Annotated in this window: 207 protein-coding genes, 1 tRNA gene, 3 rRNA genes, 7 pseudogenes and 1 riboswitch (2 of these 219 running past the window's edge); of the genes and pseudogenes, 127 read left to right on the top strand and 91 right to left on the bottom strand. The window is 71.1% G+C overall.

The genetic code is table 11. The annotated features are described in order from the left end of the window. Window positions 1-119, bottom strand: the 5' portion of a protein-coding gene (locus tag B7C62_27225; GenBank protein ARF75532.1) for a 50S ribosomal protein L28. Its footprint begins 67 nt before the window's first position; only the first 119 of its 186 coding nucleotides appear in the window; it begins with the start codon at window positions 117-119; its stop codon lies beyond the left edge, outside the window. A gap of 256 nt (window positions 120-375) precedes the next feature. On the opposite strand from B7C62_27225, the gene B7C62_27230 reads away from it, so the two are divergent. From B7C62_27230 to B7C62_27270, 9 genes are all read left to right on the top strand, one after another. Next, window positions 376-2,106 (top strand): dihydroxyacetone kinase, encoded by a 1,731-nt coding sequence (locus B7C62_27230; GenBank protein ARF75533.1) that lies wholly within the window; start codon window positions 376-378, stop codon window positions 2,104-2,106. Between the two features lie 58 nt (window positions 2,107-2,164). Further along, window positions 2,165-4,372, top strand: coding sequence for an ATP-dependent DNA helicase RecG (locus tag B7C62_27235; protein ID ARF75534.1), 2,208 nt, complete (start codon window positions 2,165-2,167; stop codon window positions 4,370-4,372). Window positions 4,373-4,586: 214 nt separating this feature from the next. Continuing rightward, entirely contained in the window at window positions 4,587-5,171 is a 585-nt protein-coding gene (locus B7C62_27240; GenBank protein ARF75535.1) for a 16S rRNA (guanine(966)-N(2))-methyltransferase RsmD, read from the top strand. Continuing rightward, entirely contained in the window at window positions 5,168-5,677 is a 510-nt protein-coding gene (locus B7C62_27245; GenBank protein ID ARF75536.1) for a pantetheine-phosphate adenylyltransferase, read from the top strand. The genes B7C62_27240 and B7C62_27245 overlap by 4 nt, the downstream gene beginning before the upstream one ends. Window positions 5,678-5,793: 116 nt before the next feature. After that, window positions 5,794-6,918, top strand: coding sequence for a cell division initiation protein (locus B7C62_27250; GenBank protein ARF75537.1), 1,125 nt, complete (start codon window positions 5,794-5,796; stop codon window positions 6,916-6,918). Window positions 6,919-7,153: 235 nt separating this feature from the next. Further along, on the top strand, window positions 7,154-7,762 hold the full coding sequence (locus B7C62_27255; protein ID ARF75538.1) for a hypothetical protein: 609 nt from the start codon (window positions 7,154-7,156) through the stop codon (window positions 7,760-7,762). A 2-nt stretch (window positions 7,763-7,764) separates the two neighbouring features. After that, window positions 7,765-7,938 carry a 50S ribosomal protein L32 gene (locus B7C62_27260; GenBank protein ID ARF75539.1) on the top strand — a complete coding sequence of 58 codons (174 nt, stop codon included), beginning with the start codon at window positions 7,765-7,767 and terminating at the stop codon, window positions 7,936-7,938. Between the two features lie 19 nt (window positions 7,939-7,957). After that, the gene (locus B7C62_27265) at window positions 7,958-8,782 is read left to right on the top strand and encodes a ribonuclease III (protein ID ARF75540.1); all 825 of its coding nucleotides are present in this window, start codon (window positions 7,958-7,960) and stop codon (window positions 8,780-8,782) included. 109 nt (window positions 8,783-8,891) lie between these two features. Beyond that, a complete protein-coding gene (locus B7C62_27270; GenBank protein ID ARF75541.1) occupies window positions 8,892-9,752 on the top strand; it encodes a DNA-formamidopyrimidine glycosylase in 861 nt (286 codons plus the stop codon). On the opposite strand, the gene B7C62_27275 is transcribed toward B7C62_27270, so the two are convergent. After that, entirely contained in the window at window positions 9,725-10,111 is a 387-nt protein-coding gene (locus B7C62_27275) for a transcriptional regulator (GenBank protein ARF75542.1), read from the bottom strand. The two genes, B7C62_27270 and B7C62_27275, sit on opposite strands and share 28 nt — an antisense overlap. A gap of 70 nt (window positions 10,112-10,181) precedes the next feature. Continuing rightward, window positions 10,182-11,186 (bottom strand): SCP-like extracellular, encoded by a 1,005-nt coding sequence (locus tag B7C62_27280; GenBank protein ARF75543.1) that lies wholly within the window; start codon window positions 11,184-11,186, stop codon window positions 10,182-10,184. A 170-nt stretch (window positions 11,187-11,356) separates the two neighbouring features. Here B7C62_27280 and B7C62_27285 point away from each other — a divergent pair, with 170 nt between their 5' ends. From B7C62_27285 to B7C62_27305, 5 genes and pseudogenes are all read left to right on the top strand, one after another. Next, a complete protein-coding gene (locus B7C62_27285) occupies window positions 11,357-11,638 on the top strand; it encodes an acylphosphatase (GenBank protein ARF75544.1) in 282 nt (93 codons plus the stop codon). 130 nt (window positions 11,639-11,768) lie between these two features. Continuing rightward, window positions 11,769-11,972: pseudogene (locus tag B7C62_27290) on the top strand (hypothetical protein). A 115-nt stretch (window positions 11,973-12,087) separates the two neighbouring features. Then, a complete protein-coding gene (locus B7C62_27295; GenBank protein ID ARF75545.1) occupies window positions 12,088-12,300 on the top strand; it encodes a hypothetical protein in 213 nt (70 codons plus the stop codon). Window positions 12,301-12,676: 376 nt separating this feature from the next. Then, entirely contained in the window at window positions 12,677-16,543 is a 3,867-nt protein-coding gene (locus tag B7C62_27300) for a chromosome segregation protein SMC (protein ID ARF75546.1), read from the top strand. A gap of 228 nt (window positions 16,544-16,771) precedes the next feature. After that, window positions 16,772-18,190: an MFS transporter gene (locus tag B7C62_27305; GenBank protein ARF75547.1), complete on the top strand. Its 1,419-nt coding sequence runs from the start codon at window positions 16,772-16,774 to the stop codon at window positions 18,188-18,190. A 27-nt stretch (window positions 18,191-18,217) separates the two neighbouring features. Here the strand turns inward: B7C62_27305 and B7C62_27310 are convergent, their stop codons facing one another. Next, window positions 18,218-19,195: a luciferase gene (locus B7C62_27310; GenBank protein ID ARF75548.1), complete on the bottom strand. Its 978-nt coding sequence runs from the start codon at window positions 19,193-19,195 to the stop codon at window positions 18,218-18,220. Between the two features lie 197 nt (window positions 19,196-19,392). Here B7C62_27310 and B7C62_27315 point away from each other — a divergent pair, with 197 nt between their 5' ends. Beyond that, window positions 19,393-20,601: a signal recognition particle-docking protein FtsY gene (locus tag B7C62_27315; protein ID ARF75549.1), complete on the top strand. Its 1,209-nt coding sequence runs from the start codon at window positions 19,393-19,395 to the stop codon at window positions 20,599-20,601. Between the two features lie 107 nt (window positions 20,602-20,708). Here the strand turns inward: B7C62_27315 and B7C62_27320 are convergent, their stop codons facing one another. Then, window positions 20,709-21,356, bottom strand: coding sequence for a DNA primase (locus tag B7C62_27320; protein ARF75550.1), 648 nt, complete (start codon window positions 21,354-21,356; stop codon window positions 20,709-20,711). A gap of 451 nt (window positions 21,357-21,807) precedes the next feature. Here B7C62_27320 and B7C62_27325 point away from each other — a divergent pair, with 451 nt between their 5' ends. From B7C62_27325 to B7C62_27345, 5 genes are all read left to right on the top strand, one after another. Further along, a complete protein-coding gene (locus B7C62_27325) occupies window positions 21,808-23,283 on the top strand; it encodes a hypothetical protein (protein ARF75551.1) in 1,476 nt (491 codons plus the stop codon). Window positions 23,284-23,686: 403 nt separating this feature from the next. Beyond that, window positions 23,687-25,039 carry an ammonia channel protein gene (locus B7C62_27330; GenBank protein ARF75552.1) on the top strand — a complete coding sequence of 451 codons (1,353 nt, stop codon included), beginning with the start codon at window positions 23,687-23,689 and terminating at the stop codon, window positions 25,037-25,039. Then, complete coding sequence (locus B7C62_27335) at window positions 25,036-25,374, top strand: transcriptional regulator (protein ARF75553.1); 339 nt, start codon at window positions 25,036-25,038, stop codon at window positions 25,372-25,374. Before B7C62_27330 ends, B7C62_27335 begins: the two co-directional genes overlap by 4 nt. Window positions 25,375-26,503: 1,129 nt before the next feature. Continuing rightward, window positions 26,504-28,963, top strand: coding sequence for a [protein-PII] uridylyltransferase (locus B7C62_27340; GenBank protein ARF75554.1), 2,460 nt, complete (start codon window positions 26,504-26,506; stop codon window positions 28,961-28,963). Between the two features lie 121 nt (window positions 28,964-29,084). Beyond that, window positions 29,085-30,638, top strand: a complete 1,554-nt coding sequence (locus B7C62_27345) for a signal recognition particle protein (protein ARF75555.1) — start codon at window positions 29,085-29,087, stop codon at window positions 30,636-30,638. A gap of 75 nt (window positions 30,639-30,713) precedes the next feature. Here the strand turns inward: B7C62_27345 and B7C62_27350 are convergent, their stop codons facing one another. After that, complete coding sequence (locus tag B7C62_27350) at window positions 30,714-31,580, bottom strand: SAM-dependent methyltransferase (GenBank protein ARF75556.1); 867 nt, start codon at window positions 31,578-31,580, stop codon at window positions 30,714-30,716. A 560-nt stretch (window positions 31,581-32,140) separates the two neighbouring features. Between B7C62_27350 and B7C62_27355 the strand changes: the two genes are divergently transcribed. The 17 genes from B7C62_27355 to B7C62_27435 all read left to right on the top strand — a co-directional run bounded on the left by B7C62_27355 (window position 32,141) and on the right by B7C62_27435 (window position 45,336). Then, a complete protein-coding gene (locus B7C62_27355) occupies window positions 32,141-32,734 on the top strand; it encodes a hypothetical protein (protein ARF75557.1) in 594 nt (197 codons plus the stop codon). Between the two features lie 157 nt (window positions 32,735-32,891). After that, window positions 32,892-33,332: a 30S ribosomal protein S16 gene (locus B7C62_27360; protein ID ARF75558.1), complete on the top strand. Its 441-nt coding sequence runs from the start codon at window positions 32,892-32,894 to the stop codon at window positions 33,330-33,332. Window positions 33,333-33,334: 2 nt separating this feature from the next. Then, the gene (locus tag B7C62_27365; protein ID ARF75559.1) at window positions 33,335-33,574 is read left to right on the top strand and encodes a hypothetical protein; all 240 of its coding nucleotides are present in this window, start codon (window positions 33,335-33,337) and stop codon (window positions 33,572-33,574) included. Window positions 33,575-33,684: 110 nt separating this feature from the next. Next, window positions 33,685-34,275, top strand: coding sequence for a ribosome maturation factor RimM (locus tag B7C62_27370; GenBank protein ARF75560.1), 591 nt, complete (start codon window positions 33,685-33,687; stop codon window positions 34,273-34,275). Continuing rightward, window positions 34,275-35,096: a tRNA (guanosine(37)-N1)-methyltransferase TrmD gene (locus tag B7C62_27375; GenBank protein ARF75561.1), complete on the top strand. Its 822-nt coding sequence runs from the start codon at window positions 34,275-34,277 to the stop codon at window positions 35,094-35,096. Before B7C62_27370 ends, B7C62_27375 begins: the two co-directional genes overlap by 1 nt. Before the next feature lie 129 nt (window positions 35,097-35,225). Beyond that, window positions 35,226-35,576: a 50S ribosomal protein L19 gene (locus tag B7C62_27380; GenBank protein ID ARF75562.1), complete on the top strand. Its 351-nt coding sequence runs from the start codon at window positions 35,226-35,228 to the stop codon at window positions 35,574-35,576. 45 nt (window positions 35,577-35,621) lie between these two features. Continuing rightward, window positions 35,622-36,395, top strand: a complete 774-nt coding sequence (locus B7C62_27385; GenBank protein ID ARF75563.1) for a signal peptidase I — start codon at window positions 35,622-35,624, stop codon at window positions 36,393-36,395. Next, entirely contained in the window at window positions 36,388-37,464 is a 1,077-nt protein-coding gene (locus B7C62_27390) for a signal peptidase I (GenBank protein ARF75564.1), read from the top strand. Before B7C62_27385 ends, B7C62_27390 begins: the two co-directional genes overlap by 8 nt. Beyond that, a complete protein-coding gene (locus tag B7C62_27395; GenBank protein ID ARF75565.1) occupies window positions 37,367-38,305 on the top strand; it encodes a signal peptidase I in 939 nt (312 codons plus the stop codon). Before B7C62_27390 ends, B7C62_27395 begins: the two co-directional genes overlap by 98 nt. Before the next feature lie 50 nt (window positions 38,306-38,355). Next, entirely contained in the window at window positions 38,356-39,108 is a 753-nt protein-coding gene (locus tag B7C62_27400) for a signal peptidase I (GenBank protein ID ARF75566.1), read from the top strand. Further along, the gene (locus B7C62_27405; GenBank protein ID ARF75567.1) at window positions 39,105-39,593 is read left to right on the top strand and encodes a DNA mismatch repair protein MutT; all 489 of its coding nucleotides are present in this window, start codon (window positions 39,105-39,107) and stop codon (window positions 39,591-39,593) included. The genes B7C62_27400 and B7C62_27405 overlap by 4 nt, the downstream gene beginning before the upstream one ends. Before the next feature lie 64 nt (window positions 39,594-39,657). Further along, window positions 39,658-39,966, top strand: a complete 309-nt coding sequence (locus tag B7C62_27410) for a protein often found in actinomycetes clustered with signal peptidase and/or RNaseHII (GenBank protein ARF75568.1) — start codon at window positions 39,658-39,660, stop codon at window positions 39,964-39,966. A gap of 162 nt (window positions 39,967-40,128) precedes the next feature. Beyond that, a complete protein-coding gene (locus B7C62_27415) occupies window positions 40,129-40,488 on the top strand; it encodes a hypothetical protein (GenBank protein ARF75569.1) in 360 nt (119 codons plus the stop codon). Continuing rightward, window positions 40,488-42,110 carry an Mg chelatase-like protein gene (locus B7C62_27420; GenBank protein ARF75570.1) on the top strand — a complete coding sequence of 541 codons (1,623 nt, stop codon included), beginning with the start codon at window positions 40,488-40,490 and terminating at the stop codon, window positions 42,108-42,110. The genes B7C62_27415 and B7C62_27420 overlap by 1 nt, the downstream gene beginning before the upstream one ends. Window positions 42,111-42,420: 310 nt before the next feature. Beyond that, on the top strand, window positions 42,421-43,590 hold the full coding sequence (locus tag B7C62_27425; protein ID ARF77396.1) for a DNA protecting protein DprA: 1,170 nt from the start codon (window positions 42,421-42,423) through the stop codon (window positions 43,588-43,590). A 255-nt stretch (window positions 43,591-43,845) separates the two neighbouring features. Further along, window positions 43,846-44,682, top strand: a complete 837-nt coding sequence (locus B7C62_27430) for an RNA polymerase sigma factor WhiG (protein ID ARF75571.1) — start codon at window positions 43,846-43,848, stop codon at window positions 44,680-44,682. Window positions 44,683-44,778: 96 nt separating this feature from the next. Then, the gene (locus B7C62_27435) at window positions 44,779-45,336 is read left to right on the top strand and encodes a TetR family transcriptional regulator (GenBank protein ID ARF75572.1); all 558 of its coding nucleotides are present in this window, start codon (window positions 44,779-44,781) and stop codon (window positions 45,334-45,336) included. Window positions 45,337-45,419: 83 nt separating this feature from the next. Here the strand turns inward: B7C62_27435 and B7C62_27440 are convergent. Beyond that, window positions 45,420-46,132 (bottom strand): annotated as a pseudogene (locus B7C62_27440) (peptidase M23). 673 nt (window positions 46,133-46,805) lie between these two features. Between B7C62_27440 and B7C62_27445 the strand changes: the two are divergent. The 5 genes from B7C62_27445 to B7C62_27465 all read left to right on the top strand — a co-directional run bounded on the left by B7C62_27445 (window position 46,806) and on the right by B7C62_27465 (window position 51,344). Continuing rightward, entirely contained in the window at window positions 46,806-47,705 is a 900-nt protein-coding gene (locus B7C62_27445) for a 30S ribosomal protein S2 (protein ID ARF75573.1), read from the top strand. Window positions 47,706-47,804: 99 nt separating this feature from the next. Further along, window positions 47,805-48,641 (top strand): translation elongation factor Ts, encoded by an 837-nt coding sequence (locus B7C62_27450; GenBank protein ARF75574.1) that lies wholly within the window; start codon window positions 47,805-47,807, stop codon window positions 48,639-48,641. A 161-nt stretch (window positions 48,642-48,802) separates the two neighbouring features. Further along, window positions 48,803-49,579, top strand: a complete 777-nt coding sequence (locus B7C62_27455) for a UMP kinase (GenBank protein ARF75575.1) — start codon at window positions 48,803-48,805, stop codon at window positions 49,577-49,579. Between the two features lie 122 nt (window positions 49,580-49,701). Beyond that, a complete protein-coding gene (locus tag B7C62_27460) occupies window positions 49,702-50,259 on the top strand; it encodes a ribosome-recycling factor (protein ID ARF75576.1) in 558 nt (185 codons plus the stop codon). Beyond that, the gene (locus B7C62_27465) at window positions 50,259-51,344 is read left to right on the top strand and encodes a phosphatidate cytidylyltransferase (GenBank protein ARF75577.1); all 1,086 of its coding nucleotides are present in this window, start codon (window positions 50,259-50,261) and stop codon (window positions 51,342-51,344) included. Before B7C62_27460 ends, B7C62_27465 begins: the two co-directional genes overlap by 1 nt. A 152-nt stretch (window positions 51,345-51,496) precedes the next feature. On the opposite strand, the gene B7C62_27470 is transcribed toward B7C62_27465, so the two are convergent. Next, a complete protein-coding gene (locus tag B7C62_27470; protein ID ARF75578.1) occupies window positions 51,497-51,868 on the bottom strand; it encodes a hypothetical protein in 372 nt (123 codons plus the stop codon). A 283-nt stretch (window positions 51,869-52,151) separates the two neighbouring features. Here B7C62_27470 and B7C62_27475 point away from each other — a divergent pair, with 283 nt between their 5' ends. The 5 genes from B7C62_27475 (at window position 52,152) to B7C62_27495 (ending at window position 58,654) form a co-directional block, all read left to right on the top strand. Further along, window positions 52,152-53,258 (top strand): 23S rRNA (adenine(2503)-C(2))-methyltransferase RlmN, encoded by a 1,107-nt coding sequence (locus tag B7C62_27475; GenBank protein ARF75579.1) that lies wholly within the window; start codon window positions 52,152-52,154, stop codon window positions 53,256-53,258. 64 nt (window positions 53,259-53,322) lie between these two features. Beyond that, window positions 53,323-53,439, top strand: a riboswitch (TPP riboswitch). Window positions 53,440-53,522: 83 nt separating this feature from the next. Beyond that, the gene (locus B7C62_27480) at window positions 53,523-54,623 is read left to right on the top strand and encodes a thiamine ABC transporter substrate-binding protein (protein ID ARF75580.1); all 1,101 of its coding nucleotides are present in this window, start codon (window positions 53,523-53,525) and stop codon (window positions 54,621-54,623) included. 110 nt (window positions 54,624-54,733) lie between these two features. Next, window positions 54,734-56,347: an iron ABC transporter permease gene (locus B7C62_27485; protein ARF75581.1), complete on the top strand. Its 1,614-nt coding sequence runs from the start codon at window positions 54,734-54,736 to the stop codon at window positions 56,345-56,347. 5 nt (window positions 56,348-56,352) lie between these two features. Next, window positions 56,353-57,375, top strand: a complete 1,023-nt coding sequence (locus B7C62_27490) for an iron ABC transporter ATP-binding protein (GenBank protein ID ARF75582.1) — start codon at window positions 56,353-56,355, stop codon at window positions 57,373-57,375. Between the two features lie 805 nt (window positions 57,376-58,180). Next, window positions 58,181-58,654 carry an ATPase gene (locus tag B7C62_27495; protein ARF75583.1) on the top strand — a complete coding sequence of 158 codons (474 nt, stop codon included), beginning with the start codon at window positions 58,181-58,183 and terminating at the stop codon, window positions 58,652-58,654. A gap of 21 nt (window positions 58,655-58,675) precedes the next feature. Here B7C62_27495 and B7C62_27500 read toward each other — a convergent pair whose 3' ends face one another. From B7C62_27500 to B7C62_27515, 4 genes are all read right to left on the bottom strand, one after another. Continuing rightward, window positions 58,676-59,836 carry a hypothetical protein gene (locus tag B7C62_27500; GenBank protein ARF75584.1) on the bottom strand — a complete coding sequence of 387 codons (1,161 nt, stop codon included), beginning with the start codon at window positions 59,834-59,836 and terminating at the stop codon, window positions 58,676-58,678. After that, window positions 59,818-60,555, bottom strand: coding sequence for an ABC transporter ATP-binding protein (locus B7C62_27505; protein ID ARF77397.1), 738 nt, complete (start codon window positions 60,553-60,555; stop codon window positions 59,818-59,820). Before B7C62_27505 ends, B7C62_27500 begins: the two co-directional genes overlap by 19 nt. Before the next feature lie 237 nt (window positions 60,556-60,792). Beyond that, complete coding sequence (locus B7C62_27510; protein ARF75585.1) at window positions 60,793-62,172, bottom strand: aspartate aminotransferase family protein; 1,380 nt, start codon at window positions 62,170-62,172, stop codon at window positions 60,793-60,795. After that, window positions 62,157-62,663 (bottom strand): AsnC family transcriptional regulator, encoded by a 507-nt coding sequence (locus B7C62_27515; protein ID ARF75586.1) that lies wholly within the window; start codon window positions 62,661-62,663, stop codon window positions 62,157-62,159. Before B7C62_27515 ends, B7C62_27510 begins: the two co-directional genes overlap by 16 nt. Window positions 62,664-62,824: 161 nt before the next feature. Between B7C62_27515 and B7C62_27520 the strand changes: the two genes are divergently transcribed. From B7C62_27520 to B7C62_27530, 3 genes are all read left to right on the top strand, one after another. Continuing rightward, entirely contained in the window at window positions 62,825-64,264 is a 1,440-nt protein-coding gene (locus B7C62_27520) for a gamma-aminobutyraldehyde dehydrogenase (GenBank protein ARF75587.1), read from the top strand. 235 nt (window positions 64,265-64,499) lie between these two features. Continuing rightward, a complete protein-coding gene (locus tag B7C62_27525) occupies window positions 64,500-65,663 on the top strand; it encodes a polyamine ABC transporter substrate-binding protein (GenBank protein ID ARF75588.1) in 1,164 nt (387 codons plus the stop codon). A gap of 54 nt (window positions 65,664-65,717) precedes the next feature. Next, window positions 65,718-66,251: a hypothetical protein gene (locus B7C62_27530; GenBank protein ID ARF75589.1), complete on the top strand. Its 534-nt coding sequence runs from the start codon at window positions 65,718-65,720 to the stop codon at window positions 66,249-66,251. A gap of 34 nt (window positions 66,252-66,285) precedes the next feature. On the opposite strand, the gene B7C62_27535 is transcribed toward B7C62_27530, so the two are convergent. Both B7C62_27535 and B7C62_27540 read right to left on the bottom strand, forming a co-directional pair. After that, entirely contained in the window at window positions 66,286-66,999 is a 714-nt protein-coding gene (locus B7C62_27535; protein ARF75590.1) for a glycerophosphodiester phosphodiesterase, read from the bottom strand. A 22-nt stretch (window positions 67,000-67,021) separates the two neighbouring features. After that, entirely contained in the window at window positions 67,022-68,056 is a 1,035-nt protein-coding gene (locus tag B7C62_27540) for an adenosine deaminase (protein ID ARF75591.1), read from the bottom strand. A gap of 160 nt (window positions 68,057-68,216) precedes the next feature. On the opposite strand from B7C62_27540, the gene B7C62_27545 reads away from it, so the two are divergent. Beyond that, window positions 68,217-68,897 carry a hypothetical protein gene (locus B7C62_27545; GenBank protein ID ARF75592.1) on the top strand — a complete coding sequence of 227 codons (681 nt, stop codon included), beginning with the start codon at window positions 68,217-68,219 and terminating at the stop codon, window positions 68,895-68,897. Between the two features lie 145 nt (window positions 68,898-69,042). Here the strand turns inward: B7C62_27545 and B7C62_27550 are convergent, their stop codons facing one another. Beyond that, complete coding sequence (locus B7C62_27550; GenBank protein ARF75593.1) at window positions 69,043-69,600, bottom strand: hypothetical protein; 558 nt, start codon at window positions 69,598-69,600, stop codon at window positions 69,043-69,045. Window positions 69,601-69,807: 207 nt separating this feature from the next. Here B7C62_27550 and B7C62_27555 point away from each other — a divergent pair, with 207 nt between their 5' ends. From B7C62_27555 to B7C62_27600, 10 genes are all read left to right on the top strand, one after another. After that, window positions 69,808-71,322: a gamma-aminobutyraldehyde dehydrogenase gene (locus tag B7C62_27555; GenBank protein ARF75594.1), complete on the top strand. Its 1,515-nt coding sequence runs from the start codon at window positions 69,808-69,810 to the stop codon at window positions 71,320-71,322. A gap of 73 nt (window positions 71,323-71,395) precedes the next feature. Continuing rightward, window positions 71,396-72,643, top strand: coding sequence for an ABC transporter substrate-binding protein (locus tag B7C62_27560; protein ARF75595.1), 1,248 nt, complete (start codon window positions 71,396-71,398; stop codon window positions 72,641-72,643). 72 nt (window positions 72,644-72,715) lie between these two features. Then, window positions 72,716-73,867: a spermidine/putrescine ABC transporter ATP-binding protein gene (locus tag B7C62_27565; GenBank protein ARF75596.1), complete on the top strand. Its 1,152-nt coding sequence runs from the start codon at window positions 72,716-72,718 to the stop codon at window positions 73,865-73,867. Next, window positions 73,864-74,799, top strand: coding sequence for an ABC transporter permease (locus B7C62_27570; GenBank protein ARF75597.1), 936 nt, complete (start codon window positions 73,864-73,866; stop codon window positions 74,797-74,799). Before B7C62_27565 ends, B7C62_27570 begins: the two co-directional genes overlap by 4 nt. Continuing rightward, complete coding sequence (locus B7C62_27575) at window positions 74,799-75,602, top strand: ABC transporter permease (protein ID ARF75598.1); 804 nt, start codon at window positions 74,799-74,801, stop codon at window positions 75,600-75,602. Before B7C62_27570 ends, B7C62_27575 begins: the two co-directional genes overlap by 1 nt. 23 nt (window positions 75,603-75,625) lie before the next feature. Further along, a complete protein-coding gene (locus B7C62_27580) occupies window positions 75,626-77,041 on the top strand; it encodes an FAD-dependent oxidoreductase (protein ARF75599.1) in 1,416 nt (471 codons plus the stop codon). A gap of 140 nt (window positions 77,042-77,181) precedes the next feature. Then, entirely contained in the window at window positions 77,182-77,646 is a 465-nt protein-coding gene (locus B7C62_27585) for a hypothetical protein (GenBank protein ID ARF75600.1), read from the top strand. 223 nt (window positions 77,647-77,869) lie between these two features. Continuing rightward, window positions 77,870-79,693, top strand: a complete 1,824-nt coding sequence (locus B7C62_27590) for a chitinase (protein ARF75601.1) — start codon at window positions 77,870-77,872, stop codon at window positions 79,691-79,693. Between the two features lie 139 nt (window positions 79,694-79,832). Next, entirely contained in the window at window positions 79,833-81,065 is a 1,233-nt protein-coding gene (locus tag B7C62_27595) for a lipase (protein ARF75602.1), read from the top strand. Between the two features lie 330 nt (window positions 81,066-81,395). Beyond that, window positions 81,396-81,767: a hypothetical protein gene (locus B7C62_27600; protein ID ARF75603.1), complete on the top strand. Its 372-nt coding sequence runs from the start codon at window positions 81,396-81,398 to the stop codon at window positions 81,765-81,767. A gap of 19 nt (window positions 81,768-81,786) precedes the next feature. Here the strand turns inward: B7C62_27600 and B7C62_27605 are convergent, their stop codons facing one another. After that, window positions 81,787-82,599, bottom strand: coding sequence for a phosphoesterase (locus tag B7C62_27605; GenBank protein ID ARF75604.1), 813 nt, complete (start codon window positions 82,597-82,599; stop codon window positions 81,787-81,789). Window positions 82,600-82,768: 169 nt separating this feature from the next. After that, window positions 82,769-84,109: a 4-aminobutyrate--2-oxoglutarate transaminase gene (locus tag B7C62_27610; GenBank protein ARF75605.1), complete on the bottom strand. Its 1,341-nt coding sequence runs from the start codon at window positions 84,107-84,109 to the stop codon at window positions 82,769-82,771. Between the two features lie 324 nt (window positions 84,110-84,433). Between B7C62_27610 and B7C62_27615 the strand changes: the two genes are divergently transcribed. The 4 genes from B7C62_27615 to B7C62_27630 all read left to right on the top strand — a co-directional run bounded on the left by B7C62_27615 (window position 84,434) and on the right by B7C62_27630 (window position 90,816). Continuing rightward, window positions 84,434-86,956: an ATP/GTP-binding protein gene (locus B7C62_27615; GenBank protein ARF75606.1), complete on the top strand. Its 2,523-nt coding sequence runs from the start codon at window positions 84,434-84,436 to the stop codon at window positions 86,954-86,956. A gap of 160 nt (window positions 86,957-87,116) precedes the next feature. Further along, window positions 87,117-88,691 carry a PucR family transcriptional regulator gene (locus tag B7C62_27620; GenBank protein ID ARF75607.1) on the top strand — a complete coding sequence of 525 codons (1,575 nt, stop codon included), beginning with the start codon at window positions 87,117-87,119 and terminating at the stop codon, window positions 88,689-88,691. 176 nt (window positions 88,692-88,867) lie between these two features. Further along, window positions 88,868-90,313 (top strand): aldehyde dehydrogenase, encoded by a 1,446-nt coding sequence (locus B7C62_27625; protein ARF75608.1) that lies wholly within the window; start codon window positions 88,868-88,870, stop codon window positions 90,311-90,313. A 191-nt stretch (window positions 90,314-90,504) separates the two neighbouring features. Further along, window positions 90,505-90,816 (top strand): cation tolerance protein CutA, encoded by a 312-nt coding sequence (locus B7C62_27630; GenBank protein ID ARF77398.1) that lies wholly within the window; start codon window positions 90,505-90,507, stop codon window positions 90,814-90,816. A 174-nt stretch (window positions 90,817-90,990) separates the two neighbouring features. Here the strand turns inward: B7C62_27630 and B7C62_27635 are convergent, their stop codons facing one another. Next, window positions 90,991-91,602, bottom strand: coding sequence for a hypothetical protein (locus B7C62_27635; protein ARF75609.1), 612 nt, complete (start codon window positions 91,600-91,602; stop codon window positions 90,991-90,993). Window positions 91,603-91,697: 95 nt separating this feature from the next. On the opposite strand from B7C62_27635, the pseudogene B7C62_27640 reads away from it, so the two are divergent. Further along, window positions 91,698-92,501, top strand: a pseudogene (locus B7C62_27640) (hypothetical protein). Window positions 92,502-92,594: 93 nt separating this feature from the next. Here B7C62_27640 and B7C62_27645 read toward each other — a convergent pair. Together B7C62_27645 and B7C62_27650 are read right to left on the bottom strand one after the other, a co-directional pair. After that, a complete protein-coding gene (locus B7C62_27645) occupies window positions 92,595-92,969 on the bottom strand; it encodes a hypothetical protein (GenBank protein ID ARF77399.1) in 375 nt (124 codons plus the stop codon). 163 nt (window positions 92,970-93,132) lie between these two features. Then, window positions 93,133-93,468, bottom strand: coding sequence for a hypothetical protein (locus B7C62_27650; protein ID ARF75610.1), 336 nt, complete (start codon window positions 93,466-93,468; stop codon window positions 93,133-93,135). A gap of 104 nt (window positions 93,469-93,572) precedes the next feature. Between B7C62_27650 and B7C62_27655 the strand changes: the two are divergent. The 8 genes and pseudogenes from B7C62_27655 to B7C62_27690 all read left to right on the top strand — a co-directional run bounded on the left by B7C62_27655 (window position 93,573) and on the right by B7C62_27690 (window position 103,655). Next, a pseudogene (locus tag B7C62_27655) lies at window positions 93,573-94,186 on the top strand (hypothetical protein). Window positions 94,187-94,260: 74 nt separating this feature from the next. Next, window positions 94,261-96,216 (top strand): acyl-CoA dehydrogenase, encoded by a 1,956-nt coding sequence (locus B7C62_27660; GenBank protein ID ARF75611.1) that lies wholly within the window; start codon window positions 94,261-94,263, stop codon window positions 96,214-96,216. A 117-nt stretch (window positions 96,217-96,333) separates the two neighbouring features. Then, window positions 96,334-97,587 (top strand): 1-deoxy-D-xylulose-5-phosphate reductoisomerase, encoded by a 1,254-nt coding sequence (locus B7C62_27665; protein ID ARF75612.1) that lies wholly within the window; start codon window positions 96,334-96,336, stop codon window positions 97,585-97,587. Then, the gene (locus tag B7C62_27670) at window positions 97,584-98,894 is read left to right on the top strand and encodes a zinc metalloprotease (protein ID ARF75613.1); all 1,311 of its coding nucleotides are present in this window, start codon (window positions 97,584-97,586) and stop codon (window positions 98,892-98,894) included. The genes B7C62_27665 and B7C62_27670 overlap by 4 nt, the downstream gene beginning before the upstream one ends. A 177-nt stretch (window positions 98,895-99,071) precedes the next feature. Continuing rightward, window positions 99,072-100,229: a 4-hydroxy-3-methylbut-2-en-1-yl diphosphate synthase gene (locus B7C62_27675; protein ID ARF75614.1), complete on the top strand. Its 1,158-nt coding sequence runs from the start codon at window positions 99,072-99,074 to the stop codon at window positions 100,227-100,229. 166 nt (window positions 100,230-100,395) lie between these two features. Next, on the top strand, window positions 100,396-101,238 hold the full coding sequence (locus tag B7C62_27680) for a GNAT family N-acetyltransferase (GenBank protein ID ARF75615.1): 843 nt from the start codon (window positions 100,396-100,398) through the stop codon (window positions 101,236-101,238). 68 nt (window positions 101,239-101,306) lie between these two features. Further along, a complete protein-coding gene (locus tag B7C62_27685; GenBank protein ID ARF75616.1) occupies window positions 101,307-101,882 on the top strand; it encodes a GNAT family N-acetyltransferase in 576 nt (191 codons plus the stop codon). 69 nt (window positions 101,883-101,951) lie between these two features. Next, on the top strand, window positions 101,952-103,655 hold the full coding sequence (locus B7C62_27690; protein ARF75617.1) for a proline--tRNA ligase: 1,704 nt from the start codon (window positions 101,952-101,954) through the stop codon (window positions 103,653-103,655). A 64-nt stretch (window positions 103,656-103,719) separates the two neighbouring features. On the opposite strand, the gene B7C62_27695 is transcribed toward B7C62_27690, so the two are convergent. Genes B7C62_27695 through B7C62_27705 form a run of 3 tightly spaced genes read right to left on the bottom strand, consistent with a single transcriptional unit; the run spans window position 103,720 to window position 105,690 of the window. Continuing rightward, window positions 103,720-104,637: a kinase gene (locus B7C62_27695; protein ARF75618.1), complete on the bottom strand. Its 918-nt coding sequence runs from the start codon at window positions 104,635-104,637 to the stop codon at window positions 103,720-103,722. Window positions 104,638-104,665: 28 nt separating this feature from the next. After that, window positions 104,666-105,175, bottom strand: a complete 510-nt coding sequence (locus B7C62_27700) for a hypothetical protein (GenBank protein ID ARF77400.1) — start codon at window positions 105,173-105,175, stop codon at window positions 104,666-104,668. Then, entirely contained in the window at window positions 105,175-105,690 is a 516-nt protein-coding gene (locus tag B7C62_27705; GenBank protein ID ARF75619.1) for a hypothetical protein, read from the bottom strand. The genes B7C62_27700 and B7C62_27705 overlap by 1 nt, the downstream gene beginning before the upstream one ends. Window positions 105,691-105,867: 177 nt before the next feature. Here B7C62_27705 and B7C62_27710 point away from each other — a divergent pair, with 177 nt between their 5' ends. The 11 genes and pseudogenes from B7C62_27710 (at window position 105,868) to B7C62_27760 (ending at window position 119,032) form a co-directional block, all read left to right on the top strand. Further along, complete coding sequence (locus B7C62_27710) at window positions 105,868-106,371, top strand: ribosome maturation factor RimP (protein ID ARF75620.1); 504 nt, start codon at window positions 105,868-105,870, stop codon at window positions 106,369-106,371. Window positions 106,372-106,373: 2 nt separating this feature from the next. After that, window positions 106,374-107,414, top strand: coding sequence for a transcription termination/antitermination protein NusA (locus B7C62_27715; protein ARF75621.1), 1,041 nt, complete (start codon window positions 106,374-106,376; stop codon window positions 107,412-107,414). Window positions 107,415-107,572: 158 nt separating this feature from the next. Continuing rightward, window positions 107,573-107,806: a DNA-binding protein gene (locus tag B7C62_27720; protein ARF75622.1), complete on the top strand. Its 234-nt coding sequence runs from the start codon at window positions 107,573-107,575 to the stop codon at window positions 107,804-107,806. Window positions 107,807-107,960: 154 nt separating this feature from the next. Beyond that, window positions 107,961-111,068 (top strand): translation initiation factor IF-2, encoded by a 3,108-nt coding sequence (locus tag B7C62_27725; protein ID ARF75623.1) that lies wholly within the window; start codon window positions 107,961-107,963, stop codon window positions 111,066-111,068. Window positions 111,069-111,247: 179 nt separating this feature from the next. Then, window positions 111,248-111,541 carry a hypothetical protein gene (locus tag B7C62_27730; protein ID ARF75624.1) on the top strand — a complete coding sequence of 98 codons (294 nt, stop codon included), beginning with the start codon at window positions 111,248-111,250 and terminating at the stop codon, window positions 111,539-111,541. Between the two features lie 37 nt (window positions 111,542-111,578). Then, on the top strand, window positions 111,579-112,055 hold the full coding sequence (locus tag B7C62_27735) for a ribosome-binding factor A (GenBank protein ID ARF75625.1): 477 nt from the start codon (window positions 111,579-111,581) through the stop codon (window positions 112,053-112,055). Then, the gene (locus tag B7C62_27740) at window positions 112,052-112,954 is read left to right on the top strand and encodes a tRNA pseudouridine(55) synthase TruB (GenBank protein ARF75626.1); all 903 of its coding nucleotides are present in this window, start codon (window positions 112,052-112,054) and stop codon (window positions 112,952-112,954) included. Before B7C62_27735 ends, B7C62_27740 begins: the two co-directional genes overlap by 4 nt. 75 nt (window positions 112,955-113,029) lie before the next feature. Further along, entirely contained in the window at window positions 113,030-113,221 is a 192-nt protein-coding gene (locus tag B7C62_27745; GenBank protein ARF75627.1) for a hypothetical protein, read from the top strand. Then, entirely contained in the window at window positions 113,191-116,877 is a 3,687-nt protein-coding gene (locus tag B7C62_27750) for a hypothetical protein (protein ID ARF75628.1), read from the top strand. Before B7C62_27745 ends, B7C62_27750 begins: the two co-directional genes overlap by 31 nt. 43 nt (window positions 116,878-116,920) lie before the next feature. Continuing rightward, window positions 116,921-117,877 (top strand): riboflavin biosynthesis protein RibF, encoded by a 957-nt coding sequence (locus B7C62_27755; GenBank protein ID ARF75629.1) that lies wholly within the window; start codon window positions 116,921-116,923, stop codon window positions 117,875-117,877. A 48-nt stretch (window positions 117,878-117,925) separates the two neighbouring features. Then, a pseudogene (locus B7C62_27760) lies at window positions 117,926-119,032 on the top strand (XshC-Cox1 family protein). On the opposite strand, the gene B7C62_27765 reads toward B7C62_27760, so the two are convergent. The 11 genes and pseudogenes from B7C62_27765 to B7C62_27815 all read right to left on the bottom strand — a co-directional run bounded on the left by B7C62_27765 (window position 118,956) and on the right by B7C62_27815 (window position 133,160). Next, the gene (locus tag B7C62_27765; GenBank protein ARF77401.1) at window positions 118,956-120,233 is read right to left on the bottom strand and encodes an MFS transporter; all 1,278 of its coding nucleotides are present in this window, start codon (window positions 120,231-120,233) and stop codon (window positions 118,956-118,958) included. The pseudogene B7C62_27760 and the gene B7C62_27765 sit on opposite strands and share 77 nt — an antisense overlap. 74 nt (window positions 120,234-120,307) lie before the next feature. Then, the gene (locus tag B7C62_27770) at window positions 120,308-120,940 is read right to left on the bottom strand and encodes a transcriptional regulator (protein ID ARF75630.1); all 633 of its coding nucleotides are present in this window, start codon (window positions 120,938-120,940) and stop codon (window positions 120,308-120,310) included. A 113-nt stretch (window positions 120,941-121,053) separates the two neighbouring features. After that, window positions 121,054-122,061 carry a peptide ABC transporter ATP-binding protein gene (locus tag B7C62_27775; GenBank protein ID ARF75631.1) on the bottom strand — a complete coding sequence of 336 codons (1,008 nt, stop codon included), beginning with the start codon at window positions 122,059-122,061 and terminating at the stop codon, window positions 121,054-121,056. Continuing rightward, window positions 122,058-123,104 carry a dipeptide/oligopeptide/nickel ABC transporter ATP-binding protein gene (locus B7C62_27780; GenBank protein ARF75632.1) on the bottom strand — a complete coding sequence of 349 codons (1,047 nt, stop codon included), beginning with the start codon at window positions 123,102-123,104 and terminating at the stop codon, window positions 122,058-122,060. Before B7C62_27780 ends, B7C62_27775 begins: the two co-directional genes overlap by 4 nt. Then, complete coding sequence (locus tag B7C62_27785) at window positions 123,101-124,060, bottom strand: ABC transporter permease (GenBank protein ID ARF75633.1); 960 nt, start codon at window positions 124,058-124,060, stop codon at window positions 123,101-123,103. The genes B7C62_27780 and B7C62_27785 overlap by 4 nt, the downstream gene beginning before the upstream one ends. 8 nt (window positions 124,061-124,068) lie before the next feature. Next, window positions 124,069-125,160, bottom strand: a complete 1,092-nt coding sequence (locus B7C62_27790; protein ARF75634.1) for an ABC transporter permease — start codon at window positions 125,158-125,160, stop codon at window positions 124,069-124,071. 3 nt (window positions 125,161-125,163) lie between these two features. After that, window positions 125,164-127,041 carry an ABC transporter substrate-binding protein gene (locus B7C62_27795; protein ID ARF75635.1) on the bottom strand — a complete coding sequence of 626 codons (1,878 nt, stop codon included), beginning with the start codon at window positions 127,039-127,041 and terminating at the stop codon, window positions 125,164-125,166. A gap of 196 nt (window positions 127,042-127,237) precedes the next feature. Beyond that, window positions 127,238-130,389: pseudogene (locus tag B7C62_27800) on the bottom strand (topoisomerase II). A 346-nt stretch (window positions 130,390-130,735) separates the two neighbouring features. Then, window positions 130,736-130,969 (bottom strand): DUF397 domain-containing protein, encoded by a 234-nt coding sequence (locus B7C62_27805; GenBank protein ID ARF75636.1) that lies wholly within the window; start codon window positions 130,967-130,969, stop codon window positions 130,736-130,738. A gap of 86 nt (window positions 130,970-131,055) precedes the next feature. Beyond that, window positions 131,056-131,778, bottom strand: coding sequence for a hypothetical protein (locus B7C62_27810; GenBank protein ID ARF75637.1), 723 nt, complete (start codon window positions 131,776-131,778; stop codon window positions 131,056-131,058). A 26-nt stretch (window positions 131,779-131,804) separates the two neighbouring features. Continuing rightward, complete coding sequence (locus B7C62_27815; protein ARF75638.1) at window positions 131,805-133,160, bottom strand: type VII secretion protein EccE; 1,356 nt, start codon at window positions 133,158-133,160, stop codon at window positions 131,805-131,807. A gap of 184 nt (window positions 133,161-133,344) precedes the next feature. On the opposite strand from B7C62_27815, the gene B7C62_27820 reads away from it, so the two are divergent. From B7C62_27820 to B7C62_27850, 7 genes are all read left to right on the top strand, one after another. Next, window positions 133,345-134,877 carry a type VII secretion protein EccB gene (locus B7C62_27820; GenBank protein ID ARF75639.1) on the top strand — a complete coding sequence of 511 codons (1,533 nt, stop codon included), beginning with the start codon at window positions 133,345-133,347 and terminating at the stop codon, window positions 134,875-134,877. Window positions 134,878-134,885: 8 nt separating this feature from the next. Beyond that, the gene (locus tag B7C62_27825; GenBank protein ARF75640.1) at window positions 134,886-136,136 is read left to right on the top strand and encodes a type VII secretion-associated serine protease mycosin; all 1,251 of its coding nucleotides are present in this window, start codon (window positions 134,886-134,888) and stop codon (window positions 136,134-136,136) included. 130 nt (window positions 136,137-136,266) lie between these two features. Next, window positions 136,267-136,731, top strand: a complete 465-nt coding sequence (locus B7C62_27830; protein ARF75641.1) for a hypothetical protein — start codon at window positions 136,267-136,269, stop codon at window positions 136,729-136,731. Then, window positions 136,728-138,440, top strand: coding sequence for a hypothetical protein (locus tag B7C62_27835; GenBank protein ARF75642.1), 1,713 nt, complete (start codon window positions 136,728-136,730; stop codon window positions 138,438-138,440). Before B7C62_27830 ends, B7C62_27835 begins: the two co-directional genes overlap by 4 nt. 27 nt (window positions 138,441-138,467) lie before the next feature. Continuing rightward, complete coding sequence (locus B7C62_27840) at window positions 138,468-139,745, top strand: serine protease (GenBank protein ID ARF75643.1); 1,278 nt, start codon at window positions 138,468-138,470, stop codon at window positions 139,743-139,745. A 74-nt stretch (window positions 139,746-139,819) separates the two neighbouring features. Beyond that, window positions 139,820-140,182 carry a hypothetical protein gene (locus tag B7C62_27845; GenBank protein ARF75644.1) on the top strand — a complete coding sequence of 121 codons (363 nt, stop codon included), beginning with the start codon at window positions 139,820-139,822 and terminating at the stop codon, window positions 140,180-140,182. Between the two features lie 46 nt (window positions 140,183-140,228). After that, a complete protein-coding gene (locus B7C62_27850; GenBank protein ARF75645.1) occupies window positions 140,229-140,528 on the top strand; it encodes a WXG100 family type VII secretion target in 300 nt (99 codons plus the stop codon). A gap of 263 nt (window positions 140,529-140,791) precedes the next feature. On the opposite strand, the gene B7C62_27855 is transcribed toward B7C62_27850, so the two are convergent. After that, window positions 140,792-144,769 carry a type VII secretion protein EccC gene (locus B7C62_27855; GenBank protein ID ARF75646.1) on the bottom strand — a complete coding sequence of 1,326 codons (3,978 nt, stop codon included), beginning with the start codon at window positions 144,767-144,769 and terminating at the stop codon, window positions 140,792-140,794. A 371-nt stretch (window positions 144,770-145,140) separates the two neighbouring features. Between B7C62_27855 and B7C62_27860 the strand changes: the two genes are divergently transcribed. The 6 genes from B7C62_27860 (at window position 145,141) to B7C62_27885 (ending at window position 152,266) form a co-directional block, all read left to right on the top strand. Next, window positions 145,141-146,643, top strand: a complete 1,503-nt coding sequence (locus tag B7C62_27860) for a type VII secretion integral membrane protein EccD (protein ARF75647.1) — start codon at window positions 145,141-145,143, stop codon at window positions 146,641-146,643. Between the two features lie 192 nt (window positions 146,644-146,835). Then, complete coding sequence (locus tag B7C62_27865) at window positions 146,836-147,126, top strand: 30S ribosomal protein S15 (protein ID ARF75648.1); 291 nt, start codon at window positions 146,836-146,838, stop codon at window positions 147,124-147,126. A 287-nt stretch (window positions 147,127-147,413) separates the two neighbouring features. Beyond that, the gene (locus B7C62_27870) at window positions 147,414-149,627 is read left to right on the top strand and encodes a polyribonucleotide nucleotidyltransferase (protein ARF75649.1); all 2,214 of its coding nucleotides are present in this window, start codon (window positions 147,414-147,416) and stop codon (window positions 149,625-149,627) included. Further along, the gene (locus B7C62_27875; GenBank protein ARF75650.1) at window positions 149,624-151,003 is read left to right on the top strand and encodes a peptidase M16; all 1,380 of its coding nucleotides are present in this window, start codon (window positions 149,624-149,626) and stop codon (window positions 151,001-151,003) included. Before B7C62_27870 ends, B7C62_27875 begins: the two co-directional genes overlap by 4 nt. A 17-nt stretch (window positions 151,004-151,020) precedes the next feature. Further along, the gene (locus B7C62_27880; GenBank protein ID ARF75651.1) at window positions 151,021-151,773 is read left to right on the top strand and encodes a 4-hydroxy-tetrahydrodipicolinate reductase; all 753 of its coding nucleotides are present in this window, start codon (window positions 151,021-151,023) and stop codon (window positions 151,771-151,773) included. 10 nt (window positions 151,774-151,783) lie between these two features. Continuing rightward, window positions 151,784-152,266, top strand: coding sequence for a hypothetical protein (locus B7C62_27885; protein ARF75652.1), 483 nt, complete (start codon window positions 151,784-151,786; stop codon window positions 152,264-152,266). Between the two features lie 97 nt (window positions 152,267-152,363). Here B7C62_27885 and B7C62_27890 read toward each other — a convergent pair whose 3' ends face one another. Both B7C62_27890 and B7C62_27895 read right to left on the bottom strand, forming a co-directional pair. After that, the gene (locus B7C62_27890) at window positions 152,364-152,915 is read right to left on the bottom strand and encodes a hypothetical protein (GenBank protein ID ARF75653.1); all 552 of its coding nucleotides are present in this window, start codon (window positions 152,913-152,915) and stop codon (window positions 152,364-152,366) included. A gap of 97 nt (window positions 152,916-153,012) precedes the next feature. After that, window positions 153,013-153,252, bottom strand: coding sequence for a hypothetical protein (locus B7C62_27895; GenBank protein ARF75654.1), 240 nt, complete (start codon window positions 153,250-153,252; stop codon window positions 153,013-153,015). A 196-nt stretch (window positions 153,253-153,448) separates the two neighbouring features. Between B7C62_27895 and B7C62_27900 the strand changes: the two genes are divergently transcribed. The 3 genes from B7C62_27900 (at window position 153,449) to B7C62_27910 (ending at window position 157,074) form a co-directional block, all read left to right on the top strand. Next, complete coding sequence (locus B7C62_27900) at window positions 153,449-154,186, top strand: thymidylate synthase (FAD) (protein ARF75655.1); 738 nt, start codon at window positions 153,449-153,451, stop codon at window positions 154,184-154,186. A gap of 152 nt (window positions 154,187-154,338) precedes the next feature. Further along, entirely contained in the window at window positions 154,339-155,238 is a 900-nt protein-coding gene (locus B7C62_27905) for a 4-hydroxy-tetrahydrodipicolinate synthase (GenBank protein ARF75656.1), read from the top strand. A 150-nt stretch (window positions 155,239-155,388) separates the two neighbouring features. Then, on the top strand, window positions 155,389-157,074 hold the full coding sequence (locus tag B7C62_27910) for an RNase J family beta-CASP ribonuclease (GenBank protein ID ARF75657.1): 1,686 nt from the start codon (window positions 155,389-155,391) through the stop codon (window positions 157,072-157,074). A 245-nt stretch (window positions 157,075-157,319) separates the two neighbouring features. Here B7C62_27910 and B7C62_27915 read toward each other — a convergent pair. After that, window positions 157,320-157,724 (bottom strand): annotated as a pseudogene (locus tag B7C62_27915) (hypothetical protein). Between the two features lie 10 nt (window positions 157,725-157,734). Here B7C62_27915 and B7C62_27920 point away from each other — a divergent pair. From B7C62_27920 to B7C62_27935, 4 genes are all read left to right on the top strand, one after another. After that, a 16S ribosomal RNA gene (locus B7C62_27920) occupies window positions 157,735-159,267 on the top strand. Window positions 159,268-159,544: 277 nt separating this feature from the next. Further along, window positions 159,545-162,692: ribosomal RNA gene (locus B7C62_27925) — 23S ribosomal RNA — on the top strand. A 72-nt stretch (window positions 162,693-162,764) separates the two neighbouring features. After that, window positions 162,765-162,881: ribosomal RNA gene (gene rrf, locus B7C62_27930) — 5S ribosomal RNA — on the top strand. The 16S, 23S and 5S rRNA genes sit together here with 1 tRNA gene alongside, the layout of an rRNA operon. A 220-nt stretch (window positions 162,882-163,101) precedes the next feature. After that, a tRNA-Thr gene (locus B7C62_27935) sits at window positions 163,102-163,174 on the top strand. Window positions 163,175-163,245: 71 nt separating this feature from the next. On the opposite strand, the gene B7C62_27940 is transcribed toward B7C62_27935, so the two are convergent. Further along, entirely contained in the window at window positions 163,246-165,873 is a 2,628-nt protein-coding gene (locus B7C62_27940) for a PAS domain S-box protein (GenBank protein ARF75658.1), read from the bottom strand. A gap of 399 nt (window positions 165,874-166,272) precedes the next feature. Here B7C62_27940 and B7C62_27945 point away from each other — a divergent pair, with 399 nt between their 5' ends. The 10 genes from B7C62_27945 to B7C62_27990 all read left to right on the top strand — a co-directional run bounded on the left by B7C62_27945 (window position 166,273) and on the right by B7C62_27990 (window position 181,723). Next, window positions 166,273-171,705 (top strand): hybrid sensor histidine kinase/response regulator, encoded by a 5,433-nt coding sequence (locus B7C62_27945; GenBank protein ARF75659.1) that lies wholly within the window; start codon window positions 166,273-166,275, stop codon window positions 171,703-171,705. A gap of 244 nt (window positions 171,706-171,949) precedes the next feature. Beyond that, window positions 171,950-172,633 carry a response regulator gene (locus tag B7C62_27950; GenBank protein ARF75660.1) on the top strand — a complete coding sequence of 228 codons (684 nt, stop codon included), beginning with the start codon at window positions 171,950-171,952 and terminating at the stop codon, window positions 172,631-172,633. Window positions 172,634-172,817: 184 nt separating this feature from the next. Beyond that, window positions 172,818-175,661 carry a cell division protein FtsK gene (locus tag B7C62_27955; GenBank protein ARF77402.1) on the top strand — a complete coding sequence of 948 codons (2,844 nt, stop codon included), beginning with the start codon at window positions 172,818-172,820 and terminating at the stop codon, window positions 175,659-175,661. Window positions 175,662-176,057: 396 nt separating this feature from the next. Next, window positions 176,058-176,858 carry a hypothetical protein gene (locus tag B7C62_27960; protein ARF75661.1) on the top strand — a complete coding sequence of 267 codons (801 nt, stop codon included), beginning with the start codon at window positions 176,058-176,060 and terminating at the stop codon, window positions 176,856-176,858. Window positions 176,859-177,016: 158 nt separating this feature from the next. After that, entirely contained in the window at window positions 177,017-178,498 is a 1,482-nt protein-coding gene (locus tag B7C62_27965) for a ribosomal protein S12 methylthiotransferase RimO (GenBank protein ID ARF75662.1), read from the top strand. Beyond that, entirely contained in the window at window positions 178,495-179,424 is a 930-nt protein-coding gene (locus B7C62_27970; GenBank protein ID ARF75663.1) for a CDP-diacylglycerol--glycerol-3-phosphate 3-phosphatidyltransferase, read from the top strand. Before B7C62_27965 ends, B7C62_27970 begins: the two co-directional genes overlap by 4 nt. Further along, complete coding sequence (locus B7C62_27975; protein ARF75664.1) at window positions 179,421-179,930, top strand: damage-inducible protein CinA; 510 nt, start codon at window positions 179,421-179,423, stop codon at window positions 179,928-179,930. The genes B7C62_27970 and B7C62_27975 overlap by 4 nt, the downstream gene beginning before the upstream one ends. A gap of 109 nt (window positions 179,931-180,039) precedes the next feature. Then, the gene (locus B7C62_27980; GenBank protein ARF75665.1) at window positions 180,040-180,423 is read left to right on the top strand and encodes a transcriptional regulator; all 384 of its coding nucleotides are present in this window, start codon (window positions 180,040-180,042) and stop codon (window positions 180,421-180,423) included. Between the two features lie 234 nt (window positions 180,424-180,657). After that, the gene (locus tag B7C62_27985; GenBank protein ARF75666.1) at window positions 180,658-181,128 is read left to right on the top strand and encodes a DNA starvation/stationary phase protection protein; all 471 of its coding nucleotides are present in this window, start codon (window positions 180,658-180,660) and stop codon (window positions 181,126-181,128) included. 292 nt (window positions 181,129-181,420) lie between these two features. Beyond that, window positions 181,421-181,723, top strand: a complete 303-nt coding sequence (locus B7C62_27990) for a hypothetical protein (protein ID ARF75667.1) — start codon at window positions 181,421-181,423, stop codon at window positions 181,721-181,723. 332 nt (window positions 181,724-182,055) lie between these two features. Here the strand turns inward: B7C62_27990 and B7C62_27995 are convergent, their stop codons facing one another. Together B7C62_27995 and B7C62_28000 are read right to left on the bottom strand one after the other, a co-directional pair. Continuing rightward, on the bottom strand, window positions 182,056-182,265 hold the full coding sequence (locus tag B7C62_27995; GenBank protein ID ARF75668.1) for a hypothetical protein: 210 nt from the start codon (window positions 182,263-182,265) through the stop codon (window positions 182,056-182,058). Window positions 182,266-182,366: 101 nt separating this feature from the next. Further along, window positions 182,367-183,551, bottom strand: coding sequence for a transcriptional regulator (locus tag B7C62_28000; GenBank protein ARF75669.1), 1,185 nt, complete (start codon window positions 183,549-183,551; stop codon window positions 182,367-182,369). A 133-nt stretch (window positions 183,552-183,684) separates the two neighbouring features. Here B7C62_28000 and B7C62_28005 point away from each other — a divergent pair, with 133 nt between their 5' ends. Continuing rightward, the gene (locus B7C62_28005) at window positions 183,685-183,882 is read left to right on the top strand and encodes a hypothetical protein (GenBank protein ID ARF75670.1); all 198 of its coding nucleotides are present in this window, start codon (window positions 183,685-183,687) and stop codon (window positions 183,880-183,882) included. Window positions 183,883-183,969: 87 nt separating this feature from the next. Here B7C62_28005 and B7C62_28010 read toward each other — a convergent pair whose 3' ends face one another. The 33 genes from B7C62_28010 to B7C62_28170 all read right to left on the bottom strand — a co-directional run bounded on the left by B7C62_28010 (window position 183,970) and on the right by B7C62_28170 (window position 209,227). Then, window positions 183,970-184,242 (bottom strand): hypothetical protein, encoded by a 273-nt coding sequence (locus B7C62_28010; GenBank protein ARF75671.1) that lies wholly within the window; start codon window positions 184,240-184,242, stop codon window positions 183,970-183,972. Continuing rightward, window positions 184,242-184,667, bottom strand: a complete 426-nt coding sequence (locus B7C62_28015; GenBank protein ARF75672.1) for a hypothetical protein — start codon at window positions 184,665-184,667, stop codon at window positions 184,242-184,244. The genes B7C62_28010 and B7C62_28015 overlap by 1 nt, the downstream gene beginning before the upstream one ends. Beyond that, window positions 184,667-184,867, bottom strand: a complete 201-nt coding sequence (locus B7C62_28020) for a hypothetical protein (GenBank protein ARF77403.1) — start codon at window positions 184,865-184,867, stop codon at window positions 184,667-184,669. The genes B7C62_28015 and B7C62_28020 overlap by 1 nt, the downstream gene beginning before the upstream one ends. Then, window positions 184,867-185,604, bottom strand: coding sequence for an N-acetylmuramoyl-L-alanine amidase (locus tag B7C62_28025; protein ID ARF75673.1), 738 nt, complete (start codon window positions 185,602-185,604; stop codon window positions 184,867-184,869). Before B7C62_28025 ends, B7C62_28020 begins: the two co-directional genes overlap by 1 nt. Window positions 185,605-185,669: 65 nt before the next feature. Continuing rightward, window positions 185,670-186,167: a hypothetical protein gene (locus tag B7C62_28030; protein ARF75674.1), complete on the bottom strand. Its 498-nt coding sequence runs from the start codon at window positions 186,165-186,167 to the stop codon at window positions 185,670-185,672. A 10-nt stretch (window positions 186,168-186,177) separates the two neighbouring features. Then, window positions 186,178-186,675 carry a hypothetical protein gene (locus tag B7C62_28035; GenBank protein ARF75675.1) on the bottom strand — a complete coding sequence of 166 codons (498 nt, stop codon included), beginning with the start codon at window positions 186,673-186,675 and terminating at the stop codon, window positions 186,178-186,180. After that, the gene (locus B7C62_28040) at window positions 186,672-187,133 is read right to left on the bottom strand and encodes a hypothetical protein (GenBank protein ARF75676.1); all 462 of its coding nucleotides are present in this window, start codon (window positions 187,131-187,133) and stop codon (window positions 186,672-186,674) included. Before B7C62_28040 ends, B7C62_28035 begins: the two co-directional genes overlap by 4 nt. Before the next feature lie 10 nt (window positions 187,134-187,143). Continuing rightward, window positions 187,144-189,603 carry a hypothetical protein gene (locus tag B7C62_28045; protein ARF75677.1) on the bottom strand — a complete coding sequence of 820 codons (2,460 nt, stop codon included), beginning with the start codon at window positions 189,601-189,603 and terminating at the stop codon, window positions 187,144-187,146. A gap of 3 nt (window positions 189,604-189,606) precedes the next feature. Continuing rightward, window positions 189,607-193,374: a hypothetical protein gene (locus tag B7C62_28050; GenBank protein ID ARF75678.1), complete on the bottom strand. Its 3,768-nt coding sequence runs from the start codon at window positions 193,372-193,374 to the stop codon at window positions 189,607-189,609. A 127-nt stretch (window positions 193,375-193,501) separates the two neighbouring features. Further along, the gene (locus B7C62_28055) at window positions 193,502-194,017 is read right to left on the bottom strand and encodes a hypothetical protein (GenBank protein ID ARF75679.1); all 516 of its coding nucleotides are present in this window, start codon (window positions 194,015-194,017) and stop codon (window positions 193,502-193,504) included. A 9-nt stretch (window positions 194,018-194,026) separates the two neighbouring features. Continuing rightward, on the bottom strand, window positions 194,027-194,542 hold the full coding sequence (locus B7C62_28060; GenBank protein ID ARF75680.1) for a hypothetical protein: 516 nt from the start codon (window positions 194,540-194,542) through the stop codon (window positions 194,027-194,029). 11 nt (window positions 194,543-194,553) lie between these two features. Then, window positions 194,554-195,540 (bottom strand): hypothetical protein, encoded by a 987-nt coding sequence (locus tag B7C62_28065; protein ID ARF75681.1) that lies wholly within the window; start codon window positions 195,538-195,540, stop codon window positions 194,554-194,556. A 3-nt stretch (window positions 195,541-195,543) separates the two neighbouring features. After that, a complete protein-coding gene (locus B7C62_28070) occupies window positions 195,544-195,774 on the bottom strand; it encodes a hypothetical protein (GenBank protein ID ARF75682.1) in 231 nt (76 codons plus the stop codon). Window positions 195,775-195,796: 22 nt separating this feature from the next. Then, entirely contained in the window at window positions 195,797-196,261 is a 465-nt protein-coding gene (locus B7C62_28075) for a hypothetical protein (protein ID ARF75683.1), read from the bottom strand. Next, complete coding sequence (locus tag B7C62_28080; protein ARF75684.1) at window positions 196,261-196,806, bottom strand: hypothetical protein; 546 nt, start codon at window positions 196,804-196,806, stop codon at window positions 196,261-196,263. The genes B7C62_28075 and B7C62_28080 overlap by 1 nt, the downstream gene beginning before the upstream one ends. A gap of 10 nt (window positions 196,807-196,816) precedes the next feature. After that, window positions 196,817-197,038: a hypothetical protein gene (locus tag B7C62_28085; GenBank protein ARF75685.1), complete on the bottom strand. Its 222-nt coding sequence runs from the start codon at window positions 197,036-197,038 to the stop codon at window positions 196,817-196,819. A gap of 58 nt (window positions 197,039-197,096) precedes the next feature. Then, the gene (locus B7C62_28090) at window positions 197,097-198,347 is read right to left on the bottom strand and encodes a hypothetical protein (protein ID ARF75686.1); all 1,251 of its coding nucleotides are present in this window, start codon (window positions 198,345-198,347) and stop codon (window positions 197,097-197,099) included. A gap of 54 nt (window positions 198,348-198,401) precedes the next feature. Then, window positions 198,402-199,079, bottom strand: coding sequence for a hypothetical protein (locus tag B7C62_28095; protein ARF75687.1), 678 nt, complete (start codon window positions 199,077-199,079; stop codon window positions 198,402-198,404). Further along, entirely contained in the window at window positions 199,076-200,377 is a 1,302-nt protein-coding gene (locus B7C62_28100; protein ARF75688.1) for a phage portal protein, read from the bottom strand. Before B7C62_28100 ends, B7C62_28095 begins: the two co-directional genes overlap by 4 nt. Window positions 200,378-200,387: 10 nt before the next feature. Continuing rightward, window positions 200,388-201,821 carry a terminase gene (locus tag B7C62_28105; protein ID ARF77404.1) on the bottom strand — a complete coding sequence of 478 codons (1,434 nt, stop codon included), beginning with the start codon at window positions 201,819-201,821 and terminating at the stop codon, window positions 200,388-200,390. Window positions 201,822-201,852: 31 nt separating this feature from the next. Beyond that, the gene (locus B7C62_28110; GenBank protein ID ARF77405.1) at window positions 201,853-202,122 is read right to left on the bottom strand and encodes a hypothetical protein; all 270 of its coding nucleotides are present in this window, start codon (window positions 202,120-202,122) and stop codon (window positions 201,853-201,855) included. A 273-nt stretch (window positions 202,123-202,395) separates the two neighbouring features. After that, window positions 202,396-202,833 carry a hypothetical protein gene (locus tag B7C62_28115; protein ID ARF75689.1) on the bottom strand — a complete coding sequence of 146 codons (438 nt, stop codon included), beginning with the start codon at window positions 202,831-202,833 and terminating at the stop codon, window positions 202,396-202,398. Window positions 202,834-202,836: 3 nt separating this feature from the next. Beyond that, on the bottom strand, window positions 202,837-203,109 hold the full coding sequence (locus B7C62_28120; GenBank protein ARF75690.1) for an HNH endonuclease: 273 nt from the start codon (window positions 203,107-203,109) through the stop codon (window positions 202,837-202,839). Window positions 203,110-203,125: 16 nt separating this feature from the next. Next, window positions 203,126-203,464 carry a hypothetical protein gene (locus B7C62_28125; GenBank protein ARF75691.1) on the bottom strand — a complete coding sequence of 113 codons (339 nt, stop codon included), beginning with the start codon at window positions 203,462-203,464 and terminating at the stop codon, window positions 203,126-203,128. 59 nt (window positions 203,465-203,523) lie between these two features. Continuing rightward, complete coding sequence (locus tag B7C62_28130) at window positions 203,524-204,450, bottom strand: hypothetical protein (GenBank protein ID ARF75692.1); 927 nt, start codon at window positions 204,448-204,450, stop codon at window positions 203,524-203,526. A gap of 281 nt (window positions 204,451-204,731) precedes the next feature. Then, window positions 204,732-204,932, bottom strand: a complete 201-nt coding sequence (locus B7C62_28135; GenBank protein ID ARF75693.1) for a hypothetical protein — start codon at window positions 204,930-204,932, stop codon at window positions 204,732-204,734. Between the two features lie 483 nt (window positions 204,933-205,415). Continuing rightward, window positions 205,416-205,733 carry a hypothetical protein gene (locus B7C62_28140; GenBank protein ID ARF75694.1) on the bottom strand — a complete coding sequence of 106 codons (318 nt, stop codon included), beginning with the start codon at window positions 205,731-205,733 and terminating at the stop codon, window positions 205,416-205,418. Further along, the gene (locus B7C62_28145) at window positions 205,730-206,239 is read right to left on the bottom strand and encodes a hypothetical protein (protein ARF75695.1); all 510 of its coding nucleotides are present in this window, start codon (window positions 206,237-206,239) and stop codon (window positions 205,730-205,732) included. Before B7C62_28145 ends, B7C62_28140 begins: the two co-directional genes overlap by 4 nt. A gap of 153 nt (window positions 206,240-206,392) precedes the next feature. After that, window positions 206,393-207,271 (bottom strand): hypothetical protein, encoded by an 879-nt coding sequence (locus tag B7C62_28150; protein ARF75696.1) that lies wholly within the window; start codon window positions 207,269-207,271, stop codon window positions 206,393-206,395. After that, the gene (locus B7C62_28155) at window positions 207,271-207,597 is read right to left on the bottom strand and encodes a hypothetical protein (protein ARF75697.1); all 327 of its coding nucleotides are present in this window, start codon (window positions 207,595-207,597) and stop codon (window positions 207,271-207,273) included. The genes B7C62_28150 and B7C62_28155 overlap by 1 nt, the downstream gene beginning before the upstream one ends. A gap of 103 nt (window positions 207,598-207,700) precedes the next feature. Beyond that, window positions 207,701-207,919 (bottom strand): hypothetical protein, encoded by a 219-nt coding sequence (locus B7C62_28160; GenBank protein ARF75698.1) that lies wholly within the window; start codon window positions 207,917-207,919, stop codon window positions 207,701-207,703. Window positions 207,920-207,959: 40 nt separating this feature from the next. After that, window positions 207,960-208,658, bottom strand: coding sequence for a hypothetical protein (locus B7C62_28165; protein ARF75699.1), 699 nt, complete (start codon window positions 208,656-208,658; stop codon window positions 207,960-207,962). Then, window positions 208,613-209,227 (bottom strand): hypothetical protein, encoded by a 615-nt coding sequence (locus B7C62_28170; protein ID ARF75700.1) that lies wholly within the window; start codon window positions 209,225-209,227, stop codon window positions 208,613-208,615. Before B7C62_28170 ends, B7C62_28165 begins: the two co-directional genes overlap by 46 nt. 20 nt (window positions 209,228-209,247) lie before the next feature. Here B7C62_28170 and B7C62_28175 point away from each other — a divergent pair, with 20 nt between their 5' ends. After that, complete coding sequence (locus B7C62_28175) at window positions 209,248-209,580, top strand: hypothetical protein (protein ARF75701.1); 333 nt, start codon at window positions 209,248-209,250, stop codon at window positions 209,578-209,580. 379 nt (window positions 209,581-209,959) lie between these two features. On the opposite strand, the gene B7C62_28180 is transcribed toward B7C62_28175, so the two are convergent. From B7C62_28180 to B7C62_28235, 12 genes are all read right to left on the bottom strand, one after another. Further along, complete coding sequence (locus B7C62_28180) at window positions 209,960-210,694, bottom strand: ATP-binding protein (protein ID ARF75702.1); 735 nt, start codon at window positions 210,692-210,694, stop codon at window positions 209,960-209,962. A 2-nt stretch (window positions 210,695-210,696) separates the two neighbouring features. Next, window positions 210,697-211,554, bottom strand: coding sequence for a hypothetical protein (locus B7C62_28185; GenBank protein ID ARF75703.1), 858 nt, complete (start codon window positions 211,552-211,554; stop codon window positions 210,697-210,699). A 76-nt stretch (window positions 211,555-211,630) separates the two neighbouring features. Then, window positions 211,631-212,023 (bottom strand): hypothetical protein, encoded by a 393-nt coding sequence (locus B7C62_28190; GenBank protein ID ARF75704.1) that lies wholly within the window; start codon window positions 212,021-212,023, stop codon window positions 211,631-211,633. Next, window positions 212,023-212,760, bottom strand: coding sequence for a hypothetical protein (locus B7C62_28195; protein ID ARF75705.1), 738 nt, complete (start codon window positions 212,758-212,760; stop codon window positions 212,023-212,025). Before B7C62_28195 ends, B7C62_28190 begins: the two co-directional genes overlap by 1 nt. Beyond that, window positions 212,760-213,143: a hypothetical protein gene (locus B7C62_28200; protein ID ARF75706.1), complete on the bottom strand. Its 384-nt coding sequence runs from the start codon at window positions 213,141-213,143 to the stop codon at window positions 212,760-212,762. Before B7C62_28200 ends, B7C62_28195 begins: the two co-directional genes overlap by 1 nt. After that, window positions 213,143-213,937, bottom strand: coding sequence for a hypothetical protein (locus B7C62_28205; protein ID ARF77406.1), 795 nt, complete (start codon window positions 213,935-213,937; stop codon window positions 213,143-213,145). Before B7C62_28205 ends, B7C62_28200 begins: the two co-directional genes overlap by 1 nt. Before the next feature lie 20 nt (window positions 213,938-213,957). Beyond that, the gene (locus B7C62_28210; protein ARF75707.1) at window positions 213,958-214,839 is read right to left on the bottom strand and encodes a hypothetical protein; all 882 of its coding nucleotides are present in this window, start codon (window positions 214,837-214,839) and stop codon (window positions 213,958-213,960) included. Next, the gene (locus B7C62_28215; protein ARF75708.1) at window positions 214,836-215,030 is read right to left on the bottom strand and encodes a hypothetical protein; all 195 of its coding nucleotides are present in this window, start codon (window positions 215,028-215,030) and stop codon (window positions 214,836-214,838) included. The genes B7C62_28210 and B7C62_28215 overlap by 4 nt, the downstream gene beginning before the upstream one ends. Beyond that, complete coding sequence (locus B7C62_28220) at window positions 215,023-215,271, bottom strand: hypothetical protein (GenBank protein ID ARF75709.1); 249 nt, start codon at window positions 215,269-215,271, stop codon at window positions 215,023-215,025. The genes B7C62_28215 and B7C62_28220 overlap by 8 nt, the downstream gene beginning before the upstream one ends. 130 nt (window positions 215,272-215,401) lie before the next feature. Then, window positions 215,402-215,761: a hypothetical protein gene (locus B7C62_28225; GenBank protein ID ARF75710.1), complete on the bottom strand. Its 360-nt coding sequence runs from the start codon at window positions 215,759-215,761 to the stop codon at window positions 215,402-215,404. Between the two features lie 79 nt (window positions 215,762-215,840). Further along, window positions 215,841-216,032: a hypothetical protein gene (locus B7C62_28230; GenBank protein ARF75711.1), complete on the bottom strand. Its 192-nt coding sequence runs from the start codon at window positions 216,030-216,032 to the stop codon at window positions 215,841-215,843. After that, a complete protein-coding gene (locus B7C62_28235) occupies window positions 215,998-216,273 on the bottom strand; it encodes a hypothetical protein (protein ID ARF75712.1) in 276 nt (91 codons plus the stop codon). Before B7C62_28235 ends, B7C62_28230 begins: the two co-directional genes overlap by 35 nt. Window positions 216,274-216,479: 206 nt before the next feature. Between B7C62_28235 and B7C62_28240 the strand changes: the two genes are divergently transcribed. From B7C62_28240 to B7C62_28260, 5 genes are all read left to right on the top strand, one after another. Continuing rightward, on the top strand, window positions 216,480-216,938 hold the full coding sequence (locus B7C62_28240) for a hypothetical protein (GenBank protein ARF75713.1): 459 nt from the start codon (window positions 216,480-216,482) through the stop codon (window positions 216,936-216,938). A 73-nt stretch (window positions 216,939-217,011) separates the two neighbouring features. Next, window positions 217,012-217,215: a hypothetical protein gene (locus tag B7C62_28245; GenBank protein ID ARF75714.1), complete on the top strand. Its 204-nt coding sequence runs from the start codon at window positions 217,012-217,014 to the stop codon at window positions 217,213-217,215. Continuing rightward, a complete protein-coding gene (locus B7C62_28250) occupies window positions 217,199-218,461 on the top strand; it encodes a hypothetical protein (protein ARF75715.1) in 1,263 nt (420 codons plus the stop codon). The genes B7C62_28245 and B7C62_28250 overlap by 17 nt, the downstream gene beginning before the upstream one ends. 80 nt (window positions 218,462-218,541) lie before the next feature. After that, entirely contained in the window at window positions 218,542-218,718 is a 177-nt protein-coding gene (locus B7C62_28255) for a general stress protein CsbD (protein ID ARF75716.1), read from the top strand. A gap of 150 nt (window positions 218,719-218,868) precedes the next feature. Beyond that, the gene (locus B7C62_28260; GenBank protein ARF75717.1) at window positions 218,869-219,249 is read left to right on the top strand and encodes a hypothetical protein; all 381 of its coding nucleotides are present in this window, start codon (window positions 218,869-218,871) and stop codon (window positions 219,247-219,249) included. On the opposite strand, the gene B7C62_28265 is transcribed toward B7C62_28260, so the two are convergent. The 3 genes from B7C62_28265 to B7C62_28275 form a co-directional block, all read right to left on the bottom strand. After that, complete coding sequence (locus B7C62_28265) at window positions 219,197-219,970, bottom strand: 3-oxoacyl-ACP reductase (GenBank protein ARF75718.1); 774 nt, start codon at window positions 219,968-219,970, stop codon at window positions 219,197-219,199. The genes B7C62_28260 and B7C62_28265 overlap by 53 nt on opposite strands. Before the next feature lie 71 nt (window positions 219,971-220,041). After that, entirely contained in the window at window positions 220,042-220,893 is an 852-nt protein-coding gene (locus tag B7C62_28270; protein ID ARF75719.1) for a DNA glycosylase, read from the bottom strand. A 124-nt stretch (window positions 220,894-221,017) separates the two neighbouring features. After that, a complete protein-coding gene (locus B7C62_28275; protein ID ARF75720.1) occupies window positions 221,018-225,706 on the bottom strand; it encodes a DEAD/DEAH box helicase in 4,689 nt (1,562 codons plus the stop codon). Between the two features lie 170 nt (window positions 225,707-225,876). On the opposite strand from B7C62_28275, the gene B7C62_28280 reads away from it, so the two are divergent. From B7C62_28280 to B7C62_28290, 3 genes are all read left to right on the top strand, one after another. Then, window positions 225,877-226,761 (top strand): AraC family transcriptional regulator, encoded by an 885-nt coding sequence (locus B7C62_28280; protein ARF75721.1) that lies wholly within the window; start codon window positions 225,877-225,879, stop codon window positions 226,759-226,761. Between the two features lie 64 nt (window positions 226,762-226,825). Beyond that, entirely contained in the window at window positions 226,826-227,725 is a 900-nt protein-coding gene (locus B7C62_28285) for a branched-chain amino acid ABC transporter permease (GenBank protein ARF77407.1), read from the top strand. Next, window positions 227,722-228,027, top strand: a complete 306-nt coding sequence (locus tag B7C62_28290) for a branched-chain amino acid transporter AzlD (GenBank protein ARF75722.1) — start codon at window positions 227,722-227,724, stop codon at window positions 228,025-228,027. The genes B7C62_28285 and B7C62_28290 overlap by 4 nt, the downstream gene beginning before the upstream one ends. Before the next feature lie 24 nt (window positions 228,028-228,051). On the opposite strand, the gene B7C62_28295 is transcribed toward B7C62_28290, so the two are convergent. Beyond that, complete coding sequence (locus B7C62_28295; GenBank protein ID ARF75723.1) at window positions 228,052-228,966, bottom strand: hypothetical protein; 915 nt, start codon at window positions 228,964-228,966, stop codon at window positions 228,052-228,054. A gap of 80 nt (window positions 228,967-229,046) precedes the next feature. On the opposite strand from B7C62_28295, the gene B7C62_28300 reads away from it, so the two are divergent. Continuing rightward, a complete protein-coding gene (locus B7C62_28300) occupies window positions 229,047-229,241 on the top strand; it encodes a hypothetical protein (GenBank protein ARF75724.1) in 195 nt (64 codons plus the stop codon). A gap of 156 nt (window positions 229,242-229,397) precedes the next feature. Next, a complete protein-coding gene (locus B7C62_28305) occupies window positions 229,398-230,525 on the top strand; it encodes an AI-2E family transporter (protein ARF75725.1) in 1,128 nt (375 codons plus the stop codon). 104 nt (window positions 230,526-230,629) lie between these two features. Here the strand turns inward: B7C62_28305 and B7C62_28310 are convergent, their stop codons facing one another. Continuing rightward, window positions 230,630-230,686: the final stretch of a short-chain dehydrogenase gene (locus B7C62_28310; protein ID ARF75726.1), read on the bottom strand. The gene runs 885 nt beyond the window's last position; the window shows 57 of its 942 coding nt (coding positions 886-942); its start codon lies off the right edge, out of view; it ends in the stop codon at window positions 230,630-230,632.

Consider the following 230,686-nt stretch of genomic DNA (forward strand, 5'->3'; position numbering starts at 1 on the left):
ACCACGGCACGCACGCGCTGGATGTTGGGATTCCAGCGACGGGACGTACGGCGGTGCGAGTGCGAAATGCTGTTGCCGAAGCTCGGCCCCTTGCCGCAAACGTCGCAGTTGGCAGCCACGGGTCACTCCAAAGACTTCAGATGCACTTACAGTGAATTCCGGCGCGCCGGAATCATTTGACTGAAGTGGCGGTACCGGAGGAATGGCCCGACTCTCATCGGGCAACCGGAGCAGCATACAACGCCTGCTCCGGAGATACGAAACTACCACGGGTCGGCCCACGGCCCTCCCGCCCCCTGTCCCTGCCCGGACCCCGGCAGGCGGGCTAACCTGCGGTGCAGCCCGTTGCCACGGCCGCTTCAAGGAGGACCATCGGTGCCGCAGCTCCCCGACGACCTGGACGCCGTCGCGGTGCGCACCTGGTGCTCACTGGCCCTGGAGGCCCTGGGCCGGGAGCGCGCGGAGATCGACGCGATCAACGTCTACCCCATCGCCGACGGGGACACCGGGACCAACCTCTATCTGACGCTCGAGTCCGCCGCTGCCGCCGTCGAAGCGGTCTTCGCCGCCCATGAGACCGGCACCACCACGCCCGCCACCGCCGACGCCGTACGCGCCATGGCGCACGGCGCCCTGATCGGCGCGCGCGGGAACTCCGGCACGATCCTGGCCCAGCTGCTGCGCGGTATGGCCGGGGTGCTCGCCGACGGCGGTGACGCGGCCCATCTGCGGCTCGCCCTGAGCCGGGCCGCCTCGGCCGCCCGGCAGGCCGTCGCCCACCCGGTGGAGGGCACGGTGCTGACCGTCGCCACGGCGGCGGCCGAAGCGGCGGAGGGCGAGGAGCGGGAGTTGCGCGCGGTGGTGAGCGCCGCGTACGAGGGCGCGCGCGCCGCCCTGGCGAGGACCCCGGAGCAGCTCGCCGTGCTCGGCCGGGCCGGGGTCGTGGACGCCGGGGGGCGCGGTCTGGTGGCGGTCCTGGGCGCGCTGGTGGAGGCGGTGACGGGGCAGGCTCCGGTTCGGGGGGCCCGCGCCGGTTCCGGTTCGGGCTCCGGTTCCGCTTCCGGTTCCGGGAAGGCGGCGCCCGTGGACGGCGGGTCGGTGGTGGGGCTGCCGGTGGGGGGCGTTCCGGTTCCGCTGGGCGGTGGGTCCGCCGAGGGGCCGCTCGACTGCCCCGAGGACGCCGGGGGAGGCGGGCCCGCCTTCGAGGTGATCTACCTCCTGGAGGCCCGTGACGAGCAGGTGGACCGGCTGCGCACCCGGCTCGACGCGCTCGGCGACTCCCTGGTCGTGGTGGGCGGCGACGGGCTCTGGCACGTCCACGTCCATGTCGACGACGCCGGGGCCGCCGTGGAGGCGGGCGTCGAGGCCGGGCGGCCGTACCGCATCCGGATCACCCACTTCGCCACCGAGAGCGGCCACGACGTCCGCGTCCAGGCCGAACCCGCCCAGCGCGCCGTCGTCGTCGTGGTCCCCGGCGACGGACTGGCCGGGCTCTGCACCGAGGCCGGTGCCACCACCGTGATCGCCCGCCCCGGCGAACCCCCCGCCAGCGGCGAACTGGTCGACGCCATCCGCCGCGCCCACGCCCGCGAGGTGGTGCTGCTGCCCAACGACGCGGCCCTGCGCCACACGGCCGCCGCCGCCGCCGAACAGGCCAGGACCGAGGGGGTCCGGGTCGCCCTCGTCCCCACCCGCGCCGCCGTCCAGGGCATCGCCGCCCTCGCCGTCCACGAGCCTGACCGGGGCTTCGACGAGGACGTGGTCGCCATGACGGCCGCCGCCGGGGCCACCCGCTACGCCGAACTGGCCGTCGCCGAGCACCAGTCGTGGACCATGGCGGGCATCTGCCAGGCCGGGGACATCCTCGGCCTGATCGACGGGGACGTGGCCGTGATCGGCGCCGACGTCCAGGGCACCGCCCGTACGGTGCTGGACCGGATGCTGGCGGCAGGCGGCGAACTGGTCACCCTGGTCCTCGGCGAGGACGTCCCGGACGCGCTCGCCGACGCGCTGGAGGAGCACGTACGCGAGGGCCATCTCGCCGTGGACACCGTGGTCTACCGGGGCGGCCACCAGCGCGCACCGCTGCTGATCGGCGTCGAGTAGGCGCCCCGCAGCCGCGCCCGGCGGACGGATGTCAGTGCCGTGGTGTGCAATGGATCGCGTGTCCTCGTTCGATGAACCTCTCAAGAAGCTGCTCGGCGGAGCCACCGCGAAGGTGATGGCCGAACACCTCGACCTGCACACGGTCGGTGATCTGCTGCACCACTACCCGCGGCGGTACGAGGAGCGCGGCAGGCTGACCGCGCTGGCCGACCTCCCGCTGGACGAGCACGTCACGGTGGTCGCCCAGGTCGCCGACGCCCGCATCCTGATGTTCAACAACGGCCGGGGCAAGCGCCTGGAGGTCACCCTGACCGACGGCAGCGGCCGTCTCCAGCTGGTCTTCTTCGGCCACGGCGTCCACAAGCCGCACAAGGAGCTCCTCCCGGGCCGCCAGGCGATGTTCGCGGGCAAGGTCTCCGTCTTCAACCGCAAGATGCAGCTCGCCCACCCCACGTACCAACTGCTCGACGCCTCCGACGCCGACGAGGCGACCGAGGCCGTGGACGCCTTCGCCGGACGGCTGCTGCCGATCTACCCCGCCTGCAAGCAGCTCGACTCCTGGCGCATCGCCAAGGCCGTGGACGCCGTCCTGCCCAGCGCGCGGGACGCGGTGGACCCGCTGCCCGCCTCCCTGCGCGAGGGGCGCGGCTTCACCCCGCTGCCCGAGGCCCTGCTCAAGGTGCACCGGCCGCAGACCAAGGCCGACATCGAGGATGCCAGGGCCCGGCTCAAGTGGGACGAGGCGTTCGTCCTCCAGGTCGCCCTGGCCCGCCGCCGGTACGCCGACACCCAGCTGCCCGCCGTCGCCCGCCGCCCCGTGGCCGACGGCCTGCTGGACGCGTTCGACGCCAAGCTGCCGTTCACCCTCACCGAGGGCCAGCAGAAGGTCAGCAAGGAGATCTTCGACGATCTGGCCACCGAGCACCCGATGCACCGCCTCCTCCAGGGGGAGGTGGGATCGGGGAAGACGATGGTGGCCCTGCGCGCCATGCTCGCCGTGGTCGACGCGGGCGGCCAGGCCGCGATGCTCGCCCCGACCGAAGTCCTGGCCCAGCAGCACCACCGCTCGATCACTGAGATGATGGGCGAGCTGGCGGAAGGCGGCATGCTGGGCGGCTCGGACCGGGGGACCAAGGTCGTGCTCCTCACCGGCTCCATGGGGACGGCCGCCCGCAGGCAGGCCCTGCTCGACCTGGTCACCGGCGAGGCCGGGATCGTCATCGGCACCCACGCCCTCATCGAGGACAAGGTCCAGTTCCACGATCTGGGCCTGGTCGTGGTGGACGAGCAGCACCGCTTCGGCGTCGAACAGCGCGACGCCCTCCGCTCCAAGGGCAAGCAGCCGCCCCACCTCCTCGTCATGACCGCCACCCCCATTCCCCGTACGGTCGCGATGACGGTCTTCGGCGACCTGGAGACCTCCGTCCTCGACCAGCTCCCGGCCGGCCGCTCCCCGATCGCCAGCCATGTCGTCCCCGCCAAGGACAAGCCGCACTTCCTCGCCCGCGCCTGGGAACGCGTCGCTGAGGAGGTGGAGAACGGCCACCAGGCGTACGTGGTCTGCCCCCGCATCGGGGACGAGGCCGAGGAGGACGGGAAGGGCGCGAAGAAGGCCAAGGCCACGAAGGCGGCCGAGGAGGACCCCGAGAAGCGGCCCCCGCTCGCCGTCCTGGAGGTCGCGGACGAGCTGCGGAAGGGCGCGCTGGCCGGGCTGGGCGTCGAGGTGCTCCACGGGCGGATGCACCCCGACGAGAAGGACGACGTGATGCGCCGGTTCGCCGCCGGGGACGTCCACGTCCTGGTCGCCACCACCGTCATCGAGGTCGGCGTCAACGTCCCCAACGCCACCGCCATGGTGATCATGGACGCCGACCGGTTCGGCGTCTCCCAGCTCCACCAGCTCCGCGGCCGGGTCGGCCGCGGCTCGGCCCCCGGGCTCTGCCTGCTGGTCAGCGAGGCCCACGAGGCGAGCCCCGCCCGCGCCCGCCTCTCCGCCGTCGCCGCCACCCTGGACGGCTTCGAGCTCTCCCGGATCGACCTGGAGCAGCGCCGCGAGGGCGATGTGCTCGGCCAGGCCCAGTCCGGGGTGCGCTCCTCGCTGCGGATGCTCACCGTCATCGACGACGAGGAGGTGATCGCCGCCGCCCGCGAGGAGGCCGTCGCGATCGTCGCCGCCGACCCGGAGCTGGAGCACCTGCCGGAGCTGCGCACGGTGCTGGCCGCGCTGCTGGACAAGGACCGGGAGGAGTATCTCGACAAGGGGTGAGCGCCCGGGGGCCGCCCTGCCGGTGCGGGCCGCACGCCATATCGTGGACGGACAGCCCGCACCCGGCTCGCGTACGGACGGCCCGTACCCGATCGCGTACGGGCGGCCGCACCCGGCTCGCGTACGGGCGGGCCCGTATCCACTCGCGTACGGGCGGCACGCGCCCACCGCGAGCCGTCTCCCGCACGCCCCCGACCCCGAGGACCCGACACCCATGACCCGCGTGATCGCCGGATCGGCCGGCGGACGCCGCCTGGCCGTACCGCCCGGCACCGGCACCCGCCCCACCTCCGACCGTGCGCGGGAGGGCCTGTTCTCCACCTGGGAAGCGCTGCTCGGCACCCTCGAAGGCATCCGGGTCGCCGACCTGTACGCCGGATCGGGCGCCGTCGGCCTCGAAGCGCTCTCCCGGGGCGCGGTGCACGCCCTGCTCGTCGAGGCGGACCAGAAGGCGGTGCGCACCGTCCGGGACAACGTCCGCACCCTCGGTCTGCCCGGCGCCGAGGTACGGACCGGCAGAGCCGAGCAGATCGTGACCGGACCGGCGCCCTCGGACCCGTACGACGTCGTCTTCCTGGACCCGCCGTACGCCGTCACCGACGACGATCTTCGCGAGATCCTGCTCACACTCCGTGCCCAGGGGTGGCTCACGGACGATGCGCTCGTCACCGTGGAACGCAGCACCCGGGGCGGAGAATTCGGCTGGCCCGCCGGATTCGAGCCACTGCGGGCCCGTCGCTACGGCGAGGGAACGCTTTGGTACGGTCGCGCCGCCGCTACGTGCGAAGACGCACGATGACCGGACCGGAGAGCGAGGGAATCACAGTGCGCCGCGCCGTCTGTCCGGGGTCTTTCGACCCCATCACCAACGGACATCTCGACATCATCGGACGAGCCTCGAAGCTGTACGACGTGGTGCATGTGGCGGTGATGATCAACCAGTCCAAGAAGGGGCTGTTCACCGTCGACGAGCGGATCGAGCTGATCCGCGAGGTCACCGCCGGCTTCGGCAACGTGGAGGTGGAGTCCTTCCACGGACTGCTGGTCGACTTCTGCAAGCAGCGGGAGATCCCGGCGATCGTGAAGGGCCTGCGGGCCGTCAGCGACTTCGACTACGAGCTCCAGATGGCCCAGATGAACAACGGCCTCTCGGGCGTCGAGACGCTCTTCGTACCGACCAATCCCACGTACAGCTTCCTGTCGTCCTCCCTGGTCAAGGAGGTCGCGACCTGGGGCGGCGATGTCTCCCACCTGCTGCCGCCCACGGTCCACGAGGCGCTCATAGAGCGTCTGGGCAAGCGCTGAACCCCTGACGGGCCGTCACCAGGTGTCGGACGGCCGCCGACTGGCCTTACAGTCGTCCCGTCCGTCTCCAACGGAGCAGCAGCTTCAACAGAGCAGCAGAGAGTGGCGAGCACACGGTGGACGTGCAGAAGAAGCTCGACGAGATCGTCGAAGCGGTCGGGAACGCCCGCGCCATGCCCATGTCGGCCTCGTGCGTGGTCAACCGCGCCGAGCTGCTCGCCATGCTCGAAGAGGTGCGCGAGGCCCTGCCCGGCTCGCTCGCCCAGGCCCAGGAGCTGATCGGCGGCCAGGAGCAGTTCGCCGAGCAGGCCCGGCAGGAGGCCGACCGGATCATCCGGTCCGCCCACGCCGAGCGCGCCTCCCTGATCGCCGAGACCGAGATCGCCCGCCGGTCGCAGAGCGAGGCCGACCGGATTCTCTCCGAGGCCCGCCGCGAGGCCGAGGAGGTCCGGGCCGAGGCCGACGACTACGTCGACAGCAAGCTCGCCAACTTCGAAGTCGTCCTCACCAAGACCATCGGCTCCGTGGACCGGGGCCGCGAGAAGCTGCTCGGCCGGGGCCGGGGCCTGGACGAGCAGGGCTACGAGGACCCCGACTTCACCGAGGCCCCCGAGCGCAGCGCCGACCCCGAGACGCTGAAGCAGCGGGCGGACGCGTACGTGGACGCCAAGTTCGGCGCCTTCGAGGCGGTGCTCGCCAAGACCCTGGAGGCGGTCGGCCGCGGCAGGCAGAAGCTGCACGGCCGGGTCGCCACCGACGATCTGGGCGCCCACATGGCCGCCCAGGACGCGGCGGGCGCCCAGGGCCACACCAGCGACGCCGACTATCTGGCCGGACTCGCCGAACTCGCCACCCCGGAGCCGCAGCAGGCGCCCCAGCAGCCCCTCTACCAGGAGCAGCAGCCCGCACAGGCCCCCGAGCCGGGCTACGCGCAGGCGGAGTACGGACAGGCCGAGTACGCGCAGGCGTCCTACGGCTACCAGGAGCAGCAGCAGCCCCACCAGCAGGTCCCGGACCCCTACGGCTACCAGCAGGTCCCGGACCCGTACGCGGCCTACCAGCAGCCCGCCTACGACCCGAACCAGTACCCGCCGCAGCCGCAGGGCCAGCCCGACTACGGCTGGCAGCAGCAGCCCCAGGTGCCCGCCCAGCAGAACCAGGGCGCGCTGGACGAGACCAGCCTCTTCGACACCAGCATGATCGACCTGGAGCAGCTGCGCCGCTACGAAGAGGGCCGCTGACCGACGGGGCCACCGGCCCGGGGCTGGGCCGATTGGGTGCTGAGCGGTCCGTCCAGTATCCTGAATCCTCGGTCGCGCATAGGTCCGCGATCTCGGCTGCCCGTTTCGCCCGGCGAAGCGGAGACGGTACGACTCGGGACCGGAGACGACCCTTCCCCTTCGCAGCGAGCACGACACCCATGATTCGAAAGCAGGAAACGCCCTGAACGGCCACCTCGACCACCGCAACCCTCTCGTGTTCGATACGCGCGAGCTGGGTCGGCGTCCCGGTGCCCTGAAGCGGCTCTCCCGCACGGTGGACGCACCCGGTTCACCGGTTCTCGGTATCGACGGCGTCATCGGTGTGCCGGAAGGCGCACCGCTGGAGCTGGACCTCCGGCTCGAATCGGTCATGGAAGGGGTGCTTGTCACAGGGACCGCCCGTGCGAGCGCCGAGGGGGAGTGCGTAAGGTGTCTGGAGCCGCTGACCGTCGAGGTCGACGCGGATTTCCAGGAGATGTTCTCGTACCCTGACGCCGATGACCGGGGCCGCCCTGCGGACCCGGCCGACGACGCGGAGGACGACGAGGACAGGTTCTTCCTCGAGGACGGCCTGTTCGACCTCGAGTCAGTGCTGCGTGACGCGGTAGTGCTCGCACTGCCCATGCAGCCGGTGTGCAAGGAGACCTGCGCCGGTCTGTGTTCCGAATGCGGAATCAGGCTGGACGAGAACCCGGGCCACCACCACGATGCCGTCGACATCCGTTGGGCGGCACTGCAAGGACTCGCCGAGACCGTTCAGGACGGCGAGAAGGACAACATGGGCGGCGCCGAACCGGGCGTCGACGAGAAGCAGGAGAAGTAGCCGTGGCTGTTCCGAAGCGGAAGATGTCGCGCAGCAACACGCGCCACCGCCGGTCGCAGTGGAAGGCTGCGGTCCCCACCCTGGTTTCGTGCGAGCGTTGCCAGGAGCCGAAGCTCCAGCACATTGCGTGCCCGAGCTGCGGCACCTACAACAAGCGCCAGGTCCTCGAGGTCTGAGCGGCTGGTGAGAGGCCCGATGTCTGAGTTGTCCAGCGCCAAGAAGCAGGCAGACAACGTCAACACAGCCTCGTCCCACACGCTTCTGGAAGGGCGGCTCGGGTATCACCTCGAGTCCGCCCTTCTGGTGCGTGCGCTGACCCACCGTTCGTACGCGTACGAGAACGGCGGTCTGCCCACCAACGAGCGGCTCGAGTTCCTCGGGGACTCGGTGCTCGGCCTGGTGGTCACGGACACGCTGTACCGCACCCACCCCGACCTGCCCGAAGGCCAGCTGGCCAAGTTGCGGGCCGCGGTGGTCAACTCGCGTGCGCTTGCGGAAGTGGGCCGCGGCCTCGAACTCGGCTCCTTCATCCGGCTCGGCCGCGGTGAAGAGGGCACGGGCGGCCGGGACAAGGCTTCCATCCTCGCCGACACCCTGGAAGCGGTGATCGGCGCGGTCTATCTCGACCAGGGCCTCGGCGCGGCCTCGGAGCTGGTCCACCGGCTCTTCGACCCGCTGATCGACAGGTCCTCCAACCTCGGCGCCGGCCTGGACTGGAAGACCAGCCTCCAGGAGCTCACCGCGAGCGAGAGCCTCGGAGTCCCCGAGTACCTCGTCACGGAGACCGGCCCGGACCACGAGAAGACCTTCACTGCTGCTGCTCGCGTCGGTGGTGTCTCGTACGGCACCGGCACCGGCCGTAGCAAGAAGGAAGCGGAGCAGCAGGCGGCCGAGTCCGCCTGGCGCGAGATCAGCGCCGCCGCCGAGGCACGGCAGGCCGCGGAGAAGTCCGCCGCCGACGGAGGGGCCGCCGACACCCCTGCCGAACCGTCGCCCGACACGGACGCCGCTCCGGCCTGAAGCAGCACGCCGAACCCCTCGGTGCCACGCGCACCGGGGGGTTCGTCCTGTCCCGGGGAGCCGGTCCCGTGCTCCCGTACTACCGTCGTCGTGTCTGGAGTGGTCCACCGTGCCCGAGCTGCCCGAGGTCGAAGTCGTACGCCGGGGCCTCGAGCGCTGGGTCAGCGGCCGGACCGTCACCGAGGTCGAGGTCCTGCACCCGCGCTCGGTCCGCCGCCACCTCGCGGGCGGCCCGGACTTCGCGGCCCGGCTGCGCGGGGTCCGGTTCGGTACGGCGATGCGGCGCGGCAAGTACCTCTGGGTGCCGATAGACGAGGCCGCCTCCTCGCTGCTGGGCCACCTCGGCATGAGCGGGCAGCTGCTGGTGCAGCCCACGGACGCGCCCGACGAGAAGCACCTGCGGATCAGGATGCGGTTCGACGACGCCCTCGGCACCGAGCTGCGCTTCGTCGACCAGCGCACCTTCGGCGGGCTCTCGCTCCACGACACCACCCCCGACGGGCTGCCCGACACCATCGCGCACATCGCCCGGGACCCGCTCGACCCGCTCTTCGACGACGCCGCGTTCCACACGGCCCTGCGTCTGCGCCGTACGACGGTCAAGCGCGCGCTCCTGGACCAGTCGCTGATCAGCGGGGTCGGCAACATCTACGCGGACGAGGCGCTCTGGCGCGCCAAGCTGCACTACGACCGGCCCACCGCCACCCTCACCCGTCCCAAGTCCGCCGAGCTGCTCGGCCACGCCCGGGACGTGATGAACGCGGCCCTCGCCCAGGGCGGCACCAGCTTCGACAGCCTCTACGTCAACGTGAACGGCGAGTCCGGCTACTTCGACCGCTCGCTCGACGCGTACGGCAGGGAGGGCGAGCCGTGCCGCCGCTGCGGGACGCCGATGCGCCGCCGCGCCTGGATGAACCGGTCCAGCTACTTCTGCCCGCGCTGTCAGCGCCCGCCGCGCGTCTCGTCGTAACGGCTCCGGGCGGTCAGCACGTCGTCCATCCGCCCCTCGACGAGACGGATCAGCCCGAGAAGCCGCTCCGCGACCTCGCGGCCGAGCGGGGTCAGCTCGTAGTCCACGCGCGGCGGGCTGACCGGCTGCGCCTCGCGCAGGACGAGCCCGTCCCGCTCCAGGGCGTGCAGGGTCTGGGAGAGCATCTTCTCGCTGACCCCGTCGACCCGGCGGCGCAGCGCGTTGAACCGGAGGCCCTCCTCGTACAGCGCGCCCAGCGTCAGGCTGCCCCAGCGCCCGGTGACATGCTCCAGCGTGGAGCGCGAGGGGCACTGCCGGGAGAAGACGTCGAAGGCGAGGTCGTCCGCGTCGCTGGCCATAGCAGCAGCTTACGGCGGGCGCCTGCGGCTTACGGGGGTGCCCGAGGCTTACGGGGAGTGCCCTTGCTGGTCAGAAGCCGAAGTTCTGGGTCCACCACGGGCCGCCGGAGCCCTCGTGGACGCCGATGCCGATCGTCTTGTAGTCGCAGTTGAGAATGTTCGCGCGGTGGCCGTCGCTGTTCATCCAGGCGGTCATCACGGCCTGGGCGTCGGCCTGGCCGCGCGCGATGTTCTCCGCGCCGAGCCCCTGCACACCGGCCTGGGCGGCCCGGTCCCACGGGGTGTCGCCGTCGGGGTCGGTGTGGTCGAAGAAGCCGCGGGCCGCCATGTCCTCGCTGAAGTTCTGGGCGAGCGAGGTGAGTGCGGTGCTGGTGGTCAGGGGGGAGCAGCCGACCTTCGCGCGCTCCTGGTTCACCAGGGCCAGCACCTCGGCGCGGGCGGAGGTGTCGGAGGGCGAGGGGGCGGGCTTCGTGGCGGACGGCGGGGCGACGGTCTTCTTCGGCGGCGCCGGGGTCCTGCTCGGCGGGGCGGTGCTCCTGTCCGGGGCCGGGGCCGCGGAGGGCGCCTTCGACTCCTGGGACGGCGCGGCGGCCGGCTTGCCCGAAGGGGGCGCGGAGGGCGAGGCCGACTTCGACGGGGTCTTCGACGCACCGGCGGAGGGCGCCTTCGACGCCTTCCCTGACGGGGTCTCGGACGTCTTGGCCGCCTCGGACGTTTCGGAGGGCGTCTTCGACGGGGCCTGGGGGCGCTCGCTGCCCCGGCTGGCGGGGGTGGCGGACCGGTCGGCCGGGGCGGTGGTGGAGCCGCCCTGCTGGGTCAGGAGGTCGGGGGCGCCGCCGGAGCGCACCTGGTCGGCCGCGGTGGCGCCGCCCGAGGTGTAGGTGTCGCCGCCGGGGAGCAGCCCCGAGGCGACGGCGACCGCGCCGACCGCCATCGCGGCCGACGCACCGAGGAGTCCGGTGCGCACGGGCACGGCGGACTTCTTCTTCCGGCGCGTGCCCCGGTGGCCCGAAGCCGTTTTGGCCGCGGGTTCTTCAGCGGCGGGGCCTGCGGCGGATCGTCGGTGGCGTCCCATGCGCTGTGCCTTCCTGATGCTCCGGACGTCGCAGCGACGTCACCCGATTAGCCGGTCGATCTTCGTCTCACTGCTCACCCGATCGAGTGAGGCTATTGCGACGGGACTGTACGCCATGGGTCAAAGGGGCCGCCGTGCTCTTGGAGCAATTGGCCCGTTAGCGTTCGGGCATGAACGAAGATGCACGCCTGGTCGTCTGGGTACGCGGCCGAGTACAGCAAGTAGGGTTCCGCTGGTTCACCAGGGCAAACGCTTTGGAGATCGGTGGACTCGTGGGCTTTGCACTTAATCTCGACGACGGCCGGGTACAGGTGGTGGCCGAGGGATCGCGTGACAATTGCCACCGTCTGCTGGATTGGCTGCGCTCCGACGACACTCCCGGGCGCGTGGACGGAGTCACTGAGATCTGGGACACCCCGCGCGGCGGTTACGACGGATTCGCCATCCGCTGATCACGCGCCGGTACGGGCTCGCGCCGGCGCTCCCGATCCGTTCGGTGAGCGCGCCGGAGCGAACGGTCACGGACCGGCCCGGCGGACCCCCGCACCCGAAATGACCTGCGAAGGGACCGCGCGGCGACCGATGGTTGCCAGATGCGGGATGTCGTGCAAGGCTGCGGCATTGACGAAGATCTCCACACCCGTCGGGGTCCCGCAGGAGAGTCGCGCCGCATGATCGTCCGGCCGCGCGCCCCCGGGACACCTGGCTCCACGGGGTGTGATCGTGTTGACCGTCAAACTTTTTGGTGAGACGCTGAAAACCCCGCGCACCTTAGCTGTTCGGTAGAGCTGATATGCAGCAGAACCGCAGTGGTGACAGAGCCCTGCCGAGCACCGCGGGTGCGATCCCCTGACGACCCACACCGCATCGGTCGGTCACTCATTGTGGAGGACCATCCATCATGGCAAAGGCGCTTCTCGGTTACGTCGGCGGTTCCGACCCGCGACTCCTCGCCGAGATGCGACGGCTCCAGCAGCGCGTCCAGGACCTGGAATCCGAGCTCAACCGCATCCAGGACGAGAACGACGCGCTCAACGCCGCCGCTCAGCACCAGGAGTCGTTGCTCGACAGCATCGACATCGACGTACCCCAGGGCGAGCCTGCGCTGACCTGACCGGTGGCCCGTCATCGGGCCGGTCGGGCCGGGCATGCTCAGCAGCCTCGGAACATCTTCACGTCTCCGATCCGTCCTGCGTCACGGATCGCCGTCCCCGGAAGGCCGGGCCCCTGAAGCGACAGGGCCGCCCCATGTCCGGATACAGCGGCAACGCACTGCCCGGTTGCCGTGGCGATGCGTCGTGCAGGACCGCACCAAGATCCACAGGGACGCCTCGGCGTCCCTTTTTCTTTGCCTCGGACTCCTCCGGCTCCTCGGGCTCCCCGACCCCCGGCCTCCGGGCCCCTGCCTCGCCCTGACCCCCTCACTCAACGTCTGATGTGCCCTGCACCTTCGTCACCGAAACCGAGAGGGAAAGGTAGAGTCCGGCGGCGTGCACCTCAAGGCCCTGACCCTGCGTGGTTTCAAATCGTTCGCGTCCGCCACCACCCTGCGGTTCGAACCGGGGATCACCTGTGTCGTCGGCCCCAACGGGTCGGGAAAGTCCAATGTGGTGGACGCCCTCTCCTGGGTCATGGGAGAACAGGGAGCCAAATCCCTGCGCGGCGGCAAGATGGAAGACGTGATCTTCGCCGGGACGACCGGGCGGCCCCCGCTCGGCCGCGCCGAAGTGTCGCTGACCATCGACAATTCCGATGGCGCATTGCCCATCGAGTACGCCGAAGTCACGATCACCCGGATCATGTTTCGCAATGGCGGCAGCGAATACCAGATCAATGGCGACACCTGTCGGCTGCTCGACATCCAGGAACTCCTCTCCGATTCCGGTATCGGCCGCGAGATGCACGTCATCGTCGGCCAGGGCCAGCTGGACTCCGTCCTGCACGCCGACCCGATGGGCCGCCGGGCCTTCATCGAGGAGGCCGCGGGCGTCCTCAAGCACCGCAAGCGGAAAGAGAAGGCGCTGCGGAAGCTGGACGCGATGGGCGCCAACCTGGCCCGCGTCCAGGACCTCACCGACGAACTGCGCCGCCAGCTCAAGCCGCTCGGCCGGCAGGCCGCCGTCGCCCGCCGGGCCGCCGTCATCCAGGCCGACCTGCGCGACGCCCGGCTCCGCCTCCTCGCGGACGACCTGACGACCCTGCGGGACGCCCTGCGCGACGAGGTCGCGGACGAGGCCGAGCTGAAGAAGCGGAAGGACGCGGCGGAGGCCGAACTGAAGGCGGCCCTCGCCCGGGAGGCGGAGCTCGAAGGAGAGGTGCGTCGGCTAGCGCCCCGGCTCCAGCGCGCCCAGCAGACCTGGTACGAGCTGTCGCAGCTGGCCGAGCGGGTACGCGGCACGGTCTCCCTGGCCGACGCCCGGGTCCGCAGCGCCACCGAGGCCCCCGCCGAGGAGCGCCGGGGCCGCGACCCCGACGACCTGGAGCGCGAGGCCGCCCGCATCCGTGAGCAGGAGGCGGAGCTGACAGCGGCCTTGGAGGCGGCCGAACACGCGCTGGAGGACACCGTCGCCCACCGCGCCGACCTGGAGCGCGAACTCGCCGCCGAGGAGCGCCGGCTCAAGGACGCCGCCCGCGCCATCGCGGACCGGCGCGAAGGGCTGGCCCGGCTCAGCGGCCAGGTCAACGCGGCCCGCAGCCGGGCCGGTTCGGCGCAGGCCGAGATCGACCGGCTGGCAGCCTCCCGCGACGAGGCCCAGGAGCGCGCGCACACCGCCCAGAAGGAGTACGAGCAGCTCAAGGCCGAGGTCGACGGGCTGGACGCGGACGACGAGGAGCTGACCGCCCGCCACGAGGAGGCCAAGCAGGCGCTCGCCGGGGCCCAGGCCGCCCACAGCGCCGCCCGCGAGGAGGCGACGGCCGCCGAGCGCAGGCGGGCGGCCGTCGCAGCGAGGCACGAGGCGCTGGCCCTGGGGCTGCGCCGCAAGGACGGCACGGGCGCGCTGCTCGGCGCCCGGGACCATCTGGCCGGACTGCTGGGCCCGGCCGCCGAACTGCTCACCGTCCAGCCCGGCTACGAGATCCCGGTCGCCGCGGCCCTCGGCGCGGCGGCGGACGCGGTGGCGGTCCGCGACCCGGCCACGGCCGCCGAGGCGATCCGGCTGCTGCGCGACCGGGACGCGGGCCGCGCGGCGATGCTGCTGGCGGGTGCGGGTGGCTCTCCCGACGCGGCGGGCGTCGGCCACGTACCGGGGCAGCCCGGTGCCGCAGACCCGGAGGCCCCTCACGTACCGGAGCAGGGTCGAGAGCACGTACAGGAGACGGCCTCCGGCCCGCTGCCCGGTCAGGGCGGCGCACCCGGCGGTACGGAGACCGGGGCCGAGCCGCACCGGACGGGGAACGGGGTCGAGCCGCACCGGACGGAGGCCGGGACCGATCCCCATCGGACGGAGACCGGGACCGAGCCGCACCGGACCGGGCCGCACCGGGCCGAGCCGCACCGGACCGAGCCCGGGGCCGAGCCCCACCGCCGTACCGGGAGCGTCGCCCTCACCACCGACGCCCCCGCCGTCGCCGACCTGGTCAGCGGTCCCGTGTCCCTCATGGCTGCCGTACGTCGCCTCGTCCGGGACACCGTCGTCGTCCCCGCCCTGGAGGACGCCGAGGCGCTCGTGGCCGCGCACCCGGAGCTGACCGCCGTGACCGGTGAAGGAGACGTGCTCTCCGCCCACTTCGCGCATGGTGGGTCCGCCGGGGCGCCGAGCCTCCTGGAGGTGCAGGCATCCGTGGACGAGGCCGCCGCCGAGCTGGCCGAGCTCGTCGTGCGGTGCGAGGAGCTGGCGCAGGCCCAGCGGCTGGCGGGGGAGCGGCGTAAGGAAGGGGCCGCGCTCGTCGAGGAGCTGGGGGAGCGGCGGCGGGCGGCCGAGCGGGAGAAGTCCGGTGTCGCGCAGCAGCTCGGCCGGCTCGCCGGGACGGCCCGGAGCGCGGCGGGCGAGGCCGAGCGGATGACCGCGTCCGCCGCCCGCGCCCAGGAGGCCCTGGAGCGGGCGGTGGCGGAGGCCGAGGAGCTGGCCGAACGGCTGCTGGTGGCCGAGGAGGCGCCGGTCGAGGAGGAGCCCGACACCTCCGTACGGGACCGGCTCGCCGCCGACGGGGCCAACGCCCGCCAGACCGAGATGGAGGCCCGGCTCCAGGCCCGTACGCACGAGGAACGCGTCAAGTCGCTGGCCGGGCGCGCCGACGGGCTCGACCGGGCGGCCAGGACCGAACGCGAAGCCCGCGCCCGCGCCGAGCAGCGCCGGGCCCGGCTGCGCCACGAGGCGGCCGTGGCCTCCGCCGTCGCCTCGGGCGCCCGTCAGCTGCTGGCGCACGTCGAGGTGTCCCTCGTACGGGCCGACCAGGAGCGCACGTCGGCCGAGGCCGCCAAGGGGGAGCGGGAGCGCGAGCTGGCCGCCGAGCGGGGCCGGGGCCGTGATCTCAAGGGCGAGCTGGACAAGCTCACCGACTCCGTCCACCGGGGCGAGGTGCTCGGCGCCGAGAAGCGGCTGCGGATCGAGCAGCTGGAGACGAAGGCCCTGGAGGAGCTCGGGGTGGAGCCCGCCGGGCTCATCTCCGAGTACGGCCCCGACCAGCCGGTGCCGCCGTCGCCGCCCGCCGAGGGCGAGGAGCTGCCGGAGGACCCGGAGCATCCCCGTAACCGGCCGAGGCCCTTCGTCCGCGCCGAACAGGAGAAGCGGCTGCGGTCGGCCGAACGGGCGTACCAGCAACTCGGGAAGGTGAATCCGCTCGCCCTGGAGGAGTTCTCGGCGCTGGAGGAACGGCACAAGTTCCTCTCCGAGCAGCTCGAAGACCTGAAGAAGACACGGGCCGATCTGCTCCAGGTGATCAAGGAGGTCGACGAGCGGGTCGAGCAGGTGTTCACGGAGGCGTACCGGGACACCGCCCGCGAGTTCGAGGGCGTCTTCGCCCGGCTCTTCCCCGGTGGTGAGGGGCGGCTGATCCTGACCGACCCGGACAACATGCTGGCCACCGGAGTGGACGTCGAGGCCCGCCCGCCGGGCAAGAAGGTCAAGCGGCTCTCCCTGCTCTCGGGCGGTGAGCGGTCCCTGACGGCCGTGGCGCTGCTGGTCTCCATCTTCAAGGCCCGGCCGAGCCCCTTCTATGTGATGGACGAGGTCGAGGCCGCGCTCGACGACACCAACCTCCAGCGGCTGATCCGGATCATGGAGGAGCTCCAGGAGAGCTCCCAGCTGATCGTCATCACCCACCAGAAGCGGACGATGGAGGTCGCCGACGCGCTGTACGGCGTCTCCATGCAGGGTGACGGCGTGTCGAAGGTGATCAGCCAGCGGCTGCGCTGACCCCGGATCACGCAACGGCCGACTTTTTACCGAATCATCAGATGGTCGACGCACCTTTTGTTCGCACCTGGGTACACGTCGCTGCGGCCCGCTGTTTGACTTCGATTCTTGAACACATAACCTCTGCAAAGTCGTTTTCACCTTCAAGTGGTGGCGGGCCGGATGTTGTGCCCCACTGAGAAGGCTCACCCCCCACGTCTGACTTGCGGCCAGGCATCAGGAGTTCACGTGACCAGCACAGCGCCCGAACCGGAGTCCGGAGCCCGAGCGGCTCATCCGGACCACCTCGGCCATGTCATCTTCATCACGGCGGCCGCGGCGATGGGCGGCTTCCTCTTCGGTTACGACAGTTCCGTCATCAACGGGGCCGTCGAAGCCATCCGCGACCGGTACGACATCGGCTCCGGGACGCTCGCCCAGGTCATCGCCATCGCGCTGATCGGCTGTGCGATCGGCGCCGCCACGGCCGGACGGATCGCGGACCGGATCGGCCGCATCCGCTGTATGCAGATCGCCTCGGTGCTCTTCACGGCCAGCGCCATCGGCTCCGCGCTGCCGTTCGCACTCTGGGACCTGGCGATGTGGCGCATCATCGGCGGCTTCGCCATCGGCATGGCCTCCGTCATCGGCCCGGCCTACATCGCGGAGGTCTCCCCGCCCGCCTACCGGGGCCGCCTCGGCTCCTTCCAGCAGGCCGCGATCGTCATCGGCATCGCCGTCTCCCAGCTGGTCAACTACACCGTCCTCCAGATCGCCGACGGCGACCAGCGCGGCAAGATCCTGGGCCTGGAGGCATGGCAGTGGATGCTCGGCGTGATGGTCGTCCCGGCCATCCTGTACGGGCTGCTCTCCTTCGTGATCCCCGAGTCCCCGCGCTTCCTCGTCTCGGTCGGCAAGAAGGCCCAGGCGCGCAAGGTCCTCGCGGAGGTCGAGGGCGAGGGGATCGACCTCGACGCCCGTGTGGCCGAGATCGAGACCGCCATGCACCGCGAACACAAGTCCTCCTTCAAGGACCTGCTCGGCAACCGCTTCTTCTTCCTGCCCATCGTCTGGGTCGGTATCGGCCTGTCGATGTTCCAGCAGCTCGTCGGCATCAACGTGGCCTTCTACTACTCGGCGACGCTGTGGCAGTCCGTGGGCATCGACCCGACCGACTCCTTCTTCTACTCGTTCACCACCTCGATCATCAACATCATCGGTACGGTGATCGCGATGATCCTGGTCGACCGGGTGGGGCGCAGGCCGCTCGCCCTCGTCGGCTCCGTCGGTATGGCGCTCGCGCTCGCCGTCGAGGCGTGGGCCTTCTCCGCCGACCTGGTGGACGGCAAGCTGCCCGAGACCCAGGGCATCGTCGCCCTGATCGCCGCGCACACGTTCGTGCTCTTCTTCGCCCTGTCGTGGGGCGTCGTCGTCTGGGTCTTCCTGGGCGAGATGTTCCCGAACCGGCTGCGGGCCGCCGCGCTCGGTGTCGCCGTGTTCGCGCAGTGGATGGCCAACTGGGCCATCACCGCGAGCTTCCCGAGCCTGGCCGACTGGAACCTCTCGGGGACGTACATCATCTACACCTGCTTCGCCGTGCTCTCCATTCCCTTCGTGCTCAAGTTCGTGAAGGAGACGAAGGGCAAGACCCTGGAGGAGATGGGCTGACGCCCTCCTCCGTCGTACCGCCCCGGCTCACCGAGCCGGGGCGGTCGGCGTCTCCAGCGCCGCGCAGAAAAGCCGCAGGCTCCGCCACCCCTCCTCCACCGGCATCCCGCCGCAGAGCGGATGCAGCACCAGGGAATCCGCGTCCAGCGCCGCCAGCTCCCCGGGCGTGACGATCCGGTACACCCCCTCCTCGCGCAGCTCCGCCACCGTCGTGGCCGCCGACCGCACCGCCGAGCGGATGTCCTTCGACTGCCAGGAGGCGTACGTCCGCGCCTCGTGCAGCAGGTGCTCCCCGTACAGCGCCCACGTCCGCTCCGGGTCCTCGGAGACATGGAGCAGCGGGGTGCGCTCCGCGGGCATCATGCAGAAGCCCTCAGTCCCGTACTCCTCCCGTTGCCGGTGGTAGTACGCCTCCAGCTCCGGCAGATGCGCGCTCGGGAAGAGCGGCAGCCCCAGCCGGGCCGCCCGCCGTGCCGCCGCCCGCGAGCTGCCGCCGACCAGGAGCAGCGGATGGGGCCGGCTGTACGGGCGCGGGGTGACGCGTACCGTACGCCCCCGGTACGGGAACGGCTCCCCGGTCCACGCCGTCAGCAGCGTCTCCAGCAGCTCGTCCTGGAGCCTGCCGCGCCGCCCCCACTCCACCCCCGCCCGCTCGTACTCCTCCGGGCGGTAGCCGATCCCCGCGACCGTCACCAGCCGCCCCGCGCTCAGCAGGTCGAGCACCGCGATGTCCTCCGCGAGCCGCAGCGGGTCGTGCAGCGGCCCGATGACCGCCGAGACCGTCACCGCGATCCGCCGGGTGGCGCCGAAGACCGCACCGGCGAAGGTGAACGGGGAGGGCAGCCACGAGTTCGCCACCCCGTGGTGCTCCTCGGTCTGCACGGTGACGACGCCGTGCTCGTCGGCGTACGCGGCCATCTCCAGGGCGGCCCGGTAGCGGGCCGAGAGGGTTACGGGGGTGGCTTCGGGATCGACGAGATTGAACCGGACCACGGTGAAGGCCATGACGGGTGTCCCTTTCGCCGGACGGGCAGGGCTCGCCTGATGGGCGTGGCGGGGCGCACAGTAGCTGACGCACCGTCAGAAGGGGAGGGGCGGGAGTTGCGCGTTTACCGCCAAAAGGTGCATCCGGGTCCGGTGGATCGCCGGGCGGCGTGCGGGGCCGTGCCCGTGCGGCGGCCGTGGCCGATACTGGACGGGTTATGGAACTCGTCGAAATCGTCATCCTCGCTGTAGTCATCGCCCTGGCCGCCGTCGGCCTGGTCGGCGGGCTCGTGGTCGGCAGCCGCAAGAAGAAGCTGCCGCCCCCGCCGCCGTCCACGCCGACCATCACTCCTCCCGCCGAGCCGCACGTCGGCGAGGAGGCCGAGACGCCGCGCGACGAAGCGCGGCGCACCATCGACGAAGTCGGCCTCCCGGACGCCACCGCGCCCGCCGAGGAGGCCCCGGCCGTCGAGACCCCGGCGCCCCCGGCGCTGGAGATCCCCGAGCCCACCGAGGGGCGGCTCGTCCGCCTGCGGGCCCGGCTCGCCCGCTCGCAGAACTCGCTGGGCAAGGGGCTGCTCGCGCTGCTGTCCCGGGACAACCTGGACGAGGACACCTGGGAGGAGATCGAGGACACCCTCCTCACCGCCGATGTGGGCGTCGCCCCCACCCAGGAACTGGTCGAGCGGCTCCGCGAGCGGGTCCGGGTGCTCGGCACCCGTACCCCCGAGGACCTGCGCGCCCTGCTGCGCGAAGAGCTGATCACCCTGCTCGGCCCGGACTTCGACCGCGAGGTCAAGACCGAGGGCGGCGCCGAGACCCCGGGCGTCGTGATGGTCGTCGGCGTCAACGGCACCGGCAAGACCACCACCACCGGCAAGCTGGCCCGGGTGCTCGTCGCCGACGGCCGCAGCGTCGTCCTCGGCGCGGCCGACACCTTCCGCGCCGCCGCCGCCGACCAGCTCCAGACCTGGGGCGAGCGCGTCGGAGCCCGTACGGTCCGCGGGCCCGAGGGCGGCGACCCGGCCTCCATCGCCTACGACGCGGTGAAGGAAGGCATCGCGGAGGGGGCCGACGTGGTCCTCATCGACACCGCCGGCCGGCTGCACACCAAGACCGGTCTCATGGACGAGCTGGGCAAGGTCAAGCGGGTCGTGGAGAAGCACGGTCCGCTGGACGAGGTGCTGCTCGTCCTGGACGCCACCACCGGGCAGAACGGCCTGGTCCAGGCCCGGGTCTTCGCCGAGGTCGTGGACATCACCGGCATCGTCCTCACCAAGCTCGACGGCACCGCCAAGGGCGGCATCGTCATCGCGGTCCAGCGCGAGCTGGGCGTACCGGTGAAGCTGGTCGGGCTCGGCGAGGGGGCGGACGACCTGGCCCCGTTCGAGCCGGGCGCCTTCGTGGACGCCCTGATCGGCGACTGACGCGCCCCACCCCGTACGGCGGACGGGCGGCGGCTCCCCCACGGAGCCCGCCGCCCGTCCGCCGTTTCCGTGCCCCCGTTTCCGTACCCCTGTCTCCGTACGCGTGGTTACGACCGGTGGCAGATGTACGCCAGCGTCCCCAGCAGCAGCCGCGCCTGCGGGGGAGCGGCGGCGGTGTCCAGCACCGGGGGCCGCAGCCAGCGGACCGGGCCGAGGCCGCCGAGGTCGGAGGGCGGGGCGGTGATGTGCGCGCCCGGGCCCAGCGCCCGCAGGTCCAGGTCCGCGTCGTCCCAGCCCATGCGGTAGAGCAGCCCGGGCAGCTCGGCGGCGGCCCCGGGGGCGACGAAGAACTGCGCCCGGCCGGTCGGTGTCACCGCCACCGGCCCCAGCGGCAGCCCCATCCGCTCCAGCCGCACCAGCGCCCGCCGCCCGGCCTGCTCCGCCACGTCCAGGACGTCGAAGGCGCGGCCCACCGGCAGCAGCATCGAGGCGCCCGGGGTCTCGGCCCAGGTGTCCGCCGCGCTGTCCAGGCCGGTGCCCGCCGGGACCTCCCGGGCGAAGCCCAGCGGGTGGGCGCCGGGGGAGGGGCAGGAGCGCTGCCCGCAGGAGCAGACGCCGTCCCGGGCGCGGGTGCCGGGCACCACGGCCCAGCCCCAGAGTCCTGTGTACTCGGCCACCGCGGTGCTCTCGGCGCCGCGGCCGCGCCGCCGTGTGCCGGAACGTTTCTCACGGATGCCGCCGATCGTGAAGCCCATGCCCCCTCCAACGGGTCCGACTCATCGGTGGTTACGACCTGGAGCGCTCGGGCAACCTTCCGTCGCCGCAACTCGATCGAGTGGCGTGCGCCGGGGTGCGCGGGGTGGTGCGGCGCGGTGCGTGCGCCCCTGAGTGGCTCCGCGCGCTCGCTCCCGGTCGTGGTGGTCCAAGTCAAGCGCGCCCGGGGGCAGTCGGGTTCATTCGAAGGGGTGGCGAATGGTGGCGTTTCCGCAATCCCCCTCGCGGGAGGGGTGATCGTAGGATTACCGTCGGTACACGAACTCTGGGAGAATGTGCGGTCACGGGTATGCCTCGGGCAACTCGGTTACCAGTTCGACGTCGATGGGCGGCAACCCCCGACGGGCAGCACCAACGCACGGCATTCTGTTAGTGGTTCGCGCGATGCGCGACGAAGGATGAACGGGGATGACGGGGAATGGGGGCGTTCCGGTGAGCGGCAGCGGCGCAGGCGATACGGAGACGGGGAAGCAGCCCAACGCGCAGTTGGGGTCCTGGTTCGTACGCAGTGGCTGGTCCAAGGGCGAGCTCGCACGCCAGGTGAACCGGCGGGCGCGCCAGATGGGCGCCCACCACATCAGCACCGACACCTCCCGGGTGCGGCGCTGGCTCGACGGCGAGCAGCCGCGCGAGCCGATCCCGCGCATCCTCTCCGAGCTGTTCTCCGAACGCTTCGGCGCGGTCGTCGCCGTCGAGGACCTCGGGCTGCGCACCGCGCACCAGTCGCCCTCGGTGGCCGGGGTCGACCTGCCCTGGGCCGGACCGCAGACCGTCGCCCTGCTCAGCGAGTTCTCCCGCAGCGACCTGATGCTCGCCCGGCGGGGCTTCCTCGGCAGCTCGCTCGCGCTGGCCGCCGGGCCCGCCCTGATCGAGCCGATGCAGCGCTGGCTGGTGCCCGTCCCGGCCAAGAGCCCGGGCGAACCCGAGTCGGAGGCCGCCGCCCGCAGGCCCTCCCGGCTCTCCGGCCCCGAGCTGGACCTGCTGGAGTCGACCACCACGATGTTCCGGCAGTGGGACGCCCAGTGCGGCGGCGGACTGCGCCGCAAGGCCGTCGTCGGGCAGCTCCACGAGGTCACCGACCTGCTCCAGGAACCGCAGCCGGGCCCCACCGCCCAGCGCCTCTTCCGCTGCGCCGCCGAACTGGCCGAGCTGGCGGGCTGGATGAGCTACGACGTCGGCCTCCAGCCCACCGCCCAGAAGTACTTCGTGCTCGCCCTGCACGCCGCCAAGGAGGCCGGGGACAAGCCGCTCGGCAGCTACATCCTCTCCAGCATGAGCCGCCAGATGATCCACCTGGGCCGCCCCGACGACGCCCTGGAGCTGATCCACCTCGCCCAGTACGGCAGCCGCGACTGCGCCACCTCCCGTACGCAGGCCATGCTGTATGCGATGGAGGCCCGCGCCTACGCCAACATGGGCCAGCCCAGCAAGTGCAAGCGCGCGGTCCGGATGGCCGAGGACACCTTCCTGGACGCCGGACTGGACGGCGAGCCCGAGCCCGACTGGATTCGCTTCTTCTCCGAGGCCGAGCTCAACGGGGAGAACGCCCACTCCTACCGTGACCTGGCCTATGTCGCCGGCCGCAGCCCCACCTACGCCTCGCTCGCCGAGCCCGTCATGGAGAAGGCCGTCGAGCTGTTCGGCGAGGACGACGAGCACCAGCGCTCCTACGCGCTCAACCTGATCGGCATGGCCACCGTCCATCTCCTGCAGCGCGAGCCCGAGCAGTCCACCGTGCTCGCCGCCCGCGCCCTGAAGATCGCCAAGAAGGTCCGCTCCGAGCGGGTCAACACCCGGCTGCGCAAGACCGTCGACACCGCTGCCAGGGACTTCGGCGATGTCGCCGAGGTCGCCCGGCTCACCGACCTGCTCAGCGAACAGCTGCCGGAGACCGCCGAAGCGGTCTGACCCGGCACCCACGGCCCCGGCCGCGGCACCCCTCCGTACAACCCGACTCGGCTCCCCCATCGCCTGGTCACCCGGAGAGGAGCCGCGGCCGGTTCGCGTCGTACCGCCCCCTGAGGTACCCCGGCGGCGTTTCGGCCGGACCGTATGCGGCGTGGGCCGCATGGTAGGCAGCGCACCGAGGCCGCCATCCGGGATTCATTCCGACGTAACACGCACCACCTCTTCGTCACGCTCGCGAAACATCGTGCGGCTTCCCCGGAAACGGTGCTCCGCCAATCTCATGGCCCACGGAAGGTCTCCGGCCACGATCCGCCGCAGACCCCCCGACCGGCCCGCACCTTTCCCAGTGGTCCCGCAGCTTTCCCCCGCACGCCGCGGCCGCTCCGACGACGAGGAGACGCCGATGCCCCCAGGCATCACGACGCTTGCCGCAGACGCCCCCGAGCTGTCTGCCGCCAACACCGGGTTCATGCTCATCTGCTCGGCCCTGGTGATGCTGATGACCCCCGGCCTGGCCTTCTTCTACGGAGGCATGGTCCGCGTCAAGAGCACCCTCAACATGCTGATGATGAGCTTCATCAGCCTCGGGATCGTCACGGTCCTGTGGGTGCTCTACGGATTCAGCCTCGCCTTCGGCTCCGACATCGGCTCGGTCATCGGCTGGAGTTCCGACTACGTCGGCCTCAGCGGGATCGGCATCACCGAGCTCTGGGACGGCACCACCATCCCGGTGTACGTCTTCGCCGCCTTCCAGCTGATGTTCGCCGTCCTCACCCCGGCCCTGATCAGCGGTGCGCTCGCCGACCGCGTGAAGTTCACCGCGTGGGCGCTGTTCATCGTCCTGTGGGTCACCATCGTCTACTTCCCCGTCGCCCACTGGGTCTGGGGCTCGGGCGGCTGGCTCTTCGAGATGGGCGTCATCGACTTCGCCGGTGGTACGGCGGTCCACATCAACGCGGGTGCCGCGGCCCTCGGCGTGATCTTCGTCATCGGCAAGCGCATCGGCTTCAAGAAGGACCCGATGCGGCCGCACAGCCTGCCGCTCGTCATGCTCGGCGCGGCCCTCCTCTGGTTCGGCTGGTTCGGCTTCAACGCCGGGTCCTGGCTCGGCAACGACGACGGCGTCGGCGCGGTCATGTTCCTCAACACCCAGGTCGCCACCGCCGCCGCCGTCCTCGGCTGGCTCGTCTACGAGAAGCTGCGCCACGGCTCCTTCACCACCCTCGGCGCCGCCTCCGGCGCGGTCTCCGGTCTGGTCGCGATCACCCCCGCGGGCGGTTCCGTCTCCCCGCTCGGCGCCATCGCGGTCGGCGTCATCGCCGGTGTCCTCTGCGCCATGGCCGTCGGCCTCAAGTACAAGTTCGGTTACGACGACTCCCTGGACGTCGTCGGCGTCCACCTGGTCGGCGGCATCATCGGCTCCATCCTGGTCGGTTTCTTCGCCACCGGCGGGGTCCAGTCCGACGCCAAGGGCCTCTTCTACGGCGGCGGTGTCGAACAGCTCGGCAAGCAGATCGTCGGCGTGGTCGCGGTCCTCGCGTACTCTCTGGTCGTCTCCGGCCTCATCGCCCTGATCCTGCACAGGACCATCGGGATGCGGGTCTCCGAGGACGACGAGATCTCCGGCATCGACCAGGTCGAGCACGCCGAGACCGCGTACGACTTCAGCGGCACCGGCGGCGGCTCGGTCGCCCGCACCACCGCCCCCGCGACGGACCCGACGGCAGCACCGAAGGCAAAGAAGGTGGACGCATGAAGCTCATCACCGCGGTCGTGAAGCCCCACCGGCTGGACGAGATCAAGGAGGCCCTCCAGGCTTTCGGTGTTCAGGGGCTCACCGTCACCGAAGCCAGCGGTTACGGGCGTCAGCGCGGCCACACCGAGGTCTACCGGGGCGCCGAGTACACCGTCGACCTGGTCCCCAAGATCCGGATCGAGGTCCTAGTCGAGGACGAGGACGCCGAACAGCTCATCGAGGTCGTCGTCAAGGCCGCCCGTACCGGCAAGATCGGGGACGGGAAGGTCTGGAGCGTCCCGGTCGAGACCGCCGTCCGGGTCCGGACCGGCGAACGCGGCCCGGACGCGCTCTGAGGGGCTGATCGGGGGTCTCTGGGGGTCTCCGGGGTCCTCTGGGGCCTTACTCCGGAGCTCTCTGGCGGGGGCTTCCGCCGGGAGCTGGAAGCTGGGGCCCTTTGACGGGTGCTGGCCGGGAGCCGGGACCCTCTGGCGGAGGCTCCTGCCGGGAGCTGAGCCGGAAGCCGGGGCTCTCTGGCGGGGATGTCGGCCGGGAGCTGGAAGCCGGGCCCGCTGACGGAGGTGCCGGTCGGGAGCTGGAAGCCAGGACCCGCGAGCCAGGAGCCGGACGCACTCCGGCCGAAGGCCCCGGCGCCGGGCATCCGGCACCTGGCCGGGGCATACTCCGGCTAGAGGCTTCGGCCCTTGGCCGGACGCCTCGGCCAAGGGCCCGGGTACCTGGTCGGACACCCCCGGCCGAAGGTTCCGGCTCCCGGCCGGGACGTTTCGGCCGAGGCTCCGGCACTCGTTCGGAGGATTCGGCGTCGGGTCCCGGTACCTGGCCGGAACGTACTCCGGCTGAAGGTTCCGGCTCCTGGCCGGGCTGGGGGTCCGGTACTTGGCCGGACGACCGTCGGCCGGGGTCCGGCTTCTGGTCGGAGGCTCCCGGCCTAGGGCTCCGGGCCGGGGTTCCCTCGGCCGGGCGTCCGCCCGCCGGGCTTCTGGCCTTCGGACCGGGGGTCCGGCACCCGATCGGGCACTCCCCGGTCGGGAGTCCGACACCTGATCGGACGCCGCCCGGCCGACGGCCCCGCACACCGGACGAGCGCTCCGGCTGAGGGACCGGCTGCTGGCCGGACGCCCCGGGCCGAGGGCTCCGGAGCAGGCTCCCCCGGCCCGGGGGCCCCGCACCGGGATGTACTCCGGCCGAGGGTCCTGCACCCGATCGGATGCCCCCGACCGGGGCATCCGACCAGGGGCATCCGACCGACGGGCCCGGCCGGACGCCCCCGGCCCAGGGTCCGGCGTCGGGTCGGACGCCCGACTGAGGGCCCCGACCGAGGCTCCGACGCCCGACCGGACGCCCCGACCGAGGCCCCCGACCGACGGACCTGGTCGAGGCCCCGGCCCGACGCCCCCCGACCGACGGCCCCGCACACCGGACGGGCGCCCCTGACCGAGGCCCCACCGAACGGAAGGCACCTGGGTGACGAGCATCGAAGCGATCACCGGAAGCGAAGACCCGGGACCCGGCGGCTACGCGGCGGCCCGGCTGCACCTTCTCCAGCAGGAGGTGCGGTCCGGGCCGCCGCGCCGTGCGGCCCTCGCCCGGCTCACCGACGACTGGCTCACCGGCCTGTTCACGGCGGCGGCGAACCGCGCCGGGGTGCGCGGTGCCGCCCTCGTCGCCGTCGGCGGCTACGGACGGGCCGAACTCTCCCCGCGCAGCGACCTCGACCTGCTCCTCCTGCACGACGGCAGCGCCGACGCGGCGGCGATCTCGGCCCTCGCGGACGCCGTCTGGTACCCCGTCTGGGACCTGGGCCTGGCCCTCGACCACTCCGTACGCACCCCCGGCGAGGCCCGGAAGACCGCCGGGGAGGACCTCAAGGTCCAGCTCGGCCTGCTGGACGCCCGCCCGGTCGCCGGGGACCTCGGGCTCGTCGCCTCCCTGCGTACCGCGATCCTCGCCGACTGGCGCAACCAGGCCCCCAAACGCCTCCCCGCCCTCCACGAGCTCTGCCAGGAACGGGCCGAGCGGGCGGGCGAGCTCCAGTTCCTCCTGGAACCCGACCTCAAGGAGGCCCGGGGCGGCCTCCGCGACGCCACCGCCCTGCGCGCGGTCGCCGCCTCCTGGGTCGCCGACGCCCCGCGCGAAGGGCTCGACCAGGCCCGCCGCACCCTCCTGGACGCCCGCGACGCCCTCCACCTCACCACCGGCCGCGCCACCGACCGCCTCGCCCTCCAGGAACAGGACCAGGTCGCCGGGGCGCTCGGCCTGCTCGACGCCGACGCGCTGCTGCGCCAGGTGTACGAGGCCGCCCGGACGGTCTCGTACGCCACCGACGTCACCTGGCGCGAGGTCAACCGGGTCCTGCGCGCCCGCTCGGTCCGCCCCCGGCTCCGCGCCATGCTCAGCGGCGGCCTCGGCGCCAAGGCCGCCCCCGAGCGCGCCCCGCTCGCCGACGGCGTGGTGGAGGCCGACGGCGAGGTGGTCCTCGCCCGGGCCGCCCGCCCCGACCGCGACCCCGTCCTCACCCTGCGCGCCGCCGCGGCCGCCGCCGAGGCCGGGCTGCCGCTCTCCCGCCACCTCGTACGCCACCTCGCCACCACCGTCCGGCCGCTGCCGGTCCCCTGGCCGCCCGAGGCCCGCGAGGAGCTGGTCACCCTGCTCGGCGCGGGGGAGGCCACCGTCGGCGTCTGGGAGGCCCTCGAAGCGGAAGGGATCATCACCCGGCTGCTGCCCGACTGGGAACGCGTCCACTGCCGCCCCCAGCGCAACCCCGTCCACACCTGGACCGTCGACCGGCACCTGGTGGAGACCGCCGTCCGCGCCGCCTCCCTCACCCGCCGCGTCCACCGCCCCGACCTCCTCCTGGTCGCCGCCCTCCTCCACGACATCGGCAAGGGCTGGCCCGGCGACCACTCGGTGGCCGGTGAGGTCATCGCCCGCGACATGGCCACCCGGATCGGCTTCGACCAGCACGACGTGGGCGTCATCGCCACTCTCGTACGCCACCATCTGCTGCTCGTGGAGACCGCCACCCGGCGCGACCTGGACGACCCCGCCACCGTGCGGTCGGTCGCCGAGGCCGTCTCCAGCGCCTCCACCCTGGAACTGCTGCACGCCCTCACCGAGGCCGACGCGCTCGCCACCGGGCCCGCCGCCTGGTCCGCCTGGCGCGCCTCCCTCGTCGCCGACCTGGTCAAACGCGTCGCCGCCGTCCTCGCCGGGGAGGCCCCCGAGGAGCCGGAGGAGGCCCCGCCCAGCGCCGAGCACGAACGCCTCGCCATCGAGGCCCTGCGCACCGGCGAACCCGTCCTCACCCTGCACACCCGGCCCGAGGAGCCCGCCGGGGACGGGGAAGTGGAACCCGTCGGCGTCGAACTGCTCATCGCCCTGCCCGACCGCCCCGGCGTCCTGCCCGCCGCCGCCGGGGTCCTCGCCCTGCACCGCCTCACCGTGCGCGCCGCCGACCTGCGCGCGGTGGAGCTCCCCAACGAGGTGGGGGAGCGGGCGGACCTGCTGCTGCTCAGCTGGCGGGTGGCGGCCGAGTACGGGTCCCTCCCGCAGGCCGCCCGGCTCCGCGCCGACCTCGTACGCGCCCTGGACGGCTCCCTCGACATCCGCGCCCGGCTCGCGGAGCGGGAGGCCGCCTATCCGCGCCGCCGGGGCGTGAAGGCCCCGCCGCCCCGGGTCACCGTCGCGGCGGCCGGTTCCCGCCGGGCCACCGTCATCGAGGTCCGCGCCCAGGACGCCCCGGGGCTGCTGCACCGGATCGGCAACGCCTTGGAGGGGAGCGCGGTACGGGTGCGCAGCGCCCATGTCTCCACCCTCGGCGCCAACGCGGTGGACGCCTTCTACGTCACCGGCACCGACGGCGAACCGCTGCCGGAGATCCGGGCCGCCGAGGTCGCCCGTGAGGTCGAGAAGGCCCTCGGCTGACACCCCGTGGAAAGCCCTCGCCCGGAACCTTCCGGGCGAGGGCTTCGGCTTCTCCGGGGGCCGGATACCCTGGAGGGCGACTGACCTGCCCCGCCCCCGACCCTGAGGACCGACGAGCGCCGTGTTCGATACTCTCTCCGACCGCCTTAGCGCGACTTTCAAGAACCTCAGGGGCAAGGGCCGCTTGTCCGAGGCGGACATCGACGCCACGGCACGCGAGATCCGTATCGCCCTGCTGGAAGCCGACGTCGCCCTCCCCGTGGTCCGGGCCTTCATCGCCAACATCAAGGAGCGGGCGCGCGGCGTCGAGGTCTCCCAGGCGCTGAACCCCGCCCAGCAGGTCGTCAAGATCGTCAACGAGGAGCTCGTCGCCATCCTCGGCGGCGAGACCCGGCGGCTCCGGTTCGCCAAGACCGCGCCCACCGTGATCATGCTCGCCGGTCTCCAGGGTGCCGGTAAGACCACGCTGGCCGGAAAGCTCGGCCTCTGGCTCAAGGGCCAGGGCCACTCCCCGCTGCTCGTCGCCTGCGACCTCCAGCGCCCCAACGCCGTCAACCAGCTGAGCGTCGTCGCCGAGCGCGCAGGCGTCGCGGTCTACGCCCCCGAGCCGGGCAACGGCGTCGGCGACCCGGTCCAGGTCGCCAAGGACTCCATCGAGTTCGCCCGCGCCAAGGTCCACGACATCGTCATCGTCGACACCGCCGGCCGCCTCGGTATCGACCAGGAGCTGATGCGGCAGGCCGCGGACATCCGCGACGCCGTCAGCCCCGACGAGATCCTCTTCGTCGTCGACGCGATGATCGGCCAGGACGCGGTCAACACCGCCGAGGCATTCCGCGACGGCGTCGGCTTCGACGGCGTGGTCCTCTCCAAGCTCGACGGTGACGCCCGAGGCGGCGCCGCGCTGTCGATCGCCCATGTCACGGGCAAGCAGATCATGTTCGCGTCGAACGGCGAGAAGCTGGAGGACTTCGACGCGTTCCACCCGGACCGGATGGCCTCCCGCATCCTCGACATGGGTGACCTGCTCACCCTGATCGAGCAGGCGGAGAAGACGTTCAGCCAGGAAGAGGCCGCCAAGATGGCCTCGAAGCTCCAGTCGAGCAAGGGTGGGAAGGACTTCACCCTTGACGACTTCCTGGCCCAGATGGAGCAGGTCCGCAAGATGGGCTCCATCTCCAAGCTGCTCGGGATGCTGCCCGGCATGGGGCAGATCAAGGACCAGATCAACAACATCGACGAGCGCGACATCGACCGCACCGCCGCGATCATCAAGTCGATGACGCCCAAGGAGCGCGCCGAGCCGACGATCATCAACGGCTCGCGCCGGGCCCGTATCGCCAAGGGTTCGGGCGTCGAGGTCTCCGCCGTCAAGAGCCTGGTGGAGCGCTTCTTCGAGGCCCGCAAGATGATGTCGAAGATGGCCCAGGGCGGCGGCATGCCCGGGATGCCGGGGATGCCCGGCATGGGCGGTGGCCCCGGCCGCCAGAAGAAGCAGGTCAAGCAGGCCAAGGGCAAGCGCAAGAGCGGCAACCCGATGAAGCGCAAGGCAGAGGAGGCCGCCGCCGCGGAGCGCCGCGAGCAGGCCGCCGCCCAGGGTGGCGCGTTCGGGCTCCCGGCCCAGGGCGACAAGAACTTCGAGCTGCCGGACGAGTTCAAGAAGTTCATGGGCTGACCGGCCACAGCGGACACAGGTAAGGGGCGCCCTTGAGAGAGGGCGCCCCTTACGCGCGTTTCGAACAGCCGCCCGTCAGGTCGTGCAGATCAGGTAACGGAAGACGTTCGGCATCCACACCGTGCCGTCCGGCCGCAGATAGGGGTGCAGCGCCTCCGCGACCTCCTTCTCCACCTGGGAGCGGTCGGTGGCCCGTACGGCGGCGTCGAAGAGCCCCGTCGACAGCAGCCCGCGCACCGCGCTGTCCGGGTCCGCGTACCCGAAGGGGCAGGAGACCCGCCCCGAACCGTCCGGCTTCAGACCCGCCCGCGCGGCCACGTCCTCCAGGTCGTCCCGGAGGGTCGGCCGCCACCCGCCGGGCCGGGGCGGACGCGCGGACTCCGTCAGCCGGGCCGCGACCCGCAGCACCGGCGCCGTGGCACACCGCTCCGGCGGGCCCCAGCCGGTCAGCACCACGGTCGCGCCCCGGACGGCCAGCGGAACGGCCGCCCGCAGCGCCGGCACCAGCCCCTCGGTGTCACCGGCCGCGCAGCCGATCGGCTCGAACACGGTGATCAGGTCGTACGGTGCCCCGTCCGCGCCGGCGGCCGGGGGGAGCCCGGTGTCGTGCAGCCGGGCCCGGTGCGCGGGCGCGCCTTCCGCGCCCTCCGTGCCCTCGTTGGGCAGCAGCCGCTCACGGGCCAGCGCCAGGCGCTCCCGGTCGGAGTCCACACCCGTGACCTGCGCCCCCCGGGCCGCCGCGACGAGCATGGCGAGCCCGGAGCCACAGCCGAGCGACAGCATCCGGGTGGCGGTCCCGACTTCGAGCCGGTCGTACACCGCCTCGTAGAGCGGTGCCAGCATGCGTTCCTGGATCTCGGCCCAGTCGCGGGCACGGGTACCGGCTTCCGCGAGCGCGGAGGAATCCGCGTCCCGGAGGTTCCGGACGAGCGTTGGTGTCATGGAAAGCGCCCCAATCCGCCAAGAGGTCGGTCTTGCCCGAGTGGACGGCCCCCGCGTGCGTATGTCCGCACCCCCCGTATGCCAGGGAACTGCGCATCCGCCGTTCCGTCCAGGGGTTGTGGGGCACCGATTGCGTACCCCGCCCGTGCGCCCCGTCGGCGGAACGCCGCGCCAGGTCTTTTCACGCCGTTGTGAGCCAGGTCCGGCCCGACGGAGCCGTACGCGACCCGGCGGAGCCGCACGTGCCCTCGTACCGCGTCTGCTCTTCGGACCAGTCTTACCCGACACCGGGCACCGGGCACGTCGAGCGGCCCGCCCGGTACTCTCACCACCGGGCCCGTAAGTGGCGCCGGGCGCCGGCGCACCCCACATCCCGCGCGCCGGCGCACCGCACGCTGTGCACCACCTTGGTGCGAGCTGTGCGTCTTCTCCGCAGTTCGGCGCACCCGCCCGCGTCCGGACGCATCCAGGGCACATCACGAGCAACTGACTGGTACGTGCAAATTATTTGGGATGCCCCGGAATAGGAACACCGGAGCACCCGGGCTCGTTGTCACGACGTGAGCACGACACCACCTGTACTTGCCGCAGAGCTGGCACAGGCGTGGGCCGACATTCAGCGGTACCACCCCGAGCTGCCCGATCTGGCCGCGCCCGAGTCCCTGATCGGAGAGTCCTCGTCCGCCTGTGGCGCCGAGCTCTCCTTCGAACGACTGCTCCACGAGGCAGTCCACGGCATCGCCGCCGCGAGAGGAGTCCGTGACACCTCCCGCGCCGGCCGCTACCACAACCGACGCTTCCTCGCGATCGCCGAGGAGCTGGGCCTCGACCATGCCGAGGAACCCCACCCCAGCAGCGGATTCTCCCTGGTCACGCTGAATCCGGAGGCCAAGCGCCGGTACCGCCCGACCACCGAACGGCTCCAGCGCGCCCTCAAGGCGCACACGGTCGCCACCGCCGCCGACACCAAGCGTTCCTTCCGGGGCCCTGCCGCCCGGCACGGCTCCTCCGGGGGAGGGGTCCGGGTCAAGGCCGTCTGCGACTGCGGACGCAACGTCCGGGTCGTCCCCTCGGTCCTGGCCCAGGCGCCGATCGTCTGCGGTGGCTGCGGCAAGCCGTTCCAGATCCCGGAAGCGGCGGTCGCGGTGAGGTGAGGCGAAGTGGTGTGGCACAATGGCTAGCTGTACTCGACAGTCGCACAGGACCCCTCTCTCCTCCGGCTGACGCGTCCATCGGGCACTCCGAGTACCGCAACCCCACGTGGCATCTAGTTGTGCCCAACCACGTCATAGACCAGGAGACACCACTTCCGTGGCAGTCAAGATCAAGCTGAAGCGTCTGGGCAAGATCCGTTCGCCTCACTACCGCATCGTCGTCGCCGACTCCCGTACCCGCCGTGACGGCCGGGCCATCGAGGAGATCGGCCTGTACCACCCGGTGCAGAACCCCTCGCGCATCGAGGTCAACTCGGAGCGTGCGCAGTACTGGCTGTCCGTCGGCGCCCAGCCGACCGAGCCGGTCCTCGCGATCCTGAAGCTCACCGGTGACTGGCAGGCCCACAAGGGCCTCCCGGCCCCCGCGCCGCTGCTGCAGCCGGAGCCCAAGGCTGACAAGCGTGCCCTGTTCGAGGCGCTGTCCGCGGACGGCGACGAGGCCAAGGGTGAGGCCATCACCCCCAAGGCCAAGAAGTCCGACAAGAAGGCGGACGAGGCTGCTGACGCTGCCGCGTCCACCGAGTCGACCGAGGCCTGAGCATGCTCGAGGAGGCTCTCGAGCACCTCGTGAAGGGCATCGTCGACAACCCCGACGACGTGCAGGTGGCCTCGCGCACCCTGCGCCGCGGGCGCGTGCTGGAGGTCCGGGTCCACCCCGACGACCTCGGCAAGGTGATCGGCCGCAACGGCCGTACCGCCCGCGCCCTGCGGACCGTCGTGGGCGCCATCGGCGGCCGTGGCATCCGGGTCGACCTCGTCGACGTGGACCAGGTCCGCTGATCCGCAGTTGAACACCGGCCAGGGCCGGGGAGGGCTTTCGAGCCGTCCCCGGCCTTTGTCGTCGGCCACCCCCGTCAAGCCGTCGGCCACCCCATCAATCGGAGAACAGCGTGCAGTTGGTAGTTGCGCGGATCGGCCGCGCCCATGGCATCAAGGGCGAGGTCACCGTCGAGGTACGAACGGACGAGCCGGAGCTGCGGCTCGGGCCCGGCGCCGTCCTGGCCACCGACCCGGCGGCCACCGGCCCGCTCACGATCGAGTCCGGCCGGGTGCACAGCGGGCGGCTGCTGCTGCGCTTCGAGGGCGTACGCGACCGCACGGGCGCCGAGGCGCTCCGCAACACCCTGCTGATCGCCGAGGTGGACCCGGCCGAGCTGCCCGAGGAGGAGGACGAGTTCTACGATCACCAGCTGATCGACCTGGACGTCGTCCTCGCCGACGGTACGGAGATCGGCCGGATCACCGAGATCTCCCACCTGCCCTCGCAGGACCTCTTCATCGTGGAGCGGCCCGACGGCAGCGAGGTGATGATCCCCTTCGTGGAGGAGATCGTCACCGCGATCGACCTGGAGGAGCAGCGCGCGGTCATCGACCCGCCGCCCGGCCTGATCGACGAGAGCGAGGCCGTGGTGGCCTCCTCCCGCGACGAGGAGCAGGCCGGGGAGCAGGCCGACGGGACGCCGAAGGGCGAGGGCTCCTGATGCGGCTCGACGTCGTCACGATCTTCCCCGAGTACCTGGACCCGCTGAACGTCTCGCTGGTCGGCAAGGCCCGCGCCCGCGGGGTGCTCGACGTCCACGTCCACGACCTGCGGGAGTGGACGTACGACCGGCACAACACGGTCGACGACACCCCCTACGGCGGCGGCCCCGGCATGGTCATGAAGACCGAGCCCTGGGGCGAGGCCCTGGACGAGGCCCTGGCCGACGGGTACGAGTCCGGCGCGCACTCCCCGGTCCTCGTCGTGCCCACGCCCAGCGGCCGCCCCTTCACCCAGGAACTGGCCGTGGAGCTCTCCGCGAAGCCCTGGCTGGTCTTCACCCCCGCGCGGTACGAGGGCATCGACCGCCGGGTGATCGACGAGTACGCCACCCGGCTCCCGGTCGTCGAGGTCTCCATCGGTGACTATGTGCTGGCCGGCGGGGAGGCCGCCGTCCTGGTGATCACGGAGGCCGTGGCCCGGCTGCTGCCGGGGGTCCTCGGCAACGCCGAATCGCACCGCGACGACTCCTTCGCCCCCGGCGCCATGGCCAACCTCCTGGAGGGGCCCGTCTACACCAAGCCGCCCGAGTGGCGCGGCCGGGGCATCCCGGACGTCCTGCTCAGCGGCCACCACGGGAAGATCGCGCGCTGGCGGCGGGACCGGGCCTTCGCCCGTACCGCCCTCAACCGGCCCGATCTGATCGAGCGGTGCGAGGCGAGCGCCTTCGACAAGAAGGACCGCGAGATCCTCTCCATCCTCGGCTTCGCGCCGGAGCCCGGCGGCCGATTTTGGCGCAGGCCCCCCGCCGTGGAAGAATAGGCCGCTGCTGTACGTCCGGCGTGCGCCCCTGCCACAGGGGGACAGACGCCCGCCCGACGCGGTCAGCACTCCGAAATCCTCTCGATGTTCCGTCGATGACCTGTGGCATCGGCGAAGAAAGCAGAATTCATGTCTTCCCTGCTCGATGGCGTCAACGCCGCCACCCTCCGCTCGGACGTCCCGGCGTTCCGTCCCGGTGACACCGTCAACGTCCACGTGCGCGTGATCGAGGGCAACCGCTCCCGTATCCAGCAGTTCAAGGGCGTCGTCATCCGCCGCCAGGGCTCGGGCGTCAGCGAGACCTTCACGGTCCGCAAGGTCTCCTTCAGCGTCGGCGTCGAGCGCACCTTCCCGGTGCACAGCCCGATCTTCGAGAAGATCGAGCTCGTCAGCCGCGGTGACGTCCGCCGCGCCAAGCTGTACTTCCTCCGTGAGCTCCGCGGCAAGGCCGCGAAGATCAAGGAGAAGCGCGACAACTGAGCTGCTTCCCGGGTTCACAGCGCGGCCGGATAGGATTCGGCCGCGATGGACACCCAAGCAGAGCACTCGGAGCGCGATCGCTCCTCGGAACCCCCCGCCGGGTCCGAGGAGGGGTCGCGCTTCTCGCGTGTCCGGGACACCGCCGTCTCCGTACGGCCCTGGCGGCGACGCATCCTCCTCGTGGGGGTGGCGGGCACGGTCGCGCTGCTGCTGTTCAGCGCCTTCGTGGTCCAGCCCTTCCTGATCCCCAGCGGTTCGATGGAGCCCACGCTGCGGGTCGGGGACCGGGTGCTCGTCAACAAACTGGCGTACCGGTTCGGCTCCGTGCCCGAGCGCGGCGACGTCGTGGTCTTCGACGGGACCGGCTCCTTCGTCCGGGAGGACCCGGACGAGAACCCGGTCGCCTCGCTGGCGCGCTGGACGGCGTCCTCCCTGGGCCTGGCCGAGCCCGCCGACACCGACTTCGTGAAGCGCGTGGTGGGCGTGGGCGGCGACCGCGTCGTCTGCTGCGACGCGCGGGAACGGCTGGAGGTGAACGGGGCGCCGGTGGACGAGCCGTACCTCCACCCCGGGGACACCGCCTCCCGGGCACCGTTCGACATCGTCGTACCGCAGGGCACGCTCTGGATGCTGGGCGACCACCGCAGCCGCTCCAGCGACTCCCGCGACCGCCTCGGATCGCCCGGGGGCGGGATGGTCCCCGTCGACCGGGTGATCGGCCGGGTGGACTGGCTGGGCTGGCCGCCCGGCCGGATCGGCGGCCTGGAGGGGACCGGCGCCTTCGACGGCGTACGGGAACCCGGCAGGGCGCATGGGTAACCGGGGGCGCCCGCGCGGCGCCCCGGACCCCCACGCCTCCCTGCCGACCGGGAGCCGGCCCACCACGCCCCGCTCGCTGCCGACCCGGGCCGAGCGCCGCAGGCTCGCCAAGAAGGTCCGGCGCAAGCGCCGCAGGTCCGCGGTGAAGGAGATACCGGTCCTCATCGTGATGGCGCTGCTGATCGCGCTCGTCCTGAAGACCTTCCTCGTCCAGGCGTTCGTGATCCCGTCCGGGTCGATGGAACAGACCATCCAGATCGGCGACCGCGTCCTGGTCGACAAGCTGACCCCGCTGTTCGGATCGAAACCGCAGCGCGGCGACGTCGTCGTCTTCAAGGACCCCGGCGGCTGGCTCCAGCAGGAGAACGCCGGGGAGAAGGAGGACCCGCCGGTCGGCGTCAAGCAGCTCACCGAGGCGCTGACCTTCATCGGGCTGCTGCCGTCCGACGACGAGCAGGACCTGATCAAACGCGTGGTGGCCGTCGGCGGCGACACCGTGAAGTGCTGCGGCGAGGACGGCCGCGTCACCGTCAACGGCGTACCGTTGAACGAGCCCTATCTGCACCCGGACGACCGGCCCTCCACCGTTCAGTTCGAGGTGAGGGTTCCGCAGGGGCGGCTCTTCATGCTGGGCGACCACCGGTCGAACTCCGCCGACTCCCGCTTCCACCTCGACGAGCCCGACAAGGGCACGGTCTCCGAGGACGAGGTGGTGGGCCGTGCCGTGGTGATCGCCTGGCCGCTCGGCAACTGGAGCACCCTGGAGGAGCGCGAGACCTTCGCCGCCGTGGAGCGCGCGAGCCGAGCGGAGGCAGCGGTTCCGGCCCCGTCGCATAGGGTTGCCACTCCGGATCGGGACGGAATGGTCCGGCTCCCGACCCCTGCGGAACTCCCGCTCGTTATGGGAGTGGTGGGCCTGCACCGGATCGGGCGCGGGCAGTGGCACGTATTGAGGAGTGGATGTGGGGGATTTGGCGGTCGGCGCACGATCCGGACACGACGAACCCGAGGACCGGCCGGGGCGCGGCGAGCCCGCCCCGGGCGGGGGGGCGGTCCCGCCGGACGGTGACGGCGGTACGCCGGGCGGCGACGGCAACCGTCCAGGCGGCGGTGACGGTACGCCGGACGGCGACGGCGGCAGGCCCCCCAGAAGGCAGCGTTCCTTCTGGATGGAGCTGCCGCTGCTCATCGGTATCGCGCTGATCCTGGCGTTGCTGATCAAGACGTTCCTGATCCAGGCGTTCTCGATCCCCTCGGACTCCATGCAGAACACCCTGCAACGGGGCGACCGGGTGCTGGTCGACAAGCTGACCCCCTGGTTCGGCGCGGAGCCGCAGCGCGGCGAGGTCGTGGTCTTCCACGACCCGGGCGGCTGGCTGGCCGACACCGCCGTTCCGGAGCCCAACGTGGCGCAGAAGTTCCTCAGCTTCATCGGCCTGATGCCCTCGTCGGAGCAGCAGGACCTGATCAAGCGGGTCGTCGCGATCGGCGGTGACACCGTGGAGTGCAAGGAGAACGGACCGGTCACGGTCAACGGCAAGGCGCTCGACGAGAAGTCGTTCATCTTCCCGGGGAACACCCCGTGCAACGACAGGCCCTTCGGACCGATCAAGGTCGAGAAGGGTCATATCTTCGTCATGGGCGACCACCGGCAGAACTCCCTGGACTCCCGCTACCACCAGGAGCTTCCCGGCCAGGGCACCGTCTCCAACGACGAGGTCGTCGGCCGCGCGATCGTCGTGGCCTGGCCCATCGGCCGCTGGGCGACCCTGCCCATCCCCGACACCTTCGACCAGCCCGGCCTGAACGCGGCCGCCGCGATGGCCCCGGCCGCACTGGGCGTGGCCGGAGCGCTGCCCCTGGTGTTCTGGCGGCGCAGGAGGCTGACCGCCGGGCGTACCGCCGGGTAGGGTGCCGACTCGGATCAGCGATTGTCGATCTCCGATGGGGGAGCGCTGGGATGAGCGGTACGCGAAGTGGTCAGGACGGCCGCGGCCGGACCGGCGCCATGGTGTCGGGCCTGGCCGTGGCCGTCGGCTGTGTGCTGTTCCTCGGCGGGTTCCTCTGGGCGGCGGTGGTCTACAAGCCGTACGCCGTCCCCACCGCCTCGATGTCCCCCACGGTGAACGTCGGCGACCGGGTGCTCGCGCAGCGGATCGACAGCGCCGATGTCCGCCGCGGCGACGTGGTGGTCTTCACCGACAAGGTCTGGGGGGACACCCCCATGATGAAGCGCGTGGTCGGCGTGGGCGGCGACACGGTGGCCTGCTGCGGCGAGGACGGGCGGCTCACCGTGAACGGGACACCCGTCGAGGAGCCCTATCTGAACCGGGGCACCGCCACCGGGGGCACCCCGGCGCCCGCCTCGCCGCAGGACTTCTCCGCCGAGGTGCCCGAGGGGCAGATCTTCCTCCTCGGCGACGAGCGGTCCACCTCCCTGGACTCCCGGGTCCATCTGGAGGACGCCGGACAGGGCTCCGTACCCCTGAGCGCCGTCCAGGGCCGGGTCGACGCGGTGGCCTGGCCGATGAACGGCATGATCGGCCGCCCCGCCTCCTTCGCCGCGCTGCCCGGCGGGGTCTCCGCCGACGGCCCGCTCCCGCTCCAGGTGGGGGCGGCGCTGGTGGGCGTGGTCCTCATCCTGGGCGGAGCGGCGTACGGGCCGGTCGCCGCCCGCTCCGCCCGCAGGCGGGCCGCCGGGGCCGCCCGGTGACCGGCGCGCGGCGCAGGGTCGCCCGGGTGGTGCTCCTGGACCCCGACGACCGCATCCTTCTGCTGCATGGCCATGAGCCCGGCGACCCCGGCAACGACTGGTGGTTCACGCCCGGCGGCGGCCTGGAGGGCGACGAGAGCCACGAGGAGGCGGCCCGCCGCGAGGTGGCCGAGGAGACCGGGATCACCGGCATCGAGCTGGGCCCGGTGATCTGGAAGCGGATCTGCTCCTTCCCGTTCGACGGGCGGCGCTGGGACCAGGACGAGTGGTACTTCCTGGCCCGAACGGAGCGGACCGCCACCGATCCCCGGGGCCTCACCGAGCTGGAACTGCGCAGCGTCGCCGGTCTGAGGTGGTGGACCTCCGCCGAACTTCTCGCGACGCGTGAGACGGTGTACCCGACCAGACTCGCCGAGCTGCTGCGCACGCTCCTCGACGAGGGTCCCCCGCGTGCTCCGTCGGTCCTCGCCCCCGAAATCGTCTAATCGTCCAGGGGCGTCGAAGGCTGACGCACAATGGGGGGACGCACGGCTGAAGGGGAAACATGCCATGAGCGCCGAGGACCTCGAGAAGTACGAGACCGAGATGGAGCTGAAGCTCTACCGGGAGTACCGCGATGTCGTCGGTCTGTTCAAATATGTGATCGAGACCGAACGGCGCTTCTACCTCACCAACGACTACGAGATGCAGGTGCACTCCGTCCAGGGCGAGGTTTTCTTCGAGGTGTCCATGGCGGACGCCTGGGTCTGGGACATGTACCGGCCCGCCAGATTCGTCAAACAGGTCCGCGTGCTGACCTTCAAGGACGTCAACATCGAGGAGCTCAACAAGAGCGATCTGGAACTTCCGGGAGGCTGACCCCGCGCGGCCCGCAGGCCCGGGGCCGCCGATTCGTGCGAGACGCGGTACCGACCCGGTCACCCATGTGGGTGGCCGGGTTTTCCACATCGGGAGAGTTTTCCACCAAGATCCACAACTTTCCGGCGGCCGGGTCAGAGTCGGTCCCGGAGGTGGTGCCGAATGAACGCACGGGGGGCACTCGGGCGGTACGGCGAGGATCTGGCGGCACGGCTGCTGGCCGACGCCGGAATGGCCGTGATCGAGCGCAACTGGCGCTGTCGCGCCGGAGAGATCGACATCGTCGCCCGGGACGGCGACGCACTGGTCTTCTGCGAGGTGAAGACCCGCAGGTCGGACGGGTTCGAACATCCCATGGCCGGGGTCACCCCGGTCAAGGCGGACCGGCTGCGGCGGCTCGCCGGGATCTGGCTGGACCGGCACGGCGGACCGCCGGTCGGCGGGGTCCGGATCGACCTGGTCGGGGTGCTCGTGCCCCGGCGCGGCGCTCCCGTCACCGAGCATGCGCGGGGGGTGTCCTGATGGGGTACGCACGGGCGTATTCCGTGGCGCTGGTCGGCGTCGAGGGCGTGGTGGTGGAGGTCCAGGCGGACCTGGAGCCCGGCGTCGCGGCCTTCACCCTGGTCGGGCTGCCGGACAAGAGCCTGATCGAGAGCCGGGACCGGGTGCGGGCCGCGGTGGTCAATTCCGGGGCCGAGTGGCCGCAGAAGAAGCTCACGGTCGGGCTCTCCCCGGCCTCCGTGCCCAAGAGCGGTTCGGGTTTCGACCTCGCCGTGGCCTGTGCGGCCCTCGGCGCGGCGGAGCGGATCGACCCCGCCGCCATCGCCGATGTGGTGATGATCGGCGAACTGGGCCTGGACGGCCGGGTCCGTCCGGTACGGGGCGTGCTCCCCGCCGTCCTCGCGGCGGCCGAGGCGGGGTACGAGCACGTCGTCGTCCCCGAGCAGACGGCCGGTGAGGCCGCCCTGGTGCCGGGCGTCTCGGTCCTCGGCGTCCGGAGCCTGCGCCAGCTCATCGCCGTCCTCTGCGACGAGCCGGTGCCCGAGGAGCCCGCCGACGACCGGGGCCGCCCCGACGCGATGCTCGCCGGGCTGATGGTCCCGGGCACGGGCCTCGGCGCCTGTCTTGCCCCGGCCTCGGCGCGCGGTGGGGGCCACATCCCGGACCTGGCCGATGTGGCGGGACAGCCACGCCCCCGCAAGGCCCTGGAGGTGGCGGCGGCCGGGGGACACCATCTGCTGTTCTCGGGCCCGCCGGGTGCGGGAAAGACCATGCTGGCCGAGCGGCTCCCGGCGGTCCTGCCGCCGCTGACCCGGCAGGAATCCCTCGAAGTGACGGCGGTCCACTCCGTGGCGGGCATCCTCCCCCCGGGTGAACCGCTGGTCTCCCGGGCCCCCTACTGCGCCCCGCACCACTCGGCGACCATGCAGTCCCTGGTGGGCGGGGGCAACGGGATGCCGAGGCCGGGAGCGGTGTCGCTCGCACACCGCGGGATTCTCTTTCTCGACGAGGCTCCGGAGTTCTCGGGCAAGGCCCTGGACGCGCTGCGCCAGCCGCTGGAGTCGGGCCATGTGGTGGTGGCCCGGGCGGCGGGGGTGGTGCGGCTGCCCGCCCGGTTCCTGATGGTGCTGGCCGCCAACCCGTGCCCCTGCGGCCGGCACACCCTCACGGGCGCGGGCTGCGAGTGCCCGCCCTCGGTGGTCCGCCGCTACCAGGCACGCCTGTCCGGACCGCTGCTCGACCGGGTGGACCTGCGGGTCGAGGTGGAGCCGGTCGACCGGGCGGACCTCCTGGGCCAGGGCGGCCGGGGCGAGCCGACGGCCGTGGTCGCCGCACGGGTACAGGAGGCCAGGGCCCGGGCGGCGGAGCGGCTGACCGGCACCCCGTGGACCACCAACAGCGAGGTCCCCGGCCACGAACTGCGGACCCGGCTGCTCGCGGCCCCCGGGGCGCTGGCCGCCGCCGAACGCGACCTGGAACGCGGCCTGCTCACGGCCCGGGGCCTGGACCGGGTGCTGCGGGTCGCCTGGACAGTGGCGGACCTCAGGGGCGCTCCCCGCCCGGAGGCCCGCGACATCGCGGTGGCCCTGGAACTGCGGACCGGCATCCAGCGGGGGGCTCCTATGGAGGCGGGGGCGCTGTGAGCGGGGTGGACGCGGGGGTGCCGGGGCGGGGGGCGGGCGGTCCATGGGCCTGCGCCGGATGAGTGGAGGGCGGGGCTCGGGGTGGGACTGGGGCGGTCGGGGGATGCGGGCGGCCCGGAGTTGGGTACGGAGCGGAGGGCGGTGCCTGGCCAGGAGCGGCCGGTCCATGGCCCTACGCCGGGCGAGCGGCGGGCGGGGGTCAGAGCCTGGCCAGGGGCGGTTGGAGCCTGGAATTCGGGGGGAGCAGGTGTCGGAGCGGCCGGAGTCTGGGGTGGGGCGGGGGTGGTCGGGGGAAGAGGGCGGGGCGGAGCTGGGGGCCGGGCGGGTGTCGGATGGTGAGCGGTTGGCGCGGGCAGCGTTGACCCGGGTGCTGGAGCCGGGGGACGAGCGTGCCGGGGGGTGGCTGCGGCGGACCGGGCCCGTCGAGCTGTTACGGGCGCTCCGCGTCACGGACGGGGCCGCCGAGCGGCTGCGGGGGATGAGCGCCGTACGGCTGGAGGGCTACCGGCTCCGCGCGGCGGCGGCCGAACCCGAGCGGGATCTCGCGGCCGTCGCCGCCGTGGGCGGGCGCTTCGTCTGCCCGGGGGACCGGGAGTGGCCGAGCCAGCTCGACGACCTGGGGGACGCGCGGCCCGTCGGGCTCTGGGTGCGGGGGCGGCCGGACCTGCGGCTGTGGGCCCTGCGCTCGGTCGCGGTGGTCGGTGCGCGTGCCTGCACCCCGTACGGGGCCCATATGGCGGCCACCCTCGGTGCCGGGCTCGCCGAGCGCGGCTGGGTGGTGGTGTCCGGCGCTGCGTTCGGGGTGGACGGGGCGGCGCACCGGGGGGTGCTGGCCGTGGGCGGCGCGACGGCGGCGGTGCTGGCCTGCGGTGTCGACGTACCCTACCCGCGCGGCCACGCGGAGTTGCTCGGGCGGGTGGTGCAACAGGGGCTGGTGATCGCGGAGTTGCCACCGGGCGCCCACCCCACCCGCAGCAGGTTCGTCCTGCGCAACCGCGTGATCGCCGCCCTGACCAGGGGGACGGTCGTTGTGGAGGCCGAGTACCGCAGCGGCTCCCTCGTCACCGCCCGTCAGGCACAGCGGCTCGGCCGGTTCGCGATGGGTGTGCCCGGGCCCGTCACCAGCGGACTGTCGGCCGGGGTCCACGAACTGCTGCGCGGCGAAGGGGTGCTGGTCACCGACGCGTCCGAAGTCGCCGAGCTGATCGGGGACATCGGGGACCTCGCACCGGAGCGGCGCGGCCCCGTGCTGCCCCGGGACCGGCTGGACGCGGCGGCGGCGAAGGTCCTCGACGCCCTTCCCTACCACGGCCTGGCCCACCCCCGTGACCTCGCCCGGGCGGCGGGGACCTCCACCGACGAAACAGTCGGGCGACTGTACGAACTTCACTCACTGGGGTTCGTCGAACGCGAAGGCGACGGCTGGAGGTTGACGCGCCCGGCCTCACGCAACGGCGACGCGCGGCGAGGCGGTCCTTGACCTGGAGCATTCGGGTGAAAAGGTAAGGCCGATGACCTCGCACGATCGATCGGTGAGCTGCGCGGGGGCTGTCGCCCACGGCGGTGGCCCCGGCCCCCGGCGGGTGCGGGCAGCGTGAACGGCAGAACGCAATCACGCAGCACGGATCTCCGCTCCTGTGCGGACTGCGACGCTGTAGTCACGCTACGCTCGCAAGGATTCCGCCCCAGACAAAAGTCCCCCAGCACTTCACGGCAGAACGGCTCAAGGCACCACATGCCCCAGCACACCTCCGGGTCTGACCGCGCGGCAGTACCACCGGTTGCGCGTGGCACTGTGCGCCCTCCCGCCCCCTCCTCGCTCGACGAACTGTGGCGTTCGTACAAGACCACCGGCGACGAGCGGCTGCGCGAGCAGCTGATCCTGCACTACTCGCCGCTCGTCAAGTACGTGGCGGGCCGGGTGAGTGTGGGGCTGCCGTCCAACGTCGAACAGGCCGACTTCGTCTCCTCCGGGGTCTTCGGACTGATCGACGCCATCGAGAAGTTCGACATCGAGCGCGCCATCAAGTTCGAGACGTACGCGATCACCAGAATCCGCGGCGCGATGATCGACGAACTGCGGGCGCTCGACTGGATTCCCCGGTCCGTCCGGCAGAAGGCGCGGAACGTGGAGCGCGCCTACGCCACGCTGGAGGCCCGGCTGAGGCGTACCCCGTCCGAGTCCGAGGTCGCCTCGGAGATGGGGATCGGACTGGAGGAACTGCACGCGGTTTTCAGCCAGTTGTCGCTGGCCAACGTCGTGGCCCTGGAGGAGATGCTCCAGGTCGGCGGTGAGGGCGGCGAGCGGCTGACCCTGATGGACACCCTGGAGGACACCGCCGCCGACAACCCGGTGGAGGTGGCCGAGGACCGCGAGCTGAGAAGGCTGCTCGCGCGCGCCATCAACACGCTCCCCGACCGTGAGAAGACAGTGGTGACCCTCTACTACTACGAGGGCCTGACCCTCGCCGAGATCGGCAACGTCCTCGGGGTGACGGAGAGCCGGGTCAGCCAGATCCACACCAAGTCCGTGCTCCAGCTGCGGGCCAAACTGGCCGATGCCGGACGCTGAAAGCACCCCCTCCGGCCACCCGTACCGAGGCTGTGCCCTTCCCTCCGCCAGCCGTCGCCGTAGAGTGGATACGTGCCCAGGATTCGAGCGGCCTCCGTGGCCGAGCACCGGACCATGCAGCGCGGCGCCCTCCTGGACGCCGCGCGCTCCCTGCTGTCCGAGGGCGGTACGGAGGCGCTGACCTTCCCCGCACTCGCCGAGCGCACGGGCCTCGCCCGGTCCTCCGTGTACGAGTACTTCCGCTCGCGCGCCGCCGTCGTCGAGGAGCTCTGCGCCGTCGACTTCCCCGTCTGGGCGGCCGAGGTCGAGAACGCGATGCAGCGCGCCGAGACCCCCGAGGCGAAGATCGAGGCGTATGTGCGCCGCCAGCTCGACCTCGTCGGGGACCGCCGCCACCGGGCGGTCGTCGCGATCTCCGCGAGTGAGCTGGACGCCGGTGCCCGGGAGAAGATCCGGGCCGCGCACGGCGGTCTGATCGCCATGATCGTCGAAGCGCTCGGGGACCTCGGCCACACGCAGCCCAGGCTCGCCGCCATGCTCCTCCAGGGCTCGGTGGACGCCGCCGTGCGCCGTATCGAGCTGAGCGTGGCCGAGGAGCCCGGCGTCATCGCGGACACCGCCGTCGCCATGATCCTGCGCGGCGTACGGGGCTGAGCGCGGCGGCTCCCGCCACCGCCGCTCCTTCCGCCCCCAGCACCGCGCCGGGTACCTGCGCCGCGCTGGGTCCCAGCAACGCGTCAGGTTCCGGCACCGCGCCGGGTTCCGGCGTTCCGCTCGGTCCTGGTGCTCCTGTCCCGCCGGATTCCGGTGCTCCCCGTTCCGGCGTCCCTGGTTCCGGCACCTCCGGTTCCGGCACTCCGAACACCGGCAGCAGGCGCGACGGGCCGCGCCGCAGGAGGTGAGGCGGCAGCAGCGAGAGCGGGTCCAGGTAGGACTTCGCCCGCCGCAGCCCCCAGTGCAGACAGCCCTCGGCGCAGTGGAACGGTCCCGCCTCCAGCAGACCGACCGGCCCGCCCGCCACCACGAGGTCGCCCTTCCGCACCAGCGCCCGCACCGGCTCGTACGTCGTCCGCAGCGGCGGCGCCCCGCTCCCCGCCAGCTCGACGGAGATCACTCCGCGCCCGGCCACCCGCCCCGCGAACGAGACCCGGCCGGTGGCGGCGGCCCGTACGACGTCCCCCGGCCGGGCCGCCAGGTCGACGCCGCGGTGGCCGGGCCCGTACGGACCGGCGGGCGGCTCCCACCCACGTAACACCGCGGGCCTCCCGGCCAGCGGCCAGACCGGACCACCGTCCAGCTCCGCGAAGGTCCCCGAGCCCGCGCCTGGGCCTGCGCCCGTATCCGCACCCGCGTCTCCGCCCGCACCCCCGTCCGGCCCGTCTGCCGCCGACGGAGGCGGTTCCTCGTCCGCCCCCACGTCCCCGTCCGCCCCGGGCACCGGCGGCGGCACCCCCTCGGCCCGTAAGGCGTCGGGCAGCACCCCGGCCCCGGCCGCAGCCCGTGGCGGCGATAGCACGGCCGTCAGCAGAGCCACGACCAGCACGGCCACGGCCGGCAGGAACAGCGGCCCGCGCACGCGGCGCGGGCCGGACGTGCGGGGCAGCAGACGCGGGAATCGCAGGAATCGCAAGAACCGCAGGGGCAGCGAGGACAGCAGGGGTCGCAGGCGCAGCAGAGACCGCAGGAGCCGCAGAGAGCGCGGGAGTCCCAGAGAGCTCAGAGGCCGAGGAGAGCGCGGGAATCGCAGGAATCGCATGGATCAACGCTCTCCCGGAAGACCGGATTCCGGGGATCACGGGCCGCGCCTGTGGACTACTCGCCGGTTGTGGACATCGCCGTCACCCGGCCGTGGCCACCGACCGCACCGACCGTGGACACCGGGCGCGCTCGCCGTGGACTCCGCGCCCGCCCGCTCATGGACATCGCCGTCACCCGGCACCCGGCGGGTCCCGTACACTTCTTACGGCGATCCGGGTCACCGGGTCGACTTCGCACGCCCCGCCACCTCCCTCTTTCGGGATGGTGGCCGCGCCCCTCGGTCCCTCGTGGCACGGCGCGTCGGGGCGTCAGGCGCGAACGCAAACCTGCGGTCGCGATAACCGAGTACCTCAAGGAGTACGGCCATGGCCGTCGTCACGATGCGGGAGCTGCTGGAAAGCGGCGTCCACTTCGGTCACCAGACCCGTCGCTGGAACCCGAAGATGAAGCGCTTCATCTTCACCGAGCGCAACGGCATCTACATCATCGACCTGCTCCAGTCGCTGTCGTACATCGACCGCGCCTACGAGTTCGTCAAGGAGACCGTCGCCCACGGCGGCTCCATCATGTTCGTGGGTACGAAGAAGCAGGCCCAGGAGGCCATCGCCGAGCAGGCGACGCGCGTCGGCATGCCGTACGTCAACCAGCGCTGGCTCGGTGGCATGCTCACCAACTTCTCCACCGTCTACAAGCGCCTTCAGCGTCTGAAGGAGCTCGAGCTCATCGACTTCGAGGACGTGGCCGCCTCCGGCCTCACCAAGAAGGAGCTCCTGGTCCTCTCGCGCGAGAAGGCCAAGCTGGAGAAGACCCTCGGTGGTATCCGCGAGATGCAGAAGGTGCCCAGCGCCGTCTGGATCGTCGACACCAAGAAGGAGCACATCGCCGTCGGTGAGGCGCGCAAGCTCCACATCCCGGTCGTCGCGATCCTCGACACCAACTGCGACCCCGACGAGGTCGACTACAAGATTCCGGGCAACGACGACGCGATCCGCTCCGTCACCCTGCTCACCCGCGTGATCGCCGACGCCGTCGCCGAGGGCCTCATCGCCCGCTCCGGTGCCGCCACCGGTGACTCGAAGCCGGGCGAGAAGGCCGCCGGCGAGCCCCTCGCCGAGTGGGAGCGCGACCTGCTCGAGGGCGACAAGAAGGACGAGACCGCGGCCGCCGCCGAGGTCCAGTCCTCCGCCGAGACCGAGAAGGTCGCCGACGCCGAGAAGCCGGCCGAGGCCGTCGCCGAGGCCGAGGCTCCGGCCACGGACGCCTGACAGCCGTCACGGCTGCTGACGGCGGGGGCCGGTGCCGCGAGCGCCGCCCCCGCCGTTCACCCGTAGATCTTTCAGACTTCGAGAGAGACATACAGACTCATGGCGAACTACACCGCCGCTGACGTCAAGAAGCTCCGTGAGCTGACCGGCGCCGGCATGATGGACTGCAAGAAGGCGCTTGACGAGGCCGACGGCAACGTCGACAAGGCCGTCGAGGCGCTCCGTATCAAGGGCCAGAAGGGCGTCGCCAAGCGCGAGGGCCGCTCCGCCGAGAACGGTGCCGTCGTCTCCCTCATCTCCGAGGACAAGACGTCCGGCGTCCTCCTCGAGCTGAAGTGCGAGACGGACTTCGTCGCCAAGGGCGACAAGTTCCAGGCCGTCGCCAACACGCTGGCCGCGCACGTCGCCGCCACCTCCCCGGCCGACATCGCCGCGCTCCTCGCCTCCGAGATCGAGCCCGGCAAGACCGTCCAGGCGTACGTGGACGAGGCCAACGCCAACCTCGGCGAGAAGATCGTCCTGGACCGCTTCGCGCAGTTCACCGGCGACTTCGTCTCCGTGTACATGCACCGCACCATGCCCGACCTGCCCCCGCAGATCGGTGTCCTGGTCGAGCTGGACAAGGCCGACGCCGATCTGGCCAAGGGCATCGCCCAGCACATCGCCGCCTTCGCGCCGAAGTACCTCTCCCGCGAGGACGTCCCGGCCGAGGTCGTCGAGGCCGAGCGCCGCGTCGCCGAGGAGACCACCCGCGCCGAGGGCAAGCCCGAGGCCGCCCTCCCGAAGATCGTCGAGGGTCGCGTCAACGGCTTCTTCAAGGAGGCCACCCTCCTCGGCCAGCCGTACGCGCTGGACGCCAAGAAGTCCGTCCAGAAGGTCCTGGACGAGGCCGGTGTCACCCTGAAGCGCTTCTCGCGCATCAAGGTCGGCATCTGAGTCCGTCCGGGCGAACAGCACCCGACCCGATAGGGTCGGGTGCAGTCGACGGCCGCACCCACGCCGGACGACCGCAGATCTGACGAGGAGGCCATTGCCGCTGTAGGGACACCAGACCCACCGGCAATGGCCTTCTTCGTATGTGCACGAGGAGAATTTCCATGGACAAGGGCGCGGACGCCACCAAGGCCGACGACAGGCACGACGACGACAAGGGTTCCGGGCGCTTCATGCTGAAGCTCTCCGGTGAGGCATTCGCCGGCGGCGGCGGCCTCGGTGTCGACCCCGACGTCGTGCACACCATCGCCCGCGAGATCGCCGCCGTCGTCCGCGACGGCGCCCAGATCGCGGTGGTCATCGGAGGAGGCAACTTCTTCCGCGGTGCCGAGCTCCAGCAGCGCGGCATGGACCGGGCCCGGTCCGACTACATGGGCATGCTCGGCACCGTCATGAACTGCCTGGCGCTCCAGGACTTCCTGGAGAAGGAGGGCATCGACTCGCGCGTCCAGACCGCCATCACCATGGGCCAGGTCGCCGAGCCGTACATCCCGCTCCGTGCGGTGCGGCACCTGGAGAAGGGGCGCGTCGTCATCTTCGGCGCCGGTATGGGCATGCCGTACTTCTCCACCGACACCACCGCCGCCCAGCGCGCCCTGGAGATCGACGCCGAGGCGCTGCTCATGGGGAAGAACGGTGTGGACGGGGTCTACGACTCCGACCCGAAGGCCAACCCCGACGCGGTGAAGTTCGACGCGCTGGAGTACGGCGAGGTGATCACGCGCGACCTGAAGGTCGCCGACGCCACCGCCATCACGCTCTGCCGTGACAACAAGCTCCCGATCCTCGTCTTCGAGCTGACCGCCGAGGGCAATATCGCCCGCGCGGTCAAGGGTGAGAAGATCGGCACGCTCGTGAGCGACGAGAGCACCCGGGCCTGACGGCCCCCCAGGATGGACAACGGCCTGCCGGTCGGACACCGTGCAGGTGAGGACGCGACGCAGGACCCGCAGGGCACGGTGATGACGATGCCGCGCCCACACAAGACACGCAGGAGCACGTGGTGATCGAAGAAATCCTCCTCGAGGCCGAGGAGAAGATGGAGAAGGCCGTCGTCGTCGCGAAAGAGGACTTCGCCGCGATCCGTACCGGCCGTGCGCACCCGGCGATGTTCAACAAGATCGTCGCGGACTACTACGGCGCGCTGACCCCGATCAACCAGCTGGCCTCGTTCTCGGTGCCCGAGCCGCGGATGGCCGTCGTGACGCCGTTCGACAAGACCGCGCTGCGCAACATCGAGCAGGCGATCCGCGACTCCGACCTCGGCGTCAACCCGAGCAACGACGGCAATATCATCCGGGTGACGTTCCCCGAGCTCACCCAGGACCGCCGCAAGGAGTACATCAAGGTCGCCAAGGGCAAGGCCGAGGACTCCAAGATCTCGATCCGCTCCATCCGCCGCAAGGCCAAGGAAGCGCTCGACAAGCTCGTCAAGGACAAGGAGTCCGGCGAGGACGAGGTGCGCCGCGCCGAGAAGGAGCTCGACGACACCACCGCGAAGTACGTCGCGCAGGTGGACGAGCTGCTCAAGCACAAGGAAGCCGAGCTGCTCGAAGTCTGATGAACGACTCTTCCTGGGGCGCACCGCAGGGAGCCGGTTACCGGGGTGCCCCCGAGATGGGGGTCGCTCCGGCGGGTCCCGCCTACGATGTGCATGAAGCCCAGCAGACTCGGCCCATGCCCAACGTGCCGGACGTTCCCGACGCAGGTAGAGACGCACAGAGCCGTGGAGACCGGGACGGGGACGCCGCGCACGTCAGCGGCCCCCTGTTCCGTGACGAGATGCCGCAGGAGCCCATGTCCACCCCGCTGCCGTCCCCGCCGCAGAAGAAGCGCGCGGGGCGTGATCTGCGCGCCGCCATAGGGGTCGGCGTGGGGCTCGGCGCCGTCATCGTCGCCTCGCTGTTCATCGTGAAGGCCGTCTTCGTCGGCGTGGTCGCCCTCGCCGTCGTGGTCGGCCTCTGGGAGCTCACCTCCCGGCTGCGGGAGCAGAAGGGCATCAACGCGCCCCTGATCCCGCTCGCCGTCGGCGGCGCCGCGATGGTCGTCGCGGGCTACGCCCGGGGCGCGGAGGGGGCCTGGGTCGCCATGGCCCTGACCGCGCTCGCGGTGCTGGTCTGGCGGATGACCGAGCCGCCGGAGGGTTACCTCAAGGACGTCACGGCGGGGGTCTTCGCCGCGTTCTACGTGCCCTTCCTCGCGACCTTCGTCGCCCTGCTGCTGACGGCGGACGACGGGCCGTGGCGGGTGCTGACCTTCCTCGTCCTCACCGTCGTCAGCGACACCGGGGCGTACGCGGTCGGCTGGCGCTTCGGCACCCACAAGCTGGCCCCCCGCATCAGCCCCGGCAAGACCCGCGAGGGCCTGCTCGGTGCCGTGGCCTTCGCCATGGTCGCCGGGGCGCTGTGCATGGAGTTCCTGATCGACGGGGGCGCCTGGTGGCAGGGGCTGTTGCTCGGTCTCGCGGTCGCCGTCAGCGCCACCCTCGGCGACCTCGGCGAGTCCATGATCAAGCGGGACCTCGGGATCAAGGACATGGGAACCCTTCTCCCCGGCCACGGCGGCATCATGGACCGGCTGGACTCGCTGCTGCCGACCGCTCCGGTGGTCTGGCTGCTGCTGGTCCTGTTCGTCGGCTCGGGCTGAGCGCCCTTTCCCGGGGCGCGCACCACGTCCCACCTGAACGTTCTACGAGTGAGGGTCCGTTGTCCACAGGGCGGCGGGCCCTCACCCGTCTGTCTGCGACACCGGATGAACCATGCCATGCCTGAGCCCGGAGAAGTACTGCGGCAGCGCGGTCATGAGCTCATCGCGGCGGACTCGTAGGCGCGGTCGGCGATGGCGAGGAACCTGGCCTTTTTCTTCGATTCCGCGGCTTCCAGCAGGCCCGCCCACCCTGACCTGCCCTGGTCCCAGTACTGCCGCCCCACATCGCCGCTGAAGAACGTTCTCAGGTTCAGCTCCAGCTGCGCTTCATTGGCGTCCTCGGTGATGAACGATGAGTAGTACCAGGAGAAGATGAGATTGGCGAACATGAGCTGCCTCTCTCTTTCGCTGCTCTCCTGGCTCGCGCTGCCGCCCCAGCATTGGGACAGCGAAATGTCATTGATTGACATGGCGATGAGCTCTCGATGCTGGGCCCTCATGCTTTCGTCCTGCGCAATTTTCATTTGACGGGATTGGAATCTCAGTGCGGCTGCAACGGCGGCAAGTGAGACCGTAGAGATGATGAGAGATGCAATTGTTGATATCTTGTCCACAGGTTGATGCCCTTCTGTCTGCTGCTTCCGCACTAGCCACTGCCCAAGGTGAGTATCGCTTCAAACGATCTCGCGCAGAACCATGATCGGCGTGGGCGGATGCCTGCGGTCCGTAACAGGGCCGGGCCCGGGTCGCCGCTGGGCCGGGCGACGAGCCGGGGCACCTCCGCGTGTCTGCGACACTGGATGAACCATGCCTAAGCCCGGAGAACTCACTTTCGTCGCGCCCCGCGGAGCCAAGAAGCCCCCGCGGCACCTCGCCGACCTCACGCCCGCCGAGCGCAAGGAAGCGGTCGCCGCGACCGGCGAGAAGCCGTTCCGCGCCCAGCAGCTCTCGCAGCACTACTTCGCGCGGTACGCGCACGACCCCGCGCAGTGGACCAACATCCCCGCCGGGTCCCGGGAGAAGCTCGCCGAGGCGCTGTTCCCCGACCTGATGTCGGTGGTCCGCCACATCAGCTGTGACGACGACACCACCCGTAAGACGCTGTGGAAGCTGCACGACGGCACGCTCGTCGAGTCCGTCCTGATGCGCTACCCCGAGCGCGTCACGATGTGTATCTCCTCCCAGGCCGGCTGCGGGATGAACTGCCCCTTCTGCGCCACCGGGCAGGCCGGGCTCGACCGCAATCTGTCGACCGCCGAGATCGTGCACCAGATCGTCGACGGCATGCGCGCCCTGCGCGACGGCGAGGTGCCCGGGGGTCCGGCCCGGCTCTCCAACATCGTCTTCATGGGCATGGGCGAGCCGCTCGCCAACTACAACCGTGTGGTCGGCGCGATCCGCCGGCTCACCGACCCCGAGCCGGACGGCCTCGGCCTCTCCCAGCGCGGGATCACCGTCTCCACCGTGGGGCTCGTCCCGGCGATGCTGCGCTTCGCCGACGAGGGGTTCAAGTGCCGCCTCGCCGTCTCGCTGCACGCCCCGGACGACGAGCTGCGGGACACCCTCGTCCCCGTCAACACCCGGTGGAACGTCCGCGAGGTGCTGGACGCCGCCTGGGAGTACGCGGAGAAGTCCGGCCGCCGGATCTCCATCGAGTACGCCCTGATCCGGGACATCAACGATCAGGCATGGCGCGGCGACCTGCTCGGCCGGCTGCTCAAGGGCAAGCGGGTGCACGTCAACCTGATCCCGCTCAACCCCACCCCCGGCTCCAAGTGGACCGCCTCGCGCCCCGAGGACGAGAAGGCGTTCGTCGAGGCCATCGCGGCCCACGGCGTGCCCGTCACCGTCCGGGACACGCGGGGCCAGGAGATCGACGGGGCCTGCGGGCAGCTGGCGGCCTCGGAGCGCTGAAGCACGGGCGGCCTCCCGGCCCGGCCGGAAACCGCCGGTGTAGCCTGGGCGCGCAATCAACTTCATATTCCGACAGGGGAGCGCCACAGCGCTGAGAGTGCGGCACCAAGGACAGGTTGGCCGCAGACCCTCTGAACCTCGCCCGGGTCATTCCGGGTAGGAAGTTCGGACCTTACTCAAGCTGTTGCGCCCTGCCCGCCTCCGGTACGGCTCCGGGGGCGGGCGGGGCCGCGTCTCTTCCTGGTCACCTCCAGGAGGAATCACATGAACACCACCAAGAAGTACGCCGCGACCGCGCTCGCCGCGGCGCTCGGCGTCACCGTCCTCGCGGGCTGCGGCGGCTCCGACGGCACCTCGGCCGGTTCCGGCGCGTCGAAGGGCAGCGGTTCCAAGACCGTCACCCTGGTCACCCACGACTCCTTCAACGCCTCGGAGAAGGTGCTGAAGCAGTTCACCAAGGAGAGCGGCTACACCGTCGAGCTCCTCAAGAGCGGCGACGCCGGGTCCGCGCTCAACCAGGAGATCCTGACCAAGGGCTCCCCCCGCGGAGACGTCTTCTTCGGCGTCGACAACACCCTGCTCTCCCGCGCCCTCGACAACGACCTCTTCACCGCGTACGAGGCCAAGGGCCTGGACCGGGTCGCGGACGGCACCGAGCAGGACGACAAGCACCGCGTCACCCCCGTCGACACCGGCGACATCTGCGTCAACTACGACAAGAAGTACTTCGCCGACAAGAAGCTCGACCCGCCGCAGACCTTCGAGGACCTGATCAAGCCGGAGTACAAGAACCTCCTGGTGACCGAGAACGCGGCGAGTTCCTCGCCCGGCCTCGGCTTCCTCCTCGGCACCATCGCCGCCCAGGGCGAGGACGGCTACCAGGACTACTGGAAGAAGCTGAAGGCCAACGGCGTCAAGGTCGTCGACGGCTGGGAGCAGGCGTACCACGAGGAGTTCTCGGGCTCCGCGGCAGGCAAGAAGGCCAAGGCGGACCGGCCGCTCGTCGTCAGCTACGCCTCCAGCCCGCCCGTCGAGGTCCTCTACGCCGACCCGCAGCCCAAGGAGGCCCCCACCGGCGTCTCCACCGGGACCTGCTTCCGGCAGACCGAGTACGCCGGACTGCTGAACGGAGCGAAGAACGAGGCGGGCGGCAAGGCGCTGCTGGACTTCCTGATCAGCCGGACGTTCCAGGAGGACGTGCCGCTGAACATGTTCGTCAACCCGGTCGTGAAGGACGCGAAGCTGCCGGAGATCTTCACCGAGTTCGGCGAGACCGTCGACAAGCCGGCCACCGTGGCCCCGGAGAAGATCGCCGCCAACCGTGAGCAGTGGGTCCAGGCGTGGCACTCGATCGCCGTGAAGTAAACGGCCCCACCAAGGCCGCCGAAGCCGACCCCGCCGCCGGACCCCGGTCCGGCGGCACGCGGTCCGGTGGCGGCGGAGGGTGGCGCGGAGCGGCCGTACGGCTCGGTCTGATGGCCGTGCCCGTCGCCTTCTTCGCCGTCTTCTTCGCCTACCCCGTCTCCGCGATCGTCGGCCGCGGACTGAAGACGGACGGCACCTGGCAGTTCGGGCGGGTCGGCGAGGTGCTGACCCGCCCGGACATCCTCGACGTCCTCTGGTTCACCACCTGGCAGGCCCTCGCCTCCACCGCGCTCACCCTGCTGATCGCCCTCCCCGGCGCGTACGTCTTCGCCCGTTTCGACTTCCCCGGGAAGCAGGTGCTGCGCGCGGTCGTCACCGTGCCGTTCGTGCTGCCCACCGTCGTCGTCGGCACCGCGTTCCTGGCGCTCCTCGGACGCGGCGGGCTCCTGGACGAGCTGTGGGGCGTACGGCTCGACACCACCGTGTGGGCGATCCTGCTCGCCCACGTCTTCTTCAACTACGCGGTCGTCGTCCGGACCGTCGGCGGTCTCTGGTCGCAGCTGGACCCGCGCCAGGAGGAGGCCGCCCGGGTGCTCGGCGCCGGACGGTTCGCCGCCTGGCGCCGGGTGACGCTGCCCGCGCTCGGCCCGGCGGTGGCCGCCGCCGCGCTGATGGTCTTCCTCTTCACGTTCACCTCGTTCGGTGTCGTGCAGATCCTCGGCGGCCCCGCCCACTCCACCCTGGAGGTGGAGGTCTACCGTCAGACCGCCCTGCTCCTCGACCTGCCGACGGCCGCCGTGCTGACCCTGGTCCAGTTCGCGGCGGTCGGCGCGATCCTCGCCGTGCACGCCGTGACCGTACGCCGCCGGGAGCGGGCGCTGAAGCTCGTCGACCCGGCGCAGACCTCCCGCAGGCCGCAGGGCCCCGGGCAGTGGGCGCTGCTCGGCGGGGTGCTGCTCACCGCGCTGCTGCTGATCCTGCTGCCGCTCGGGGTGCTGGTGGAGCGGTCGTTCGACGGGCCGGGCGGTTACGGCTTCGGCTACTACGAGGCCCTCCAGAGCGCCGGGGGCAGCGGCTCGACCTTCCTCGTACCGCCGCTGGAGGCCGTCGGCAACTCGCTGCGGTACGCGTTCATCGCCACGGTCATCGCCCTGGTCGTCGGCGGTCTCGCGGCGGCCGCCCTGACCCGGCGGGCGGGACGGCTCGTACGGGGCTTCGACGCGCTGCTCATGCTGCCGCTCGGGGTCTCCGCCGTCACCGTCGGCTTCGGCTTCCTCATCACCCTCGACAAGCCGCCGCTGGACCTGCGGACCTCCTGGATTCTGGTCCCGCTGGCCCAGGCGCTGGTGGGCGTCCCCTTCGTCGTACGGACCATGCTCCCCGTCCTCCGTGCGGTGGACGAGCGGCTGCGCGAGGCCGCCGCCGTGCTGGGGGCCTCCCCGCTGCGGGCCTGGCGGGAGGTCGATCTGCCGCTGGTGCGGCGGGCGGTGCTGGTCGCGGCGGGGTTCGCGTTCGCCGTCTCGCTCGGGGAGTTCGGCGCCACCGTCTTCATCGCCCGGCCCGACAACCCGACCCTGCCGGTCGCGGTCGCCCGGCTGCTGGGCCGCTCCGGGGAGCTCAACTACGGGCAGGCGATGGCCCTCAGCACCATCCTGATGCTGGTGTGCGCGGTCTCGCTGCTGCTCCTCGAACGTATCCGTACCGACCGATCCGGGGAGTTCTGACCACCATGCTGAGCCTGGAAGCGGCCACCGTACGGTTCGGGAAGCGGGCCGCGCTCGACGCCGTCGACCTGGAAGTGGCCGACCACCGCATCGTCTGCGTGCTCGGCCCCAGCGGCAGCGGCAAGTCCACCCTGCTGCGGGCCGTCGCCGGGCTCCAGCCGATGGACGGCGGCCGGGTGCTGCTGGCCGGGCAGGACCAGGCAGGCGTCCCGGTCCACCGGCGCGGCCTCGGCCTGATGTTCCAGGACCATCAGCTCTTCCCGCACCGCGATGTCGGCGCCAACGTGGCGTTCGGACTGCGGATGCACGGCGCCGGGCGGGCGGAGTCCGAGCGCCGGGTCCGCGAACTCCTGGAGCTGGTCGGCCTCCCCGGCGCCGAACGCCGGGCCGTCGCCGCCCTCTCCGGCGGCGAGCAGCAACGCGTCGCCCTGGCCCGCGCCCTCGCCCCGCGCCCCAGACTGCTGATGCTGGACGAGCCGTTGGGCCAGCTCGACCGCAGCCTCCGTGAACGGCTCGTCGTCGAACTGCGCACCCTCTTCCAGGAGTTGGGTACGACGGTGCTCGCCGTCACCCACGACCAGGGCGAGGCGTTCGCGCTCGCCGACCGGGTCGTCGTGATGCGGGACGGGCGGATCGCCCAGGAGGGCAGCCCGCTGGACGTCTGGCAGCACCCCGCCTCCGCGTTCGTCGCCCGCTTCCTCGGCTTCGACAACGTGACCCCCGCGACCGTGACCGGCCGGGCCGCCGCCACCGCCTGGGGCAAGGTGCCGGTCCCCGAGGGCTCCCCCCAGGGCGAGGTGGACCTCCTGGTCCGCCCCGCCGGGGTGCTGATCGGCGCCCCGGAGGACGGGCTGCGCTGCACGGTCGGCGTCCGCACGTTCCGCGGGAACCACGTGACCGTGCGGCTGACCCCCGAGAACGCGCCGGTCCTGGAGGCCGAGTGCGCCCTGCGGGACACCCCGGACGAGGGCGCGGTGGTGGGCGTCCGGTTCGACGAGGCGGAGACGGTGGTGCTGGCGGGGGAGTAGGGGCTGTCCTGCCTGATCAGCGCGCCATTCCTGGGCCCCGTCGTGCAGGAAGCGGTGCCACTCCAGGAGGGCGCCGTCGCGGAGGCGCAGCTGATGGAGTACGTACGGGCCGGATTTCTGCAGGGCCCAGTCGGGAAGCAGGACGCGGTTCTTCAGGCGGGCGTCCTGGGCCAGTGGGCAGGGCGTGCGCAGTCCGTGGGCGATCGTGTCCCGGAAGTCGGCGTCCCAGTGCGCCGGACCGGTGGCCGCTCCGGGTCCCCGGGCATCGATGATGCCGCGCGCGTGATCGACCACCGCCTCGTTCACCGCCTCCTGGAGCCGCTGGAAGGCATCGGCCGTGGCACTCCGGGGCCGCCTGATCCGGATGTTCCTCAAGCGCTCCTCACCGTCCCGGTAGTGGTGGACCCGGCAGTACGTCAGCGTCCTCCCCTCCGCACCAGGCTTCTTCTCGCGCACCCACGCCTCGATGGCCATCACGTCGCGCAGCGGTATGCGTCCGGTGCGCCCCCAGGGCAGGGGCCGGAGCCGGCGCGTCAGACGCAGTGTGTGTCCGTCGAAGGTCAGCCGGGCGGACAGGGTCGACGCGGTCAGCGGATGGCGGACGGGCGGCCCGCTCACCCCGTTGGGATTCGTCGTAACCCCAAGTGTGTTTGGAAAAAGGCCCGTTGGTGCGGCCCGGAGGCGGAAGGGCTCGGGACCGTCGTCCGCCCCCGGCCCGCGCGACAGGACAGGACCGGGCGGGCCGGGCAAGCTGAAGACACGCCTCCCGGACCCCGACCCCCGACCACGAGACGAGGCCGCGACCATGAACGGTGGCACCCGCCAGGGCATCGACCTCACCCGCGTGCTCCACGCCCCCCAGCGGCGGGTCTTCGCCGCCTGGACGTCACCGGAGGACTTCGCCGCCTGGTACGGCGGTGAGGCCGACGTGCCGCTGGACCGGGTCTCGATGGACGTCCGGCCCGGCGGCGCGTGGAGCCTGGTCATCGTGATGCCGGGCGTCGAGATGCCCTTCCACGGGGTGTACCGGGAGGTGAGCGAGCCCGACGGGCTGGTCATGACGCTCAAGGACGGCTCCGCGCCGAAGGACCCGGAGGGCACGGAGAGCACGGAGGGCGAGACCGTCACCGTGACCTTCACCGATCTGGGGGACGGCACCACCGAGCTGGCCTTCCAGCAGCGCGGCGGCCACCTCACCCCCGCCCAGTACGCGGCGGCCGAGGACGGCTGGGAAGCCTTCTTCGACGCCCTCGCCGCCCGTCTGGCCAGCCACCCCTGACCGGGCCGCCCCCCCGGCGGCCTACTTCGCCAGCGGCAGCGCCGCCAGCTCCGCGATCACCCAGGTCAGCGGGGCGAACACGGCCAGCAGCGCGGCGGCCCGCAGCGCGGTCGCGGCGCGCAGCGCGGAGGCCGGGGCGCCCATCCGCAGCAGCGCCTGAGCGGTGTGGGCGCGGGCCTGCTTCGCCTCCAGGGCCGAGGTCAGCAGGGTCGCCACCGTACAGCCGAGGACCAGCACCGCACCGAGCGCGGTGAGCGGGCCCCAGGGGCGCTCGTCGCCCCCGTACAGCGCCGAAGCGGCGATCGCGGCGGCGACCACCGCGCAGACGATCCCGAGCGGCCGCCCGATCCGGCGCGCCTCGTCCATCAGGACCCGGCCGGCCAGCAGGCGTACGGCACCGGGGCGCACCGCCTGGAGCGCCCGCCCGCACAGGTGGGTCAGCCCCGGTCCGGCCATGGCCAGGCCGATCGCGGTCAGCGTCCAGCCCGCCAGCACCGCCACCGGGGTCGCGTCGAACCGGCCCGGCAGCGGGAACGCGCTCCCCGACCCGCCCCCCGACGCGTACGCCTCCACCGCCAGCCCCGCGGCCACCAGCGCCACGCCCCAGGGGAGTCCGCTCGGCACGGGGGCGGGCTCCGGCAGCTCCTCGGAGCCGAAGGTGTCCCGCGCCGGGTCCGGCCGCGAGCGCAGGGCCAGCGCGCTCGCCGTCGCCGACGCCACCGGTACGAGGGCGAGCAGCATCAGCGCGGCGGCCAGCGGCAGCGGGGTGCCCGCGCCGAGGAACTCCGCCGCGCCGCCGTCGAAGGGCATCCCGGTCAGATCGCCCCGCAGATGCAGGAAGAACAGCAGGGCCACCATCGAGCCGAGCGTGGTGGAGACGGCGGTCGAGACCGCGGCCAGCACGGAGAGCCGCACCGGGCCGAGGCCCACGGAGGAGAGGCCGGGCCGGGGGCGGGTGCTCGGGTCCGTACGGGCCACCGCCACGGCGAACTGCACGGTGGCGGCCAGCGGGACGAAGCACCACAGCAGCCGCAGCACCGAACCGGCGGATGCGGGGTGCGCGGCGGCGTACCCCAGGGAGCTCAGGAGGAGGAAGCCGACTCCGGCGGAGGCGGCGGCCACCAGGAGCCGCCGGACCAGGACGAGGGGGTGCGTACCGCGGGCTAGACGGAGAGCGAGCACGCCGCGCTGCCCTCCGCTTCGGGGCCGGTGGTGAGGGCGGTGTTGGAGACGCGGCGGCCGTCCAGCAGGGAGACGGCCCGGTCGGCGAGGGCGGCGACCTCGGTGTCATGGGTGGCCAGGACCACCGTGATGCCGTGCGAACGGGCCGCCGCGGTGAGGGTGCGCAGGAGCTGGGAGCGCTCGGCGCGGTGCAGGGTCGCGGTGGGCTCGTCGGCGAAGATCACCGTCGGCCGCGCGCAGAGCGCCCGGGCCACGGAGACCCGCTGGCGCTCGGCCTGGAGCAGGGCGTGCGGGCGCTTCCTGGCGAGCGGGGCGATGTCGAGGCGCTCCAGCCACTCGGTGGCGGCCTTCTTCGCGGCCCGGTGCGCGACCCCGCGCAGCAGCAGCGGAAGCGCCGCGTTCTCCCAGGTGGTCAGCTCGGGGACGAGCTCCGGATCGGCGGCGATCCAGCCGAACCGTTCCCGCCGCAGCCGTTCGCGCACCCGGGGGCTCATCGTGTGCACGGGGACGCTGTTGAACCAGACCTCGCCCTGGTCGGGCACCAGCCGGCCCGACAGGCAGTGCAGCAGGGTCGTCTTCCCGCTGCCGCGCGGGCCGGTGACGGCCAGGATCTCGGCGTCCCGGATGCCCACGGAGACACCGCCGAGGCCGGGCGATCCGTTGTGGGAGTGGTGCAGGGAACGCGCCCAGATCACGTCGTTGTCCGGCGGGGCCACCATGGCGTACACCTCGGTTCGGATGAGTTTTCCCGTTCCCCCGTACGGGGGAACGAGGACGCGGCCGATCGGTCACTGGGCACCGTAGGGAGTCGGACCGGGGTGTACGCACAGCACGCGGCCCGGATGCACCCCTTCTCACTCGAACGGGTGCATCCGGGCCGGGTGGACCGTATGAAATGACCGCTGGATGATGATCATCCGGCGCTCGTGGCGGTGGTCAGACGCTCATGGCGGGGATCAGAGCTTCGTCCACGCCTCCGTCAGCACGGTCCGCAGGATGCCCTCGATCTCGTCGAACGTGGACTGGTCCGAGATCAGCGGCGGCGCGAGCTGGATGACCGGGTCGCCTCGGTCGTCGGCGCGGCAGTAGAGGCCGTTCTCGAACAGCGCCTTGGAGAGGAACCCGTACAGGACGCGCTCGGTCTCCTCGTCGGTGAACGTCTCCTTGGTGGCCTTGTCCTTCACCAGCTCGATGCCGTAGAAGAAGCCGTTGCCGCGGACGTCGCCGACGATCGGCAGGTCGTGCAGCTTCTGGAGCGTGGTGAGGAAGGCGTTCTCGTTGTCCAGGACGTGCTGCGGGAGGTTCTCGCGCTCGAAGATGTCCAGGTTGGCGAGGCCGACCGCCGCGGAGACCGGGTGGCCGCCGAAGGTGTAGCCGTGCAGGAAGGTGTTGCCGCCCTGGTAGAAGGGCTCGGCGATGCGGTCCGAGACGATGCAGGCACCGATCGGGGAGTAGCCGGAGGTCATGCCCTTCGCGCAGGTGATCATGTCCGGTACGTAACCGAACTTGTCGCAGGCGAAGATCGTGCCGAGGCGGCCGAAGGCGCAGATGACCTCGTCGGAGACGAGCAGCACGTCGTACTGGTCGCAGATCTCGCGGACCCGCTGGAAGTAGCCGGGGGGCGGCGGGAAGCAGCCGCCCGCGTTCTGCACGGGCTCCAGGAAGACGGCCGCGACGGTCTCGGGGCCCTCGAAGAGGATCTCCTGCTCGATCTGGTCGGCGGCCCAGCGGCCGAACGCCTCCGGGTCGTCGCCGAAGAGCGGGGCGCGGTAGATGTTGGTGTTCGGCACCTTGTGCGCGCCGGGGACCAGCGGCTCGAAGGGGGCCTTGAGGGCGGGCAGACCCGTGATGGACAGGGCGCCCTGCGGGGTGCCGTGGTAGGCGACGGCGCGCGAGATGACCTTGTACTTGGTCGGCTGGCCCTTGAGCTTGAAGTACTGCTTGGCCAGCTTCCAGGCGGTCTCGACGGCCTCGCCGCCACCGGTGGTGAAGAAGACCTTGTTGAGGTCGCCCGGGGCGTAGTCGGCCAGCCGCTCGGCCAGCTCGACGGCCTTCGGGTGGGCGTAGGACCACACCGGGAAGAAGGCGAGCTCCTGGCCCTGCTTGTACGCCGTCTCGGCGAGCTCGTGACGACCGTGACCGGCGTTGACCACGAACAGGCCGGAGAGGCCGTCCAGGTAGCGCTTGCCCTTGTCGTCGAAGATGTACGTTCCCTCGCCACGCACGATGGTGGGAACGGGCGCGTTCTCGTAGTCCGACATGCGGGTGAAGTGCATCCACAGGTGGTCGTACGCGGTTCGGCTGAGGTCCTTGCTCACGGCTATCGGGTTCCCCACATATAGGTCTGCTTCTTGAGCTTGAGGTAAACAAAGCTCTCGGTGGAGCGCACCCCGGGAATGGCCCGGATGCGTTTGTTGATCGTCTCCAGCAGGTGGTCGTCGTCCTCGCAGACGATCTCCACCATCAGGTCGAAGGAGCCCGCGGTCATCACCACGTACTCGCACTCGGCCATTGCCGACAGGGCTTCGGCCACCGGGTCGAGGTCGCCCTCGACATTGATGCCGACCATCGCCTGGCGCCGGAATCCCACGGTGAGCGGGTCCGTGACGGCGACGATCTGCATCACGCCCTGGTCGAGCAGCTTCTGGACGCGCTGGCGCACAGCCGCTTCGGAGAGGCCGACGGCCTTGCCGATCGCGGCGTACGGACGGCGTCCGTCCTCCTGGAGCTGCTCGATGATTGCGAGGGAGACGGCATCGACCGCCGACGGCGATCCGTTCCCGGTCCTGGAGTCTGCGCTGCGACTGGCCACACCTCCACTCTGCACCGCACTCGTCTGTCTCGCAACCCCAGAGCGATGAAATTCGTTGAGTTGGTGCTCGGAACCGACTGAATCCGAAGCTGGGGGTGGTTGCCTATGTCGAAAGCGTCACCGGAGCGATTAGGGTGGGTGTCTCACCCATCGGACAGCCGACAGGAGGGGTGGTCATGACCACCGAGGTGCGCCGTCTGCGCAACTACATCAACGGGGAGTTCCGGGACGCCGCGGACGGGCGGACCATCGATGTGGTCAGCCCGGTGACGGAAGAGGTCTACGCGACCTCGCCGCTCTCCGGACAGGCCGACGTCGATGCCGCCATGGAGGCGGCCGCCGCCGCGTTCCCGGCCTGGCGCGACACCACGCCCGCCGAGCGCCAGAAGGCCCTGCTGAAGATCGCGGACGCCTTCGAGGAGCGGGCCGAGGACCTGGTCGCCGCCGAGTCGGAGAACACCGGCAAGCCGCTGGGGCTCACCCGCAGCGAAGAGGTTCCGCCGGTGGTGGACCAGATCCGCTTCTTCGCGGGCGCCGCGCGCCTTCTCGAGGGCCGCTCGGCCGGTGAGTACATGGAGGGCCTGACCTCCATCGTGCGCCGCGAGCCCGTCGGCGTATGCGCGCAGGTCGCGCCGTGGAACTACCCGATGATGATGGCCGTCTGGAAGTTCGCCCCGGCGCTCGCCGCGGGCAACACCGTCGTGCTCAAGCCGTCCGACACCACCCCGGCCTCCACCGTGCTGATGGCCGAGATCATGGGCCAGTTCCTGCCCAAGGGCGTCTTCAACGTCCTGTGCGGCGACCGGGACACCGGCCGCGCGATGGTCGAGCACCCGACCCCGGCGATGGCCTCCATCACCGGTTCCGTACGGGCCGGTATCCAGGTCGCCGAGTCCGCCGCCAAGGACGTCAAGCGCGTCCACCTGGAGCTCGGCGGCAAGGCGCCCGTCGTCGTCTTCGAGGACGCCGACATCGCCCGGACCGTCGAGGGCGTCTCCGAGGCGGGCTTCTTCAACGCGGGCCAGGACTGTACGGCCGCGACCCGCGTCCTGGTCCACGAGTCCATCCACGACGAGTTCGTGGCCGCGCTCGCCAAGGCCGCCGCCGACACGAAGACCGGGCAGCCGGACGACGAGGACGTGGCGTACGGCCCGCTCAACAACGCCAACCAGCTGAAGCAGGTCAGCGGCTTCATCGAGCGGCTCCCCGCCCACGCCAAGGTCGAGGCGGGCGGCCACCGGGTCGGCGACAAGGGCTACTTCTACGCCCCGACCGTCGTCTCCGGCCTCAAGCAGGACGACGAGATCATCCAGAACGAGGTCTTCGGACCCGTCATCACCGTCCAGTCCTTCAGCGACGAGCAGCAGGCCGTGGAGTACGCCAACGGCGTGGACTACGCCCTCGCCTCCTCGGTTTGGACGCAGAACCACTCCCGCGCCATGCGCATGTCCAAGAGCCTCGACTTCGGCTGTGTGTGGATCAACACCCACATCCCGCTGGTCGCGGAGATGCCGCACGGCGGGTTCAAGAAGTCCGGCTACGGCAAGGACCTCTCGGCGTACGGCTTCGAGGACTACACCCGGATCAAGCACGTCATGACGTCCATCGAGGACTGACATCGAGGACTGACCGGCGCGTACGCCGTACAAGGACGCGTACGCCGTACGAGGACCTGACCGGCGCGCACATGCACGTCGTACGGATACGGCCCCGGGCTCCCCGCCCGGGGCCGTGCCCTTTCTGGACAACGTGTGCGGGGCGCGCCCGTTCCGCTGGACGCTTGGTCCATTGTCCGCCGAGGTGATCACCCGGCATCCTGCGCGGGTGCGAGCGATCCCGAAGAACCACCCCATGAACCGCCGTTCCCTGCTGCGCGCCCTCGGGGCGGGGGCCGCCGGGGCCGTCCTGGCCGGCTGCGGGGTGCCCGCCGCCTACGTCGAGCCGGGGGACCGGGCCGGACGCGACAGCTCCGACACCGACCACCGCCTCCACTTCGCCAACTGGCCGCTCTACATCGACACCGACGACGAGAACACCTCGAAGCGGCCCACCCTGGACGCCTTCACCGAGCGGACCGGGATCTCCGTCACGTACACCGAGGAGATCAACGACAACGACGAGTTCTTCGGGAAGATCAGCCCGGCCCTGATGAACCGTCAGCAGACCGGGCGGGACCTGATCGTCATCAGCGACTGGATGGCCGCCCGCTTCGTCCGGCTCGGCTGGGTGCAGGAGATGGACCGGGCGAAGCAGCCCAACGTCACCAAGTACCTGGACCCCCAGCTGCGTTCACCCGCCTTCGACGCGGGACGGCTGCACAGCGTCCCCTGGCAGTCCGGGATCACCGGCATCGCGTACAACCGGAAGCGGCTCGGCCGCGAGATCCGCTCCACCGGTGACCTGTGGGCGGACGACCTGCGGGGCAAGGTGACCCTGCTCTCCGGGCTCGACGAGGCGTTCGCGCTGCTGATGCAGGGCGACGGCGTCGACATCACCCGCTGGAGCGCCGACGACGTCCACACCATGTGCGAACAGGTGGAGAAGCGGGTCGGCTCCCATCACATCCGCCGCTTCACCGGCAACGACTACATCAAGGACCTCTCCACCGGCGATGTGCTGGCCTGCCAGGCGTACTCCGGCGATGTCATCCAGCTCCAGGCGGACAACCCGGACATCGAGTTCGTCGTCCCCGAGGAGGGCGCCGAGCTCTGGGCGGAGTCCCTGATGATCCCCAACCTCGCCCGCCACAAGCGGAACGCGGAACGGCTGATCGACCACTACTACGACCCCGAGATCGCCGCCGAACTCGCCACCTGGGTCAACTACGTCTGCCCGGTGCCCGCCGCCCGTGACGTCCTCGCCTCCTCGAAGGACGAGGAGACCGCCGCGCTCGCCGAGGACCCGCTGATCTTCCCCGACGACGCGATGCGCGAGCGGCTGGCCATCGCCCGGGACATCACCGCCGAGGAGCGGACGGACTTCACCAAGAAGTGGAACGCGATCGTCGGGTTGTGAACCCGTACCAGGGGTGCCGTGAGGAGGGCGTAAATACGGGCGTACGCTGCGGATATGAGTGAGCGACACGCCCTCACACGGGGGATACGCAGGTGGCTGGTCTTCTTCATCGTCTGTCTGGTCCTGAGCGGGATCACGGCCTTCCCGCTCGTCACCGAACTCCGCTGGGGTGAGGAGCTGCTGAGGTCCACCCCGGTCCCCGAACACCTCCCGGGCCTGATGGAGTGGATCACCCGGGTCCGTGAAGGGCTCGACACCATCGACCGGGACCAGCCCTTCATGCTGTACGGCACCGACTGGCTGGCCTTCGCCCACCTGGTCATCGCCGTCGCCTTCTACGGGCCCTACCGCGACCCGGTCCGCAACATCTGGGTCATCGAGTTCGGCATGATCGCCTGCGCCGGGATCATCCCGCTCGCGCTGATCTGCGGGCCGATCCGGGGCATCCCGTTCTGGTGGTCCGTGATCGACATGGCCTTCGGGGTCTTCGGCGTCATCCCGCTGCTGATCGTGCGACGGATGATCAAGCGACTGGAAGTGCTGGAGCAGGCGGCGGCCTCCGCGCCCCCTGTACCGGCGGCCGCCTGACGCACGGACGGCACCGGCCGTCCTGCCGGGCGGGTCAGGAGCCGCCCCGGGCGGAGGAGCCGGTGCGCAGCTTGTGCAGGGCGTCGATCCGGTTGGTGGTGATCGAGTCGACGCCCCGCTCGATCAGGCGGCGCATCGTGCGCTTCGTGTCGGCCGTCCAGGCGGAGACGAGCAGCCCGTCCCGGTGCGCCCGGTCGGTCAGTTCACGGCTGACCAGGCCGAAGCGGTAGTTCAGCCAGCGCGGCTTCACCGCGTCCAGCAGGACCGGGCGCGGCGGGGCGAGCGTGTTCCAGGTGAGCGCGATCTCGGCGGCCGGGTCGGCGGAGCGCACCCGGAGCATCGCGTCCGCGCCCGCGCAGTAGTACGCCCGGTCGCCCGCACCGCACTCCAGGACCGTCCCCACGACCTTCCGCACCGAGGCGTCCGTGGAGCCCGGCAGATCCACCATCACCCGGTGCTCCCCGGCGGCCTCCAGCGCCTCGCGCAGGGTCGGCACCCCGCCGCCGGTCAGCTCCCGCACCTCGGCGAAGTCCATCCGGTCCAGGCGCAGGTCATGGCCCCACAGCCGTTCCAGCGTCGCGTCGTGGAGCAGGACGGGCACCCCGTCCCGGGTCACGCGTACATCGATCTCGACCGCGTCCGCCCCCCGGTCGAGGGCGGAGCGGATCGAGGGCAGCGTGTTCTCGCGGGCCCGGTACGGATCGCCGCGGTGCGCCACGGCGGTGAGGCGGGGAGTGGTGTCGGCCATGGGGCCATTGTGACGACCGGGGTCAGCGGGCGGGACCCCGGAGCCAGTCCGCCGTGTACGTGTCGATCTCCTCGGCCAGCCTGCGCTTGCCGGCCGGGTCGAGGAACGACGCCTCCACCGCGTTCTTCGCGAGGCCCGCGATGCCCTTCTCGTCGAGCTCCAGCAGCCGGGCGGCGACCGCGTACTCGTTGTTCAGGTCGGTGCCGAACATGGGCGGGTCGTCGCTGTTGACGGTGACCAGGACGCCCGCCGCGGCCATCTCCCGGATCGGGTGGAGCTCGATGTCGGTGACCGCGCGGGTGGCGATGTTCGACGTCGGGCAGACCTCCAGGGCGATCCGGTGCTCGGCGAGGTGTTCCAGCAGCTTGGGGTCCTGGACGGAGCTGGTGCCGTGGCCGATGCGCTCGGCGCGCAGCGCGGTGAGCGCGTCCCAGACTGTCTGCGGCCCCGTGGTCTCCCCGGCGTGCGGCACCGAGTGGAGGCCCTCGGCGATGGCCCGGTCGAAGTAGGGCTTGAACTGCGGGCGCTCCACCCCGATCTCCGGCCCGCCGAGCCCGAAGGAGACCAGCCCCTCGGGCCGCCGCTCCACCGCCAGCCGGGCCGTCTCCTCGGCGGCCTGGAGCCCGGCCTCGCCCGGGATGTCGAAGCACCAGCGCAGGACGATGCCGAGCTCCGACTCGGCGGACTTGCGGGCGTCCTCGATCGCCTCCATGAAGGCCACCTCCGGGATGCCGCGCCGGGTCGAGCTGAACGGGGTCACGGTCAGCTCCGCGTACCGGATGTTCTGCCGCACCATGTCCCGGGCCACCTCGAAGGTGAGCAGCCGGACGTCCTCGGGGGTGCGGACCAGGTCCACCACCGAGAGGTAGACCTCGATGAAGTGCGCGAAGTCGGTGAAGGTGAAGTAGTCGGCCAGCGCCTCCGGGTCGGTGGGCACCTTGGAGTCCGGGTGCCGGGCGGCCAGCTCCGCGACGATCCGGGGCGAGGCGGACCCCACGTGGTGGACATGGAGCTCGGCCTTGGGCAGCCCGGCGATGAAGGGGTGCGGATCGGTCATCTGTCTCTCCCGGTTCGGCGTGTACGTCGGCGGTGCCGGGGCCTGTCGTCGAACTGCCTCCGCCGCCTCGGGGCCCGGCCTGCCGCACCGATCATCGTATGCGGGGTGAGGCGGCGCGGACCTGGGCCGTAGCATGACGGGACCACGATGGGGGAGGCCCATGCCAGACAACACAGAACAGCCCGCCGGCGGGGCCGCGCCGCGCGATCCGTGGGCACCGCCGGACAGCAGGGTGGAGCTGGGCAAGCAGGACGCGGGCCCGCCGCCGCCCGCCGTCCACGACCAGCCGACCGTGACATCGATGCCGAGCGCGGGGGACGGCCCCGGGCCGATACCGACGCCGGGCGGCTTCGGACCCGCGCCCTCGGCCGTACCGCCGCCGCCGACGGGTCCGGGCGGCCCCGGATACCAGGCCCCGCCGCCGGGTGCCGGGCACTACGGCTACCCGGCGCCCCCGGTCCAGCCGTACGGCGGCTACCCGCAGTACGACGCCTACGGCCAGCAGCCCTGGGGGCCCGCCCCCGCGAACGGCCTCGGTATCGCCGCGATGGTGCTCGGCATCATCTCGGTGGTCGGCTTCTGCCTGTACGGGGTCAACATCATCCTGGGCATCCTCGCGCTGATCTTCGGCCTGATCGGCCTCGGCCGGGCCAAGCGCGGCGAGGCCACCAACCGGGGCATGGCCATTGCCGGGATCATCCTGGGCGCGGTCGGCATGGTGCTGGGGGCCGTGATCCTCGGCTTCCTCATCTGGGCTGGTGTGAACGCCGACGAGCGGAGCTCGTGGGACGACTCCGACGACCCGTTCGCCACGTCGCTGGTCATCGAGGGCCGCGGCTAGCCACCGTCGGCGGCCGCCCGGCGGCCGTACGCGGCGCATCCGCCGCCCGGTCCGGTGGGGAACCACTCCCCACCGGACCGGGCGGCGCCGTCGTACGGGGACCGGCAAGGGCCCGCGCCCTCCCCGGGACCTCAGCCCCCAGGGCCTAAGCCCCCGCCCCCACCCGCAGCCGCTCCCGCGCCTCCATCAGCGCGAAGCCCAGCAGATTCAGCCCCCGCCACTCCTCGGGCCGCTCCACCCGCTCGTCGTCCGGCGCGAGGCCGATGCCCCAGATCCGGTCCACCGGGGACGCCTCCACCAGCACCCTGTCGCCCGTGCCCAGCAGATAGCCGGCCAGCTCCGGGTCCTGCCCGAACTTGTGCGCGCTGCCTTCCACGACGAGGGCGAACCGCTCCCGTATCCACACGTCCTCGTCGAAGCCGCGCACCAGCCGCCCCGCCTTCTTCGCCGCCCCCGGGCTCGACGCCGTAACGGCGGCCTTCTCCGCCTCCGTATCACCGAAGAGGCGGGCCTTCGCGGCCATCATCCAGTGCTCCGCGCTCGCGTACGTCACGCCGTCCACCGTGAACGGCGACGGCCACCACTGGCTGAGGCAACTGGCCCCCAGCCGCCCGTCCGGGCGCGGACGGTGCCCCCAGAACGGCAGGTACTTCACCCGCTTGCCGCGCGCCACGTCCGCCAGAAGCTCATCGATCGGTCCCATGACATGTGAGTGTGGCATCCGCCACTGACACTCCGTACGGGGATTTCCGCACCGACACGACACATGGTCGACAGATTCCGTCGCGTAACCAAAAGGCAACAACGGAATCACTTGTTGGGCCTGGACCCCTCTGTCAGGATCGGCACTCAATTCACGAAGAGGCTACGCCGACCCCGCGCAGCGGGTACAGCGGCGGAGGAGAGCGTCATGAGCAACGGCTTCCAGGTTCAGGACCGCTTCGGGGAAGGTGCGCAGTACATCGGCGGCAAGCTGCTCCCCGGCACGTCCGGCCGCCACCACGACATCGTGAACCCCGCGACCGGCGAGACCGTCCTGCGGTACGAGCTGGCGGGCACCGAGGACGTCGACGCGGCCGTCGCCGCGGCCAGGGCCGCCTTCCCCGGCTGGTCGGGCGCCACCCCCGGCGAGCGCTCCGACGCGATGCACCGGTTCGCCGCCGTCCTCGCCGAGCAGGCCGACGACTTCGCGTATGCCGAGTCCCTCCAGTGCGGCAAGCCGCTCAAGCTCTCCACGGAGTTCGACGTCCCCGGCACCGTCGACAACGCCGCCTTCTTCGCGGGCGCCGCCCGCCACCTGGAGGGCAAGGCCGCCGCCGAGTACGACGGCGACCACACCTCCTACGTACGGCGTGAGGCGATCGGTGTCGTCGGCTCCATCGCCCCCTGGAACTACCCGCTCCAGATGGCCGCCTGGAAGGTCCTCCCGGCCGTCGCCGCGGGCAACACCATCGTCCTCAAGCCCGCCGAGCTCACCCCGCTGACCTCGCTGATGTTCGCCCAGGCCGCCACCGAGGCGGGCATCCCCGACGGGGTCATCAACATCGTCACCGGAGCGGGCAAGGACGCGGGCGAACACCTCGTCGGCCACCCGGACGTCGTCATGACCTCCTTCACCGGCTCCACCGCCGTCGGCAAGCGGGTCGCCGAGATCGCCACCGCCACCGTCAAACGCCTCCACCTGGAGCTCGGCGGCAAGGCCCCCTTCGTGGTCTTCGACGACGCCGACCTGGAGGCCGCCGTCCACGGCGCGGTCGCCGGATCGCTCATCAACACCGGCCAGGACTGCACCGCCGCCACCCGCGCCTACGTCCAGCGCCCGCTCTACGACGCCTTCGTCCGCGATGTCGCCGCCCTCATGGAGACCGTCCGCCTCGGCGACCCCTTCGACGCGGCCACCGACCTCGGCCCCCTCATCAGCCACGCCCAGCGCGACCGGGTCGCCGCCTTCGTCGAGCGCGCCCGCGGCTACGCCCGGGTCGTCACCGGCGGCGAGGCCCCCGGCGGGGAGCTGGCGGACGGCGCGTACTACCGGCCGACCCTCATCGCGGACGCCGCCCAGGACAGCGAGGTCGTCCAGTCGGAGATCTTCGGCCCGGTCCTGGTCGTCCTCCCCTTCGACACCGACGACGAGGGCATCGCCCTCGCCAACGACACCCCCTACGGACTGGCCGCTTCCGCCTGGACCCGCGACCTGTACCGCGCGAACCGCGCCACCCGCGAGATCCAGGCGGGTTGTGTGTGGGTGAACGACCACATCCCGATCCTCTCCGAGATGCCGCACGGCGGATACAAGGCCAGCGGCTTCGGCAAGGACATGTCGGCGTACTCCTTCGAGGAGTACACGCAGGTCAAGCACGTCATGTACGACAACACCGCGGTCGCCCGCAAGGACTGGCACCGCACGATCTTCGGGGACCGATAGCAGCTGCCGCACGATCGGGGCCCGCCCACCGCGACGGGCCCCCGCGGCCTCCCACCCGAAAGGGCAACAGCGTATGGAGAGTTACGAGCCCGAGCGCCTCACGCCGGTCCAGCTGGCGGCCATGAGGCGTTCCCTGACCAACGGCAGGGGCGCCCTCACCCGCCGCTCCCTGCTGCGCGCCTCCGGTATGGGTGCCCTCGCACTGGGCGGGATAGCCACCCTCGGCGCCTGCGGCATCCCGCCCGCCGGACGCGCCAAGGGAGCAGCCGCCGCCGACGACCACTCGGAGCGCGAGAAGGTGGTGAACTTCTCCAACTGGACCGAGTACATGGACGTCAGCGACGACGAGAAGAGCCGCCCCACCCTCGCGGCCTTCACCAAGCGGACCGGGATCAAGGTCAAGTACACCGAGGACATCAACGACAACGTCGAGTTCTTCGGGAAGATCAAACCGCAGCTCGCCGCCGGGCAGGACACCGGGCGCGACCTCATCTGCGTCACCGACTGGCTGGCCGCCCGGATCATCCGGCTCGGCTGGGCCCAGAAGCTCGATGCCTCCAACCTCCCGCACGCCTTCGCCAACGTATCCGCCCAGTTCCGCAGCCCCGACTGGGACCCCGGCCGCGCCTACTCCTACCCCTGGACCGGCATCCCCACGGTCATCGCGTACAACGCGAAGGCCACCGGCGGCCGCAAGGTCGACTCCGTCACCCAGCTCCTCGACGACCCGAAGCTCAAGGGCCGTGTCTCCTTCCTCTCCGAGATGCGCGACACCGTCGGCATGACCCTCCTGGACCAGGGCAAGGACCCGGGGAAGTTCACCGACGCCGACTTCGACGGGGCGATCGGGCGGCTCCAGAAGGCCGTCGACAAGAAGCAGATCCGCCGCTTCACCGGCAACGACTACACCGCCGACCTCAGCAAGGGCGACATCGCCGCCTGCGTCGGCTGGGCCGGGGACATCATCCAGCTCCAGGCCGACAACCCGGACATCAAGTTCGCCATCCCGGCCGCCGGTTACATCATCTCCAGCGACAGCCTCCTGGTCCCCGCCCAGGCCCGGCACAAGACCAACGCCGAGAAGCTCATCGACTACTACTACGAGCCGCCGGTCGCCGCCCAGCTGGCCGCGTACATCAACTACGTCTGCCCGGTGGACGGCGTACGCGAGGAACTCGCCAGGATCGACGAGTCGATGGCCTCCAACACCCTGATCCTCCCGGACCGGGAGATGGCGTCGAAGTCGCGCGCCTTCCGCTCCCTGAGCACGGAGGAAGAGACGGCGTACGAGGAGAAGTTCGCCAAGCTCATCGGCGCCTGACCCGGTAACCGCCGGTACCCCACCGGCCCTGCCTTCCCCGAACTCCCCCCGAACACACTGGGACCGCGACCCATGACACAGCAGCAGACCGCGGGCGGCGATGTCCGCCTCGTAGGGATCAGCAAGACCTACGGCTCCTTCACCGCCGTGCACCCGCTCGACCTGACCGTCCCCCAGGGCTCCTTCTTCGCCCTGCTCGGCGCCTCCGGCTGCGGCAAGACCACCACCCTGCGGATGATCGCGGGGCTGGAGGAGGCCACCACCGGCACGGTGCTCCTCGGGGAGAAGGACATCACCGACCTGCCCCCGTACAAGCGGCCGGTCAACACCGTCTTCCAGAGCTACGCGCTCTTCCCGCACCTGGACATCACCGAGAACATCGCCTTCGGGCTCCGCAGGCGCGGCATCAAGTCGGTGAAGAAGCAGGTCGACGAGATGCTCGACCTCGTCCAGCTCGGCGACTTCGCCCGCCGCAAACCGCACCAGCTCTCCGGCGGCCAGCAGCAGCGCGTCGCCGTGGCCCGCGCGCTCATCAACCACCCGCAGGTCCTGCTGCTCGACGAACCGCTCGGCGCCCTCGACCTCAAGCTCCGCCGCCAGATGCAGCTGGAGCTCAAGCGCATCCAGACCGAGGTCGGCATCACCTTCGTGCACGTCACCCACGACCAGGAGGAGGCCATGACCATGGCCGACACCGTCGCGGTGATGAACGGGGGCCGCGTCGAACAGCTCGGTGCCCCCGCCGACCTCTACGAGAACCCGCGCACCACCTTCGTCGCCAACTTCCTCGGCACCTCCAACCTCATCGAGGGCGAGATCGTCTCCACGGGCGGCGATCTGGTCGTGGCGGCGGGCGGCGGCAAGCTCACCCTGCCCCGCGAGCGATGTTCGGCCCCCACGAGCAGCGGCGGCCGGCTCCTCCTCGGCATCCGGCCCGAGAAGATATCCCTCGCCCACGCGGACGACGCCGACACCATCGCCGCGGGCCGCAACCGCGTCACCGGCCGTATCACCGACTCCAGCTTCATCGGCGTCTCCACGCAGTACGTGGTCGAGAGCCCGGCCGGAACGGCCCTCCAGGTCTACGAGCAGAACATCGAGAGGGATACGCGCCTGGTCCCCGGCGCCGAGGTCGTCCTCCACTGGAACCCCGCCCACACCTTCGGCCTCGACGCCGCCCAGGACATCGACGCGGGCGCGACGAGCGTGGAGGACGCGGAATGAGCGCCACCGAGGCGCCGCCCGCGCCGACCCCCGAGGGGCCCCGGGAGCTGACGCTCCGCAAGCCCTCCACCCGCAAACGGCTCGTCCCGTACTGGCTGCTGCTTCCCGGCATCCTCTGGCTGCTCGTCTTCTTCGCCCTGCCGCTCGTCTACCAGGCGTCCACCTCCGTACAGACCGGCTCCCTGGAGCAGGGCTTCGAGGTCACCTGGCACTTCCAGACGTACGTGGACGCGCTGCGCGAGTACTACCCGCAGTTCATCCGGTCCCTGCTGTACGCGGGCACCGCCACCATCCTGTGCCTGCTGCTCGGCTACCCGCTCGCCTACCTCATCGCCTTCAAGGCGGGCCGCTGGCGCAACCTGGTGCTGGTGCTGGTCATCGCCCCGTTCTTCACCAGCTTCCTCATCCGTACGCTGGCGTGGAAGACGATCCTCGCCGACGGCGGCGCGGTCGTGGACGTGCTCACCACCCTGCACGTCCTGGACGTCACCAGCTGGCTCGGCTGGACCGAGTCCAACCGGGTCCTCGCCACGCCCATGGCGGTCGTCTGCGGTCTGACGTACAACTTCCTGCCGTTCATGATCCTGCCGCTCTACACCTCGCTGGAGCGGATCGACGGCCGACTGCACGAGGCGGCGGGCGACCTCTACGCCACCCCCGCCACCACCTTCCGGAAGGTGACGTTCCCGCTCTCCATGCCCGGCGTCGTCTCCGGCACCCTGCTGACCTTCATCCCGGCCAGCGGCGACTACGTCAACGCCGAACTGCTGGGCTCCACCGACACCAAGATGGTCGGCAGCGTCATCCAGAGCCAGTTCCTGCGGGTCCTGGACTATCCGACGGCCGCCGCGCTCTCCTTCATCCTCATGGCGATCGTCCTGCTGATGGTCACCTTCTACATCCGCCGCTCCGGGACGGAGGACCTGGTCTGATGCCCGTACTGCGCTGGATACGCCGGAACCTGGTCGTCATCGCGGGTCTGCTGACCCTCGCGTACATGATCCTGCCGAACATCGTCGTGATGGTGTTCTCGTTCAACAAGCCCAACGGCCGCTTCAACTACCAGTGGCAGCGGTTCTCGCTGGACGCCTGGAAGGACCCCTGCGGGGTCGCCGACCTCTGCGGCTCGCTCTCCCTCTCGCTCCAGATCGCCTTCTGGGCGACGGTGGGGGCCACCGCGCTCGGTACGGCGGTCGCCTTCGCGCTGGTCCGCTACCGCTTCCGGGCGCGCGGCGCGATCAGCTCGCTGATCTTCCTGCCGATGGCGATGCCCGAGGTCGTCATGGCGGCCTCCCTGCTCACGCTCTTCCTGAACATGGGCGCCCAGCTCGGCTTCTGGACCGTGCTCATCGCCCACATCATGTTCTGCCTCAGCTTCGTGGTGACCGCCGTCAAGGCGCGCGTGATGTCGATGGACCCGAAACTGGAGGAAGCCGCCCGCGACCTCTACGCGGGGCCCGTACAGACCTTCCTACGGGTGACCCTTCCGATCGCCGCGCCCGGAATCGCGGCGGGCGCGCTGCTTGCCTTCGCGCTCTCCTTCGACGATTTCATCATTACGAATTTCAACGCGGGCTCCACTGTCACCTTCCCCATGTTCGTCTGGGGTTCTGCGCAGCGCGGCACGCCCGTCCAGATCAACGTCATCGGCACCGCCATGTTCATCATTGCGGTAATGGTGGTTCTCGTCGGCCAGGTCATAGCGAGCCGGCGCAGGAACAACGCTCGACCCTGAAATTCCCGAAGGAGTTGGAAACCATGGCCCCAGCTGCCATGCGTACTGCTGCACAATCCATCGCCGGTGCCAAGCCGGTCTCCTACTGGCTGGACGACCCGGCCAGGCCCGAGGCGCTGCCCGCCCTGACCGGCGACGAGCGCACCGACCTCCTGGTCATCGGCGGCGGCTACAGCGGACTGTGGACCGCGCTCATCGCCAAGGAGCGCGACCCGGACCGGGACGTCGTCCTCATCGAGGGGCACGAGGTGGGCTGGGCCGCCTCGGGCCGCAACGGCGGCTTCTGCGCCGCCTCCCTCACCCACGGCCTGGCCAACGGCGTGGAGCGGTGGCCGGACGAGATCGCGGAGCTGGAGGAGCTGGGGGAGCGGAACCTCGACGCCATCGAGGCCGCCGCCGCCCGCTACAGCATCGACTGCGAGTTCGAGCGGACCGGCGAGATCGATGTCGCCACCGAGCCCCACCAGCTCGAGGAGCTGCGGGAATGGCACCAGGAGATCCAGCGGCTCGGCATCACGGGCGTGGACTTCCTGGACCGCGACGCCCTGCGCGCCGAGGTCGACTCGCCCACCTTCCTCGGCGGCCTCTGGGACCGGCGCGGCGTCGCGATGCTCCACCCGGCCAAGCTCGCCTGGGGCCTGAAGCGGGCCTGCCGGGAGCTGGGCGTACGGATCTACGAGAACACCCGGGGCCTCGACCTGGTCCGCTCCGGCCCGGGGATGGCGGTGCGGACACCGTACGGGCGCGTCTTCGCCCGCCGGGTCGCGCTCGGCACCAACATCTTCCCCTCGCTCGTCAAGCGGGTCCGCCCGTACACCGTGCCGGTCTACGACTACGCGCTGATGACCGAACCGCTCACCCCCGGGCAGCTCGAATCCATCGGCTGGAAGGGGCGCCAGGGGCTGGGCGACAGCGCGAACCAGTTCCATTACTTCCGGCTCTCCGCGGACAACCGCATCCTGTGGGGCGGATACGACGCGATCTATCCGTACGGGGGGCGGCTCAGTGCCGATCTGGACCAGCGGCCGGAGACGTTCCTCAAGCTCGCGGAGCAGTTCTTCGAGTGTTTTCCGCAGCTTTCCGGGCTGAATTTCTCGCATGCCTGGGGCGGCGCGATCGACACCTGTTCCCGCTTCACCGCTTTCTTCGGCACGGCCCATCAGGGGCGGGTCGCGTACGCCGCCGGATATACGGGTCTCGGCGTCGGCTCGACGCGTTTCGGGGCCGATGTGATGCTCGATCTGCTCGACGGTGAGGAGACCGAGCGGACCCGGCTGGAGATGGTCCGCTCCAAGCCGATGCCGTTCCCGCCGGAGCCGTTCGCCTGGGCCGGGATCGAGATCACCAAGCGGTCCCTCGCCCGCGCCGACGCCAACGGGGGCCACCGCAATCTGTGGCTGAAGACCATGGACAAGCTGGGGCTCGGCTTCGACAGCTGACACCCCGTCCAACAGTGTGACCCACCTCACGGCCAACAAGTGGCCCCAACCCGCGTCATAGTTCGGGCCCGACGCTCTCTCGCCCGTGTACGCACCGGTAGGACCCTGCCGGTGTTCTTCACACCAACGGGAGGCTGGTCATGGCTGGCTCGGAGACCAGGGCCGCGGTCGAATGGCTCACATCGGTGGCACCGGACCCCGGCGCCTGCCGGTGGGAGTGGGAGCGCAATCCGCAGGGAATCGCGCTCCTCCCCGCCGGTAAGCGCTGGGACGTGCTGATCCTGCCGGGGGAGCTGGGGTATCCGACGCTCGACGTGCTCACCCGTCTCATCGACCGGCCCGGACCGGTCCTCGCCGACTTCGGCGAATCCCGTATGGGCTTCTTCGTCCCGCCCGGCACCGCGTCCCGCTGGGTCGGCACCGGCATCCGGGGCGCGGGCCCCGGCACCTGGATCGTCGTCCCGCATCCGGGCCGGGCGGCCGGGGGAGTGCGGTGGCTGATCCCGCCGGACGGCTCGGGGACCCTCACCGACCCGGGGCTGCTGGAGCTCGCGATGCACGAGGCGGCCGGAGCCGCCGCCCAGGACGGCCACGAGGGAGGGTGACCCGGCCCGTCCGGGGCGGCCGAGAGGGAGGGGGTCCGGCCGGTCCGGGGCGGCCGAGGGGGAGGGTGGCCCGGGCCGTCCGGGCGGCCGAGGGGGAGGCCGGTCCCGGTGTCCGGGCCGCCGCGAAGAGGGGTGACCCACTGCCAGAGGTCTTGACAACCTGATTGGTCTGGACCATGTTGTGCGCACGCCACACCCAATTCCCCCCTGCACGGAGGTTGTTGTGGGACGCACCGGACCAACCGTCAGATTTTCCGGACTTCTGGCCACCTGTACGGCCGCGGTGCTCGCCGCCGGTGCCCTGGTCGCCACGGCACCGGCGGCCAGCGCGGCCGACGTGGACGTGGCCCGCAACGGCGGCTTCGAGGCGGGCCTCGACGGCTGGAGCTGCACCGCCGCCAGCGGAGCGGCCGTCTCCACCCCCGTACGCAGCGGCACGGCGGCCCTGAAGGCGACCCCGGCGGGCCACGACAACGCCCGGTGCTCCCAGAGCGTCACGGTCAAGCCCAACTCCCGCTACACGCTGAGCGCCTGGGTGCAGGGCAGCCACGTCTACCTCGGCGCCACCGGCACCGGCACCACCGACGTCTCCACCTGGACCCAGTCCCCGGGCGCCTGGAAGCAGCTCACCACCAGCTTCACCACCGGCCCCAACACCACCTCCGTCAGCGTCTACACCCACGGCTGGTACGGCACGCCCGCCCACTACGTCGACGACCTCACCCTCGTCGGCCCCGGCGGCGACCCCGTGGTCGTCCCGGCCGTTCCCAGCGGCCTGCGGACCACCGCGCTCACCTCCTCCTCGGTCGCCCTCGCCTGGAACGCCGTCTCCGGCGCGACCGGCTACCACGTCTACCGGGGCGGTACGAAGGTGGCCACGGTCACCGGCCCGGCCGCCACCGTGACGGGGCTGGCCGCATCGACCGCGTACAGCTTCCAGGTCACCGCCGCCAACGCGGCCGGTGAGTCCGCCCGGTCGGCCGCCGTCACCGCGACCACCACCGAGGGCGGCGGGGGCGGCGACGGCAAGCTCCCGGCCCGGGCGCTCGTCGGTTACCTCCACTCCAGCTTCGCCAACGGTTCCGGCTACACCCGCATGGCGGACGTGCCCGACTCCTGGGACGTCATCAACCTCGCCTTCGGCGAGCCCACCACCGTCACCTCCGGCGACATCCGCTTCTCGCTCTGCCCGGTCACCGAGTGCCCGAACGTCGAGTCCGAGGCGGAGTTCAAGGCCGCGATCAAGGCCAAGCAGGCCGCGGGCAAGAAGGTCCTGATCTCCATCGGCGGCCAGAACGGCCAGGTCCGGCTCGCCTCCACCGCCGCCCGGGACGCCTTCGTCACCTCGGTCTCCAGGATCATCGACACCTACGGACTCGACGGCCTGGACATCGACTTCGAGGGCCACTCCCTCTCGCTGGAGACCGGGGACACCGACTTCCGCTCCCCGACCTCGCCGGTGATCGTCAACCTGATCTCCGCGGTGAAGACCCTCAAGGCGAAGTACGGCTCCGACTTCATCCTGACGATGGCGCCCGAGACCTTCTTCGTCCAGCTCGGCTACCAGTTCTACGGCTCCGGCCCCTGGGGCGGCCAGGACCCGCGCGCAGGCGCGTACCTGCCGGTCATCCACGCCCTGCGCGACGACCTGACCCTGCTCCACGTCCAGGACTACAACTCCGGCCCGATCATGGGGCTGGACAACCAGTACCACTCGATGGGCGGCGCGGGCTTCCACATCGCCATGACCGACATGCTGCTCGCCGGGTTCCCGGTCGCGGGCAACACGAGCCGCGTCTTCCCGGGCCTGCGCCCCGACCAGGTCGCCATCGGTCTCCCGGCCTCCACCCACGCGGGCAACGGCCACACCTCACCGGCCGAGGTCAACAAGGCGCTCAACTGCCTCATCAAGAAGACCGACTGCGGCTCCTACCAGACCCACGGGACCTGGACCGATCTGCGCGGGCTGATGACCTGGTCGATCAACTGGGACCGGTTCAACAACTGGGAGTTCAGCCGGAACTTCAACTCCTACTTCGGGCGCTGAGGCACCCCACCAGACCGATGCCCGTCGCCGCGGTGAAGAGGACCGCGGCGACGGGCATCATCCATGCTGTCCAGCCCACCCAGGGTGATCACGCCGTGGAAGGGCGCTCCCGCCCGCCGCGTACGAGAGAGGACAGCGTGTGAGCACAGGTACAGCTTCGCCGGTCTTCGCGGAGGACGCCTCCGCGGGGGACGCGTTCCACACCCCGCCGGTGCCGCTGCCCGACGGCATCCCCGGCGACCCGATCCGGGTACGCCGCCTGGACAACCCCGCCGCCGCCGTACCCGGCGGGGAGAACTGGCTGGTCCTGCACCGGTCGGAGGGCGCGGACGGAAGCCCGGTCGCCACCTCGGGGATCATCGCCCTGCCGGACCGCGCCGCCCACCCCGTCCCCGAGGGCGGATACCCGCTGATCAGCTGGGCCCACGGCACGGTGGGCGCGGCCAACCGGTGCGCGCCCTCGCGGGACCGGGGCGACACCGGGGCCTCGCCCATGAACGCCCACCCGCGCACGCTCCTCGGCCACTTCCTGGACCAGGGGTGGGCCGTGGCGATGACGGACTACGAGGCCCTGGGCACGGGCACCGCCGGGCATCTGCACCCGTACCTCTGCGGCCGCTCCGAGGCCATGGGCGTACTCGACATCGTGACGGCCGCCCGCAGGCTGTTTTCCGGGGAGATCGGGGAGCGGTACGCCGTCGTCGGGCACTCCCAGGGCGGTCAGGCGGCCCTGTTCGCCGCCCATTACGCGCCCGGCCGGGTGGCCGGACTGGTCGGCGCCGCCGCCATCGCCCCCGCCAACCACCTCCTGGGCCTGGTCCGGGCCGGAGCCCTCCTCGGCCAGGTCAACAGCGGCTTCGCCTTCACCCCGCTCCTCCTGGCCGGAGCCCTCGGCGGCGACCCCGCGATCGACCCGGAACAGGTCCTCTCGCCCCGGGCGTTCGAGGAGCTCTGGCCCCATGTGCGGCAGCGCTCCCGCGCCGGTCTGAGCCGCCCCGACTCCTGGGGCGGCATCAGGGGCGACGAGCAGTTCAGGGCCGGGTATCCCGCCGCGCCCAACGCCCACCAGGCGGCGTTCGACCGGCAGCTGGAGGCGATGAACCCGGACCTCCCCATCACCGTCCCGGTCCGTATCACCCAGGCCGCCGACGACGAACGCGTCCGCGCCGACCCCGCACCCCTGCCGGGCACGGACGCCCTGGTCGCGGAGCTCACCGCGACGAACAGCCCGCGCGGGAACATCCACTACCGGCGGTACGGGCCCGGCGCCGTCCCCGCCGACGAGCCGCTCGGCATCCACTTCGCGACGATCGACCACGACACCCCGGAGCTCACCGCGTGGCTCGCGGCCCTCCTCGCCGACCCGGACTGACCCGCCACCGCACACGCCGGGCGCCTTCCCGGCCCTCTTCCGGCCCGTTCCCGGCCCCTTCTCGGCTCTCTCCCGACCCTTTCCCGGCCCGCTCTCGTCCCGTTCTCGTCCCGGGCTGTGCCGCTCCGTCCCGGAGGCCGCCGGGACGCCGCTGACCAGCGGACCAGCCGTCCCGGGAATTCCCGGGAACGCCGTCCCGCCCGCCCGGGACGGGCTCCGCCTGCCAGGGTTACCGGCGAGTCGGGAAGCGGCCGTCGGCCTGCGCACCCGGCCGGTACGCCGTCGGGCACAGGCTGCCCGCGGGGGATTCGCACGAAGGGGAAAAACGTTTTGCTGACCAAGAAGCTGGCCGCAGGACTGTCCACCGCCGCCCTCATGGGAGTCGGCCTGTTCGGAGCCCCGGCCGCCACCGCGGCCCCGGCCGCGGCAGGTGGCCAGGTCGGTGTGATGACGGTGAAGGGCTGCGTCTACGCCGGTACCCACCCGGTGGTCAAGTCCGGTGACAACAACCGGCACGTCAAGCACGCCCAGTGCCTGCTGAAGAAGGTCTACGGCTACAACGTGGACATGGACGGCAGCTTCGGGCCGAAGACCAAGAGCGCGGTGATCAAGGCCCAGAAGCGGTGCTACCCCAAGAGCCCGTCCGACTGGGACGGCATCGTCGGCTTCAAGACCTGGTCCTGCCTGCACACCAAGGTCTGACGGACACCCGGCGAGCGGTTCAGCGGCCGGCCGCCACCGGTGAGCTCCGGCGGCAGGCCCACCACAGGGGCGCGAGCAGTACCGGCCCCAGGCACCAGCTCGCCAGGACGTCCAGCGGCCAGTGATAGCCGTGCAGCACCAGACCGACGCCCGTCGCCGCCGTCAGCAGCACAGCGGCGACGGGCGTCAGCCATGCGCGCAGCCATGCCGGGCGGGGGACGGCGAGGAGGAGCAGCGCCGAAGCCCCGTACGCCACCGCGGCCGTCGCCGTATGGCCCGACGGGTAGTAGTTGACCGCCTCGGTCAGCGGCCCCTGCCGGGCGGTGGCCACCTTCAGCGGGATCACCAGCGCGGGTACGGCCGCCATGGTGAGGGCCGCGTACACCGGCAGCCGCCGGGCGCCGCGCCACAGCGCGTACGCCATCGCGCAGACGAGCACCGGGAGCGCCACCGGCACCCCGCCGAGGTCGGAGAGGAACTGGGTCAGGGGAGCCGGACCGCGCTCGAAGAGGTGCTCGCCGACGCGCTCGTCCAGCCGGACCAGCGGGCCGTCGGCCGCCACCTGCCAGGTGATCAGTGCGAACAGCGCCACCAGGGGGCCGAGAACGAGAGAGGCCGGCCACCCGGGAACAGGGGGGGTTGTTCCGGGATGGCCGGCGGGACCGGGTCGCCGCGCGCCCCGGGGGGTGTGGGGCGGGCGGCCGTCCGATCGGTGAGAAGTCCCGGAGCCCGAGGCTCCGGTGCCGTGCCCGAAGGCACGCCCGGGACGGTGCGGGGAACGCCCCGGCCCGGAACCGCCCGCGGTTTCCCGGGGGCGATGTGTTTCTCTCATCTGCAGAAACCGTACGGCAGCGGCGGGGCCGCCGACAGCCGCAACCGCGACCCGCCATCGGCCCCGCACACCTTCTTCACAGGCCCTCACCCGGATGCCGTACGGCAGCGGCGCGGCACCGCCGCCGTACGCGCCCGGGTTCGAGGAACCGGAGGGCGCGTTCGAAGGATCAGAGAGTGCCGAACGCCTGCTCGATGACGTCGAGGCCCTCGTTGAGCAGGTCCTCACCGATCACCAGCGGCGGCAGGAAGCGCAGCACGTTGCCGTAGGTGCCGCAGGTGAGGACCATGACGCCCTCGGCGTGGCATGCCTTGGCGAGCGCGCCGGCCGCCTCCGGGTTCGGGTCCTTCGTGCCGGACTTCACCAGCTCGATCGCGATCATCGCGCCACGGCCCCGGATGTCACCGATGATGTCGCCGTTCGGGAGCTTCGCCCGCATCTCGGCGAGGCGGCCCTTCATGACCTCCTCGATGCGCTTGGCCTTCCCGTTCAGGTCCAGCTCGCGCATCGTCTCGATGGCGCCGAGCGCACCCGCGCAGGCGACCGGGTTGCCCCCGTACGTACCGCCCAGACCGCCCGCGTGCGCGGCGTCCATGATCTCGGCGCGGCCGGTCACGGCGGAGAGCGGCAGACCGCCCGCGATGCCCTTGGCGGTGGTGATCAGGTCCGGGACGATGCCCTCGTCCTCACAGGCGAACCACTGGCCGGTACGGCAGAAGCCGGACTGGATCTCGTCCGCGACGAAGACGATGCCGTTCTCCTTGGCGAACTGCGCGATCGCCGGGAGGAAGCCCTTGGCCGGCTCGATGAAGCCGCCCTCACCGAGCACCGGCTCGATGATGATCGCGGCGACGTTCTCCGCGCCGATCTGCTTGGTGATCTCGTCGATGGCCTGGGCGGACGCCTCGGCACCGGCGTTCTCGGCACCGGTCGGCCAGCGGTAGCCGTAGGCGACCGGGACGCGGTAGACCTCGGGCGCGAACGGACCGAAGCCCTGCTTGTACGGCATGTTCTTCGCCGTCATGCCCATGGTGAGGTTCGTCCGGCCGTGGTAGCCGTGGTCGAAGACGACGACGGCGGTGCGCTTGGTGTAGGCGCGGGCGATCTTCACCGCGTTCTCGACGGCCTCGGCGCCCGAGTTGAACAGCGCCGACTTCTTCGCGTGGTCGCCCGGCGTCAGCTCGGCGAGCTGCTCGCAGACCTCGACGTACCCCTCGTACGGCGTGACCATGAAACAGGTGTGGGTGAAGTCCGCGAGCTGCGCGGAGGCCCGGCGTACGACGGCCTCGGCGGAGGCGCCGACCGACGTCACGGCGATGCCGGAGCCGAAGTCGATCAGCCGGTTGCCGTCCACGTCCTCGATGATCCCGCCGCCCGCACGGGCGGTGAACACCGGCAGGGTGGAGCCCACACCTGCGGCGACGGCCGCGACACGGCGAGCCTGGAGCTCGGCCGACTTCGGGCCGGGGATGGCAGTGACGACGCGGCGCTCCTGCGGAATTGCGGTCATGAGGGGCTCCTGGGGGGTGTTTCGGACGCTCTTCTCCTCGCAGGCTAGGGGCGGGAGGCACACCCGGGCATGCTCCGATCGGGAGTGGTGGGTGCGTGTCGTTGTCCGTCGCGGACAGATGGCGGGCCGTAGGCCGAATGCCCCCGCCGACCTGGTGTGCTCGCGGACCGATGGCGCGGGGGCGCGCCCCGCCGACCTGGTGCGATGCGGGCGCGGGGCGGTCCGGGACCGTCACGGTTCGGGCGGGTTGCTGAACTCCCCGTGCGCGCGCACTAGATTGACCGGGGCAGCGGACGGACCGGCAGGTCAAGGGGGCAGTGGTTCATGGACGACGAGGGCACGCGGGGCGCACGGGGCACGAACGCGGACAGGGTGCCCGGCCCGGCGGTGCCACCGCCCCCGGCGGAGGCACCCCGGGTACCGCCACCGGGGTCCGGCCACCGGCCGCCCGCCGACCCGTCGTCCGGGCACACGACCCCCGCCCACCGGCCGCCCGCCCCCACCTCCGCGTGGACCCACTCGCCCACGCCTCCCACACCCCCCGGGCCGCCCCCCGCGCGCCCCGCCGCCCCGCCGCCCCCCGTCGAGCAGCCCTCCGCCGGGGCCCCCGCCCTGGACGCCTGGCTGCGGACGCCCAGGCCGCCGCAGGCACCGGGGATCTGGCGGTACGGGTTCACCCCGCGCCCGCCCGAGCAGGGGGACGGGGTCTCCGACCGCTCGCTCCTCGTGGGCGCCCTCATCGCCCTCCTCTCCGCCCTCCTCCTCTGGTCCCTCTGGCGCAACGGCTACCTCCCCTACCGGCTCGTCCCGCTGAAGCTCTTCACCCCGGGCGAGTGGTGGAACCCGGGCACGCGCGGCGGCCCCCGCACCATCGAGGGCGTCCGTGCCCTCGCGGTGTACGAGGCGCTCCTCTTCGGGCTGCTGGTCTACGGCTGCGGCCGGCTCGGCAACTTCTCCGAGCTCTTCCGCCGCCATGTGGTGAGCCGGGGGCAGCCGTTCCTCGCCGTCGCCACGGCCGTCGCGGCGGGCCTGACGCTGCTGCTCGTCTGGAACGGGACCCTGCCGGTCGCCGCCCCGGTCCTCGTCCTGGTCGCCGCCGTCGGGGGCGGTGAGATCTACCAGAGCCAGGCCGTCGCCAACACCGTCTACGCGGTGATCGCCGCCGCCGTCCTGTACCCCTTCGCCCGCCTCGGCCGCTGGCGCGAGCTGATCGCCGCCCGCCGGGGAAGGGGGACCGGTACACCCGCCCCCGCCGACGACCCGGCCCCCGCCACCGCGACCTCCGCCGACCGGTGGCCCGAACTGCGCGCCGCCGGGTGGACCGACGCGGCCGAGACCCTCACCGCCGAGGTCCGCACCGGCCGGATGAACGACGTGGACGTGGCCCGGCTCCGGCACGCCTGGGCGCAGGCCACCCGCAGCCCCGACCGGCTCGCCCCCCTGGCCGAGGCCGTCCTCCGTACTGGGGGAGCCGCCGCCCCGCACCCCTCCGGCGACCGCGACCTGCCCCGCCGCACCGCCCGCCACGATGTGCTCACCGGCCAGGTCCGCATCGGCCGCTGCGCCGAGGACCCGCACAACCCCTACGCCCGCCGCACCACCGGCCTCGCCCTGGACCCCACCCTGCTGGGCACCTCGCTGCTGGCCGTCGGGCCCCCCGGCTCCGGCAAGTCCGACCGGCTGGTGCGCCCCGTCGTCGAGGCCCTCGGGCTGCGCGCCCTGGCCGGACAGGCGGCCGTCCTCGCCGTCGGCGGCGCGGGCGCGCCACTGGGCCCGGACGACGCCTTCGACGTCGTCGTACGCGTCGGCAACCCCGCCTCCGCCCACGACCTCGACCTCTACGGCGGCACCACCGACCCCGACGAGGCCGCCGCCGTCCTCGCGGAGGGGCTCGTCGGCGATGTCGGCAGCCTGGACAGCCGCCGCGCCGCCACCGTCCTCGCCCAGCTGCTGGGCCCCTACCGGGCGGCCCACGGCCACTTCCCCTCCGTACCGGAGCTGCGCGAACTCCTCGACGGCACCCCGGCCGCGCTCACCGCCCTGCGGACCGCCCTCGAAGCCACCGGGCAGCACGCGATGCTCCGCGAACTGGACGCCAGGGCCCGGCAGGCGGGCGGTGCGGGCGACCCCGCGCCGGTCCTCGCGGACCGGGTCGCGCTGCTGGACCGGCCCGCGTTCGCCGGGTTCTTCGCCACCGGCCCCGACGCCCGCCCCTTCGCGCTGCGCTCGCTCGGCCAGTACCCCCTGCGGGTCCGCGTCGACCTGCCGGAGCGCGGCCACGCCGAGGCGTCCCGGCTGCTCACCCGGCTGCTCCTGGCCCAGTTCACGGCCATCACCGCCGCCCGTACGGACACCACGCTCTTCGCGGGCCTGGTGCTGGACGACGCGACCCACGCGGTGACCGCCGAGACCGTACGCGGCATCCGCCGGCTGCGCTCGGTCAACGCGGGGGCCGTCCTCACCCTCCGTACCGTCGACGACGTGCCCGAGGCCCTGCACACCCCGTTGCTCGGCGCGGTCGGCTGCACGGCCGCCTTCTCCGGCATCACGACCTGGGACGGCAAGCGGTTCGCCGAGGCGTGGGGCAAGGAGTGGGTGGAGACCCGCGAGGTCGCCCAGCACACGGTCTTCGCCGACCAGCCCTTCACCCGCGCCCTGCACGCGCTGCGCAAGCTGGTCACGGGCAAGGCGGTGACCACGGACGCGGTGACCGTACGGCAGGTGGAGAAGGAGCGCTGGTCGGCCTCGGAACTGGCGTACGCGGTCCCCGCCGGGCACGCGGTGATCCGGCTGGCCACGGTGCAGGGCGAGCACGCTCCGCCGCTGCTGGTGGAGCTGGGCGGCTGAGAAACGCCCCCAGGGGGCTTGAGAGCGGTTACAGGAACTCTGCCGCCCTGGCAGAATCGGTGGAGGCCGTTCATACGGGACGGCGAAATACCCACGATCAATCCGGTCGGCGAACCCCCTCGTCGGCCGGGCGCCACCGACACCGAGGGTTCCCGGTCCCATGCCCCCCACGCTCGCCTCGCTCGTCCAGAACTCGGCGCTCAAGCTCACGGTGCGGGCGGGCGCGGACCGGCTCTCCACCCCCGTGCGCTGGGCCCACGCCAGCGAGCTCGCCGACCCCGTCCCGTACATGGACGGCGGCGAACTGCTCCTGGTGACCGCCACCAACCTGGACGCCGAGAACGCCGAGTCGATGCGCCGGTACGTGCGACGGCTGGCCGGAGCGGGCGTCGCGGGCGTCGGTTTCGCGGTCGGCGTGAACTACGACGACATCCCGGCCGCGCTCGTCGAGGCCGCCGAGGAAGCGGGCCTGCCGCTGCTCGAAGTCCCCCGCCGCACCCCGTTCCTCGCCATCAGCAAGGCCGTCTCCGCCGCCATCGCCGCCGACCAGTACCGCGCGGTGACCGCCGGTTTCGAGGCCCAGCGCGAGCTGACGAGGGCCGCGCTCTCCGGGGACGGCCCCGCCGGCCTCCTCGCCCGCCTCGCCGCCCACATCGACGGCTGGGCCGCGCTGTACGACACCTCCGGCGCGGTCCTCGCCGCAGCCCCCGACTGGGCGTCCCGCCGCGCCGCCCGCCTCACCCCCGACGTCGAACGCCTCCGGGACCGCCCGGCCCCGGCCAGCATCGTCGTCGCCGACAGCGAGGACCGGGTCGAGCTCCAGTCGCTGGGCACCGGCCGCCGGGCGCGGGGGGCGCTGGCCGTCGGTACGGGCGCCGCCCTCGGCACCGCCGAGCGGTACGCCGTCCACTCCGCCGTCGCCCTGCTCACCCTCACCACCGCCCGCTCCCGCTCCCTCCAGGGCGCCGAACAGCGCCTGGGTGCCGCCGTCCTGCGCATGCTGCTCGCGGGCCAGCCCGACCACGCCCGCGCGGTCGCCGGAGACCTGTACGGCGGACTCCTCGACGCCCCCTTCCGGCTGCTGATCGCGGAGACGGCCGCGCCCGCCGGTACCGACCCGCTCACCGAGACGATGGAGGCCGCGGCGGCCCGCTCCGGCGAGGCGCTGCTCCTGGTCCCGGAGGGCGAGCGCGTGGTGGTCCTGGCGGCCGACGGCGGCGCGGCGGTCGCCGCCTGCGCGGCCTACGCCGAGGCCCAGGAGGACCGCGCGCCGCGCGAGGGCGGCGCCGAGGACAGCGATGTGACCGTGGGCCTCTCCGCCCCCTGCGGCCCGATCGCCGTCTCCGCCGCGTACAAGCAGGCCGAACAGGCCCTCTCGGTCGCCCGCCGCCGGGGCAGGGCCCTGGTCGAGCACGAGGAGCTGGCGGCGGGCTCGGTCCTGCCGCTCCTCGCCGACGACGCCGTACGGGCCTTCGCCGACGGGATGCTCCGCGCCCTGCACGAGCACGACGCCAAGGGCCGCGGCGACCTCGTGGCCTCCCTGCGCGCCTGGCTCTCCCGCCACGGCCAGTGGGACGCGGCCGCCGCCGACCTGGGCGTGCACCGGCACACCCTGCGTTACCGGATGCGCCGGGTGGAGGAGATCCTCGGCCGCTCGCTGGACGACCCGGACGCGCGGATGGAGCTGTGGCTCGCGCTGAAGGCGACGGAGGCGGCAACGCCACCGGAGGAGTAGCCCCTTCTTCTGCCCCCCCCCTGCCAATCCGTAGCAGGGGAGGCCGCCCCCACTCCACCCCGGCTAAACGCGATCGAGGCCGCCCCGCCCTACCGTGGGACAACAGAGGGGAGCCTTCCCGGCCCCCACGACGTACATCACGACCTCCCCACGACCTCCGAAGGGCCGGAACCTCCATGACTTCGCCCCACGCCTTCTGGGTGGCCGGCCGCCGGGCCACCGGTGCCGACAGCTTCGACGTCACCAACCCGTACGACGGACGCCTCGTCGGCACGGTCAGCGTGCCGACCGACGACCAGGTGGAGGAGGCCGTCGCCGCCGCCCACGCCGTACGCGACGAGTTCGCCGCGACCCCGGCCCACGTACGGGCGGCGGCGCTCGACCACGTCGTACGGCGGCTGGGGGAGCGCACCGAGGAGATCGCGCGGCTGATCTCGGCGGAGAACGGCAAGCCGATCAAGTGGGCGCGCGGCGAGGTCGGCCGGGCGGTCTCGGTGTTCCGGTTCGCGGCCGAGGAGGCCCGCCGCTTCAACGGCGGCGAGGCACAGCGGCTGGACACCGACCTCGGCGGCACCGGCCGCCTCGGGCTGACCCGGCGCTTCCCGCGCGGGGCCGTCCTCGGCATCGCCCCCTTCAACTTCCCCCTCAACCTCAGCGCCCACAAGGTGGCCCCGGCCATCGCCGTAGGCGCCCCGATCATCCTCAAGCCCGCCCCGGCGACCCCGATCTCCTCCCTGATCCTCGGCGAGCTGCTGGCCGAGACCGACCTCCCGGCGGGCTCCTGGTCCGTCCTGACGGTCCCGAACGACAAGATGCCCGCCCTGGTCCAGGACGAGCGGCTGCCGGTCATCTCCTTCACCGGCTCGGGCCCGGTCGGCTACGCGATCATGGAGTCGGTGCCCCGCAAGCACTGCACCCTGGAGCTGGGCGGCAACGGCGCCGCGGTCGTCCTGTCCGACTACGCATCGGACGAGGACCTGGACTGGGCGGCCACCCGGATCGCCACCTTCTCCAACTACCAGGGCGGCCAGTCCTGCATCTCGGTGCAGCGCGTGATCGCGGACGCCTCGGTCTACGATCGCCTCGTCCCGAAGATCGTCGCCGCCGTCGAGGCCCTGGCCACCGGCGACCCGGCCGACCCCACCACGGACGTCGGCCCCCTGGTCAGCGAGGACGCGGCCAAGCGCGTCGAGTCCTGGGTCGACGAGGCCGTCCAGGGCGGCGCCGAACTCCTCACCGGCGGCAAGCGCGACGGCGCCACCTACGCCCCCACGGTCCTCGCGGGCCTCCCGGACGACGTCACGCTCTCCTGCGAAGAGGTCTTCGGCCCGGTCATGTCCCTCCAGAAGGTCGACGGCGAGGCGGAGGCGTTCGCCGCCGTCAACTCCTCCAAGTACGGCCTCCAGGCAGGCGTGTTCACCCACGACCTCCAGACCGCTTTCCGTGCCCACCGCGCCCTGGAGGTCGGCGGCGTGATCATCGGCGACGTCCCCTCGTACCGCGCCGACCAGATGCCGTACGGCGGCGCCAAGCAGTCCGGCGTCGGCCGCGAGGGCGTCCGCTACGCGATGGACGACTACACCTACGAGCGCGTCCTGGTCCTCACGGGCCTCGCCCTGTAACCCTCCCGGACGACCCCGCCCCCGCCTGGACAGCGAGCACGGGCGGGGCGCGAGACGAACGGCCGGAGCCCACTGTGCGGGGGCTCCGGCCGTTTCTGTCCGTGCGGGGACCGAGGCGCCCCTCCTTGAGCGGCCGAATCCGCCGGACTGGTGGGGCGTGCTCTCGTAGGCTCCGGGCCATGACTGATTGCGTGCAGGTATCCACGGCCACAGCGACGAGGGACGAAGCGGTCACCCTGGCGGGCGGGGCCGTTCAGCAGCGGCTGGCGGCAGGCGCCCAGATCGCGGGGCCCGTCGTCAGCGTCTACTGGCACCTGGGGGAGTACGGCACGGGGGAGGAGTGGCAGCTCCTGCTCAAGACGACGAAGGAGCGGTACGTCGAGCTGGAGACCTACCTCCTGGAGCAGCACCCCTGGGACAACCCGGAGGTGTGCGCGGTGCCGGTCGTTGAGGGTGCCGACCGGTACCTCGACTGGATTCGGGAGTCCGTGAGCCGCGCCTAGGCTGCTGCGCGTTCCAGGAGTTCAGGGCACCATTCGCTGTATCAGCGCGCTGAAAACCGCTGGTTGCGGCATCGGGCTGCCCGTGTTGTACCGGTTGCCGTTCCAGCCCGAGCTGATCGTCAACGACTCCCCCCCCGCGGCATTGATGACGAGTGGGCACTCACGTGCCCACGGTCAGGCGTGGGCCACTTGCCAGCTCCGGGCCCGCTCGTCGAGCTGAACGGCAGCCCCGACTCCGCGGCGCTCGAAGACGGCGAGTCGGCGGCGGATACCGGCGACCTGCTTGACGGCGCGGTCGGAGTAGACCCCTTCGAAACCGCCGATGGCCTTTTCCCAAGTGCGGCAGGCCATTTCCAGGTGGCCTTGAGCGGCCTGCTCCCTGCCCTGCGCGGCGAGCGACAGGGCGGTGATGCGGGACAGGCTTCCGCCGTTGGTGCTGCCGTAGCTGCGCGCGGCGGCAGCGTACTGCTTCTCGGCGTTGGAATGATCGCGAAGGACCCGGAAGATCTTCGCCGCATGGGTGTCGACGGCGGCGCGTGGCGTGCCGGACAAGGTGAGCCAGTACGGCATCTCGTCGCCCTCCCCCCGGACCGCCAGATCCTGCGCACGGCGAACCTCGGCGACGGCTTCTGCACCCTGACCGGCGTGCGCGAGGGCACGGGCGCGGCAGATGACGAGCATCGACAGTATCCCCGGCCCGGCGTGGCCCTTGGCGACGTCGAGGGCGGTGTCGGCAAGGTCGAGGGTGTGGTCCGGCTGGGAGATGTCCAGCCCGTTGTGGGCCATGATCCGGAGAATCCACGCCTGGTGGAGGGGGTTGTCGGCCTCACGGGCCAGACCGAGTGCCTGGAGGTAGTAGCGCTGGGCCAAGCCGTGCTCGCCGGCTCGTACTCTCCGGGGCCGATGTGCTGGCCCTTGCCCTGGCCGCCGCACGCCTGGCCCGTGAGGTGATCCGAGGTCAGCTCCTGCGAGACGGGTGGGCTGTTCTCCACTCCTCCGCCGTGGTCCGGCCCGACGACGGGGCCACCCTCCTCACGTTCGGCGACAAGGGGGCCGGGAAGACCACGACCGCGCTGCTCCTGGCCTCGTCCGGGTGGCAGCTCCTCGCCAACGACAGGGTGCTGGTCCGGCCTACCGGCGAACGGGACGTGGAGGTGGTGCCCTGGCCGTCCGCCGCCGCGCTCGGCCTCGGCCTGGTCCGGGCGCTCGGGTGGGACACCCCTGCGCGGGACCACCTGCGGGAGGGCGGCACCTTCCATCCGACCCAGCACGACACGGTGACGACAGCGCTCCTCGCAGGTGACTGCACGCCCCTGTGGGAGAGCGGGAGCCGTGAGCGGAAGGTCCAGGTGTTCCCGGACCAGTTCCCCGATCTGTTCGGTGTGCCGCTGGCCACCGGCGGCCGGGCCGCCGGGCTCCTTTTCCCCCGGGGCGACGCCGATACGGCTCCGGATGTCATCGACGGTACGCGGACCCTGAGGGAGGCCGATTTCATGTCCGGGGCCACGGAGGACCGCTACCCGGACGTCTTCGAGCTGGCCCAGGGGGTGGACGGAGGGGGACGCCGGAGCGCCCGGGAGGAGGTCGCGGCCCGCCTCTCCGCGCTGCCTCACCGCGCGGTCCGTCTGAGCCACGACGTCCCTGCGAGCGTTGCCGTGCTCCGGAAAGTCGCAGAGGCGCTCTGACGCCCGGGTGCTCGATGTGCCGGAGGTCGGGCACATCCGCCGAGTACGGGAAGAGGCAGGGGGACCGCCGCGGCCCCGGCCGCCTGGTTGCGGTCATGAGCTGGCGTGCTGGTCCTCCGCCCCGGACGCAGTCGGCTCCGTGTCGGGCGGCCGGTGACAGCCGGCGTCGTGCAGCTTGCTCAACGCCGCGTGATCATTGGACACCAGCACCTGGGCCAACCGGGCTGCCGCGGCGACCACCGCGGACCAGCCCGGTGCGTCCAGATAGACCTCGTCGCGGGCAGAGGCGCCGACCGATTCCTGTACCGCGCTGTATGCGGCACCAAGAGCTGCCATCAGCTCGACCTCCTCCATGGTGCGAAGGCACTGCCCCAGCCAAGGCAACGGATGGTCCGCATCGCAGAAGTCGTCGAAGAGCACATGCACGGTGTAGTTGAGGTCCTCGAACCGATCCGGATCGAGCCACACTTCTCGCTGCCATGTCGGGCTGGCCAGCGCTACGACGGCAGGCACGACATGGAGGCGGTAGCGGGGCAGGGTGACACCGTGATCCAACACGCGCCAAGAGTACGCACCTCACGATCGCTGGGCAGGTTCCGGCCGAGGGAGCTTGCCCGCACCGCGTTCGAGGTCAGCCGCGTACCAGGGAGAGGGCACCACCCGCCAGGAACACGAGCCCGACGGCAGAGAGGCACCCGCCCCAGATCCGTACGGAGCGCGGGTAGCGTGGGGCGTGTTCGAAGAAGTGCAGTTCGGGGTGGTCGATGCGCCGCCGCGCGTAATGCCGCAGGATGGCGCGGTCGCCCTGGTTGGGGTTCCAGGAGGCGTTCGCGAACATCCTGGCGGCGCCCCGGTAGTCCGTTGCCAGCGCGAGTCCCGCCAGAACCATCGCGGCGCCCATCAGCAGGGGTGTCAGGGGCATGCGCGCCTCCAGGGTGGGGTGGGGTGTGGTGGGGGCACCGTACACAGCACGCCCGGTTCGTGCGATGTCCGCGCGAAACGGCGGGCGTTGCCCTTCCCGGGGCTGCGTATTGCCGTGCGGAGAGCGGGAGCAGGTCTCGGACTGCGGCCATGGATGAAACCGACGCTCATGGGTCCGTCGTGCCTGCGGGGCAGGCGAGTCAGTTGCTGGGGTATGCACCCGGTGCCCGGTTGCTGATCATCAACTGCGACGACTTCGGGATGTGCCCGGAGATCAACGCTGCGGTGATCGAGTCGGTCGAGGAGGGCATCGCCAGTTCGTGCAGCCTGATGGTCCCGTGTCCCGGTGCGGCACAGGCCATGAGAATGCCCGGTCGGCGACCGCACGTTCCGTTCGGGTCCACCTCACTCCGGTGTGCGAGATGCCGGGCCTCCGGTGGGGGCCGGTGAGCCCGAGAGAGCGGGTGCGGTCACTGCTGAACAGCGAGGGCGAGCTGTTCGCACCGACCTCCGCGGGCCGGGCGGCCCTGGAGTACGGACTCGCTGTCAGGGTCTGGCTCGAACCCGGGCGCCGGGCGATACGGGAACGGGGGCTGCCGGTCATCGACCCGGTGACCGACCGGGCCGCGCCTGTTCCCGATGACCGACCGGGCCGCGCCTGGACTGGATCACCGGCTGAACCACCACCCCACCCCAGCGGCCCGTGCGCCAGGGCTGGTGCAGGTGCCGAGCAGCGGGTACACGGGTTACATACGGACCAGTAAGCAGCTCGGCTCCTACGCAGTCCGCGCGTCCGAGGGTCCGTCCGTCCTGGTGACGCCCAGCGAGGTGAGGCCCCATGTCCGCACCGCACAACACCCCCCAGGTCCCCAAGGCACCCAAGGTCACCGAGCGTGAGGCGCGCAAGGTCGCCGAGGCGGCCCGGGAGCAGGACTGGCGCAAGCCCAGCTTCGCCAAGGAGCTGTTCCTGGGGCGGTTCCGGCTCGACCTGATCCACCCGCACCCCCTGCCGCCGCCCGACGACATCCGGCGCGGTGAGGAGTTCCTGGCGCGGCTGCGGGCCTTCTGCGAGGCGCACATCGACAGTGCGCGGATCGAGCGCGAGGCCAGGATTCCCGATGAGGTGGTCTCCGGGCTCAAGGAGCTCGGGGCGCTCGGGATGAAGATCGAGACGAAGTACGGCGGTCTCGGGCTCACCCAGGTGTACTACAACAAGGCGCTCGCCCTGGTCGGCTCCGCGAGCCCCGCCATCGGGGCGCTGCTCTCGGCGCATCAGTCGATCGGCGTACCGCAGCCCCTGAAGATTTTCGGCACCCAGGAGCAGAAGGACGCCTTCCTGCCCCGGCTCGCCACCACCGACATCTCCGCGTTCCTGCTCACCGAGCCCGACGTGGGCTCCGACCCCGCCCGCCTCGCCACCACCGCCGTGCCTGACGGGAACGACTATCTGCTGGACGGGGTGAAGCTCTGGACCACCAATGGGGTTGTCGCCGATCTGCTCGTGGTGATGGCCCGGGTGCCCGCCTCCGAGGGGCATCCCGGCGGCATCACCGCCTTCGTCGTCGACGGCGACGCTCCCGGCGTCACCGTCGAGCACCGCAACGCCTTCATGGGGCTCCGCGGCATCGAGAACGGCGTCACCCGCTTCCACCAGGTCCGGGTCCCCGCCGCGAACCGGATCGGGCCCGAGGGCGCCGGGCTGAAGATCGCCCTGACCACCCTCAACACCGGGCGCCTGTCGCTGCCCGCCATGTGCGTCGGCGCCGGGAAGTGGTGCCTGAAGATCGCGCGTGAATGGTCCGCCGTACGGGAGCAGTGGGGGCGGCCCGTCGCGAAGCACGAGGCGGTCGGCGCGAAGATCTCGTTCATCGCCGCCACCACCTTCGCCCTGGAGGCGATCGTGGACCTCTCTTCGCAGATGGCCGACGAGGACCGCAACGACATCCGTATCGAGGCCGCCCTCGCCAAGCTGTACGGCTCCGAGATGGGCTGGCTCATCGCCGACGAGCTCGTCCAGATCCGTGGCGGGCGCGGCTTCGAGACCGCCGAGTCGCTCGCCGCCCGGGGCGAGCGGGCCGTCCCCGCCGAACAGATGCTCCGCGACATGCGCATCAACCGGATCTTCGAGGGCTCCACCGAGATCATGCACCTGCTGATCGCCCGTGAAGCCGTCGACGCCCACCTCAAGGTCGCCGGTGACATCATCGACCCCGACAAGCCGCTCGGTGCGAAGGCCAAGGCCGGGGCCAACGCCGCCGGGTTCTACGCCCGTTGGCTGCCCCAGCTCGTCACCGGGGCCGGGCAGCTGCCGCGTACGTACGGGGAATTCCATCCCGCCGGGCACCGCGACCTCTCCGGGCATCTCCGGTACGTCGAGCGCTCCTCCCGCAAGCTCGCCCGCTCCACCTTCTACGCCATGTCCCGCTGGCAGGGGCGGATGGAGACCAAACAGGGGTTCCTCGGCCGGATCGTCGACATCGGCGCCGAACTCTTCGCCATGAGCGCCGCCTGCGTCCGCGCCGAGCACCTGCGCGGTGCGGGGGAGCACGGCCGGGAGGCGTACCAGCTCGCGGACGCCTTCTGTCAGCAGTCCCGGGTCCGGGTGGAGGAGCTGTTCACGCGCCTCTGGTCCAACACCGACGACCTGGACCGGCGCGTGGTGGAAGGGGTGCTGTCCGGTACGTACGCCTGGCTGGAGGAGGGCGTCATCGACCCCAGCGGCGACGGCCCCTGGATCGCGGACGCCGACCCCGGCCCCTCCGCCCGCGACAACCAGCACCGGCCCGTGCGCTGAGTCCCACCACGTACAGGGGGCGCGCCCGTACGCCGGTGCGCGCCCCCTCTGCACCCAATCCGCGCCCCACCGGGACGCGCTGTCCACGCACACAGCCGGAGCGGCAACAATGGAGGCATGAGCGACAGCCCCGCCCCCCTCGCCGATCCGCATCTTCTCTTCGACACCGCGGACGGCCGCCGGGATCTCGTGATCCTCGGCTCCACCGGGTCCATCGGCACCCAGGCCATCGACCTGGTCCTGCGCAACCCCGACCGCTTCCGGGTCACCGCGCTCTCCGCCGCCGGAGGCCGGACCGCCCTCCTCGCCGAGCAGGCCCACCTCCTGCGGGTGAACACGGTCGCCGTCGCCGACCCCGGCGCGGTCGGAGGACTGCGCGAGGCGCTGCGTGAGCGGTACGGGGCCGGGGAGCCGCTCCCCGAGATCCTCGCCGGGCCCGACGCGGCGGCCACGCTCGCCGCGAGCGAGTGCCACACCGTGCTCAACGGGATCACCGGCTCCATCGGGCTCGCCCCGACGCTGGCCGCGCTGAAGGCGGGCCGCACGCTCGCCCTCGCCAACAAGGAGTCGCTCATCGTCGGCGGCCCGCTGGTGAAGGCGCTCGCCGCCCCCGGCCAGATCATCCCGGTCGACTCCGAGCACGCCGCGCTCTTCCAGGCCCTGGCGGCCGGTAAACGCGCCGACGTCCGCAAGCTCGTCGTCACCGCGTCCGGCGGGCCCTTCCGGGGCCGTACGCGCGAGGAGCTGGCCGACGTCACCCGCGAGCAGGCACTCTCCCACCCCACCTGGGCGATGGGACCGGTCATCACGATCAACTCCGCGACGCTCGTCAACAAGGGTCTTGAGGTCATCGAGGCGCACCTCCTCTACGACATCCCCTTCGACCGCATCGAGGTCGTGGTCCACCCGCAGTCCTACGTCCACTCCATGGTCGAGTTCACCGACGGCTCGACCCTCGCCCAGGCCACCCCGCCGGACATGGGCGGCCCCATCGCCATCGGCCTCGGCTGGCCCGAGCGGGTCCCGGACGCGGCCCCCGCCTTCGACTGGTCGACGGCCTCCACCTGGGAGTTCTTCCCGCTGGACACCGAGGCGTTCCCGTCGGTCGGCCTCGCCCGGCACGTCGGTACGCTCGGCTCCACGGCACCCGCCGTCTTCAACGCGGCCAACGAGGAGTGCGTCGACGCCTTCCTCGCCGGACAGCTGCCCTTCAACGGAATCATGGATACGGTCACCGCTGTGGTGTCCGAACACGGCACCCCCGCCCCGGGAACCCCGCTCAGCGTCGCGGACGTCCTCGAAGCGGAAACCTGGGCCCGCGCACGGGCCCGGGAACTCTCGGCGAAAGCGACAGCGGAGGCGCGCGCATGAGTCTGACCTCGATCCTGCTGACGGTCCTGGGGATCGCCGTCTTCGTCGTGGGCCTGCTGTTCTCCATCGCCTGGCACGAGCTGGGCCACCTCTCCACGGCCAAGATGTTCGGCATCCGGGTCCCGCAGTACATGGTCGGATTCGGCCCCACGCTCTGGTCGAAGCAGAAGGGCGACACCGAGTACGGCATCAAGGCCATCCCGGCGGGCGGCTACATCCGCATGATCGGGATGTTCCCGCCCGGCGCCGACGGCCGCCTCGAAGCCCGCTCCACCTCACCGTGGCGCGGCATGATCGAGGACGCCCGCTCCGCCGCGTACGAGGAGCTCGAACCCGGCGACGAGAAGCGGCTCTTCTACACGCGCAAGCCGTGGAAGCGCGTCATCGTCATGTTCGCCGGTCCCTTCATGAACCTGATCCTCGCCGTCGCGATCTTCATGGGCGTCGCGATGACCTTCGGCTTCCAGACGCAGACCACCGAGGTCGCCGGGGTCCAGCAGTGCGTGATCTCGCAGAGCGAGAAGCGCGACACCTGCAAGAGCACCGACCCGGTCTCCCCGGCCAAGGCCGCGGGGCTGAAGGAAGGCGACAGGATCGTCGCCTTCGACGGGCAGAAGGTCACCAACTGGGCCGCGCTCTCGGAGCGCATCCGCAACACCATCGGCCCCGCCACCATCACCGTCGAGCGCGGCGGCCAGGAGGTGACCCTCAACGCCGTCCTGCGCGAGAACGCCGTCGCGAAGAAGGACGCCAGGGGTGACGTCATCCCCGACCAGTACATCAAGGCGGGTTACCTCGGCTTCGCCGCCCAGACGGAGATCGTGCCGCTCGGCTTCGGTGACTCCGTCGTGCGCATGGGCGACATGATCGAGAACGGTGTCGACGCGATCATCGCGCTGCCCTCCAAGATCCCCGACCTGTGGAACGCGGCCTTCAGCGACGGCCAGCGCGCCGACGACTCGCCGGTCGGCGTGGTGGGCGCGGCCCGGATCGGCGGCGAGGTGATGAACCTCGACATCCCGGCGCAGAACCAGGTCGCGATGATGCTGTTCCTGCTCGCGGGCTTCAACCTGTCGCTGTTCCTGTTCAACATGCTGCCGCTGCTCCCGCTGGACGGGGGGCACATCGCGGGCGCGCTCTGGGAGTCGCTGCGGCGCAATCTGGCCAAGGTCTTCCGGCGCCCGGACCCGGGCCCGTTCGACGTGGCCAAGCTGATGCCGGTCGCCTATGTGGTCGCCGGACTCTTCATCTGCTTCACGCTGCTGGTCCTGGTGGCCGACATCGTGAACCCCGTCAAGATCAGCTGAGCCTCCGCAGAAGGAGCCCCCGGAGGTGGCCGCCGGGTACACGCCTTGTGCCCGGTCGGTCACCATCTGGTTGACTTGTCCGTACGGTGCGTGCGCCCCGGCTCCGGTGCCGTAACCTCGAAGCCTGGAGCCCGCCGACATCGGGACCTTGATCCACACCTTGGGGATGCACAGCGCATGACTGCGATTTCTCTCGGAATGCCGGCCGTTCCGACCAAGCTCGCCGACCGAAGGGTCAGCCGACAGATCCAGGTCGGCTCGGTCGCGGTCGGCGGTGACGCGCCCGTTTCCGTGCAGTCGATGACGACGACACGTACGTCGGACATCGGTGCCACGCTCCAGCAGATCGCCGAGCTGACGGCGTCCGGCTGCCAGATCGTCCGCGTCGCCTGCCCGACCCAGGACGACGCCGACGCGCTCGCCACGATCGCGAAGAAGTCGCAGATCCCGGTGATCGCCGACATCCACTTCCAGCCGAAGTACGTCTTCGCCGCGATCGACGCGGGCTGCGCCGCGGTCCGGGTCAACCCCGGCAACATCAAGCAGTTCGACGACAAGGTCAAGGAGATCGCCAAGGCGGCAGGCGAGACCGGCACCCCGATCCGGATCGGCGTCAACGCCGGTTCCCTGGACGCGCGGCTCCTGAAGAAGTACGGCAAGGCCACCCCCGAGGCCCTCGTCGAGTCGGCCCTGTGGGAGGCGTCCCTCTTCGAGGAGCACGGCTTCGGCGACATCAAGATCTCGGTCAAGCACAACGACCCGGTCGTCATGGTCAACGCCTACCGCCAGCTCGCCGCCCAGAGCGACTACCCGCTCCACCTCGGCGTCACCGAAGCCGGACCGGCGTTCCAGGGCACCATCAAGTCGGCCGTCGCCTTCGGTGCGCTGCTCTCCGAGGGCATCGGCGACACCATCCGCGTCTCCCTCTCGGCCCCGCCCGCCGAGGAGGTCAAGGTCGGCCTCCAGATCCTGGAGGCGCTCAACCTCAAGCAGCGCCGCCTGGAGATCGTCTCCTGCCCCTCCTGCGGCCGCGCCCAGGTCGACGTCTACAAGCTCGCCGACCAGGTCAGCGCCGGTCTGGAGGGCATGGAGGTCCCGCTGCGCGTCGCGGTCATGGGCTGCGTCGTCAACGGCCCCGGCGAGGCCCGCGAGGCCGACCTCGGCGTCGCCTCCGGCAACGGCAAGGGCCAGATCTTCGTCAAGGGCGAGGTCATCAAGACCGTCCCCGAGTCGAAGATCGTCGAGACCCTCATCGAGGAAGCCCTCAAGATCGCCGAGCAGATGGAGAAGGACGGCATCGCCTCCGGCGAACCCCAGGTCTCCATCGGCGCCTGACCTGCGCCCAACCCCGCCATCACCGCCCCGCCGGGCCCCGAGCCCGGCGGGGCGGTGGCGTGTCCAGGACGTCCGCGGGAGCCCGCTCACGGACCCGGGCAGCGTTCGACAGCCTTGTTGGGTACAGTGCGGAAATCAGCAGACCGCATGGTGAGGCCCCCTCGTGTTGACGCAGACCACCACCCGGGTCCTCGAACCCAGCGACCTCGGCGCAGCGCTCGCCATCCTGGAGAGCGAGCCCGTGGCCAACGCCTTTGTGACGTCCCGCGTACAGGTGGCGGGGCTCGATCCCTGGCGCCTGGGCGGCGAGATGTGGGGCTGGTACGCCGACGGCAGGCTCCGCTCGCTCTGTTACGCCGGTGCCAACTTGGTCCCCATCTGCGCCGGGCCCGAAGCCGTACGCGCCTTCGCCGACCGGGCCCGCCGGGCAGGCCGCCGCTGCTCCTCGATCGTCGGCCCCGCCGAACCCACCGCCCTGCTCTGGCGGCTCCTGGAACCGGGCTGGGGCCCCGCCCGCGAGGTCCGCGCCAACCAGCCCCTCATGGTCACCGAGAGCCCCTCCGCCGACATCACCCCCGACCCGCTCGTCCGCCGCATCCGCAAGGACGAGATGGAGATCCTGATGCCCGCCTGCGTGGCGATGTTCACCGAGGAGGTCGGCATCTCCCCGCTGGCCGGGGACGGCGGCCTCCTCTACCAGGCCCGGGTCGCCGAACTCATCGGCTCCGGCCGCTCCTTCGCCCGGATCGACGACGGCAAGGTCGTCTTCAAGGCGGAGATCGGCGCCGCCACCCCCCAGGCATGCCAGATCCAGGGCGTCTGGGTCGCCCCCGAACACCGCGGCAAGGGCCTCTCCGAGACGGGCATGGCCGCCGTCCTGCGCTACGCCCTCGCCGATGTCGCCCCCGTCGTCAGCCTGTACGTGAACGACTACAACACCCCCGCCCGCAAGGCGTACCACCGCGTCGGCTTCCGCGAGACGGGCACCTTCATGAGCGTGCTGTTCTGACCCCGTACGGGGCGCTTCCCGGCCTCCGCGCGTACCGGCCCGCCCGCCCCGGCCAGTAGGGTTCCCGCATGGCACCAGCAGACGCCGGGAACGGCCCCGCGAACCCCGGCATCGAGGTCGGCCCCATCGATCTGGCCGCACGCGTCGACGAAGCCCTCCATGTCCAGGCCGCCGCCTTCGGGCTGAGCCAGGACGAGATCGACGTACGCCGCCACATCGTCCTGCGCCACCTGGACCACCCCCAGGCCCGCGCGCTCGGCGCCCTCACCCCTGACGGACGGCTCGTCGGCTTCGTCTACGGGCTGCCCAACGACCGTACCCACTGGTGGTCCACCGTTGTCGAGCCCTACCTCCGGGCCACCGGCTCCGACGGCTGGCTCGACGACTCCTTCGTCATCACCGAGCTCCACGTCCACCCCGGCCACCAGCGGCACGGCATCGGCCGTACCCTGATCACCACCATCACCGACGCCGTCCCGCACCCCCGCTCGATCCTCTCCGCGATCGACCGGGACAGCCCGGCCCGCACTCTGTACGGCGCACTCGGCTACCGCGACCTGGCCCGCCAGGTCGTCTTCCCCAGCGCCCCGCTCCCGTACGCGGTCATGGGCGCCCCCCTTCCGCTGCTCGGGCCCCGGGGCTGAATGGATTTCCGCCCGCCCGCACCGCACGGTTAACCTCGGGCTCACCACTTTCGCGAGCAGGAGTTCACCATGGCCCAGGTCCAGCGCATGTCCCGATTGATGATCAAGACACTGCGCGACGACCCGGCGGACGCCGAGACGCTCAGCCACAAGCTGCTGGTCCGCGCCGGATACGTACGCCGCAACGCGGCCGGCATCTGGTCCTGGCTGCCGCTCGGCAAGAAGGTCCTGGACAACATCTCCACCGTGGTCCGCGAGGAGATGGACGCCATCGGCGCCCAGGAGGTCCTGCTGCCCGCCCTGCTGCCCAAGGAGCCCTACGAGGCGTCCGGCCGCTGGGAGGAGTACGGCGACCTGCTCTTCCGCCTCCAGGACCGCAAGGGCGGCGACTACCTCCTCGGCCCCACCCACGAGGAGATCTTCACCCAGACCGTCAAGGACCAGTGCACGTCCTACAAGGACCTGCCGGTGATGCTCTACCAGATCCAGACGAAGTACCGCGACGAGGCCCGCCCCCGCTCCGGCGTGCTCCGCGGCCGCGAGTTCCTGATGAAGGACTCGTACAGCTTCGACACCACCGACGAGGGCCTCGCGCACTCCTACGCCCTGCACCGGGCCGCGTACATCAAGATCTTCGAGCGCATCGGCCTCGACCACCGTGTCGTCTCCGCCGTCTCCGGCGCGATGGGCGGCTCCGCGTCCGAGGAGTTCCTGGCGCCCGCCGCCGCCGGTGAGGACACCTTCGCGGACTGCCCGAACTGCGACTACGCCGCCAACACCGAGGCCGTGACCTTCGCGCTCGCCCCGGTCGACGGCTCGGCGCACGGCGCGGTCGAGGAGCTGGACACCCCCGACACCCCGACCATCGAGACGCTCGCCGAGCACCTGGGCGTCCCCGCCTCGGCCACCCTGAAGAACCTGCTGGTCAAGGTGGACGGCGAGATCGTGGCCGTCGGCGTCCCCGGCCACCGCGAGGTCGACCTCGGCAAGCTCGGCGAGCACCTGGCGCCCGCCGTCGTCGAGCTGGTCACCGCCGAGGACTTCGTCGGCCGCGACGACCTCGTACGCGGCTACGTCGGCCCCCAGGGCCTGGAGAAGGTCCGCTATCTGGCCGACCCCCGCGTGGCCCCCGGCACCGCCTGGATCACCGGCGCCAACAAGGAGGGCAAGCACGCGAAGAACGTCGTCGCGGGCCGTGACTTCGAGGTCGACGAGTACCTGGACGTCGTCGTGGTCGAGGAGGGCGACCCCTGCCCCAAGTGCGGTACCGGCCTCGTCCTGGACCGCGCCATCGAGATCGGCCACATCTTCCAGCTCGGCCGCAAGTACGCCGACACCTTCCAGCTCGACGTGCTGGGCCAGCAGGGCAAGCCCGTCCGCGTCACGATGGGCTCGTACGGCATCGGCGTCTCCCGCGCGGTGGCCGCCCTCGCCGAGCAGGCCGCCGACGACAAGGGCCTGTGCTGGCCCCGCGAGATCGCCCCGGCCGACGTCCACGTCGTCGCCGCGGGCAAGGCCCTCCAGACCGAGCTGGCCCTCGACGTCTCGGAGAAGCTCAACGCGGCGGGCCTGCGCGTCCTGGTCGACGACCGCCCCGGCGTCTCGCCCGGCGTGAAGTTCACCGACTCCGAGCTCATCGGCGTGCCGAAGATCCTGGTCGCGGGCCGCCGCTCCGCCGAAGGCGTCCTGGAGCTGAAGGACCGCCGCACCGGCGAGCGCGAGGAGCTCACGGTCGACGAGGCGATCGCCCGCCTCACGGCCGACCTGGCCTGACCGCGTACGGGAAGGGCCTCCGCGCACCGTGCGCGGAGGCCCTTCCCGTCAGGTACGTACGCGACTACAGCCAGCCCGCGAACTCCAGGTTGACCTCGCCCATCTGCCGCCGCCCCTCGGCCAGCGCCCGGGTGCCCGACTCGACCGCCCGGAACAGCGTCCAGCCGTGCAGCCGCGCCTGCTCCACCTCCAGCGACTCCGCCAGCTTCTTGACCCGCCGCCGGGCCGTCACCGGGCCGCCCGGGGAGGCGATCAGATCCTCCGCCCGGTCCCGCACCAGCCGCGCCAGGTCGTAGGCGCGCTCGCCCACCAGCGGCTCGGGACCCACCGTCAGCCACGGCGCGCGCTCACCGGAGAGCACCTTGCTCTGCCGGAAGTTGCCGTGCAGGAGCAGGAGTTCGGGGGAGCCCGCCAGCAGTTCCGTACGGGCCGCGAGGGCCGCCTCCACCAGCGGCGCCAGCGCCGGATCGGCCTCGGCCGCCGCCCGCATCCCCGCCGTCTGCCGCCCGGTCCGCTCGGCCACGGTCTCGAAGGGGTGGCCGACGGGCGGCTCCACCCACAGCCGCCGGACCGTGCCCGCCGCCTCCAGGAGCGCCTTGGCCTCCGGCAGCGACCGCAGCGACACCTCGTGGTGCAGCCGCTCCAGCAGCAGCGCCCCCGACGCCTCGGACTCCGGCGCGTCCAGCAGCTTCACCGCGCCCCAGCCGTTCCAGTGCGCCAGCGCCGCCCGCTCCCGCTCCGGTTCGGCGCCCGGCGGGGCGATCTTCAGCGCGGCCGGGGTCCCGTCGGCCCGCCGGACCAGGAGCACCAGGGCGCTGCGCCCGCCCGGGGCGGCCACCCGCTCCACGGCGAGGTCCGGCCCGGCGGCGCCGACGGCCCGTTCGGTGAGCGCGGGGAGCCGTTCCAGCCAGTCGGCCGCGGCTTCGTCCCCGTACATCTCGCCGAGCGCGCGCACCAGGCGCTGCGGCGGTTCGAAACCCATACGTCCGTTGTTCCCTTTCCGTCCTTCGTCAGCCCGTGCCGTCGGCTCCCGCGGCCTCCACCGGGCTCGTCCGCTCGGCCGGACCGGCGCTCGCGGCCCGCTCGGCGAGCCCCGGAAACACTACGTTGCCGCCCCGCCAGCGGGCCGCCCGCACGGCGGCCTCCCTCAGTGCGCCCGCCGCGTCGGCGCGCGCGGGCCCCTCGGTGGCCCGGACGAGATCGGAGTAGACGCCCGCCACCCGGTCCTCCAGGACGGCGGCGAGACGTACGGCCGACACGGCGTCGGTAACCGCGAAGGGCAGAGCGTACGCGGCGTCGGCGGCGACCGGCGCACCGCCCAGGTCACGCACGGTGCGCATCAGCGCGTCCCGGCGCGCGCGGTGGCCGTCGTACGCCGCGTTCGCCTCGGTGCGCCGCTTCCCGGGGACCCGGCCGCCGAGCACCCCGTACCCGTAGACCGCCGCGTGCTCGGCGGCCAGCGCGGCCTGGGCGGCGGTGAGGGCGGGGGAGGAGGGTCCGTCCTCAGAGCGAAGGGTGATCACGGGGTCTCCTTGGCCAGCTCGGTCAGCAGGTACGCGTGCGCCGCCGCTGCCGCCGCCACCGAGGCCAGCAGCCGGGCCAGCTCCGGTTCGGCGGTGAGCAGGGCCTCGGTGTGGGCGTCGGCCCTGCGGCGCTCGGCGGCGGCCAGCTCCTTCACCGCGGCCCTCGGGTCGGTGGACACCGGACCCGGCGCGGGCGGGACGGTCGCTTTTCCGCCAGCTGCCGACAGGGCCCTGGTGTGCTCCCGTACGGCCGCCCGCAGGGGCGCCAGGCCCGCTGCGAGCGCCGGATGGGCCTCGGCGGCCAGATCGTAGTGGGCGAGCGTCAGGGCGGCCGTGTGCGCCTCGGCCGTCCTCAGCTTCCGCTCGGCCCGGACCGCCTCGGCGTCGGCGCGCACGGGCCGGTCCCGGTCCGTGCTCTTCTCGTCGCCGCCGCAGCCGGTCAGCACCGCACCCAGTGCGAGAGCCCCCGTGGCGGTGAGCGCTCCCCTGCGGGTCGTCCCCGTGCTCCGCACGTTTCTCCTTCGGGCCGGGGACCGATCCTGACAGGATCTGTCCAGAAGTGATCACCGCAGGCGAGCGTACCCGCGGTGACAGGGCAGGCGGACGGCAACACCCCTGGCGACCGGATACCCTTTGACCTGACACACGACGATCCCCACAACAGCACACGCGGCCGAGGAGTCACCCGGATGAGCACCACCCAGAGCGAGAGGCTGCGCGGGCTGCTGGAACCGCTCGTCAGCGCGCAGCAGCTGGACCTCGAGGAGATCGAGGTGTCCCGGGCAGGCCGCCGCGGGGTGCTGCGGGTCATTGTGGACTCCGACGAGGGCGTGGAGCTGGACACCTGCGCGGAGCTGAGCCGCGCGATCTCCCAGAAGCTGGACGAGACCGACGTGATGGGCGAGGGCGAGTACGTCCTCGAAGTCAGCTCCCCCGGCGCCGAGCGCCCCCTCTCCGAGCCCCGGCACTACGTCCGCGCCACCGGCCGGCTGGCCAGGTTCCACCTCGCCGCCGACGGCTCCGGGGAGCTGGTCGCCCGCATCCTCTCCGTCGACGAGGACGGGCTCGACCTCGAAGTGCCCGGAGTCAAGGGCCGCAAGCCCACATCCCGCCGCCTCGCCTTCGACGAGATCGCCAGGGCGCGCGTGGAGATCGAATTCAACCGCAAGGACAAGAAGGAAGAGGAGGCGTAGCCGTGGACATCGATGTGAAGCTTCTGAAGGGCTTGGCGCAGGACAAGGAGATCCCCTTCGACGTGCTCGTCGCGGCGATCGAGTCGGCCCTCCTCATCGCGTACCACCGCACCGAGGGCAGCCACCGCCGGGCGCGCGTGAAGCTCGACGAGAACGGCCACGTCACCGTGTGGGCCAAGGAGGACCCGGCCGACCTCGAGGAGGGCCAGGAGCCCGAGGAGTTCGACGACACCCCCTCCGGGTTCGGCCGGATCGCCGCGACCACCGCCAAGCAGGTCATCCTGCAGCGGCTGCGCGACGCCGAGGACGACAAGACCTTCGGGGAGTACGCGGGCCACGAGGGCGATGTCGTCACCGGCGTCGTCCAGCAGGGCAAGGACCCCAAGAACGTCCTGGTCGACATCGGCAAGATGGAAGCCATGCTGCCGGTCCAGGAGCAGGTCCCGGGCGAGGAGTACACCCACGGCCTGCGTCTGCGTACGTATGTCGTACGGGTCGCCAAGGGCGTGCGCGGCCCCTCCGTGACGCTCTCGCGCACCCACCCGAACCTGGTGAAGAAGCTCTTCGCCCTGGAGGTCCCCGAGATCGCGGACGGCTCCGTGGTCATCGAGGCCATCGCCCGCGAGGCCGGTCACCGCACCAAGATCGCGGTCCGCTCCACCCGTTCGGGCCTGAACGCCAAGGGCGCCTGCATCGGCCCGATGGGCGGCCGGGTGCGCAACGTCATGGCCGAGCTGCACGGCGAGAAGATCGACATCGTGGACTGGTCGGACGACCCGGCCGAGATGGTCGCCAACGCGCTCTCGCCCGCCCGGGTGAGCAAGGTCGAGGTCGTCGACCTCGGCGCCCGCTCCGCCCGGGTCACCGTGCCGGACTACCAGCTGTCGCTGGCGATCGGCAAGGAGGGCCAGAACGCCCGCCTCGCCGCCCGGCTCACCGGCTGGCGCATCGACATCCGGCCGGACACCGAGACGGACGAGGAGCGCGAGAACGCCGACCGCGAGCGGGCCGAGCGGGCCCGGGAGCGCTCGGAAAGGCGTTGACCCGGAGCCGCTCCAGGGAATAGATCTTGGCCGTACGACGCTGAGATCACGACAACATCCGTTCGATTTTTGCCCCAAAGGGGTGAGGTCGGTACGGGGAGGTAGACTTAACCGTGTCTGGCCGGACGCAAGCCCGCGCTTGCCCCGAGCGAACCTGTGTGGGTTGCCGGGAGCGAGTGGCCAAGAGCGAGCTGCTGCGCATCGTGGTGGACGAGGGCGCCTGCGCCCCTGATCCACGCGGTACGCTGCCCGGCCGGGGTGCTTATGTGCACCCCACCCCTGTCTGTCTCGACCTGGCGGTTCGCCGCCGGGCGTTCCCCCGGGCCTTCAAGGCGAAGGGGCCGTTCGACACCGCGGCACTCACGCGGTTCGTCGAGCGGGTGACACCGTAAGAAAGCGCAAGTGAACGGCACGGGACCCCGTGCGGTCAGGTACCTCGCGAGTTGGAAGTAGGTCGAGATTGCGATGAGCACTCGATGAGTACGCGATGAGTACGCCCATGAAGTAGCGACGGTCCGGCGGTAACCCGGACCTAAAAGGAGCGAAGTGGCTAAGGTCCGGGTATACGAACTCGCCAAGGAGTTCGGCGTCGAGAGCAAGGTCGTCATGGCCAAGCTCCAAGAACTCGGTGAATTCGTCCGTTCGGCGTCCTCGACGATCGAGGCGCCGGTTGTGCGCAAGTTGACCGACGCACTGCAGGGACCCGGCGGCAACGCCGGAAAGTCCGCTGCCAAGCCGGGCGCGCCCCGCAAGGCGACGCCCGCGAAGCCCGCAGCGCCCTCCCCGGCCGCTGCGGCACGTCCCGCTGCCCCGAAGCCCGGCGCACCGGCCCCCAAGCCGGCCGCTGCCGAGGCCCCGGAGACCAGCACCCCCGCGGCGCCCTCCGCGCCGTCGGCGGGCCCCCGTCCGGGCCCGAAGCCCGCGCCGAAGGCGGCCCCGGTGACCCCGGTCCCGGCCGCCGAGTTCTCGGCTCCGGCTCCGGCCCCCGAGCGTCCGGCCGCCCCGCGGCCCACGGGCGCAACCCCCGGCCCGCGTCCCACCCCCGCCCGTCCGGCTCCGGCCGGCGGCCAGCGCGACGGTGGAGCGCGTGACGGCGGCCAGCGCGGTGGCGAGCGTGGCGGCGACCGCCCCGCACGTCCCGCCGGTCAGGGCGCCCCGCGCCCCGGCGGCGCCCGTCCGGCCGGTCCCCGTCCGGGCAACAACCCCTTCACCTCCGGCGGTTCCACCGGCATGGCGCGCCCCTCGGCGCCCCGTCCCGGCGGTGCCCCGCGCCCCGGTGGCGGCCAGGAGCGCCCCGGCGCCCCGCGTCCCCAGGGCGGCCCCGGCGGCGCCCCGCGTCCGCAGGGCGGTCAGGGTCAGGGCGGTGCCCGTCCCACTCCGGGCGGCATGCCCCGCCCGCAGGCTCCGCGTCCCGGCGGCGGCCCCGCCGGTAACCGCCCCAACCCGGGCATGATGCCGCAGCGTCCCGCTGCCGGACCGCGCCCCGGTCCCGGCGGTGGCGGCCGTGGCCCCGGTGCCGGCGGTCGTCCCGGCGGCGGTGCCGGTCGTCCCGGTGGCGGCGGCGGCTTCGCCGGTCGTCCCGGTGGCGGCGGTGGCGGCGGCTTCGCAGGCCGTCCGGCCGGTCCCGGCGGTGGCGGCGGCGGTGCCGGTCGTCCCGGTGGCGGCGGCGGCTTCGGCGGCCGTCCCGGCTTCGGCGGTCGTCCGGGTGGTCCCGGCGGCCGCGGTGGCACGCAGGGTGCGTTCGGCCGTCCCGGCGGTCCGGCGCGTCGTGGCCGCAAGTCGAAGCGGCAGAGGCGCCAGGAGTACGAGGCCATGCAGGCCCCGTCCGTCGGCGGCGTGATGCTGCCCCGCGGCAACGGACAGGCCGTCCGGCTGTCGCGCGGTGCCTCCCTCACCGACTTCGCGGAGAAGATCAACGCCAACCCGGCGTCGCTCGTCGCCGTGATGATGAACCTCGGCGAGATGGTCACGGCCACGCAGTCGGTCTCCGACGAGACGCTGAAGCTCCTCGCCGAGGAGATGAACTACGTCCTGGAGATCGTCAGCCCGGAGGAGGAGGACCGCGAGCTGCTCGAGTCCTTCGACATCGAGTTCGGCGAGGACGAGGGCGGCGAAGAGGCACTGGTCTCCCGTCCGCCGGTCGTGACCGTCATGGGTCACGTCGACCACGGTAAGACCCGGCTCCTCGACGCGATCCGCAAGACCAACGTGGTCGCGGGCGAGGCCGGTGGCATCACCCAGCACATCGGTGCCTACCAGGTCACGACGGACGTCAACGACGAAGAGCGCAAGATCACCTTCATCGACACCCCGGGTCACGAGGCGTTCACCGCCATGCGTGCTCGTGGTGCGAAGTCGACCGACATCGCGATCCTCGTGGTGGCGGCCAACGACGGTGTGATGCCCCAGACGATCGAGGCGCTGAACCACGCCAAGGCGGCCGAGGTGCCGATCGTGGTCGCGGTCAACAAGATCGACGTCGAGGGCGCCGACCCGACCAAGGTGCGCGGTCAGCTCACCGAGTTCGGTCTGGTGGCCGAGGAGTACGGCGGCGACACCATGTTCGTCGACATCTCCGCCAAGCAGGGCCTCAACATCGAGGCGCTCCTGGAGGCCGTCGTCCTCACCGCCGACGCCTCGCTCGACCTGCGGGCCAACCCGAACCAGGACGCGCAGGGTATTGCGATCGAGTCCCACCTCGACCGCGGTCGCGGTGCCGTCTCGACCGTCCTGGTCCAGCGCGGAACGCTGCGCATCGGCGACACGATGGTCGTGGGCGACGCCTACGGCCGGGTGCGCGCCATGCTCGACGACAACGGTCAGAACGTGCAGGAAGCGGGTCCCTCGACCCCCGTCCTGGTGCTCGGTCTCACCAACGTCCCGGGCGCAGGCGACAACTTCCTGGTCGTCGACGAGGACCGTACGGCCCGTCAGATCGCCGAGAAGCGTGCCGCCCGCGAGCGCAACGCCAACTTCGCCCGCAAGGGTGTCCGGTTCTCCCTGGAGAACCTGGACGAGGCGCTCAAGGCCGGTCTGGTCCAGGAGCTCAACCTCATCATCAAGGGCGACGCGTCCGGTTCGGTGGAGGCTCTCGAGTCCTCGCTGCTCCAGCTCGACGTCGGTGAAGAGGTCGACATCCGGGTCCTGCACCGTGGTGTGGGTGCGGTCACCGAGTCGGACATCAACCTGGCGACCGGTTCCGACGCCATCGTGATCGGCTTCAACGTGCGCGCCGCAGGGCGTGCCGAGCAGATGGCCGAGCGCGAGGGCGTGGACGTCCGGTACTACTCGGTCATCTACCAGGCGATCGAAGAGATCGAAGCGGCCCTCAAGGGCATGCTCAAGCCGGAGTACGAAGAGGTCGAGCTCGGTACGGCGGAGATCCGCGAGATCTTCCGCTCGTCCAAGCTGGGCAACATCGCCGGTGTGCTGGTCCGCTCCGGCGAGGTCAAGCGCAACACCAAGGCGCGCCTGCTGCGCGATGGCAAGGTCATCGCGGAGAACCTCAACATCTCCGGTCTGCGCCGCTTCAAGGACGACGTCACCGAGATCCGCGAAGGCTTCGAGGGCGGTATCAACCTCGGAAACTTCAACGACATCAAGATCGACGACGTCATCGCGACGTACGAGATGCGCGAGAAGCCGCGAGGCTGATCCGCAGGGTTCGAGGAGCGTTCCGGGGGACCATCCCCCGGTCCGCTCCCACCACGGTCGGGGCCGGTCGACGGGTCGTAATTTCCGTCGATCGGCCCCGGCCGTTCCGGTACGGTTCTGCTGTCCCCGCCAAGCTCTGGCGGGGCACGAACCCGAACCGGCGGGACATCCGGACACACATGTATGTGGGGACCCTGTCCTTCGATCTGCTCCTCGGCGACGTACGGTCGTTGAAGGAGAAACGCTCCGTCGTCCGTCCGATCGTCGCCGAACTCCAGCGCAAGTACGCGGTGAGTGCGGCGGAGACGGGCGGGCAGGATCTCCACCGCAGGGCCGAGATCGGCCTCGCCGTGGTCTCCGGTGACACCGGACATCTGACGGACGTGCTGGACCGGTGCGAGCGGCTGGTCGCCGCCCGCCCCGAGGTGGAGCTGCTGTCGGTGAGACGGCGGCTGCACAGTGACGAAGACTGACACGCAAGCGAACACCAGAAGGAAGAGTGACGGACCGGTGACCGACAACGCGCGGGCCCGCAAGCTGGCCGATCGCATCCAGGTCGTGGTCGCGGAGACCCTGGACCGGCGAATCAAAGATCCGCGGCTGGGATTCGTGACGATCACGGACGCCCGGGTCACCGGCGACCTGCGGGAGGCCACGGTCTTCTACACGGTCTACGGCGACGACGAGGAGCGCGCGGCCTCCGCCGCCGCGCTGGAGAGCGCCAAGGGCGTGCTCCGCTCCGAGGTCGGCCGGCAGACCGGGGTCCGGTTCACGCCGACCCTGGCCTTCGTCCCGGACGCCCTCCCGGACAACGCCCGCACCATCGAGGACCTCCTCGACAAGGCGCGCGCCAAGGACGCGCAGGTGCGCGAGGTCTCCACGGGCGCGACGTACGCCGGGGACGCCGACCCGTACCGCAAGCCCGAGGACGACGAGAACGAGACCGACGGACCCTCCGAGAAGAACGAGGGCCCGGCCTCCGCATGACCGAGCAGCAGACCACCACGCCGGACGGCCTTGTCATCGTCGACAAGCCGTCCGGCTTCACTTCGCACGACGTCGTGGCCAAGATGCGCGGCATCGCCCGCACCCGCCGGGTCGGCCACGCCGGAACGCTGGACCCGATGGCGACCGGAGTCCTCGTGCTCGGGGTCCAGCGGGCCACCAAGCTCCTCGGCCACCTCGCGCTGACGGAGAAGGAGTACCTGGGCACCATCCGGCTCGGCCAGGACACCGTCACCGACGACGCCGAGGGCGAGATCACCTCCTCCACCGACGCGTCCGGTGTGACCCGTGAGGGCATCGACGCCGGAGTGGCGGCCCTGACCGGCGCGATCATGCAGGTCCCGTCCAAGGTCAGCGCCATCAAGATCGACGGCAAGCGGTCCTACGCGCGGGTGCGCGGCGGCGAGGAGTTCGAGATCCCGGCCCGCCCGGTGACCGTCTCCTCCTTCCGTGTCTACGACGTCCGCGAGGCCGTCGCGGAGGACGGCACCCCCGTCCTCGACCTGGTCGTCTCCGTCGTCTGCTCCTCGGGGACGTACATCCGCGCCCTCGCCCGCGACCTCGGCGCCGGACTCGGCGTCGGCGGCCACCTCACCGCGCTGCGCCGCACCCGCGTCGGCCCCTACGGACTGGACGCGGCCCGCACGCTCGACCAGCACAAGGAGGAGCTGACGGTCATGCCGGTCGCCGAGGCCGCCGCGTCCGCCTTCCCGCGGTGGGACGTGGACGAGAAGCGCGCCAAGCTGCTCCTCAACGGCGTACGGCTGGACATGCCGACGTACCCGCCGGGGCCGGTCGCGGTCTTCGGGCCGGACGGGGCGTTCCTCGTGCTGGTGGAGGAGGAGAAGGGCAAGGCCAAGAGCCTCGCGGTCTTCGCCTGACCCCTGGGCCCTGCCCCCGACTTCTGGCTCCTGGCTCCTGGATTCCTGTGGAGCGGGCACCCACCCCCCAACCGGGTGCCCGCTCCACCTTCCCCACCCCCGGACCATCCCTGCTCCGTCCAGGTCACGGCTATTCACCCCATTGGACGGGCGCTCGGAGTGAATACCGGGGGCGCGGGGGGCGCTTTCGCCGTCCGCGCTACTGCCTGCGATCACCGGCGGCCTACCGTCGGACCATGGGCAGTGGGGACCGGTCGACGCTGGTAAGAATCTGTGATCAGGCCGGCCGGCCGCGGGGGACGGGCTTCGTCGCGGACGACCGGGGCACGGTCGTCACCGCCCACCAGGCCGTCGCCGCCCCGGGCCCGTACGTTCTGCGCGGCACCGGAGGCCGCACCTGCTCCGTCGGCCCCGACGACATCACCGCCCTCCCCGCCCTCGGCCTCGCCCTGCTGCGTACGGGAGGGTCCGGGACCCTCGGCGTGGAGCCGCTGCCCATCGCCGTACGGGAGCGGATCGAGCCCGGACGGTACGTCGGGATCGCCGCCCACGGCCGCCGGGAGGCCCGGGTCCTCGGTACGGCCCCCGCCACCTACACCGCCCCGGACGGCCGCGGCCACCCCGTCCGGGCCGCCCTGGAGCTGGCCCTCGGCACCGACGGGCGCGACGCCCTGCGCTCGGGCGGCGCGGCGATCGGGGGACCGGTCACCGACCCGGCCACGGGCGCGGTCCTCGGCCTCCTGTGCACCGCCCTCACCACCCCGTACGAGGCCGCCGGGCTCGCCCTGCCCCTCCCGCGCGGCGCCGACGCCGGTCTCGACGCCCTCCTCGTACGCAACGCCACCGCCGCCCCCGCCTACGGCCCCGACCTCAACCTCGCCGGGGTCCTCCAGCTCACCGCCACCTCCGTCGGCTCGGCGGACGGCCCCAAAGCCCGCACCGCACCGGTCGAGCGCGAGGACATCCACGCGGAGTTCGCCGCCTTCGAAGCCGGTACGGGCACGGTCCTGGGCCTCGTCGGCGGACCCGGCACCGGCCGCACCACCGAGCTCGCCGCCCTCGCCGCCCGCCGGGCCGACGGCAAGGCACCCGCCCCCACCCTCTGGCTGCGCGGCGCCGACCTGCTGGCCGACGACACCTCGATCGCCGACGCGGCGGACCGTACGCTGACCCGTTCGGCCCGGATCATCAGCGCGGCCGGGGCCCCCGGCGACATGGCCACCGCCACGGCGGACCGGATCGCCGCTCTCGCCGCCGACGCGGGCCACCCGCTGCTCGTCGTCCTGGACGGCCCCGAGGAGATGCCGCCGCTCCTGGCCCACCGGCTCGCGGAGTGGACGGCGGGTACCGCCACCTGGCTGCGGGAGCACGGTGTCCGGCTCGTCGTCGCCTGCCGCCCCGAGCACTGGGAGACCGCCGGGACCCTCTACCCGCCCGGCGCCCTGCACCGCCCCCACCGGCCCGCCCGGGGGCTCCCGCCGTCCCTGCGCCTGACCGACCTCACCTCCGCACAGGCAGACCGGGCCAAGGAGCTCCTCGGCATCCCGCCGCACGCCCTCGCCCCCGGCCACGACCGCCACCCGCTCACCCTGCGGCTGCTGGCCGAGGTCCGCGAGGCCCTGCCGCCCGGGGTCCCCGGCCGCCCCGACACCGAGGACGTGTTCGGCGCCCACCTGGACCTCATGTGCGTGCGCATCGCGGTCCGCATCGCGGCCGCCGCCGGTGAACAGCCCCGGGGCACCGCCGTACGCAGGCTGGCCGCCCGGGTCGCGGGCCAGGTCCACGAGGCGGCCCGGCGCTGTCTGGGCCCGGGCCAGGGGGAGCTGGACCGGGAGGCGTTCGAGGAGATCTTCCCCTGGCGCACGGGGTGGGCCTCGGCCGTGCTGACGGAGGGGCTCCTGGTCCCCGCCGGGGCCGGATACCGCTTCGCCCACGAGGAGCTGGGCGACTGGGTGCAGGGCGCCCACCTGGACCTGGACGCGGCCCTGCGCTCCCTGGTGCACCGCTGGCACCGGGGGAGCGGGCAGCGGGCGGCCCGGGGGCGCGGCGGGCAGGACCCCCGGGCCGCCGGGGAGCTCGGGAGCACCGGGGCGCCCCACCCCGCCGATGAGCCCCGCTCCCTCCCCGTGCCCCGGCACCGGATCGGCCCGGTGATCCAGGCGATGGTGCTCCTCGGCCGCCGCCAGGGCACGGCCGCGCTCGCGCACCGGATGGCCGACCTGATCGAGGCGCTGGACCGGCTGTGGGCCGACGACGGACACCGCGAGGCAGGACACGGGGACAGCGGGAAGAGGGACGGGGATGAGGGACGCCCCGTAGGGCACCGCCGTGAAGGCCCCCGGGACGAGGACGCCGCCTGGTGGGCGGCTCACCTCCTCGGCGGCAGCCTGCTCCGGGTGCCCGACGCCCGCCCGTATCTCGGCGTCCTCCGGGTCCTCGCCGGGCGCATCACCCGGAGCTCGGCCGCCGCCGCCACCGGGGGACCGGCGGGCCCGGGGGCGTACGGGGAGTTCGGGCCCTGGTTCTGGCGGCGGCTCCGGCTGCCCGAGGAGGACCGGATCGACCTGCTCCGCCGTCTGGTCCCCGCCGACGGGGTGCCCCGCACCGACGGAGACGAGCGCTACCTCGACGCGGTGGCCCGCCGCCTGAGCTACGACGCCCCCACCGTGCAGCCGCTGCTCTGCCGCTGGTTCACCGACGAGCGCCCGCTGCTGATCGGCGGCCCCGACGCACCGGACCCGGAGCTGCGCCCCACCGTGGCCGCCGCCGCGCAGGCCCTGCTCCATGCCCGCCGGGACCTGGACCCGGACGGCCTCACCGACGCGCTGATCGCCACCCCGCACACCCGGGCCGGTGAGCTGCTCGCCGCCCTCGCCGAGGACGAGCCCACCGCGCTCTGCCGGGCCGTCGAGCGCTGGGCCCGGGACGAGGACCGCCCGGCCCGCCGCTCCGCCGCCGCCCGGTACGCCGGACTCCTCCAGCCCCGGATCACCGCCGAGGGGGACCGGGCCCTCCTGCGCTCCGCCGCCGTGGAGCTGCTCGCCCGCCCCGATGACGCCGGGCTCCACGCCGCCGCCCTCACCCTCCTCGTCCAGGACCCGCAGACCCGGGGCCGCCACCTCCCGCAGGCCCTCCGCCTCTTCGCGCACGGCGACCCCCGGCTCCCCGTGGAGCTCCTCGCCGAGGTCTTCCCCTTTCACCCCGAGCCGGTCCTCGCCGCCCTCCGCGCCCGCCTGGCCCACCCCGGCGACGGCGCGGCGGCGGTGCTGCGGAGCCTCGCCGGGCTCGACACGCCCGCGCTCGCGCTGCACGTCGCCGGGCTCGTACGCGAGTACATCGACGCCCACCCCGAGGACGGCACGCACGCGGCGGAGTACGTGGACCTCCGCCTCGAACACGGCCCCGCCGCCCGCGCCCTGCTCCTCCCGCTGGTCACCGGGCTGCTCCGGGACCGCCCCGCCCCGCCGCCGGTCCGTGCCGCGCTGGCCCGGGTGCTCGCCGGGGCCGGGTCCGCCGCGTCCCGGCCGCTGCGGGCCGAGCTGCTGGAGGTCCTGCTGGAGTTCGAGCAGGTCACGGGCCGGGACCCGGATGTGCTGGACGCCCTCCTCCAAGCGGCGGCGGGAGGGGCGGGGACCCGCCCCGAGGTCCGCACGCGCGCGCTCGTCCACCGCACCGGCATGCTCCTCGTCCGCACCCCGGAGGGCGCCGCCCGCTTCGACCGCCGCCTGGTCGAACTCGCCCGGGACGTGCCCGGATTCGCCGCCCTCGTCATCCGCTGGCTCACCGACGCCCCGCAGGAGTGGGCGGCGGTGGTCGGCCCCAGCGCCCGGCGCACCGTGGAGGCGTTGGAGACATCACGCCGGGCGATGCCGATGCCGATGCAGGCGGCGGGGCGTGAGCATGGCAGTCTTAGACCTGCGTAATGGACACACACACGTACACAGGTTCGGGCGAGGAGCGGTCACAGTGCAGCGCTGGCGTGGCTTGGAGGACATCCCCCAGGACTGGGGACGCAGCGTCGTCACCATCGGCTCCTACGACGGCGTGCACCGCGGACACCAGCTGATCATCGGCCGGGCCGTCGAGCGCGCCCGTGAGCTCGGCGTTCCGTCCGTCGTGGTGACCTTCGACCCGCACCCCAGCGAGGTCGTCCGCCCCGGCAGCCACCCGCCGCTGCTCGCCCCGCACCACCGCCGCGCCGAACTCATGGCGGACCTCGGGGTGGACGCGGTGCTGATCCTGCCGTTCACCGCCGAGTTCTCGAAGCTGTCGCCCGCCGACTTCATCGTGAAGGTCCTCGTCGACAAGCTGCACGCGAAGGCCGTCATCGAGGGCCCCAACTTCCGCTTCGGCCACAAGGCCGCGGGGAACGTGGCCCTGCTGACCGAGCTGGGCGCCACCTACGACTACACCGTCGAGGTCATCGACCTGTTCGTGACCGGTGCGGCGGGCGGCGGCCAGCCGTTCTCCTCCACCCTCACCCGCCGTCTGGTCTCCGAGGGCGATGTCGCCGGGGCCGCCGAGATCCTCGGCCGCCCGCACCGCGTCGAGGGCATCGTGGTGCGCGGTGCCCAGCGCGGCCGTGAGCTGGGCTTCCCCACGGCCAACGTGGAGACCCTCCCGCACACCGCGATCCCCGCCGACGGCGTCTACGCGGGGTGGCTGGAGGTGGACGGCGAGTCGATGCCCGCCGCGATCTCGGTCGGCACCAACCCGCAGTTCGACGGCACCGAGCGGACGGTGGAGGCGTACGCGATCGACCGCGTCGGCCTCGATCTGTACGGGCTGCACGTGGCCGTCGAATTCCTCGCGTACGTCCGAGGGATGCTGAAGTTCGACACGATCGACGACCTCCTGGTGGCCATGGCCGCCGATGTGAAGCGGTGCAGCGAGCTGGTCGCCGCGTACGACCGTACCCACTGACGCCCCCTTCCCCGCGCGTTCCGGCCGACGGCGGCGGATGCTGGCAGGGTGCGTGACATCCTGCCCGGCCTCCGGGCCCGCTGCGCCGCCGGTACGCCGCTCGCCCTGGCGACCGTCGTCGCCGTGCACGGCAGCGCGCCCCGCGACCCGGGCGCGGTCATGGCCGTCGACCGGGCGGGGGCCGTGCTCGGCAGTGTCTCCGGCGGCTGTGTCGAGGGCGATGTGTACGAGGTCGCCCGTGAGGTGCTCGCCGGGGCGGCGCCGCGCGTGGTGGCGTACGGGATCAGCGACGAGGAGGCGTTCGGCGTCGGGCTGACGTGCGGCGGCACGATCGAGGTGCTGGTGCGCGCGTACGTCTCCGAAGCCGAGCTGGCCGGTCTCGCGGCGCTGCTCGACCTGATCGCCGCCGACCGGCCGGTCGCGGAGGCCACCGTCCTGTCGGGCGCGGCGGAGACCGGCGCGCGGATGGTGGTCCGCCCCGCCGACGTACACGGCACTCTTGGTACGGAAGGGCTCGACGCGGCCGTCACGGACGACGCCCGGGGGCTGCTGGAGCAGGGCCTCACCGGCATCCAGTGGTACGGGGCGCACGGGCAGCGCCGGATGGCGGAGGTGTCCGTCTTCGTCCGGACGTACGCCCCGCCGCCCCGGATGCTCGTCTTCGGCGCCATCGACCACGCGGCGGCCACCGCCCGCATCGGCTCCTTCCTCGGCTACCGGGTCACCGTCTGCGACGCCCGCCCCGCCTTCGCCACCCGGGAACGCTTCCCGACGGCCGACGAGGTGGTGTGCGCCTGGCCGCACGACTACCTGGAGGCGACCGATATCGATGCCCGTGCGGTCATCTGCGTCCTCACCCACGACCCGAAGTTCGACGTGCCCCTGCTGGTCGCCGCGCTGCGCACCCCGGCCGCGTACATCGGGGTCATGGGCAGCCGCCGCACCCACCACGACCGCCTCGCCCGGCTCCGTGAGGCCGGAGTGGACGAGGCCCGCCTGACCCGCCTCGCCTCACCCGTGGGCCTCGACCTCGGAGCCCGTACGCCGGAGGAGACGGCGGTCTCCATCGCCGCCGAGATCATCCAGCACCGATGGGGCGGGACGGGGCGGCCGCTGGGCGAGCTGACGGGGGCGATCCACCACCGCGCGACGGCCCCGGGCGGTCCATCTCCCGCCACTCCGGCCGCAGAGCGGCCAGATTCGTGGTGAGGAAGTACGCGGCACCGCAGACGAGCAGGACGGGCCCGAGGCCGACAGCGGTCACCGCCGCCCCGGCGATCAGCCCGCCGAGCGGGATACCGGACCAGGACAACGCGTCACCGAGCGCGCTGACCCGGCCCAGCATCCGGCGCGGCACCCGCTCGACGAGAACGGCCCCCAGTACGGGGTTGACGAAACCGGCGCCGAACCCGCTGACCGCGAAGACGGCCACCACCGCCCCGAGCGGGGCGTCGAGGAAGAGGACCAGGAACCGGGGGGCTCCGGCCAGCAGGAACCCGGCGAAGACCACCGTCCGCCGCCGCAGCCGGTGGGCGACCGCCGCGGCGATCAGGCTCCCGCCGACCGCCGCAGCCCCCATCACGCTGCCCATCAGGCCGATCGCTGCCGGTCCGCTGCCGGTCTCCTTGGCCCAGACGGGCACGAGCACCGACGTGAACGCCGCGTCCAGCAGATTGGTGATGCCGATCACGACGATGACGGTGAGCAGCAGCGGATCGCGGCGCAGGAAGGTGAAGCCCTCGCCGAACCGCTGCCAGTAGCCCGGTTCCGGCGCCCCGTCGGGGGCCGCGTCCCGCGGAGGCGCTTCCCCGGCCGGGTGTCCCGTTCCGCGTGGCAGCGCGAGGCCGATGATCACCGAACCGAGGGCGAAACAGCCCGCGTTGACGGCGAGCGCGGCCAGGGGGCCGAGCAGCGCCACCAGGGACCCGCCGACCGCCAGCCCGACGGTGGAGGCGAGCCGTTCGGTCGCGCCGGAGAGACCGGTGGCCCGCTCCAGCGGCACCCGGCCCCGTTCGGCCGCCTCCGGAACCATCACCTCCTTCGCCAGGTCGCCGGGGCCCCGGGCCGCCCCGATCAGCGCGACCAGGACCAGCAGAAGGGGAAAGGAGAGCAGGTCCAGGGCGTGCAGCAGGGGAATCGAGGCGGCGGCTGTCGCGCTGGCCAGATCGGTGGTCCAGGAGATTGTCCGTGGGCCGGTCCGGTCCACCAGCGGTCCGGTGAACGCCTTGACCACCACGTAGGGCGTCATCTGGAAGAAGGCGACCAGCCCGGTCTGGGCGGCGCTGCCGGTCGTGACGAGGACGAACCAGGGCAGGGCCACCACGGAGATCCCCGTGCCGGTCAGCGACACCGCCATGGCCGCCAGCACCCCGGCCAGCGGCCGTAAGGACCGCCCGCCGGGTATCCCGCCGCCGCCCGGGGCACCGGCCGTCACGGCGTCTCCGTCTCTGCCGCGGGCGTGGCCGGCTCGGGCAGGACGTGGGTGATGATCCCGACCCGCTCGGCGCCCTCGGGGGCGCTCGCCGCCGCCTCGGGGGTGTCCCGCCGGTAGCGCGCCACCACCTCGGCCACCTCCCGGTACAGGGACGCGGTCTCCTCGGGCGTCAGCCGCAGGGCCCAGTCGCTCAGGTCGAAGGCGTTCCGCCAGACGCGGGGCATCGTCTGCAGCTCGTTCAGCGTCTGCTGGGTGCGCAGAGTGTAGATGGCGGCGACGGACTGCTGGTAGGCGAGGGCCGCCTCGGGCTCCCGCTCGGTCAGCTCCGGATCGTTGAACCAGATCGTCCGGTGCACTGAACGCCACCACCGCTCCCGCGCGTTGCCGCGTCCGGTGTCCTCCTCGACGAACCCGGCCGCGCCGAGCCGGCGGAGGTGGTAGCTGGCCGTACCGGAGTTCACGCCCAGCCGCTCCGCGAGGCGGGTGGCCGTCGACGGGCCGTGCTTCCGCAGCAGCCCGACCAGCTGTACGCGCACCGGATGCGCCAGGGCACGCAGCCCCTTGGCATCCAGAACGACCGCGTCCTCTTCCACGGGCGGACCGTCCGGCCGCCCCGGTGTGTCTGTCATACGGCACACCGTAGACCGCAAAGAGTTCTTCGCAAAGAGTTGTTTGCGAAGAACTCTTTGCGAAGGACTCTTTGCGGTTCAGGGTGGGAGGGCTTACGTGGATTTACGCGGGTTTACGTCCCCGCGCCGCACGCCGTCGCCCAGTGGCACGCCACCTGGGTGTCCGCCCCGCCGTTCAGCACCGGCAGCTCCACCGTGCGGCACGCCTCCGCCACCCCCGCCCGCTCCGCCTCGCCGGAGGCCAGCACCTGGCAGCGGACATGGAAGCGGCAGCCGGAGGGGACCTTCGAGGGGTCCGGCGGCTCGCCGCTCAGGACCACCGGTTCGCCCTCAGCCTCCGGGAGGACCGACAACAGGGCCTGGGTGTACGGGTGCTGAGGGGCCGTGAGCAGCTGCTCGACCGGGCCCGTCTCGACGATCCGCCCGAGGTACATCACCGCCACCCGGTCCGCGATGTTCCACGCGAGCCCCAGGTCATGGGTGACGACCAGCGCCGAGAGGCCCAGTTCGTCGCGGAGGCGCAGCAGAAGGGCCAGGATCTCGCCCCGTACCGAGGCGTCCAGCGACGCCACCGGCTCGTCCGCCACGATCAGTTCCGGCTCCAGCACCAGCGCCCCGGCGATCACCACACGCTGGCGCTGACCGCCTGACAGCTCGTGCGGGTAGCGCAGGAAGAACCGCTCGGGCGGCCGCAGCCCGGCCCGGGAGAGGGCTTCGGAGACGGCAGCCCGCTCGTCGCCCGCGTACCCGTGGATGCGCAGCCCCTCCGCCACCGCTTCGTACACCGTGTGGCGCGGGTTGAGCGAGCCGCTGGGGTCCTGGAGCACCAGTTGCACGCGTTTCCGGTACGCCTTGAGCGCCCGGCCCGCGTAGTCCAGCGGGGCCCCGCCGAAGGTGACCCGGCCCGCGGTCGGCGGGACCAGGCCGAGCAGCGAACGGGCCAGCGTCGTCTTGCCGCACCCCGACTCCCCGACCAGCGCGACGATCTCGCCGGGGCCGATGTCGAGGTCGACGCCGTCGACCGCGCGGGCGGTGGCGGCCCCGCGCCTGCCGGGGAAGGCGACCTTCAGGTCCTCGGCGCTGAGAAGGGGCGTGGTGCCGACGAGAGGGGCCGTACTCATGGCGTACTCCTTGAATCGTGGGCGTCCACCAGCACGCACGCCGCCAGCCGCTCGCCCCCGGCCGCCCGCAGCTCCTGGTCCTCCGTGGCGCAGGAGTCCAGGGCCACCGGGCAGCGCGGATGGAACGTGCAGCCGCCCGGCAGCGCCGCCGGGTCCGGCGGGTCGCCCGGCAGACCGCGCGGCGCGCGCCGGGAGGCCAGGTCCCCGATCCTCGGGAAGGCGGCGGAGAGCGCCCGGCCGTACGGGTGGCGGGCCTCCGCGTACACCTGCCGGGCCGGGCCCTCCTCGACGACCCGGCCCGCGTACATCACCGAGAGCCGGTCGCAGGTGTCCGCCAGCACCGCCAGGTCATGGCTGATCATGATGAGCCCCACGTCCTGGTCGGCCACCAGCTGCTCGATCAGCCGCAGGATCTGGGCCTGGATCATCACGTCCAGGGCCGTCGTCGGCTCGTCCGCGATGATCAGGCGTGGGTCGCAGGCCAGCGCCATCGCGATCATCACGCGCTGGCGCTGGCCGCCCGACAGCTCGTGAGGGTACGCCTGCGCGCGGGCGGCGGGCAGGCCGACCTGCTCCAGCAGTTCCCCGGCGCGCTTGCGGGCGGCGGCCGGGGTGGCCTTGGCGTTGTGCAGCAGGATCGGTTCCGCGATCTGGTCCCCGACCCGGTGCACCGCGTTCAGCGAGTGCATCGCGCCCTGGAAGACGATCGACGCGCCCGCCCAGCGGACCGCCCGCAGCCGCCCCCACTTCATGGTGAGGATGTCCTCGCCGTCGAGCAGGATCTCCCCGGTGAGCTTCGCCGAGGCGGGGAGGAGGCGGAGCAGCGCGAGGGCCAGCGTGGACTTTCCGCAGCCGGACTCCCCGGCGATGCCGAGCTTCTGCCCGGCCTCGACCCGGAGGTCGACGCCCCGTACGGCCGGGACGGTGCCTCCGTACGTGACGGTCAGGTTCCGCACCTCCAGCAGCGGCGGGTCGCCGACGGGCTTGGAGAGGCCGGGCGACGCGGACGGCTCCGGGCCGGTCGTGGTGGTCGTGGCGGTCAACGGGACACCCCCAGCTTCGGGTTGAGCACGGACTCGATGGCCCGGCCGCAGAGCGTGAAGGCGAGCGCGACCACGGCGATGGCGAGTCCGGGCGGGGCGAGGTACCACCAGTTGCCGGAGCTGACCGCCCCCGCCTCCCGGGCGTCCTGGAGCAGCCCGCCCCAGGAGACGACCGTCGGATCGCTGAGCCCGAGGAAGGCGAGGGTGGCCTCGGTGAGGATGGCGGTGGAGATCACCAGCGTGGTCTGCGCGAGCACCAGCGGCATCACGTTCGGCAGGACATGACGGGACATGATGTGCCGGTGTCCGCCGCCGAGCGCCCGCGAGCGTTCGATGTACGGGCGGGACTCCACGGACAGCGTCTGCGCCCGGACCAGCCGGGCGGTGGTCGGCCAGGTCGTCACGCCGATCGCGAGGATCGTCGTCCAGATCGACCGGGAGAGGACCGTGGCCAGGGCGATGGCCAGGACGAGGGTCGGCATCACCAGGAACCAGTCGGTGATCCGCATGACGACGGTGGCGTACCAGCCCTTGAAGTGGCCCGCGGTGATCCCGATCAGGGTGCCGATCGCCACGGAGAGAAAGGCGGCGAGGAGGCCGACCGTCAGCGACACCCGCGTGCCCCAGAGCATCAGGGCGAGCAGACTGCGGCCGAACTGGTCCGTTCCGAGAGGGAATTGGCCGCTGGGTCCCTCCATGGGGCCGCCCGGCGCATCGGTCACGCTCTTGGAGTCGGCCCCCACCAGGAGCGGGGCGGCCAGCGCCAGCAGGGCGATGACCACGAGCACGCCGAGGCCGACGAGACCGGCGCGGTGGGTGCGGTACTGCTGCCAGAAGCGGAGCGCGGCCTGCCTGCGCCGGGCCCGGGTGAGGGCGCGGGGGCTGTCCTGCCGGGCGGTTTCAGGTGCGGCGGAGGGCTTCTCCAGGGGGTCCGGGGGCCCCGAGGGTTTCTCCATGGACGTCGTCATCGGCCCACCCGGGGATCGAGCAGCGGATAGATCACATCGGCGAGCGTGTTCATCAGGATCACCGCGGAGGCGAACACGAAGAACAGCGCCTGCACCAGCGGCAGGTCGGGCACGCTCAGCGCCTGGTAGAAGAGGCCGCCGAGCCCCGGCCAGGAGAACACCGTCTCCACCAGGATCGCCCCCGCCACCGTCGTACCGAGGTTCACGAAGAGCAGCGTCACCGTCGGCAGCATCGCGTTCGGCACGGCGTGCTTCCGGCGTACGAGGTCGTCCCGCAGCCCCTTGGCGCGGGCCGTGGTCAGGTAGTCGCTGCCCATCTCGTCCAGCAGCGAGGAGCGCATCACCAGCAACGTGCGCGCGTACTCCACCGCGACCAGCGTGATGACGGGCAGCACCATGTGGTGGGCGATGTCGAGGACGCGGTCGAAACCGGTGGTCGAGCCGGACTCCATGCCCCCGGTCGGGAAGAGCCCCGGGACCGGGCCGATGCCGACCGACAGGGTGATGATGAGGAGCAGACCGAGCCAGAACGAGGGCACCGAGTACAGCGTCAGGGCGAACGCGGTGTTGGCCCGGTCCCCGCTGGAGCCGTTGCGCCAGGCGGAGCGGGCGCCCAGCCAGATGCCCAGCAGGGTGTAGAGGACGAAGGCGGTGCCGGTCAGCAGCAGGGTGGCGGGCAGCGCCTCGGAGATCTTGTCCATGACGGGCGCCCGGAACTGGTACGACGTACCGAAGTCGCCGGTCAGGGCCTTGCCGCAGTACTGGGTGAACTGCTGCCACAGCGGCAGGTCGAGCCCGAACTCGCGGCGCATCGACGCGATCTGTTCGGCCGACACCTGACGGCCGCCGGTCATCTGCTTGACCGGGTCGCCGGGGATCAGCCGGAAGAGGAAGAAGCTGGTGACGAGGACGGCGAAGAGGGAGACGGCGGCCCCGGCCAGCTTGCCCGCCGCGTAGCGGAGGTAGGCGGCCGTGGAGCGGGAGCGCGGGGAGCGGCCCGGCGGCCCGGCCGGAGCCGGGCCGCCGGATGCGGTGCTCTCCACGCCCGCCGCGCCCTTGACCAGCGCGGGAGTGCTTTCTGAGCTCATGGACTATTCACGGTCTTCCGCGGTGGAGCGGCGACGCATGGCGAACAGCAGTCCGCCACCGGCGAGGACGACGACGGCGATCCCGACCCCGACGAGCACCCCGGTGGAGGAGCCACCGGAGCCGGAGGAACCGGAGGTGGGTGCTCCGGCGGCCGGGACCGCCGACCACCAGCTCCAGTAGCCGTCCTGGCCGTAGATGTTGCCCGCGGCCGACGGCATGGTGGTGATGGACTCGATGTGGTCGGTGCGGTATGCCTCGACGGCATTCGGGTACGCCATGACGTTCATGTACCCGGTGTCGTACAGCCGCGACTCCAGTTGCCGGACAAGATCCGCCCGCTTGGCGGGGTCGTACTCGGCCAGTTGCTTCTTGTAGAGCTCGTCGTACTGCTTGTCGCAGATGAAGTTGTCGGTCGTGGCCGACTCCTTCGCCTTGGCCGGCAGCGCGGCACAGGTGTGGATGGAGAGGACGAAGTCGGGGTCGGGGTTGACGGACCAGCCGTCGAAGGCGAGGTCGTACTCACCCGCGTACCAGGGGTCGGAAACGTTGTCGAGGCAGTCGACCTTCAGCCCGATGCCCAGATCGCCCCACCACTCCTGGAGGTACTTGCCGATCGCCTTGTCGTTGGGGTCGGTGGCATGGCAGAGGATGCGGTAGTCGAGCGGCTTGCCGTCCTTGCCGACGCGCTTGCCCGCGCTGTTCTTCCGGTACCCGGCCTCGTCCAGCAGGGCGGCGGCCGCCGCCGGGTCGTAGCTGAGCTTCTGCTCGGCCGACGGCTTCCAGAAGTAGTCCGAGAAGCGCGGCGGGATGTACCCCTCGCCCTCGACGGCGTGCCCCTGGAACACCTTGTCGATGATCGTCTTCCGGTCGACGGCCCTGAACAGCGCGTGCCGCACCTTCTGGTCCAGCAGCGACGGGTGGCCGTCACCGAACTCCGTGCCGTCCTTGGTACGGGCTCCGGGGTTGACGGCGAGCGCGAAGAAGCGCCGCCCCGGGGCGTCGTTCACCGTGATGTCCGGCACGGTCTTCAGCGAGGCGGACTGGGCCGGGGTCAGGCTGGGGCTGCCCGCGACGAAGGAGACCTCGCCCTTGCGCAGGGCGGCCACGGCCGCGTCCTGGTCCTTGTAGTAGCGGAAGACCAGCTCGTCGAACTTGGGCGAGCCGCGCCAGAAGTCCTTGTTGGCCTTGAGCTTCACATAGCTGTCGACCTTGTAGTCCGTCAGGATGAACGGACCGTTCCCCACGATGGGGAAGTCCTTGTCGTTGTTGAACTTGGTGAAGTCACCGACCTTCTCCCAGATGTGCTTCGGGACGATCGGCACGTCCAGCGCGGCCATCGTGGCCTGCGGCTCCTTGAGCTTGATGACCAGCTTGTCCTTGCTCGGAGCCGTCACCTCCTCGAAGTTGCCGACGAAGCTGCCGTTGGAGGTGGCCGCCCCCTCGTCGGTCATCATCTTGGTGAACGTCCAGGCCGCGTCCTCGGCGGTGGCCTGCTTCCCGTCCGACCACTTCGAGTCCTGCCGGATCGTGTACGTCCACGTCAGCTTGTCCTCGGACGGCTCCCACTCGGTGGCGAACCCCGGGATCGCCCGGCTGTCCTTGGCGTCGTAGTTGGTCAGGTAGTCGTACATGAGCCGGTGGATGCTCGTGCTCAGCAGCCGCTGCGCGAGGAACGGGCTCAGCGAGTCGACACTCTGAGCGACGGCGACCGTGAGCGTCGTCCGCCCGCCGTCGGCGCGGGCCTCGGAGGGCGCGGGCGCGAGCGGGTTGCCCGGGACGACGGAACCGGCGGTGAGCGCCAGGGCGGCCGCGCCCGAGGCGAGCAGGGTACGCAGACGCCTGCCGGGCCGGGGGGTGCGGGAGGGAACTCTTGTGACCATGGACGGGGACCTCGCGTCATCACTCGCTCGAGAAGGCGGGTTGATCTCTGGTTCGCCAGTTGGTGAAGCGAAGGTCTATCAGCGGTCGCGGGGCTCGTCAACGGTCCGTCAAACAGCGTGTGGGCTGCGGAAACAGCCGGAAGGGCCCGTACCGCGCGAGCGGTACGGGCCCTCATTGGTCTACACCTCTAACGCCTTACTGGTGAGGAGCCTGCGGCGGCTGCGGAGGCGTCTGCTGCCAGCCCGCGGGCGGCACCGGACCCTGGAGATCGGGCTGGCCTGCCGGGTTGTCCTGACCGCCGGGCGGGCCCTGCGGCGGCGCGGCCGGAGCCGGTCCGCCCGGCAGGCCCCGCGGTTCACCCGAATGGGCCTGCGAGGGGAGCGACTGCTGCCACCCGTTCTGCTGACCGCCCGGCGCCGACTGCGGAGGGTAAGGCTGCTGCGGGGGCTGCGGAGCGCCCGGCTGCCCGGCCGCCTGATATCCCCCGTACGGCGGCTGCGGCTGTGGCTGCTGGCCGGGGTAGGGGTGGGGGTGCTGACCCGGCATCGGCTGGCCCTGCTGGCCGGGGTGTCCCGGCTGGCCGTGCTGTCCTGGCTGACCCTGCTGGCCGGGGTGCGGCTGAGGCTGTTGCTGCGGCTGCTGGTAGGGCTGGCCGGGGGCGGGCTGCTGGGGGGCGTACGGCTGGTGCCCGCCGGGGCCCGGCTGGGGCTGCTGGGGCGGGTAGGGCTGCTGGTGCTGGGGGGCCTGGGGCTGGTGGGGGGCGTGGTGCGGCTGGCCACCGGGGCCCTGCTGTCCCGGCATCGGCGGGGCGTACTGCGGGGGCGGGTTCTGGCCGTCCGCCGTCCACAGCCCCTGCTGCTGCTGGGCGCGCGCGAAGTCCTCGGCGACCAGGGCCGAGAGGTTGAAGTACGCCTCCCGCGTCTTGGGCCGCATCATGTCGAGGTCGACCTCGGCGCCCGCCGCCAGGTGCTCGTCGAACGGGACGACCACGACGCCCCGGCAGCGTGTCTCGAAGTGCTGCACGATGTCGTCGACCTTGATCATCTTGCCGGTCTCGCGGACCCCCGAGATGACGGTGAGCGAACGCTGCACCAGGTCCGCGTACCCGTGAGCCGAGAGCCAGTCCAGCGTGGTGGAGGCGCTGGAGGCACCGTCGACCGAGGGCGTGGAGATGATGATCAGCTGGTCGGCGAGGTCCAGCACCCCGCGCATGGCGCTGTAGAGGAGGCCGGTGCCCGAGTCGGTGAGGATGATCGGGTACTGCTTGCCGAGCACGTCGATCGCGCGCCGGTAGTCCTCGTCGTTGAACGCCGTGGAGACCGCCGGGTCCACGTCGTTGGCGATGATCTCCAGACCGGAGGGCGCCTGCGAGGTGAACCGGCGGATGTCCATGTACGAGTTGAGGTACGGGATCGCCTGGACCAGATCGCGGATCGTGGCCCCGGTCTCGCGCCGCACCCGGCGCCCGAGCGTGCCCGCGTCCGGGTTGGCGTCGATGGCGAGGATCTTGTCCTGCCGCTCGGTGGCCAGGGTCGAGCCCAGCGCGGTCGTGGTGGTGGTCTTACCGACCCCGCCCTTGAGGCTGATCACGGCGATCCGGTAGCAGGAGAGGACCGGCGTACGGATCAGGTCCAGCTTGCGCCGGCGCTCGGCCTCCTCCTTCTTCCCGCCCAGCTTGAACCGGGAGGCGGCGGAGGGGTTGCGGCTGCTCTTCGCCTTCTGCTTGCCCCGGACGAGCCGGTCGGAGGAGAGCTCGACGGCCGCGGTGTAGCCGAGGGGCGCGCCCGGCACGGAGCGCTCGCGCTGGTCGTGGGTGACGGGGGTGGGCCAGGCGCCACCGGCACGGGGGGTCGACGGGCTGGCCGGGGTGGGGCTGGTGGGGCGGTTGAGCCTGCTGTTGGGGGTGTGCGCCCGGCTGGCCCGGCTGTGCGGGTGCGCCCGGCTGCTGCTGGGCCGGGAGGTGGGGCGGCTGGGGCTGGGCCTGGTGCTGACCCTGCTGGTACGGCTCCGGCTGCTGGGGTGCGTGGGGGGGGCTGGGGCTGTTGGGGCTGCGGGAAACCGTAGCCGCCCTGCGCTCCCTGCGGGGGCAGTTGCTGCTGGGGGAAGCCGTATCCGCCCGCGCCCTGGGGGGCTTGCGGGGCTTGGGGGTGGGCCTGCGGCGGCAGGGGGGCGCCCTGGCCGGGGAACTGCTGGGGCTGCTGGGGTCCCTGCGGCTGCTGGGCCGCGTGCGGGAAGCCGTAGCCGCCGGGGCCGGGGGCCCCGTCGGGCGGCACCTGGGCGGGCCACTGAGCTGCGGCCGGGGGTGCGGTGGGCTGCGGTGCGGCCGGCTGGAAGGCGGGCGGCAGCGGCGGAAGCGCGCTGCCCTCGGCGGGCGCCGACCACGGCACCGGCGCCGCACCGGCCTGCGGCCCGGGCGCGGTGGGCGGTGCGGCCGGGGCTGCCGGGGCGTCCTGGGGTACGGCGGGGGCTTCGGCGCCTGCCTCGGCGCCGGGGGCCCGCTCGCCGTCCGGGGCGCTGTCCGTGGGTCCGGCGGTGAGGGCTGGGGCGGGGGCGGCGGTTCCGGAGGCGTCCGTGCCACCCGGCTTCCCGGCGTCCGCCGTGTCACCCGAGCCCGGGGCCTCGGCGGAGTCCACGGCGGCCGGTGCCTCCGCGTCCGTGTCCGCGTCGGTCCGGGCGGTGGTGGCGGAACCCGTGCCCGTACCGTCGTCGGCGGCCGTGGAGCCCGACTCCGTACGGGAGAAGGCCGACCCCGGCTCCGTACCGGACAGGCCGGAACCCACGCCCGTACCGGACAGACCGGAACCGGAGTCCCCATCCGGAGCGTCCGGGCCGGACTTCGGGTCCGTGTCCGTGCCTGCGCTCGCGCTCTCGCCCGCAGCCTCCGCCTCGCGCTCGGCGATCTCCCGCTTGAGCGCGGCGGGGGAGAACCGCATGGTGGCGCCGCTCTCCACATCGCCACCCCCGAACGTCCCCGGGTCCCCCTCAGCGGAAGTGGAAGCGGAAGCAGTGGTGGGTACGGGGGCGGGGGCGGCCGGAGCGCCGGGGACGACCGGACCGACCGGTGCCTCGGGCTCGACGGGCGGTGCGGGCGGCGTCGGCGCCCAGGCGGAGTCGTAGCTGCCCGCGGACGGCTGACCCGGTACGGACACGGGGGCCCCCTGCGGCGGAGGCGGTGCCAGGTGGGTGCCCGCTCCCCTCGACGAGTCGCCCGCCGCGTTCTGCGTATACCAGGCGGGAGGGGTGTAGTCGATGGTGAACTCACCCGTCATCTCGGCGGGATCGGCGTCGGACGACTCGTCGACGGGCGTGTTCCATCCGCCGCGGATCTCGTCCCGATCGCTGTTCACTATGCCTCCTGGTGTGGTCGAGCACCCTTGTGCCGTGGTGGGTGGGGGCGGTCGTTCCCATGGGCCCGGTCGTTCCTGCGGGCCCGGTCCGCCCGGCTCTCCCCCTTGCGACGCGTGCAACCCGCTCGCAGGTTCTTCTGCCGCGCCCCCACCCACCCTAATCGCCAGGGGGCGAACTCAGGCAGGCCGTATCGCACGGCAAAGGACACCCCCGGGTCACGTACCGCTCCTCGGCGAACCGCGTGCGACAGAAGAGGAAGGCTGAGGCGGTCAAACCGGGTCATCCGTGGACACGGCGAAGGGTGGCGGCCCGACCGGGCAGCCACCCTCGTACCGCGTACGGCGTCTACTTGAGGTCGAACTCACCATCGCGGGCGCCGAGGACGAACGCCCGCCACTCCGCCTCGGTGTACCGCAGGACGGTGTCCGGGTCCAGGGAGGACCGCATGGCGACCGCGCCCCCCGGCAGATGCGCGATCTCGACGCGCTCCTCGACCTCCTCGGTGCCGGGCGCGCTCAGCCACTTCACATCGGAGATGTCGAGAGCGTAGAGCTCGTCCTTTTCCTGCTGGGTGCCCATTCCGGCGTCCCTTTCCATCGAACGGTGTCGTTGCCTGGCCCATGGTCCCCAATAGGAGGGGACCGTGTCGTACGAACGGGAGAGGTTCAGTCCATCCGGCGAGCCGTGCCCAGCAGACCGGTCTCCGCGTCCGTCGCGCTCGTCATCACCCAGTGGTGCTCGCGGCCCGCCACCCAGAGCGTCACCCCGTCCGCCAGGGTCGGCAGCGCGTCGGTCTCGGCCCGGGCGAGCCCCAGAATCCGGCCGATCTGCTCCGCCTCGTCGGGCGAGACCCGCTGGACGCCCACGAGCGCCGAGGCGCGCATCAACCGGGGTGCCACGGGGCTCAGATAGGGGAGCAGCGTCAGCACGGACTGCCAGGGGGAGGAGATCACCCGGCCGCGCGGCGGGCGCATACCGCAGTCGCGCACGACCACCACGGGGCTCCCGACCGTCGCACCCGTGGGCGGGACGCGCCCCACGTCGTAGAGGGAGACGCACTCGAGACCGGCGCCCGCCGCCTGCGCCAGCGTGGTCCAGGACTGGACCCGGCCGGTCTCGACCGCCACCCGCGCGCCCGTGCCCGCGGCGCGCAGCGCGAGGACCTGTGCCGTCCACAGCCCGCCGATCAGCGTGACGTCGTACGGGACCGGGCGGTGGAACCCGATCAGCTGCGGGCGCCCCTCCGCGTCGTCACCGATGATCACGCCGTCGTCACCGACCGGGAGCGAGAGGGCGCCCAGGTCGTCGGTGGCCACGGAGTGGCCCGCGTGGCGGGGGCCGAGCAGTCCGCGCCCGGCCCCGGTCCGCTCCGTCGCGCCGCGCCCCACGGTCCGGCTCCTCCTCGATGCGATCGTCACTGGGCCCCTCCCAGCGGGAGCGTCGCCAGCACACCCGGCAGCTGTTCCCGGTCCAGCCGCGCCAGACCCACCTTGGCGTGCCGGGCGGCCTGCTCCAACGTCCTTCGCACACCGACGAGTTCGGTGTCGGACCCGCCGGTCACCCGGACATGGCCGCTCACACTCGTCGCCCCCTGCCGCGAACCGCGCCGCACGGTCAGGCTGAACGTCGTCGCGTACGCGGGCACCGAGGTCAGCAGCGCGACCAGCTGCGGGAGCGGCGTCGCGCCCCGGCCCAACTCGGGCCAGCGGTCCACCGCGTACGTGGTGTGCCACCGGTCGTCGCACCGCCAGACCCGCGAGGTCTCCATCGTGCGCCGCTGCGGAGCGGCGTCCGGGCGCCCGGCGCGGCCCGACAGCAGCGGGTTGGCGCAGGCGGAGGTGGCGACGGCCGAGTTCAGCTCCTCCTGGTCCAGCACCACCGCCCGGAACCCGGCCCCCGTGATCCGGCTCGCCACATGGTCCGCGACCCGCACCAGGCAGCGCTGGGCCCCCTCGACCCCGCCGCCGCGCGCCTCGATGGCCTCCCGGCACAGCTCCGGGTCCAGCTTCACCGCCACCCACGTCATCCGGAGCGCGGGCGCCCCGGTCTTGTCCTGGAGGGGCCCGTACGAGAGACGGGCCACCGACTGCTGCGGCAGATGGGGCGCGGGGGCGCACCGCACCTGCTGCACCAACTGCGCCGATTCCAGGACGATGTCGTCCACCTGGAGGGCGTCGCCGAGCAGCGACAGCGGGAGCGAACGGGCGCCGGACGCCGGGCGCAGCGCCTCACCGCTCGCCTCCACCCGGACCGCGGCGGTCAGGAAGGTGCCGTCCCCGAGCATCCCCACCGTGCGGTGGTCGCGGTCGACGTAGATGTGGGGGCCGAAGCCGGGCACGTTCTCCGCGACCGGGGCCAGCATCGGCTCGACATCGGCGGGAGCCGCGGCGGCGGTGCGCCTTCTGGCCTTGAGCGTGAGGGCCGTCGCCAGCCAGTCCTGGAGCGCGCGGCCCCGGCGGCGTACGACCGCGAGCAGCACCAGCAGGACCACGAGCACCCCGGCGGGCACCAGCCACGCACCGCCGAGCGCGGCACCCACCACGGCCACCGCGAGCGCGGCCTCGATGATCACCAGCTGCCGCAGCACGGGCCGGCCCCGGCCGGTGCCCGCGAGAGCGCGCAGCGTCGTGGCGGCGGGGGCACCCGGAGAGGGGGCGTTCGACGGGGTGGCGGAGGCTGTCGCGGCCGGTTCGTTGCTGCGTTGCCGACGGGAAGGCCCGGGGGTTCGGCGGCGGGACCGCCCGGTACGCTCGCGCGTAGCTGCACCCATTGCCGCGTTGCCCCCTCGTGTCCCGTATTCACCGTTTTTTGTACGGGTGTTGACCGGGTGGTCACCCTACCTGAGCAGTGAGGGCCGAGCCCCTGGGGGCATAGTAGGGGCCCGGTGCGACACCAGGGGCCGGCGGTGGGTGTGGCACCCTGGTCGACCACTGGGGAAAAGGGGCAGCGGACACATGGCATCACGGCGGGATGAACTCAACGCCTACACCTTTGCGAAGCGAAGGCTGATCGCACAGTTCCTGCAACCCAACCCGACCGGCTCCGAGGAAGGCGCCCCGCGCCCCCTGCGCGCGGTCCTGCCGGGCGCGATCATCGGGGTCGTCATCCTCGCCGGATTCGGTGCCTGGGGCATGTTCAAGCCGGTGGCCCCCAAGGAGTGGGACAAGCCCCACGAGAACGTCATCATCGCCAGTGAGTCCACCACCCGTTACGTGGTGCTGAAGACCGGCGACAAGAAGCAGCTCCACCCCGTCCTGAACATGTCCTCAGCCAAGCTCCTGCTCGACCCGGGCAAGGGCAAGGTCGTCAACGTCGACGAGTCGGTCCTCGACAACGGCAAGATCCCGCACGGCGCGACCCTCGGCATCCCGTACGCCCCCGACCGGCTGCCCGACCCCAAGGACGCCGGGACCGCCAAGCGCTGGGCCGTCTGCGAACGGCCCGGCGAGGGCGGCCGCGCCATCCAGAAGGCGGCCTTCCTCTTCGCCGAACGCGACAAGGGCAAGACCGAGGGCAAGGGGAAGCTGCGCGGCGGCGAGATGATGTACGTCCAGGGGCCGGAGCCCGACCGGACCCGCTACCTCGTGGGCGCCGCGGGCAAGGCGTACGCCCTCCCCGACGACGAACTGCTGCTGCGCACCCTGGTCGACCAGAACCGCAAGCCGCAGCGCGTCTCCGCCGACTGGCTGAAGACGCTGCACCAGGGTGACCCGATCAACTTCCCTTCGCTGGAAGAGAAGCCGGGCGACCCCGCCAATGTGCCGGGCACCCTGGACACCGACGCGAACCGGGTCGGCATGGTCCTCGCCGCCACCGCCGGAACCAGGACCCAGCAGTACGTCGTCCTGCCCGGCAGGGTCGCCCCCGTATCGGACTTCGTCGCCAAGCTCCTGCTCAACAGCCGGGATCTGGCGGTCCTCGGCCAGAACGGCCGCGAAAAGCCCGTGAGCGCCGCCGCGTTCGCACCGGGCCGGGCGTTCGGCGCGGAGCAGGACTGGCCCGTCCACGAGCCGAAGGCCGTCAACTCGCCCGACGTGAAGAAGGGAAGCCGCAGCACCGTGTGCAACGTCCTGCGCGACGTCGACGCCGACACCGGCGCCACCACCCTCTCCACCTGGGTGGGTACGAGCTTCCCCGCCACCCTCCCCACCGGCTCCTCCAGCGCCTACGTCACGCCCGGATCGGGTGAGTTCTTCCGCCAGTTCACGGGCTCGAAGACCGACGTCGGCTTCCTCTTCCTGGTCACCGACACCGGACTGCGCTACGCGATGCAGTCCAACAGCGACAGCGGGCAGGACGACTCCGGCATCGGCGAGTCCGGCTCGGAGAAGGAGCGGCAGGACCGGCAGCAGGAAGCCCAGCAGGCGCAGAGCCGCCTCGGTTACAAGGACATCGACCCGGTCCCGGTCCCCGCCGTCTGGTCCTCGTTCCTGCCGACGGGCCCGCGCCTCTCCACGGGCGCGGCGCGCCAGCCGCAGGGCTCGTGAGGAACCGCATGACACCCCTCACACCGCCGCTCCGGCGCCTCCTGACCGCCGCCGCGGCCACCGGAGCGCTGCTCGTCACCCTCCCGGCGCCCTCGGCGGGCGCGGTCGACTCCACCCAGTGCACGTTCCCTTCGGAGAAGTACCCCGGCCGCCCCTGGTCGTTGCAGCGCGTCCTGATGGACGAGCTGTGGAAGCAGTCCACCGGAAAGGGGGTACGGGTGGCCGTCATCGACACCGGCGTCGATGTGAAGAACCCCCAGCTGACCCCCGCCGTGGACGTCAAGGCGGGCATCAACCTGCTGCCGAAGAACCTCAAGACCGAGGACGGCCGGAAGGTCGAGCGCGGCAAGGAGAACGGCACCACGGACGCCGTGGGCCACGGCACCAAGGTCGCCGGCATCATCGCCGCCCGCCCGGCGAAGGGCACCGGCTTCACCGGCCTCGCCCCGGACGCGACGATCATCCCGATCCAGCAGAACGACGCCGACGGCAACGGAACGGCGCAGAGCCTGGCCGCCGCGATCCTTCACGCGGTCGACAAGGCGGACGCCCACATCATCAACATCTCCCAGGACACCGCCGACGCGGTCGAACCGTCACCGGAGCTGAAGAGTGCGGTGGACTACGCCCTGTCCAAGAAGATCGTGGTCGTCGCCTCGGCGGGCAACGACGGGGCGGGCGGCAACGTGAAACCGACCTACCCCGCCTCGTACGAGGGCGTCCTCGCCGTCGCCTCGTCGGACCGGAACAACGAACGCGCGTACTTCTCCCAGGGCGGCGACTTCGTCGGCATCGCCGCCCCCGGCGTGGACATGATCTCCACCGTCCCCGGCGGCGGCCACTGCGCCGACAACGGCACCAGCTTCTCCGCCCCGTACGTCGCCGGGGTCGCCGCGCTCATCAAGGCCAAGCACCCCCGCTGGACGCCGAACCAGATCGTCGCCCAGATCCAGCAGACGGCGGAACGCTCCGTGGCCGGCCACGACCGCCACGTGGGCTGGGGTGTCATCGACCCGGTACGCGCGCTGACCGAGGACGAGAAGCCCATCGAGCGCCCGGTGGCGAGCGAAGGCATGAGCAAAGGCGAAGCCCCGACCCCGGCCCAACTCCACCTGGGCGAAACGGCCGACGAACGCAACGCACGCCTGGCGACGTACGTCGTCGTGGGCGGCGGCGTCCTGGTGGCCGCGATCGCCGGTGCGGCAGTGGCCGTACGGGACATGAGACGCCGCACCGGACGGCCGGCGGGCGGCGGCTGACGCATGAGACAAGTCACGTGGCCGGGAAGCCAATTGGCCCTGCGTCACGCAGTGACTAGAGTTGCCACGATGAGATGTGCCCGGATCGCAGCGGTGCGATAGCAACGCAGAACGATCCGAGCAAACGGGGATGCAGAACGGGGAGGACGGCATGGGGGCCGATTCAGGCGGTGGCGGCGGCGGAACGGGCGACCTCAGGCGCGGCGTAGGCGCACTGGAGACCTTCAAGAAGCGCGTGGACGCGCTGCTCACGGACCTCGAGGGTTCGGCGGCAGGCAGGTCGAAGGTGGCGGCCCAGACGGTGCCGCGCTCGGCCCTGAGCGGCTCGAACGCCTCTTTCGCCGAGGCGGACGGCCTGTACACGCAGTACAACCGCGTACACAAGGCTCTGGTCTCGCTCTCGAAGTCGCTGGGCGAGCAGATCGAGTACCTGAGCCTGGGGGTGCATGCGGCGGCGGTGGGCTTCGACAACGTGGATGACGATACGCGGCGGCGTTTCCATGAGATCCAGACGCGGATGGACCGGGAAAGGGACGACAAGCCCAAGGCCGACAACCGCGAAGGCCGGGTCGACCGCGGGTGGGGAGCAGAATGAGCGACGAGAAGCAGCCGGAACTGACCCCTGCCGAACAGCGGGTGGAGGACGAGAAGCGCGTCCACGGCCAGGTCTTCCTCAGCGACGTGGCTCTCGCGGCCAGACAGGCTCCCGACGTCGGCCTCCTCGGCGGAGCCTTCAGGATGCTGGGCAACCTCTCCACCGGAGGCCGTACCTCCTTCGAGGGACACCAGCTCAACACCATGATCGACCTGGTGCAGAACTCCAACCCCTCGGACCTGGAGAGCGCGGGCCAAGCGCTCTGGCGGGCCAGGGACGCCATCCGCAGCGCGGCGGCGGAGCTGGAAGGCCACATCGACGGCGTCGACTGGCAGGGCGAGTCCGGCCAAGCCTTCCGTAAGTGGGGCAAGGGACTGGTCGCCCACGCCAAGAAGCTCGAAGACTTCGCGGATACAGCGGGCACGCAGATCACGGTCGCGGGCACCGGCCTGGCGTCGGTACGTGCTGCGATGCCGCCGCGTGACTCTCGGGCGGTACCCAAGAAGCCGGACGAGGTCGACCTCCTGAAGCGGGTCGAGGGCAACCCGGAGTACGACGCCGCAGTCAAGGTGGAGAAGAACCGCCAGGAGGCCATCAACCAGATCAACCGGCTGGCGTCGTTCTACGCGGTCTCAGAGGCGACGCTGGCGGCGCAGGAACCGCCGAGGTTCGACAGAGAGCTGGGTATTGATATGCCCTTGCCTGTCGGAAGGGACCGGCCTGCGCCAGGTGCTTCATCGGCAGGTGCGGATCAGGTACTGGGCGGCAACGCGGTACAGGGTGCTTCCGTGCGCGCAACCACTGTGGGGCCCGACACTGTGGGTCCCTCCGGTGGCCGAGTCTCAGGCGAGACTCTGGGCCCGGCGCCCGTGCTGGACAGGAGTGTGTCCACAGAGATCAACAGCGTCGCTGCTCCTGCCGTTCCCACCACGCTCAACAACACAGCGCCCGCACCACCTGCGGTCACCAATGGGCCAGGAACTGTGGGAGTCACCCCACCGCCCGTGGCGCCCAGCTTCGGCAACCCGGTACCGGCCGGTTCGTCGCGGGTTCCCGGAGCACCGGGTGCAACCCGGCATGTCGGCAACGGTGGTGGAGGTCTGGGCAGAACGTCCCCGCCGGGCGCAAGTGCCACCGCCAGGAGCAGTACGGGCCCGGCTGTCGGGCGGCCGAGCCCGATGAGCAACGGCGGCCCCTCGGCGATCGGGCGTTCTGTCGGAGGTACGCAGCCGCCCGCAGCAGGCCAGTCCGGAGTCATGGGAGGCCGCCCCGTGGCCGCCCAGGGCGGCACAGCCGCACCGGGCGCCTCTCGTACGGGCCAGGGCAACGGCATCGTGGGCGGAACGCCGCAACGGACCGTCTCGAGCCCGTCGTCCGGGACCGGCGGGGTTCGTGGGGTTTCTCCAGGAACGGTGATCGGAGGCCCGGGGGCGACGCAGGCAGGGACGTCTGCTGGGCGCCCGGGCCAGCGCGGTGCCGTGACTTCGGGCGTCAATGGAGTACTCGGCGCCCCCCGAGGAGCATCGGGGTCCGGTTCCAAGGGCTTTACATCCGGTGGGGCAGGTCTCGTCCGTGGTCCTTCCGGTCGACGGAAGAACGACCGGAAGGACGAGGAGAACACCGGGTCTACCCGTCCGGACTACCTGACGGAAGACGAAGAGACATGGGCGGCCCGACGGCGTGGAGCTGTTCCGCCGGTGGTCGAGTAGAAGCCCAGGGAAGGTTCGGAAGTCGGGATGACAGCAGAAATGGGCCTGGCGCGGAAGCGTACGAGCTTGCGTGCGCTCGGCGCACTGGCAGCGGCGGCTTCGTGGAGCGTCGTCTTTGCCGGTGTGGCACAGCCCGCCGCAGCAGCAGACGCGCAGTCCCAGCAGTGGTATCTCAGCGCGATGCAGGCTGAGGAAATGTGGAAAGTCACGAAGGGCGAAGGCATCAAAGTCGCTGTCATTGACACGGGGGTCAACCCGAACACTCCTACCCTGAAGGGGCAGGTCCTCAAAGGGTTTGACGCCACAGGGGCCGCCGGTGATGAGAACGACGACTACGATGGCCATGGCACAAACATGGCTGAGTTGATTGCCGGTACAGGAGCTGGCGGCGGCATTAAGGGACTTGCTCCAGGGGCGAAAATTATCCCCATGCGTATCAGCGACACAGAATTTCAGAACAAAAATTCTGTAAACGCCCGGGACGCCGAGGATGCTATTCGCGCTGCTGCTGACAGTGACGCGAAGATCATCAGCATGTCCTTCGGAGGCTTGTACTCCACAAAAGGGCAGCGTGATGCAGTTAAATACGCGGAGCAGAAAGGCAAGCTCTTCTTCGCCTCGGTTGGAAATGATGGTGCGGGGAGTAACAAACAGCAGTATCCGGCTGCATATCCTCAAGTAGTTGGCGTCGCGTCTGCGGACGAGAACGGGGCGGTGGCGGAATATTCGCAGAGTGCGGGGACGGCGGACATCGCCGCCCCTGGGCAGAAAATTCCGTATTGGTGTGATAATTCTTTCCGGAGCTACTGCAACGGAGACGGCGGAACCAGCTCCGCCACCGCCATCGCCTCTGCCTCCGCAGCCCTCGTCTGGTCCGCCAACCCCGACTGGACCGCGAACCAAGTACTCAACGTGCTCTTCGACACGGCCGCACGGGACTGGAAGAAGGGCGACCGCAGCGCCTTCCTGGGCCACGGTCTGATCCGCCCCTCGATGAACCTCCTGAAGGGCAAGGGCGACCCCGGAGACCCCGACATCAGCCCCCTCACCAAGAAGCGGACGAACGCGGCCCCGGCCTCACCCGACCCCTCCGCTCCGCCCTCTTCCGGCCCCGCCTCACCGCAGCCCGCCCGTAACGAGGGTCAAAAGGGTGGCGAGGGCGACGAAGCCGTCGCTTCGGGCGAGACCACCAAGGCGTCGGGCGACGACGGCCCCCCGCTCGGGCTGATCCTCGGCGGTATCGCAGGCGTGGCCGTCCTCGGGGGAGTGGTCTTCGCCGTCGTCCGCAGGCGCGGCACGGCCTGACCGCGAGCGCCTCACCCATACCAGCCGGCGAGCCACGCCGGTTCCGCAGAATCAACTGAACGGAAAGGAACGTCATGGCAGCAGACCAGAAGGTTTCGGACTCAGCCCTAATCGGCCTGGAGAACGCCCTCACCGAGAGGTTCGACTCCGTGAAGGGCCAGCTCAGTCAGCTCAACGCCACGATCGACAGCCTGGAAGGCGCCTGGCAGGGCATCGGTGCCGGGCAGTACAACATCAAGCAGGCGGAGATCAACCGGCGCATTGTCAGCATCGGTAAGGAACTGCTGCGCTTCCAGGAGGCCATCAAGGCCGCCCGGACCATTTCGGGCAACACCGAGGACGAGGTCAAGGCGGCCCTCATGGGCGTCGACGTCGTCGACGGCTACTCGGGCGACGCCGCGGCCACGGCCCGGGTGTCCAACCTGAACAACTTCTGACCGGCATCCCGTAACTCGACAGAGCTCGACAGAGAAGGAGGACCACATGCCCGCCAATGACGGTACGACGGTCGTCACTTATTCCAGCCTCGACCAAGCTGCTTCTGCCATCGAGGCTCAGGCCAAGCGGCTCGACCAGGACCTCGCCGACATCAAGGCCATGATCGAATCGGTCTCGGAACTGTGGGAGGGCGAAGCCAAGTCGGCCTACCGCGCGGCACAGAAGCGGTGGGACGCGGACGCGACCGCCATCAAGCAGAACCTGCACCAGATCTCCAGCGCCGTGCGCGAAGCGGGTGTCGCCTACCGTGGCGGCGACAAGCGGGCCGCGGCCAACTTCCTCTAGCCGATCCGGTGGCCCGGTTGATCGGGCCCCAGGCAGGTAGGCGAGAGAAGCAGGCTGCAAGCAGCAGCACATCAGGGTGGACACGCGCGGGAGGTGTCCACCCTGAGTGCGTGCTGGGCCCGTTCCCGAAGGAGGCGGCGCGGGCCACCCGCCCCCCCGTCCGTTGCCACAAGGCAAGGGGGGCCCTGCCGCACGCCCCAAGCAAGACCCCAAAGGCAGGGCGCCCCGCCAACACTGCCCAGGCAAGGCGCCCCCACCCCCGCCTACCGCCCCCCGCCCATCACCCCCGTCTGCACCAGCGGGTTCCCCCGCCTCCGGGTGACGAAGATGCCCCGCCCCGGCGGCATCGGGCGCGGGCGTACGCCGCCGAGGATGTCGCCCTCCATCGGGTCGCCCGACAGCAGCACGCCCTGGGCGCCCAGCTCGGTCATGCGCTGGAGGAACGACTCGTACAGGGCCCGGCTCGCCCCCGCCGTGTTGCGGGCGATGATGAAGCGGACGCCCACGTCACGGGCGAACGGCAGCAGCTCCGTGAGGGACGACAGCGGGTTGCCGCTCGACGTGGAGACCAGGTCGAAATCGTCGATGATCACGTAGACCGTCGGGCCGCTCCACCAACTGCGGTCCCGCAGCTCCTGGGCCGTGACGTCGGCGGACGGGGTGCGGCGCTTCATCAGGTCGTGCAGCGCGACCATGTGGTGTTCCATGTTGTTGGACATGGGGATGTACTCCGCCAGGTGCGACGCCGGGGTCACGTCCAGCAGCGAGCGCCGGTTGTCGACCACGAAGAGCTTGCAGGAGTCACCGTCGTACCGCTCGGTGAGCTGCTTGATGAGCAGCCGCAGCAGGTTGGACTTGCCGGACTCGCCCTCGCCGAAGATCAGGAAGAACGGGTCGTGCTCGAAGTCCACGAAGACCGGCGCGAGGTTGTTCTCGTCGATCGCGAAGGCGACCCCGCGCTCCGGAACGGCGTAGCCCGGCGGGAGTTCGGTCGCGGGGAGGGAGCGCGGCAGCAGGCGTACGGCGGGGGCGGGCGCCGCCGTCCAGTGCCGGGAGACCTCCTGGTTCATGGCGGCCGTCGCCTCGGACAGGTCGCTGTCGGAGTTGATGCCGTCGATCCGCGGCACCGCCGCCATGAAGTGCAGCTTCTCCGGTGTCAGCCCGCGCCCCGGCACCCCGGCGGGCACGTTGGCCGCCACCTTGCGGTCCAACTCGGAGTCCATGACGTCGCCGAGCCGCAGCTCCAGGCGGTTCATGAGGTTGTCCTTCAGACCGGCCCTGACCTCCATGGACCGTGACGCGGTGACGATCAGGTGGATGCCGTACCCGAGGCCCCGCGCCGCGATGTCCATCGCGGCGTTCTCCAACGCCTCGTAATCCGTACGGAAGTTGCCCCAGCCGTCGATGATCAGGAAGACGTCGCCCCACGGCTGGTCCGCCACCGAGATCTCGCCGCGCGCCCGCATCCGCCGGTAGGTGGCGATGGAGTCGATGCCTGCGCTGCGGAAGTACTCCTCGCGCCGGGACATGATGCCGTGCACCTCGGCGACCGTACGCCGCACCTTCTCGGGGTCGAGCCGTGAGGCGACCCCGCCCACGTGCGGGAGGCCCGCGACGGCCGACATGCCGCCGCCGCCGAAGTCGAGCCCGTAGATCTGGACTTCCTGCGGGGTGTGGGTGAGCGCGAAGCCCGCGATGAGCGTACGCAGCAGGGTCGACTTGCCGGACTGCGGGCCACCCGTGATCTGCATGTGCCCGGCAGCGCCGGAGAAGTCCCGGTAGAGGGTGTCGCGCCGCTGCTCGAACGGCTTGTCGATCACGCCCAGGGGAACGACGAGCCGTCCCGCGCCCTCGAACCCGGGCTGCGTCAGCCCCCGGCCCGGTACGGGCGAGAGCCCCGGCAGGATCTCGTCCAGCGTCGGCGGGTTGTCCAGCGGCGGCAGCCACACCTGGTGCGCGGAGGCCCCGCGCCCCTCCAGCCGACGCACGATCACGTCCAGCACCGTGTCCGCCAGCGCGTCGTCCTCCGCCGCCCGCGGCTCCGGCACCCCGGCCCCAACCTGCGGGCTCGGCTGCACGTACCGCACCGGCACCGGCGCGGCCGTGAACGGAACCGGCCTCCGGTCCACCGGCAGCGGCCCCCCGGCCGAGGCCGACTGCTGGCCCCCCGCCCGGTACACCCCGGAGACGTACGCGGCCTTGAACCGCACCATCTCCTCCGTACCGAACTTGAGCAGCCCCGAACCGGGCACGTTCGGCAGGTGGTACGCGTCCGGCACCCCCAGCGCCGCCCGGGACTCGGCCGCCGAGAAGGTCCGCAGACCGATGCGGTACGAGAGGTACGTCTCCAGCCCGCGCAGCCGCCCCTCCTCCAGGCGCTGCGAGGCCAGCAGCAGATGCACGCCCAGCGAACGGCCGATCCGCCCGATCTGCACGAACATGTCGATGAAGTCGGGCTTCGCCGTCAGCAGCTCGCTGAACTCGTCGATCACCAGGACGAGGGAAGGGATCGGCTGGAGCGGCGCACCCGCCGAGCGCGCCTTCTCGTAGTCGTGGATGTTGGCGTAGTTCCCCGCGTCGCGCAGCATCTCCTGGCGGCGGTTGAGCTCACCGCGGATGGAGTCGCCCATGCGGTCCACCAGGGTCAGGTCGTCCGCGAGGTTGGTGATCACCGCGGCCACGTGCGGCATCTGCGCCATACCGGCGAAGGTCGCACCGCCCTTGAAGTCCGCGAGGACGAAGTTCAGCGTCTCCGAGGTGTGCGTCACCGCCAGGCCGAGCACCAGCGTGCGCAGCAGCTCCGACTTGCCCGAACCCGTCGCGCCCACGCACAGCCCGTGCGGCCCCATGCCCTCCTGCGCCGCCTCCTTCAGGTCCAGCATCACCGGCGCCCCGCCCTCGCCGACGCCGATCGGCACGCGCAGCCGCTCCGCCTGCGAGCGGGGCCGCCAGGTCCGGCTGACCTCGATGGAGGCCGCGTCGCCCAGGTTCAGCAGATCGGTGAACTCCAGGTTGGCCAGCAGCGGCTCGTCGTCGTCCCCGCCCGTCGCCATGTGCAGCGGGGCCAGCTGCCGGGCCAGCGCCTCGGCGGCCTCGCGGCTCAGCAGGTCGGGCACCCCGTCGTAGACGAGCCCCTGCCCCGACTCCAGCTGGAGCGACTGCGGCTGCACCACGACGGAGAGGCCGCCGCGCGCCCCCTGCACCTCACCCGGTACGACCTCGATGACCGTCACGCCCTGAAGCCCCTCGGCCGAGGCGAGCACCGACATCGGCGGCACCGACTCCCCGTCCAGGACGACGACGATGTGCGGCTGCTCCAGGAGCGGCTGCCCGCCGGGCTGGAAACGGGGGCGGCCGTCGAGGCGGGCCGCCAGCTGCTGTTCGAGCTCCAGGACGCCGGTGGTGATCAGCCGCCGGCTGCCCGCTCCGTCGACCGAACCCGTGTCCTGTACGTGGGGGAGCCACTTCGCCCACTCCCAGTGCGGGGCCGCCTCCCGGCCCGCCGCGACCGCGATCACCAGGTCCTCGGGGGAGTGCAGCGAGGCCAGCGAGCCGATCACCGCCCGCGCCGAGGCGCGCGCGGACTCCTCGTGGCCGCTGATCGTCAGGTGGTAGAAGGCCCGCAGCGACACGGCCATGGGCAGGCCGTCCAGCGTGGAGTGCGTCGTCAGGAACTGCTGCATCGCCCCGGCCGTCAGCGGCTCCAGCTCGTCGACCGGCGCCGTCTCCGGCGCGACGAGCGGCGTGGCCAGCTCCTGGCTGCCCAGACCGATACGTACCTGCGCGAAGTCGGCGTCACCGACCCGCCGCTCCCACACCCGGCTGCCCTCGGCGACCAGCGCCCACAGCTGCTCGGGCGAAGGGTGCAGATAGAACTGGGCGTCGCGCTGCTTGCGGGCCGTCTTCACCACCGTGCGCCGGGTCTGCGTCAGGTACTTCAGATAGTCCCGCCGCATGTCCGCGAGCTGGCCCTGGGTGCCCCGCCGGAAACGTACGAGCATCGCGATGGCCATGGCGACCGTGGAGGCGATCATGACCACGCCCATGATCCGCATGATGGGGTTGTCCGTTATGAAGAAGAAGACGACCGAACCGCCCATGCCCAGCATCGGCAGGAGCTGCATCAGCGCGCCCTCCTGCTGACCCCGGGGCAGCTCCGGCGGAGGTTGCAACTGCACCTGTTCGACCGGCACTTCGGAGGGCAGGGCCCGCGGTGGGCGCTTGACGACGATCTGGCTCACAGCTCACCAATTCCCTTGCCGGACGGAAGTGTTCCTATCGGCGCCCCCGTGGCGACGGGCTCCATCCGCGGGGATCGATCCTACTGGCGGAGCGGGGGCCGGATGGCGGTAGGGTGTCGCGATGCGTATACGCATCCGCTAACTACCGCAAGAAGAAGGTCATTCGGGACGCGGGGTGCGATCCGCGGTCCTGAGGGGTGTTTTCCGGCAGAAGTTCCAGAACGGCACACGGCCGTTCCGGAGCGCCGTACGACGGTTTCCAGAACGCCGTACGGCGGTTCCAGGCACCGTACGGCGGTTGCGGAACAGTGGCCGGGGCCCTCGGGGCGACGCCGGAGTCCGGAGCGAAACAGGGGGAGCAGCAGGTGACAATGACGGCCCGAACGGCGGCCACCACGAGCGGTCGGCCCAGCCACGGGGTTGCGTCCGGAAACGGCACCGGCTTCTGCCGGGTCACCGTCGTCGCACCCGACAGCCGGGTCGACGTGGCACTGCCCGAGGACGTGCCCGTCGCCGACCTGTACCCCGAGATCCTCCGGCTCTCCGGCCAGAGCCCCGCCCCCGGCGCCCCCGTCGGCTACCACCTCGTACGCCGCGACGGCACCGTCCTGGACAGCGCCCGTACGCTGGCCGGGCACCGCATCCTCGACGGCGAGCTGCTCTCGCTGCGGCCCTTCGCCGAATCGCTGCCGCCCGCCGTCTTCGACGACGTCTCCGACGCCGTCGCCACCGCCGTGGCCAAGGACCGCACCCTCTGGGGCGACTCCCTCATGCGCGGCGCCGGCCTCTTCGGCGGCTCCGTCCTGCTGATCCTGCTCGGCTTCGTCCTGTGGACCGCCGACCCCCGCCACGACATGCACGGGCTGCCCGGCATCCTGGCCGCCGTCACCGCCGTACTCCTGCTCGCCGTCGCCTGTGTCCGCGCACGCGTCTACGACGACCGCGCCTCGGCCATCGCGCTGGGAACCGGTGCGCTGGTCAACGCCGCCGTGGCCGGTTCCGGGCTGCTCTCGCTCAGCGCGGGCCAGGGCGTGGGGCGGCTGCAGTTCCTGCTCGCCTGCGCCGCCGTGCTGGTGGTGTCGGTCATCCTCATGATCACCGCACCCGGCGGCGACGGACCCTTCGTCGCGTTCGTCTTCGCGAGCGCCACCGGCCTCGTGGTCACCTTCATCGCGATCTCGGCCGACCTGAAGCCCACCGAGGCCGCCGCAGTCTGCGCCCCGTTCGCCGTGGGCGCCCTGGCCTTCCTCCCCGGCCTCTCCACCCGCTTCGCCCGCCTCCCCATCGGCTTCGAACCGCCCCGCTCCACGGTCGGCGACTACGGCACCTCCGACCAGGCCCCCCAGGGCCCGGTCGACGCCGTACGGATCGCCGCCCAGGCCCGGCGCGGCCACGAGCTGCTCCTCGGCCTGGTCGGCGGCTGCGCGCTGGTGGCCGTGGCGGCCGCCGCGGTGCTCGGCTTCTCCGACGACGTCTGGGGCCAGCTGCTCGCCCTGGCCACCGGGGTCGCCCTGCTGATGCGCGCCCACCTGTTCCGCTACACCGCCCAGGTCGGCTGCACCCTCGCGGCCGGCCTGGGCTCCCTCGTACTCCTGGGCCTCGGGCTCTCCCTCAACCCGCCGCTCACCCTGGTGCGCGACGCGCTGCGCGGGGACGGCTCCGAACTGGACATCCGTACGGTGTGGCTCGCCGCCGCCGTCGCGGGCGTCGCCGCCCTGATCACCGCCATCGGCCTGATCGTGCCGCGCAAGGGGGTCACCCCGTTCTGGGGCCGCTTCCTGGAGATCGCCGAGACGGTCGTCCTGCTCACGCTGCTGCCGCTCTGCCTCGCGGTCTTCGACGTCTACCGCTCGATCCGGGCCCTCACCAGCTGACCGGGGGCGGGCAGGCCGCCGTCCGGGTGTGACCCGAATGGCTGGTACTGTGACCAGTGGCCGTTTGTGTACGCCTCTCCGGATCATCCTGGGGACTGCGCTCATCGGACCTTCGCCTCCGAGTCACGGAAGCTCCCCTGAGAACAAGACCAGGGGCACTCGTGGGCGCTTCGAACATCAAGAGGAGTACGCGTGCCGCTCGACGCCGCTACGAAGAAGCAGATCATGGCCGAGTTCGCCCAGAAGGAGGGTGACACCGGGTCCCCCGAGGTCCAGGTCGCCATGCTCTCCCGCCGGATCTCGGACCTGACGGAGCACCTCAAGACGCACAAGCACGACCACCACTCCCGTCGTGGTCTGCTGATCCTGGTCGGCCAGCGTCGCCGCCTCCTGCAGTACCTGGCCAAGAAGGACATCCAGCGCTTCCGTGCGCTGGTCGACCGCCTCGGCATCCGCCGCGGTGCGGCCGGCGGCGCCAAGTAAGTACGCCGTGGAGAGGGAGCGGTTCCCGCGTCTGAGGGGACCGCTCCCTTTGCCGTACGTGCGCGACCGGTGTCAAGCTCAGTAACCTGGACACCGGAACACCTGTAACACCCGCAGTACCAGGGAGAGGCGCAGCGACGCCGCCGCCGGTCCTCGGTAGTGGCCCCCGGGAACATGCCCGGGAGCTTCGATCGAAGACCGGCCCGCATCCACGGTGCGCTTCTCCCGCACCGTCCTCCGCCACACGGGCGGCAGGACGAAAGACGACGAGTATGGAGAAATCACTAGTGGAGAACGAGACCCACTACGCCGAGGCCGTTATCGACAACGGAACCTTCGGCACCCGCACCATCCGCTTCGAGACGGGCCGCCTGGCCAAGCAGGCCGCCGGCTCCGCCGTTGCGTACCTGGACGACGACACCATGGTGCTGTCGGCCACCACCGCTTCCAAGCGGCCCAAGGACAACCTCGACTTCTTCCCCCTCACGGTGGACGTCGAGGAGCGGCAGTACGCGGCAGGCAAGATCCCCGGCTCCTTCTTCCGCCGTGAGGGCCGGCCCTCCGAGGACGCGATCCTCACCTGCCGCCTGATCGACCGCCCGCTGCGCCCCTCCTTCAAGAAGGGCCTGCGCAACGAGATCCAGATCGTCGAGACGATCATGGCGCTCAACCCCGACCACCTGTACGACGTGGTCGCGATCAACGCCGCCTCCTGCTCCACCATCCTGGCGGGCCTGCCCTTCTCCGGCCCGATCGGCGCCACCCGCGTCGCCCTGATCAAGGGCCAGTGGGTCGCGTTCCCGACGCACACCGAGCTCGAGGACGCCGTCTTCGACATGGTCGTCGCCGGCCGCGTCCTGGAGGACGGCGACGTCGCGATCATGATGGTCGAGGCCGAGGCCACCGAGAAGACCATCCAGCTCGTCGCGGACGGCGCCGAGGCGCCCACCGAGGAGATCGTCGCCGCCGGTCTGGACGCCGCGAAGCCCTTCATCAAGGTGCTCTGCAAGGCCCAGTCCGACCTCGCCTCCAAGGCCGCCAAGCCGGTCGGCGAGTTCCCGGTCTTCCTGGACTACCAGGACGACGTCTTCGAGGCGCTCGCCAAGGCCGTCACCTCCGAGCTGAAGCAGGCGCTCACCATCGCCGGCAAGCAGGACCGCGAGGCCGAGCTGGACCGCGTCAAGGAGATCGCCGCCGAGAAGCTCCTCCCGGCCTTCGAGGGCCGCGAGAAGGAGATCTCCGCCGCCTACCGCTCCCTGACCAAGCAGCTGGTCCGCGAGCGCGTCATCAAGGACAAGGTCCGCATCGACGGCCGCGGCGTCACGGACATCCGTACGCTCGCCGCCGAGGTCGAGGCCATCCCGCGCGTCCACGGCTCGGCGCTGTTCGAGCGCGGTGAGACCCAGATCCTGGGCGTCACCACCCTCAACATGCTCCGCATGGAGCAGCAGCTGGACACCCTCTCCCCGGTGACCCGCAAGCGCTACATGCACAACTACAACTTCCCGCCGTACTCCGTCGGTGAGACCGGCCGCGTGGGCTCGCCCAAGCGCCGCGAGATCGGCCACGGAGCGCTCGCCGAGCGCGCCATCGTGCCGGTCCTCCCGACCCGCGAGGAGTTCCCGTACGCGATCCGCCAGGTCTCCGAGGCGCTGGGCTCCAACGGCTCGACGTCCATGGGCTCGGTCTGCGCCTCCACCATGTCGCTGCTGAACGCCGGTGTGCCCCTCAAGGCCGCCGTCGCCGGTATCGCCATGGGCCTGATCTCGCAGGAGATCGACGGCAAGACCCACTACGTCGCCCTCACCGACATCCTCGGTGCGGAGGACGCCTTCGGCGACATGGACTTCAAGGTCGCCGGTACGAAGCAGTTCGTGACCGCGCTCCAGCTCGACACCAAGCTCGACGGCATCCCTGCCTCGGTCCTGGCCGCCGCGCTGAAGCAGGCCCGTGACGCGCGTCTGCACATCCTGGACGTCATGAACGAGGCCATCGACGTCCCGGACGAGATGTCCCCGAACGCCCCGCGGATCATCACCGTCAAGATCCCCGTGGACAAGATCGGCGAGGTCATCGGCCCCAAGGGCAAGATGATCAACCAGATCCAGGAGGACACCGGCGCCGACATCACGATCGAGGACGACGGCACGATCTACATCGGTGCGCAGCAGGGCTCGCAGGCCGAGGCCGCCCGCGCCACGATCAACGCCATCGCCAACCCGACCATGCCGGAGGTCGGCGAGCGCTACCTGGGTACGGTCGTCAAGACGACCACCTTCGGCGCGTTCGTCTCGCTCATGCCGGGCAAGGACGGCCTCCTGCACATCTCGCAGATCCGCAAGCTCGCCGGTGGCAAGCGCGTGGAGAACGTCGAGGACGTGCTCGGCGTCGGCGCCAAGGTCCAGGTCGAGATCGCCGAGATCGACTCCCGCGGCAAGCTCTCCCTCATCCCCGTCATCGAGGGTGAAGAGGATGAGAAGAAGGACGACACCGACAAGTGACGTCCCGTAGTTCCGCGACGACGGCCCGCCCCTCCTCCGGGGGGCGGGCCGTCGCCCGTACCCAAACGCTTCTCCAGGGCAGCAACGGCATCGGAACGGTCCGCCGGACCGTCCTCCCCGGCGGTCTGCGGATCGTCACCGAGACCCTGCCCTCCGTCCGGTCCGCCACCTTCGGCATCTGGGCCAACGTCGGCTCCCGCGACGAGACGCCCACGCTCAACGGCGCGACCCACTACCTCGAACACCTCCTCTTCAAGGGCACCGCGAAGCGCACCGCCCTCGACATCTCCTCCGCCATCGACGCGGTCGGCGGCGAGATGAACGCCTTCACGGCGAAGGAGTACACCTGCTACTACGCGCGGGTCCTGGACACCGACCTGCCGCTCGCCATCGACGTGGTCTGCGACATGCTGACCGGCTCGCTGATCGCCCCCGAGGACGTCGACGCCGAGCGCGGCGTGATCCTCGAAGAGATCGCGATGACCGAGGACGACCCGGGCGACTGCGTGCACGACCTGTTCGCGCACACCATGCTCGGCGACACCCCTCTCGGCCGCCCGGTCCTCGGCACCGTCGACACGATCAACGCCCTGAACCGGGGCCAGATCGCCCGCTTCTACAAGAAGCACTACGACCCCACACACCTGGTCGTCGCCGCCGCGGGCAACGTCGACCACGCCACGGTCGTACGCCAGGTCCGCCGCGCCTTCGAGAAGGCCGGCGCCCTCTCCCGTCACGACGCGGTGCCCATGGCCCCCCGCCGGGGCTCCCGCACCCTGCGCACCGCGGGCAAGGTCGAGCTGCTGAACCGCAGGACCGAGCAGGCCCACGTGGTCCTCGGCATGCCCGGCCTCGCCCGCACCGACGACCGCCGCTGGGCCCTCGGGGTCCTGAACACGGCCCTCGGCGGCGGCATGAGCTCCCGCCTCTTCCAGGAGGTCCGGGAGAAGCGCGGCCTGGCCTACAGCGTGTACTCGTACACCTCGGGCTTCGCCGACTGTGGCCTCTTCGGCGTCTACGCGGGCTGCCGCCCCAGCCAGGTCCACGACGTCCTGAAGATCTGCCGGGACGAGCTGGACCGGGTCGCCACCCACGGCCTGGACGACGACGAGATCACCCGCGCCATCGGCCAGCTCTCCGGCTCCACCGTCCTCGGCCTGGAGGACACCGGCGCGCTGATGAACCGTATCGGCAAGAGCGAGCTGTGCTGGGGCGAGCAGATGTCGGTGGACGACATGCTGGCCCGTATCGCGGAGGTCACCCCCGACGACGTACGGGAGGTGGCGGGCGAGCTCCTCACCCACCGCCCCTCGCTCTCGGTCATCGGCCCGCTCAAGGACAAGCAGGCGGACCGCCTCCACGAAGCGGTCTCCTAATCCACTAAGGAATCAAGATGAGCAAGCTGCGCGTAGCCGTTCTCGGTGCTCAGGGCCGGATCGGCTCCGAGGCCGTACGGGCCGTCGAGGCCGCCGAGGACCTGGAGCTGGTGGCGGCCCTGGGCCGGGGCGACAAGCTGGAGACCCTGACCGACGCGGGCGCCCAGGTCGCCGTCGAGCTGACCACCCCCGCATCGGTGATGGACAACCTCGACTTCTGCGTCCGGCACGGCATCCACGCCGTCGTCGGCACCACGGGCTGGACCGACGAACGGCTCGCGCAGCTGACCGGCTGGCTGGACAACTCCCCGGAGACCGGCGTCCTCATCGCCCCGAACTTCTCCATCGGCGCGGTCCTCACTATGAAGTTCGCGGAGCAGGCCGCCCGCTACTTCGAATCGGTCGAGGTCGTCGAGCTCCACCACCCCAACAAGGTCGACGCCCCCTCCGGCACCGCGACCCGCACCGCCCAGCTCATCGCGGCGGCCCGGGCGAAGGCGGGCAGCGCCCCCCAGCCGGACGCCACCACCACCGCCCTGGACGGCGCGCGCGGCGCGGACGTCGACGGCGTCCCGGTCCACGCGATCCGGCTGCGCGGACTGCTGGCCCACCAGGAAGTGCTGCTCGGCGGCGAGGGCGAGACCCTCACCATCCGCCACGACTCCCTCCACCACAGCAGCTTCATGCCGGGCATCCTGCTCGGCGCCCGCCGCGTGGTGACCACTCCCGGCCTCACGTTCGGCCTGGAACACTTCCTCGACCTGAACTGACTGGTCCCCCATGCGCGCAAAGATCACCTACTTCATCACGGCCGCCGTCCTGGTCTTCTACTTCGTCCTGGTCGGCAGCCGGGGCGTGATGCTCATCCGGCACGGCACCCTGCTCACGGTCACGTTCGGCGTCGCCGTGCTGATCCTGCCGGTGATCGGCGTCTGGTTCCTCTGGAAGAACACCCAGTTCGTCCGGCGCGCCAACGTGCTCGCCGCCGAACTGGACGCGGAGGGCGGCCTGCCGGTCGACGATCTGCTGCGCACCCCCTCCGGCCGTATCGACCGGGACTCCGCCGACGCGGCCTTCGCCAAGCGCCGCGAGGAGACGGAGGACGCCCCGGACGACTGGCGCACCTGGTTCAGGCTGGCGGTGGCCTACCAGGACGCCAGGGACACCCCGCGCGCCCGCAAGGCCATGCAGAGGGCGATCGCCCTGCACCGGTCCGGCAGCCGGGCCGCCGCACCCGAGCCTTCGAGCCCGTCCGGCGCTTGAGGACATCTTTTCCAGCCTGTACGTGAGTGAGCCCGGGACCCTTGTGGGGGGTCCCGGGCTCACTCACGTACAGCACGTACAGCGGACAGAAGCCGTCTCACCCGAGCCGATACTCATCCGCCCATGCCTCAATGGCATCCGTGGCCCGCTCGAACGCCTCCTCGCGTCCGAGGAAGTCCGCGTTGTGGTCGGAGACCAGCGGCGCCAGCGTCTCCCCGTTCTGCCGGGTCACGATCAGCGCCTGCCCCTGCACCGTACGGGGCAGTCCCAGCCACTTCACCGGCTGCTGGACCGTACGGACGGAGGCGGTGGCGCTCCACGGCACCGTGGTGGTCCAGAAGAACCCCACGCGCCGCACACCGTGCCGGCTGACCCACGCACCGACCCGCAGCAGCCGCAGAGCGGCGGTGATCAGTACGCCGGCCACCAGGAGACACGCGGTGGTACCGGAAGGCGTTCCGGTCAGACCGATGATCATGGCCGCGAGCAGAACGAACGAGGCCAGCAACAACACTCCGGCCGCCGCCGCGACCCGCCACGGGCCGGGGCGGTAGGGCCGCCGCCAGCTGTCGTGGTCGTCGAACGGCAGCGCAACGTCCTCCGCACTCGCATCGAATGCGCGGTCGGCCGTCAGAAAGGGCAGGGGCACGACTCATCCTCACTCACAAGCACGCTCGATTGCTGTGCCCGGTGAGGCTACCGAGGGTGCCCCCGAACAGACCACCCCAGGGGGTCCGTACGAGTATTCAGCGGCCCTGGGAGGCTTCGGACTGCTTGCCCTGCGAGGCGGACTGCCCGGAGTCGAGAGCGGGCAGACCCAGCAGCAGCGAGCCCACGAGCCCGGCGACCACGGTCAGCCCGACCAGCGAGCGCCCCAGCAGCTCGGGAACGCTGGCACGCGAGGCGGGCGGGGGAGTGACGTTGCTGCGGAACCGGTCGGCCTCGGCGACGAACGAGAACGGGACGGACTCACGCCGGCGGAACATGAGGAAACTCTCCTTGATCTCAGTGACGGGTGCTGCTAATGAGTCAGACGTACGACGGGCCCGATCGGTGCCCCGAATCGCCGTAACGTTTCAAGGACTCCACGAACGGCTGCCCGACACCGCCTCGTGCATGCGCGGGTTCCCCGGCCCGTAAAGTGGTCGCCGCCCGAGCGACGCCATTGGAAGGACCCCGCCGGTGACCGACACCCCCGAACCCGCAAAGCCCCACTTCCGCAGCGATGTCACCGTCGAGCTGGTGAAAAGCGCCGCGGGCGACGCGGACGTGCTGTTCGCCGCCCGGGTCTCCACGGCCGGCGAACAGTCGCTGGAAGAGGTCACCAAGGACCCGGAGCGGTCCAAGGGGCTGATCAACTACCTCATGCGGGACCGGCACGGAAGCCCGTTCGAGCACAACTCGATGACCTTCTTCATCAGCGCCCCGATCTTCGTGTTCCGCGAGTTCATGCGGCACCGCGTGGGCTGGTCCTACAACGAGGAATCGGGCCGCTACCGGGAGCTGGAGCCGGTCTTCTACGTCCCCGGAACCTCCCGCAAGCTCGTCCAGCAGGGCCGCCCCGGCAAGTACGAGTTCGTCGAGGGCACCGAGGAGCAGTACGACCTCACCACCCGCGCCATGGAGGAGTCCTACCGGGCCTCCTACGCCGCCTACCAGGAGATGCTGGCCGAGGGCGTGGCCCGCGAGGTCGCCCGCGCGGTCCTCCCGGTCGGCCTCTTCTCCTCGATGTACGCCACGTGCAACGCGCGCTCCCTGATGCACTTCCTCGGCCTGCGCACCCAGCACGAGCTGGCGAAGGTGCCCTCCTTCCCGCAGCGCGAGATCGAGATGGTCGGCGAGCAGATGGAAGCCCACTGGCAGCAGCTCATGCCGCTCACTCATGCGGCCTTCAACAAAAATGGACGGGTCGCCCCGTAGGCGGTGTCCGTATTGCGGCGTTTCGAGAAGTTCATCTAGGCTGATCAAACGGACCCGGCACTGCTTGAACCCCCGAGCAGGCAGTGCCGGGCTCCTCTTCCCCGTCCCCCCTAGGGGGGACCACGCGCTGAGCAGCGAGTAGCGTGTTACCCATGGCTCCGATCTCCACTCCGCAGACCCCCTTCGGGCGGGTCCTCACCGCTATGGTCACGCCCTTCACGGCGGACGGCGCTCTCGACCTCGACGGCGCACAGCGGCTCGCCGCCCATCTGGTGGACGCAGGCAACGACGGACTGATCGTCAACGGCACCACCGGTGAGTCCCCGACCACCAGTGACGCGGAGAAGGACCAGCTCGTACGGGCGGTGCTCGAAGCGGTAGGAGACCGGGCACACGTCGTCGCAGGCATCGGCACCAACGACACCCGCCACAGCGTCGACCTCGCCCGCACCGCCGAGCGCACCGGCGCCCACGGGCTCCTCGCCGTCACGCCGTACTACAACAAGCCGCCGCAGGAGGGCCTCCTGCGGCACTTCACGGCCATCGCCGACTCCACGGGCCTGCCCGTGATGCTGTACGACATCCCCGGCCGCAGCGGGGTCCCCATCGACACGGAGACCCTCGTACGGCTGGCCGACCACCCCCGGATCGTCGCGAACAAGGACGCCAAGGGAGACCTGGGCCGCGCCAGCTGGGCCATCGCCCAGTCCGGCCTCGCCTGGTACTCGGGCGACGACATGCTCAACCTCCCGCTCCTCTCGGTCGGCGCGGTCGGCTTCGTCTCCGTCGTCGGCCACGTGGTCACCCCGGACCTGCGGGCCCTGGTCGAGGCCCACCTCGGCGGCGACGTCCAGAAGGCCACCGAGATCCACCAGAAGCTGCTCCCGGTCTTCACCGGCATGTTCCGCACCCAGGGCGTGATCACCACCAAGGCGGCCCTGACGCTCCAGGGCCTCCCGGCGGGCCCGCTGCGCCTGCCCCTGGTGGAACTCACCGCCCAGGAGACGGCCCAGCTCAAGATCGATCTCGCCGCAGGCGGGGTACAGCTGTAACCACAGACTTCACAAGGCTTCACAACTGAATGAAGAAGACGAGCGAGGCACCTCGCGAAGAGCACGACCCCAAGACAACAGCAAGTGCACGAACGACATGCGCGCCACGTGCCTCAGCGGTACGTGGCGCGTGTGGTTAAGGAGAGTCTTTTGAGCCATCCGCACCCTGAACTCGGTACCCCGCCGAAGCTCCCGAAGGGCGCCCTGCGGGTCACCCCGCTCGGCGGCCTGGGCGAGATCGGCCGCAACATGACGGTTTTCGAGTACGGCGGCCGCCTGCTCATCGTCGACTGCGGCGTTCTCTTCCCCGAGGACGAGCAGCCCGGCATCGACCTGATCCTGCCGGACTTCACCACGATCCGGGACCGCCTGGACGACATCGAGGGCATCGTCCTCACGCACGGCCACGAGGACCACATCGGCGGCGTCCCGTACCTGCTGCGCCTGAAGCCGGACATCCCCCTCATCGGCTCCAAGCTGACGCTCGCCCTCATCGAGGCGAAGCTCCAGGAGCACCGCATCCGCCCCTACACCCTCGAGGTGCAGGAGGGGCAGCGCGAGCGTATCGGCGTCTTCGACTGCGAGTTCATCGCGGTCAACCACTCCATCCCGGACGCGCTGGCCGTCGCCATCCGCACCCCCGCGGGCATGGCCGTGGCCACCGGTGACTTCAAGATGGACCAGCTCCCGCTGGACGGCCGGCTCACCGACCTGCACGCGTTCGCCCGCCTCAGCGAGGAGGGCATCGACCTCCTCCTCTCGGACTCCACGAACGCCGAGGTTCCCGGCTTCGTACCGCCGGAGCGGGACATCTCCAACGTCCTGCGCACGGTCTTCGCCAACGCCCAGAAGCGCATCATCGTGGCGAGCTTCGCCAGCCACGTGCACCGCATCCAGCAGATCCTGGACGCCGCCCACGAGTACGGCCGCCGGGTCGCCTTCGTCGGCCGCTCGATGGTCCGCAACATGGGCATCGCCCGAGACCTCGGCTACCTCAAGGTCCCCGCGGGCCTGGTGGTGGACGTCAAGACCCTCGACGACCTCCCGGACGACGAGGTCGTGCTCGTCTGCACGGGTTCGCAGGGCGAGCCGATGGCGGCCCTCTCCCGGATGGCCAACCGCGACCACCAGATCCGGATCGTCCCCGGCGACACGGTGATCCTGGCGTCGTCGCTCATCCCCGGCAACGAGAACGCGGTCTACCGCGTGATCAACGGCCTGACCCGCTGGGGCGCCAACGTCGTCCACAAGGGCAACGCCAAGGTCCACGTCTCGGGCCACGCCTCGGCCGGCGAGCTGCTGTACTTCTACAACATCTGCAAGCCGAAGAACCTGATGCCGGTCCACGGCGAATGGCGCCACCTGCGGGCCAACGCCGAACTGGGAGCCCTCACCGGCGTGCCCAAGGACCACATCGTCATCGCCGAGGACGGCGTGGTCGTCGACCTGATCGACGGCAAGGCCAAGATCGTCGGCAAGGTCCAGGCCGGTTACGTGTACGTCGACGGCCTCTCCGTCGGCGACGTCACCGAGACCTCCCTCAAGGACCGCCGCATCCTCGGCGACGAGGGCATCATCTCGGTCTTCATCGTGGTCGACAGCTCCTCCGGCAAGATCGTGGGCGGCCCCCACATCCAGGCCCGGGGCTCCGGCATCGAAGACAGCGCCTTCACCGGCGTCACGCCGAAGATCCAGGAAGCCCTGGACAAGTCGGCCCAGGACGGCGTCATGGAGCCGCACCAGCTCCAGCAGCTGGTCCGCCGTGTCGTCGGCAAGTGGGTCTCCGACACCTACCGCCGACGCCCGATGATCCTCCCGGTCGTCGTCGAGGTCTGACCCTCCTGACGTCCCTCCCGACCGCCGGTACCGGAGCGGGGCCCCTCGATTTGCATCGGGGCGCCCCGCTCCAGTACGTTTACGGCTCCGCTCGACCGGGAAGCACCGCGCGCACCTGTGCGCCGGGGCACACCTGACGGGGCGGGAATTCCGACTCAGAATCTCTGATAAAGTCGGGTCCGCCGAAAGGCAAGGCCACTCCACAGGCCACCGGAAATCGAATTCGGACCGGAAACGGAACGAAAAAGAGTCTGGTAAAGTTGGAACCGCCGGAAAGGGAAAACGCGAAAGCGAAGAACCTGGAAAGCGCCCCGCTTCGACCGGGGGTCAGGCACTGAAAAGGGTCTGATAGAGTCGGAAACGCAAGACAGCAGGACAAAGAAAAAACTGAAGGGAAGCGCCCGGAGGGGCCCGGTGATACGGGACCGAAGGAAGCGTCCGTTCCTTGAGAACTCAACAGCGTGCCAAAAGTCAACGCCAGATATGTTGATACCCCGGCCTCCACACTCGTGGGGTTGGTGGTTCCTTTGAAAAGTCCTGCACGGGTCGCCTTCGGGTGGCATCGGGCAGGCAATGAACACAGCGAGGACGCTGTGAACAACGGGTCTTATTCCGACCGGTTGTTCCGCTCTCGTGTGTGTGCACCCGATTACGGGTAAACATTCACGGAGAGTTTGATCCTGGCTCAGGACGAACGCTGGCGGCGTGCTTAACACATGCAAGTCGAACGATGAAGCCTTTCGGGGTGGATTAGTGGCGAACGGGTGAGTAACACGTGGGCAATCTGCCCTTCACTCTGGGACAAGCCCTGGAAACGGGGTCTAATACCGGATAACACTCCTGCCTGCATGGGTGGGGGTTGAAAGCTCCGGCGGTGAAGGATGAGCCCGCGGCCTATCAGCTTGTTGGTGGGGTAATGGCCTACCAAGGCGACGACGGGTAGCCGGCCTGAGAGGGCGACCGGCCACACTGGGACTGAGACACGGCCCAGACTCCTACGGGAGGCAGCAGTGGGGAATATTGCACAATGGGCGAAAGCCTGATGCAGCGACGCCGCGTGAGGGATGACGGCCTTCGGGTTGTAAACCTCTTTCAGCAGGGAAGAAGCGCAAGTGACGGTACCTGCAGAAGAAGCGCCGGCTAACTACGTGCCAGCAGCCGCGGTAATACGTAGGGCGCAAGCGTTGTCCGGAATTATTGGGCGTAAAGAGCTCGTAGGCGGCTTGTCACGTCGGATGTGAAAGCCCGGGGCTTAACCCCGGGTCTGCATTCGATACGGGCTAGCTAGAGTGTGGTAGGGGAGATCGGAATTCCTGGTGTAGCGGTGAAATGCGCAGATATCAGGAGGAACACCGGTGGCGAAGGCGGATCTCTGGGCCATTACTGACGCTGAGGAGCGAAAGCGTGGGGAGCGAACAGGATTAGATACCCTGGTAGTCCACGCCGTAAACGTTGGGAACTAGGTGTTGGCGACATTCCACGTCGTCGGTGCCGCAGCTAACGCATTAAGTTCCCCGCCTGGGGAGTACGGCCGCAAGGCTAAAACTCAAAGGAATTGACGGGGCCCGCACAAGCAGCGGAGCATGTGGCTTAATTCGACGCAACGCGAAGAACCTTACCAAGGCTTGACATATACCGGAAAGCATCAGAGATGGTGCCCCCCTTGTGGTCGGTATACAGGTGGTGCATGGCTGTCGTCAGCTCGTGTCGTGAGATGTTGGGTTAAGTCCCGCAACGAGCGCAACCCTTGTTCTGTGTTGCCAGCATGCCCTTCGGGGTGATGGGGACTCACAGGAGACTGCCGGGGTCAACTCGGAGGAAGGTGGGGACGACGTCAAGTCATCATGCCCCTTATGTCTTGGGCTGCACACGTGCTACAATGGCCGGTACAATGAGCTGCGATGTCGTAAGGCGGAGCGAATCTCAAAAAGCCGGTCTCAGTTCGGATTGGGGTCTGCAACTCGACCCCATGAAGTCGGAGTTGCTAGTAATCGCAGATCAGCATTGCTGCGGTGAATACGTTCCCGGGCCTTGTACACACCGCCCGTCACGTCACGAAAGTCGGTAACACCCGAAGCCGGTGGCCCAACCCCCTTGTGGGGAGGGAGCTGTCGAAGGTGGGACTGGCGATTGGGACGAAGTCGTAACAAGGTAGCCGTACCGGAAGGTGCGGCTGGATCACCTCCTTTCTAAGGAGCACTTCTTACCAGGCTTCGGTTTGGTCAGAGGCCAGAACACCGGCGAATGTCCGGTGCTGGTTGCTCATGGGTGGAACGTTGACTATTCGGCACGATCAATCGGTTTCTGCTAGTACTGCTTCGGCGTGGAACACAGGAGAAGAGGGATCGTGTCGGGCACGTTGTTGGGTGTCTGAGGGTGCGGCCGTAAGGTTGTTCCTTCGTTCCGGCCCAGTGAACTCGTCCCGTAATGGGGTGGGGTGGTGGGTGGCTGGTCGTTGTTTGAGAACTGCACAGTGGACGCGAGCATCTGTGGCCAAGTTTTTAAGGGCGCACGGTGGATGCCTTGGCACCAGGAACCGATGAAGGACGTGGGAGGCCACGATAGTCCCCGGGAGCTGTCAACCAAGCTTTGATCCGGGGGTTTCCGAATGGGGAAACCCGGCAGTCGTCATGGGCTGTCACCCGCTGCTGAACACATAGGCAGTGTGGAGGGAACGAGGGGAAGTGAAACATCTCAGTACCCTCAGGAAGAGAAAACAACCGTGATTCCGGGAGTAGTGGCGAGCGAAACTGGATGAGGCCAAACCGTATGCGTGTGATACCCGGCAGGGGTTGCGTATGCGGGGTTGTGGGAGTTCTCTTTCACAGTCTGCCGGCTGTGAGGCGAGTCAGAAACCGTTGATGTAGGCGAAGGACATGCGAAAGGTCCGGCGTAGAGGGTAAGACCCCCGTAGCTGAAACATTGACGGCTCGTTTGAGAACCACCCAAGTAGCACGGGGCCCGAGAAATCCCGTGTGAATCTGGCGGGACCACCCGCTAAGCCTAAATATTCCCTGGTGACCGATAGCGGATAGTACCGTGAGGGAATGGTGAAAAGTACCGCGGGAGCGGAGTGAAATAGTACCTGAAACCGTGTGCCTACAAGCCGTGGGAGCGTCGCACATCGAGCTTGCTCGGTGTGTCGTGACTGCGTGCCTTTTGAAGAATGAGCCTGCGAGTTAGCGGTGTGTAGCGAGGTTAACCCGTGTGGGGAAGCCGTAGCGAAAGCGAGTCCGAACAGGGCGTTTGAGTTGCACGCTCTAGACCCGAAGCGGAGTGATCTAGCCATGGGCAGGTTGAAGCGGAGGTAAGACTTCGTGGAGGACCGAACCCACCAGGGTTGAAAACCTGGGGGATGACCTGTGGTTAGGGGTGAAAGGCCAATCAAACTCCGTGATAGCTGGTTCTCCCCGAAATGCATTTAGGTGCAGCGTCGTGTGTTTCTTGCCGGAGGTAGAGCACTGGATAGGCGATGGGCCCTACCGGGTTACTGACCTTAGCCAAACTCCGAATGCCGGTAAGTGAGAGCGCGGCAGTGAGACTGTGGGGATAAGCTCCATGGTCGAGAGGGAAACAGCCCAGAGCATCGACTAAGGCCCCTAAGCGTACGCTAAGTGGGAAAGGATGTGGAGTCGCAGAGACAACCAGGAGGTTGGCTTAGAAGCAGCCACCCTTGAAAGAGTGCGTAATAGCTCACTGGTCAAGTGATTCCGCGCCGACAATGTAGCGGGGCTCAAGCGTACCGCCGAAGTCGTGTCAATCCAACAATAGGGCCAACGCCTGTTGGGTTGGGTAGGGGAGCGTCGTGTGCCGGGTGAAGCAGCCGTGGAAGCGAGTTGTGGACGGTTCACGAGTGAGAATGCAGGCATGAGTAGCGATACACACGTGAGAAACGTGTGCGCCGATTGACTAAGGGTTCCTGGGTCAAGCTGATCTGCCCAGGGTAAGTCGGGACCTAAGGCGAGGCCGACAGGCGTAGTCGATGGACAACCGGTTGATATTCCGGTACCCGCTTTGAAACGCCCAGTACTGAATCAGGCGATGCTAAGTCCGTGAAGCCGGCCCGATCTCTTCGGAGTTGAGGGTAGTGGTGGAGCCGATGAACCAGACTTGTAGTAGGTAAGCGATGGGGTGACGCAGGAAGGTAGTCCAGCCCGGGCGGTGGTTGTCCCGGGGTAAGGGTGTAGGACGCACGGTAGGCAAATCCGTCGTGCACATAGTCTGAGACCTGATGCCGAGCCGATTGTGGTGAAGTGGATGATCCTATGCTGTCGAGAAAAGCCTCTAGCGAGTTTCATGGCGGCCCGTACCCTAAACCGACTCAGGTGGTCAGGTAGAGAATACCGAGGCGTTCGGGTGAACTATGGTTAAGGAACTCGGCAAAATGCCCCCGTAACTTCGGGAGAAGGGGGGCCATCACTGGTGATCGGACTTGCTCCGTGAGCTGGGGGTGGCCGCAGAGACCAGCGAGAAGCGACTGTTTACTAAAAACACAGGTCCGTGCGAAGCCGTAAGGCGATGTATACGGACTGACGCCTGCCCGGTGCTGGAACGTTAAGGGGACCGGTTAGCTGCTCTTCGGGGTGGCGAAGCTGAGAACTTAAGCGCCAGTAAACGGCGGTGGTAACTATAACCATCCTAAGGTAGCGAAATTCCTTGTCGGGTAAGTTCCGACCTGCACGAATGGCGTAACGACTTCTCGACTGTCTCAACCATAGGCCCGGTGAAATTGCACTACGAGTAAAGATGCTCGTTTCGCGCAGCAGGACGGAAAGACCCCGGGACCTTTACTATAGTTTGATATTGGTGTTCGGTTCGGCTTGTGTAGGATAGGTGGGAGACTGTGAAGCGGCCACGCCAGTGGTTGTGGAGTCGTCGTTGAAATACCACTCTGGTCGTGCTGGATGTCTAACCTGGGTCCGTGATCCGGATCAGGGACAGTGTCTGATGGGTAGTTTAACTGGGGCGGTTGCCTCCTAAAGAGTAACGGAGGCGCCCAAAGGTTCCCTCAGCCTGGTTGGCAATCAGGTGTTGAGTGTAAGTGCACAAGGGAGCTTGACTGTGAGACCGACGGGTCGAGCAGGGACGAAAGTCGGGACTAGTGATCCGGCAGTGGCTTGTGGAAGCGCTGTCGCTCAACGGATAAAAGGTACCCCGGGGATAACAGGCTGATCTTCCCCAAGAGTCCATATCGACGGGATGGTTTGGCACCTCGATGTCGGCTCGTCGCATCCTGGGGCTGGAGTCGGTCCCAAGGGTTGGGCTGTTCGCCCATTAAAGCGGTACGCGAGCTGGGTTTAGAACGTCGTGAGACAGTTCGGTCCCTATCCGCTGTGCGCGTAGGAATATTGAGAAGGGCTGTCCCTAGTACGAGAGGACCGGGACGGACGAACCTCTGGTGTGCCAGTTGTTCTGCCAAGGGCATGGCTGGTTGGCTACGTTCGGAAAGGATAACCGCTGAAAGCATCTAAGCGGGAAGCCTGCTTCGAGATGAGTATTCCCACCAACTAGATTGGTTAAGGCTCCCAGTAGACGACTGGGTTGATAGGCCAGATGTGGAAGCCCGGTAACGGGTGGAGCTGACTGGTACTAATAGGCCGAGGGCTTGTCCTCAGTTGCTCGCGTCCACTGTGTTAGTTCTGAAATAACGAACAGCCGTGACAACACCGGTGTTCAAATTTTCATAGTGTTTCGGTGGTCATTGCGTTAGGGAAACGCCCGGTTACATTCCGAACCCGGAAGCTAAGCCTTTCAGCGCCGATGGTACTGCAGGGGGGACCCTGTGGGAGAGTAGGACGCCGCCGAACAATCTTTGTGGGAAAGCCCCGTGCCGTCAGGCACGGGGCTTTCCTGCGTTTCCTGCGTTTCCTGCGTTTCCTGCTTGTGTTCCGGCCCGGCAGCCCGGATAGGTCTCTCCTGTCGGGGGTCGAGCTGTCGTCGGCGTACCCCGGAAAGCTCGCGCCGGCCGCGATTATGCGTATCCCCTGATCCCGTGTATGGTTTACCTCGTTGCCACAGCGCAGCGAGGCCCCAATAGCTCAGTCGGTAGAGCGTCTCCATGGTAAGGAGAAGGTCTGCGGTTCGATTCCGCATTGGGGCTCAGAGAGAAACGAAAGGCCCCCGCCATGTGGCGGGGGCCTTTCGCGTGTGGTGGCCTCGGGCCAGATCCGATCAGATGCGGGGCGGCTCCGGGACGCGCATCGCCAGGATGGCCATGTCGTCCGACGCGGGCTCCGCCGCGAAGCGCTCCACGGCCCGCAGGATGCGTGCGGCGACCGCTCCGGCCGTCAGGCCCGTACAGGTCGACAGGACGTTCGCGAGGCCGTCGTCGCCGAGCATGCGGGTGCCCTCGCGGCGTTCGGTGACGCCGTCCGTGACGCAGAGGAGGACATCGCCCGGGTCGAGGGTGACCTCCTGCTCGTACAGTTCCAGGTCGTCCAGCACGCCGAGCAGGGGCTGCGGTTCGGCGGCGGGCTCCACGGTGCCGTCCTGGCGCAGGCGCAGCGGCAGCGGGTGACCGGCGCAGACGACCTTCAGGAGGGCGCTGCCGTCCTCCTGGGGCCACAGCTCGCCGTACAGGAGGGTCAGGAAGCGGCTGCGGGCGCCCTCGTCGAGGATGGCCGCGTTGAGGCGTTCCAGGACCGCGGGGCCGGGGAAGCCCTCGCGGGCCAGCAGGCGCAGGGCGTGGCGGGCCAGGCCCGTGACGGCGGCCGCCTCCGGTCCCGTACCGCAGACGTCGCCGATGGCGAAGCCGTACGCACCGTCGTGGATCGGGAAGACGTCGTAGAAGTCGCCGCCGACCTCGTTGCCCTCGCCCGCCGCGCGGTAGATGACCTCGATCTCGACGTTCTCGATGTCGGGGAGGCCCGGGGGCAGCAGGCTGCGCTGGAGCGACTGGCTGATCGCCATGCGCTCCGAGTACAGGCGGGCGTTGTCCAGGGCCAGGGCGGCCCGGCGGGAGAGGTCCTCGGCCAGTTCCAGGATCTCCTGGCGGAAGTGGTCGTCCGAGGGCTTCCCGAGCGTCAGCATGCCGATCACGCGGTTGCGGGCGACCAGCGGCAGGACCACCGTCTCGCCGCCGACCGCCTGGGCCGTGGCGAGGATGGTGCGGGTGGCCGTGGACATGCTCAGCGGCGCGTCGTGGTCCAGGCTGCGGGTGGACGTGCTGAGCGCCGCCCGGTGACCGGCCTCCGAAGGGGCCGCCCAGATGCGGGCGCCCGGGGTCGGGACCGGGTCGGGCGGGGCGATCTTGGAGAGCAGGGCCTTGAGGCCGTCGATGAGGTCCTCGTCCTCGTGGAGCACGTACGAGAGGTACGGGTCCGAGGACTGGTCCGCGATCGTGTAGACCGCGCACCAGGTGGCCAGGGTCGGGACCGTCATCTGGGCCATCAGCGCCAGCGTCTGGTCCCGGTCGAGCGTGCCGGCCAGCAGGTCGGACGCCTCCACCAGGAAGGAGAGGGAGCCCCGGCGCAGCCGTTCCAGCTCGCCCAGGCGTGCGGACTCCACGGCCAGGGCGATGCGGTCGGCGGCGAACTGGAGGCGCAGGGCCTCCTCGTTCGAGTAGCGTCCCGGAGCCTCGGCCGCGACGCCCAGGGAGCCCGTCAGACGGCCCTCGACCTTGAGCGGGACCGTGACGACCGAGCGCATCCCGGTGTCGGTGAGGAGCGGGACGGCTCCGGGTACGGCGGTGAGGTCCTCGTGGACGGCGGGCATGCGGGCGGAACCGTAGCGGCCCGTTCCGGCTTCCACGGGGACGCGGGCGAAGCGCTGGCGGGCCGAGGGGAGGCCCGTCGTGGCGCGGACCTCGAGCTCCGTCTCGTCGTCGGTGGCGAGGAGGAGGAAGGCCGCGTCGGCGTCGAGCATGTCGCGGGCCCGCTCGACGGTCCGCTGGAGCAGTCCGTCCAGGTCGTCGGGGGCGGGGGAGCCGATGAAGACCTCGAACGGGTCCGTGGCGCGGTTCTCGGACGAGGAGTCGGAGACCGGGGCGCGGACCGGGGACTGGAGGACGGCCCGCTCGTAGTCGCGGACGAGGAGGCAGACCGTGGACGGTTCGCCGTCGGTGTCGCGGACCCGCAGATGCGAGGCGTAGACGGGGGTGACCCGGCCGTCGGCGCAGCGGATTCCGTAGCTGCCCTCCCAGCGGGAGAGCTGGAGCGCGTCCGCGATGCCGGTGCTGGTGCCGGGGGTGTGCGGCCAGGCCACGAAGTCGGTGAGCTGTTTGCCGGCGACCTGGTCCGCCGCGTGGCCGAAGAGGAAGGCCGCGTCGTCGTTCCACGCGGCGATGGAGCCGGAGTGGTCGATCTGGACGACGGCCACCCGTACGCGCTGGTCCGTCACGGGCAGCAGCGCGGTCGGCAGGAGCGGTCCCGCGGAGCGGATGCCGACCGGGCGCTCGGGCAGGTCCAGCTGAAACCAGACATGTTTGCGGGTGGGGGTGTACTCGACGCCCCAGCGGGCGGCCAGCGCCGCGCAGAGCAGCAGGCCCCGGCCGTTCTCGCGGTCCGGGGAGCCGAAGTCGAGCCCGCTGCTCTGGAGCGGGACCTCACGTTCCGGATAGTGGTCGGCGACCTCGACGCGTACGCCGTCCTCGGTGCGCAGGCAGAGCACGTCGGCCGCCGTGCCCGCGTGGATCACGGCGTTGGTGACGAGCTCGCTGGTGAGGACGACGGCGTCGTCCACGACATCGTTGTACCCCCACCCCTGGAGGGTGTCCCGGACGAAGGCGCGGGCGGTCGCGACCGAGCGCCCGACCGGTTCGAAGGTGGCGGCCGCGCGCGCGGTGATCACAGCACTCCCCATATGGTGTCTCGTCGCTTCCCCGAGTCCTGTGCCCGTTTATCGCCGCTTCGATTCGCTTGCCAGGCTAGACGTTCGTCAAGGGTGCCGGGTACACGAGGGCCGAGATCGGGACAGGACGCGTCAGGAGTCGTGCGCGGGCGCACGAGTATGTCTCCCGGTGGCAGGGACGGGGTGTGAGTGGGGGAGGTTGCCCGCCGACCTGTTCCGGCCTGGTACGTTGCAACGATTTGACGTCCGCCCGGCCACCCGTTGACGGTGTGCTGTGGCGGTGAGCCAAAGTGGAACTGGGCAAGCTTCCGGATAGGCCCGAGCGAAACGGTCAACCCCTGCGGGAGGGACACGGTGGAGTCTGGCGTGGCGGCGCGGGGTTCGAAGGCGCGTACAAAAGGCGGACAGTCCGTGAAAAAGCAGCGCAATGGCACCGTCGAGGTCGACGCGGCAGCTCTGAACAGACTGCTGGCGGGGCTCGTGGCGATGCGCGACGGGAATTTCCGCAGGCGGCTCACCGTCTCCGGCGACGACGTGCTGTCGGAGATCGCCGCGGTCTTCAACGAGGTCGCCGACCGGAACCTTCATCTGACCGGTGAGCTGGCGCGCGTACGGCGGGTGGTCGGGCGGGAGGGCAAGCTCACGGAGCGGCTGGAGACGGGCGCCTGCGAGGGTTCCTGGGCCGCCGCGATCGACGCCTCCAACGAGCTCGTCGACGATCTCGCGCGGCCGGTCTCCGAGGTGGGCCGGGTGCTGTCGGCGGTCGCCGACGGTGACCTGGAGCAGCGGATGGAGCTGCGGTCGCACACGACGGACGAGACGGTGCGCCCGCTGCGCGGCGAGTTCCTGAAGGTCGCCCGTACGGTCAACAACCTCGTCGACCAGCTGTCGGTCTTCACCGAGCAGGTGACGCGCGTCGCCGTGGAGGTCGGCACCGAGGGCAAGCTCGGGGGCCAGGCGCAGGTGCGCGGGATGTCCGGGTCCTGGAAGGACCTCACGGACTCCGTCAACACCATGGCGTACCGGCTGACCGCCCAGGTCCGCGACATCGCGCTGGTGACGACGGCGGTGGCCAAGGGCGATCTGTCGCGGAAGGTCACCGTCCATGTGGCCGGCGAGATGCTTCAACTGAAGAACACCGTCAACACGATGGTCGACCAGTTGTCCTCGTTCTCCTCGGAGGTGACGCGCGTCGCCCGTGAGGTGGGTACGGAGGGCGAGCTGGGCGGTCAGGCGACCGTGCCGGGCGTGGCCGGGGTGTGGAAGGACCTCACCGACTCCGTCAACACGATGGCGGGCAACCTCACCTCCCAGGTGCGCGGCATCGCGGAGGTGACGACGGCGGTCGCCAGTGGTGACCTCACACAGAAGGTCACGGTGAGCGCGCGCGGCGAGGTCGCCCAGCTCGCCGAGACGATCAACCAGATGACGGAGACGCTGCGCACCTTCGCGGACGAGGTGACGCGGGTGGCGAGCGAGGTCGGTGGCGAGGGGCTCCTCGGTGGCCAGGCGCAGGTGCCGGGGGCCGCGGGGACGTGGAAGGACCTCACCGACTCGGTGAACACGGTCTTCCGGAACCTGACGACGCAGGTACGGGACATCGCCCAGGTGACGACGGCGGTGGCCAGCGGAGACATGTCCCAGAAGGTCACGGTCGATGTGGCCGGGGAGATGCTGGAGCTGAAGAACACCGTCAACACGATGGTGGACCAGCTCCAGTCCTTCGGTTCCGAGGTGACGCGCGTCGCCCGGGAGGTCGGCGTCGAGGGCCGGCTCGGCGGGCAGGCCGAGGTGCCGGGCGCGGCGGGGACGTGGAAGGACCTCACGGACTCGGTGAACACCGCGTTCCGCAACCTGACCGGTCAGGTCCGGGACATCGCGCAGGTGACCACGGCCGTCGCCAACGGTGACCTCTCCCAGAAGGTCACCGTGGACGTGGCCGGGGAGATGCTGGAGCTCAAGAACACCGTCAACACGATGGTGGCGCAGCTGTCCAGCTTCGCCGACCAGGTGACGCGGATGGCCCGGGACGTGGGCACCGAGGGCCGTCTCGGCGGCCAGGCCCGGGTGGACGGTGTCTCCGGTACGTGGAAGGAGCTGACGGACTCCGTCAACTTCATGGCCGGGAACCTCACCTCCCAGGTGCGGCAGATCGCCCAGGTGACGACGGCGGTGGCGCGGGGCGACCTGTCGCAGAAGATCGACGTGGATGCCCGGGGCGAGATCCTGGAGCTCAAGAACACGATCAACACGATGGTCGACCAGCTCTCCGCCTTCGCCGACCAGGTGACGCGGGTCGCCCGCGAGGTGGGTACGGACGGGCGGCTCGGCGGTCAGGCCCAGGTGCCCGGTGTGGCCGGAGTCTGGCGCGATCTCACCGATTCGGTGAACGGCATGGCGGGGAACCTGACCGCCCAGGTCCGTAACATCGCGCAGGTCGCCACGGCGGTCGCGCGCGGTGACCTGTCGCAGAAGATCGATGTGGACGCCCGGGGCGAGATCCTGGAGCTGAAGAACACCCTGAACACGATGGTGGACCAGCTGTCCAACTTCGCGGAGCAGGTGACGCGGGTCGCGCGTGAGGTGGGTACGGAGGGCATCCTCGGCGGTCAGGCCGAGGTGCAGGGCGTCTCCGGTACGTGGAAGGACCTCACCCAGTCCGTCAACGGCATGGCGAACAACCTGACCCTCCAGGTCCGCAACATCGCCGAGGTCACCACGGCGGTCGCCAAGGGCGATCTCTCCAAGAAGATCACCGTCGACGCCAAGGGCGAGATCCTCGAACTGGTCACGACCGTCAACACGATGGTCGACCAGCTGCTGAACTTCGCGGACGAGGTCACGCGTGTGGCCCGCGAGGTGGGCACCGAGGGCATTCTCGGCGGGCAGGCGCGGGTGCGCGGGGCGACCGGCATCTGGAAGGACCTCAGCGACAACGTCAACCTGATGGCCAACAACCTGACCAGCCAGGTGCGGAATATCTCCCGGGTCTCCTCGGCGGTCGCCACCGGTGACCTGACGAAGAAGGTCACCGTGGAGGCGCGCGGCGAGGTCGCGGAGCTGGCCGACACCGTCAACACCATGGTGACGACCCTGTCTTCTTTCGCCGACGAGGTCACCCGGGTGGCCCGTGAGGTGGGTACGGAAGGCGAGCTGGGCGGCCAGGCCCGCGTGCCGGGCGTCTCGGGTACGTGGAAGGACCTCACGGAGTCCGTGAACTCGATGGCCTCCAACCTGACCGGTCAGGTGCGGCAGATCGCCACGGTCACCACGGCCATCGCCAAGGGCGATCTGACGAAGAAGATCGACATCGATGCGCGCGGGGAGATCCTGGAGCTGAAGAACACGATCAACACGATGGTCGACCAGCTCTCCTCGTTCGCCGATCAGGTGACCCGGGTCGCCCGCGAGGTGGGGACCGAGGGGCAGCTGGGCGGTCAGGCGCGGGTGCGGGACGTGGACGGCACCTGGCGCGACCTCACCGAGTCGGTGAACGAGATGGCCGGGAACCTGACCCGTCAGGTGCGCGCCATCGCGGCCGTCGCCACGGCGGTGACGCGCGGCGATCTCAACCTGAAGATCGACGTGGACGCGGCCGGGGAGATCCAGGTCCTCCAGGACAACATCAACACGATGATCGCCAACCTGCGCGACACCACGCTCGCCAACAAGGAGCAGGACTGGCTCAAGGGCAACCTCGCCCGGATCTCCGGCCTGATGCAGGGCCGCCGGGATCTGGACGACGTGGCCTCGCTCATCATGAGCGAGCTGACGCCGGTGGTCTCGGCGCAGCACGGCGCGTTCTTCCTGGCCATGTCGCCGGGCGACTCGGACGAGGTCGGTCCGGACAACGGCGACGACGGTGCGTACGAGCTGCGGATGCGGGGGAGTTACGGCTACTCCGCCGGGTCGATGCCGACCTCGTTCCGGCCCGGTGAGACGCTCATCGGGACGGCGGCCGAGGAGAAGCGGACGATCCAGGTCGACAACGTTCCGCCGGGTTACCTGAAGATCTCCTCCGGTCTCGGCGAGGCGCCGCCCGCGCATGTGATCGTGCTGCCGGTGCTCTTCGAGGGCAAGGTCCTCGGGGTGATCGAGCTGGCCTCCTTCCAGCCGTTCACGCACATCCAGCGGGACTTCCTCAACCAGCTGGCCGAGATGATCGCGACGAGCGTCAACACGATCAGCGTCAACACCAAGACCGAGAAGCTCCTTGAGCAGTCCCAGGAGCTGACCGAGCAACTGCGCGACCGCTCGCAGGAGCTGGAGAACCGGCAGAAGGCCCTCCAGGCGTCCAACGCCGAACTGGAGGAGAAGGCCGAGCTGCTGGCCCAGCAGAACCGCGACATCGAGGTGAAGAACACCGAGATCGAGGAGGCGCGGCAGGTCCTGGAGGAGCGCGCCGAGCAGCTCGCGGTCTCGATGCGCTACAAGTCCGAGTTCCTGGCGAACATGTCGCACGAGCTGCGCACCCCGCTCAACTCGCTGCTGATCCTGGCCAAGTTGCTGGCGGACAACGCCGAGGGGAATCTGTCGCCGAAGCAGGTCGAGTTCGCCGAGACGATCCACGGGGCCGGTTCCGACCTGCTCCAGCTGATCAACGACATCCTCGACCTGTCGAAGGTCGAGGCGGGCAAGATGGACGTCAGCCCGACCCGGATCGCTCTGGTCCAGCTCGTCGACTACGTGGAGGCGACCTTCCGCCCGCTCACCGCGGAGAAGGGCCTCGACTTCTCCGTACGGGTCTCGCCGGAGCTTCCCGCGACGCTGCACACCGATGAGCAGCGCCTTCTTCAGGTGCTGCGCAACCTTCTTTCCAACGCGGTGAAGTTCACCGACACCGGGGCGGTGGAGCTGGTGATCCGGCCGGCCGGCGCCGATGTGCCGAACGCGATCCGGGAACACCTCCTGGAGGCGGGTTCGCTGCGGGACGCGGACGCCGAGCTGATCGCCTTCTCGGTCACCGACACCGGGATCGGGATCGCGTCCAGCAAGATGCTGGTGATCTTCGAGGCGTTCAAGCAGGCGGACGGTACGACGAGCCGCAAGTACGGCGGTACCGGCCTCGGGCTCTCCATCAGCCGGGAGATCGCGCGGCTGCTCGGCGGCGAGATCCACGCGGCGAGCGAGCCCGGCCGGGGCTCGACCTTCACCCTGTACCTCCCGCTGCACCGCGCCGAACTGCCCCCGCAGGGCTTCCCGCAGGTGGGTTCCGGTTCCACCGAGGGTTCGGTCGGCGGGTCCGAGAACGGGCAGGCGCCCCAGGGCGGCGACTCCGCCCCGCTCGGCGACCCGGCCAACTCCGCGGGGGTGTTCCGGAGGCGGCGCAAGGCCCTCGGGGACGCGGCCCGGCGGCCCGCGCTGCCCGCCGGGCGGCCCGCGGGCGAGAGCGCCCCGCAGGAGGAGTGGGTGCAGGGGAGCCCGGCCGCGGCGGAGGACGCCCCGGAGCCCCGGCGGACGTTCCGGTTCCGTGGCGAGAAGGTGCTCATCGTCGACGACGACATCCGTAACGTGTTCGCGCTCACCAGCGTGCTGGAGCAGCACGGGCTGACCGTGCTCTACGCGGAGAACGGCCGTGAGGGGATCGAAGTCCTGGAGCAGAACGACAATGTGACGGTCGTGCTGATGGACATCATGATGCCCGAGATGGACGGCTACGCGACCACGACCGCGATCCGGCGGATGCCGCAGTTCGCCGGGCTGCCGATCGTGGCGCTCACCGCGAAGGCGATGAAGGGCGACCGGGAGAAGGCGATCGACTGCGGTGCTTCCGACTATGTGACGAAGCCGGTCGATCCTGATCATCTGCTTGCGGTGATGGAGCAGTGGATGCACGGAGAGTGATCGGACTCTGAGCGAATCGCTATGAGTTGTTGACCGACTGTGCTCGAACGGGTGTGAACTCGCCGTATTCGGGGAACCTTCTGGTCTCCCACCGCGTTTGCGGTATGTGCACAGTGACATCGCGGTGACAGGGTGTGGTGACGGGCGGGGTGCGGCTACCATGACCGGCACAAGGACGGACGGCGTAAGGGAGTCGTCCCCTGGGGCGGCACCCGGTGCATTTCCGGGGCGAGGAGGGCGGGCCATGGTGCAGAAGGCCAAGATCCTCCTGGTCGATGACCGGCCGGAGAATCTGCTGGCGCTGGAGGCCATCCTCTCTGCGCTCGATCAGACACTGGTCCGGGCATCGTCAGGGGAGGAGGCGCTCAAAGCGCTGCTCACGGACGACTTCGCGGTCATTCTGCTGGACGTCCAGATGCCGGGCATGGACGGTTTCGAGACCGCCGCCCACATCAAGCGGCGCGAGCGGACCCGGGACATCCCGATCATCTTCCTCACCGCGATCAACCACGGCCCGCACCACACCTTCCGGGGCTACGCGGCCGGCGCGGTGGACTACATCTCCAAGCCGTTCGACCCGTGGGTGCTGCGCGCCAAGGTCTCGGTCTTCGTCGAGCTGTACATGAAGAACTGCAAGCTCCGTGAGCAGGCCGCGCTCCTGCGGCTCCAGCTGGAGGGCGACGGCCACACGGGCGGCGGGCACGAGAAGGAGCCCGCCGGTCTGCTGGCCGAACTCTCCGCGCGGCTCGCGGCGGTCGAGGAGCAGGCGGAGGCGCTCTCCAAGCAGCTCGACGACGAGTCGGCGGACGCGGCGGCCGTCGCCACGGCGGCCCATCTCGAACGCAAGCTCACCGGTCTGCGCCGCGCGCTCGACGCGCTGGAGCCGGGCACGGGCGGCGGCACCGGGGTCCTGCCCGCGCAGAACTAGCGCCTTCGTCCGGAACGGGCCGGGCCGGTTGCGCTTCGGACACGGTACGCAGCAGCTGCGGGCGGCTTCCGGAACGCTCTCTGCCATGAGGGCGTGTCAGTTCCCGGTCCCCGCGCGGCGACACGGTCGGGTGAACCAGTAGGCGAACGTGTTCACGGGCGTGGACAGCGGTAACCTCGGCATCATGGCCTCACGTACGTCCGGCAAGGGTTCCCAGGGCACGGCGGGCACCGCGAAGCGCGTCGGCCGTACTCCGGGTCCGGCGAAGAAAGCCGCGCCCGCCAAGAAGACCGCCCCGAAGAAGTCGAGCGCGCCCGCGAAGAGGGCCCCCGCGAAGAAGGCGGCGGCCAAGCGGCCCGCGCCCAAGCCCGCACCGTCCCCCACCAACGGCGTCTACCGGCTGGTGCGCGCGATCTGGCTGGGCACGGCCCACGGCGTCGGTGCGGTGTTCCGCTCCATAGGGCGCGGTGCGAAGGGACTTGACCCCGCCCACCGCAAGGACGGCCTCGCGCTCCTGCTCCTCGGCCTCGCGCTGATCGTGGCCGCCGGCACCTGGTCCAACCTCCAGGGGCCGGTCGGCGACCTGGTGGAGATGCTGGTGACCGGGGCGTTCGGCCGGCTCGATCTGCTCGTGCCGATACTGCTCGGCGCGATGGCCGTCCGGCTGATCCTGTATCCGGAGCGGCCCGAGGCCAACGGCCGGATCGTCATCGGGCTCTCCGCCCTGGTCGTCGGCGTCCTCGGACAGGTCCACATCGCCTGCGGTTCGCCGGGCCGCGAGGACGGCACCGAGGCCATGCAGGACGCGGGCGGGCTGATCGGCTGGGCCGCGTCCAAGCCGCTGGTCTTCATGACGGGCGAGGTGCTGGCCGTACCCCTGCTGGTGCTGCTCACCGTCTTCGGGCTGCTCGTCGTCACCGCGACCCCCGTCAACGCCATCCCGCGCCGACTGCGGCAGCTCGGCGTCCGCCTCGGCATCGTGGAACCGGCGTACGAGCCCGCCGAGGCGTACGAGGACGACGACGAGCGCTACGACGAGCAGTGGCGCGAGGCGCTGCCCGCCGGGACGCGGCGCGGTTCCGCACGCCGTCAGGCCCCGGACACCGACGCCGTGTACGACCACGACAGCGCCGAGGCGGAGGCCCTCACCAAGCGCCGGAGGCCCCGCCGCCCCGCCGCGCAGCCCGTCATGAACCGCCCCCTGGACGCCGTGGACGTCGCCGCGGCGGCGGCAGCCGCGCTCGACGGGGCCGTACTCAACGGGATGCCGCCCTCCCCGGTCGTCGCCGACCTCACCCAGGGCGTCTCGGTGGACCGGGACCGCGAACGGACCGGCACGCCCGTGCCCGGGGCCCGGGAGCCGGGCCGGGACAGCGGCGTCGGCAAGGACCGGGAGACCGGCCGGGCGGGGGCCGCTGCCGCCACCGTGCCCGGTGACCCCGCTGGCGTACCCGATCTGACCAGAGCCGTACCCGATCTGACCAAGCCCGTGCCCGAGCGGACCGGGGACCTGCCCGCCCGCGCCGAGCAGCTCCAGCTCTCCGGCGACATCACGTACGCGCTGCCCTCGCTCGACCTGCTGGAGCGCGGCGGGCCCGGCAAGAGCCGCAGCGCCGCCAACGACGCCGTCGTCGCCTCGCTCACCAACGTCTTCTCCGAGTTCAAGGTCGACGCCGTCGTCACCGGCTTCACCCGGGGCCCGACGGTCACCCGGTACGAGATCGAGCTCGGCCCCGCCGTGAAGGTCGAGAAGATCACGGCGCTCGCCAAGAACATCGCGTACGCCGTCGCCAGCCCCGACGTACGGATCATCTCGCCGATCCCGGGGAAGTCCGCCGTCGGCATCGAGATCCCCAACTCCGACCGGGAGATGGTCAACCTCGGTGACGTCCTGCGCCTCGCGGACGCGGCCGAGGACGACCACCCCATGCTCGTGGCGCTCGGCAAGAACGTCGAGGGCGGCTACGAGATGGCCAACCTGGCGAAGATGCCGCACGTCCTGGTGGCCGGTGCGACCGGCTCCGGGAAGTCCTCCTGCATCAACTGCCTGATCACCTCGATCATGGTGCGGGCCACCCCGGAGGACGTCCGGATGGTCCTGGTCGACCCCAAGCGCGTCGAGCTCACCGCGTACGAGGGCATCCCGCACCTGATCACCCCGATCATCACCAACCCCAAGAAGGCCGCCGAGGCGCTCCAGTGGGTCGTGCGGGAGATGGACCTGCGCTACGACGACCTGGCCGCCTTCGGCTACCGGCACATCGACGACTTCAACCACGCCGTGCGCACCGGCAAGCTCAAGACGCCCGAGGGCAGCGAGCGGGAGCTCTCCCCGTACCCGTATCTCCTGGTGATCGTCGACGAGCTGGCCGACCTCATGATGGTCGCCCCGCGTGATGTGGAGGACTCGATCGTCCGCATCACCCAGCTGGCCCGCGCCGCCGGAATCCACCTGGTGCTCGCCACCCAGCGTCCCTCGGTCGACGTGGTGACCGGCCTCATCAAGGCGAACGTGCCCTCCCGGCTCGCCTTCGCCACCTCCTCCCTCGCCGACAGCCGGGTCATCCTCGACCAGCCCGGCGCCGAGAAGCTCATCGGCAAGGGCGACGGCCTCTTCCTCCCGATGGGCGCCAACAAGCCCACCCGTATGCAGGGCGCCTTCGTCACCGAGGACGAGGTCGCGGCCGTCGTCCAGCACTGCAAGGACCAGATGGCCCCGGTCTTCCGGGACGACGTCGTGGTCGGTACGAAGCAGAAGAAGGAGATCGACGAGGACATCGGCGACGACCTCGACCTGCTCTGCCAGGCCGCCGAGCTGGTCGTCTCCACCCAGTTCGGGTCGACCTCGATGCTCCAGCGCAAGCTGCGCGTCGGCTTCGCGAAGGCGGGGCGGCTGATGGACCTCATGGAGTCCCGGAACATCGTCGGACCCAGCGAGGGGTCCAAGGCGCGCGACGTCATGGTGAAACCGGACGAGCTCGACGGGGTGTTGGCCGTCATCCGCGGGGAATCCGCACCGCAGGGGTGACATCTGGTCGTGGTCCTTGACGGTGGCATCGGGTCCCGTATCCGCTGAGGGACCCGTACATCCATAGCGGTGACACCGGGGCCGTAAAGGTGAATCAGCCCGTAAAGGTTCTGTGGGCAACCGTTTCGTGCGGCCGTACGTCAAGTTGGAGGGAGGGGCGGATCGATGCTCCTCCCTCCCGCCCAGCCCGTTGTCCCCCACCCTGTTCGGCCCACTCCAGGTTGCCCAGTCCCCGATCGGGGCAGGGTCCCGCTCCCGCTCCGCCCGCGGAGAGGTCCGCGGGGCCGTCCGGCGAGCCCGATGGCGTACAAAGTCGTGCCTCCCGGTTGCCCCTCCCTTTCGTACCCCCCCTAGACTGAACATCCAGCAGGTGGCTCACGCTCGAAAGGCGCCCCCGTGTCCATCGGCAACTCCCCCGAAGACGACCGGCCTTCGATCGGTCGTGCCCTTCAGCAGGCTCGTATCGCCGCAGGTCTGACGGTCGAGGAAGTCAGCAGCTCCACCCGGGTGCGCATCCCCATCGTGCACGCGATCGAGGAGGACGACTTCTCGCGCTGCGGCGGCGACGTCTACGCACGCGGCCACATCCGCAACATCGCCCGTGCCGTCGGCATCGACCCGGAACCCCTGGTCGAGCGGTACGACGGTGATCACGGCGGCCGTCCCGCACCGACCCCCGCGGCCCCGCTGTTCGAAGCGGAGCGCATCCGTTCCGAACCGCGTCGGCCCAACTGGACCGCGGCCATGGTCGCGGCCATCGTCGCCGTGATCGGCTTCGTCGGCTTCACCCTCTTCAACGGCGGCGACGACAAGCCCTCGAACACCGCCCAGGTCGCGGAGGGCTCCAAGCCCGACAAGACCGCGGCCAAACCCTCCACCACCAAGCCGGCCGCGCCCCCGGTGCCGTCCGAGAGTGCCATCGCCGCAGCCCCCCGGGACAAGGTGACGGTCAAGCTCGGCGCGAACCAGGGCAAGAGCTGGATCTCCGTCAAGGACCACAACGGTCGGCTGCTCTTCGACGGGCTGCTGCTCGAGGGTGAGTCCAAGACCTTCCAGGACAAGGAGCGCATCGACCTCGTCCTCGGCAACGCCGGGGCGATCGAGCTCTTCGTCAACGGGAAGAAGCTCCAGGACCGCTTCGAGCCGGGTCAGGTCGAGCGGCTCTCGTACACCAAGGGTGACCCCGAGGCCGGCTGACCCCGCACCTCCTCACCGCGCCGACGGGCGCCCGGCCTGATGCCGGGCGCCCGTCGGCGTTTCCGGCGGGGCTCCCGCCTGTTACTCCCCGTAGCAGAGGAGAGCGCAGGCAACCCTGCACGGCGGGAGGGCCGCCGGGACAAAGTAGTCTTGAGTCCATGCCCGAACGCCGTACCGTCGCCCTTGTCACTCTTGGCTGCGCCCGTAACGAGGTGGACTCGGAGGAGCTTGCAGGCCGCTTGGCAGCGGACGGCTGGGACCTCGTCGAGGATGCCTCCGACGCGGATGTCGCAGTCGTCAACACCTGTGGGTTCGTCGAAGCCGCCAAGAAGGACTCCGTCGACGCCCTGCTCGAAGCCAATGATCTCAAGGACCACGGCCGCACCCAGGCCGTGGTCGCCGTCGGCTGCATGGCCGAGCGCTACGGCAAGGACCTCGCCGAGGCCCTGCCGGAGGCGGACGGCGTCCTCGGGTTCGACGACTACGCCGACATCTCCGACCGGCTCCAGACCATCCTCAACGGCGGCATCCACGCCTCGCACACCCCGCGCGACCGCCGCAAGCTGCTGCCGATCAGCCCCGCCGAGCGCCAGTCCGCCGCCGTCTCCCTGCCGGGCCACGCCCAGGAGGCGCCCGCACCGGCCCCCGCGGACCTGCCGGAAGGCGTCGCCCCGGTCTCCGGACCGCGTGCCCCGCTGCGCCGCAGGCTCGGCACCAGCCCCGTCGCGTCGGTCAAGCTCGCCTCCGGCTGCGACCGCCGCTGCTCCTTCTGCGCCATCCCCTCCTTCCGCGGCTCCTTCATCTCCCGCCGCCCCTCGGACGTGCTCCAGGAGACCCGCTGGCTGGCCGAGCAGGGCGTCAAGGAGGTCATGCTCGTCTCCGAGAACAACACCTCCTACGGCAAGGACCTCGGCGACATCCGCCTGCTGGAGACCCTGCTGCCCGAGCTGGCCGACGTGGACGGCATCGAGCGCGTCCGCGTCAGCTACCTCCAGCCCGCCGAGATGCGCCCCGGCCTCATCGACGTCCTCACCTCGACGCCGAAGGTCGCCCCGTACTTCGACCTCTCCTTCCAGCACTCCGCCCCCGGCGTGCTGCGCGCGATGCGCCGCTTCGGTGACACCGACCGCTTCCTGGAGCTGCTGGACACCATCCGGAGCAAGGCCCCCGAGGCCGGCGCGCGCTCCAACTTCATCGTCGGCTTCCCCGGCGAGACCGAGGCCGACCTCGCCGAGCTGGAACGCTTCCTCACCGGCGCCCGCCTCGACGCCATCGGCGTCTTCGGCTACTCCGACGAGGAGGGCACCGAGGCCCTCGGCTACGAGAACAAGCTCGACGCCGACACCATCGCCGAGCGCCTCGCCCACATCTCCCAGCTGGCCGAGGAGCTGACCTCGCAGCGCGCCGAGGAGCGCGTCGGGGAGACCCTCCAGGTGCTCGTGGAGTCCGTCGAGTCGGACGAGGACGGCGAGGTCGCGATCGGCCGCGCCGCACACCAGGCCCCCGAAACGGACGGCCAGGTGGTCTTCACCACACGCGAGGGACTCGTGCCGGGCCGTATGGTCGAGGCAAAGGCAGTGGGCACCGAGGGCGTGGACCTGGTGGCCGAACACCACGAGCTTGCGGAGGCAGCCAGATGACGGGAGTCCCGGCAGCCGCGACAGGCGGTCCCGGCGCGAAGCCGGTCCGCGGCGGCAAGCTGGGCACCGCGGCCGTCAACCAGGCCAGCCTGTGGAACATCGCGAACATCCTGACCATGGTGCGGCTGCTGCTCGTGCCCGGCTTCGTCCTGCTGCTGTTCCACAACGGCGGGTACGACCCGGCCTGGCGCTCCTTCGCCTGGGCGGCCTTCGCCATCGCCATGATCACCGACCTCTTCGACGGTCATCTGGCCCGGACGTACAACCTGGTCACGGACTTCGGGAAGATCGCCGACCCGATCGCCGACAAAGCGATCATGGGTGCCGCGCTGATCTCCCTGTCGATTCTGGGCGATCTCCCGTGGTGGATCACCGGGGTGATCCTCGCCCGTGAGCTGGGCATCACGCTGATGCGGTTCTGGGTGATCCGGCACGCGGTGATCCCGGCCAGCCGGGGCGGAAAGCTGAAGACCCTGGCCCAGGGCACGGCGGCCGGAATGTACGTCCTGATGCTCACGGGGCCGCTGGCCACCCTGCGGTTCTGGGTGATGATGGTGGCCGTCGTCCTGACGGTCGTGACCGGGCTCGACTACGTACGCCAGGCCGTCGTCCTGAGGCGCAGGAGCCTCGCCGCCGAGCGCGCGGCGGTGGGCCGGACCACGGAGGCGCTCCAGGAGGCGGCGGGGTCGCCCGGGGCGGCTGGTGGTTCCGGGGCCGGTGGTGCTTCCGGTGTTGCCGGTGGTGCCGCTGGAGGGGTTTCCTCCGGTGTGGGTGGTGCTGCTGGTGGGTCCGGTGTCGGTGTTACGGATGCTGATGCCGGTGTCACGGGTGTGGGGGTTACGGGGGCGACCGCGGGTCTCCCCGGAGGTCCGGCGCCGACGGGGCCGGCCGTGAGTGCGCGCGACGGCGCGGAGGCCGAGCGGTGACAGCCGCTGCCCGGGTGCTGGGGCGGCTCGGTGAGCTCGGGGAGACGCTCGCCGTCGCCGAATCACTGACGGGCGGCCTGGTGGCGGCCGAACTGACTTCCGTACCCGGAGCCTCGCGGTCCTTCCTGGGCTCGGTGACGGCGTATGCCACGCCCCTCAAGGGAGAGATCCTGGGCGTGGACACGGACCTCCTGACGCAGCGCGGCGCGGTCGATCCCGAGGTCGCGCGGCAGATGGCGGCCGGTGTGCGGCGCGCGCTCGGCGCGGACTGGGGCATCTCCACGACCGGCGTCGCGGGCCCGGAACCGCAGGACGGACAGCCCGTCGGAACGGTCTACGTTGCCGTTGCGGGACCTTCCGGCGTCGAGAAAGTGTCCGCACTGCGGTTGAATGGTTCGAGGGCGGACATCCGTAGAGAGAGTGTACGAAGCGCCCTCGATCTGCTCGTGAGCGAACTCGGTGGAAATGCGCGGGCACAGGATACGGAACAGATCGGGGGGAATTGATGTTTGCAGCCCTGAGTGAACACGACATCGCTCCCCGCACGGCCGCAGCACAAGGCGGTACGGTAGGGCGTGAAGGATGCGGCTACGCGGTCCGAGGAGGGAGCCACCGATGATTCTGCTCCGTCGCCTGTTGGGTGACGTGCTGCGTCGGCAGCGCCAGCGCCAAGGCCGTACTCTGCGCGAAGTCTCCTCGTCCGCCCGGGTCTCGCTCGGTTATCTGTCCGAGGTGGAGCGGGGGCAGAAGGAGGCATCCTCCGAGCTGCTCTCCGCGATTTGCGACGCGCTTGACGTACGGATGTCCGAGCTCATGCGGGAAGTGAGCGACGAGCTCTCGCTCGCTGAGCTGGCCGAGTCGGCAGCTGCCAGTGATCCGGTCCCAGTACCGGTTCGTCCCATGCTCAATTCCGTCTCCGTCTCGTCGGTCGCAGGAGTGCCGTCGGGACGGGTGACCATCAAGGCGCCCGCGGAAGCGGTGGACGTCGTCGCCGCCTGATCCATCACGCGGCACCGTGCTCGACCGGAGTCCCGGTCGGCCCCCACAGGGGTCGGCCGGGACTTTCGTTTTCCGTGCGGGCGGTGTGTGTGAGGCGCCGGAGAGCGGGCAGACGGAGGTTGAGGCCAACATGACTGTTTTGTTTCATTTGTGCCATCGTGGGTGGTGCGCCGAAACGGTCAGCGAAACGCCTGACGACGGTCAGCAGTACGCCTGACGGATGGGAGTGTTTGCATGTCTGTGGTGAAGAGCCCACTGTCCGAGAGCGACCTCAAGCTCGTCGGAGAAGCGCTGCAGGGCGCGCTGGTCGATCTGGTCGACCTCTCCCTCGTGGCGAAGCAGGTCCACTGGAACGTGGTCGGCCCGCGCTTCCGGTCCGTGCACCTCCAGCTCGACGACGTGGTCGTCACGGCCCGGCAGCACTCCGACACGGTCGCCGAGCGCGCCTCGGCGATCGGGGTCAACCCGGACGGCCGCTCCGCGACCGTGGCCAAGGAGACCGCCATCCGGTCCGTCCCCGAGGGCTGGATCAAGGACACCGACGCCGTGAAGGCGCTCGTGGACGCCCTGGGTGTGGTCATCGGCCGGATGCGGGAGCGCATCGAGGTGACCGACGAGCCGGACCCCATCACCCAGGACATCCTGATCTCACTGACGGCAGACCTCGAAAAGCACGCCTGGATGTTCCAGGCCGAGTCTGCATGACCAGGTCAAGGGGCTAGGGCGGGTCTGACCTGGGAACTAACACATCCCGTGGCATCCCGAGACGTCCGGAGGTAGCCCGTAGTCATACGGAAGAACTCCGGAATCCGGACCCCGACCGGAAGGATTCCGGAACGCGATCCGGCCCCTGACCACTGGAACAACACAGCACGACGTCACAGAAAGAAGCCCGGCCCGGCACCCGCGAGATGGGGTGCCGGGCCGGGCTGTGTGCGCGGTCAAAAAGCGACCGTTTAGGTACTGACTCATGATCATTCGCGATCAACGGTGAGCTGTGCCCCTCCGAAGAACAGCGCCACCCACCTGGGCCATCGACCGCCGCCGCCTCCTCGGTATCCGAATCGCCGAAGCCCGCCGCGCAGCCGCCCTCTCTCAAGAGCAACTCGGCGACCTCGTTGGCGTCGAGCGCCGTACCATCCAGCGGTACGAAGCCGGGAACCGCGACCCCAGATACACCGACCTTCTCCTCATCGCGCGAGCCTTAGGGGCGCCGCTCGCCGAGCTTGTACGGGAGGAGGAGCGGCCCCCGCTCCGGCGCGAGGAGCAGGGGCCGCCGTCAGGCCCGCCCGCACCGTGACCACCGCCGGTCTCCGGTACGGGCAGGAGCATCACCAGCCGCGGCCCACCGGATACGGGGCCGGGCTGGACCGGGGGCGCCGGCACAGCACACGGTGCACGATCGCCGTACCACCGCCCCCGGACCCGGCGTGGACGGGGAGGCGCTCCTCCTGACCCGGCAAGATCGGCCGGTCGCAGCGCGCACACCTCATCGGCGTGCCTCCCGCCAGGCGCGGCCGAGCCGTACGGCCGTCGGGCACGAAGCGCCCGCCCTGCACGTCGCACAGGTGGTGGTGTGCCCTATCCACGCCCGGTACGCCACGTCGCCGGTCGGCTCGACCCTGATCGTCTTCACGGGCGGTGCCCCTTCCAGCAGGTGTTGCAGCAGCGGGGAAACCAGCGGACGGCCGACCCGAACACGGTGAGCAGGCGAGGTCCGAGGTCCCGGGCGGCGGCGTTGCTGAGCGGTGCCGCGCACCACACGCAGTTCGCCCCGCGCTGCTGCTCGGCTGACAACGACTCGGGATCGGGCAGGGGTAACTCGGGCGCAGGCGCGGTCATGGTCGGCTCCATGTCAGTGGCTGGTGACCACATGGTGGAGCCATGGGAAAGCCCCGACTATCACCATCCCGTGATAGTCGGGGCCAAGGGTTCACCCAGGGTCAGGCGCCCAGCCAGGACCCGAAGCTGAGGAAGGTCTCCGGTAGCTGGCGCTTGGCCGCCTCCAGCCCGGTGTACGTCTCCCGTACGGTCTGGTGGTACCTCGCCTGCTGCGGCGCGATCCGGCGAGCCAGCAGCAGATTCCGGAAGCTGTCGTCGAGCGAGCCGTCCCACATCTGCGCCCGCGCCAGCTCGGCGTAGTGGTGCGACCGCCGGGAGGCGGGCCAGTCCTTCGGGAGCTTCACCGTCCGGCCGATCTGCGCGGCCTGCCCGTACTCGTCCAGCTCGGCCAGCACGCTGACCCGGTGGACCGCCACGTTCGTTGGGCCGAAGGACAGCCAGTGCACGCCGCTCGCGTCCCCGGTCAGCTGCGCGATGCGGTCCGCCTCGTCGAGGTGCTCGTCCGCGTCGCCCCCATTCTGGGCCCGCCCGGCCATCACGGCCGCGCCGAGGTGCAGCTGCCCGGTGAGGACATCCCGCTCCCGGCCCGCCTCCGCCTGGCCCAGGACCGTCAGGCCCATGCGGATCAGCCGGTCCCCGGTGCGGTACTGGCCGGCGCGCAGGTAGGTCAGCGCGCGCATGTACCGGTACATGCCGCCGATGACCGCGTCCGACCCGCGCTCGGCCGCCCACTCCATCCGGGACAGGCCGATCGTCGCGAGGTCGTGGTAGCCCAGCTTCGACGTGACGTCGTACGCGGTGCGGTAGTACGAGGCGAGGAGCAGCCACCCCTCGGTGGTGTCGGCCGTGTGCGCGGCGGTGGTGGCCTCGATGATGAGCCCGGGTAGCTGGCTGGCGACCTGCTTGATCTCCCCGGCGCGGACCGCGCCGAGCAGCTGCTCGGCATCGTCCTGAAGGAGCCGGAGCGGGCGCGGTGCCACGTCGGGGTCGGCCCCGAGGTCGTAGACGTCCAGGGCCTCACGGATCGGCTGGATCAGTATGTCCAGCTCATCAGCCCGCAGCTCGGTCACGTACGGCTGCCCGGTCACCGTGGCCACGTCGACCCGCAGAGCGCGGGCAACGGACGCGATCAGGTGCGGGCTCGCGGGCAGGACGCCCTGCTCGGTCTTGGTGAGGGTGGAGTAGGGGACCTGGGACAGGTCGGAAAGTGCCCTCTGGGTGAGGTGCCTCTCCAGTCGGAGGCGCTTGATGCGTGCGCCGGTGTGGCCATGGGGCAGAGCGTGCATACTGAACTCCGTTCTGACTCGACACCAGAACGGTACCCGCCGTCGGCTCGGCCGGTACCTCGATGGCCCCGCCCTCCCTACGACGGCGGGGCCATCGCACTCCCCGGGGGCGCCCCGCCGTAGGATTTCGGCCATGGCTGACATCGACATCCCGCCGCACTTGATCGCCCTGGAGTCCACCGCCTGGGCGGAGCAGCAGGTGGGCGCGCTGACCGTGGCGACGGCGGACGCGGTGCAGCGGGCCGTACGGGAGCACGCCGCCGAGGCCGGGCTGTCCCGGTACGAGCTGGAGATGGCGGTCAAGCGGGCCGTACGGCACCCGGAGGGGTGATCGCTTTGCGGGTGCCCGCAAAGCGATCACCCTACAGGTCAGGGCATGACGAAAGCCCCCACCGCCGCGAGGGCAGTGGGGGCCAGGTCAGTGGTGCCAGGGTGTCAGGTCCAGCTCGGCCGGAGGCTCCGGCGGCGGACCTGCTGGAGTAGACGGGCCGACGACCCGGGCCCAGCGCAGCAGGTCCAGCAGGTACCCGCCCTGTAGACGGCGCTGCACCCGCTCCTCTTTCAGCTCCCGGTCGAGCCGATCGGTGATCGCCGCGAAGTCCGACCGCCGGTTCGTGGCGCGCGACTGCGTCCACGTCAGGAAGCCCACGACCAGCGCAACCCCGGCCGCAGCCAGCGCCCCATAGTCCATCAGCGGTACCTCTTTCTCAGGTGCGACGGCAGCGGGTCCTCCATCCCCGACACCCACAGGATGCCGATCGCGAACGCTGCCCACCCGCAAGCCGAACCGGCCGCCTGCGGGTACGTGCCTATGGCCGACGTCGTGAACGCGGCCCCCCACAACGCCGCCGGAGCAGCGAGCGCCACGAATCCCGCCGCCTGCCACCGCGGGCAGGCGAGCAGCAGCCCAGCCACCACCGCGACCGCCCCGCACACCACCCACATCCAGCCCAGCATGTCGAGCGGCACGTACCGGGTGATGTGCGCCAGCCCGCGCGACGTCCCGTACCGCGGGTTGTTGATGATGCCGATCCCGCCGTACCCCGCCCAGCCCAGCCCGATCGTGATGAGGAAGGCGCGGCGCAGCGACCTGACCGGGCGGGGTACGGCCCGCATCAGAGCCCCTGACCCGGCGTCACCCGGTCCGGCTGCCGGTTCGGTACGGCGTAGGTGATGCCCAGAGCGCCGAGCACGGCCAGGACGATCGTCACCGTCTCCCCGCTCGTGACGACCTGGTCCTGCACCGCCGTCACCGCCGCGGTCGCCCCAGCGGCGAGCCCGGCGACGATGGCCTTCGCGAAGCTGCTGATCCTGATCATGTGGTCCTCTTTTCCAGCGCGGTGACGCGCTTCTCCAGAGCGGTGATCCGCTCGTCCGTGGTGGGGGGCTTCGGCGCCGGGGGCTTGGGCGCGGGCGGCTTCGGCGCGCTCGGGGACCAGCTGGCCGGGTGCTTGAGCCGCTCGGCGACGTCCTTCCGGACTGCGTCCATCCCGCCGGGCAGGCCGCGCGGGTCGATCTTCCCCGGCTGCCACTCGGCATGCCCGATCACGGAGGTGTCCCCGCCGCGGCCCCAGCGGTGCGCGCGCAGCACCGCGGCCGACGCCCGCACGATCGCCTCCCGCTGAGCCGTCGGCCACGGGTCCTTCCCGTCGCCGAGGTTCTCGCACTCGAAGCCGTAGAAGTGCCGGTTGCCGTCGGTGTTCGCCTCGTTGTCGACGGGCAGCGCCTTCTCGGCGATGACCGCGCGCAGCACGTCGCCGTCACCGGACCCGGCATGGTTGGTGCGCCCGTACCCGACGAGGTGCACCGTCCCGTCCTTCGCGATCACCCCGTGGCACAGCGGCCCGGGCAGGGTGCTGTGCCCGTTGCGGCACAGGGCCACCGTCGACGCGGTGCCCTTCGTGACGGTGTGATGGATCATCACCCCGTGCACCGGCCCCCACGCCCCCTTGCTGTTGCGGTTATGGGTCCGCCAGTTGCCGACCTCGACGACCTTCACGCCCTCGGCGCGCAGGGCCGCGAGGAAATCGGCGGCGGACAGCGGTACGGCCATGAGGCCCTCCAGACATGCAGAAGCCCCGTGCCGTGTGGCGCGGGGCAGGGACGATTCAGCAGGGGTCAGGCAGGCGGGGCGGGGACGTAGCGGCGGACGACGAGCTGCCCGTACCCCTGATCCACACGGACGGTCTCGCCCGGGGCCGGGGACGTGCGGAACGCCGCCGCCTGAAACGCGACCATCACCCTGTGCCCCGGCGGCCAGTCCTCCGGGACCACCCACCATGCGCCCATGTGCAGCGGCATGTGATGCCGGTTCGGGGTGCAGTTGTCCGCGAGGTGCGGGGCTATCCGGGTCCACGGCCGCTCGGCCACCGGAACCGCAGGCTCCACGTCCACGTCGTACACCCACAGGTGGACGCCGACGCCGATCACCCGGCCCGTGTCGTTGGTGATCTGTGCCCGGGCCGACACGTCCAGGGCGTCACCCGGGTTCACCGGCACAGCGGTCCGCAGCAGCACCCGGCGGGTCGACGACGTGCCCACCGGAAGGGCGAGGAGACGCAGGTCGTCGGTGGCGTCGACCTGGGCGAGGAGCCAGGCGGGGGCGGTGGTGGTCATGAGGCTCCGATCAGGTGGCGGACTGGTAGGTCAGCGACAGGCGCAACGACGTGCCAGCAGCGTGGGTCTCCGGGCTGGTGGCCTGCATGTTCGCCGCCCGGGTGTTCGTCGTCGACGCGGGGAACTGCAAGTTGATCGCGGTGGTGTTGGCGGACAGGTTGCAGATCCCGGCCCACGTGTCGGTCCCGGCCAACCTCGCGGCGCCGACGAAGGCGACGCCGATGTTGGCCGAGGTGAACGGGGCAGCGATGCTGTACGCCCCGGTGCCCCAGGTGGTGGTGGACCCGCCGACGAGGAGGATCGAGACGTGGACGGTGCGGCCGATCTTCATGTACCGGCCGGTGATCGACCCGTTGCCGAGGGCCGGGTTCGTTCCGGACGACGTCCACGCCGGGGTGTACGCCGTCCACACGTCGAACATGCTGTTGAGCTGGTCGCGGATCTCCTGGTTGAGCATGGCCGCGGTGACGGTTTCCCCGGCGTTCCAGGTGCGTGGTGCGAACGTCACGGCTCCTCCTCCGGGTCGGGCTCCGACGGCGGCTCCCAGGCCGGGTTGCGCGGGTCGTCCTCGTGCCACCAGAACCGGCGCGGCAGGGCGAGTGCCTCCGCCTCGGCCGCATCCGTGTCGTCGGGCAGGAGCAGCGGCACCCAGGCCCGCTTGCACGTCGTCTCCACACACCCGAACCGGGGGTCCGCCACGGACACGATCCACGCGGACTTGCAGGCGTCGCACTCGGCGAGCCACCGCCCGTCATCGATCCGGGCATACAGCCCCGGGTGGTCCGGGACCGTGCCGGTCGGGACGGGAAGGCGCCGCGACAGGCGGTACTCGGCCCACCGGTAGATCAGCTCGGCCCCGGGAACCTGCGACCAGTCGTGCGGCGGCTGACCGGGCCTGGGCGGAGGCGGGGGGAGGTAGTAGGTTTCCGCGCGCACGATCGCGGCGGGCAGAGCGGTGGTGGCCACGGGGCCCCTTTCAGTAAGCGAGGCGGGTGGTGTGGTCGAGCTGGGAGTACACCGGGTCCCCGAGGACCCACACGCTGTCCCTGCTGGACTCCGACGTGCGGAACTGGATCATGTGCCGGGCCTCGGTGATCGTCTCGGTGTAGCCCTCGACGGTGACGCGCAGCTCGGTGGCCGGGGCCTGGGCGGGCAGGCCGGTCACGGTGAAGCAACTACTGATGTCGGCGCCGAGGATGCTGAGGAAAGCGGGCAGGGTCGCCGCGTCGATCGGCACCTCCCGCAGCTCCGGGGCGGGGTTGGCGTACCGCATGACCCGCCACATCGCGGAGTCCAGCACCGACAGATCACTGGTCTTGATCAGGGTCATCGACTCGGGGTACGGCCCAAACGCGAACACCGAAGACGCGGCCCGCACCGTCTGCGTCGCCCCGCCCGGCCTGCTCGCCTCGACCTCGTTGACCAGCTTCTGGTCGTCGTCGGCGAGCATCGCGCCCGGCTCCAGATCCGCCCACGCAATCGTGAACGCGTCATTGCCCGGGGACGGGTTGTACCGCAGGTCACGGGACTGGTACGCCAGTCCCAGGTAGTCCCGGCGGGCGTAGAGCTTCCCGGACTCGGTGGACTCCACCTCACGCATCCGGGCGACCACCGTCGACCCGCCCGGGCCTTGCGACGCCATCGCGTCATGCGTCGACCCGAGCACGGTGACCGCCGTGTCGAGTCCCGCGTACCGGGCGAGGCGCTCCATCCGCCAGTCCGCCGACTCCCCAGCGAACCCGGTCATCGCACCGTAGGTCTGGGAGTACAGGGCGCCGAGCGGACCGGTCGCCAGGTGGATCGACACCTGCGCGATCTGCCCGGAGAAAAGCCTGCCGCCCCGGTACCCGCCGACGTACAGGGTCCGGTACCCGGCGGACCCCCACGCCAGCAGCGACCCCCCGTAGCTCGTCCCGTCCACGTACACCCGCTTGTGCGCCTGGTCGTAGACGAGGTGATGCCACACCCCGTCGGCCAGGTTCGGGGTGGTCGTCGTCGTGATTGACAGTGGCGGCCCGGACTCCGTCGACTCGATCACGAGCACCCCGGACCCGTTGAGGGCGAGGACGGTCTGATGGTCCAGGGACGGGTCATGGATGCCGAGCAGCACCCGGCCGGGCGTGCTGGTCTTGAACCACACCTGGTAGTGGGGCAACCAGTCCGTGCTGTCGGCGGCGAACTGGGGCCCGACGTCGGCGACGAGGTACTTCCCGGCCGACGCGGATGCCGGGGTCATCGTCACCCCGGTCTCCCCGGTCTCGGGCACCCCCTCACTCCCGAACTCCAGGGCGCCGCCGCTGCCGACCTGGGTGACGGTCAGCGGGCCGGGGCTACAGTGGCCCGCCACATCCCCGGCCGCCGCCGACCCGGCATCCTCAGACAGCGGGTAGTACACCTCCAGGAACGTGAAGATCCCCGCCAGGGTGTGACGGGTCAGCACCTCCATCCCCAGCATGCTGCGCATGGTCGGCTGCTTGTTCAGCCACTTGAACAGGTCCGTCGCCGAGATCGACACGGAACTCGCGAGCCCCTCCCACGCCACCGGCCACTCGTTCACCACCCCCCAGAAACGGGGGCGGGCGATCCCGCCGAGCAGGTCAAGCTCAGCCGGGTCCGAGCTGCCACCAGTCCGGGACGCCGCCAGCTCCACCTGCACCAGGTCCGTGCCCACCCACCCCGGGGTACTGATGCTGCGGCGGACCGTCCACGTCCACCCGTCCGGGCTGGTCTCCCACACCACCACACCGCTGACCTCGCGGATACGGACCCACGCGTGCTGAATCCAGTTGTATGAGATCGCCACCGGCGACGGGTCCGTACCGCCTACCTCGGACAGGGCACGCAGCTCGCCGGTCCCGGCGTGGTAGTACCAGCGGAACCGGGTCCCGCTGGTCGCGGAGTGCAGGTACAGGCTGAGCGACGCCACCGAAGAGCCCGCCAGGGCCGGGACCTTGGACAGCTTCACCGTGAAGGAGCTCCCGGTCAGCGTCCACTGCCGCTGGCTGGTGTACCGCGACACCACGCCCGGGACGAGCGGCAGCCGCAGCCTTCCCTCCGGGGTTTCCAGCGCGCCACCGGACGCGGTCCACAGCGTGGGGTCGGTGCGCTCGTCGTCGAAGTCGTCGGCGAGCTGCGCGAGCGGCCACGGCCCTGCCCCGGTCCGGGTGGGCATGACGACCTGCGTCACCCGGATCGGGGTATTGCGGCGGACGAACGGGAAGAACGGGCTATCCGCCCGCCCGGGGGTGAGGGCCCCGTCCTGGTTGTCCAGGGTCATCGTCATCGTCCCCGGTTGCGTCTCCGACAGCTCATCCGAGGCGCCCCGGGTGATCGTCACCCCCTGGACCATGTCGACCCGTGGCGTGATGTCCGTCCACGTGATCGACCAGGGGCGCTGGGCCAGACCACCCCACCCGGCCTCTACCAGAATCGGCACCGGTCACCCCACCTTCAGGGTCACGCCCGTGCCGTGTGTCCGGCCGAGCTGGAGCAGCATCTTCTGTACCTCGCGCGCCGCGGCGAGGGGGTCCAGGGACTGCACGGTGATGTGCGCCTGGATCACCTGACCTCCAGCCGACCCGCCCCCGGTGACTGCGGGGCGGCCGATGGCCGGGCGCATGTCCGCCATCCGCCCGGCGACCGCACCCATCGCCCGGTCCAGGACCGGCAGCGCATCGACCGCGCCCTTGGCGACACCCTCGGTGAAGTACCCGCCGGACACCGCCGCGACGGTGGACGGGCTCTTGATTCCGAGGGCTTTCCGGATCGCCTTGTCCATGGCTTTGGCGATCTTCAGCATCTGCTTCTCGATCGCCTTCTGCTGGGAGTCCAGCCCCTTCAGGTACCCCTTGCTCGCGTTCTTCCCGGCGTCGTACATGATGTCCGCGCCGGTCTTCCCCAGCGCGTCGGCGGACTTGTTGACCTTCCCCGCCAGGCTGTTGATGCCCTTGAAGGTGTTCGCGTCCGCCCCGGCCAGAGCCGACGCGTAGGCGTACCCCTGCTCCGGCCCCATGTCGTAGAGAATCTGCCTGAGCAGCGACTTGTTCAGGCCGCGCTTCGCGAGCATCTTCACGTACCGGGTGAACTGCTGAAGCTTCGCCAGCTTCTGCTGGAGCCCGCCCTTGATGGTCCCCGCTGACACCTCCTCCGGCTCCAGGCCCAGCCCGCCGAGCGACGCGTCCCGCTTCGCGGTCGCGGTGACGTCCTTCGCGAACGCCTTCGCCTGCGCGATCCGGGCGGCGATCTTGTCCCGCTGGGCCGCAAGCCGCTGAAGCTGGCCGTTCGACCTTGCGACCTGGGCGATCAGCCGGTCATCCGTACCGGTCTTCCGATCCCGGTACGCCGCCCGGATCAGAGCAGTCAGGCTCTTCGCCATCGCCGTGATCTGAGACCGGGACCCGGTCAGCCCAGCGATCAGCTTCTTGCCGGTCGCCAGGGCCAGCGCCGCCATCCGCTTCGCCTCGGCCTTAATCTCCGCCTGGCTCCGGCGCATCCCCTTCGCCAGACCCTGACCCGCCTGCTGGCCCTGCTTCGTCGTCTTCTTCGACGGCGACGCAATCTCCAACTCGGCCCGGACCCCGGCGGTGACCGCCGACGCCATCACCCGCGCCGACGCCTCCACCCCGGCAGCCGACCCGCGCATCCCGGACGACAGCCCGTCCGCCACAGCCCGACCAGCAGACGCCATACCCGCAGCAGACCCACCACCACGGACACCCGCACCCAGGTCCAGAGTCCCGTCGTTCACCGCCTTCATGAAGGCGACGCCGTACTTCGACACGGACTTCGCCTTGACCATGAACTCGCCGCGACTCGCCCAGATCGGCACCGAGTCCGACGTGCCCGTACCGGGCCCGTGGATGAGACCGCCCTCGGCCTTGAGCTGCGAACCGTGCGCACCGGCCCGCCGCGCGGCCCCGCCGTCCCCGACCACCACGTGCCGGGTGGTGACCGTGACGACCTTGTCCCGCAGCGTCGACAGGGCGTACTTCGCCTGCCCGATCTTCCGCTGCAAGTCGCCGATCTCCGCGCGGACCTTCGCCTGCCGGGAGTCCGGGACCGCCTTCAGCTTCGCCTTCGCGCTGCTGAGCTTCGCCTCCAGGTCCTCCAGGTTGCCCTTGAGCTTCGCCGTCTTGTCCGGGGTCCGCAGGATCTGATCCGCCAGCGCCTTCGCCTCGGACCGGTTCAGGCCCATCGCGTCGGCCGACCGGATCAGCGCCGCCCGGCCCCGGGCGTAGATCCCGTTGACCGTCTGCCACGACGCACCCGACTGCCGGGCCTGCGCCGCCGCCTCGTCGGTCTTCGCCGCAAGGTCGTTCAGCGCGGTCGCCGCCGTACGGGCCTTCTCGCTGTTGAGGTTGAGCTGCCCGCCAGACATGGACAGGGCGTCGCGGTTGCCCTTGATCGCAGCCGTCGCAGCATCGATCGCCGCCTCGAACCCGATCATCCCGCCCAGGCCCTGGCGCTGCGTGTCGTTCAGCGCGGCGATGCTCTGCCGTAGTCCGTCCGCGCTGGCCTTCTGCGCGTCGAGCTTCGTCTGCACAGCCAGCGCCTGCGCGCCGAACAGGCCCATCGCCTGCGCGGCCAACTCCTGCTCGAACTTCGCGTTGGCCAGCGCCTCGGTGTACTCGGTGAGCCTGCCCTTCAGCCCGGACGTCGAGTACCCGGCAGCCTCCATCTGCTCCTTGATGCGGGCCAGCCCGGCCGCCGCAAGGTCCGCCTTGCCGTTCGAGACGAGCGAGGCGAGGCTCTTGTCGAACGCCTCGAACTCCTTCTTCGCCTCCTTCAATCCGACGGGGCTCTTCTCGAACGCCTTGAAGAAGTCGGCGCCCTTCCCGGCCGATCCCATGACGTTGAGCGTGGCCAGCAGCCCCGACAAGTCCTTGCCGAAGACCCGGGCCATCTCGCCCGCGACCTTCCCCGAGTCCGCGAACCGGGCCAGCGACGACGTCATCTTGTCGACATCCGGCGGCGCGTCCCGCCCGATCTGGTTCAGCTCCATCAGCGCGATGACGAGCAGGCCGATACCCGTCCCCGCCGCAGCCAGCTTCGCGCCCCGGGACATGGTGCCGATCGCCGCCGTCACCGCAGCCAGCCGGGTCGGGGCCGCAGCCGCCGCCACCCGCATCGCCACCAGCGACGTCGCGAAGCCGGCCACCGCCGTACGGGCCGCCGCCATCCCGACGGCCGCGAGCTGCACCGCCTTGATCGCGAAAGCCAGCTGGAGCATCGTCGCGATGGCGTCGGGCGGTACGGCCGCCACGAGCTTGGCCAGTACGTTCACGACTTGGAGCATCCCGACGCCCACGTCGGACCCGGCCTGCAGCACATTGAGCAGCGCCCGACCCAGCTCCTTCACCGTGTCCGCCGCCGCCGGGCCGTTCTCCCGCGCGTAGGCCATGAACTCGCTGGCACCAGCCCCGACCTTGCCGTCCGAGTTCCGCATCAGCCCGACGAGCCCGTCGTTGACCTTGCGCAGGGTGCCGGTCGCGAACTGCTCGAACTTCGCATTGAGCCGGTCCAGGCCGGGTGACTGCATCCCGCCGGCCAGGATCGTCATCGTCCGGTCCAGCTCACGCGAGGTGCCCTTGACCAGCCCGGTCGTCTTCGGCAGCAGCGCGGTGAGGATCGCGAAGCTCTTGGTGACCGGGCTCAAGGTGTCCTTGGCCAGGCTGTCGGACCAGTCCGCGTACTCGTCCTTCAGCACCGACAGCGACGCCGCCGCCCGCCGGGTCGCCGGAGGCATGTCCGCGATGACCCGCTGGTACTCCACCTGCGCCGCGACCGCAGCCTGCGACGCCTTCCCGGACTTCTTGACCTCGTCGGTGTACTTCTTCTCCGCCTCGGTCGCCTCGGACATGGCGCCGATCTGCGGGCCCAGCGCCGCCGCATACGCCCCGGCAGCCACCGCCGCAGCCCCGACCGCCGGAGCGATCGGAGCCAGCGACGCCACCATCGGGATCGCCGCCGGGGCGAGGGTCATCAGAGAGCCGACGAGCTTGTCGACGGCCTTCGCGCCGATGTCGGTGTCCCGCCGCATCCCGGCCATGCGGTCTGTCGTCGTACGGCCGAGCCGGTTGATGGCGGTGCTGCTGTTCGTGGCGGCGGCGCTGATCCTGCGGTGCATCCGGGTCGCCGCGTCCCCGGCCCGGTCCAGGACACGGGACAGCTGGTCGCGGCCGTCGAGCAGGAACGTCAGCCGCGCCATCACTCACCTCCGGCTTCCTTGAGCTGCTGCTGGTGGGCGTCCATCCAGACGATGAGCGCGTAGAAGTCGTCCACCCGCTGGCCGTCCACCACCGTGGGCGGCATGTGCAGGAGGTGAGCGAACAGCCCTAGGAACTGGGCCCGGAGCTCGGCGACGTCTTCCTGGCAGAGGTCTTGCGCGCGGGTGCGGACGTCTCCGGCTGTGGCTGCGGCTCGGGGTCTTTTCCCGCCTCGGCCTCGGCCCGGCACTTCTCGATGTACGCCCGCGCGTGCTCCGGATCAGCAGCCGCCCCCGGCACCTCGTGCAGTGCCTCGACGACCTTCGCCGCCGTGATCTCCGAGTCGGCGTCCATGAGCCCGAACGCGCCGTCGACCCACGCTTCGACCTCGTCCCGGTCGTACCGGGAGACCATCTCCTCGACTCCCGGGTCGAACTCTCCGAAGCGGAGGGTGGGCTGGGCGCGCTTCTTCAGCACCCACACGACGCCGCGCATCGCGTCGAGATCCTCGTCGAGGATGCCCTCCTTCACGGCGGGCCACTTCATGTCCACGGTCCGCGCGACGATCGACGCCTCCGACGTCAGCAGGCTCTTCGCGTCGTACAGCTCGGGCTCCCCGCCAGCGGGGGTGTAGACGACGATCACAGGGGGCTCCTACTCGATACGGCGACGCACGTCGTCCAGGACGCGCGCCACCTCAGCGGTCATACGGGGGGTGTGGCGGCGGACCGGCCCGTCCCACCACAACGGGGTCGCTGTCTGCTGCGCCCAGCGGCGTCGGTTGCCGAACACGGGGTGCCTCAACCTGCCCTCGTTCAGCCGGTTCAGCACACCCATCGGAATGTCCGGAGGCAGGCGGCCCTTGTCGACCCAGACCCGGGCCCCCGGGTTGCCACCGGTCCGGACACTGATGCGGATGGCCTGGGCAATCGACGCCCGCAGAGGACGCGTCGTCGGCGACCGGCCACCCCGCTTGCCCGACCCGCGGCCCGTCGAGCGGATCGACAGGCCACGGATCGCGGACTGAAGGTCATCACGCAGCGGCTCGGCCGCACGGCGGATACGCCGCTGCATCGACGCCCTGATGTTCTCGTGACCGGCCGCCCTCAGCCGCCGCTGGAGTTCGAGAAGCTGGCCAGTCCCGAGGATCTGTACGGAGGAGACAGCCACCGGGCCACCTCCTACAGCGTGACGTCCGTGGAGACGTACTCGATCGCGACGGGGTTCGTCCCGTCGTACAGCCCGGTGAAGCTGAGCGTGGGCTTCACCACGTCGAAGCCCTCCACCGTCGGGGGCGCGTCGTCGAAGCGGATCGCGGGGATCTTGAAGGTGATGCGCTCGTTGTACGACGGGGCGATCTCCGCGCCGACGAACTCCCACAGCAGGGACGTCGCGGCGTCCGAGGTGTGGAGGTCGTCGAGGATCGTGTCGACGTAGTCCATCTCCAGACTGCCCGTGACCTTGACCTGGTCGTTCGAGATCGGCTCCGCCTTCAGCCCGGACGCCCCAGCGTAGAACCGCTCGGCGGCCATCGGTCGCTCGATCTTCAGCGACATCTTGCGGACCCCGGACCGCGCCACCTCGGCGCCGTAGGTGCCGGTCTTCACCGCCATCTGCATGAAGTGGAAGGGGGCCATCGTCGGGTAGCTGGCCGTGGCCAGGACGGATGTCTCTTCGCAGTCCTTCGAGTCGATCTCGAAGGCGGCGGTCAGCATGCCGCCGACCTCGCAGGAGAACTCCGCCGAGATGATCTTGCAGCCGACGAAGTTCTTCCTGGTCACCGTGCCTGTGGTGAGCGGGATGCCCTTCTGGATCGTCAGCGACTTGCCCACCGTGTCGATCAGCAGATGCGCCTGCAGGTAGGCGTCCGTCGACTCCTGCTGCACCGGCGTCACCGTCGTACCCATCAGCGTCTGGAGCAGCACGCCCATGGCCTTCGTGGTGACCTCCATCTCCAGCGACCCCGAGCCCTGCCGCTGAGTCACCACCCGGCGCGACGACAGCGGCAGCAGCCGCCCCGCCGCAATCCCCGCACTCTGCGCCGTCGTCTTCTGGAGGACCAGGCTCTCCTTCGTGAACTCGATGAACTTCGTCGGCGCCACGTAGGTGCCGTACACCGACTCCGGCGCAATGCCGATCTGGGCGCCAAGCCCCGAGCCGATCGCCATGGATCAGCCCTCCTTCGAAGTCGAGCCGGGCGCGGACTTCGCCGCAGGGGTTGCCTTCTTCGCTGCGGGGGCCGAGGGCTTCGGGTCCTCCACGGCCTCCCACGTCCCGGGCTGGCACACGTACCCGTCGTACCGGTCGTCGGGCACTTCCACCATCTCGTCCGGCTGGATGGACCGGCCGCCGAGCTCCGGCACGGTGACCGGATCGCGGCCGACGTAGCGCACTCGCGCCATGGCGTACTCCTTCGTTGAGTGATCAGATACGGGCGCGATACGCCACGGTGAACACGAGACCTGACATCGCCCCGTTGTCCTGCACCTGGACGAGGGACCCGGCGGTCAGCTCCGCCCACAGGACCGAGCCGTTGAGCGTCGGGGCGGCCGGGGCGGCGCCCGTGGCCCGTAGCGCTGTCTCAACGGCCGCGAGCATCTCGAACGCCCGTGAGCGCCGCAGGGACATGTCCTTGTCGCCGCGGCGGGTCTCGATATAGCAAGTGATCGCAGCGTCCTCGTCGCGCAGCCGCGCGCCAGCGCTGGCGAACCGCTGCTGGATCTCGACGGCTTGCTCAGAGGCGGGCGACCAGCCGATGTAGATCCGGTCCTTCTCGGTGAAGTTGACGCCCGGTGGGCCGTCGATGACCCGCACCCCGCCCAGCGCCGGGGCGGCCCGCAGGATCGCGAGGAGCGCGTCGATGGCGGCCGGAACCGCAGAGGTCGCCATCACGCCACCCCAGGCGGCAGCTTGTACGGCTCCAACAGCTCCAGCACCCTGTTCGGGATCGCGTACCCGAAGCCGGGAATCGGCTCGGTCACGCTGTAGTCGTCGGCCCCGCCACCGCCCCGCGCAGCCCCGTACTGCGTGCGCCACAGATGCTGAAGCAGCAGCAGAGCGGCCAACCGGATGGTCGGCGGGACCTCCGCACCACGACCCGCCGTGTACGTCACCGCCCACCGGGTCCCGGCGAACGTGCCGCCCTTGCGCCACACCATGCCCAGCGGCCCGTCCAGCACCAGCGTGCCGACGTCCAGAGCCGGGCCGCCCAGCATCGGCGCGACGGACACCAGCGCGACCGCAGGAATGTGGCTGAGGCACATGCTGTCGCCGCGGCCCTCGATGTTCTCGGACACCTCCCGGGTCACCACCGGCCCCACGTGCCGCTCGATCGGCGCGGTGATCGCATCGATGAACCGGTGAAGCTCCTGGTCGTCGGCGTCCGTCTCAATGTCGAGCTGGGCCTTGGCCTCGGCCAGCGTCAGCAGCGCCACACCCCACCCCCTACTTCGGCTTGGCCACGGGCTTGCGGCCGGTCGGCGTAGACGCCTCTGCCGGAGGGGCCGTCGCTTCCTCGACCTCCGGCTCGTCGTCCGGCTCGGCCGCGATGCCTGCGGCGATGAGCTGCTTCGCCTCTCCGTCGGGCAGGTCCACGACGCTGCCCTTCTCCGGCCACGGCTCGCCGTCGCGGGTCCCGGACACGGTCACCTTCATGCGCACCCGCATGGGTGCCTCCCTTCACAGAACGGAGGCGGGGCAGCGGGTCGCCGCCCCGCCAGCGGAATCAGCTCGCGCCGCCCACGAACGCCTTCACGGCGCCGGTCTGGTCGATCAGCAGGCCATCGGCCCGGATGATCGCCCGGTAGGTGACGAGGTCGGAGTTGAACGCGTAGTCGTCGGACCGCTCGAACCGGACCCCGCCCGCCATGCGGACGAAGTACTGGGAGAAGTCACCGAACCCCACAGACCGTGCGCCCAGGCCGACCGCCGCGACGTTCGGGTCGGTGTGGACCGGCTTGCCCAGCAGCTGGTCCGGGGCGCCGATCTGGATGGACGGCTGCCACAGGTACTGGCCCTGCTGGTCCTTGAGCTTCCGGGCCGCCCCGAGGGTGGCGTCACGCATCAGCCACCCGCACGACGAGCTGTTCCGGTACGGAGAGATCACCGAGTAGTACAGGTCGATGAGGTCGTCCGCCGTGAACGCGCCCGCGACGCTGGTGGCGCCGGTCTTGCCGGTCGTCGCTGTCACCATGACACCGGTCGGCTTGCTCGACCCGTCGCCGGTCACCGCATGCGTACCGAACGCGTTGCCCAGGGCGCGACCGGCCTGCATCGACAGGAAGCCCTGGAGGTCAACCCCGGTGTCGGACAGCAGCTCGGAGGAGATCTGGAGCAGCACCCCGTACTTGTAGGCGCCCAGGGACCGCTTCGCGAACGCCGGGTCCGACTCCGTCAGCGCAGTCGCCTCAGGAGTGATGGCCGCGCTGGAGAACGCGGTCGTGACCGGCATCTCGATCGTCTCGCCCGACGCCGTGTTCAGCACGGTCGGGCCGGCCATCATGATGCCGGACACCTCGATGAGGTGCGCCATCAGCTGCCCGTAGAACGTGGTCGGAACCGTGTTCCCGCCAGCGGTCGCCGACCCCTTGGTCAGGTCACGGAACGCGACACCCTCGGGTGCGGCGACGTCGAACCCGCGCATCTCCCCGCGGGCCCACCGACGCAGCTCCGAGTCCCCCTCCGCGTTCGCGCGCGGCTGAGTCTCCGGCTTCGCCAGCAGCGCACGGAACGCCTCGTCGGCGTCCTTGGAGCGCTTCTCGGCCTCGGCGTACTCCTTCGCGCGGGCGTCGATCGCGTCGAGGTCGGCGTTCAGACGCTGGTAGGTCTGCTCCTCCTCGGCGGTCAGCTCCCGCTTCTCGCCCTCCGCCGTGTCGAGAAGCGCCTTGGCCTGCTCCCACACGTTGGCGCGGCGCTCCTGCAACCGCTTGATGAACTCGCTCACTGGCCCTCCCGGGCATGACGACGACACCCACAGCCGAACGGCCGGGGTGTCTGGTGGATGGGGTGTGGAGGTGGGTGTCGCCCTGCCTCAGAAGGTGCGGCGCCGGTACAGCTCAGCGCGCCGCTGCCGCAACGCCAGCGGCGGGTGGGTGTCGCCCTGCCCGCCCTCCGGCGCGAGATCGATGTGGGTGCGCTTGGGCACCAGGAAATCCTTCAGGTCGCCCGCCTCGGCGGCGGCCCGGACCTCTGCCAGCTCGGCCCCCGCCCTCTCGGCGAGGGACCGCAGGCCCGTGCTGGTGTCGAGGTAGGCGGGGTCGTTGACCGGGGCCACGTCGACCAGCTGCCCGGCGAGAAGGGTTCGCACAGGGAACCCGTCCTCGGTCATGGACCAGTCGTCCTCCAGCGTCCTGAACGCGAAGGACGACTCGGCGACATCGCCGCGCTGCACCAGCTCGTACACGTCCGCCCGGGCGTCGGGCACGTCGACCGAGTAGTCCAGGCCCGTGCCGTCCGTGACCAGGCGCAGCGTCCCCGAACGGGACGTGCCCAGCAGCATGTTGTTGTCGTGGTTGTAGCGGGCCATCACCCGCGGCCACCCATCGCCCTGGCTCTTGGCGAAGAACCCCGGGTCGATCCGCTCGACGAACCCGCCCAGGTTCCGCGACAGTGTGTTGAACTTCGCCGCGTACCCGCCGATCGTTCTGGCCTCCCCGGCCGCCCGGACCTCAACGAGGCCACGGGTGAACCGGCGCTCCTGCTCGTTCATGGTTCCTCCGCGACTGGTGGGGGCGAGTAGCTGCCAGTGAGGTTCGCCCCGGCCTGGTTGAGGATCTGCCGGGCCTCGTCCGCCGTGAGCAGCACACCGACCCCAGAGCCGAGCTTCTGCACCATCTCCACGACGTTGCGGGCGTTGGCCTGCTCCGGGTCCAGGCTGACCGACATGGCCGACGACAGCGGCAGGTAGGTCTGCCCCAGACCGTTCGGCAGCGGCGCCTCGTCCTCGATCGCACGGACCTCATCACGGTTGCGCCACCCCTGATCCAGAGCCATCCCGTGAGCCTTGACACGGGACAGCAGATCCGTGCGCAGCATGGCGTCCGCGTTGAACTTCGCTTCCTCCGCCGCCGGCCGCAGCGTCGACAGCGCCTCTTCCAGGCGGGTCAGCCACGGGCGCAGCGTCCACGTCAGCAGGTCGATGCTGTTCTGCTCGACCGTCGTGTACGTAAGGCTGTTGCCCGTCGTCCCGCCGATCTTCTCCGGGGGCACCCCGTAGATCGCGGCGATCTGATTCGCCGACGCCTTGATCGTCTCCAGGAACTGCGACTCGTTCGCCGGAACCGAGATCGGCCGGTACTTCGTGCCGAGCCCCAGAGCGACGATGTCGCGCCCCTGCGCGGCCTCCTTGAACCGGGCCTTCAAGATGGCCGCGTTGTCCTTGGAGACCTCCTTGTCGGTCTCCAGGACCGCCGCCGGAGTCGAACCGTTCGCGAACCAGTCCCGCCCGAACTCCTGCGCCAGCAACCCGGTGTCCGTCGTCGTCGCGAAGTACGCGATCGGCGACAGCCCCAGGATCTGACCGGGCAGCGTGTACGCCGGAATGTGGAACATCTGCCCCGGCTCCAGGCGCCGCCCCTTGTAGAACCACACCGGCACCGGCGCCATGTTGTCCTCAACGTGCACATCGTCCGGGTGCAGCCACTCCACCTGGTCCGGCCACCCGTTCACGTCCTGCGACACCACCAGGCCGTAGGCGTTGCCCCGCAGCGTCAGCGACGTCATGCACCGGTGCAGCCAGTCGTACCGGGTACCGACCGCCGCGGGCCGGGTGAAGATCTGCGGCGACGGAATCGGCAGGCGAGACGTCCCCTCCCCGATGTACGACTTCAGAGGCATGGCCGCCACCGAGTCCGACAGCAGCCGCGTAGCCGCGTACACCGGGGCCAGGCGCAACGCCCGCTCCTGCCCCCTGCCCGCCAGTTGCAAGGCATCCCCGCCGCTGCCCCACACATCCTGGTACGTAATCGCTCGCGTCGCCGCACGGCGGAAGGGCCACCACCAGCTCATCGCCGCCCCCTCACCACACGTTGTCCACTACGTCACCGGTCTCCTCGACCTCGACACCGAGGCCCCACTTCGCGTTCGTCACCGCCACCAACGGGCTGATATCCACGCTGACACCGCGCCTCGCCCACGCCCACGCCTCACCCAGCGGACGCTTCTGCGCCCCCGCCAGCGCCGTCGCCAGAGGCGGCTGATCGATGTGAGAGATGGACTGGTCGGCCACCGCGTTGAAGAACTGCCCGGCCGCCTGGGCGACCTCCCGCATCTTCGGCGACACGACTTTGATGCCCAGCTCTTCCTCCAGCTCCTGGATCAGCGCCCCCGCCGGACCCCCAGCATCAACCACCCAGCACCGCGGCTTGTGCTCCTCATGCATCCGCTTCGCCTTCGCCACCACCCACCCCATCCCCGGCTGGTGATGCGCAACCTCCACGTGCGTACCGCCCCGCCACCGCCCGGCCACCGCAATGGCCGCATAGTCCTGCTCCGGGGTCGCGTCGATCGCGAACACGACCTCACCCTCCGGAGCCGACTCCGCAGCCGCCAGCGACCGCCACGCGTCCTCCCCGATGACCTGCCACGTGTCCGCCTCATCCGACGGGTACTCGCCCACACCGAGGCGCTCACGGGCGTACAGGTGGTCGCCCATCGTCAGCCTCCGCTGCATGCTCTTCTCGACCTGGAGCCGGTAGCCGACACCAGGATTCGCACGCAGCAGTGACTGCACCGAGTCAATGTCGTCGTGTTCCGTGCACCCGGGCATGCACTCGGCCCGGTGCTGGTTGATCGACCACTCCATGTAGGCGAGCACCGGGTCGGGCACTCCGCTCTCCAGCGAGGTCAGACACCGCTTGCGCAGCCGCGCCATTTGCTGGGAGAGATGACCGATGCCAGCGCTTCCCAGGTACCAGAGCTGGCTGTTCTCGACCGCATCCGAGGTCGGGGCCAGCGCGGACATGGCGTCGTCACCGAGGATCATGCACTCGTCGAAGATCACACAGTCGGCGGTGAAGCCTCGGCCGGAGCCCCGGGAGCGGGCGATGTACTTCAGCTCACGCCCGTCGTGCAGCTCGATACCCTCACGCCCCACCGTCTTGTGGAACTGCTTGACGCGTTTCCGCAGGTCAGGACACCCCTCGATGAGACGCTCGATGCGCTTCATCGTGTTGTGCGTCGTCTTGAACTCGTGGGCGGACAGCAGGATCTGCTTCTCACCGCCGATGAACAGGCCCCACAGAACGCGGGCCTCGATGACGGCGCCCTTCCCGTTCTGCCTCGGGACGTTCACGCACACCTCGGGCGCGGCCCAGTTCCCGTCCGCCCGTTCGCTCATGCCCTTGTCGAGGACGAACCGCTGCCACGAGTCCAGCTTCAGCCCGGCGCTCGCGGCCAGGTCGACGGCCTCCTGTCCGGCGGAGGACAGGGCGACGTCGGGCAGGGTGAGCAGGCGGGGCCGCTGATTGCCGTAGAGAGGACCGTCAGTCGCTGCCGGTGGCTCGGCTCCGGGCTTCGGCTCGGCGCTTCTCTCGCTGGCGAGTGATGTCATCGACGCTGTCCCCCTCTCCCTTGACGGGGGCGAGTGCCCGCAGCCGGGTCATGATGGCGTCGAGCTTGTCGGCGACGACTGCCTGTGATGTCGGAGCGTCACCATCGTCCAGCTGGTCCAAGGCCCTTGCGAGCTTCAGGGCCACAGCCACGCGTCCCGCTGCTAGGCTGGTCACACCGAGGTTGTCAAGCTCAGCTGCGATGTCGTCAGCGATCACGAGCACCCCTCCATCACCCAGCGTTACCTCACTGAGAGTGACGCCGCTAATTGGGTTGGATCTTGAAACCGAGTCAAGATCGTCTTTCAGATCGGCCGCGCAAAAAACCGGGCGACAAGGGCTTTTGGGTCGCCCGCCTCTGACCTCAAAGAACGGCCGGATCGGGCTGAGTGGATCATGGTTGGGGTCTTGATCGAGGGTCGCGGCGGGGTCGCGGAGCCTCGTCACACCCTGCTACTCACCCGTGGTGACGTGGGGTCACCATCGTCGGGTGGCCTGCGGCATCGCTGTGCGTGACTGCCCTCGGTTGGCGCGGTACCACTTGGTGGCGACGGCCTTCATCCCGGGTTGCCGCATGTCCTCGATGCGCTGCATGACGATGTCACGGCCGGGGTCGACCACGATGATGCGTGCCTTGAGCCTCTTGTACTCGGCCCGCTGCCGGGCGGAGGGCAGGGTCTGGATGAGGTAGACGTCGGTGGTGTCCAGGTGTTGGCACGCTTCGCGGATGGCGGCGAAGCGGGCGCGGTGGACGACCTTGAGCAGTGTCTCGCTGTGGTCGTGGTGGTCTGCGCCTGGGCCGGCCATGGCGAGGGCCATGAGGTCCATGTCGATGACGATGTCGCGGGCTTTGGCGTGGGATCTGATCCAGCTGGACTTCCCTGCGCCGGGCGGGCCGGTGACGACGTAGAGCACGGTTCACCACCGCCGTGTGGTCTTGAGGGGCTGGGGGCCGACCCGGTTGCCGCGCTGGCTGTTGCACCGTCGGTGCATCGACCGGGCATTGGCGGGGTCGAGGAGGTTCCCGCCACGGGAGAGGGGCACCACGTGGTCGAGGGTGAACGACAGCGGGTGCCGGGCGTCGAGGGTGGGGTCGATGTTGTGGCCGCAGCGGGCGCAGGGGTCGCCGAGGGCTTTCACGGCGGCAACGAGGCGCCGGTAGGGGCGCCCGTTGCGGGGGTTACCGGCCACGGGCGCTCACCCCCTGTTACTGGCCCTCGGTGGCCTCGTCGATCTGGTCCTGGAGTGCCTCGCGCCCGTTCTCGTTGATGCGCTGGGTGACGGCGAGGAGGGTGTCGGCGTACTCGTCGTCGTCCATGCCGAGGCAGGCGGTGGGGCGTTGGTCGTCGAGGCCGAGTTCGTTGTGGGCGGTGATGTGGGCGTACACCTCGTCGGTGCACTCCTGTGCCTTCGCTTCGGTTTGCTCGGCCGTCAGGGACGGTGTGGTGCTCGCGGTGGGCTCCGGGGCCGCTGGCTCGCTGCTGCACCCTGTGAGGGCGAGCAGAGCGGCTGCGAGGGCGGCGGTGATGGTGGTGCGGGTGCGCATGGTCCCCCCAGGAAGTTGCGTGATGAGGGGGCCATCATCGGGGGCCGTACGGGCGGCTGTCAGGCAGTTCGGGTGACTCGGAGCCAGCTGCCGGAGCGGAGGACGGTGGGGGTGGCGGAGGAGACGTTCTGCGCCCACTGGACCGCGATCATGCCGTCGGCTCCGGCGGTGATGGTGCCGACGGGGGCGACGATGACGCCTGCGGTGGTGATGCCGACGGCGGCGGGGGCGCCGGGGTCGTACCTGGTGAGCCTGATCGACCCGGTGCCGTCGCTGACGCCGAGGGTGATGGCTGCGGGGGCCCAGCCTCCGGTGGAGCCGGGTGGGGCGGTGAGGGTGAGGGCCAGGTCGGCGGTGGGGTCGCCGGAGGCGATGAGGCAGGCGTCGATGGCGTATCGGGCGCCTGCGGTGACGGGGAGGGTGAGGTGGTCGTCGTCCTGGAGGGCGGTGGACTCGCTGACGCCTTCGTCGACCGCCTTGTCGACGGTGCGGGTGACGCCGACGGTGTCGCCGGTGGGGGGTTCGCCGGGTGGTCCTGGCGGGCCTTGCTCGCCGGGCGCCCCGTCGGCTCCGTCAGCCCCGTCGACTCCGGGTGGCCCTGCGGGCCCCTGCGGCCCGGGTACGAGGACGTAGTCCCCGGTGTAGGGCTCCACCGGGGCGAGGGTGGCGAGGTCGATGGTGTCGCCGAGGTCGGTGGTGAGGAGTACGGGGTAGATGCGGCCGGGGGCGTCGTCGGGGTACTCCATGACGGTGTGGGTGTATCCGGTGGGCTCGTACCCGGTGGCGTCGGCGGCGAGGACGGTGAGGGACAGCTGGCCGTTGACCCACCGGGCTTCGGCGTCGCCTTGGACGGTGTGGCCGGCCGAGGGGTTGGTGACGAGGGCGGGTGCTGGGCGGAGGATGATCCGGCCGCGCATGGGGCCGCCGTCGGGGTGGGTGCGGGTGTCGGTGATGGTGATGGTCTGGGCGCCATCGGGGAGGGGCATGGTCACCTCCCGGGGTACGGCGAAGCCCCCGGGGCCGTGGGGCCTTCGCGGGGGCTTGGGGTGGTCCGGACATGCTGGACGTGCCCCGAGTGTTACACCCTGTGTGATGGCTGGTCAAGCTGCCTTGGCGGCCGTCGGGGTGGGGAGCTCGTCGAGGTCGATGAGGGTGCGTCCGTGGCGGTCGTGGCCGTGGTGGGTGATCTTGCCTCGGTGGAGCCAGACGCGGAGGGTGCCGGGGCGGATGCCGGTGGCGAGTTGGGCGGCGTAGAGGTCGACGAGGGTCACAGGGCGTCCCAGGGGACGTCTCGCTCCCAGACCCAGCGGCCGGTGCTGTCGGGGGCGTACACCGACCGTCCGCCGGGGTGGGCGCAGCCGTCGCTGATGATCGCGGTCCACGGGTCGTCGTCGATGTCGACGGGGACGGTCTGCCCGTCGAGGGGTCCGCCGTGCAGCTCGACCATGGTGGTGGTGTCGTCGCTCATGGGGTCATGGTGGCACGTGGCGAGGCCCCACCGCCGGGGGGTTGGCGGTGGGGCCTCAGTCCCGTAGCGCGGCAGCCAGTCGCGCGGATGTGGATACGGGTCAGGGTACTGCGGGGGTGTGACAGGCGTCAGTGCTCGCGCATGTCGGTGGGCTCGTCGTAGTAGCCCTGCTGGGCTTTCTCGATGCCCTCGCAGTAGCAGCGGGGGTCGGTGGGGGTGGCGTGCTGGGGGCACTGGTCGTAGTGGCCGGTGGTGTCGTCGAAGGTGGCGTCTTGGGTTCCCATGGTGGGTCCTTTCTCGTGGCGGGTGGGTACTACCCGCTGGGCTGAGCGGGGTGCACTCGGGTGTACGGCTGCATGAATCTGTGGCGGGTGTGACGGGTGGGTTACTTCGGCTTGGCGGCTTTCTCGGCGGCCCGCTTCTGCTGCGACTCGGCGTTGCGGCGGGCCAGGTCGGCGAGGGGGATGGTCTTCTCCAGGGCCATCAGGACCCCTCCTTCCAGTTGATGGTGCAGTGGCCGGGGCGGTCCTCCAGGACGCTGAACTGCGGTGTTGTGTTTCCGGCCCCTTCTGGGGGCGGTGGGGGAGCGGGGTTAGCTGCATGGGGCACGGATCGCGCGGCCCGCCACAGGGCGAGCGCTCCGACGGCCCAGACGATGAGGACAGCGACGGGCCCGAGGGCGGCGAACAGGGCAGCGGTGAGGCCGAGGGCGGCCCCGACGAGGACGCATCCACCGGCCGCCCGGGACGGCTCGGGGACGGTCTCCTCCGGCTCCTCGGGGGTGCCCTTGCGGCGGCTCACGCGAAGATCCCGTAGGCGTTCGCGCCGAGCCAGTTGACGGCTTGGGCGAGGGGGACGGCGGCGAGGCCGGTGACTCCGGCGGAGGTGCCGAGGCAGATCCCGCACCAGGCGCCGGACTTGAGCGCGCTGCCGTACGCGGACTTCTTCATCGCGGCGAGCAGGAGGACGGTGAGGAGGAGGACGACTGCGGTTCCGGTCTGGGTGAGCGGGAGGTAGGTCGTACGCCCGGCGGCGGTGCCGGTGGTGCCGCCGACGCCCCAGACGAGGGCGACGTCGCCGAGCCAGGAGCTGATCCAGAGGACGCCGTCGGCGATCCAGCCGATGATGCCGCCGACGGTGAGGATGGCGAGGACGCCGTAGGCCCAGGCGAGGAGGAACGGGGCGAGGGCGGCGGCGGCTCCGGCGGGGTCCTTGCGGAGGCGCTTGAGGCCGGGCCACCAGGTGACGACGTGGTGGAGGAGGATGGCGATGCCGATGGTGACGCCGCCGATGGTGACGGGGTTCATGGTGTCCTCAGTGGAGGAGGGCCAGCGCTAGGGCGGCGAGGGTGAGCACGAGGGCGAGGGTGCCGAGGAGGCGGGGTACCTCGTGGGTGGCGAGTGCGGCGAGGATGGCGGCGGCGCCGAGGGTGGCGAGCGGGAAGAGCAGCCGGAGGGCAGTCATGTCTGCCGGGCCTCGCGGAGGTAGCGCTTCGCCGTGGCGGCCGAGACGTTGAGCCGTTCGGCAACCTGAGCCGAGGTGAGCCCGGGGTCCTGAGCCAGGAGCTCAGCGACCCGCTCAACGGCCTGAGCCCGCTGAGCCGACTGGGTGTTCAGGTGCGCGGCGAACCCGAACGAGGCGCCGTCGGGCTCGTGGGTGCGAGCCCTGGGCTCAGGGGCGGCGACCTGCGTGGATGAGCGCAGGAGGTGCTGGGGCTCAGCGGGGGGCTCAGCGCGGTGAGCCAGGGGCTCAGCCGGGTCGTACGTGAGCTCCAGCGGTCGGCGCCGGGCGAGTTCGCGGCCCTTGTCCATGCGGGTGAGCTCGATCTCGAAGTCGACGGCGACCTCGGCGAGCTGGCGCTCGGCGGCCATCTCGCGCCGCCGCATCTCGATGCGGTGCTGCTCTTCCTCGAAGGTGAGGCCGCGCTCCATGCTCGCGAGGACGGCGCGTTCCTTCTCGGTGAGGGCGGCGGGGTCGCGCATGTCGGCGAGGGCGAGGAGCCAGATCACCTTGGCGCCGAGGGGCAGGAGGGGTCCGGCGACGGCCATGGGGAGGCTGTGGCCGCGGATGCCGTGCCAGACGAGGAGTCCGGCGACGGCGAGGAGCGCGGCCCAGCCGATCGCGGGAACCACGTTGCGGCCCCAGGCGGGGATGCGGAGGCCGCGGGCTTCGGCCGCGATGACGGCGGCCCAGACGATGTCGGCCCCGGCGGCGACGGTGAGGCCGATGGGTCCGGTGCCGAGGAGGTCGACGAGGGACCAGGTGGTCCAGGCGAGGGAGGCGCCGGAGAGGAGCACGGCGGGGGCGAGGAGCGGCGAGAGGCCCTTGGGGAGGCTCATCACGGGGCCACCGCCACGCGGCCGGTGCGGGCGCGGCGGAGGGCCTCGTCCATGTCCGGGTCGGAGTCGGTGGTGTAGACGGGTTCGGCGTAGTAGCGGTGCCGCTTGATCCGGTTGGGGTTCAGCGTGACGGTGTTCTGCTCGGTGCAGAACTTGTACGCGACTTCACCGGAGACGGTCTCGCCGATCTCGATGGGGCGCGCCCACCAGCTGGCGGCGATCTCGGTCTCTCGCATGATGCGGAAGGCGACGATCTGGGCGGCACGGGCGGCGATGCGCTCGGGGGTGCTGTCGCACGTGATGGGGTGCGTGAAATGATCGGCCACGGCCGATGCCTCCTGGTCTAGTCAGGATGGTGGTCGGTCGGAGGTCGAGCGGCGCGCGCGCCTCAGGCGTTCCAGCGCCTGGGAGCTGCCGCTCGGCCTCGCTCTATGTCGGGGCTTTGGGCCCGTTCTTCTTGATCGCCTTGTCGATGGCGTTCCAGCTCTTGTTCAGTTCCCTGGCGACTTCGGCCACGGTTCCGAGTTCGGCTACGCCGTCGAGCAGGGCGAGCGCTCTTCGTTTGGCCGATTCGGAGGCGAGGAGTTGGAGCTGTTCCAGCAGCTCGTCTTCTCCGCGTACCCGTTCCCGCCAGGGGATCGCGTTCACGGGATGACTGTATCCAACCCTGGGTTGGACGGTCAAGTGGTCAAGCCGCGTCGGCGTTTTCGGTCTGCCACGCCTTGAGCTGGACCCACGTCGCGGGCGGCCACGCCATCGAGCACCAGTCGCAGCGGACGACCTGCTCCCCGGGGGCCAGCCTCAGGACCGCCCCGCAGATCGCCCCCGAGGTGTCGATGCTCTGGCAGTGGCCGATGCGCCGGCCGCGGGGTCTCGGGTCGGGGTCGACGACGGTGGCGGCCGACCGGTGGAGGTCGCCGATCTCCTGGGCGAGGTCGTGGGCGCCCGGCCAGACGACGATCCAGGGCATGTGGGCGAGGAGCCCCGTCACGGCCGTGTGGAGCCGTGTGAGGGCGTCTCCGGCCAGCCGGGGGCCCCGGAGTCGCCGGGCTTCGTGTACGGCGCTCAGCCAGGCGTACACGGTCTCGAAGGACGTACGGAGGTCCAGGACGTCGACGCGGAGCGGGAGCGGCGCCGGGTGCCCCTTCCCGGCCCGGCCCTGCCCGCTGCTGCTCCCGGGGGCGAGGTGCCCGGCGAGCGCCTCGTACATCCGGGGCAGGTCCTGGAGCTGGCCGACGAGTCGGGTGGTGCAGGGCATGCAGAGGGTGCTGCCGGTGGGGTCGGGGGCGTGGCAGTGGGTGCAGGTGGTGTCCATCGCGGCGGGCTCCTCGTGCGGGTTGGTCAGGCGGTGGCTGCGGGCGGGGGAACGTCGGTGTCGGTCCACCACCAGCGGGCGCCGTGTTCGTCGGCGTGGCTGCCGGGGTGGCCGGGGCGCAGGACGCATTCGGTGCGCTCGGTGTGCTCGGTGAAGAGGGGCTTCTGGTTGCCGCAGTGCTCGGCCGGGGCGGTGGCTGCGCGCCCGGTGGCGCGGGCGGCACGGCAGCGGGGGTACGGGCAGCCGTCCACCGGCGGCAGGTGGTGTTGCTCGCACATGGCTCGGGAGTCGATGCACTGCCCGGCGGTCAGGCGGGCGTTGTCGGTGGCGAGCCGGTCGCGTTCGGCGGCGAGTTCCTCGATGGCGGGGGCGAGCCGGGGCCAGGACTCCCCGCCGTGGGCTTCGTTGATCCCGGCGGCTTCGAGGGCGTCGCGGGCTTCCTCCAGCAGTGCGGACCGTTCGCGGGCCCCGTTCTCCAGGAGGTCGAGCCGGTCGTACAGGGCGTCGAGGGCTTCCGCCCCCGGGTCCTGGTGGTCGGCGATCAGGCTGTCGAGGGACTCCAGCGCCCGCTGCGCAGCGGCACGGAGACGGTCGCGCAGTTGGTCGGCGGGGCGGTCAGCGGGGGTGGGGGTGGTGGGCATCAGGGGCTCCAGGTCAGGGTGTGTTGCATGGGCGGGAGGGGGATTTCCTGCTGGCCGGGGATGGGCTCGGTGTCGGTGGTGGTGGGGGTTCGGCCGGGCCCGCTGCGGGTGCGGCGGGCGCAGACGGGGCCGATACCGCGGGCCCGCCACGTCTCGGAACGGAGACGCCGCCCGCAGACTCGGCACACGACGGCGGTCACGACTCGGCGCTCCAGTCCACGGACTCGAACCCGTCGGTCGCCTCCGCGAACCGCAGCCGCTTGTCGACGGCCCGGCGCAGCTCGACGTCCCACTCGCGCATCGAGAACCCGCAGGCGCGGCAGGGCAGGCGTCGGCTGATCGGGAGCCACTGACGCTGGCCGCAGCTGACGCACGCGGTGAAGTACGCGCTCGGCCCGTACGCGGCAACCCAGTTGGCGTACCCGTGGCGGGTGCGGCGAAGGCCGTCGTCGCGCAGTGGCTCGTAGCCGATGAGAACGAGGTCGTTGCGGGTGCGGGCGAACTCGTGGGTCTTCTCGATCCGCGGGACGTTGGGGCCCTTGACCTCGATCCAGGTGTTCAGGGTGGGGAGGTGGAAGTCGGGGATGTAGGTGGCGCCAGACGGGAGGGTGAAGGTCTCCGGCTCGTACTCCCAGGTGATCTGGTTGAGGTCGAGGGTGAGGGCCCAGTCCGCTTCAAGGCGGGAGCGGAAGGTGGTGCCCCCGTAGGTGGTGGGGACGGCGTCTTCGGGGGTCATGCTGCGCGGCCTCCTCGGCGGCGGTCGGTGCCGGTCATCGCGACAACGCGGGTGTCTTCGGAGAGTCGGGACACGATGCGCTCGCCGAGCGCCGACGTGAGGTCGGGGGCGCCGTTGGCCGCGCGGGCGGGGAGGTTCGAGGTGTAGAGGGTCGGCCGGCAGGCGTTGTACCGCTCGTTGATCAGCCGGTAGGTGATCTCCTCCGTCCACTCGGACGCCTTCGCGGACCCGAGGTCGTCGAGGACGAGGAGCGGGACCCGTACGAGACGGCGGAGCTCTTCCTCGGTGCCGCGCTCGCTGCCCTTGGGGCGGAGGAGCCCGTACATGTCGGCGGCGGTGGTGGCGCGGATCTCGTAGACGCGGGGCCCGGCGGCGGCGATGCGGCGGAGGGCGCCGTATGCCTGGTAGGTCTTGCCGGTGCCGGTGGTGCCGGTGAGGAGCAGTGACCCGGCGGTGTCGGGGGCCGCGGCGACGTCGTCGGCCCACTGCTGGACGGCGGGGTGGTCGGCGTCGGCGCGCTGGTAGCGGGGCGGGGTGGCGGTGGCCCAGCGCTTGAGGGCCCATTCGGCGCGGCGGCGGCGGTGGTACTCGGGGTGGCCGGGCTCGTCGGGGGTGGGCTGGTCGTCGATCGGGCCAGGGGTCACGCCTTGCTCCTGCTTCTGGCGGATGCCGTTCATGACGTTGGCGAGGGCGGAGGGTCCGAGCGCGCCGATGCTCTGGGGTTCGGGCATGGTCAGAATCCGTTCGAGTACGCGCTGATGTCGGTGGGGTTGGTGTAGGGCTGCCAGCCGGTGGTGGGCACGGCGCGCAGCGAGGGGCGGGCGGTGCCGGGCTCGGGGAGCGGGGGAAGGTCGCGCCAGCCGGGGAGGAAGTACCGGGCGTACGACACGTCCCGGCTGGCTGCCTGCTTCTGGGCGTAAGCGGCGAGGGCGGCTACGCCGGTGCGCTTGATGAGCGCTTCGACGGTGAACCACTCGGCGGTCGACAGGTTCCAGCGGACGAGAATTCCGGCGGCGGTGATCGTGTCAACGAGGGGGCGGCAGTTGGTGGGGATCTCGGGGCCGAGGACGGGCGGGGCGGGCTCTCCTGCTTGCTTGCTTTCACTCCTGGTAGGAGTGGTCTGGTAGAGGGGTCCTGATTCGGTACCCCTAGGGGTCTCGATTCGGTACCCCTCCGGTCCTGATTCGGTACCCCTAGCGTTTTCGCTACCGGTCTCGATTCGGGACCCCTGGGAGTCGCTAGCGGTCCCGGATCGGGACCCCTCGGGAAGGTCTACCGGTCCTGAATCGGTACCCCTAGAGCCGAGGGTGGGCCGCTTGTAGTTCACCGCGTACGGCAGTTGGTAGGCGGCGGCGCGGGTGCCGCGGGCCTCCTCGACGATGACGAGCTCGCCGGACTCGATGGCCTTGTCGACCGCGCGGACGACCACCGACTTGCTGACCTGGCCGAGGCGGGCTCGGAGTTCGGTGGTGCCCATGCGCGTGACGCATTCGGGGCCCGGTGCCTTGTCGGCGACCGCGAGGAGCACCATGCGCGGGTTGCCGGTGCTGCGGGCGTGGTTCCACACCCAGTGCATGGCGTCGATGGTCACGCGGTCCTTCTCTCGTACGGGGGTTGCGGTGGTGCGGGTGGTGGCCCGGGGCACGACAGCCCCGGGCCGGGAGGGGTCAGGCGGCCGGTGCGGGGAGCAGCGGCTCCCAGAGCAGGCCCATGTGGGCGGCGCACTCCGTGAGCCAGGCGCGGACGGCGGGCTCGTCGGCCTCGGTGACAACGCACTCGGTGGACCGGAGGATCGCCTTGCGCTGGAGGACCCAGAACACGGCCAGCGTGTCCGGGGGAACCGGCTCGTCGTAGGGCTCGTAGTCGGCGGGGTCGGATCGCTTCCAGTCCCAGCGGAAGACGAGGTTGAGGTCCGGGTCCAGGCCACCCCACTCGGCGAAGAACGCGGCCCACGAGGGGTACTCCGTGTGCAGGCCGTCAACCGGACGGGCGTAGTAGTTGCCCTCGGTGCAGTAGTACGGGTGGTCGGTCTCCCACAGCGGGACGACGATGGCGGTCATCAGGCGGCGCTCCGTTCGGTGGTGGTGCCGGTGGTGCGGAGTCGGCGGCTGGCGTCCGTGTTGGCCTGGCGGCACGGGGTGCACGCGGGCTCGTCCTTGCGGAGGTGCCGGGCGTAGCCGCCACGGGTGCCGCACTCGGGCGGTCCCGGCGGCACGGTGAGCTGCTGCTCGTATGCGTCCGACGCCGCCTGGCACGCCTCGTCGATCGGCTCTCCGGCCTGGATGTGCCGGTAGTACGCCCTCGTCGTCCCGCACCCGTCCGGGACGGCCCGACGAGGGCGGTGGCGCTCGCGCTCCCGCTGGGCCCGGCTGTGCTCGGCGTGGGCCTTCCGGCAGGCGGTGTCCACCGGCTCGCCCCGGCGCACGTGCCGGTCGTACGCCGTGTTCGTCCCGCACGGCGACAGCTGCCTGCCGCCCTTGCCCTGCGCGGCCCGGGTGCTCGTGTCCGCCGCCCACCGCTGGACGGGGGTGAGCCCGGCCCGGATGCCGTACCGGGACGCCTTACCGATCCCGTGCTCCTCTACGGCGACCGCTTGGCGGCAGAGCGCGAGGACGGGGCAGGACTCGCAGACTCGTACGGCGGCGCGTACGGCCTCGGTGTCACCGGGCTCGGGAAACCAGAGGTCTTCGTGACCCACGTACTGCGGGGCCGCGCACGTCCCGTACGGGCGCCAGCTTTCGGCCCGGTCGAGGGTGTCGGGGGCGGTGTGGCTGGTCGTGGTGTAGTGGTGGATCATCACGGCGCCACCGCCGTCCGGGGCTTGTCCTCGCGCCGGGACTGCCAAGCCGACCCGTAATCCAGCGACGGGGCGTCGAGGCCGACCGCGTGGTCGTACGCGGCCTGCACCCGGTCCGCCCGGCGCTCGGCGGTGGCGAGGTCCGTACGGAGCCGGGCCACGACACGCAGCAGGCGGTCGATGCGCCCCCCGTACGACACGGCGTCGCGGATGCGGGCCAGCCGTACGCGGTGGAGGGTGTCGTCGGCGGCGGTGAACTGGCCGGCCGCCGTACGGGTCGCGGTCTGCATCGCGCGCACCTGGCGCTGTGCTTCGTCGCGCTGCTCACGCACCCGCTCGTAATCGGCTGCCAGCGCGTCGTACTTCCTGCGGGAGACGGGCATCACGCACCCGCCTTCGCGCCGGTGATCTCGTCGGCCGTGACGCGGGGCTTCGGGAACTCCTCGTCCTTGGTGACCTCGCCGCGCTGGATCGACTGGAAAATGACCTGCAACTGGCCGAGGTCGATGTCCGTCCACTTGGCCGACTCCCGGCCGAGCTTGGTCTCGATCTGGTCGGCGGTGATGCCGATGCCCTCGTACGCCCCGATCGCGTCGGCGATGCGCTGGGGGCGGGGGATATCTCCGCCGCCGGTCGCGAGGGTCTTGTTGCAGGCGGTCTTGGCCTGCTCGATGTACCAGACCGGCAGCACCGTAAAGATCATTTCCCGGAGGCGGCGGGCACCGTTGTTGGCGTTGTTCTCGTACACGTCCCGGAAGTCCGCGAGCTTCCTGGCCTGCCCGTCAGCCCACCGGGCGTGCGGCACGATGAACGTCGTCGAGGACCGCTCGTTGGTCTCCATGTCCCAGGCCCACGCCTGCATCTCCGACTCGCCGTACTCCTCGTCACGGCGCAGCTCGGCAACCCCGAACTGGATGTTGCCCCAGCAGCGGGCCAGCTCCTTCGCGAGCTGGATCGTCTCGCCCGAGACGTGCGAGCTGCCGCGCGGGAACCGGAAGAACGCCCGCTGGGCCAGCTCCTTCTGGGCGCACGCCGTCTGCATCCGGGCGACGCACGCCGCCTCGTTGCGGGGGAACTGCCGGGCCACGAGGACCGCGGCCTGGACTTCGGCGACCGCCCGGGACTGCTCGACGGCGGTGCCCTGCCCGACCCGCGCGGGCGCGGCGGCCGGGGTCATACGCTCGATCTGCTGGTAGCTCACAGGTACGTCTCCGTGTCTCGGATCTCGGCCCACGCGGGGAGCGAGAGGTAGGCGATCTCGTCGGTGTAGCCGGGCCAGTGCCCGGTCTCGACGCAGCGGGCGTACGTCTCGATCGCCCGCCGGTTCTTCGCGGCCCCGATGCGGAGCGCGGTCATGTCGGGCTCGAAGACGGTCACGAGGTAGGGGGCGGTCTTCTCCTGGCAGACGAAGACGAACGCCGTGTCCGCGCCGCCGAGCTGGGCGGCGCGGGCGGCGGCCCGGTACCAGTCGGCCTGCTGGTGGTAGCCGTACTCGTGTACGGCCTTGGCCAGCGCGGTCGGCTCGGCGGACCGGCACGTCTTGTAGTCGGGGATGATCAGCCGCCCCGGGCCGGGGTTCGGCAGCCAGTCGAACCGGGCCCGACGCCGTACACCCGAGCGGTCGTCCTCCCACACCACCGACACCTCCGGCCGACCGGAGCCCGGCGCGAACAGCACGCCCGCGACGGGGTGTCGGCGGATCGCGTCGGCCATCGCCTGCACCTGGTCGTGCTCGGCGACGAGGAGCGCCAGCCCCCCGGCCGCCGCAACCTCGTCCCGCTCCTGGCGGGCGGCCTTCGTCCGCCAGTCGTCCGCGTCGATCGAGACGAGGTCGGGGCCTTCGCCGAGGACGAGCCGGTGGGCGGCGTTCCCGAAGTCGAACGCCTGCTTGCGGGGGCGGGGGTTGTCCTGCTCGTGGCGGAACAGGGCGGGACAGGACGGGGGCAGGAGCTTCCGGGCGCCGGAGGAGGAGAGCGACGTGCGGTCGCCGTGGTACGTCTCGATGGGGAGGCGGGGGTACAGGCCGGGGGCGAGCCCGGCGGCCGGGGCCGAAGCCCCGGCCAGCGCGGTGTCGGTCATGCGATGGCTCCGAGGAGTTCGCGGGCGGCGGTGATGAGTCCGGCCCAGAGGAGGAGGCTGGCGGGGATGGCGAGGAGGCACCCGGCGGCGGGCTGGTGGTCGAAGCTGGCCCGGTCCTGGAGTTCGCGCTGCGACCGGCCGATACCGGAGGGGTCGGGGCGGCGGTGCTCGCCGCCGAACGTGTCACCCATGGACGTGACCACCCTTCGCGTGGTTGAGGCGGAAGACCCGGCGGCCCGGATCGGAGTCGTCGCAGATCAGCAGGCCCTCACCGACGAGCTGCGCGAGGTCCTGGCGGGCCTTGCCACGCCAGTCCCCGGGGCCGAACCGCTGGACGTACAGGTGCTGGACCATGCGGGTCGTGATCTCGCCCTGGTAGTCCCGGGCCAGCTCACGCAGCACCACCAGCCGGGCGTCGGTCGGGGACCTCACTGGCCACCCCCGAGGCGGTGCAGGAGGTCCAGCAGGTGGGTGATCGGGTGGTGCCCCTCGACCACAACCACCAAGGCGATGGCGCACAGGGCGTACCCGACGGCCGACCCGGCGACGATCTGCCACCCGCTCACGAGGTCACCGCCGTACGCTCAGCCACCTGCTCCGCAGACAGCAGCGCCCACGCCCGCACCCGAACCCCGTCACGGAAACCAGACGCCTCCGTGTACTCCCCGCCCGACCCGGCCGGTCGTACCGCCACCTCAAGCGAAAACTGAGCAGCGAACTCCCGAACCAACCCCGGCGTGTCGTGGAAGTAGAAGCGGATCGATGGAGCCCCGGGCTCCCAATCCGCAGCCGAGACGATGAAGTCCGTCGGCAAGGCGGTCGTCTCGCTGAGCAGCGTCTCAGCCAGCGACAGCGCCGCCATGTAGCTGTGCCGCTGCGTCGTACTGACGTCCGGCTCGCGGGTAGTAGAGTTGTCGGTCACGATGTCCTCGTCTCTCTCGTTGGTGAGGCGTCGTCGGGGTCGACCGGGTGCATCCGGCGGCCCCGCATTGCGTCAGGGATCAGGCGGCGACGGCGCGCTGCGCCAGCGGGTCCGCCTGCTCCCGGGCCTCCAGCCACGCCATGACCACCGAGCGGCGGTAGAGCGTGCTCCTGCCGACCCGGGTCCCCTGCGGGCCGATGCCCCGGTGCCGCATCTGGCGTACGGCGTGCGGCGTCTTACGGATGAGCGCCGCGACTTCCTTCGTCGTCATCAGGTCCGGCGCGGCGGCGGTCGTTGCCACTGTCGTCTCCGTTCGTTTCCGGTGTGAGGTCGCCGATGGTGCACCCCAAGTGGGTGGCGATTCGGGCGAGCGCCTCGGGCTGGGGGTCGGTGACCCCGCGCTCGATGCGGGAGAGGTGCGATGCGGAGATCCCGGCAGCCTTCGCGAAGCGGCGCAGGCCGTAGCCGTTCGTTTCGCGTCGACTCCGGATTCCCGGTCCGTCGGCCTTCATGGGTGAAACGATACGCAACGAAGCGCAGGGATGCAAGCGGATGCGTGGAGACGCTTTGGGATGATCACCGTGCGTAGACGGTTGATGAGTTTTCGGTCAATCTCTGGGGTCGGCATCGCGTGCCAGGTAGGCGAGCCTTACTCTGTTGCCGATCGTTGCGCGCCGTTGCGTGCATACGCCACCAACAGGGAGAGAGGCCGCCCCCCATGGACCGCGACCCACAAAGCTGGGCCCGGCTCGGCCACGCCCTCCGCGCATCCCGCGAACACCGCGGACTCACCCAGTCCGCCGTCGCCGAACTCGCCGGCGTATCCGGGCGCAGCGTCCAGGACGTCGAGGGCGGCACCGTTCCGAAGAAGCGAATGCCGTACACCATCGGCCGCATCGCCGCCGCGCTCGGCTGGCCCGAGGGCGCGGTCGACGCCGTCCTCGACGGGGCCGCCCCGCCCGGCGATGGCTGGCGCACCGCACCCGTCGAGCAGGCGCAGCTCGACGAGGAGGCGCTGGCCGGGATCATGACGACCGCGATGGTGCGCGCCACCGAGCACGCCACCGCCGCAGAAATCCGCGCCGCCACACGCATCGCGCTGGACGAGTTGCGGCGGCAGGGCTACCTGCCAGAGACGGATGGCGTACAACCTGGGCGGGATTCGGAGAACTCGTAGTCACCAAGTGGTGACCCGACATATCCTCGCGGTCCCCGGAGCCTGCCGCTCCGGACGAGAACGGGGGTCCGTCATGCCCGAGCCGCTCATCACCACCGTCGCCCTCGGCCCACACGTAGCCGCACTCACCTGCCGCATCAACGGCGTCGTCCACGCCGTCATCAACACCCGCGCCCGCTCCGACCCGCGCATCCGTACCGAAGCCGCCGTCGCCCTGATCGGAGCGGGCATGGACGTCGGCCGCACACTGGGAGCCATCGATGGGGTACGTCGCTGACCGCTGGCACAAGACGAGACACCGGCCCGATGAACCGGAGTGCGGCGAGCACAAGGGCAAGGTCGCCACGAAGTGCCACGGGAAGGGCAAGCGGTGGCAGGCCCGATACGACGACCCGACCGGGCGGGAAGTCACCAGCGTCTGGGCCACGAAAGTAGAGGCCGAGCAGGAGATCGTCAGGCAGGAGGCCGCCAAGCAGACTGGGTCCTGGCTGGACCCGAAGGCCGGACGCGTCACCTTCGAGCAGTTCTCGCTCGACACGTGGCTGCCCGCACAGTCCATCATCGGCCGGTCTGAAGTCGAGTACCTCGGGGCGCTACGGCGCTACGCCTTCCCTGAGTTGGGGCACAGGGAGATGAGGTCCATCAAGCCGTCCGAGGCGGGGGCCTGGCAGAAGCTCCTCGTCAGCAAGTACGGCCTGTCCGGCTCGTATCCCAACCGCGTAGCCCGTTACGTCCGCGGGGTGTTCCGCCTAGCCGTCATCGACCGCGTCATCTCTGTCAGCCCCTTCGCGCAGATCCTCGCGCCGGCCTTGGAGTCGTCGGCGTGCCACCCGCCCGACGTGGCCGAGGTGCACCAGCTTGTCACTGCCGCCTACCACGACCGGTACGCCACGATGATCGCGCTGGACGCGCTCACCGGGCTCCGCTCCGGCGAGCTGCGAGGGCTCCGGTTGTCGCGTATCGATTTCCTGCGGCGCACCATGCTGGTCGATCAGCAGCTGGTGTACGAGAAGGGTAAAGGCCAGTACTTCGACGAGCTGAAGACTGGCGCCGGGCGCCGCACTTTGCCTTTGACGCAGGGGACCGTCGACCTGATCGCCGCGTACGTGGCCAGGAACCCGGTGCCTACGGCGGGGCCTGGTGCCGGGCTTCTCTTCACCATGCCAGCCGCTGGGCTGATCGGTGAGTCGACGATCGACTACGCGCTCAAGAGCATCTGCAAGCGGGCCAATGTCGAGCCGCGGCACTGGCACGAGCTGCGTCACCACTACGCATCGGTGCTCATCGCGGGCGGGGAGAACCCGCGTGTAGTCCAGCAGCGCCTCGGGCACAAGGACGTCCTGACGACCATGCGTACGTACGCACACCTCTTCGCGGAGGCGGAGGAGCGGACGCGAGACGTTCTGGATGCGGCATGGGCTGATGTGCGTAAGGCTGACGGCGAGGCGGAATCCTCTGGGGCGAGCGGAAGGATTCCGGAATCCCGAGCAGATTCCGGGGTAGTCGCCCAGCTCAGAGGGTAGACCGCGACATCACGCCTGGATGTTCCAGGCCGAAAGTGCCTGAGCGGAAGGAAACCGACATCGTGACTGGTGACAACGCCATGGACAAGCTCAAGGGCAAGGGCAAGGAGGCCGTCGGCAAGCTGACCGGCGACCGCCGCAAGGAGTCCGAGGGCAAGGCCGACCAGGCCAAGGCCACGGCCAAGGACAAGGTCGACGAGGCCGGTGAGCGCGCGAAGGGCGTCACGGACTCGCTGCGCAACGACAACGACAAGTAGCGACGACAGCCTGAGCACCGCGAGTGCCCCCGCCGATCTCCGGCGGGGGCACTCGCGTGTGCGGTCAGCTGTCGGCCGTACGTTCTGGATGCAGTGGCGCCGCCGCCAGGGGAAACTGCCCGAAAGGACGTCGGCCGCAGGAGGGCAGCGATGGTACGGCGATGGGTGCCGGCGCTGGTCCTCGGCGGGGTGTGGTGGTGGGCGGTGCTGCGGCTGGTGCTGCAACCGGAGCAGGCCGGTGCGGTGGAGGGCGCGGTGGCGGCGGGCGGCTGGGGACTGAGCCTGCTGCCCGTCCATGTGGCGTCGCTGGCCGGGGCGCCGGGGCCGGGGCGGGGGCTGCCGGAGGGGCGGGCTGGGGTGGAGGGGCCGGAGAGCTGGGCGGGGCTGGAGGGGGCGGAGAGGGGAACGGCGTTGGAGGGGGCGGAGGGGCGGATGCGGTCGGAGGGGTTTGCCGGGGCGTGGCTGCGCCGCTCCGGGATCACCAGGGCATGGCGACGCCGCCGTTCGGGCGGAGGATCTGGCCGGTGGTGAAGGCCGACGCGTCGGACGCCAGGTGCAGCACGGTGTGGGCGACCTCCTCGGGTTCACCGACCCGTCCGAGGGGAGAGATCCGGGCCATCGTGGCTTCCGCCCGTTGCTGCTGCTCGGCTCCGTGCCGGCCGGTCATCGGCGTACGTATCCAGCCCGGCGCGACCGCGTTCACCCGTATGGCGTGAGGGCCCAGCTCGGTGGCGAGCGTCCTGGTGAGCTGGACCACGGCCGCCTTCGCCGCGCTGTAGCAGAGCAGGCCCGCGCTCGCGGAGTCCACGGCGCCGGACGCCATCGTGACCAGTGAACCGGGTGCGGAGCGGGCGATCATGGAGCGCGCCACCTCCTGGCAGGCGTACAGCACCCCCTTGAAATTGACCGCCAGCACCCGGTCCAGGTCGTCGTCCTCGGTCTCCAGGACGCTGCTGGTGTGCATGATCCCGGCGACGGCGACCAGAATGTCGAGCTCTCCCGCCGCTCTCACGGCAGCCCGGACCCTGTCCCGGTCGGTGACGTCGAGCGGGTGGGTGCGGGCCGTGCCGCCCGCGCTCGTGATCATCTCGTACGTCCTGCGCAGGCCCGTCCCGTCGCGGTCGGCGCAGTGGACCGTGGCCCCGGCCTCGGCGAGGAGTACGGCGCTCGCCCGGCCGATACCGCTCGCCGCGCCGGTGACGAACGCGGAGCGGCCCGTGAGGTCGTACGCGTCGCGCGCGGTGAGGGGCATGACGGGACCGTACGGCCATATCTGACGGTCCGTCAATTGGTGTGCGGGGGCTTTGCGGGGTCTGCGGAGCTTTACGGGACCGGGGGCACCGGGCCCGACTGGCAGGCCGGGCACCAGTACGTGGGCCGGTCGTCCTGGTCGGCTTTCCGGATCGGGGTGCCGCAGCGCAGACAGGGGCGGCGGGCCCGGCCGTAGACGTACAGGGGTTCCTGCACCCGGAGAGGCGGGAGGGGCCTCTGTGGGGGCGGCGTGCTCGGGTGGGGGCGGCGTTCGGCGCGGATCGTGGTGGTGCGGGTGGGGCGGAACCGGTTGGCGTCGAGGAGCCGGTGGGCCAGGGCGACCAGCCGGGGGAGGGTCCCGTCGGGGAGGGCGCTCACGGGGAGCCAGGGCGTGACGCGGGCCAGGAAGCATAGCTCGCATTTGTAGACATTGCCGATGCCCGCGAGGTTGCGCTGGTCCAGCAGAGCTTCTCCGAGGGGGCGGTCGGGGGCGGCGAGGAGCCGTTCCACGGCGAGGCCGGGGTCCCAGTCCGGGCCCAGCAGATCCGGCCCGAGGTGGCCGACGGCGCTGCTCTCCTCGCTGGTGCGCAGCAGTTCGAGCACGGGCAGGCGGTAGCCGACGGCGGTGTGGTCGGTGTTGGCCAGGACGGCGCGGATCTGGTGCCCGGGGCCGCCGCGCCAGCGCTCGCCCGGTGCGTACACCCGCCAGGCTCCGTCCATCCGGAGGTGGCTGTGCAGGGTCAGCCCGCCCTCGACGCGGATCAGCAGGTGCTTGCCGCGTGCGGTGACATCGAGGACCGTACGGCCGCTCAGGTCGGAGGTGGCGAACCGGGGGACGCGCAGATCGGCGTGGGTCAGGACCCGCCCCGCCAGTGCTGCGTGCAGCCGGGCGGCGGTCTGTAGGACGGTGTCTCCTTCGGGCATACCTCCATGATGGGCGCGGGGTGCTTCGGCGGGGTGGACGGCGGCGGTGTGCCGGGTCTGCCGGGGCGGGGCGAGCGGGCTGCTCCGGGGCGGCGGGCGCGTATGCGGGGGTCGCCCGCCCGGCTCAGGCTCTCAGGCGCAGCCCCTTCGGGGTGGCGAGGAATCCGGCCGCCTCCAGGGTCCGGCCCAGTGGCGAGGTGAGGGCGGAGACCCCGTTCGTCCGCTCCACCGTCACGGTGCCGAGCGCCCCGGCGCGGGCGGAGGCGGCCAGGGCCTCGGCCGCCGCCAGGAGTGCGGGGGACTCGGGGTCGGAGGGCCAGGCGAGCAGGGACTTGCCGCCGCGCTCCATGTAGAGCGTGAGCTCGCCGTCGACGAGGACCACCAGCGCCCCCGCCTTGCGGCCCGGCTTGTGCCCGGCACCGTCCGGGGACTCCGGCCACGGCAGGGCTGCGCCGTACGCGTTGGCCGGGTCGGCGGCGGCGAGCACCAGGGCCTGGGGCGCGGTGCCCGGGTCCCGGCGGTCGCGGGCCGTGGCGGCTGCCCGCAGCCGGTCCACCGCCCCGTCCATCGCGAACTGGGCGGCCCCCAGACCCTCCACCACATAGCCGCGCCGCGCCTGGCCGCTGTCCTCGAAGGCGGCCAGGATGCGGTACGTCGCCGAGAAGCCGCCCTCCACCCCCTCGGCCTGCACCGCGCCCCGGGTCACCACGCCGTGCCGGTCGAGGAGGGTGCGGGCCAGGGCGTGGGCGCGGTGGGTCGGTTCCGGTTCGCGTGGGGGCAGCAGGGACCAGCGGCCCGAGACCGTCGGCGGGCCGGTGCGGGAGGCGGGCCGGGCGGCCGCGGTGAGGGAGCCGTACCGTCCGCGGGGGACGGTGCGCCGGGCGCGGTGGGCGGTGGAGCCCGCTGTCCGGCCCGAGCCGAGCAGCGAGCGGAGCGGGGCGAGGGTGTCGTTGGTGAGCCGGCCCGACCAGGCCAGCTCCCAGAGGGCGTCGGCGAGCTGCTGGTCGGTGCAGTCCGGGTGAGTGGTGGCCCGGACCTGGTCGGCGATCTGCCGGAAGAAGAGGCCGTAGCCGCCGGAGAGGGCGGTGAGCAGGGACTCGTGGAGCGCCGACAGCTCCAGCGGGTGCGGGGCGGGCAGGAGCAGGGGCGCGCTGTCGGCGGGGTAGAGGGAGATCCAGCCGTCCTTGCCGGGCAGCGCTCCGGCCCCGGCCCAGACCACCTCGCCCGTCGTCGTCAGCTCGTCGAGCATCGCCGGGGTGTAGCCCATCACCCGGCTCGGCAGGATCAGCTTCTCCAGGGCGGAGGCGGGAACGGGCGCTCCCTGGAGCTGTTCGACGGCGCGGGCCAGCCCGTCGATGGACCGGAGACGGTGTGAGCCGAAGTGCTGCCACTGCGGGAGGAAGGAGGCGAGCGCGGCGGGCTCCACCGGCTCCAGCTCCTGGCGGAGCGCGGCCAGCGAACGGCGGCGGAGCCGGCGCAGCACCGTGGCGTCGCACCACTCCTGGCCGATGCCCGCCGGATGGAACTCGCCCTGGACCGTCCGGCCGGAGGCGGCGAGGCGGTGCAGGGCGCCGTCCGTGACGGCGGTGCCGAGCCCGAACCGCTCGGCGGCCCGGGCGGCGGTGAACGGGCCGTGCGTCCGGGCGAAGCGGGCGAGGAGGTCGCCGAGGGGGTCCTTCACCGGCTCGGTGAACGCCTCGGGCACCCCGACCGGGAGCGCGGTGCCCAGGGCGTCGCGCAGTCTCCCCGCGTCCTCGACCGCCGCCCAGTGGTCGGCCCCGGCGATCCGGACCCGGATCGCCCGGCGGGCCGTCGAGAGCTCCGCCGCCCAGGCGGGCTCGGCGCCCCGCTCGGCCAGCTCGGCCTCGGTCAGGGGGCCCAGGACACGCAGGAGGTCGGCGACCCCTTCGGCGTCCTTGATCCGGCGGTCCTCGGTGAGCCACTGGAGCTCCCGCTCCAGCTCGGTGAGGACCTCGGGGTCGAGCAGCTCGCGCAGCTCCGCCTGGCCCAGCAGCTCGGCCAGGAGATGGGAGTCCAGGGAGAGCGCGGCGGCCCGCCGCTCGGCGAGCGGCGAGTCGCCCTCGTACAGGAACTGCGCGACGTAACCGAAAAGAAGGGAACGCGCGAACGGTGAGGGCTCCTGGGTGGTGACCTCGACCAGCCGGACCCGGCGCGCCTCCAGGTCACCCATCAGCTCCGTGAGCCCGGGAACGTCGAAGACGTCCTGGAGGCATTCGCGGACGGCTTCCAGGACGATCGGGAACGAACCGAACTCGGAGGCCACCTGGAGCAGCTGGGAGGCGCGCTGGCGCTGCTGCCAGAGGGGGGTGCGCTTGCCGGGGGAGCGCCGGGGCAGCAGCAGGGCGCGCGCCGCGCACTCGCGGAAGCGGGCGGCGAACAGCGCCGAGCCACCGACCTGGTCGGTGACGATCTGCTGGACCTCGCCCTGGTCGAAGACGACATCGGTGGCACCGACGGGGGGCTGTTCGCTGTCGTACGAGAAGGGCTGCGGGGCCGGTCTGCCGTCCGCCGCGTCCGTGGTGGCCGGCGGGGCGTCGAAGTCCAGCAGGTCCAGGCCCATCATGTCCGCGTCGGGGAGCCGCAGCACGATGCCGTCGTCGGCGTGCATGACCTGGGCGTCCATCCCGTACCGCTCACCGAGGCGGGCGGAGAGGGCGAGCGCCCAGGGAGCGTGCACCTGGGCGCCGAAGGGGGAGTGCACGACGACCCGCCAGTCGCCCAGCTCGTCCCGGAACCGCTCGACCAGGATCGTCCGGTCGTCCGGGACATGGCCGCAGGCCCGGCGCTGCTCGTCCAGATAGGCCAGGATGTTGTCCGCCGCCCAGGCGTCCAGCCCGGCGGCGAGCAGCCGCAGCCGGGCGTCCTCCTCGGAGAGCCCGCCGATCTCCCGGAGGAACGCCCCGAGGGCGCGGCCGAGCTCCAGGGGGCGGCCCAGCTGGTCGCCCTTCCAGAACGGCAGCCTGCCCGGAACGCCCGGGGCGGGGGAGACGAGGACCCGGTCCCGGGTGATGTCCTCGATCCGCCAGGACGTGGTGCCCAGGGTGAAGACATCGCCCACCCGGGACTCGTAGACCATCTCCTCGTCCAGCTCACCGACCCGGCCGCCGCCCTTCTTCGGGTCGGCCCCGGCCAGGAAGACCCCGAAGAGGCCCCGGTCCGGAATGGTGCCGCCCGAGGTGACGGCGAGCCGCTGCGCGCCGGGGCGGCCCGTGACCGTACCGCCGACGCGGTCCCACACGACCCGGGGGCGCAGCTCCGCGAAGGCGTCGGAGGGATAGCGTCCGGCGAGCATGTCGAGCACGGCCGTGAACGCCGCATCGGGGAGCGAGGCGAAGGGCGCGGCCCGGCGGACCAGGGCCAGCAGGTCGTCCGCCTGCCAGCTGTCCAGCGCCACCATGGCGACCAGCTGCTGGGCGAGGACGTCCAGCGGGTTGGACGGGATGCGCAGCGCCTCGATCGCCCCCGTCCGCATCCGCTCGGTGACGACGGCGGCCTGCACCAGGTCGCCGCGGTACTTCGGGAAGACCACTCCGGTGGAGACCGCGCCCACCTGGTGCCCGGCCCGGCCCACCCGCTGGAGACCGGAGGCGACGGAGGGCGGGGACTCGACCTGGACCACCAGGTCGACCGCGCCCATGTCGATGCCGAGCTCCAGGCTGGAGGTGGCCACCACGGCGGGCAGCCGCCCCGCCTTGAGGTCCTCCTCCACCTGGGCCCGCTGCTCCTTGGAGACCGAACCGTGGTGGGCGCGGGCCAGCAGCGGGGGAGCGCCCTTGCCCGCGCCGGACTGGGCCATGATCTCGGCGGGGGCGTGCGCCTCCGGGAGCGCGGGGGCGGGGTTGTCCGGGTCGAAGGCGGTGCCGGTGGCACGCTCGTACGCGATTTCGTTCAACCGGTTGCAGAGGCGCTCCGCCAGCCGCCGGGAGTTGGCGAAGACGATGGTGGAGCGGTGCGACTGGACGAGATCCGCGATGCGCTCCTCCACATGCGGCCAGATCGAGGGCTTCTCCGCCTGGGCGGCGTCCCCGTCGGTGGCCGGTGAACCGCCCAGCTCGCCCAGATCCTCGACCGGGACGACCACCGAGAGGTCGAACTCCTTCGTGGAGGGCGGCTGGACGATCTCCACCTTGCGCTGCGGCGACAGGAAGCGGGCCACCTCGTCGACCGGCCGGACCGTCGCGGAGAGCCCGATCCGCCGGGCGGGCCGGGGCAGCAGCTCGTCCAGGCGCTCCAGGGAGAGCGCGAGATGGGCGCCGCGCTTCGTCCCGGCGACCGCGTGCACCTCGTCGAGGATCACCGTCTCGACGCCCGCGAGCGCGTCCCGGGCGGAGGATGTGAGCATCAGGAACAGCGACTCGGGCGTGGTGATCAGGATGTCCGGCGGCCGGGTCACCATTGAGCGCCGCTCGGCGGGCGGGGTGTCACCGGACCGGATGCCCACGCGCACCTCCGGCTCGGGCAGGCCGAGGCGGACCGACTCCTGCCGGATACCGGTCAGCGGGGAGCGCAGATTCCGCTCCACGTCGACCGCCAGCGCCTTGAGCGGGGACACGTACAGCACACGGCAGCGCTTCTTCGCCTCGGCGGGCGGCGGACCGGCGGCCAGCCGGTCCAGCGAGGCGAGGAACGCGGCCAGCGTCTTGCCGGAGCCGGTCGGCGCCACCACCAGCACGTCGCTGCCCTCGCCGATGGCCTGCCAGGCACCCTCCTGCGCGGCGGTGGGCGCGCTGAAGGCACCGGCGAACCAGCTGCGGGTCGCGGGCGAGAAGGCGTCGAGAGCGGAACCGGTCATGGTCCCCATCGTGCACCCCGCCACTGACAACGGCCCCCGACACCGCCCGGAGCCACCCCTCGCCCTGCGTCGACCTGCCCCCTGCCCTGCGTCGAACCCGCCCCCTGCCCTCCGTCGAACCGCCACCCCTCGCCCTGCGTCGCACGGCCGGGACCTGCGAGAATGTCTCCATGGCGGGAGCGGGTCGGGCGACGGAGTGGGCGCGGCACTGGACGTACGCGGAGCTGCCCGACCTCGATCTCCTGCGCGCCCGGTACGTCCGCCACACCTTCCCCCGGCACAGCCACGAGGGGTACGTGTTCGGCGCGGTCACCGGCGGTGTGGAGGAGGTGGGGGTGCCCGGCGGCACGATCCACGCGACCCCCGGCACCGTCGTGATGATCAACCCGGAGGTGCCGCACACCGCCCGCCCCGGACGGCCCGAGGGCTGGGCGTACGACACGCTCTACCCCTCCGCCCAGGTGATCAACGGCATCGCGGCCGAGGTGACGCCCCTGCGCGGCACGGTGGGCTTCGCCGAGACCCGTGTGACCGATCCGCACGCCGCCCGGCTGATCACCCAGGTGCACCGGGCCGCCGAGGAGGGCAACGCGCTGGCCGCCGACAGTCTGCTGCGGGTCCTGGTCGTCCGCCTCCTCGACCGGCACGGCAGCCCGCTGCCCAGCGTGACGCCCCGGGCCGGAGGCGCGCGGGACGTGGAGCGGGCCCGTGCGGTGCTGGAGGGGCGGATGGCCGCGCCGCCCACGCTGGAGGCGCTCGCCGCCGAGCTGGGCACCAGCCCGTTCGCGTTGCTGCGGGCCTTCAAGAAGGAGTACGGGATGCCGCCCCACACCTGGCTCACGGACGCCCGGGTCCGGCGGGCCCGTCGGCTGCTCGACGCGGGCACCGCCCCCGCCGAGGCCGCGACCGCCGTCGGCTTCACCGATCAGCCGCACCTCAACCGGCACTTCACCCGGATCGTGGGGGTACCGCCCGGCGCGTACCAGCGCGAGCGGGGTGTGTACCGGCGCGGGCGGCCCGCCTCCGGAGGACGACGCGGGAGCGCGGGCGCCTGAAGGCGCAGCGGGCGTGCAAGAACGTACAAGACCGGGTCCGGGCCGTCCCCGTAACGTGCGGCGGGTGGCAGAACAGACAGCACCCCCAGAGAGCATCGGCGCGACCGGTGTCCTGTCCGCCGGGCCGCCGGGCGCGGTGGCCCCGGACGCCCCGCCTCAGCGGCCCGACAAGCCGGACGCGGCCGTCGTCCGGGACGCGCTCGGCGTCGGCATCGCCGTCGGGCTCTCCGGCTTCGCCTTCGGGGTCACCGCCGCCGGGTCCGGGCTCAGCCTGCTCCAGATCTGTGCCCTGAGCCTCTTGGTCTTCACCGGCGCCTCGCAGTTCGCCCTGGTCGGCGCGCTGGCGGCGGGCGGCAACCCGTACACGGCGGCGGCCGGGGCGTTCTTCCTGGGCGTCCGCAACGCCTTCTACGGCCTGCGGCTCTCGCAGCTGCTGGCCCTTCCGCGCGCGGTGCGCCCCTTCGCCGCCCACTGGGTGATCGACGAGACGACCGCGGTCACCGTGGCCCAGCCCACCCGGCGGGCCGCCCGCATCGGCTTCACGGTCACCGGGCTCACCCTCTACGTGCTGTGGAACCTGACCACCCTGGTGGGTGCGATGGGCGCCGAGGCGCTGGGCGACACCGACGTCTGGGGCCTGGACGCGGCCAGTCCGGCCGTCTTCCTCGCGCTGCTCGCACCGATGCTCAAGAGCACCACCGAACGCGTCACCGCGGCTCTCGCCGTCCTGCTGGCCCTGACGCTGCTGCCCGTCCTGCCGGCCGGTGTGCCGGTCCTGCTGTCCGCGCTCGCGGCGCCCGTCGTCCTCTTCCTGATGGGACGGCGCAAGAAGGGGCCCGGCGCGGCCGCACAGGAGGAGAGGGCCATACAGAAGGACACGGCTGCGCAGAAGAAGGCGACGGAGAAGACGGCGACGACGGAGAAGAAAGAGACGACGGAGAAGAAGGGCGGGCGGGACTCATGAACGTCTGGATAGCCATCGGACTGACCGCCGCGGGCTGCTACCTCGCCAAGTACGCGGGTCTGCTGGTCCCCGCCGGAGTGCTGGAGCGCCCCCTCGTACGGCGCATGGCGACCCTGCTGCCGGTGGCGCTGCTGGCGGCCCTCACCGCTCAGCAGACCTTCGGCGACGGGCAGCACCTCGTCCTCGACGCCCGGGCCGCCGGACTCGCCGCCGCGGCGTTCGCACTCGTTCTGCGCGCCCCCTTCCTGGTGGTCGTCGGCGCGGCCGTGGCGGTCACGGCGGGTGTCCGCGCGCTCGGCTGAGCGGGCGGCGGCCCGGGCCGGTGGTCAGGCGGGGAGACGGCCGTAGGCCCGTAACGTCTCCAGGGCCCTGAGCGTCACCAGGGGGCGCCCCTCCAGGGCGGTGCCCGGCGCCCACTGCCGCCAGTTCACCGGCCAGCCGCCGTCCTCCCGCTGCTCGGCCGCCAGATGGGCCAGCGAGCGCTCCAGCTCCTCGTCGGTGAACCAGCGGCGCGCCAGTGATTCGGGCGTACGGGCGTAGTCGTGCGGGAAGTGGTGCTCGTCCGGCGCGTAGCCCGGCGCCACCGGGTACTCCGCCCGCCGGGACGGATCGAGCACCGCGAGCCGTTGGCCGCGCACCAGCCGGCCGAGCCGGTCCGCCGCCCGCTCGGCGCGCGCCCGGTCCGGCACCCCGTCCAGGAAGGCGATCGCGGCCTCGATCTCGTAGGGGTGCGACTGCTCCAGGGCGTCGACGGCGCTCCAGCAGAAGTCGGTCGCCCGGAACAGCCAGGCGTGCCAGACCTCGTTGCGGTGCAGCAGTCCGACGATCGGACCGGTCGCGAGCAGTTCGGCCGGGGGGTCGTCGACCACGGGGACGAACGGTGCGGCGGGATATCCGCGCTGTGAAGGAAGCAGCGCGGGAAGCGCGCCTTCTTTGGTCGACACGTCGCTCAGATAGCGGCAGATCCGCTCCACACGCAGTCCGTCGCAGCGGCCGATCGAATCGAGGACGCTGAGCGCGTGGGCCGTGTGCAGCGGCTGGCTGACCGGGCCGCGCAGATCCGGCTCCAGCGCGTGGGCGTAGCCGCCGTCCTCGTTGCGGTAGGCGGCGAGCGCCGTCTCGACGGGGTCCCGGGCGCCGTCGAGGAAGCGGTGGGCGAACCTCCGCTGTTCGAGGACGCGTGCCGTGAGCCAGATGAAGTGCTCGGCGCGGGCGAGGGGATGTGCTCCGGTTCCAGCCATGGACCGACCGTAGAGGGGAATGGGGCCCCGGCACATGCCCGGCGGACCGGCTGCACTCTCAGGAGCGCGATACTGATGGCATGCGGTTGACGATTTTCTGGGAGCGGATGGCGGACCACTTCGGTGCCGTGTACGCGGACTCCTTCGCCAGGGACCATGTGATGGCCGAACTCGGTGGCCGTACGGTGCACGAGGCGCTGGACTCCGGCTGGGACGCCAAGGACGTCTGGCGTGCGGTCTGCACGGCCATGGATATCCCCGCCGACAAGCGCTGAGCCGCCCGCCCCGGCCGACCGGCCGGGGGACGGGCTGTCAGTGGCGTAGGCGAGACTTGTCCCGTGTCATCGACAGACGAGACCGTTTCCGCCCAGCCGCCCGCCACCCCGCCCACCGGGCCCCCGGCGCCGCCGTCGGGCCCGGCACCCGCCCGGATGCCGGGCTGGCTGCCGCGCGCGATGGTGCTCGCCCTGGCGCTCTACGCCTGCTTCCAGCTCGGCAGCTGGGCGTTCGACCAGCTCATCGGGTTGCTGACCAATGTGCTGATCGCGTTCTTCCTCGCGCTCGCCATCGAGCCCGCGGTGGGCCGGATGTCGGCCCGCGGAATGCGCCGGGGGCTGGCCACCTTCCTCGTCTTCATCGGTCTGATGATCTTCAGCGCCGGGTTCGTCGTGCTGCTGGGGTCGATGCTCGCGGGACAGATCCTCGACATGGTCGACGACTTCCCCAAGTACATCGACTCGGTGATCAACTGGATCAACCAGACCTTCCGCACCGATCTCTCACGGGTCCAGGTCCAGGACAGCCTGCTGCACTCCGACTGGCTCCAGAGGTACGTCCAGAACAGTGCCACGGGGGTCCTCGACGTCTCCACCACGGTCCTGGGCGGACTCTTCCGGCTGCTGACGATCTTCCTGTTCTCCTTCTACTTCGCGGCCGACGGCCCCCGGCTGCGCCGCGCGCTCTGCTCCGTACTGCCGCCCGCCCGGCAGACCGAAGTGCTGCGCGCCTGGGAGATCGCGGTCGACAAGACCGGCGGATACATCTACTCGCGCGGACTGATGGCACTGATCTCCGGCGTCGCGCACTACATCCTGCTGGTCGTCCTCGGCGTGCCCTACGCCCCGGCGCTCGCGGTCTGGGTCGGACTCGTCTCGCAGTTCATCCCCACCATCGGCACGTATCTGGCGGGCGCCCTGCCGATGCTGATCGCGTTCACGGTCAACCCCTGGTACGCGCTGTGGGTGCTGGGCTTTGTCGTCGTCTATCAGCAGTTCGAGAACTACGTCCTCCAGCCCAAGCTGACCGCCAAGACCGTCGACATCCATCCGGCGGTCGCGTTCGGTTCGGTGGTCGCGGGGACGGCGCTGCTGGGAGCCGTCGGCGCGCTGATCGCCATCCCCGCGGTCGCCACGCTCCAGGCGTTCCTGGGGGCCTACGTGAAGCGGTACGACGTCACCGACGACCCCAGGGTGCACGGTGGCCCCCGCCCCAGGCGCGGGGATTCGGCCCTCACCCGGATACGCCGGGCACTGGGCGGCGGCCCCGGCCGGAGCTCCTGAGCGGCGGGCCGACGCCCTCCCGGCCCGGCCCGGCGCTGTTCCGGCCCGCCCCGGTCCGGCGCTCAGGGGGCAGGGCGCCCGCAGTGGAGTACGACGGCCGTCGGTCAGCGGTAGCCCGTGACGTCGGCGGGCAGCCCCCGGTCCTGGACCTCCGTCAGATA

It is taken from the genome of Kitasatospora albolonga, assembly GCA_002082585.1.
Lineage (GTDB): Bacteria > Actinomycetota > Actinomycetes > Streptomycetales > Streptomycetaceae > Streptomyces > Streptomyces stephensoniae.

Excerpts from the sequence above, each read along its gene's own strand:
- B7C62_27820 (ARF75639.1), top strand. The coding sequence starts at position 133,345 with ATGGCATCACGGCGGGATGAACTCAACGCCTACACCTTTGCGAAGCGA.
- B7C62_27965 (ARF75662.1), top strand. The coding sequence starts at position 177,017 with ATGCCCGAACGCCGTACCGTCGCCCTTGTCACTCTTGGCTGCGCCCGT.
- B7C62_28210 (ARF75707.1), bottom strand. The coding sequence starts at position 214,839 with ATGACCGACACCGCGCTGGCCGGGGCTTCGGCCCCGGCCGCCGGGCTC.
- B7C62_27995 (ARF75668.1), bottom strand. The coding sequence starts at position 182,265 with ATGACCGCGCCTGCGCCCGAGTTACCCCTGCCCGATCCCGAGTCGTTG.
- B7C62_27275 (ARF75542.1), bottom strand. The coding sequence starts at position 10,111 with ATGGCCAGCGACGCGGACGACCTCGCCTTCGACGTCTTCTCCCGGCAG.
- B7C62_27535 (ARF75590.1), bottom strand. The coding sequence starts at position 66,999 with ATGGCCGACACCACTCCCCGCCTCACCGCCGTGGCGCACCGCGGCGAT.
- B7C62_28255 (ARF75716.1), top strand. The coding sequence starts at position 218,542 with ATGGACAAGCTCAAGGGCAAGGGCAAGGAGGCCGTCGGCAAGCTGACC.
- B7C62_27980 (ARF75665.1), top strand. The coding sequence starts at position 180,040 with ATGATTCTGCTCCGTCGCCTGTTGGGTGACGTGCTGCGTCGGCAGCGC.
- B7C62_27245 (ARF75536.1), top strand. The coding sequence starts at position 5,168 with ATGACCGGACCGGAGAGCGAGGGAATCACAGTGCGCCGCGCCGTCTGT.
- B7C62_27775 (ARF75631.1), bottom strand. The coding sequence starts at position 122,061 with ATGAGTACGGCCCCTCTCGTCGGCACCACGCCCCTTCTCAGCGCCGAG.
- B7C62_27525 (ARF75588.1), top strand. The coding sequence starts at position 64,500 with ATGAACCGCCGTTCCCTGCTGCGCGCCCTCGGGGCGGGGGCCGCCGGG.
- B7C62_28235 (ARF75712.1), bottom strand. The coding sequence starts at position 216,273 with ATGAAGGCCGACGGACCGGGAATCCGGAGTCGACGCGAAACGAACGGC.
- B7C62_27505 (ARF77397.1), bottom strand. The coding sequence starts at position 60,555 with ATGGTGGCCCCGCCGGACAACGACGTGATCTGGGCGCGTTCCCTGCAC.
- B7C62_27635 (ARF75609.1), bottom strand. The coding sequence starts at position 91,602 with ATGGCCCACAACGGGCTGGACATCTCCCAGCCGGACCACACCCTCGAC.
- B7C62_27940 (ARF75658.1), bottom strand. The coding sequence starts at position 165,873 with ATGGGGAGTGCTGTGATCACCGCGCGCGCGGCCGCCACCTTCGAACCG.
- B7C62_27665 (ARF75612.1), top strand. The coding sequence starts at position 96,334 with ATGAGCGACAGCCCCGCCCCCCTCGCCGATCCGCATCTTCTCTTCGAC.
- B7C62_27570 (ARF75597.1), top strand. The coding sequence starts at position 73,864 with ATGAGCGCCACCGAGGCGCCGCCCGCGCCGACCCCCGAGGGGCCCCGG.
- B7C62_27845 (ARF75644.1), top strand. The coding sequence starts at position 139,820 with ATGGCAGCAGACCAGAAGGTTTCGGACTCAGCCCTAATCGGCCTGGAG.
- B7C62_27615 (ARF75606.1), top strand. The coding sequence starts at position 84,434 with ATGGACGACGAGGGCACGCGGGGCGCACGGGGCACGAACGCGGACAGG.
- B7C62_28000 (ARF75669.1), bottom strand. The coding sequence starts at position 183,551 with ATGCACGCTCTGCCCCATGGCCACACCGGCGCACGCATCAAGCGCCTC.
- B7C62_27520 (ARF75587.1), top strand. The coding sequence starts at position 62,825 with ATGACCACCGAGGTGCGCCGTCTGCGCAACTACATCAACGGGGAGTTC.
- B7C62_27490 (ARF75582.1), top strand. The coding sequence starts at position 56,353 with ATGCTGAGCCTGGAAGCGGCCACCGTACGGTTCGGGAAGCGGGCCGCG.
- B7C62_27670 (ARF75613.1), top strand. The coding sequence starts at position 97,584 with ATGAGTCTGACCTCGATCCTGCTGACGGTCCTGGGGATCGCCGTCTTC.
- B7C62_27485 (ARF75581.1), top strand. The coding sequence starts at position 54,734 with ATGGCCGTGCCCGTCGCCTTCTTCGCCGTCTTCTTCGCCTACCCCGTC.
- B7C62_27765 (ARF77401.1), bottom strand. The coding sequence starts at position 120,233 with ATGGCGGTGTCGCTGACCGGCACGGGGATCTCCGTGGTGGCCCTGCCC.
- B7C62_27350 (ARF75556.1), bottom strand. The coding sequence starts at position 31,580 with ATGACACCAACGCTCGTCCGGAACCTCCGGGACGCGGATTCCTCCGCG.
- B7C62_27675 (ARF75614.1), top strand. The coding sequence starts at position 99,072 with ATGACTGCGATTTCTCTCGGAATGCCGGCCGTTCCGACCAAGCTCGCC.
- B7C62_27750 (ARF75628.1), top strand. The coding sequence starts at position 113,191 with ATGGGCAGTGGGGACCGGTCGACGCTGGTAAGAATCTGTGATCAGGCC.
- B7C62_27625 (ARF75608.1), top strand. The coding sequence starts at position 88,868 with ATGACTTCGCCCCACGCCTTCTGGGTGGCCGGCCGCCGGGCCACCGGT.
- B7C62_27660 (ARF75611.1), top strand. The coding sequence starts at position 94,261 with ATGTCCGCACCGCACAACACCCCCCAGGTCCCCAAGGCACCCAAGGTC.
- B7C62_27400 (ARF75566.1), top strand. The coding sequence starts at position 38,356 with ATGAGCGGTACGCGAAGTGGTCAGGACGGCCGCGGCCGGACCGGCGCC.
- B7C62_27470 (ARF75578.1), bottom strand. The coding sequence starts at position 51,868 with ATGAAAATTGCGCAGGACGAAAGCATGAGGGCCCAGCATCGAGAGCTC.
- B7C62_28280 (ARF75721.1), top strand. The coding sequence starts at position 225,877 with ATGGCGGGAGCGGGTCGGGCGACGGAGTGGGCGCGGCACTGGACGTAC.
- B7C62_28275 (ARF75720.1), bottom strand. The coding sequence starts at position 225,706 with ATGACCGGTTCCGCTCTCGACGCCTTCTCGCCCGCGACCCGCAGCTGG.
- B7C62_27320 (ARF75550.1), bottom strand. The coding sequence starts at position 21,356 with ATGGGCTTCACGATCGGCGGCATCCGTGAGAAACGTTCCGGCACACGG.
- B7C62_27885 (ARF75652.1), top strand. The coding sequence starts at position 151,784 with ATGCGCGCAAAGATCACCTACTTCATCACGGCCGCCGTCCTGGTCTTC.
- B7C62_27455 (ARF75575.1), top strand. The coding sequence starts at position 48,803 with ATGGACAAGGGCGCGGACGCCACCAAGGCCGACGACAGGCACGACGAC.
- B7C62_28205 (ARF77406.1), bottom strand. The coding sequence starts at position 213,937 with ATGACCCCGGCCGCCGCGCCCGCGCGGGTCGGGCAGGGCACCGCCGTC.
- B7C62_27335 (ARF75553.1), top strand. The coding sequence starts at position 25,036 with ATGAAGCTCATCACCGCGGTCGTGAAGCCCCACCGGCTGGACGAGATC.
- B7C62_27385 (ARF75563.1), top strand. The coding sequence starts at position 35,622 with ATGGACACCCAAGCAGAGCACTCGGAGCGCGATCGCTCCTCGGAACCC.
- B7C62_27825 (ARF75640.1), top strand. The coding sequence starts at position 134,886 with ATGACACCCCTCACACCGCCGCTCCGGCGCCTCCTGACCGCCGCCGCG.
- B7C62_28150 (ARF75696.1), bottom strand. The coding sequence starts at position 207,271 with ATGAGCCTCCCCAAGGGCCTCTCGCCGCTCCTCGCCCCCGCCGTGCTC.
- B7C62_27540 (ARF75591.1), bottom strand. The coding sequence starts at position 68,056 with ATGACCGATCCGCACCCCTTCATCGCCGGGCTGCCCAAGGCCGAGCTC.
- B7C62_28030 (ARF75674.1), bottom strand. The coding sequence starts at position 186,167 with ATGACCACCACCGCCCCCGCCTGGCTCCTCGCCCAGGTCGACGCCACC.
- B7C62_28240 (ARF75713.1), top strand. The coding sequence starts at position 216,480 with ATGGACCGCGACCCACAAAGCTGGGCCCGGCTCGGCCACGCCCTCCGC.
- B7C62_28085 (ARF75685.1), bottom strand. The coding sequence starts at position 197,038 with ATGCGGGTGCGCATGAAGGTGACCGTGTCCGGGACCCGCGACGGCGAG.
- B7C62_27330 (ARF75552.1), top strand. The coding sequence starts at position 23,687 with ATGCCCCCAGGCATCACGACGCTTGCCGCAGACGCCCCCGAGCTGTCT.
- B7C62_27580 (ARF75599.1), top strand. The coding sequence starts at position 75,626 with ATGGCCCCAGCTGCCATGCGTACTGCTGCACAATCCATCGCCGGTGCC.
- B7C62_28065 (ARF75681.1), bottom strand. The coding sequence starts at position 195,540 with ATGGCGATCGGCTCGGGGCTTGGCGCCCAGATCGGCATTGCGCCGGAG.
- B7C62_28230 (ARF75711.1), bottom strand. The coding sequence starts at position 216,032 with ATGACGACGAAGGAAGTCGCGGCGCTCATCCGTAAGACGCCGCACGCC.
- B7C62_28010 (ARF75671.1), bottom strand. The coding sequence starts at position 184,242 with ATGGACTATGGGGCGCTGGCTGCGGCCGGGGTTGCGCTGGTCGTGGGC.
- B7C62_27790 (ARF75634.1), bottom strand. The coding sequence starts at position 125,160 with ATGAGCTCAGAAAGCACTCCCGCGCTGGTCAAGGGCGCGGCGGGCGTG.
- B7C62_27905 (ARF75656.1), top strand. The coding sequence starts at position 154,339 with ATGGCTCCGATCTCCACTCCGCAGACCCCCTTCGGGCGGGTCCTCACC.
- B7C62_27285 (ARF75544.1), top strand. The coding sequence starts at position 11,357 with ATGAACGAAGATGCACGCCTGGTCGTCTGGGTACGCGGCCGAGTACAG.
- B7C62_27850 (ARF75645.1), top strand. The coding sequence starts at position 140,229 with ATGCCCGCCAATGACGGTACGACGGTCGTCACTTATTCCAGCCTCGAC.
- B7C62_27575 (ARF75598.1), top strand. The coding sequence starts at position 74,799 with ATGCCCGTACTGCGCTGGATACGCCGGAACCTGGTCGTCATCGCGGGT.
- B7C62_27690 (ARF75617.1), top strand. The coding sequence starts at position 101,952 with ATGGCCCAGGTCCAGCGCATGTCCCGATTGATGATCAAGACACTGCGC.
- B7C62_27420 (ARF75570.1), top strand. The coding sequence starts at position 40,488 with ATGGGGTACGCACGGGCGTATTCCGTGGCGCTGGTCGGCGTCGAGGGC.
- B7C62_28100 (ARF75688.1), bottom strand. The coding sequence starts at position 200,377 with ATGAGCTGGTGGTGGCCCTTCCGCCGTGCGGCGACGCGAGCGATTACG.
- B7C62_28200 (ARF75706.1), bottom strand. The coding sequence starts at position 213,143 with ATGCCCGTCTCCCGCAGGAAGTACGACGCGCTGGCAGCCGATTACGAG.
- B7C62_27280 (ARF75543.1), bottom strand. The coding sequence starts at position 11,186 with ATGGGACGCCACCGACGATCCGCCGCAGGCCCCGCCGCTGAAGAACCC.
- B7C62_28190 (ARF75704.1), bottom strand. The coding sequence starts at position 212,023 with ATGACCGCCATCGTCGTCCCGCTGTGGGAGACCGACCACCCGTACTAC.
- B7C62_28025 (ARF75673.1), bottom strand. The coding sequence starts at position 185,604 with ATGGCCGTACCGCTGTCCGCCGCCGATTTCCTCGCGGCCCTGCGCGCC.
- B7C62_27785 (ARF75633.1), bottom strand. The coding sequence starts at position 124,060 with ATGGAGAAACCCTCGGGGCCCCCGGACCCCCTGGAGAAGCCCTCCGCC.
- B7C62_27365 (ARF75559.1), top strand. The coding sequence starts at position 33,335 with ATGCTCGAGGAGGCTCTCGAGCACCTCGTGAAGGGCATCGTCGACAAC.
- B7C62_27475 (ARF75579.1), top strand. The coding sequence starts at position 52,152 with ATGCCTAAGCCCGGAGAACTCACTTTCGTCGCGCCCCGCGGAGCCAAG.
- B7C62_27315 (ARF75549.1), top strand. The coding sequence starts at position 19,393 with ATGGAACTCGTCGAAATCGTCATCCTCGCTGTAGTCATCGCCCTGGCC.
- B7C62_27815 (ARF75638.1), bottom strand. The coding sequence starts at position 133,160 with ATGGGTGCAGCTACGCGCGAGCGTACCGGGCGGTCCCGCCGCCGAACC.
- B7C62_27860 (ARF75647.1), top strand. The coding sequence starts at position 145,141 with ATGACGGCCCGAACGGCGGCCACCACGAGCGGTCGGCCCAGCCACGGG.
- B7C62_27835 (ARF75642.1), top strand. The coding sequence starts at position 136,728 with ATGAGCGACGAGAAGCAGCCGGAACTGACCCCTGCCGAACAGCGGGTG.
- B7C62_28015 (ARF75672.1), bottom strand. The coding sequence starts at position 184,667 with ATGCGGGCCGTACCCCGCCCGGTCAGGTCGCTGCGCCGCGCCTTCCTC.
- B7C62_27465 (ARF75577.1), top strand. The coding sequence starts at position 50,259 with ATGAACGACTCTTCCTGGGGCGCACCGCAGGGAGCCGGTTACCGGGGT.
- B7C62_27310 (ARF75548.1), bottom strand. The coding sequence starts at position 19,195 with ATGGCCTTCACCGTGGTCCGGTTCAATCTCGTCGATCCCGAAGCCACC.
- B7C62_27545 (ARF75592.1), top strand. The coding sequence starts at position 68,217 with ATGCCAGACAACACAGAACAGCCCGCCGGCGGGGCCGCGCCGCGCGAT.
- B7C62_27390 (ARF75564.1), top strand. The coding sequence starts at position 36,388 with ATGGGTAACCGGGGGCGCCCGCGCGGCGCCCCGGACCCCCACGCCTCC.
- B7C62_27415 (ARF75569.1), top strand. The coding sequence starts at position 40,129 with ATGAACGCACGGGGGGCACTCGGGCGGTACGGCGAGGATCTGGCGGCA.
- B7C62_27375 (ARF75561.1), top strand. The coding sequence starts at position 34,275 with ATGCGGCTCGACGTCGTCACGATCTTCCCCGAGTACCTGGACCCGCTG.
- B7C62_27565 (ARF75596.1), top strand. The coding sequence starts at position 72,716 with ATGACACAGCAGCAGACCGCGGGCGGCGATGTCCGCCTCGTAGGGATC.
- B7C62_27605 (ARF75604.1), bottom strand. The coding sequence starts at position 82,599 with ATGAGAGAAACACATCGCCCCCGGGAAACCGCGGGCGGTTCCGGGCCG.
- B7C62_27795 (ARF75635.1), bottom strand. The coding sequence starts at position 127,041 with ATGGTCACAAGAGTTCCCTCCCGCACCCCCCGGCCCGGCAGGCGTCTG.
- B7C62_27950 (ARF75660.1), top strand. The coding sequence starts at position 171,950 with ATGGTGCAGAAGGCCAAGATCCTCCTGGTCGATGACCGGCCGGAGAAT.
- B7C62_28005 (ARF75670.1), top strand. The coding sequence starts at position 183,685 with ATGGCTGACATCGACATCCCGCCGCACTTGATCGCCCTGGAGTCCACC.
- B7C62_28245 (ARF75714.1), top strand. The coding sequence starts at position 217,012 with ATGCCCGAGCCGCTCATCACCACCGTCGCCCTCGGCCCACACGTAGCC.
- B7C62_28260 (ARF75717.1), top strand. The coding sequence starts at position 218,869 with ATGGTACGGCGATGGGTGCCGGCGCTGGTCCTCGGCGGGGTGTGGTGG.
- B7C62_27610 (ARF75605.1), bottom strand. The coding sequence starts at position 84,109 with ATGACCGCAATTCCGCAGGAGCGCCGCGTCGTCACTGCCATCCCCGGC.
- B7C62_28125 (ARF75691.1), bottom strand. The coding sequence starts at position 203,464 with ATGCGCACCCGCACCACCATCACCGCCGCCCTCGCAGCCGCTCTGCTC.
- B7C62_28270 (ARF75719.1), bottom strand. The coding sequence starts at position 220,893 with ATGCCCGAAGGAGACACCGTCCTACAGACCGCCGCCCGGCTGCACGCA.
- B7C62_27620 (ARF75607.1), top strand. The coding sequence starts at position 87,117 with ATGCCCCCCACGCTCGCCTCGCTCGTCCAGAACTCGGCGCTCAAGCTC.
- B7C62_28300 (ARF75724.1), top strand. The coding sequence starts at position 229,047 with ATGCGGTTGACGATTTTCTGGGAGCGGATGGCGGACCACTTCGGTGCC.
- B7C62_28135 (ARF75693.1), bottom strand. The coding sequence starts at position 204,932 with ATGAGCGACGACACCACCACCATGGTCGAGCTGCACGGCGGACCCCTC.
- B7C62_27985 (ARF75666.1), top strand. The coding sequence starts at position 180,658 with ATGTCTGTGGTGAAGAGCCCACTGTCCGAGAGCGACCTCAAGCTCGTC.
- B7C62_27805 (ARF75636.1), bottom strand. The coding sequence starts at position 130,969 with ATGGGCACCCAGCAGGAAAAGGACGAGCTCTACGCTCTCGACATCTCC.
- B7C62_28305 (ARF75725.1), top strand. The coding sequence starts at position 229,398 with ATGCCGGGCTGGCTGCCGCGCGCGATGGTGCTCGCCCTGGCGCTCTAC.
- B7C62_27295 (ARF75545.1), top strand. The coding sequence starts at position 12,088 with ATGGCAAAGGCGCTTCTCGGTTACGTCGGCGGTTCCGACCCGCGACTC.
- B7C62_28130 (ARF75692.1), bottom strand. The coding sequence starts at position 204,450 with ATGCCCCTCCCCGATGGCGCCCAGACCATCACCATCACCGACACCCGC.
- B7C62_27685 (ARF75616.1), top strand. The coding sequence starts at position 101,307 with ATGGCACCAGCAGACGCCGGGAACGGCCCCGCGAACCCCGGCATCGAG.
- B7C62_27240 (ARF75535.1), top strand. The coding sequence starts at position 4,587 with ATGACCCGCGTGATCGCCGGATCGGCCGGCGGACGCCGCCTGGCCGTA.
- B7C62_27550 (ARF75593.1), bottom strand. The coding sequence starts at position 69,600 with ATGGGACCGATCGATGAGCTTCTGGCGGACGTGGCGCGCGGCAAGCGG.
- B7C62_27895 (ARF75654.1), bottom strand. The coding sequence starts at position 153,252 with ATGTTCCGCCGGCGTGAGTCCGTCCCGTTCTCGTTCGTCGCCGAGGCC.
- B7C62_28195 (ARF75705.1), bottom strand. The coding sequence starts at position 212,760 with ATGATCCACCACTACACCACGACCAGCCACACCGCCCCCGACACCCTC.
- B7C62_27770 (ARF75630.1), bottom strand. The coding sequence starts at position 120,940 with ATGACAGACACACCGGGGCGGCCGGACGGTCCGCCCGTGGAAGAGGAC.
- B7C62_28250 (ARF75715.1), top strand. The coding sequence starts at position 217,199 with ATGGGGTACGTCGCTGACCGCTGGCACAAGACGAGACACCGGCCCGAT.
- B7C62_27880 (ARF75651.1), top strand. The coding sequence starts at position 151,021 with ATGAGCAAGCTGCGCGTAGCCGTTCTCGGTGCTCAGGGCCGGATCGGC.
- B7C62_28070 (ARF75682.1), bottom strand. The coding sequence starts at position 195,774 with ATGGCGCGAGTGCGCTACGTCGGCCGCGATCCGGTCACCGTGCCGGAG.
- B7C62_28075 (ARF75683.1), bottom strand. The coding sequence starts at position 196,261 with ATGGCGACCTCTGCGGTTCCGGCCGCCATCGACGCGCTCCTCGCGATC.
- B7C62_28215 (ARF75708.1), bottom strand. The coding sequence starts at position 215,030 with ATGGGTGACACGTTCGGCGGCGAGCACCGCCGCCCCGACCCCTCCGGT.
- B7C62_27495 (ARF75583.1), top strand. The coding sequence starts at position 58,181 with ATGAACGGTGGCACCCGCCAGGGCATCGACCTCACCCGCGTGCTCCAC.
- B7C62_27830 (ARF75641.1), top strand. The coding sequence starts at position 136,267 with ATGCAGAACGGGGAGGACGGCATGGGGGCCGATTCAGGCGGTGGCGGC.
- B7C62_28290 (ARF75722.1), top strand. The coding sequence starts at position 227,722 with ATGAACGTCTGGATAGCCATCGGACTGACCGCCGCGGGCTGCTACCTC.
- B7C62_27740 (ARF75626.1), top strand. The coding sequence starts at position 112,052 with ATGACCGAGCAGCAGACCACCACGCCGGACGGCCTTGTCATCGTCGAC.
- B7C62_28145 (ARF75695.1), bottom strand. The coding sequence starts at position 206,239 with ATGAACCCCGTCACCATCGGCGGCGTCACCATCGGCATCGCCATCCTC.
- B7C62_27555 (ARF75594.1), top strand. The coding sequence starts at position 69,808 with ATGAGCAACGGCTTCCAGGTTCAGGACCGCTTCGGGGAAGGTGCGCAG.
- B7C62_27265 (ARF75540.1), top strand. The coding sequence starts at position 7,958 with ATGTCTGAGTTGTCCAGCGCCAAGAAGCAGGCAGACAACGTCAACACA.
- B7C62_27450 (ARF75574.1), top strand. The coding sequence starts at position 47,805 with ATGGCGAACTACACCGCCGCTGACGTCAAGAAGCTCCGTGAGCTGACC.
- B7C62_27970 (ARF75663.1), top strand. The coding sequence starts at position 178,495 with ATGACGGGAGTCCCGGCAGCCGCGACAGGCGGTCCCGGCGCGAAGCCG.
- B7C62_27695 (ARF75618.1), bottom strand. The coding sequence starts at position 104,637 with ATGGGTTTCGAACCGCCGCAGCGCCTGGTGCGCGCGCTCGGCGAGATG.
- B7C62_27585 (ARF75600.1), top strand. The coding sequence starts at position 77,182 with ATGGCTGGCTCGGAGACCAGGGCCGCGGTCGAATGGCTCACATCGGTG.
- B7C62_27710 (ARF75620.1), top strand. The coding sequence starts at position 105,868 with ATGAGCACCACCCAGAGCGAGAGGCTGCGCGGGCTGCTGGAACCGCTC.
- B7C62_27530 (ARF75589.1), top strand. The coding sequence starts at position 65,718 with ATGAGTGAGCGACACGCCCTCACACGGGGGATACGCAGGTGGCTGGTC.
- B7C62_27955 (ARF77402.1), top strand. The coding sequence starts at position 172,818 with ATGGCCTCACGTACGTCCGGCAAGGGTTCCCAGGGCACGGCGGGCACC.
- B7C62_28265 (ARF75718.1), bottom strand. The coding sequence starts at position 219,970 with ATGCCCCTCACCGCGCGCGACGCGTACGACCTCACGGGCCGCTCCGCG.
- B7C62_28170 (ARF75700.1), bottom strand. The coding sequence starts at position 209,227 with ATGCCCACCACCCCCACCCCCGCTGACCGCCCCGCCGACCAACTGCGC.
- B7C62_27430 (ARF75571.1), top strand. The coding sequence starts at position 43,846 with ATGCCCCAGCACACCTCCGGGTCTGACCGCGCGGCAGTACCACCGGTT.
- B7C62_27840 (ARF75643.1), top strand. The coding sequence starts at position 138,468 with ATGACAGCAGAAATGGGCCTGGCGCGGAAGCGTACGAGCTTGCGTGCG.
- B7C62_28050 (ARF75678.1), bottom strand. The coding sequence starts at position 193,374 with ATGGCGCGGCTGACGTTCCTGCTCGACGGCCGCGACCAGCTGTCCCGT.
- B7C62_27730 (ARF75624.1), top strand. The coding sequence starts at position 111,248 with ATGTATGTGGGGACCCTGTCCTTCGATCTGCTCCTCGGCGACGTACGG.
- B7C62_28095 (ARF75687.1), bottom strand. The coding sequence starts at position 199,079 with ATGAACGAGCAGGAGCGCCGGTTCACCCGTGGCCTCGTTGAGGTCCGG.
- B7C62_27445 (ARF75573.1), top strand. The coding sequence starts at position 46,806 with ATGGCCGTCGTCACGATGCGGGAGCTGCTGGAAAGCGGCGTCCACTTC.
- B7C62_28295 (ARF75723.1), bottom strand. The coding sequence starts at position 228,966 with ATGGCTGGAACCGGAGCACATCCCCTCGCCCGCGCCGAGCACTTCATC.
- B7C62_27480 (ARF75580.1), top strand. The coding sequence starts at position 53,523 with ATGAACACCACCAAGAAGTACGCCGCGACCGCGCTCGCCGCGGCGCTC.
- B7C62_27410 (ARF75568.1), top strand. The coding sequence starts at position 39,658 with ATGAGCGCCGAGGACCTCGAGAAGTACGAGACCGAGATGGAGCTGAAG.
- B7C62_27380 (ARF75562.1), top strand. The coding sequence starts at position 35,226 with ATGTCTTCCCTGCTCGATGGCGTCAACGCCGCCACCCTCCGCTCGGAC.
- B7C62_28180 (ARF75702.1), bottom strand. The coding sequence starts at position 210,694 with ATGCCCGAACCCCAGAGCATCGGCGCGCTCGGACCCTCCGCCCTCGCC.
- B7C62_27560 (ARF75595.1), top strand. The coding sequence starts at position 71,396 with ATGGAGAGTTACGAGCCCGAGCGCCTCACGCCGGTCCAGCTGGCGGCC.